The organism is Paractinoplanes brasiliensis (assembly GCF_004362215.1).
GTDB lineage: Bacteria > Actinomycetota > Actinomycetes > Mycobacteriales > Micromonosporaceae > Actinoplanes > Actinoplanes brasiliensis.
The window spans coordinates 4,354,074-4,578,627 of record NZ_SNWR01000001.1; the positions used below are offsets into that span (position 1 = coordinate 4,354,074).

222 protein-coding genes, 2 tRNA genes and 1 pseudogene (2 of these 225 only partly in view) are annotated in these 224,554 nt (G+C 70.5%); 111 read left to right on the plus strand and 114 right to left on the minus strand.

Translation table 11 applies throughout. From position 1 onward, the window contains the following. From xseA to C8E87_RS19675, 3 genes are all read right to left on the minus strand, one after another. On the minus strand, nt 1–262 hold the 5' end (the start) of the coding sequence (gene xseA, locus C8E87_RS19665) for an exodeoxyribonuclease VII large subunit (protein WP_133874449.1). Its footprint begins 992 nt before the window's first position; the window shows 262 of its 1,254 coding nt (coding positions 1–262); it begins with the start codon at nt 260–262; its stop codon lies off the left edge, out of view. A 9-nt stretch (nt 263–271) separates the two neighbouring features. Beyond that, entirely contained in the window at nt 272–1,063 is a 792-nt protein-coding gene (locus C8E87_RS19670; protein ID WP_133874450.1) for a hypothetical protein, read from the minus strand. Nucleotides 1,064–1,317: 254 nt separating this feature from the next. After that, a complete protein-coding gene (locus C8E87_RS19675; protein WP_133874451.1) occupies nt 1,318–1,878 on the minus strand; it encodes a hypothetical protein in 561 nt (186 codons plus the stop codon). Between the two features lie 97 nt (nt 1,879–1,975). On the opposite strand from C8E87_RS19675, the gene C8E87_RS19680 reads away from it, so the two are divergent. After that, nucleotides 1,976–2,944: a 4-hydroxy-3-methylbut-2-enyl diphosphate reductase gene (locus tag C8E87_RS19680; RefSeq protein WP_239079818.1), complete on the plus strand. Its 969-nt coding sequence runs from the start codon at nt 1,976–1,978 to the stop codon at nt 2,942–2,944. Here C8E87_RS19680 and C8E87_RS19685 read toward each other — a convergent pair. Next, nucleotides 2,937–4,070, minus strand: coding sequence for a DNA recombination protein RmuC (locus C8E87_RS19685; protein WP_133874452.1), 1,134 nt, complete (start codon nt 4,068–4,070; stop codon nt 2,937–2,939). The genes C8E87_RS19680 and C8E87_RS19685 overlap by 8 nt on opposite strands. Nucleotides 4,071–4,124: 54 nt before the next feature. On the opposite strand from C8E87_RS19685, the gene C8E87_RS19690 reads away from it, so the two are divergent. Continuing rightward, nucleotides 4,125–4,871: a hypothetical protein gene (locus C8E87_RS19690; RefSeq protein WP_133874453.1), complete on the plus strand. Its 747-nt coding sequence runs from the start codon at nt 4,125–4,127 to the stop codon at nt 4,869–4,871. Between the two features lie 251 nt (nt 4,872–5,122). On the opposite strand, the gene C8E87_RS19695 is transcribed toward C8E87_RS19690, so the two are convergent. Beyond that, nucleotides 5,123–5,683: a hypothetical protein gene (locus C8E87_RS19695; protein WP_133874454.1), complete on the minus strand. Its 561-nt coding sequence runs from the start codon at nt 5,681–5,683 to the stop codon at nt 5,123–5,125. 108 nt (nt 5,684–5,791) lie between these two features. Here C8E87_RS19695 and C8E87_RS44595 point away from each other — a divergent pair, with 108 nt between their 5' ends. After that, nucleotides 5,792–5,995, plus strand: a complete 204-nt coding sequence (locus C8E87_RS44595) for a hypothetical protein (RefSeq protein WP_208116362.1) — start codon at nt 5,792–5,794, stop codon at nt 5,993–5,995. 8 nt (nt 5,996–6,003) lie between these two features. On the opposite strand, the gene valS is transcribed toward C8E87_RS44595, so the two are convergent. The 3 genes from valS to C8E87_RS19715 all read right to left on the minus strand — a co-directional run bounded on the left by valS (nt 6,004) and on the right by C8E87_RS19715 (nt 10,570). Further along, entirely contained in the window at nt 6,004–8,541 is a 2,538-nt protein-coding gene (gene valS, locus C8E87_RS19705; protein WP_133874455.1) for a valine--tRNA ligase, read from the minus strand. Between the two features lie 39 nt (nt 8,542–8,580). Further along, nucleotides 8,581–9,081, minus strand: coding sequence for a methylated-DNA--[protein]-cysteine S-methyltransferase (locus C8E87_RS19710; RefSeq protein WP_133874456.1), 501 nt, complete (start codon nt 9,079–9,081; stop codon nt 8,581–8,583). Nucleotides 9,082–9,151: 70 nt separating this feature from the next. Then, a complete protein-coding gene (locus C8E87_RS19715) occupies nt 9,152–10,570 on the minus strand; it encodes a DNA-3-methyladenine glycosylase 2 family protein (protein WP_133874457.1) in 1,419 nt (472 codons plus the stop codon). Nucleotides 10,571–10,678: 108 nt separating this feature from the next. On the opposite strand from C8E87_RS19715, the gene C8E87_RS19720 reads away from it, so the two are divergent. From C8E87_RS19720 to C8E87_RS19735, 4 genes are all read left to right on the plus strand, one after another. Then, nucleotides 10,679–11,440 (plus strand): alpha/beta fold hydrolase, encoded by a 762-nt coding sequence (locus C8E87_RS19720; RefSeq protein ID WP_239079819.1) that lies wholly within the window; start codon nt 10,679–10,681, stop codon nt 11,438–11,440. Nucleotides 11,441–11,462: 22 nt separating this feature from the next. Further along, nucleotides 11,463–12,548: a redox-regulated ATPase YchF gene (gene ychF / locus C8E87_RS19725; RefSeq protein WP_133874458.1), complete on the plus strand. Its 1,086-nt coding sequence runs from the start codon at nt 11,463–11,465 to the stop codon at nt 12,546–12,548. Nucleotides 12,549–12,700: 152 nt separating this feature from the next. Next, nucleotides 12,701–12,940 carry a hypothetical protein gene (locus C8E87_RS19730; RefSeq protein ID WP_133874459.1) on the plus strand — a complete coding sequence of 80 codons (240 nt, stop codon included), beginning with the start codon at nt 12,701–12,703 and terminating at the stop codon, nt 12,938–12,940. Next, a complete protein-coding gene (locus tag C8E87_RS19735; protein ID WP_133874460.1) occupies nt 12,937–13,332 on the plus strand; it encodes a DNA-binding protein in 396 nt (131 codons plus the stop codon). Before C8E87_RS19730 ends, C8E87_RS19735 begins: the two co-directional genes overlap by 4 nt. A gap of 44 nt (nt 13,333–13,376) precedes the next feature. On the opposite strand, the gene C8E87_RS19740 is transcribed toward C8E87_RS19735, so the two are convergent. Further along, nucleotides 13,377–13,826: a GNAT family N-acetyltransferase gene (locus C8E87_RS19740; RefSeq protein ID WP_133874461.1), complete on the minus strand. Its 450-nt coding sequence runs from the start codon at nt 13,824–13,826 to the stop codon at nt 13,377–13,379. A gap of 52 nt (nt 13,827–13,878) precedes the next feature. On the opposite strand from C8E87_RS19740, the gene C8E87_RS19745 reads away from it, so the two are divergent. Then, nucleotides 13,879–14,469, plus strand: a complete 591-nt coding sequence (locus C8E87_RS19745) for a TetR/AcrR family transcriptional regulator (protein ID WP_133874462.1) — start codon at nt 13,879–13,881, stop codon at nt 14,467–14,469. On the opposite strand, the gene C8E87_RS19750 is transcribed toward C8E87_RS19745, so the two are convergent. Next, nucleotides 14,466–14,945: a MarR family winged helix-turn-helix transcriptional regulator gene (locus C8E87_RS19750; protein ID WP_133874463.1), complete on the minus strand. Its 480-nt coding sequence runs from the start codon at nt 14,943–14,945 to the stop codon at nt 14,466–14,468. The genes C8E87_RS19745 and C8E87_RS19750 overlap by 4 nt on opposite strands. 93 nt (nt 14,946–15,038) lie before the next feature. On the opposite strand from C8E87_RS19750, the gene C8E87_RS19755 reads away from it, so the two are divergent. The 4 genes from C8E87_RS19755 to C8E87_RS19770 all read left to right on the plus strand — a co-directional run bounded on the left by C8E87_RS19755 (nt 15,039) and on the right by C8E87_RS19770 (nt 18,336). Next, on the plus strand, nt 15,039–15,602 hold the full coding sequence (locus C8E87_RS19755; RefSeq protein WP_133874464.1) for an NADPH-dependent FMN reductase: 564 nt from the start codon (nt 15,039–15,041) through the stop codon (nt 15,600–15,602). Between the two features lie 147 nt (nt 15,603–15,749). After that, nucleotides 15,750–16,781, plus strand: coding sequence for a G5 domain-containing protein (locus C8E87_RS19760; protein ID WP_133874465.1), 1,032 nt, complete (start codon nt 15,750–15,752; stop codon nt 16,779–16,781). Continuing rightward, nucleotides 16,778–17,506 (plus strand): methyltransferase domain-containing protein, encoded by a 729-nt coding sequence (locus tag C8E87_RS19765; RefSeq protein WP_133874466.1) that lies wholly within the window; start codon nt 16,778–16,780, stop codon nt 17,504–17,506. Before C8E87_RS19760 ends, C8E87_RS19765 begins: the two co-directional genes overlap by 4 nt. Continuing rightward, nucleotides 17,503–18,336 (plus strand): nucleotidyltransferase domain-containing protein, encoded by an 834-nt coding sequence (locus C8E87_RS19770; protein ID WP_133874467.1) that lies wholly within the window; start codon nt 17,503–17,505, stop codon nt 18,334–18,336. Before C8E87_RS19765 ends, C8E87_RS19770 begins: the two co-directional genes overlap by 4 nt. A gap of 44 nt (nt 18,337–18,380) precedes the next feature. Here the strand turns inward: C8E87_RS19770 and C8E87_RS19775 are convergent, their stop codons facing one another. Together C8E87_RS19775 and C8E87_RS19780 are read right to left on the minus strand one after the other, a co-directional pair. Next, complete coding sequence (locus tag C8E87_RS19775; protein WP_133874468.1) at nt 18,381–18,743, minus strand: PH domain-containing protein; 363 nt, start codon at nt 18,741–18,743, stop codon at nt 18,381–18,383. A 16-nt stretch (nt 18,744–18,759) separates the two neighbouring features. Next, on the minus strand, nt 18,760–19,086 hold the full coding sequence (locus tag C8E87_RS19780) for a 4a-hydroxytetrahydrobiopterin dehydratase (RefSeq protein WP_133874469.1): 327 nt from the start codon (nt 19,084–19,086) through the stop codon (nt 18,760–18,762). 183 nt (nt 19,087–19,269) lie between these two features. Between C8E87_RS19780 and C8E87_RS19785 the strand changes: the two genes are divergently transcribed. After that, nucleotides 19,270–19,692, plus strand: a complete 423-nt coding sequence (locus tag C8E87_RS19785; protein WP_133874470.1) for a (deoxy)nucleoside triphosphate pyrophosphohydrolase — start codon at nt 19,270–19,272, stop codon at nt 19,690–19,692. On the opposite strand, the gene C8E87_RS19790 is transcribed toward C8E87_RS19785, so the two are convergent. Both C8E87_RS19790 and C8E87_RS19795 read right to left on the minus strand, forming a co-directional pair. Beyond that, nucleotides 19,672–21,201: a long-chain-fatty-acid--CoA ligase gene (locus C8E87_RS19790; RefSeq protein ID WP_133874471.1), complete on the minus strand. Its 1,530-nt coding sequence runs from the start codon at nt 21,199–21,201 to the stop codon at nt 19,672–19,674. The genes C8E87_RS19785 and C8E87_RS19790 overlap by 21 nt on opposite strands. Before the next feature lie 111 nt (nt 21,202–21,312). After that, nucleotides 21,313–22,485, minus strand: a complete 1,173-nt coding sequence (locus tag C8E87_RS19795) for an acyl-CoA dehydrogenase family protein (protein WP_133874472.1) — start codon at nt 22,483–22,485, stop codon at nt 21,313–21,315. A gap of 60 nt (nt 22,486–22,545) precedes the next feature. On the opposite strand from C8E87_RS19795, the gene C8E87_RS19800 reads away from it, so the two are divergent. From C8E87_RS19800 to C8E87_RS19820, 5 genes are all read left to right on the plus strand, one after another. Next, complete coding sequence (locus tag C8E87_RS19800; protein ID WP_133874473.1) at nt 22,546–23,172, plus strand: TetR/AcrR family transcriptional regulator; 627 nt, start codon at nt 22,546–22,548, stop codon at nt 23,170–23,172. Beyond that, a complete protein-coding gene (locus tag C8E87_RS19805; RefSeq protein ID WP_133874474.1) occupies nt 23,172–24,575 on the plus strand; it encodes an aldehyde dehydrogenase family protein in 1,404 nt (467 codons plus the stop codon). Before C8E87_RS19800 ends, C8E87_RS19805 begins: the two co-directional genes overlap by 1 nt. Continuing rightward, complete coding sequence (locus tag C8E87_RS19810; protein WP_203720414.1) at nt 24,572–25,660, plus strand: alcohol dehydrogenase catalytic domain-containing protein; 1,089 nt, start codon at nt 24,572–24,574, stop codon at nt 25,658–25,660. The genes C8E87_RS19805 and C8E87_RS19810 overlap by 4 nt, the downstream gene beginning before the upstream one ends. A 39-nt stretch (nt 25,661–25,699) precedes the next feature. Beyond that, nucleotides 25,700–26,281: a Uma2 family endonuclease gene (locus tag C8E87_RS19815; protein ID WP_133874475.1), complete on the plus strand. Its 582-nt coding sequence runs from the start codon at nt 25,700–25,702 to the stop codon at nt 26,279–26,281. Between the two features lie 213 nt (nt 26,282–26,494). Beyond that, nucleotides 26,495–27,031, plus strand: a complete 537-nt coding sequence (locus C8E87_RS19820; protein ID WP_133874476.1) for a DUF6886 family protein — start codon at nt 26,495–26,497, stop codon at nt 27,029–27,031. Here C8E87_RS19820 and C8E87_RS19825 read toward each other — a convergent pair. The 12 genes from C8E87_RS19825 to C8E87_RS19880 all read right to left on the minus strand — a co-directional run bounded on the left by C8E87_RS19825 (nt 26,988) and on the right by C8E87_RS19880 (nt 38,982). Then, nucleotides 26,988–27,590 carry a TetR/AcrR family transcriptional regulator gene (locus tag C8E87_RS19825; RefSeq protein WP_133874477.1) on the minus strand — a complete coding sequence of 201 codons (603 nt, stop codon included), beginning with the start codon at nt 27,588–27,590 and terminating at the stop codon, nt 26,988–26,990. The genes C8E87_RS19820 and C8E87_RS19825 overlap by 44 nt on opposite strands. Beyond that, nucleotides 27,587–28,789, minus strand: coding sequence for an acyl-CoA dehydrogenase family protein (locus C8E87_RS19830; RefSeq protein WP_133874478.1), 1,203 nt, complete (start codon nt 28,787–28,789; stop codon nt 27,587–27,589). Before C8E87_RS19830 ends, C8E87_RS19825 begins: the two co-directional genes overlap by 4 nt. Then, nucleotides 28,789–29,781: a phosphotransferase family protein gene (locus tag C8E87_RS19835; protein WP_203720415.1), complete on the minus strand. Its 993-nt coding sequence runs from the start codon at nt 29,779–29,781 to the stop codon at nt 28,789–28,791. The genes C8E87_RS19830 and C8E87_RS19835 overlap by 1 nt, the downstream gene beginning before the upstream one ends. Beyond that, complete coding sequence (locus C8E87_RS19840; protein ID WP_133874479.1) at nt 29,778–30,554, minus strand: SDR family oxidoreductase; 777 nt, start codon at nt 30,552–30,554, stop codon at nt 29,778–29,780. Before C8E87_RS19840 ends, C8E87_RS19835 begins: the two co-directional genes overlap by 4 nt. Next, nucleotides 30,551–31,294 (minus strand): SDR family oxidoreductase, encoded by a 744-nt coding sequence (locus C8E87_RS19845; protein WP_133874480.1) that lies wholly within the window; start codon nt 31,292–31,294, stop codon nt 30,551–30,553. The genes C8E87_RS19840 and C8E87_RS19845 overlap by 4 nt, the downstream gene beginning before the upstream one ends. Before the next feature lie 45 nt (nt 31,295–31,339). Continuing rightward, a complete protein-coding gene (locus C8E87_RS19850; RefSeq protein ID WP_133874481.1) occupies nt 31,340–32,602 on the minus strand; it encodes an ABC transporter substrate-binding protein in 1,263 nt (420 codons plus the stop codon). 199 nt (nt 32,603–32,801) lie between these two features. After that, nucleotides 32,802–33,815, minus strand: coding sequence for a branched-chain amino acid ABC transporter permease (locus C8E87_RS19855; protein ID WP_133874482.1), 1,014 nt, complete (start codon nt 33,813–33,815; stop codon nt 32,802–32,804). Between the two features lie 46 nt (nt 33,816–33,861). Next, the gene (locus tag C8E87_RS19860; RefSeq protein ID WP_133874483.1) at nt 33,862–34,740 is read right to left on the minus strand and encodes a branched-chain amino acid ABC transporter permease; all 879 of its coding nucleotides are present in this window, start codon (nt 34,738–34,740) and stop codon (nt 33,862–33,864) included. Between the two features lies 1 nt (nt 34,741). Next, on the minus strand, nt 34,742–35,452 hold the full coding sequence (locus C8E87_RS19865; protein ID WP_133874484.1) for an ABC transporter ATP-binding protein: 711 nt from the start codon (nt 35,450–35,452) through the stop codon (nt 34,742–34,744). Between the two features lie 101 nt (nt 35,453–35,553). After that, complete coding sequence (locus tag C8E87_RS19870) at nt 35,554–36,252, minus strand: ABC transporter ATP-binding protein (RefSeq protein WP_133874485.1); 699 nt, start codon at nt 36,250–36,252, stop codon at nt 35,554–35,556. Between the two features lie 460 nt (nt 36,253–36,712). Then, a complete protein-coding gene (locus tag C8E87_RS19875; protein ID WP_133874486.1) occupies nt 36,713–37,360 on the minus strand; it encodes an alpha-ketoglutarate-dependent dioxygenase AlkB in 648 nt (215 codons plus the stop codon). A gap of 101 nt (nt 37,361–37,461) precedes the next feature. After that, the gene (locus C8E87_RS19880; protein WP_133874487.1) at nt 37,462–38,982 is read right to left on the minus strand and encodes an MFS transporter; all 1,521 of its coding nucleotides are present in this window, start codon (nt 38,980–38,982) and stop codon (nt 37,462–37,464) included. A gap of 109 nt (nt 38,983–39,091) precedes the next feature. Here C8E87_RS19880 and C8E87_RS19885 point away from each other — a divergent pair, with 109 nt between their 5' ends. Beyond that, nucleotides 39,092–39,862 carry a TetR/AcrR family transcriptional regulator C-terminal domain-containing protein gene (locus tag C8E87_RS19885; RefSeq protein WP_203720416.1) on the plus strand — a complete coding sequence of 257 codons (771 nt, stop codon included), beginning with the start codon at nt 39,092–39,094 and terminating at the stop codon, nt 39,860–39,862. Between the two features lie 4 nt (nt 39,863–39,866). Here the strand turns inward: C8E87_RS19885 and C8E87_RS19890 are convergent, their stop codons facing one another. From C8E87_RS19890 to C8E87_RS19920, 7 genes are all read right to left on the minus strand, one after another. After that, nucleotides 39,867–40,853, minus strand: coding sequence for a succinate dehydrogenase/fumarate reductase iron-sulfur subunit (locus tag C8E87_RS19890; RefSeq protein ID WP_133874488.1), 987 nt, complete (start codon nt 40,851–40,853; stop codon nt 39,867–39,869). After that, nucleotides 40,853–42,820 (minus strand): fumarate reductase/succinate dehydrogenase flavoprotein subunit, encoded by a 1,968-nt coding sequence (locus tag C8E87_RS19895; RefSeq protein WP_239079821.1) that lies wholly within the window; start codon nt 42,818–42,820, stop codon nt 40,853–40,855. The genes C8E87_RS19890 and C8E87_RS19895 overlap by 1 nt, the downstream gene beginning before the upstream one ends. Nucleotides 42,821–42,836: 16 nt before the next feature. Next, nucleotides 42,837–43,661, minus strand: coding sequence for a succinate dehydrogenase subunit SdhC (gene sdhC / locus C8E87_RS19900; protein WP_133874489.1), 825 nt, complete (start codon nt 43,659–43,661; stop codon nt 42,837–42,839). A gap of 269 nt (nt 43,662–43,930) precedes the next feature. Further along, the gene (locus tag C8E87_RS19905) at nt 43,931–44,470 is read right to left on the minus strand and encodes a hypothetical protein (protein WP_133874490.1); all 540 of its coding nucleotides are present in this window, start codon (nt 44,468–44,470) and stop codon (nt 43,931–43,933) included. A gap of 974 nt (nt 44,471–45,444) precedes the next feature. Next, a complete protein-coding gene (locus C8E87_RS19910) occupies nt 45,445–46,908 on the minus strand; it encodes a TldD/PmbA family protein (protein ID WP_133874491.1) in 1,464 nt (487 codons plus the stop codon). Then, on the minus strand, nt 46,905–48,341 hold the full coding sequence (locus C8E87_RS19915; RefSeq protein WP_133874492.1) for a TldD/PmbA family protein: 1,437 nt from the start codon (nt 48,339–48,341) through the stop codon (nt 46,905–46,907). The genes C8E87_RS19910 and C8E87_RS19915 overlap by 4 nt, the downstream gene beginning before the upstream one ends. A 42-nt stretch (nt 48,342–48,383) precedes the next feature. Further along, complete coding sequence (locus tag C8E87_RS19920; protein ID WP_438866184.1) at nt 48,384–50,132, minus strand: prolyl oligopeptidase family serine peptidase; 1,749 nt, start codon at nt 50,130–50,132, stop codon at nt 48,384–48,386. Between the two features lie 153 nt (nt 50,133–50,285). Between C8E87_RS19920 and mshB the strand changes: the two genes are divergently transcribed. The 3 genes from mshB (at nt 50,286) to C8E87_RS19935 (ending at nt 52,321) form a co-directional block, all read left to right on the plus strand. After that, nucleotides 50,286–51,188 (plus strand): N-acetyl-1-D-myo-inositol-2-amino-2-deoxy-alpha-D-glucopyranoside deacetylase, encoded by a 903-nt coding sequence (gene mshB / locus C8E87_RS19925; RefSeq protein WP_166661198.1) that lies wholly within the window; start codon nt 50,286–50,288, stop codon nt 51,186–51,188. A gap of 20 nt (nt 51,189–51,208) precedes the next feature. Continuing rightward, nucleotides 51,209–51,679, plus strand: a complete 471-nt coding sequence (locus C8E87_RS19930; RefSeq protein WP_239079822.1) for a hypothetical protein — start codon at nt 51,209–51,211, stop codon at nt 51,677–51,679. A 168-nt stretch (nt 51,680–51,847) separates the two neighbouring features. Next, nucleotides 51,848–52,321 carry a hypothetical protein gene (locus C8E87_RS19935; RefSeq protein ID WP_133874495.1) on the plus strand — a complete coding sequence of 158 codons (474 nt, stop codon included), beginning with the start codon at nt 51,848–51,850 and terminating at the stop codon, nt 52,319–52,321. Between the two features lie 10 nt (nt 52,322–52,331). On the opposite strand, the gene C8E87_RS19940 is transcribed toward C8E87_RS19935, so the two are convergent. Next, nucleotides 52,332–53,297, minus strand: coding sequence for a GNAT family N-acetyltransferase (locus C8E87_RS19940; RefSeq protein ID WP_133874496.1), 966 nt, complete (start codon nt 53,295–53,297; stop codon nt 52,332–52,334). 82 nt (nt 53,298–53,379) lie between these two features. Between C8E87_RS19940 and fdxA the strand changes: the two genes are divergently transcribed. From fdxA to C8E87_RS19990, 10 genes are all read left to right on the plus strand, one after another. After that, nucleotides 53,380–53,706 (plus strand): ferredoxin, encoded by a 327-nt coding sequence (fdxA, locus tag C8E87_RS45610; RefSeq protein WP_133874497.1) that lies wholly within the window; start codon nt 53,380–53,382, stop codon nt 53,704–53,706. Continuing rightward, a complete protein-coding gene (gene dapC, locus C8E87_RS19950; RefSeq protein WP_239079823.1) occupies nt 53,703–54,794 on the plus strand; it encodes a succinyldiaminopimelate transaminase in 1,092 nt (363 codons plus the stop codon). The genes fdxA and dapC overlap by 4 nt, the downstream gene beginning before the upstream one ends. Before the next feature lie 98 nt (nt 54,795–54,892). After that, nucleotides 54,893–55,303 (plus strand): hypothetical protein, encoded by a 411-nt coding sequence (locus tag C8E87_RS19955; protein WP_133874499.1) that lies wholly within the window; start codon nt 54,893–54,895, stop codon nt 55,301–55,303. After that, nucleotides 55,300–57,054: a coiled-coil domain-containing protein gene (locus C8E87_RS19960; RefSeq protein WP_133874500.1), complete on the plus strand. Its 1,755-nt coding sequence runs from the start codon at nt 55,300–55,302 to the stop codon at nt 57,052–57,054. The genes C8E87_RS19955 and C8E87_RS19960 overlap by 4 nt, the downstream gene beginning before the upstream one ends. 233 nt (nt 57,055–57,287) lie before the next feature. After that, nucleotides 57,288–58,310 carry a S8 family serine peptidase gene (locus C8E87_RS19965; protein WP_133874501.1) on the plus strand — a complete coding sequence of 341 codons (1,023 nt, stop codon included), beginning with the start codon at nt 57,288–57,290 and terminating at the stop codon, nt 58,308–58,310. Between the two features lie 55 nt (nt 58,311–58,365). Beyond that, the gene (locus tag C8E87_RS19970) at nt 58,366–59,013 is read left to right on the plus strand and encodes an SIMPL domain-containing protein (protein WP_133874502.1); all 648 of its coding nucleotides are present in this window, start codon (nt 58,366–58,368) and stop codon (nt 59,011–59,013) included. Nucleotides 59,014–59,064: 51 nt separating this feature from the next. Further along, entirely contained in the window at nt 59,065–60,396 is a 1,332-nt protein-coding gene (locus tag C8E87_RS19975) for a DUF4407 domain-containing protein (protein WP_133874503.1), read from the plus strand. Between the two features lie 31 nt (nt 60,397–60,427). Further along, nucleotides 60,428–60,952: a PadR family transcriptional regulator gene (locus C8E87_RS19980; protein ID WP_133874504.1), complete on the plus strand. Its 525-nt coding sequence runs from the start codon at nt 60,428–60,430 to the stop codon at nt 60,950–60,952. Beyond that, nucleotides 60,949–61,626 carry an ABC transporter ATP-binding protein gene (locus C8E87_RS19985; protein ID WP_133874505.1) on the plus strand — a complete coding sequence of 226 codons (678 nt, stop codon included), beginning with the start codon at nt 60,949–60,951 and terminating at the stop codon, nt 61,624–61,626. Before C8E87_RS19980 ends, C8E87_RS19985 begins: the two co-directional genes overlap by 4 nt. Continuing rightward, nucleotides 61,623–63,887: an FtsX-like permease family protein gene (locus C8E87_RS19990; protein ID WP_133874506.1), complete on the plus strand. Its 2,265-nt coding sequence runs from the start codon at nt 61,623–61,625 to the stop codon at nt 63,885–63,887. Before C8E87_RS19985 ends, C8E87_RS19990 begins: the two co-directional genes overlap by 4 nt. A gap of 3 nt (nt 63,888–63,890) precedes the next feature. Here C8E87_RS19990 and C8E87_RS19995 read toward each other — a convergent pair whose 3' ends face one another. The 9 genes from C8E87_RS19995 to C8E87_RS20035 form a co-directional block, all read right to left on the minus strand. Next, nucleotides 63,891–64,538, minus strand: a complete 648-nt coding sequence (locus C8E87_RS19995) for a hypothetical protein (protein ID WP_133874507.1) — start codon at nt 64,536–64,538, stop codon at nt 63,891–63,893. A gap of 408 nt (nt 64,539–64,946) precedes the next feature. Next, a complete protein-coding gene (locus C8E87_RS20000; protein ID WP_133874508.1) occupies nt 64,947–65,633 on the minus strand; it encodes a hypothetical protein in 687 nt (228 codons plus the stop codon). Next, nucleotides 65,630–66,106, minus strand: coding sequence for a hypothetical protein (locus C8E87_RS20005; RefSeq protein WP_133874509.1), 477 nt, complete (start codon nt 66,104–66,106; stop codon nt 65,630–65,632). Before C8E87_RS20005 ends, C8E87_RS20000 begins: the two co-directional genes overlap by 4 nt. Before the next feature lie 69 nt (nt 66,107–66,175). After that, complete coding sequence (locus C8E87_RS20010) at nt 66,176–66,661, minus strand: hypothetical protein (RefSeq protein ID WP_133874510.1); 486 nt, start codon at nt 66,659–66,661, stop codon at nt 66,176–66,178. A 456-nt stretch (nt 66,662–67,117) separates the two neighbouring features. After that, nucleotides 67,118–67,534, minus strand: coding sequence for a RidA family protein (locus tag C8E87_RS20015; RefSeq protein WP_133874511.1), 417 nt, complete (start codon nt 67,532–67,534; stop codon nt 67,118–67,120). Nucleotides 67,535–67,759: 225 nt separating this feature from the next. Then, the gene (locus C8E87_RS20020) at nt 67,760–68,470 is read right to left on the minus strand and encodes a carbon-nitrogen hydrolase family protein (RefSeq protein WP_133874512.1); all 711 of its coding nucleotides are present in this window, start codon (nt 68,468–68,470) and stop codon (nt 67,760–67,762) included. 26 nt (nt 68,471–68,496) lie between these two features. Further along, nucleotides 68,497–69,228 carry a class I SAM-dependent methyltransferase gene (locus C8E87_RS20025; protein WP_133874513.1) on the minus strand — a complete coding sequence of 244 codons (732 nt, stop codon included), beginning with the start codon at nt 69,226–69,228 and terminating at the stop codon, nt 68,497–68,499. A 187-nt stretch (nt 69,229–69,415) separates the two neighbouring features. After that, the gene (locus C8E87_RS20030) at nt 69,416–70,402 is read right to left on the minus strand and encodes a DNA polymerase III subunit beta family protein (protein WP_133876950.1); all 987 of its coding nucleotides are present in this window, start codon (nt 70,400–70,402) and stop codon (nt 69,416–69,418) included. 485 nt (nt 70,403–70,887) lie between these two features. Next, nucleotides 70,888–71,484: a LysE/ArgO family amino acid transporter gene (locus tag C8E87_RS20035; RefSeq protein WP_133874514.1), complete on the minus strand. Its 597-nt coding sequence runs from the start codon at nt 71,482–71,484 to the stop codon at nt 70,888–70,890. A 68-nt stretch (nt 71,485–71,552) separates the two neighbouring features. On the opposite strand from C8E87_RS20035, the gene C8E87_RS20040 reads away from it, so the two are divergent. Next, nucleotides 71,553–72,350 carry a LysR family transcriptional regulator ArgP gene (locus tag C8E87_RS20040; RefSeq protein ID WP_133874515.1) on the plus strand — a complete coding sequence of 266 codons (798 nt, stop codon included), beginning with the start codon at nt 71,553–71,555 and terminating at the stop codon, nt 72,348–72,350. On the opposite strand, the gene dapD is transcribed toward C8E87_RS20040, so the two are convergent. Next, nucleotides 72,340–73,287, minus strand: coding sequence for a 2,3,4,5-tetrahydropyridine-2,6-dicarboxylate N-succinyltransferase (gene dapD, locus C8E87_RS20045; protein WP_203720419.1), 948 nt, complete (start codon nt 73,285–73,287; stop codon nt 72,340–72,342). The genes C8E87_RS20040 and dapD overlap by 11 nt on opposite strands. Before the next feature lie 65 nt (nt 73,288–73,352). On the opposite strand from dapD, the gene dapE reads away from it, so the two are divergent. After that, entirely contained in the window at nt 73,353–74,423 is a 1,071-nt protein-coding gene (dapE, locus tag C8E87_RS20050; protein ID WP_133874516.1) for a succinyl-diaminopimelate desuccinylase, read from the plus strand. On the opposite strand, the gene C8E87_RS20055 is transcribed toward dapE, so the two are convergent. Next, entirely contained in the window at nt 74,420–74,611 is a 192-nt protein-coding gene (locus C8E87_RS20055) for a hypothetical protein (RefSeq protein ID WP_133874517.1), read from the minus strand. The genes dapE and C8E87_RS20055 overlap by 4 nt on opposite strands. 180 nt (nt 74,612–74,791) lie before the next feature. On the opposite strand from C8E87_RS20055, the gene C8E87_RS20060 reads away from it, so the two are divergent. From C8E87_RS20060 to C8E87_RS20080, 5 genes are all read left to right on the plus strand, one after another. Then, a complete protein-coding gene (locus C8E87_RS20060; protein WP_133874518.1) occupies nt 74,792–75,571 on the plus strand; it encodes an LOG family protein in 780 nt (259 codons plus the stop codon). Nucleotide 75,572: 1 nt separating this feature from the next. Then, the gene (locus C8E87_RS20065) at nt 75,573–76,124 is read left to right on the plus strand and encodes an LOG family protein (RefSeq protein ID WP_133874519.1); all 552 of its coding nucleotides are present in this window, start codon (nt 75,573–75,575) and stop codon (nt 76,122–76,124) included. Between the two features lie 413 nt (nt 76,125–76,537). Then, entirely contained in the window at nt 76,538–80,863 is a 4,326-nt protein-coding gene (locus C8E87_RS20070; RefSeq protein ID WP_438866185.1) for an ATP-dependent helicase, read from the plus strand. Beyond that, a complete protein-coding gene (locus C8E87_RS20075) occupies nt 80,863–81,075 on the plus strand; it encodes a hypothetical protein (RefSeq protein ID WP_133874521.1) in 213 nt (70 codons plus the stop codon). Before C8E87_RS20070 ends, C8E87_RS20075 begins: the two co-directional genes overlap by 1 nt. Before the next feature lie 16 nt (nt 81,076–81,091). Beyond that, nucleotides 81,092–84,472, plus strand: coding sequence for an ATP-dependent helicase (locus C8E87_RS20080; protein WP_133874522.1), 3,381 nt, complete (start codon nt 81,092–81,094; stop codon nt 84,470–84,472). On the opposite strand, the gene C8E87_RS20085 is transcribed toward C8E87_RS20080, so the two are convergent. Continuing rightward, a complete protein-coding gene (locus tag C8E87_RS20085) occupies nt 84,469–84,879 on the minus strand; it encodes a pilus assembly protein CpaE (protein ID WP_133874523.1) in 411 nt (136 codons plus the stop codon). The genes C8E87_RS20080 and C8E87_RS20085 overlap by 4 nt on opposite strands. Nucleotides 84,880–85,102: 223 nt before the next feature. Between C8E87_RS20085 and cspE the strand changes: the two genes are divergently transcribed. Further along, on the plus strand, nt 85,103–85,306 hold the full coding sequence (gene cspE / locus C8E87_RS20090; RefSeq protein ID WP_015625344.1) for a transcription antiterminator/RNA stability regulator CspE: 204 nt from the start codon (nt 85,103–85,105) through the stop codon (nt 85,304–85,306). Nucleotides 85,307–85,366: 60 nt separating this feature from the next. On the opposite strand, the gene C8E87_RS20095 is transcribed toward cspE, so the two are convergent. Beyond that, nucleotides 85,367–86,080, minus strand: a complete 714-nt coding sequence (locus C8E87_RS20095; protein WP_133876952.1) for a lysophospholipid acyltransferase family protein — start codon at nt 86,078–86,080, stop codon at nt 85,367–85,369. 120 nt (nt 86,081–86,200) lie between these two features. Here C8E87_RS20095 and C8E87_RS20100 point away from each other — a divergent pair, with 120 nt between their 5' ends. Further along, entirely contained in the window at nt 86,201–86,398 is a 198-nt protein-coding gene (locus C8E87_RS20100) for a hypothetical protein (protein ID WP_133874524.1), read from the plus strand. A 35-nt stretch (nt 86,399–86,433) separates the two neighbouring features. Then, nucleotides 86,434–87,324, plus strand: a complete 891-nt coding sequence (locus C8E87_RS20105; protein WP_133874525.1) for a hypothetical protein — start codon at nt 86,434–86,436, stop codon at nt 87,322–87,324. On the opposite strand, the gene C8E87_RS20110 is transcribed toward C8E87_RS20105, so the two are convergent. From C8E87_RS20110 to C8E87_RS20125, 4 genes are read right to left on the minus strand one after another with little or no spacing between them, the layout of a single operon-like run. After that, entirely contained in the window at nt 87,325–88,188 is an 864-nt protein-coding gene (locus tag C8E87_RS20110; protein WP_133874526.1) for an ABC transporter permease, read from the minus strand. Further along, complete coding sequence (locus tag C8E87_RS20115) at nt 88,178–88,933, minus strand: ABC transporter ATP-binding protein (RefSeq protein WP_133874527.1); 756 nt, start codon at nt 88,931–88,933, stop codon at nt 88,178–88,180. The genes C8E87_RS20110 and C8E87_RS20115 overlap by 11 nt, the downstream gene beginning before the upstream one ends. Before the next feature lie 13 nt (nt 88,934–88,946). Continuing rightward, nucleotides 88,947–90,020 carry an ABC transporter substrate-binding protein gene (locus C8E87_RS20120; protein WP_133874528.1) on the minus strand — a complete coding sequence of 358 codons (1,074 nt, stop codon included), beginning with the start codon at nt 90,018–90,020 and terminating at the stop codon, nt 88,947–88,949. Further along, nucleotides 90,017–90,427 (minus strand): RrF2 family transcriptional regulator, encoded by a 411-nt coding sequence (locus C8E87_RS20125; RefSeq protein ID WP_133874529.1) that lies wholly within the window; start codon nt 90,425–90,427, stop codon nt 90,017–90,019. The genes C8E87_RS20120 and C8E87_RS20125 overlap by 4 nt, the downstream gene beginning before the upstream one ends. Before the next feature lie 168 nt (nt 90,428–90,595). Between C8E87_RS20125 and C8E87_RS20130 the strand changes: the two genes are divergently transcribed. From C8E87_RS20130 to C8E87_RS20155, 6 genes are all read left to right on the plus strand, one after another. Continuing rightward, nucleotides 90,596–91,909 (plus strand): M16 family metallopeptidase, encoded by a 1,314-nt coding sequence (locus C8E87_RS20130; protein ID WP_133874530.1) that lies wholly within the window; start codon nt 90,596–90,598, stop codon nt 91,907–91,909. A gap of 64 nt (nt 91,910–91,973) precedes the next feature. Continuing rightward, nucleotides 91,974–93,293 carry a M16 family metallopeptidase gene (locus C8E87_RS20135; RefSeq protein ID WP_133874531.1) on the plus strand — a complete coding sequence of 440 codons (1,320 nt, stop codon included), beginning with the start codon at nt 91,974–91,976 and terminating at the stop codon, nt 93,291–93,293. Continuing rightward, nucleotides 93,290–94,261, plus strand: a complete 972-nt coding sequence (gene nudC, locus C8E87_RS20140) for an NAD(+) diphosphatase (RefSeq protein WP_133874532.1) — start codon at nt 93,290–93,292, stop codon at nt 94,259–94,261. The genes C8E87_RS20135 and nudC overlap by 4 nt, the downstream gene beginning before the upstream one ends. A gap of 102 nt (nt 94,262–94,363) precedes the next feature. Beyond that, nucleotides 94,364–95,257: a phytanoyl-CoA dioxygenase family protein gene (locus C8E87_RS20145; RefSeq protein ID WP_133874533.1), complete on the plus strand. Its 894-nt coding sequence runs from the start codon at nt 94,364–94,366 to the stop codon at nt 95,255–95,257. A 27-nt stretch (nt 95,258–95,284) separates the two neighbouring features. Then, a complete protein-coding gene (locus tag C8E87_RS20150) occupies nt 95,285–95,737 on the plus strand; it encodes a hypothetical protein (RefSeq protein WP_133874534.1) in 453 nt (150 codons plus the stop codon). Further along, complete coding sequence (locus C8E87_RS20155) at nt 95,734–96,186, plus strand: hypothetical protein (RefSeq protein ID WP_133874535.1); 453 nt, start codon at nt 95,734–95,736, stop codon at nt 96,184–96,186. The genes C8E87_RS20150 and C8E87_RS20155 overlap by 4 nt, the downstream gene beginning before the upstream one ends. Before the next feature lie 301 nt (nt 96,187–96,487). On the opposite strand, the gene C8E87_RS20165 is transcribed toward C8E87_RS20155, so the two are convergent. The 3 genes from C8E87_RS20165 to C8E87_RS20175 all read right to left on the minus strand — a co-directional run bounded on the left by C8E87_RS20165 (nt 96,488) and on the right by C8E87_RS20175 (nt 99,587). Beyond that, the gene (locus C8E87_RS20165; protein ID WP_133874537.1) at nt 96,488–96,850 is read right to left on the minus strand and encodes a WhiB family transcriptional regulator; all 363 of its coding nucleotides are present in this window, start codon (nt 96,848–96,850) and stop codon (nt 96,488–96,490) included. Between the two features lie 142 nt (nt 96,851–96,992). After that, nucleotides 96,993–97,331, minus strand: a complete 339-nt coding sequence (locus C8E87_RS20170; RefSeq protein WP_133874538.1) for a hypothetical protein — start codon at nt 97,329–97,331, stop codon at nt 96,993–96,995. 123 nt (nt 97,332–97,454) lie between these two features. Next, on the minus strand, nt 97,455–99,587 hold the full coding sequence (locus C8E87_RS20175; protein ID WP_133874539.1) for an ATP-dependent DNA helicase UvrD2: 2,133 nt from the start codon (nt 99,585–99,587) through the stop codon (nt 97,455–97,457). An 82-nt stretch (nt 99,588–99,669) separates the two neighbouring features. On the opposite strand from C8E87_RS20175, the gene C8E87_RS20180 reads away from it, so the two are divergent. Continuing rightward, a complete protein-coding gene (locus C8E87_RS20180) occupies nt 99,670–99,918 on the plus strand; it encodes a mycoredoxin (RefSeq protein ID WP_133874540.1) in 249 nt (82 codons plus the stop codon). Between the two features lie 49 nt (nt 99,919–99,967). Here C8E87_RS20180 and C8E87_RS20185 read toward each other — a convergent pair whose 3' ends face one another. From C8E87_RS20185 to C8E87_RS43760, 4 genes are all read right to left on the minus strand, one after another. After that, nucleotides 99,968–101,245, minus strand: coding sequence for a M18 family aminopeptidase (locus C8E87_RS20185; protein ID WP_133874541.1), 1,278 nt, complete (start codon nt 101,243–101,245; stop codon nt 99,968–99,970). A gap of 7 nt (nt 101,246–101,252) precedes the next feature. Further along, a complete protein-coding gene (locus C8E87_RS20190) occupies nt 101,253–102,602 on the minus strand; it encodes an ABC1 kinase family protein (RefSeq protein WP_133874542.1) in 1,350 nt (449 codons plus the stop codon). Between the two features lie 436 nt (nt 102,603–103,038). After that, the gene (locus C8E87_RS20195; protein WP_133874543.1) at nt 103,039–104,100 is read right to left on the minus strand and encodes a ThiF family adenylyltransferase; all 1,062 of its coding nucleotides are present in this window, start codon (nt 104,098–104,100) and stop codon (nt 103,039–103,041) included. Nucleotides 104,101–104,371: 271 nt separating this feature from the next. Next, the gene (locus C8E87_RS43760; protein ID WP_164842208.1) at nt 104,372–104,533 is read right to left on the minus strand and encodes a DUF5679 domain-containing protein; all 162 of its coding nucleotides are present in this window, start codon (nt 104,531–104,533) and stop codon (nt 104,372–104,374) included. A 470-nt stretch (nt 104,534–105,003) separates the two neighbouring features. Between C8E87_RS43760 and C8E87_RS20200 the strand changes: the two genes are divergently transcribed. After that, nucleotides 105,004–105,537 carry a M48 metallopeptidase family protein gene (locus tag C8E87_RS20200; protein ID WP_133874544.1) on the plus strand — a complete coding sequence of 178 codons (534 nt, stop codon included), beginning with the start codon at nt 105,004–105,006 and terminating at the stop codon, nt 105,535–105,537. A 33-nt stretch (nt 105,538–105,570) separates the two neighbouring features. Here C8E87_RS20200 and C8E87_RS20205 read toward each other — a convergent pair whose 3' ends face one another. After that, nucleotides 105,571–106,167 (minus strand): hypothetical protein, encoded by a 597-nt coding sequence (locus C8E87_RS20205; protein WP_133874545.1) that lies wholly within the window; start codon nt 106,165–106,167, stop codon nt 105,571–105,573. Continuing rightward, nucleotides 106,164–107,423: a zinc-dependent metalloprotease gene (locus tag C8E87_RS20210; protein WP_133874546.1), complete on the minus strand. Its 1,260-nt coding sequence runs from the start codon at nt 107,421–107,423 to the stop codon at nt 106,164–106,166. Before C8E87_RS20210 ends, C8E87_RS20205 begins: the two co-directional genes overlap by 4 nt. Nucleotides 107,424–107,513: 90 nt before the next feature. Here C8E87_RS20210 and C8E87_RS20215 point away from each other — a divergent pair, with 90 nt between their 5' ends. The 3 genes from C8E87_RS20215 (at nt 107,514) to C8E87_RS20225 (ending at nt 111,742) form a co-directional block, all read left to right on the plus strand. Continuing rightward, a complete protein-coding gene (locus C8E87_RS20215) occupies nt 107,514–108,542 on the plus strand; it encodes a YlbL family protein (protein ID WP_133874547.1) in 1,029 nt (342 codons plus the stop codon). A 79-nt stretch (nt 108,543–108,621) separates the two neighbouring features. Then, the gene (locus C8E87_RS20220; protein WP_133874548.1) at nt 108,622–111,579 is read left to right on the plus strand and encodes a UPF0182 family membrane protein; all 2,958 of its coding nucleotides are present in this window, start codon (nt 108,622–108,624) and stop codon (nt 111,577–111,579) included. Between the two features lie 89 nt (nt 111,580–111,668). Continuing rightward, nucleotides 111,669–111,742, plus strand: a tRNA-Met gene (locus C8E87_RS20225). A 509-nt stretch (nt 111,743–112,251) separates the two neighbouring features. Here the strand turns inward: C8E87_RS20225 and C8E87_RS20230 are convergent. The 4 genes from C8E87_RS20230 to C8E87_RS20245 all read right to left on the minus strand — a co-directional run bounded on the left by C8E87_RS20230 (nt 112,252) and on the right by C8E87_RS20245 (nt 115,566). Then, nucleotides 112,252–113,223 carry a nucleotidyl transferase AbiEii/AbiGii toxin family protein gene (locus tag C8E87_RS20230; RefSeq protein ID WP_166661199.1) on the minus strand — a complete coding sequence of 324 codons (972 nt, stop codon included), beginning with the start codon at nt 113,221–113,223 and terminating at the stop codon, nt 112,252–112,254. Beyond that, entirely contained in the window at nt 113,220–114,017 is a 798-nt protein-coding gene (locus C8E87_RS20235; RefSeq protein WP_166661200.1) for a type IV toxin-antitoxin system AbiEi family antitoxin, read from the minus strand. The genes C8E87_RS20230 and C8E87_RS20235 overlap by 4 nt, the downstream gene beginning before the upstream one ends. A gap of 500 nt (nt 114,018–114,517) precedes the next feature. Next, nucleotides 114,518–114,591, minus strand: a tRNA-Met gene (locus tag C8E87_RS20240). 60 nt (nt 114,592–114,651) lie between these two features. After that, nucleotides 114,652–115,566, minus strand: a complete 915-nt coding sequence (locus tag C8E87_RS20245; RefSeq protein ID WP_133874551.1) for an SDR family NAD(P)-dependent oxidoreductase — start codon at nt 115,564–115,566, stop codon at nt 114,652–114,654. 99 nt (nt 115,567–115,665) lie between these two features. Here C8E87_RS20245 and C8E87_RS20250 point away from each other — a divergent pair, with 99 nt between their 5' ends. Then, nucleotides 115,666–116,331 carry a TetR/AcrR family transcriptional regulator gene (locus tag C8E87_RS20250; RefSeq protein WP_133874552.1) on the plus strand — a complete coding sequence of 222 codons (666 nt, stop codon included), beginning with the start codon at nt 115,666–115,668 and terminating at the stop codon, nt 116,329–116,331. Nucleotides 116,332–116,510: 179 nt separating this feature from the next. Here the strand turns inward: C8E87_RS20250 and C8E87_RS20255 are convergent, their stop codons facing one another. Further along, a complete protein-coding gene (locus C8E87_RS20255) occupies nt 116,511–117,218 on the minus strand; it encodes an SDR family oxidoreductase (protein ID WP_133874553.1) in 708 nt (235 codons plus the stop codon). A 126-nt stretch (nt 117,219–117,344) separates the two neighbouring features. Here C8E87_RS20255 and C8E87_RS20260 point away from each other — a divergent pair, with 126 nt between their 5' ends. Continuing rightward, on the plus strand, nt 117,345–117,968 hold the full coding sequence (locus tag C8E87_RS20260; RefSeq protein ID WP_203720420.1) for a TetR/AcrR family transcriptional regulator: 624 nt from the start codon (nt 117,345–117,347) through the stop codon (nt 117,966–117,968). Here C8E87_RS20260 and C8E87_RS20265 read toward each other — a convergent pair. The 3 genes from C8E87_RS20265 to C8E87_RS20275 form a co-directional block, all read right to left on the minus strand. Beyond that, a complete protein-coding gene (locus C8E87_RS20265) occupies nt 117,953–119,116 on the minus strand; it encodes a lamin tail domain-containing protein (protein ID WP_239079825.1) in 1,164 nt (387 codons plus the stop codon). The two genes, C8E87_RS20260 and C8E87_RS20265, sit on opposite strands and share 16 nt — an antisense overlap. A 69-nt stretch (nt 119,117–119,185) precedes the next feature. Next, entirely contained in the window at nt 119,186–120,739 is a 1,554-nt protein-coding gene (locus C8E87_RS20270) for a signal peptidase I (protein WP_239079826.1), read from the minus strand. Nucleotides 120,740–120,827: 88 nt separating this feature from the next. Next, nucleotides 120,828–121,265: a hypothetical protein gene (locus C8E87_RS20275; protein WP_133874555.1), complete on the minus strand. Its 438-nt coding sequence runs from the start codon at nt 121,263–121,265 to the stop codon at nt 120,828–120,830. A gap of 112 nt (nt 121,266–121,377) precedes the next feature. On the opposite strand from C8E87_RS20275, the gene C8E87_RS20280 reads away from it, so the two are divergent. Continuing rightward, nucleotides 121,378–122,136 (plus strand): pentapeptide repeat-containing protein, encoded by a 759-nt coding sequence (locus C8E87_RS20280; protein ID WP_133874556.1) that lies wholly within the window; start codon nt 121,378–121,380, stop codon nt 122,134–122,136. A gap of 35 nt (nt 122,137–122,171) precedes the next feature. Beyond that, nucleotides 122,172–123,434: a TerC family protein gene (locus tag C8E87_RS20285; RefSeq protein WP_133874557.1), complete on the plus strand. Its 1,263-nt coding sequence runs from the start codon at nt 122,172–122,174 to the stop codon at nt 123,432–123,434. A gap of 275 nt (nt 123,435–123,709) precedes the next feature. Here C8E87_RS20285 and C8E87_RS43765 read toward each other — a convergent pair whose 3' ends face one another. Together C8E87_RS43765 and C8E87_RS20290 are read right to left on the minus strand one after the other, a co-directional pair. Beyond that, nucleotides 123,710–124,960 (minus strand): translation initiation factor 2, encoded by a 1,251-nt coding sequence (locus C8E87_RS43765; RefSeq protein WP_166661201.1) that lies wholly within the window; start codon nt 124,958–124,960, stop codon nt 123,710–123,712. 157 nt (nt 124,961–125,117) lie between these two features. After that, nucleotides 125,118–125,969, minus strand: coding sequence for a spermidine synthase (locus tag C8E87_RS20290; RefSeq protein ID WP_133874558.1), 852 nt, complete (start codon nt 125,967–125,969; stop codon nt 125,118–125,120). 103 nt (nt 125,970–126,072) lie between these two features. Here C8E87_RS20290 and C8E87_RS20295 point away from each other — a divergent pair, with 103 nt between their 5' ends. Beyond that, complete coding sequence (locus C8E87_RS20295; protein ID WP_133874559.1) at nt 126,073–126,453, plus strand: hypothetical protein; 381 nt, start codon at nt 126,073–126,075, stop codon at nt 126,451–126,453. Between the two features lie 3 nt (nt 126,454–126,456). Here the strand turns inward: C8E87_RS20295 and C8E87_RS20300 are convergent, their stop codons facing one another. Beyond that, nucleotides 126,457–126,636, minus strand: coding sequence for an antitoxin (locus C8E87_RS20300; protein WP_133874560.1), 180 nt, complete (start codon nt 126,634–126,636; stop codon nt 126,457–126,459). Next, nucleotides 126,633–128,573, minus strand: a complete 1,941-nt coding sequence (gene malQ / locus C8E87_RS20305; RefSeq protein WP_133874561.1) for a 4-alpha-glucanotransferase — start codon at nt 128,571–128,573, stop codon at nt 126,633–126,635. Before malQ ends, C8E87_RS20300 begins: the two co-directional genes overlap by 4 nt. A gap of 97 nt (nt 128,574–128,670) precedes the next feature. Here malQ and C8E87_RS20310 point away from each other — a divergent pair, with 97 nt between their 5' ends. Then, on the plus strand, nt 128,671–128,922 hold the full coding sequence (locus tag C8E87_RS20310) for a hypothetical protein (RefSeq protein ID WP_133874562.1): 252 nt from the start codon (nt 128,671–128,673) through the stop codon (nt 128,920–128,922). 52 nt (nt 128,923–128,974) lie between these two features. After that, on the plus strand, nt 128,975–130,216 hold the full coding sequence (locus tag C8E87_RS46390; protein WP_133874563.1) for a chitosanase: 1,242 nt from the start codon (nt 128,975–128,977) through the stop codon (nt 130,214–130,216). Between the two features lie 3 nt (nt 130,217–130,219). On the opposite strand, the gene C8E87_RS20320 is transcribed toward C8E87_RS46390, so the two are convergent. Both C8E87_RS20320 and C8E87_RS45625 read right to left on the minus strand, forming a co-directional pair. Further along, on the minus strand, nt 130,220–131,101 hold the full coding sequence (locus tag C8E87_RS20320; RefSeq protein WP_166661202.1) for a carbohydrate-binding protein: 882 nt from the start codon (nt 131,099–131,101) through the stop codon (nt 130,220–130,222). A 74-nt stretch (nt 131,102–131,175) separates the two neighbouring features. Further along, complete coding sequence (locus tag C8E87_RS45625) at nt 131,176–131,616, minus strand: ATP-binding protein (RefSeq protein ID WP_239079853.1); 441 nt, start codon at nt 131,614–131,616, stop codon at nt 131,176–131,178. Nucleotides 131,617–131,658: 42 nt separating this feature from the next. Between C8E87_RS45625 and macS the strand changes: the two genes are divergently transcribed. Together macS and C8E87_RS20335 are read left to right on the plus strand one after the other, a co-directional pair. Then, a complete protein-coding gene (gene macS, locus C8E87_RS20330; protein WP_239079827.1) occupies nt 131,659–132,795 on the plus strand; it encodes a MacS family sensor histidine kinase in 1,137 nt (378 codons plus the stop codon). Between the two features lie 5 nt (nt 132,796–132,800). Continuing rightward, nucleotides 132,801–133,454 carry a response regulator gene (locus tag C8E87_RS20335; RefSeq protein WP_133874567.1) on the plus strand — a complete coding sequence of 218 codons (654 nt, stop codon included), beginning with the start codon at nt 132,801–132,803 and terminating at the stop codon, nt 133,452–133,454. Here C8E87_RS20335 and C8E87_RS20340 read toward each other — a convergent pair whose 3' ends face one another. The 6 genes and pseudogenes from C8E87_RS20340 to aroA form a co-directional block, all read right to left on the minus strand. Continuing rightward, nucleotides 133,455–134,012 (minus strand): DUF5709 domain-containing protein, encoded by a 558-nt coding sequence (locus tag C8E87_RS20340; protein WP_133874568.1) that lies wholly within the window; start codon nt 134,010–134,012, stop codon nt 133,455–133,457. A 9-nt stretch (nt 134,013–134,021) separates the two neighbouring features. Beyond that, nucleotides 134,022–134,786 carry an ATP-binding protein gene (locus tag C8E87_RS20345; RefSeq protein WP_239079828.1) on the minus strand — a complete coding sequence of 255 codons (765 nt, stop codon included), beginning with the start codon at nt 134,784–134,786 and terminating at the stop codon, nt 134,022–134,024. Between the two features lie 226 nt (nt 134,787–135,012). Next, nucleotides 135,013–135,885, minus strand: a complete 873-nt coding sequence (locus C8E87_RS20350) for a hypothetical protein (protein WP_203720431.1) — start codon at nt 135,883–135,885, stop codon at nt 135,013–135,015. A 144-nt stretch (nt 135,886–136,029) separates the two neighbouring features. Then, nucleotides 136,030–136,824 (minus strand): histidinol-phosphatase, encoded by a 795-nt coding sequence (gene hisN / locus C8E87_RS20355; RefSeq protein ID WP_133874570.1) that lies wholly within the window; start codon nt 136,822–136,824, stop codon nt 136,030–136,032. Nucleotides 136,825–137,120: 296 nt separating this feature from the next. After that, nucleotides 137,121–138,191: pseudogene (gene rsgA, locus C8E87_RS20360) on the minus strand (ribosome small subunit-dependent GTPase A); the annotation flags it as partial. 2 nt (nt 138,192–138,193) lie between these two features. Then, nucleotides 138,194–139,477 carry a 3-phosphoshikimate 1-carboxyvinyltransferase gene (gene aroA / locus C8E87_RS20365; protein WP_133874571.1) on the minus strand — a complete coding sequence of 428 codons (1,284 nt, stop codon included), beginning with the start codon at nt 139,475–139,477 and terminating at the stop codon, nt 138,194–138,196. Nucleotides 139,478–139,551: 74 nt separating this feature from the next. Between aroA and C8E87_RS20370 the strand changes: the two genes are divergently transcribed. The 5 genes from C8E87_RS20370 to rsrA all read left to right on the plus strand — a co-directional run bounded on the left by C8E87_RS20370 (nt 139,552) and on the right by rsrA (nt 143,768). Beyond that, nucleotides 139,552–140,232 (plus strand): SOS response-associated peptidase, encoded by a 681-nt coding sequence (locus C8E87_RS20370; RefSeq protein ID WP_133874572.1) that lies wholly within the window; start codon nt 139,552–139,554, stop codon nt 140,230–140,232. A 1,153-nt stretch (nt 140,233–141,385) separates the two neighbouring features. After that, a complete protein-coding gene (locus C8E87_RS20375; RefSeq protein ID WP_133874573.1) occupies nt 141,386–141,781 on the plus strand; it encodes a WhiB family transcriptional regulator in 396 nt (131 codons plus the stop codon). Between the two features lie 117 nt (nt 141,782–141,898). After that, entirely contained in the window at nt 141,899–142,498 is a 600-nt protein-coding gene (locus tag C8E87_RS20380; protein WP_133874574.1) for an alpha/beta hydrolase family protein, read from the plus strand. Nucleotides 142,499–142,680: 182 nt separating this feature from the next. Beyond that, nucleotides 142,681–143,475, plus strand: coding sequence for a sigma-70 family RNA polymerase sigma factor (locus C8E87_RS20385; RefSeq protein ID WP_133876956.1), 795 nt, complete (start codon nt 142,681–142,683; stop codon nt 143,473–143,475). A 5-nt stretch (nt 143,476–143,480) separates the two neighbouring features. Continuing rightward, nucleotides 143,481–143,768: a mycothiol system anti-sigma-R factor gene (gene rsrA, locus C8E87_RS20390; RefSeq protein ID WP_133874575.1), complete on the plus strand. Its 288-nt coding sequence runs from the start codon at nt 143,481–143,483 to the stop codon at nt 143,766–143,768. 51 nt (nt 143,769–143,819) lie between these two features. Here the strand turns inward: rsrA and C8E87_RS46945 are convergent, their stop codons facing one another. Next, complete coding sequence (locus C8E87_RS46945; protein ID WP_369752275.1) at nt 143,820–143,894, minus strand: 50S ribosomal protein bL37; 75 nt, start codon at nt 143,892–143,894, stop codon at nt 143,820–143,822. A 128-nt stretch (nt 143,895–144,022) separates the two neighbouring features. On the opposite strand from C8E87_RS46945, the gene C8E87_RS20400 reads away from it, so the two are divergent. Further along, complete coding sequence (locus C8E87_RS20400; protein ID WP_133874577.1) at nt 144,023–144,241, plus strand: biotin/lipoyl-binding carrier protein; 219 nt, start codon at nt 144,023–144,025, stop codon at nt 144,239–144,241. Nucleotides 144,242–144,254: 13 nt separating this feature from the next. On the opposite strand, the gene C8E87_RS20405 is transcribed toward C8E87_RS20400, so the two are convergent. After that, nucleotides 144,255–145,772 carry a tetratricopeptide repeat protein gene (locus C8E87_RS20405; protein WP_438866081.1) on the minus strand — a complete coding sequence of 506 codons (1,518 nt, stop codon included), beginning with the start codon at nt 145,770–145,772 and terminating at the stop codon, nt 144,255–144,257. 163 nt (nt 145,773–145,935) lie between these two features. On the opposite strand from C8E87_RS20405, the gene C8E87_RS20410 reads away from it, so the two are divergent. From C8E87_RS20410 to C8E87_RS20435, 5 genes are all read left to right on the plus strand, one after another. After that, on the plus strand, nt 145,936–146,973 hold the full coding sequence (locus C8E87_RS20410) for an SIS domain-containing protein (RefSeq protein WP_133874578.1): 1,038 nt from the start codon (nt 145,936–145,938) through the stop codon (nt 146,971–146,973). A 27-nt stretch (nt 146,974–147,000) separates the two neighbouring features. Beyond that, a complete protein-coding gene (locus C8E87_RS20415; protein WP_133874579.1) occupies nt 147,001–148,548 on the plus strand; it encodes a sensor histidine kinase in 1,548 nt (515 codons plus the stop codon). A gap of 293 nt (nt 148,549–148,841) precedes the next feature. Beyond that, on the plus strand, nt 148,842–150,536 hold the full coding sequence (locus tag C8E87_RS20420; protein ID WP_133874580.1) for a nitrite/sulfite reductase: 1,695 nt from the start codon (nt 148,842–148,844) through the stop codon (nt 150,534–150,536). 151 nt (nt 150,537–150,687) lie between these two features. Continuing rightward, on the plus strand, nt 150,688–151,449 hold the full coding sequence (locus tag C8E87_RS20430; RefSeq protein ID WP_133874582.1) for a phosphoadenylyl-sulfate reductase: 762 nt from the start codon (nt 150,688–150,690) through the stop codon (nt 151,447–151,449). Continuing rightward, complete coding sequence (locus C8E87_RS20435; RefSeq protein ID WP_133874583.1) at nt 151,431–152,159, plus strand: sirohydrochlorin chelatase; 729 nt, start codon at nt 151,431–151,433, stop codon at nt 152,157–152,159. Before C8E87_RS20430 ends, C8E87_RS20435 begins: the two co-directional genes overlap by 19 nt. Before the next feature lie 404 nt (nt 152,160–152,563). On the opposite strand, the gene C8E87_RS20440 is transcribed toward C8E87_RS20435, so the two are convergent. Together C8E87_RS20440 and C8E87_RS20445 are read right to left on the minus strand one after the other, a co-directional pair. Next, a complete protein-coding gene (locus C8E87_RS20440) occupies nt 152,564–152,818 on the minus strand; it encodes a WhiB family transcriptional regulator (RefSeq protein ID WP_133874584.1) in 255 nt (84 codons plus the stop codon). 402 nt (nt 152,819–153,220) lie between these two features. Further along, nucleotides 153,221–154,171, minus strand: coding sequence for a diacylglycerol/lipid kinase family protein (locus C8E87_RS20445; protein WP_133874585.1), 951 nt, complete (start codon nt 154,169–154,171; stop codon nt 153,221–153,223). A 52-nt stretch (nt 154,172–154,223) separates the two neighbouring features. Between C8E87_RS20445 and C8E87_RS20450 the strand changes: the two genes are divergently transcribed. Beyond that, nucleotides 154,224–154,619, plus strand: a complete 396-nt coding sequence (locus C8E87_RS20450; RefSeq protein WP_239079830.1) for a hypothetical protein — start codon at nt 154,224–154,226, stop codon at nt 154,617–154,619. 38 nt (nt 154,620–154,657) lie between these two features. Then, the gene (locus C8E87_RS20455; protein WP_133874586.1) at nt 154,658–155,350 is read left to right on the plus strand and encodes a FadR/GntR family transcriptional regulator; all 693 of its coding nucleotides are present in this window, start codon (nt 154,658–154,660) and stop codon (nt 155,348–155,350) included. A 1-nt stretch (nt 155,351) separates the two neighbouring features. On the opposite strand, the gene C8E87_RS20460 is transcribed toward C8E87_RS20455, so the two are convergent. Together C8E87_RS20460 and sodN are read right to left on the minus strand one after the other, a co-directional pair. Then, complete coding sequence (locus C8E87_RS20460) at nt 155,352–155,711, minus strand: trypco2 family protein (protein WP_133876959.1); 360 nt, start codon at nt 155,709–155,711, stop codon at nt 155,352–155,354. Between the two features lie 145 nt (nt 155,712–155,856). Beyond that, nucleotides 155,857–156,261 carry a superoxide dismutase, Ni gene (gene sodN / locus C8E87_RS20465; protein ID WP_133874587.1) on the minus strand — a complete coding sequence of 135 codons (405 nt, stop codon included), beginning with the start codon at nt 156,259–156,261 and terminating at the stop codon, nt 155,857–155,859. A gap of 53 nt (nt 156,262–156,314) precedes the next feature. On the opposite strand from sodN, the gene C8E87_RS20470 reads away from it, so the two are divergent. The 3 genes from C8E87_RS20470 (at nt 156,315) to C8E87_RS20480 (ending at nt 159,020) form a co-directional block, all read left to right on the plus strand. Then, entirely contained in the window at nt 156,315–156,656 is a 342-nt protein-coding gene (locus C8E87_RS20470; RefSeq protein WP_133874588.1) for a S26 family signal peptidase, read from the plus strand. 126 nt (nt 156,657–156,782) lie between these two features. Continuing rightward, on the plus strand, nt 156,783–158,039 hold the full coding sequence (locus tag C8E87_RS20475; protein WP_133876960.1) for an NAD(P)-dependent malic enzyme: 1,257 nt from the start codon (nt 156,783–156,785) through the stop codon (nt 158,037–158,039). A gap of 30 nt (nt 158,040–158,069) precedes the next feature. Then, nucleotides 158,070–159,020, plus strand: coding sequence for a zinc-binding dehydrogenase (locus C8E87_RS20480; protein WP_133874589.1), 951 nt, complete (start codon nt 158,070–158,072; stop codon nt 159,018–159,020). Between the two features lie 237 nt (nt 159,021–159,257). Here C8E87_RS20480 and C8E87_RS20485 read toward each other — a convergent pair whose 3' ends face one another. Continuing rightward, a complete protein-coding gene (locus tag C8E87_RS20485; RefSeq protein WP_133874590.1) occupies nt 159,258–160,205 on the minus strand; it encodes an alpha/beta hydrolase family protein in 948 nt (315 codons plus the stop codon). A gap of 183 nt (nt 160,206–160,388) precedes the next feature. On the opposite strand from C8E87_RS20485, the gene C8E87_RS20490 reads away from it, so the two are divergent. Next, nucleotides 160,389–160,556: a hypothetical protein gene (locus tag C8E87_RS20490; protein WP_166661203.1), complete on the plus strand. Its 168-nt coding sequence runs from the start codon at nt 160,389–160,391 to the stop codon at nt 160,554–160,556. A gap of 20 nt (nt 160,557–160,576) precedes the next feature. Here the strand turns inward: C8E87_RS20490 and C8E87_RS20495 are convergent, their stop codons facing one another. The 8 genes from C8E87_RS20495 to C8E87_RS20530 all read right to left on the minus strand — a co-directional run bounded on the left by C8E87_RS20495 (nt 160,577) and on the right by C8E87_RS20530 (nt 171,123). Further along, a complete protein-coding gene (locus C8E87_RS20495; RefSeq protein ID WP_133874592.1) occupies nt 160,577–161,692 on the minus strand; it encodes an acetate/propionate family kinase in 1,116 nt (371 codons plus the stop codon). Then, nucleotides 161,689–163,770: a phosphate acetyltransferase gene (pta, locus tag C8E87_RS20500; protein WP_133874593.1), complete on the minus strand. Its 2,082-nt coding sequence runs from the start codon at nt 163,768–163,770 to the stop codon at nt 161,689–161,691. Before pta ends, C8E87_RS20495 begins: the two co-directional genes overlap by 4 nt. Before the next feature lie 4 nt (nt 163,771–163,774). Next, a complete protein-coding gene (locus tag C8E87_RS20505) occupies nt 163,775–164,554 on the minus strand; it encodes an AAA family ATPase (RefSeq protein WP_133874594.1) in 780 nt (259 codons plus the stop codon). Continuing rightward, nucleotides 164,544–164,723, minus strand: coding sequence for a DUF6104 family protein (locus tag C8E87_RS20510; RefSeq protein ID WP_133874595.1), 180 nt, complete (start codon nt 164,721–164,723; stop codon nt 164,544–164,546). Before C8E87_RS20510 ends, C8E87_RS20505 begins: the two co-directional genes overlap by 11 nt. A 60-nt stretch (nt 164,724–164,783) precedes the next feature. Beyond that, on the minus strand, nt 164,784–168,527 hold the full coding sequence (locus tag C8E87_RS20515; RefSeq protein WP_438866082.1) for a multifunctional oxoglutarate decarboxylase/oxoglutarate dehydrogenase thiamine pyrophosphate-binding subunit/dihydrolipoyllysine-residue succinyltransferase subunit: 3,744 nt from the start codon (nt 168,525–168,527) through the stop codon (nt 164,784–164,786). A gap of 158 nt (nt 168,528–168,685) precedes the next feature. Continuing rightward, the gene (locus C8E87_RS20520; protein WP_133874596.1) at nt 168,686–169,510 is read right to left on the minus strand and encodes an ABC transporter permease subunit; all 825 of its coding nucleotides are present in this window, start codon (nt 169,508–169,510) and stop codon (nt 168,686–168,688) included. Further along, complete coding sequence (locus C8E87_RS20525; protein ID WP_133874597.1) at nt 169,507–170,427, minus strand: ABC transporter ATP-binding protein; 921 nt, start codon at nt 170,425–170,427, stop codon at nt 169,507–169,509. The genes C8E87_RS20520 and C8E87_RS20525 overlap by 4 nt, the downstream gene beginning before the upstream one ends. Before the next feature lie 39 nt (nt 170,428–170,466). Then, nucleotides 170,467–171,123: a hypothetical protein gene (locus C8E87_RS20530; RefSeq protein ID WP_133874598.1), complete on the minus strand. Its 657-nt coding sequence runs from the start codon at nt 171,121–171,123 to the stop codon at nt 170,467–170,469. 94 nt (nt 171,124–171,217) lie between these two features. Between C8E87_RS20530 and C8E87_RS20535 the strand changes: the two genes are divergently transcribed. From C8E87_RS20535 to rocD, 11 genes are all read left to right on the plus strand, one after another. Next, a complete protein-coding gene (locus C8E87_RS20535) occupies nt 171,218–171,982 on the plus strand; it encodes a GNAT family N-acetyltransferase (protein ID WP_133874599.1) in 765 nt (254 codons plus the stop codon). Continuing rightward, on the plus strand, nt 171,979–172,743 hold the full coding sequence (locus tag C8E87_RS20540) for a lysophospholipid acyltransferase family protein (protein ID WP_133874600.1): 765 nt from the start codon (nt 171,979–171,981) through the stop codon (nt 172,741–172,743). The genes C8E87_RS20535 and C8E87_RS20540 overlap by 4 nt, the downstream gene beginning before the upstream one ends. Nucleotides 172,744–172,811: 68 nt before the next feature. Beyond that, nucleotides 172,812–173,525 carry a response regulator transcription factor gene (locus C8E87_RS20545; RefSeq protein ID WP_127497738.1) on the plus strand — a complete coding sequence of 238 codons (714 nt, stop codon included), beginning with the start codon at nt 172,812–172,814 and terminating at the stop codon, nt 173,523–173,525. 10 nt (nt 173,526–173,535) lie between these two features. After that, nucleotides 173,536–175,116, plus strand: a complete 1,581-nt coding sequence (locus C8E87_RS20550; protein ID WP_133874601.1) for a sensor histidine kinase — start codon at nt 173,536–173,538, stop codon at nt 175,114–175,116. A 39-nt stretch (nt 175,117–175,155) separates the two neighbouring features. Beyond that, a complete protein-coding gene (locus C8E87_RS20555) occupies nt 175,156–176,748 on the plus strand; it encodes a S1C family serine protease (protein WP_133874602.1) in 1,593 nt (530 codons plus the stop codon). A 196-nt stretch (nt 176,749–176,944) separates the two neighbouring features. Further along, nucleotides 176,945–180,118, plus strand: a complete 3,174-nt coding sequence (locus tag C8E87_RS20560) for a cyclic nucleotide-binding domain-containing protein (RefSeq protein ID WP_133874603.1) — start codon at nt 176,945–176,947, stop codon at nt 180,116–180,118. A 262-nt stretch (nt 180,119–180,380) separates the two neighbouring features. Beyond that, a complete protein-coding gene (locus tag C8E87_RS20570; RefSeq protein ID WP_133874605.1) occupies nt 180,381–180,869 on the plus strand; it encodes a hypothetical protein in 489 nt (162 codons plus the stop codon). A gap of 135 nt (nt 180,870–181,004) precedes the next feature. Next, nucleotides 181,005–181,613 (plus strand): ATP-dependent Clp protease proteolytic subunit, encoded by a 609-nt coding sequence (locus C8E87_RS20575; protein ID WP_133874606.1) that lies wholly within the window; start codon nt 181,005–181,007, stop codon nt 181,611–181,613. A gap of 118 nt (nt 181,614–181,731) precedes the next feature. Further along, complete coding sequence (locus tag C8E87_RS20580) at nt 181,732–182,337, plus strand: DUF4190 domain-containing protein (RefSeq protein WP_133874607.1); 606 nt, start codon at nt 181,732–181,734, stop codon at nt 182,335–182,337. A gap of 277 nt (nt 182,338–182,614) precedes the next feature. Beyond that, nucleotides 182,615–183,421, plus strand: coding sequence for a dimethylargininase (gene ddaH / locus C8E87_RS20585; RefSeq protein WP_133874608.1), 807 nt, complete (start codon nt 182,615–182,617; stop codon nt 183,419–183,421). 11 nt (nt 183,422–183,432) lie between these two features. Beyond that, nucleotides 183,433–184,644 (plus strand): ornithine--oxo-acid transaminase, encoded by a 1,212-nt coding sequence (rocD, locus tag C8E87_RS20590; RefSeq protein WP_166661340.1) that lies wholly within the window; start codon nt 183,433–183,435, stop codon nt 184,642–184,644. A 282-nt stretch (nt 184,645–184,926) separates the two neighbouring features. On the opposite strand, the gene C8E87_RS20595 is transcribed toward rocD, so the two are convergent. Then, complete coding sequence (locus C8E87_RS20595) at nt 184,927–186,078, minus strand: FHA domain-containing protein (RefSeq protein WP_133874610.1); 1,152 nt, start codon at nt 186,076–186,078, stop codon at nt 184,927–184,929. A 216-nt stretch (nt 186,079–186,294) separates the two neighbouring features. Here C8E87_RS20595 and C8E87_RS20600 point away from each other — a divergent pair, with 216 nt between their 5' ends. Continuing rightward, complete coding sequence (locus C8E87_RS20600; RefSeq protein ID WP_133874611.1) at nt 186,295–187,107, plus strand: hypothetical protein; 813 nt, start codon at nt 186,295–186,297, stop codon at nt 187,105–187,107. Here C8E87_RS20600 and C8E87_RS20605 read toward each other — a convergent pair. From C8E87_RS20605 to C8E87_RS20615, 3 genes are all read right to left on the minus strand, one after another. Next, a complete protein-coding gene (locus C8E87_RS20605; protein ID WP_133874612.1) occupies nt 187,104–188,171 on the minus strand; it encodes a 1-acyl-sn-glycerol-3-phosphate acyltransferase in 1,068 nt (355 codons plus the stop codon). The genes C8E87_RS20600 and C8E87_RS20605 overlap by 4 nt on opposite strands. Then, nucleotides 188,171–189,025, minus strand: coding sequence for a patatin-like phospholipase family protein (locus C8E87_RS20610; RefSeq protein WP_133876962.1), 855 nt, complete (start codon nt 189,023–189,025; stop codon nt 188,171–188,173). Before C8E87_RS20610 ends, C8E87_RS20605 begins: the two co-directional genes overlap by 1 nt. 298 nt (nt 189,026–189,323) lie before the next feature. Continuing rightward, on the minus strand, nt 189,324–190,715 hold the full coding sequence (locus tag C8E87_RS20615; RefSeq protein WP_133874613.1) for a chitinase: 1,392 nt from the start codon (nt 190,713–190,715) through the stop codon (nt 189,324–189,326). A 127-nt stretch (nt 190,716–190,842) separates the two neighbouring features. Here C8E87_RS20615 and C8E87_RS20620 point away from each other — a divergent pair, with 127 nt between their 5' ends. Then, nucleotides 190,843–191,655: an Fpg/Nei family DNA glycosylase gene (locus C8E87_RS20620; protein ID WP_133874614.1), complete on the plus strand. Its 813-nt coding sequence runs from the start codon at nt 190,843–190,845 to the stop codon at nt 191,653–191,655. Here the strand turns inward: C8E87_RS20620 and C8E87_RS20625 are convergent. From C8E87_RS20625 to C8E87_RS20635, 3 genes are all read right to left on the minus strand, one after another. Next, on the minus strand, nt 191,633–192,919 hold the full coding sequence (locus C8E87_RS20625) for a polysaccharide deacetylase family protein (RefSeq protein ID WP_239079832.1): 1,287 nt from the start codon (nt 192,917–192,919) through the stop codon (nt 191,633–191,635). The genes C8E87_RS20620 and C8E87_RS20625 overlap by 23 nt on opposite strands. 113 nt (nt 192,920–193,032) lie before the next feature. Continuing rightward, nucleotides 193,033–194,403 carry an FAD-dependent oxidoreductase gene (locus C8E87_RS20630; RefSeq protein WP_133874615.1) on the minus strand — a complete coding sequence of 457 codons (1,371 nt, stop codon included), beginning with the start codon at nt 194,401–194,403 and terminating at the stop codon, nt 193,033–193,035. Between the two features lie 10 nt (nt 194,404–194,413). Further along, on the minus strand, nt 194,414–195,583 hold the full coding sequence (locus C8E87_RS20635) for a carboxylate-amine ligase (protein ID WP_133874616.1): 1,170 nt from the start codon (nt 195,581–195,583) through the stop codon (nt 194,414–194,416). A 149-nt stretch (nt 195,584–195,732) separates the two neighbouring features. Here C8E87_RS20635 and C8E87_RS20640 point away from each other — a divergent pair, with 149 nt between their 5' ends. Continuing rightward, complete coding sequence (locus C8E87_RS20640; protein ID WP_133874617.1) at nt 195,733–196,989, plus strand: chitinase; 1,257 nt, start codon at nt 195,733–195,735, stop codon at nt 196,987–196,989. Between the two features lie 44 nt (nt 196,990–197,033). After that, nucleotides 197,034–198,233 carry a carbohydrate-binding protein gene (locus C8E87_RS20645; RefSeq protein ID WP_133874618.1) on the plus strand — a complete coding sequence of 400 codons (1,200 nt, stop codon included), beginning with the start codon at nt 197,034–197,036 and terminating at the stop codon, nt 198,231–198,233. Between the two features lie 3 nt (nt 198,234–198,236). Here C8E87_RS20645 and C8E87_RS20650 read toward each other — a convergent pair whose 3' ends face one another. Beyond that, nucleotides 198,237–198,905 carry a DedA family protein gene (locus C8E87_RS20650; RefSeq protein WP_133874619.1) on the minus strand — a complete coding sequence of 223 codons (669 nt, stop codon included), beginning with the start codon at nt 198,903–198,905 and terminating at the stop codon, nt 198,237–198,239. Between the two features lie 89 nt (nt 198,906–198,994). Between C8E87_RS20650 and C8E87_RS20655 the strand changes: the two genes are divergently transcribed. From C8E87_RS20655 to C8E87_RS20680, 6 genes are all read left to right on the plus strand, one after another. Continuing rightward, nucleotides 198,995–199,327, plus strand: coding sequence for a PadR family transcriptional regulator (locus C8E87_RS20655; RefSeq protein ID WP_438866084.1), 333 nt, complete (start codon nt 198,995–198,997; stop codon nt 199,325–199,327). After that, nucleotides 199,324–200,229, plus strand: coding sequence for a hypothetical protein (locus tag C8E87_RS20660; protein ID WP_133874621.1), 906 nt, complete (start codon nt 199,324–199,326; stop codon nt 200,227–200,229). Before C8E87_RS20655 ends, C8E87_RS20660 begins: the two co-directional genes overlap by 4 nt. Before the next feature lie 87 nt (nt 200,230–200,316). Next, nucleotides 200,317–201,963, plus strand: a complete 1,647-nt coding sequence (locus tag C8E87_RS20665; RefSeq protein WP_133874622.1) for an alpha-amylase family protein — start codon at nt 200,317–200,319, stop codon at nt 201,961–201,963. Between the two features lie 48 nt (nt 201,964–202,011). Next, nucleotides 202,012–202,776: a 3-oxoacyl-ACP reductase FabG gene (fabG, locus tag C8E87_RS20670; RefSeq protein WP_133874623.1), complete on the plus strand. Its 765-nt coding sequence runs from the start codon at nt 202,012–202,014 to the stop codon at nt 202,774–202,776. Between the two features lie 49 nt (nt 202,777–202,825). Continuing rightward, nucleotides 202,826–203,230, plus strand: a complete 405-nt coding sequence (locus tag C8E87_RS20675; RefSeq protein ID WP_133874624.1) for a hypothetical protein — start codon at nt 202,826–202,828, stop codon at nt 203,228–203,230. Between the two features lie 2 nt (nt 203,231–203,232). Further along, nucleotides 203,233–204,696 carry a glutathionylspermidine synthase family protein gene (locus C8E87_RS20680; RefSeq protein WP_133874625.1) on the plus strand — a complete coding sequence of 488 codons (1,464 nt, stop codon included), beginning with the start codon at nt 203,233–203,235 and terminating at the stop codon, nt 204,694–204,696. A 4-nt stretch (nt 204,697–204,700) separates the two neighbouring features. On the opposite strand, the gene C8E87_RS20685 is transcribed toward C8E87_RS20680, so the two are convergent. Both C8E87_RS20685 and C8E87_RS20690 read right to left on the minus strand, forming a co-directional pair. Next, nucleotides 204,701–205,120 carry a hypothetical protein gene (locus tag C8E87_RS20685; RefSeq protein ID WP_133874626.1) on the minus strand — a complete coding sequence of 140 codons (420 nt, stop codon included), beginning with the start codon at nt 205,118–205,120 and terminating at the stop codon, nt 204,701–204,703. Then, a complete protein-coding gene (locus C8E87_RS20690; protein ID WP_133874627.1) occupies nt 205,113–205,478 on the minus strand; it encodes a hypothetical protein in 366 nt (121 codons plus the stop codon). Before C8E87_RS20690 ends, C8E87_RS20685 begins: the two co-directional genes overlap by 8 nt. 72 nt (nt 205,479–205,550) lie before the next feature. Here C8E87_RS20690 and C8E87_RS20695 point away from each other — a divergent pair, with 72 nt between their 5' ends. The 3 genes from C8E87_RS20695 (at nt 205,551) to C8E87_RS20705 (ending at nt 207,902) form a co-directional block, all read left to right on the plus strand. After that, complete coding sequence (locus C8E87_RS20695) at nt 205,551–206,456, plus strand: Gfo/Idh/MocA family protein (RefSeq protein ID WP_133874628.1); 906 nt, start codon at nt 205,551–205,553, stop codon at nt 206,454–206,456. A gap of 82 nt (nt 206,457–206,538) precedes the next feature. Continuing rightward, nucleotides 206,539–207,159 (plus strand): sigma-70 family RNA polymerase sigma factor, encoded by a 621-nt coding sequence (locus C8E87_RS20700; RefSeq protein ID WP_133874629.1) that lies wholly within the window; start codon nt 206,539–206,541, stop codon nt 207,157–207,159. Further along, a complete protein-coding gene (locus C8E87_RS20705; protein WP_133874630.1) occupies nt 207,156–207,902 on the plus strand; it encodes an anti-sigma factor in 747 nt (248 codons plus the stop codon). The genes C8E87_RS20700 and C8E87_RS20705 overlap by 4 nt, the downstream gene beginning before the upstream one ends. A gap of 2 nt (nt 207,903–207,904) precedes the next feature. Here C8E87_RS20705 and C8E87_RS20710 read toward each other — a convergent pair whose 3' ends face one another. Continuing rightward, on the minus strand, nt 207,905–208,195 hold the full coding sequence (locus tag C8E87_RS20710) for a hypothetical protein (RefSeq protein ID WP_133874631.1): 291 nt from the start codon (nt 208,193–208,195) through the stop codon (nt 207,905–207,907). 269 nt (nt 208,196–208,464) lie between these two features. Between C8E87_RS20710 and C8E87_RS20715 the strand changes: the two genes are divergently transcribed. Beyond that, nucleotides 208,465–208,830 (plus strand): hypothetical protein, encoded by a 366-nt coding sequence (locus C8E87_RS20715; protein WP_239079833.1) that lies wholly within the window; start codon nt 208,465–208,467, stop codon nt 208,828–208,830. A 5-nt stretch (nt 208,831–208,835) separates the two neighbouring features. On the opposite strand, the gene C8E87_RS20720 is transcribed toward C8E87_RS20715, so the two are convergent. Further along, nucleotides 208,836–209,840, minus strand: a complete 1,005-nt coding sequence (locus tag C8E87_RS20720) for a helix-turn-helix transcriptional regulator (RefSeq protein WP_133874632.1) — start codon at nt 209,838–209,840, stop codon at nt 208,836–208,838. A gap of 292 nt (nt 209,841–210,132) precedes the next feature. Between C8E87_RS20720 and C8E87_RS20725 the strand changes: the two genes are divergently transcribed. Continuing rightward, the gene (locus C8E87_RS20725) at nt 210,133–210,483 is read left to right on the plus strand and encodes an STAS domain-containing protein (RefSeq protein WP_133874633.1); all 351 of its coding nucleotides are present in this window, start codon (nt 210,133–210,135) and stop codon (nt 210,481–210,483) included. An 88-nt stretch (nt 210,484–210,571) separates the two neighbouring features. Here the strand turns inward: C8E87_RS20725 and C8E87_RS20730 are convergent, their stop codons facing one another. From C8E87_RS20730 to C8E87_RS20740, 3 genes are all read right to left on the minus strand, one after another. Continuing rightward, nucleotides 210,572–212,218: an MDR family MFS transporter gene (locus C8E87_RS20730; RefSeq protein ID WP_239079834.1), complete on the minus strand. Its 1,647-nt coding sequence runs from the start codon at nt 212,216–212,218 to the stop codon at nt 210,572–210,574. Beyond that, nucleotides 212,215–212,850, minus strand: a complete 636-nt coding sequence (locus C8E87_RS20735) for an acyl-CoA-like ligand-binding transcription factor (protein ID WP_133874634.1) — start codon at nt 212,848–212,850, stop codon at nt 212,215–212,217. Before C8E87_RS20735 ends, C8E87_RS20730 begins: the two co-directional genes overlap by 4 nt. Before the next feature lie 114 nt (nt 212,851–212,964). Next, nucleotides 212,965–213,435 (minus strand): hypothetical protein, encoded by a 471-nt coding sequence (locus C8E87_RS20740; protein WP_133874635.1) that lies wholly within the window; start codon nt 213,433–213,435, stop codon nt 212,965–212,967. A gap of 76 nt (nt 213,436–213,511) precedes the next feature. Here C8E87_RS20740 and C8E87_RS20745 point away from each other — a divergent pair, with 76 nt between their 5' ends. Together C8E87_RS20745 and C8E87_RS20750 are read left to right on the plus strand one after the other, a co-directional pair. Next, nucleotides 213,512–214,696, plus strand: a complete 1,185-nt coding sequence (locus tag C8E87_RS20745; protein ID WP_133874636.1) for a serine hydrolase domain-containing protein — start codon at nt 213,512–213,514, stop codon at nt 214,694–214,696. Continuing rightward, nucleotides 214,696–215,052: a nuclear transport factor 2 family protein gene (locus tag C8E87_RS20750; protein WP_133874637.1), complete on the plus strand. Its 357-nt coding sequence runs from the start codon at nt 214,696–214,698 to the stop codon at nt 215,050–215,052. The genes C8E87_RS20745 and C8E87_RS20750 overlap by 1 nt, the downstream gene beginning before the upstream one ends. Here C8E87_RS20750 and C8E87_RS45630 read toward each other — a convergent pair whose 3' ends face one another. Next, nucleotides 215,053–215,580 carry a CocE/NonD family hydrolase gene (locus C8E87_RS45630; RefSeq protein WP_133874638.1) on the minus strand — a complete coding sequence of 176 codons (528 nt, stop codon included), beginning with the start codon at nt 215,578–215,580 and terminating at the stop codon, nt 215,053–215,055. 437 nt (nt 215,581–216,017) lie between these two features. Then, a complete protein-coding gene (locus C8E87_RS45635; protein WP_243755152.1) occupies nt 216,018–217,787 on the minus strand; it encodes a CocE/NonD family hydrolase in 1,770 nt (589 codons plus the stop codon). 117 nt (nt 217,788–217,904) lie between these two features. Between C8E87_RS45635 and C8E87_RS20765 the strand changes: the two genes are divergently transcribed. Continuing rightward, on the plus strand, nt 217,905–219,524 hold the full coding sequence (locus C8E87_RS20765; protein WP_133874639.1) for a serine/threonine-protein kinase: 1,620 nt from the start codon (nt 217,905–217,907) through the stop codon (nt 219,522–219,524). A 91-nt stretch (nt 219,525–219,615) separates the two neighbouring features. Next, nucleotides 219,616–219,930, plus strand: a complete 315-nt coding sequence (locus C8E87_RS20770) for a hypothetical protein (protein WP_133874640.1) — start codon at nt 219,616–219,618, stop codon at nt 219,928–219,930. An 89-nt stretch (nt 219,931–220,019) separates the two neighbouring features. Here the strand turns inward: C8E87_RS20770 and C8E87_RS20775 are convergent, their stop codons facing one another. Then, nucleotides 220,020–222,614 carry a winged helix-turn-helix domain-containing protein gene (locus tag C8E87_RS20775; protein ID WP_133874641.1) on the minus strand — a complete coding sequence of 865 codons (2,595 nt, stop codon included), beginning with the start codon at nt 222,612–222,614 and terminating at the stop codon, nt 220,020–220,022. 312 nt (nt 222,615–222,926) lie between these two features. Here C8E87_RS20775 and C8E87_RS20780 point away from each other — a divergent pair, with 312 nt between their 5' ends. Continuing rightward, nucleotides 222,927–223,505, plus strand: a complete 579-nt coding sequence (locus C8E87_RS20780) for an HdeD family acid-resistance protein (RefSeq protein ID WP_239079836.1) — start codon at nt 222,927–222,929, stop codon at nt 223,503–223,505. A gap of 38 nt (nt 223,506–223,543) precedes the next feature. On the opposite strand, the gene C8E87_RS43770 is transcribed toward C8E87_RS20780, so the two are convergent. Next, nucleotides 223,544–223,702, minus strand: a complete 159-nt coding sequence (locus C8E87_RS43770; RefSeq protein ID WP_166661204.1) for a DUF1269 domain-containing protein — start codon at nt 223,700–223,702, stop codon at nt 223,544–223,546. Here C8E87_RS43770 and C8E87_RS20785 point away from each other — a divergent pair. Then, nucleotides 223,695–224,554, plus strand: partial view of a S1C family serine protease gene (locus C8E87_RS20785; RefSeq protein WP_239079837.1) — the 5' portion only. 259 nt of this gene lie beyond the right edge of the window; only the first 860 of its 1,119 coding nucleotides appear in the window; it begins with the start codon at nt 223,695–223,697; its stop codon lies off the right edge, out of view. The two genes, C8E87_RS43770 and C8E87_RS20785, sit on opposite strands and share 8 nt — an antisense overlap.

The following is a 224,554-nucleotide window of genomic DNA, read 5'->3' on the forward strand; positions in this document are numbered from 1 at the left end:
GCGCGCCGGAGTCGAGCACGTCGCGGTGGGCGGTGACCGTGAGGCTGAGATCGGCTGACGGGTCGCGCAGGGTCAGGAAGACCACCGTCGAGCCGGGGCGGCGGCTGATCTGGGCGACCTGGCCGTCGACCCACACCCAGCCCAGCTTGGCGATCCAGGCGCCGACCTTCTGACTGACGACACGGACCGGCCACGGCTCGTCGGCGGAGCTTTTCGGCTGCGCGCTGCGCGGGGGCGTCGCGGTCGGCTCGGGCTCACTCACCCGGCCAGACTACGGAAGGCCCCCGACATTCTCGTCGTCCGCCGTACGGGGCTGGTCGTCCCGGGCGTGCCGTCCGACGCTGCGCTGCTCGGCGTGCCCGGCCGGCGACGACCCCGGCGAGGGCCCCCACAGTGGCTCGGCCGCATGCCGCCCGGTTGCGGGTGGCTCGGCCGCATGGCGTCCGGTGGTCTTCGGCCCGGGTTGATACGGCTCGGCCGCGTGCCGCTCGGTGGTCTCCGGACCGGACGGGTATGGCTCGGCCGCGTGCTGCTCGGTGGCGTCCGGACCGGACGGATATGGCTCGGCCGCGTGCCGTCCGGTTGCGTTCGGCTCAGCCGGGCGTGTTGTCGTGGGCCGCACCCGGGTCAGGGCGAGCATGACGATCAGGCCGGCGCAGATCCAGAAGACCAGATCCGCCACCGTACGGACGGTGTCGAACCGCCAGCCGCCGGGATCGCGGGCGAGCATCGTGAACGGGAACCCGTGCCGCACCGCATACCCACCCGAGCAGCATTCGACGGCCAGCGCCGGGACAGTTGTGGCGGCCAACCCCACCAGGGCGACCGTGCCGCCCGCCACTACAGCCGGGCCTGGCGGCCGCCGCCGTCCGGCCGGTCCCGGGGCCAGCAGCAACAGGCCGGTGATCGCCAGCACCACGTGGAACGTCACGTATGACGCCGGAGCGAGCCCCATGGCCAGGTTGAGCACGCCGAGGGCGGCGCAGGCCCAGCCGGCGATCAGGCGGAGCGTCGCGATCGTCGAGGCGAGAAAGCCGGGTTCGTCCTCGGCGGCCTGAGACATGGATTCGAGTATCGGCCGAAATCTTGCCCGTTATCGGCGGTTTGCCCGACTTGCCCCCGCTCGGGCGCCGGGATGGCTCGGGACCGTCGGCCCTACTCGACGAAGGCCTTGTCCCCGGCCGGGGACAGATGGCGGATCAGCACTGCAGGCCTTGCTCGGCGATGGTCTTGTCCTCGGCTGGGCGCGGGCGGCGGATCAGCACTGCAGGCCTTGCTCGGCGATGGTCTTGTCCTCGGCCGGGCGCAGGTGGCGGATCAGGACCGCTGGCTTTCGCCGGCCGAGTCCTTTGCGCCGACCGGCCGCAGGCGGCGGATCAGCACTGCCGCCACCACCAGCAGGAGTCCAACATATGACCAGGTCAGCAGGTCGAAGGCGAGCGACAGAAGGTCGACCGTCCAGGATGCGGACCGGGCGACCCGCTCGGCGGTCTCGGGATCGTCGGCCAGGGCGCCGCGCTGGGCCCAGTGGAACGGCCAGCCACGTTCGGTGATGAAGGCGTACTTGCAGCAAGTGATCGATTCTTCGGCGAGCAGTCCGGCCGCCGTACCCGTCACCGCGACCCCGGACATCACAGCCGCGGTCGTCCGGCGGGGCAGCCGGATGCGATGCGGCATGAGCAGCACCAGACCGCCGAGAGTGAGCACGACGCCGGTCGCAATGTCCGGCACCGCGTTGGCCGTGTGCCCGTTGAGCAGGATCCACAGCAGGCCGAGGACCAGCGACAGCGCGCCCAGCAGGAACCGCAGCGCCCGCCCGGCGACCACCCACCACGGACCCGGTGCGACCGATTCGTCCCGCCGTTGCTCGTCAGACATCCGACGAGTATCCCGGTCGGTCCCGTCCGGGTCGAGGGCCGCTGTGGCGCTGATCGCAGCCGCGGCGGGTGTCGGTGGCGGCACGTACCATGGCCGGGTGAGCGAACCCCGGAAGCGTGTGTTGCTGGCCAAGCCGCGCGGATACTGCGCGGGCGTCGACCGTGCGGTGCAGACCGTGGAGGAGGCGCTGAAGCTCTACGGCGCCCCGGTCTACGTGCGTAAGCAGATCGTGCACAACAAGCACGTCGTCAGCACGCTCGAGGCGGCCGGCGCGATCTTCGTGGAGGAGAACGAGGAGGTGCCCGAGGGCTCGACCGTGGTGTTCTCGGCCCACGGCGTCGCTCCCGAGGTGCACGAGCAGGCCAAGGCCCGCAACCTCAAGGCCATCGACGCGACGTGCCCGCTGGTGACGAAGGTGCACCACGAGGCCAAGCGCTTCGCCAAGGACGACTACGACATCCTGCTCATCGGCCACGAGGGCCACGAGGAAGTCATCGGGACGTCCGGCGAGGCCCCGCAGCACATCCAGCTCGTCGACGGCCCCGACGCGGTCGACCAGGTCGTCGTGCGCGACCCGGCCAAGGTCGTGTGGCTGTCGCAGACCACGCTCTCGGTCGACGAGACGATGGAGACCGTGGCCCGGCTCAAGACCCGCCTGCCGCTGCTGCAGTCGCCGCCCAGCGACGACATCTGCTACGCCACGCAGAACCGGCAGCACGTGGTCAAGGAGATCGCGCCGGAGTGCGACGTGGTGATCGTCGTCGGCTCCACCAACTCCTCCAATTCCGTACGCCTCGTCGAGGTCGCCCTCGACGCCGGTGCTCGCGCCGGCCACCTGGTCGACTACGCCTCCGAGATCCAGGAGGAGTGGCTCGCCGGCGCCACCACGGTCGGGGTCTCCTCCGGCGCCAGCGTGCCCGACGACCTGGTCATGGAGGTGCTGGCCTTCCTGGCCGAGCGCGGCTTCGGCGAGGTCACCGAGTTCACCACGGCCGAGGAACGCCTCACCTTCTCGCTTCCGCAAGAGCTTCGCCGCGACATGAAGGCGCGGGCGGCCGCTAACTGAATTCCGGCGCCTGGGGCTGCCGGGGCGCGACTTCGAGCTGCGCCGGGGTGGGGATGTCGTCGTCCGAGACGCCCATCTCGGCCAGCTTGCGCGCGCTGACCAGCACGCGGGATTCCAAAGACCCCACTGCCCGGTTGTACGCCGTGACGGCCCCGCCCAGCGACGCGCCGAGCTTGCCGACGTGGTCGCCCAGCGTGGACAACCGGGCGTGCAGCTCACGGGCGAGGCTGTGCACCTCGACGGCGTTGCGGGCCAGTTCCTCCTGCCGCCACGAGAACGCCACCGTCCGCAGCAGCGCGATCAACGTGGCCGGGGTGGCCAGCACCACGTTGCGCCGGAAAGCGTGCTCCATCACCGCCGGGTCGTGACGGAGGGCGGCGTCGAGGAACGGGTCGGCCGGCACGAACAGCACCACGAAGTCGGGCGCCGACTCGAACGCCGTCCAGTACTCCTTGGCCGACAACGAGTCGATGTGCGAGCGCAGGTGCCGGGCGTGCTGATCGAGGAAGCCGTCGCGGGTGCGCTCGTCACGGGCCTCCAGCGCCGACAGGTACGCCTCCAGGGGCGCCTTGGCGTCGACGACAACCGTCCGGCCGCCGTGCAGTTTGACGACCAGATCGGGGCGTACGCCGGAATTGTCGGTTGCCGCCGTGACCTGCTCAGCAAAGTCACAGTGTTCCAGCAGGCCGGCCGCCTCGACGATCCGCCGCAGCTGATGCTCACCCCACCGGCCCCGCACCTGGGGTGTGCGCAGCGCGGCCACCAGTTGCTTGGTCTCGGTACGCAGCTCACCCGAGACGGTGCTCATCGTGCGCACCTGCTCGCGCAACTCGGCGTACGCGTCCACCCGTTCCCGTTCCAGCTCAGCGACCCTTTCCTCGTAGCGGCGCAGCGTGTCGTGCAGCGGCGCCACGGCTCGCGCCACGGCTTCCTGGGACTGCGCGGTGGCCTCGTACGACAGCGATCGAAGGGACTGCTCGAGCCGCTCCTCGCCGTCGGCGCGCGCCTGAATCGTGGCCTGGAGCCGCGCGATGTCGGTGGCCGCCCGCAACCGCGCGGCCAGCCACCCCAGGGCTGCGCCGACGGTCAAGCAGACAAGCACCACGAGGAGCGTCGAAACAGTCACATACCGGAGCCTGCCAGACCGTTCCCGCAAGACAGGCGCGGGTACCGTGGAAACATGAGCGTGTTGCTGATTCTCGGCATCGTCATCGTCGTCCTCCTCGTGATCCTTCTGGCCCGGCGCAGCGGCGCGGCGTCACAGCAGACCCGGCTGGAAGATGCGCGCGCCGAGGCCCAGCGGTGGTACGAGCGGCTCGGCGGCCAGCTGATGAACCTGCACGGCGACGACGCGGCCGCCCGGCAGGCGCTCTCCGACGCCGGTGAGCGTTACAACGCCGCCGGTGGGCAGCTGCAGCAGGCCAACACGGTGCGGCAGTTCGAGCTGGCGCGCGAGTCGGCCCTCGAGGGTCTGCAGTACGTGCGCGCCGCCCGCCTCGCGATGGGCATCGACCCCGGCCCCGACCTGCCCCCGCTGGCGTCGGCTCAGGGCGCCGGTCAGCTGACCAAGGAGCGTGAGGTCAACGTGCAGGGCCACGCGTACAAGGCTGGTCCGCGGCCCGGCGCCGACACGCCGTACTACTACCCCGGTGGCCGGGTGCAGGGCCGTCCGGTGCCCGCCGGGTGGTATTCGACCCCGGTCTGGAAGACGGCGCTCGGCGCGGGCGCCGGTGTCCTCGGCGGCATGCTGATCTTCGACGCGCTGCTGTCGCCCGGCTTCGGGGACATGGGCTACGGCGACGGCTTCTCCGACGGCTACGCCGACGCCGCCCAGGACTTCGGCGGCGGCGACATGGGCAGCGGCGACATGGGCGGCGACATGGGCGGCAGCGACTTCGGCGACTTCGGCGGCGGCTTCGACTTCTGACCCGCGACCGGTTCCCGCGACCGATTCCCGCGACTGGTTCTCGCGACTGGTTCTCGCGACTGGTTCTCGCGACTGGTTCTCGCGACTGGTTCTCGCGACTGGTTCTCGCGACTGGTTCTCGCGACTGGTTCCCGCGACTGGTTCCCGCGACCGGTTCCGGCTCTTGCGGCTAGGAACGGTGGCCGGAGACCGCCTGAATCGCGACCGCCGACCCCCGGACCCCATTGCCGAGTCGCGGCTGCGGGCTGTTGTCAGCCGGCGGCCGGGTCGTCCGGCGGCAGGTACTTGGCCAGCTCGCGGCGGAGGCGGCGCGGGCTCGGCCACACCTCGCTGAGGTCGGCCGTGTACGACTGCCCGTCGGGCGTCTCGGCCAGCGCGGGCGGGCCCGCCTCCTCGCCCTGCACGGGGTGCACCCGGTCCAGGTCGATCGGGGTCACCTCGAGCAGGTTCTTGAAGCCTTCCCGGCGCACGGTCACGTGTTTGATGTCGGCCCAGTCGAGCAGGATCGGATCGCTGTCCTGTGCGGCCAGCTCCAGCCCGCCCGACGAGATCCGCACCCACGTCTTCAGGGACCCGCGCGTCGAATAGCTGTACGCCCCGGCAGCCAGCGCAGCGATCACGGCGGCCTGCAGCGCGGTCTGCCACCACGGGTTACCGGCCCCACCGTCGCCCAGGAGCGCGGCAATCGGCGCTACCAGCGCGAACGACACCATCAACAGCACAAAAAGGGCGACAAACGTCCGTACCGGCGACGACTTGAACAGCACGGCGTCGCGGGCGGGCGCCTCCACCTGTTCGGGCGCGATCGACATGCCCTCATGCTGCCCTGCCGAGCGCCCCGGCTCCGGCGATTCGCCAGAGCCGGGGCCCGAACAACAGAGCAGCCCTCGTCGTCGCTCCTGGCCACGCCGAGCCTGCCCATGCCCCTGTCGGTGCCGCTCCTGTCCGTGCCGCTCCTGCTCGCGATGAGCGTGCTCGCGACGAGCGTGCTCGCGATGAGCCTGCTCGCGACGAGCGTGCTCGCGATGAGCCTGCTCGCGACGAGCGTGCTCGCGATGAGCCAGCTCGCGATCAGCGGCGCCGGATCTGGACCCGGGCCCGCGCTGCGGACCCGAGCCCCATGACGCGGCTGTCAGAAGGCGCTGGCTATCACCAGCTCGGGTGTGCGGCCAGGCAGCATGTCGAGCTTGGCTATCCGCCCCGCCGCTTTGAGGTCGCCCTCGACCAGTGCCAGCCGTTCCAGCACGTCGGCCGGCCCGAGCGCCTCGGCGAGCGGCACCGCCGCCTTCATCGACAGCTTGCGGTCCGACTTGGCCCGGCGGACCTGCCGCAGCGCCTCCCCGGCCAGATCGAGCAGGCTCGGATCGCCCTCACCGGCAACCCGGGTCAGCTCGTACGGCGTGGGCCACGTCGACTTGTGCACCGAGCCGTACCGCCACCACGACCACACCTCTTCGGTCACGTACGGCAGGAACGGCGCGAACAGCCGCAGCAGCACCGACAACCCCGCCGCCAGGGCCGCCCGGGCCGACTCGGCAGCCGGCCCTTCCGCGTACGCCCGTTCCTTGACCAGCTCGATGTAGTCGTCGCAGAACGTCCAGAAGAACGCTTCGGTCGCCTGCAGCGCGTCGGTGTGGTCGTACCGGTCGAACGCCTCGGTCGCCGTGGTGACCACCGTCGCCAGCCGGGCCAGCATCGCCTGGTCGAGCGGCTCGGTCACCGGCTGCCGCAGCGATCGCGCCGCGCCCAGCCCCAGCGCGAACTTGGACGCGTTGAGCAGCTTGGTCGCCAGCCGCCGCCCGACCTTGATCTGTGCCGGGTCGAAGGCCAGGTCGGCCCCGGGTCGCCCGTTGGCCGCCCAGTAGCGCACGGCGTCGGAGCCGTTCTGCTCGAGCAGGCTCATCGGGGTGACGACGTTGCCCTTGGACTTCGCCATCTTTTTGCGGTCGGGGTCGAGGATCCAGCCCGAGAGGACCGCCGATCGCCAAGGGAGCACACCGTTTTCGAGGTCGGCCCGCAGGACGGTGGCGAACAGCCAGGTACGGATGATCTCGTGGGCCTGGGGGCGATGATCCATCGGGAAGACCCGGCGGAACAGGTCCGGGTCGTCGTGCCAGCCGCCGACGATCTGCGGGGTCAGCGACGACGTCGCCCATGTGTCCATGACGTCCGGGTCGGCTGTGAAGCCGCCGGGGACGTCACGTTGCGACTCGTCGAAGCCGGGCGGACACTCCGAGGACGGGTCGACCGGCAGTGCTGTTTGATCCGGTATGAGAAACTTGTCATAGTCCGGTTCGCCAGCGTTGTCGAGCCGGTACCAGATCGGGATTGGCACGCCGAAGAACCGTTGCCGGCTGACCAGCCAGTCACCGGTCAGCCCGTTGACCCAGTGCTCGTATCGGTGCCGCATGTGCTCGGGGAACCAGCGCAGCTCCCGGCCCCGCTCGATCATCCGGTCGCGCAGTTCCTGGTCCCGCCCGCCGTTGCGGAAGAACCACTGCCGGCTCGTGACGATCTCGAGCGGCGAGTCGCCCCTCTCGTAGAACTTGACCGGGTGCGTGATCGGCCGCGGCTCGCCCAGCAGGTCACCCGTCTCGGTGAGGATCCGGACGATCTCGCGCCGGGCCGCGTTGACGGTCAGGCCCGCGAAGTCGCGATACGCCGCCTCGGAGACCCCGGCCGGGCGGTCGGGCAGGAGACGGCCGTCGCGCCCCAGCACGACTCGCGTCTCCAGCTGCAGGTCACGCCACCAGATGACGTCGGTCAGGTCGCCGAACGTGCAGACCATCGCGATGCCGGTGCCCTTGTCCTTCGCGGCCAGCGGGTGGGCGAGGACGGGCACCTCGACGTCGAAGTACGGCGTACGGACGGTGGTCAGGCCCTCGTAACGCTCGTCGCCCGGGTGATACACCAGCGCGACGCAGGCCGGCAACAGCTCGGGCCGGGTCGTCTCGATCTCGACCGGACCGTCGGGCCCGTGGAAACGCAGCCGGTGATAGGCGCCGGGACGCTCCCGATCCTCCAGCTCGGCCTGCGCGACCGCGGTGCGGAACCCGACATCCCACAGCGTCGGGGCCTCGGCCGTGTACGCCTCGCCGCGCGCCAAGTTGTCGAGGAAGGCACGCTGCGAGACGGCCTGGGCCCGCGGCCCGATCGTCGTGTAGGTCAGGTCCCAGTCGACGGACAGCCCGAGACGCCGCCACAGCGCCTCGAACGCCTTCTCGTCCTCGGTGGTCAGCCGCCCGCACAGCTCGACGAAGTTGCGCCGCGAGATGGCGACCGCCTGTTTGGGAGGGGCGGCCGGCGGCTCCCACGCCGGGTCGTAGGGCAGCGCCGGATCACACCGGACGCCGTACACGTTCTGCACCCGCCGCTCGGTCGGCAGGCCGTTGTCGTCCCAGCCCATCGGATAGAAGACAGCCTTGCCGCGCATCCGCTGGAACCGCGCCACCGTGTCGGTGTGCGTGTACGAGAAGACATGCCCCATGTGCAGCTCACCCGATACGGTCGGCGGAGGCGTGTCGATCGCGTATACATCCGCCCGCTCCTTCGAGCGGTCGAACGCATACGTGCCCTCCTCCTGCCAGGTGCGCGCCCACTTGTCCTCGAGGCCGTCGAGCGACGGCCGCTCGGGGAGACCGGCGCGCCCGGTCGTTCCCGTATCAGTCATGGCTGAATGCTACGGCGAGCGGCGGAATCGGACGCACGATTAACCCGCCGCCTGTTCGTGATCCAGCAACAACCGTTTGACCGGCAGGCCCCAGCGATAGCCGCCGAGCGACCCGTCGGTGCGCAACACCCGGTGGCACGGCGTGAACAGGGCGACCGGGTTACGCGCGCAGGCCGCGGCGGCCGCCCGGATCGCGGCGGGACGACCGCTCAGCCGCGCGAACTCGGTGTAGGTGACCGGGAAGCCCGGCTTGATCTCGCGCATGACCTGCCACGCGTGGCGCATGAACTCGCCCGCGCTGTGCTGCTCGACCACCACGGCGTCGAGCGCGGCACGGTCACCGTCGAAATAGGAGCGTACGGCTCCGGCGGCCGGTCCCACGTCGTCGGCGGGCTCCGCGTCGTCGCGCAAGCCGGGATGGACGAGGGTGAGCAGCTCGCCCACGTCGTCGGTGAACCCGGCCGCGCGTACGGCATGGGTGTTGCTCACGACGACGGTGAACGGGCCGGCGGGGGTGTCGAGGGTGCGGTACTTCACCATGCTGTCCTCCAAGGGTTTGCGGCACACAGTCTGGCCTCTGCACGGCCGGGAAATTGGGCCTGTGGACAACTCAGGACGCTCTCCACAGGCGAATGAGCGCATAGGAGCGCCACGGGCGCCACCTCTCGGCGTACGGGGAAAGGGTCTTGGGGTCGCCGGGCAGGCCGAGGGCCTCGGCGCCGCGGCGAACGGCCAGGTCAGTGGGGAGGAAGACGTCGGGGTCGCCGATCGCGCGCATCGCCACGTAGCCAGCCGTCCACGCGCCTATCCCGGGCAGCTCCATCAGACGAGCGACAGTTTCGTCGCGATCCGCTCCCGGGTTGAGGTCGAGCTTGCCGTCGGCGACCGCTTCGGCCAGCGCGCGAATCGACTGGCGTCGCGCCACCGGCATCCCGAACGCGCTGTCCGGCAGGCTCGCGATCTCGGCCGCGCTCGGGAACCCGATCAACGTGTCCGGCTCGCGGAACGAGCGGATCATCCGGCTCAGCGTGGTGCGCGCGCCCGACACGCTGACCTGCTGCCCGACGATCGCGCGGACCGCCATCTCGAACCCGTCCACCGAGCGCGGCACGCGTACCCCGGGCTCTTTCGCGACCATTTCGGCCAGCGCGGGATCGGCGCCCAGCGTCGCGTCGACGGCCTCGGGATCGGCGTCCAGGTCGAAGAGCCGGCGGCAGCGGGCCACTGCCGGGGCCAGGTCACGCACGTCGCCGAGCCGCAACGTCGCCGAGACCCAGCGGTCGGCCGGGGTGAGCGTGACGGTCGCGCTTCCGTGCGGCAAGGACAGACCCCGCCCGTACGAGTTCCCGTCGCGCTCCTCCACGCCGGGCAGCGCGCGCGTCCCCAGGAAATCGAGCAGTGCCGGGACGTGCAGCGGTGAACGGTAGGCGAGTCGCAGGTTGATCGTGCCCGCCTCGGCCCGCGCGATCGGGCGTGCCTCGCGCAACTTGCCCGGCGGCTGCGCGTACACCGCCAGGATCGTGTCGTTGAACTGGCGTACGCTGCCGAAACCCGCCGCGAAAGCGATCTCGGCCAGGCCCAGGTCGGTCGTCTCGACGAGGATGCGGGCCGTCTGCGCGCGCTGCGCCCGGGCGAGCGCCAGGGGTCCGGCGCCCAGCTCCGCGGTGAGCAGGCGGTTCAGGTGCCGCTCGGTGTAACCGAGGCGGCTCGCCAGGCCCGGCACGCCCTCACGGTCGACCACGCCGTCGCCGATCAGCCGCATCGCCCGTCCGACCAGATCGGCCCGTACGTCCCACTCGGGTGAGCCGGGGGCGGCGTCGGGGCGGCAGCGCTTGCACGCGCGAAAACCGGCCCGCTGGGCGGCGGCCGCGCTCGGATAGAAGCGGACGTTCTCCCGTTTCGGGGTCATCGCCGGGCAGGACGGGCGGCAGTAGATGCCGGTGCTGGTCACAGCGGTGCAGAACCAGCCGTCGAAGCGCTGGTCCCGGCTGTCCACGGCGCGGTAGCACCGCTCGAAGTCCAGTTCCATGCGCTCAATACTGCTTCTCGCGTGCACCGGTGTCTGGCGGGATTCGGACATGGCCATTTGCTGTCAACTTTGGTTGACGTCCCGCTTGGTGTCAACTACGGTTGACACATGATGACTTGTGCCCGACCGGACATCCGGTACCGCACCTTCGGCGACGGCGGCCCCAAAGTCGTGCTCCTGCACGGCGGAATGCAGACCTCGGCCAGCTTCACCCGGCTCGCGACCGAGCTCGCCGCCGGCTTCACCGTCTACGTGCCCGACCGCAACCGCGGCGACCTGCGAACCGAGCTCGACGGGCTGGCCGCCCTGCTCGACGAGACCGGCGCCGGCAACGTGTTCGGTCTCAGCTCCGGCGCGGTGGTCGCCCTGCACGGCGCGCTCGAGCTGACCGGCATCGAACGGCTCGCGCTCTACGAGCCGCCCCTCCGCTACGGCGATCACGACCCGCTCGCGTGGCTGCCGCGCTACGAGAAGGAGCTGGCCGCCGGCCGGACGGCGTCGGCGCTCGTCACCGTGTCCAAAGGCACAGGCGATTTCCCGTACGTCCCCAGGGCGGCGCTCCATCCCCTCCTGCGGCTGTGGATGCGGGCCGACCCGAACGTGCGCGAGCTCGTCCCCACCATGCGTCAGGACGCCGCGGTCGTCGAACAAGCGACCGGGCCGCTCGACCGGTATTCGGCCGTCACCGCCGAGACGCTGCTGCTCGGCGGCGAGCGCTCCGCGGCGTACCTGAAACAGGTCTTGAACGGCCTGGAACCCGTGCTGCCCCGGGTGCGGCGGGTCACGCTGAGGGGCGTGGGGCACGTCGCGGCAGACAACAACGGCAAGCCGGAGCTGGTCGCGGCGGAACTGCGGAAGTTCTTCCGATGACGCTTGCGTAGACTGACGTTCCGTGAGCCTCACCATCGGAATCGTCGGCCTGCCGAACGTCGGCAAGAGCACCCTTTTCAACGCCCTGACCAAGAACGACGTGCTCGCCGCGAACTACCCGTTCGCGACGATCGAGCCGAACGTCGGTGTGGTCGGGCTGCCCGACGAACGGCTGGAGCGGCTCGCCTCGCTCTTCGGCAGCGAAAAGATCATTCCGGCCCCGGTGAGTTTCGTCGACATCGCCGGCCTGGTCCGCGGCGCGTCCAAGGGCCAGGGCCGCGGCAATGCGTTCCTCGCCAACATCCGCGACGCCACGGCGATCTGCCAGGTCGTACGCGCGTTCTCCGACCCCAACGTGCTGCACGTCGACGGCAAGGTCTCACCCGCCGACGACATCGAGACCATCAACACCGAGCTGATCCTGGCCGACCTGCAGACGGTCGAAAAGGCGCTGCCCCGCCTGCAGAAGGAAGCCAAGCTCAAGAAGGACAAGGCCCCCGTCGTGGCCGCCGCCGAGGGCGCGTTCAAGGTCCTCAACGACGGCGTGACCCTGCACAAGGGCGCGGCCGCCGCCGGCGTCGACGTCTCCCTGCTGGGCGAGCTGCACCTGCTCACCACGAAGCCGTTCATCTACGTCTTCAACGTCGACGAGGACGAGCTGAACAACAACGCCTTCCTCGACGAGATGCGCGCCCTGGTCGCCCCGGCCGAGGCCGTCTTCATGGACGCGAAGATCGAGTCCGAGCTGATCGATCTGCCGCCGGACGAGGCGCAGGAGCTGCTGGAGTCCACCGGCCAGACCGAGCCCGGCCTCGACCAGCTGATCCGGGTCGGCTTCAACACCCTGGGCCTGCAGACCTACCTGACCGCCGGCCCGAAGGAAGCACGGGCCTGGGTGATCCCGGTCGGCGCCACCGCCCCCGAGGCCGCGGGCGTCATCCACAGCGACTTCCAGCGCGGCTTCATCAAGGCCGAAATCGTCTCCTTCGACGACCTGATGGCCGCCGGCTCCATGTCAGCCGCCAAGGCCGCCGGCAAGGTCCGCATGGAAGGCAAGGACTACACCATGAAAGACGGCGACGTCGTCGAATTCAGGTTCAACGTCTGACGGAGTCTGCGCCCGGTCGGCTTTTGCGGCCGTCCCTCGACAGGATCCAGCCGTTTGGAACCGCGTGAGCGTGCCTTCTTCCGGCCGCCTAAGTGCCAGGGAGGGCATTGTCGTCAGGCGAATCCTTGGTAATACCATGGTATGGTCGCCGTATGGCCAAGACGAAGAAGGTCACGATCACGCTACCGGTGGAACTGCTGGAGAGCATGAGATCGCATACCGACAACGTCTCCGGCTACCTCACCGAGCTGGCCGAGCGCGCCGAACGACGCAGGCTTTTGCGCGAGGAACTGGACCGCTACCAAGACGAGTTCGGCGCGTTCACTGACGACGAGATGGCTGAGGCCCAGGCGCTCCTGTACGGCGGCGAAGAAACAGGGCAGGCGGCGTGAGCCTCGAGTCGCTGGTACTCGATTCGCAGGGCTTCTCAGGGTGGATCGTCCGGGATCGCAAGGTTCTCCGACTATTGGAACTGGCGGAGCGTGGCGGGGCTGACCTGGCCATGTCAGCCGCAACGATCATCGAGGTTTCCCACCCAGGCGTGGACAAGGCCAGGATGAGCTGGCTGTTGTCCCGGATCCGGGTGGAGGCTGTCACCAAGGAGAGCGCCCGGCGCAGCGCGGGGCTGCTCAAAGCGGCGGGGTTGCACGGGCACAAGTTCGCCATCGACTCCATGGTCGCGGAGGTGGCGCTCCGGATGCCGTCGCCGGTCGCGGTTCTGACGTCGGACGTGGACGACATGGTCAAGTTATGTGGGCAAGGCGTGCGGATCGTCGCTCTCTGAGGGCCCTCGATTCGCGTTCGGGGTCGAGGGCTGCAGGCCATAACTCAGAGGGTGCGTTCGTAGCAGACGGAGACTGTTGAGCCGATGTAGTGGCCGTACAGGGGGATCTGTTTGTAGCCCTCGCGCTCGTAGAAGCGGATCGCGTCCGGCTGGGCGGTTCCGGTTTCGAGGCGCACGGTTGTCCAGCCCCGGGTCAGGGCGGCGGCTTCCAGGGCGCGCAGGATGGCCGTGGCCACCCCCGTGCCGCGGGACGGCGGGGTGACGTACATGCGCTTGATCTCGACGCTCGTCGGGGACAGTTGCCGCAAGGCGCCGCAGCCCACGGGCCGGCCGTCGGCGAGGGCGATCAGGAACAGGTCGATGTCGGTGGCCGATGGGAGCGGGCCGGGTTCGTGGTCGTCGGAGCCGTAGCGCAGGTCCAGTTCGGCGCGCTGGGCGAGGCGTAGTTCGACGCCGGCGGGGTCGTCCCAGGGGCGTTCCTCAATAGTGATCATCGGCCCTCCTGAAATAACAGGCGTTACGGTAACGCCTGTTACGCTACTATGCATGTCACGGACGGCGGATCGGCCGGCTCAAGGGGAGGCACTGTCCCGCGCGGTCTGGGATGTGCTCGCTCATCAGGGGCTGGAGAAATTGACCGTACGGGCGGTGGCCGCGGCCGCCGGATGCACGACCGGGCTGGTCATGCACCGTTTCCCCAACCGGCGCGCGTTGCTGCTGCATGCCCGCGAGCTGCTGCACGAGAAGAGCCGGCTGCGGGTCGAGGCGCTCGAGGCCGGAGCCGAGACACCCCGGGAAGCCTTGCGGGCCGTCCTGCGTCAGGGGCTCGCGACCGACGCCGAGACGGTGACCGAGAGTGTGGTCTGGGTGGGCTTCCTGGCCGCCGCGGTGTCCGACGACGAACTCATCGCGATGCACCGGCGCAACAACCGGTCGTGGCGCGAGCGGGTCGAACGGCTGGTCGCGGAGGCCGCCCCGGAGTGGCCGCAGCAGAGGGTCAGGTCGGTCGCGCTGGGGTTGATCACGATGGCCGAGGGCGCTGCCGCGTTCGCTGCCGCCGACCCCGAGAGCTACCCGGCGGCGGATCAGGAACGCATGCTGGAGACGGCCCTCACGGCGTACGGGCTGGGGTCCTAGGCGTCTCCGGCGATCTTGCCGAGGGTCTTGGCCAGCGCCTCGAGGTCCAGGTCGCCCAGGTGATCGAAGATGTGCCGGCGCACACTGCGCAGGTGGGTGGGCCATGCCTCACGCAAGCGGTCCAGGCCCTTGTCGGTCAGCACGGCGTTCCAGCCGCGGGCGTCCTCGTCGCACTTGACGCGTTTCATGAAACCGGACGATTCGAGCTTGGCGGCCAGCCGGGTCATGCCGCTGAGGGACATGTCGCAGGCCTGCGCGAGCTCGCTCATCCGCATGCGCCGGTGCGGCGACTCGGACAGGTGGCGCAGCACGCTGTATTCGCTGAGCGACATGCGCTGCTCGGCCTCCAGGTCCGCGTTCATGGCGCGGGGCAGCACCAGCAGGATCCGGCCGAACGCCCGCATGACCGCCTCTTCGCCGGGCGAGAGCGCGGTGAGGCCCGGCGGCAGGGTCGGATGGGGTGATGTGGCGGACATGACGTTGATCGTAGGCGGCCCGAGGCGGAATAGTTGCTTGACGAAGCAAGTTAGAGGGCAACGACACAGGCATCGTTCAAGAGAGCAGACGACATGACCAAGATCGGAATCATCCTCGGCAGCACCCGTCCGGGCCGCAACGGCGAGGCCGTGGCCAAGTGGGTCTACGACGTGGCCGCCAAGCGCACCGACGCCGAGTTCGAGCTGGTCGACCTCCTCGACTACAACCTGCCCCACCTCGACGAGGCGATTCCGCCGTCGCTGGGCCAGTACAGCCAGCCGCACACCATCGAGTGGGCCAAGAAGATCGACTCGTTCGACGGCTTCATCTTCGTCACCCCGGAGTACAACCACTCCACGTCGGGCGCGCTCAAGAACGCGATCGACTTCCTCTTCAAGGAGTGGAACAACAAGGCTGCCGGCTTCGTCGGCTACGGCGCGGTCGGCGGCGCCCGCGCCGTCGAGCACCTGCGGCTGATCGCCGGCGAGCTCATGCTGGCCGACGTGCGGGCACAGGTCCTCCTGTCGCTCGCGACCGACTTCGAGAACTACAGCACCTTCCTGCCGAGCGAGCGCCAGGAGCAGGCCCTCGCCACCGTTCTCGACCAGACGGTGGCGTGGAGCAAGGCGCTCGAGACGGTCCGCAAGCCCGCCTGAGCAAAGCGGCAAAGGTAACGCAAGACCGCTCGAAAAGGGCGTAATGCACAAACGGCCCCCGGAGATGCTTGCATCCCGGGGGCCGCGGCGCACAATGCTTGAGTGCAAAACCAGACAACTAGTGACTCTCTTCAGCAATTGCTCGAAATGCCACGAAAGTCTTGGTGGGCCAGGCTGCCGTTCGGCGTACGGATGACGGCCGGCACCAGTGCCCTGCTCATCGCGATCGGCGGCGGCGTGGCCGGGATCGCCGCCCTGACCTCGGACGGCTCCGACGCGCCCCGCATCGTGACCGCCGTCGGCCAGGCCGCCGACACGGGCGCGGGAACCGAGGCCGGGGCCGAGCCCGCGGCCCTGCCCTCGACCGGCTCGGGAACGAACCCGGCCGCTCCGGGAATGGAGCCGGCCGTACCGGGGATGGAGCCGGCCGTACCGGGGATGGAGCCGGCCGTACCGGGGATGGAGCCGGCCGTACCGGGGATGGAACCGCCGGGCCCACGGACGAAGCGGGCCGCTCCCGGGATGGAACCGGTGGCCGCGCCGTACGGGGGCGCCAAACGGGCCGCCACGATCCCCCGCGGCGCTGACAAGGCCGACCGTACGGGCGCCCGCGAGCCCCGCACGCACCAGCCCGCCGCCGAGTCCCCGGCCTACCCGCCCGCGCCGAGCGCGGCCCGGCCGCCCGCGGGGCCCACGACCCCGGGACAGCCCGGGATCACCACCCGCACCGAGTACGAGAAGCGCGAGGTGCCGTTCCAGACGAAGTTCGTCCGTGACCCGACGCTGCCCCGCGGCGCCAAGAAGGTGCAGTCCGCGGGCGTGGCCGGCGAGGAGACCCTGCGCTACCTGGTGACCCTGAACGACGGGCGCGAGATCGACCGCGAGCTGGTCGACATCACCGTCACCCGTCAGCCGCAGCACCGCGTGATCGCGTTCGGCTCCCGCCGCGGCTTCGACCGTCCCCGCGGTTACCGCTGCGAGGGCAAGAGCCTCGCCCTTTGCGTGCCGCTCGGCCGCAAGGCGTGCCCGCAACCGGAGCCCGAGGAGAGCGCGGCCGCTCTCGGTGGATCGATCACCGTGCTCGACCAGGACATCGAGCTGATCGACGGCGAGGCCGTGGATGAGCTTCCGCAAATGCATTGCGCGCCGAAGGAGCCGGTCGCAGACTCACGCGGGTGAACGACTTCGACGCTCTGCTCGACGAGGCCGCGGCCGTCCCGCTCGACGGCTGGGATTTCGCCTGGTTCGACGGCCGGGCGACCGAGCAGAGGCCGTCCTGGGGGTACGCCGACCTGGTCGCCGAGCGGCTCACCCACGCCGTCCGCGCGCTCGACGTGCAGACCGGCGGGGGCGAGGTCTTCTCGTACGCGATCAAGAAAGCCCGCGCCACGGGGCTGCTCGTGGCCACCGAGGCCTGGATGCCGCAGGTCGCTCGGGCGAAGGTCCCCCATGTGATCGCCGCGGACGGGCTGCCCTTCCGTGATGGCGTGTTCGACCTGGTGGTGAGCCGGCACCCGGTGAACACCCAGTGGGCCGAGACGGCGCGAATCCTCTCGCCCGGCGGCATCTTCCTGTCGCAGCAGATCGGCGCGGGCAGCAATCGTGAACTGTCCGAGGCGATGCTGGGCCCGTTGCCGCCGCCCGGCCGGCAGCGCCCTGAGCAGATCGCGGCCGCCGCCGAGGCCGCCGGACTGCAGGTCGTCCAGCTGAAGAGCGAGCGTCTGCGCCTGGAGTTCTACGACATCGCCGCCGTGGCCCACTTCCTGCGCAAGGTCGTCTGGACCGTTCCCGGTTTCACGATCGGGAAATACCGGGACAGGTTGCGCGACGTGCACGAGGAGATCACCGTGAAAGGCATGTTCGTCTCGTACGCGGCACGTGTCCTGGTCGAGGCCCGCAAGTGAGCCTGAACGACACGCGTCTGGCGGGGATAGCAGCCGAGGTCGCGCGCGTTCCCGGCGTGGTGGGCGTCGTGCTGGGTGGCAGCCGGGCCCGGGGCACGCACACCGCCGACTCCGACACCGACCTGGGCGTCTACTACCGCCGGCCGCTCGACGTCAACCGGCTGGGCCAGGTCGCGCGGGCCCTCGCCGGTGAATCCGCGCAGGTCACCGAGCCCGGCGGGTGGGGGCCGTGGGTCGACGGCGGAGGGTGGCTCACGGTCGACGGCGGCGCGCTCGACCTCATCTATCGAGACCTTGACCGCGTACGGGGGGTTGTCGCCGACGCCGAGCAGGGCCGTTACGCGTTCCACGAGCAGGCCGGTCACCCTCTCGGGTTCGCGGATCACGCGTACGCCGGGGAACTTGCTCTTTGTCAGATCCTGGCCGACCCGACCGGCGAGCTGACCCGGATGCGCGACGAGTTGCAGAGCTTCCCCGCCCCGCTGTCGCACGCACTGGTGGCCGGTCTGTGGGAGGCCGACTTCCTCGTCGCGCTGGCCCGCAAGGGCATCGGGCGCACCGACACCGCGTTCGTCGCGGGCTGCCTGTTCCGGCTGGTCGGGGTGTGCACGCACGCCCTGCACGGCGCGGCCGGCCGCTGGCTGATCAATGAGAAGGGCGCGGTGGCGGCGACAGCCGGACTGCCCGGCGCGCCGGAGCGTTTCGCCGAGCGGGTCGACCAGGCGTTCGCGGCGCTCGAGGGCGATCCGCTGCGGCTGCGCCTGGCCGTCGACATCGCGGCCGACCTGGTGCTGGACACCGCCGACGCGTGCACGCTGATGCTCCGGTGACCTATACGACTGCTCCGGTGCCGCTGTGACTGCTCCGGTGCCCGCTACGACGCGTAGTGCAGGATCACGTTGTGCACGTGGTGCGTCTTTTCCGAGCCGCGGAACTCCACCTCGTAGACGTGGGTGCCGACGGTGAGCGCGATCGTGCCGGTGGAGAAGAACTGCCCGGCCCAGCTCTTGTTGCTCACCACGCTGACGCTGCTGATCTTCGAGTACGGGATGCTGGTGAGCGCGACCCGCTTCCCGACGAATGACTTGTCCTGAATGATGACGCGGCGGTTGGTGAGCCCGATGAAGCCGGTGCCGACCCCGACCGCGTCGTAGACAGCGATGATCTGTTCGCCGTCGAGCAAGCCGCTCTCGATCTGCTGGAGCTGGCCCTTGTTGTCGTAGATGACTTCGCTCATGGGCCGAGGGTAGCGATCAAGGGCTATGTGAGCCCTGGGGAGCCGTGACCGTACGATAGAAATCCTCGATCCGAGCGGCGAGAGTGACCTCACCGTCCGTGATGGCGTCGCCGTCACGATCACCCAAACAGATCTGAGTGTGACCGTCGGTTCGCCGGATGGAGGGGCGTATGCGCAGTGTGTCCGCCGCCACCTTGATCCGTTCCGTCAATGCGGCATGCTGACTGTCGTCGCACACCAGTTCGCGCTTGAGCTGGACCCCGTCACGCTCCCAGCCGCTGAGCAGCGTCAGCGCGTCGCTGAGGTAGTCGGAAGTCTTGACCCGCTGTCTTCTGGCCCGCATCGCCGCACCCCCCTAGGCGTCGTTGCCGGCTTGTGGCCAAACTGTCGCCGTGTCGTCATGGTCGGTGCTGACAGTCTTGCCTTCCACAGCAAGCATGTCCACGCCCACATATCCGTGTTTGCGTGACGATCGGGACGGCTCGGGCACCCTGAAGGGTAAACTTTTGTGGGAAACTTCGATCTCATGCCACAGAAACAGCACGTCAGGTCACCAACGTCACGAAGGGTAATCGTGGCTGCGGTGATCATCGTTGCTGGGCGGGTTCTGGCGTGTGAGCGATCGGCGCCGCCCGAGGTGGCCGGCCGGTGGGAGTTCCCCGGCGGCAAGGTCGAGCCGGGCGAGACCGATCAGGTGGCGCTGGCCCGCGAGTGCGCCGAAGAGCTGGGCGTCCGCGTCGAGGTGGGCGACCGGGTCGGCCCCGACGTTCCCCTCGCGCACGGCCGGGCCGTGCTGCGCGTCTTCGCCGTACGCCTGCTGGAAGGCGACGTGCCGCGGGCGCTGGAACACACGTCCATGCGCTGGCTCGCCAAGGACGAGCTGGACAGCGTGCACTGGCTGCCCGCGGACAAGCCGATCGTCGCCGAGCTACCCGCCCTGCTGATCTGACCCGTACTCCTTCCTCAGCTCACGCTTGAGGACCTTGAAGCTGGGTCCGAGCGGCAGCGACTCGGCGAACCGGATCTGACGCGGGTACTTGTGCTTGCCGAGCTTCTCGCGCGACCACTCGATCAGTTCCTCGGCCGTGATGCCGCCCGGATCGGGCACCACCACCGCACAGATCTCCTCGCCGTGCACCGGGTCGGGCACCCCGATCACCGCGACCTGCTGCACGGCCGGGTGGCGGGCCAGCGCCTCCTCGACCTCGCGCGGGTACACGTTGAAACCGCCCCGAATGACCAGGTCCTTCTTGCGGTCGACGATCGAGATGAAGCCGTTCTCGTCCTTACGGCCCAGATCCCCCGTACGGAACCAGCCGTCGACCACCGCCTCGGCCGTCGCTTCCGGGTTGTTGAGGTAGCCGGCGAACACGTTGTGCCCCCGGATCACGATCTCGCCGAGCTCGCCGTCATCCATCAGCTCGATGCGCTCGTCGATCTCGGGCCGGGCGATCTCGACCTCGACGCCCCAGATCGGATGGCCGACCGTGCCCGCCTTGGTGCCGAACGCGGGCTGATTCGTCGTAGCGGTCGGCGAGGTCTCGGAGAGCCCGTACCCCTCGAAGATCGTCGCGCCGAACGCGTCGTTGAACTTCTCGAGCACCGCCACCGGCAGCGACGCGCCGCCCGACACGCACAGACGCAGGTTGGGCAGCTTGTCTGCCTTGGCCGCCGCCTCCAGCAGGCCGATGTACATGGTCGGCACGCCGTGGAAGATCGTCACGTTCTCGCGGACCATCAACTGGATCGCGGCCTCACCGGTGAAGCGGGCCATCAGCACGATGGTGCCGCCCAGCCGGAACGTGCCGTTCATGCCGACGGTCTGGCCGAACGTGTGGAAGAGCGGCAGGCAGCCCATGACGATGTCGTCGGCGTTGAGGTCGTGGATGTCGAAGACGTTGACCATCGTGTTCATCACGAGGTTGAGGTGGGTCAGCAGCGCGCCCTTGGAGCGGCCGGTGGTGCCGCTGGTGTAGAAGACGACGGCGACATCCTCGGCCTCACGACTCACGTACGACCGCAGCGGTTCGCCCGGAGCCTCCTCCAGCCGGTCGATGCCGGGGACGGCCGGGCCGACCGACATGACCGGGACGCCGGCCAGCTTGGCGGCGGCCCCCGCGTTCTCGAGCTGACTGGAGTGGGCGATCAGGAGCTTCGCCCCGCTGTCCTTGAGGACGTACGCGTTCTCCTCGGGGGTGAGGAGCAGGTGCATGGGGACGATCGTGCCGCCGGCCGCCAGCACGGCGTAGTAGACGCGGGGGAAGTCGGCCAGGTTGGGGATCTGGACGGCGACCACGTCACCGGGATTGATGTTCAGCCCACCCGCGTACGTGAGGGCTTGTTGCCAAAGATCTTTGTAGGTGATGCGTTCGGTGGTCAGCGTGTCGATCACGGCGATTTTGTCGGGGTATTTACGGGCCGACTCCGCCAGGACGGTGGCGAGCGACAACTGGGTCATGCGGTGCCTCCTCCGGCCGTTTCGCTCACTCCGGTGCAGTCAGTCATGCTGAGCCTCCTGCGGCATGCCTTCCTGGCCCTCCAGCCGCTTCGCTCACTCCGGTGCAGTCAGTCATGCCAAGTGGCCTCCGATCTTGGTGTACCCGCGGAGCAGGTCGCGGGAGATGATCAGCCGCTGCATCTCATCGGTACCCTCATAGATACGCATGAGTCGCACCTGGCGGTACCACCGTTCGATCGGAAGCTCGCGGGTGTATCCCATCCCGCCGTGGATCTGCATGACGCGGTCGACCACGTTGTTGACCATCCGCGCGCCGTACAGCTTGGCCATCGACGACGCATGCCGCGGGTCTTCGCCCTGGTCAACGGTCCAGGCGGCGCGCAGGATGAGCCAGCGGGCCGCCTCCAGCTCGACCTCGGAGTCGGCGATCATCCACTGGATGGCCTGATTCTCGCCGATCTTGCGGCCGAACGTCTCGCGCGTGTTGGCGTACTCGATCGCCATGCCCAGCGACCGCTCGGCGATGCCCAGGGCGTTGGACGGGATGAGGTAGCGCCCCTTGCCGATCCACTTCATGCCCAGCTCGAAACCCTGGCCGACCTCGCCCAGGATGTTGCGCCCGGGGACGCGTACGTCGTCGAAGACCAGCGACGCCGGGCCGCCCTCGCCCATGGTCTGGATGAACTCCGAGCGCCAGCCCATGGCCCGGTCGACCAGGAAGGCCGTGGTGCCGCCGCCGCGCACGCCCTTCTCGCGGTCGGTCACGGCGACCACGATGACGAAGTCGGCGTCGTTGCCGTTGGTGATGAACGTCTTCTCGCCGTTCAGGATCCAGTCGTCGCCGTCCTGGCGGGCGCTGAGCTTGATGTTGGCGGCGTCGGAGCCGGCGCCGGGTTCGGTGATGGCGAAGCAGGAGATCCGATCACCCTCGATGGTGGGGATCAGGAACTCCTCCTTCTGCTGGTCATTGGCGTAGTAGAGGATGTTGTCGGCCTCGCCGCCGAACTTGAACTGCACGAAGGTGCGGCCCACTTCGGTCCAGATCAGCGACTGCATGACGGCCGGCAGGTTCATCCCGCCGTACTCCTCCGGTGTGGACAGACCCCAGAAGCCGAACTTCTTGGCCTTGAGCTGGAGTTCGCGCAGTTCGCTGCGGTCGAGGCCTGGCTCGTGCCGGCGCTCGCGGCGCAGCGCCTCCTGTTCGAGCGGCATGACCTCGCGGGTGATGAACTGGCGGGCGGTGTCGCGGATCGCGCGTTCCTCGTCGGTGAGCGAGAAGTCCATGCCGTTAAACTAGCGGTGTAAGTTTTAGCGCGTCCAGTGCAACTTTCTCGGGGGTCATCGATGGCGAGGCCACGGCAGGTCCTCCTGACCAGGGAGAAGATCGTCGAGGCAGCCTCGGCTCTGGTCGACGCCGAAGGGCTGGACGCGCTGTCGGTGCGCCGGCTCGCCACCGAGCTGGGCGTGCAGGGGCCCTCGCTCTACAACCACTTCCCGACCAAGGCCTCGATCGTCGACGCGGTCGCCGACGCCGTGATCGCGCAGGTCGACGTCTCGGCCTTCGGCGACTGCGACTGGCCCGAGGCCCTGCGCCGCTGGGCCCACTCGTACCGCAACGTGCTCAGCGAACATCCGAACATCGTGCCGGTGCTGGCCCGGGGCCCCGGCCGGCGGCCCGCCTCGCTGGCGATGGCCGAGGCCGTGTACGGGGCGCTGGTCGACGCCGGCTGGAGTTATGCACAGGCCACGCACATCGGCGCTCTCATGAGATACCTGGTCACGGGCTCGTCGCTCGGGTCCTTCGCGCTCGGCTTCGACGTCGATCCCGACCTCTACGAACGTTATCCACACCTTCGGCACGCACCCCGTCTGGCGGAGCATCATGAAGCCGTGGACGAGGGCGCCTTCGAACTCGGACTGGACCTGCTGATCACCGGCCTCACGGCCCGACACGAGATGAGGACCCGCTGATGACATCGCTCGACCGGCCCCACCTCTACATCGGCGGGGAGTGGGTTCCGCCCGCCTCGGCCGAGACGATCCCGGTGGAAAATCCGGCCACCGAGCAGGTGCTGGCCCACGTGCCCGCGGGCACGGCGGCCGACGTCGATCGGGCGGTCGCGGCGGCCCGGGCGGCGTTCGAGAGCTGGTCGGTGGCGCGGGATCGGGCCGAGGTGCTCGATCGGTTGCACACGGCGCTGGCCTCCCGTGCGGCCGAGATCGCCCGGGTGGTCGGGCTCGAACTGGGCACCCCCCTCAAGATCGCCAAGGCGGTGCAGGCGGGGCTTCCGATCACTGTCCTTCGCTCGTACGCCGACCTGGCCTCCCGGCATTCTTCCGCCGGGGAGATCGGCAACTCGCTGATCGAGCGTGAGCCGATCGGGGTGGTCGGCGCGATCACCCCGTGGAACTATCCGCTGCACCAGGTGGTGGCCAAGGTCGCCGCCGCCCTGGCCGCGGGTTGCACGGTGGTGCTCAAGCCGAGCGAGCTGACTCCGCTGGTGGCGTTCCTGCTCGTCGACGCGGCCGAAGAGGCACGGGTTCCGGCCGGCGTGCTCAACGTGGTCACCGGCACGGGCCCGGTCGTGGGGGCCGCCATCGCCGGGCACCCCGCCGTCGACATGGTCTCGTTCACCGGCTCGACGGCGACCGGGCGCGCGATCACGCATGCCGCCGCCGACCGGATCGCCAAGGTGGCGCTCGAACTCGGCGGCAAGTCGGCCAACGTCATCCTCGAGGACGCCGATCTCGTACGGGCCGTGAAGGTGGGCGTGGGCAACGCGTACCTCAACTCCGGGCAGACCTGCACGGCGTGGACCAGGATGCTGGTGCACGAGAGCCACTACGACGAGGCTGTGTCGCTGGCCGCCAAGACCGCAGGCGGTTACACCGTCGGTGATCCTTTCGACGAGTCGACGCGTCTTGGGCCGCTGGTCTCCCGGGCCCAACGTGACCGGGTGCTCGGCTTCATTCTGCGGGCGACGGCTCGGCTGGTCGCCGGCGGAGCCGATGCGCCGGTGCCGCCTCTGGGACATTTCGTCGCGCCGACGGTCTTCGCCGACGTCGACCCCGATAGCGAACTCGCGCAGGAAGAGGTCTTCGGCCCGGTGCTGTCGATCATTCCGTTCTCGTCCGACGACGAGGCCGTGGCGATCGCCAACAACTCCAAGTACGGTCTGGCCGGCGGTGTCTGGGGCTCCGAGGAACGCGCGCTGGCCGTGGCCCGGCGGATGCGTACGGGCCAGGTCGACATCAACGGCGCGGCGTTCAACCCGCTCGCGCCGTTCGGCGGCTACAAGCAATCCGGTGTCGGACGTGAACTGGGTGAGCACGGGCTCGCCGAGTTCCAGCAGGTGAAGGCGATCCAGCGATGACGGCGTACTTCCAGGGCCTGGTGCTTCCGGGGGCGGGCGAACGACCCCGCGTGGCCGAGTTGCGCCGGCCTGAGGTCGGGCCGGGGCAGGTCCGCGTACGGGTGCGGGCGGCCGGGGTGTGCCACTCCGACCTGTCCATGGTGAACGGCACCATCCGCCCGTCATACCCGCTGGTGCTGGGGCACGAGGCGGCGGGTGAGGTCGTCGAGGTCGGAGCCAACGTCACCCGTGCCGCCGTCGGCGATCACGTGGTGCTCAACTGGCAGCCCGCCTGCCGCACGTGCTGGTTCTGCGAACAGGGCGAGCCGTGGCTGTGCTCCACGTCGTCGGGCGTGGCGTCCCTCGAGAACGGCGTGACGCTGGACGGCGTGCCGGTGCACGTGGCCCTGGGCCTGGGCGCCTTCGCCGAGCAGGTGGTCGCCCCCGAGAAAGCGGTGATCCGCGTCCCTCAATCGCTGCCACTCGAAAAGGCCGCCCTGTTGAGCTGCGGCGTGCTGACCGGAGCAGGAGCGGTGCGCAACACGGCGCAGGTCGGCGCGGGCGAGTCGGTCGTGGTGATCGGCCTGGGCGGGGTGGGCCTCTCCGTGGTCGCCGCTGCCCGCGCCGCCGGCGCCGCCCAGGTGATCGCGGTCGACGTCACCGAGGCCAAGAAGGGCCTGGCCGAGGCCGCGGGCGCCACCGACTTCGTGGTCTCGTCCGACGCCCTCTCCAAAGACATCCGAGGCCGAACCTCGGGCCGCGGCGCCGACCACGCCTTCGAGTGCGTGGGCCGCGCCGCCACCATCCGAGCCGCGTGGCGCGCCACCCGCCGCGGCGGCAAGGTCACGATCGTCGGCATGGGCTCCAACGACGACCTCGTGTCCCTGTCAGCCCTCGACATCTTCTCGTCGGCGCGCACGCTGCGCTCCTCGGTCTACGGCTCCGCCGACCCCGACCTCGAGATCCCCCGCCTCGCCGACGACGTCCTGACGGGCCGCCTCACCCTCGACCACCTGATCACCGACCGCATCCCGCTGTCCGCCATCCCCTCAGCCTTCGACCAAATGACCCGCGGCGAGGGCGCCCGCTCCCTGGTGACCCTGTGAGGGCCCGCCAGCCGGGGCGCCGGTCGCTACGGTGACCACGTGTCTGGGCTGCCCGATTGGATGTGGCCTCCCCGCCCCGAAGGGTGGTTCGCCGACGACCTCGACCACCTGCCCGAGGCGCCGCGCCGCACCGAGCTGATCGATGGTGCACTCGTCTTCGTGCTGTCTCCCCAGCGCATCTGGCACGCGCGCGTCGTCGACGCGTTGGTCAGCCGGCTCGGGCGACAGAAGCCGTCAGACATCGAGGTCGAGCGCCAGATCACTGTGAGACTGGACGAACGGAATCGTTCCGAACCCGACTTCCTGATCGCTACCCCGCCCTACGGTTTGGACGTCACCTTCTTTGAGCCGCACCAGGTTCGACTGGTCGGCGAGGTGGAGTCGCCCGAGTCCGCACACCGCGACCGGACGGTCAAGCTGCGCAAGTACGCCGAAGCCGGGATCCCGCACTACTGGCGCGTCGAGGACGAGGACGGCTCACCGGTCGTCCACGCATACGAACTCGACGCACCCACCCGGCAGTACGTGGCAACGGGGATTCATCGCCACGAGTTGCGTACCCCCGTGCCGTTCACCATCGAGATCGATCTGGACGCGTTGCTGTCCGGCCGCAGGGGCTGAGCCGGGCGGCGGCTCCCGTCCGAGGTTGCGCCGCCGCCTCGATGGGGTGAAGCGAGCCGGTCGTGCCTGGACCAGGTTGGCGAAGTCGCCGTCTTTCGTGCCCTCGATGAAGGCTTTGAACTGAGCTTCATGAAGTCGGGGCAGTTCTGTCCTGCCCACGGCTGCACGAAGACATGCCCCCTCTGCGCTCGCTCCGTGCGGTAAGACGGAGGGATGCGGCCTCGGGATGGGGAAGTTCTGCATTTCAGTGAAGACCCGACCATCGCGCGGTTTGTGCCGCACGTTGCGCCCACGTCGGTGGAGGGGGAGGCGTACGTCTGGGGTGTGGGGTTTGATCGGGCGCCCGACTATTGGTTTCCGCGGCAGTGTCCGCGGGCCATGGCGTGGGTCGAGGACACCACGTCCGATGTGGATCGGGAGCGGATTGTGGGGGCCGGGTGCGGGGTGAGGGTGCACGCCGTTGAGTTCGGGTGGCTGGAGGCCATGCGTACGGTGAAGCTGTTCGCCTATCGGTTGCCGGCTGCGCCGTTCCGGGTGATCGGGGCCGAGCGGCATGCGATGGTGGCCACCGAGACGGTTGAGCCGTTGGGGCCGCCGGAAAAGGTGGGTGACCTGTTCGACCTGCACGCGGCGGCCGGGATTCAGCTGCGGGTGCTCCCCAGCTTGTGGCCGTTCTGGGACGAGGTCACCAGGAGCACGCTCGGGTTCAGCGGAATTCGGCTGCGGAACGCGAGGCCAGCAAAGCCGTGATGGTGCGGTTGAGGCGGGCCCGCGCGGCGTTCACCGAGAGGTCCATGTTTTCGCGCCACGTCGACCAGGTCGGCCACATGCTGACGGCGGTGAGGGCGTCGAGCAGTTCGTCGTTTCCGCGGAGCTCGTCGGCGAAGAGGGCGGCCAGTTCGTCGCGGACCCGTTGGACGTGCATGCGGCGATAGCGTCGCAGCGTCTCGGAGAACGGTTCCTTGACGGCCGCCGCCTTTGCCGTGGGTCCTATTTGTTCGAGCAGGCGAGCCCGTTGCCGGCAGTAGGCGTCGATGCGTTCGGGCAGCGGCAGAGCGGGGGAGATCGGGCGGTGCGCGGCGTCACGCACCTCGAGCACCCGTTTGCCGCTGGCCGTGAACAACGCTTCCATGTCGGCGAAGTGGCTCCACAGGGCACGCAGCGAGACGCCGGCCGTCTTGGCGATGCGGTCGGCGGTCGGGCGCAGGTCACCCTCGCCGATCAGCTGCAGGTGGGCGTCGACGATGGCGTTTCTGGTGCGTTCGGAACGGGCCGTACGCCCGTCGACGCGTTGCTGTCCTGAAGTCACGAGGCGGCGCTCCGGTAGCGGTTCAACTCCCGCCGGGCCAGCGAGCGCTTGTGCACCTCGTCCGGACCGTCGGCGAGCCGTAGCGTACGTGCCGCCGCCCACAGCGAGGCGAGCGGTGTGTCCTGACCGACTCCGGCGGCGCCGTGGGTCTGGATCGCCTTGTCGACGATCCACTCGACGGTCTGCGGCACGATGATTTTGATCGCCTGGATCTCGGTGTGCGCGCCCTTGTTGCCGACCGTGTCCATCAGCCAGGCGGCCTTGAGCACGAGCAGCCGGGCCTGCTCGATACGCACGCGCGACTCGGCGATCCAGTCCTGCACGACGCCCTGCTCGGCGAGCGGCTTGCCGAACGGCGTACGGGTGAGGGCCCGGGTGCACATGAGTTGCAGCGCGCGTTCGGCCATCCCGATCAGCCGCATGCAGTGGTGGATGCGGCCCGGGCCGAGTCGCGCCTGCGAGATGGCGAATCCGCTGCCCACCTCGCCGATCAAGTTCGACACCGGCACCCGTACGGCGTCGAACAGCACCTCGGCGTGCCCGCCGTGATCGCCGTCTGTGTACCCGAAGACCGTCATGCCGCGTTTCACCGTCACACCGGGGGTGTCGCGCGGAACGAGCACCATGCTCTGCTGCACGTGCCGGGCGGCGTCCGGGTCGGTCTTGCCCATCACGATGAAGATCTTGCAGTTCGGGTTCATGGCGCCGGTGATGTAGAACTTGCGTCCGGTGATCACGTAGTCGTCGCCGTCGCGTTCGATCAGGGTGCCGATGTTGGTGGCGTCCGACGACGCGACCTGCGGTTCGGTCATCGCGAAGGCGGAACGGATCGTGCCGTCGAGCAGCGGTTGCAGCCACTGGCTCTTCTGCTGGGCGCTGCCGAACTCGGCCAGCACCTCCATGTTGCCGGTGTCGGGTGCGGCGCAGTTGAGCGCCGCGGGGGCGATGGCCGGGCTGCGTCCGGTGATCTCGGCGAGCGGGGCGTACTGCAGGTTGGTCAGGCCGGCGCCGTGCTCACCGGGCAGGAACAGGTTCCACAGGCCGGCGCTTTTCGCGGCCGCCTTGAGGTCTTCCAGGATCGGCGGCGGAGACCAGGAGTCGCTGTGGAACGAGGCCTCGGCGGGGTAGACGTGCTCGTCCATGAAGGCGAGCAGCCGCTTGCGGTAGTCCTCGGTCGTGGGGTCGAAGGCGAAGTCCATCAGTGTCCCTCCAGCGCCTCGTGGCCGCGCATGACCAGCGGGCCGACCATATTGCCGATCGTCTCGAACCCTTCGCCCACGGTCTGGCCCTGCACGTATCGGTAGTGCACGCCTTCGAGGATCACCGCGAGCTTGAAGGCGGCGAACCCCACATACCAGTGCAGGTCGCTGACGTCACGCCGGCTGCGTTCGGCGTAGCGTGCGCCCAGTTCGGCCAGGCTCGGGTGGCCGGGCACCCGCAGCGGCGCGGCCGGCACGCCGTCGGTGGCCACGTTGAGCGGCAGATCGGCGTAGATGAACATCAGCGCGACGTCGCTGAGCGGGTCGCCGAGTGTCGACATCTCCCAGTCGAGCACGGCGTTGACCTGCAGTTCGTCGCCGATCAGCACGTTGTCGAGGCGGAAGTCGCCGTGCACGACAGTGCCGGGGCCGCCGGCCGGGATGTCGACGGCGAGCCGGGCGTGCAGTTCCTCGATGCCGGCCACCTCACGGCTGCGCGACGCGTCCAGCTGCTTCTTCCACCGGCTGACCTGCCGCTGGTTGAAGCCCTCGGGCCGTCCGAAGTCGCCCAGGCCGATCGCCGCCGGGTCGAGCGCGTGCAAGTCGGCCAGCGTGTCGACGAGCGCGAGGGCCAGGGCGCGCATGGCCTCGGGACCGAGCGCCTCCAGGTCGGCGATGTCGCGGTAGATCTTCCCGTCGACGTGTTCCATCAGGTAGAAGGGCGCGCCGATCACGTCGGGGTCGGTGCACAGCAGCACCGGGCGCGGCGCCGGGAACCCGGCCTTGGAGAGGGCTTCCAGCACCCTGTGCTCGCGGGTCATGTCGTGGGCGGTGGGCAGCACGTGCCCCAGCGGCGGGCGGCGCAGCACCCAGCGGTTGTCGCCGTCGGTCACCGCGTACGTCAGATTGGACCGTCCGCCCGCGAACATCCGGCCGGTCAGTTCGCCGCTTCTCAGGTAGGCCTGCAGGCGGGAGAGGTCGAGGCCCTTCACCGGGCGCCGCCCTCGAACGCACGCTGCATCTTGTTCATGCCGCCGAGCCAGCGGTCGGTGTCGGCGGCCCGCAGCCGATAGAACTCGGCCACCTCGGGATGCGGCAGGATCAGGAAGCTGTCGCCCTCCAGCGCCTCGCCGACCTTGGCAGCGACGACGTCGGGTTCGAGCGCGCTCTCGGCCAGCAGGTTCGCGCTCGCACTGCCCTGGGCGCTGCCGCGGGTCAGCATGTCGGTGCGCACCCCCTGCGGGCAGAGCGCCTGCACGATCAAACCCCGATGCCCGTACGTGGCCCGCAGCCACTCGGCGTAGGCCAGCGCGGCGTGTTTGGTGACGGCGTACGGGGCACTGCCGAGCAGGGAGAGCAGCCCGGCCGCGCTCACCGTGATCACCAGCCGCTTGGGTTCGCCCTGGTCGAGCCACCGGGGCAGCAGCGCGCGGGTGACGTAGACGTGCGACATCACGTTGACGGCGAAGTCACGCGTCCACACCTCGTCGGGGGTGGTCTCGTCGCCGGCGCTCAGCACCCCCGCGTTCGCGCAGAACAGGTCGACGCCGCCCAGCTCGGCCCAGGCCGTGTCGATCAGGCGGCGGGTGTCGTCCTCGTTCGCGGCGTCACCCGGCACCGGCAGACCGCCGATCTCGCTGGCCACCGCCTCGGCCGCGGCCGGGTCGAGGTCGTTGACGATGACCTCGGCCCCCTGGGCGGCGAACCGGCGGGCCAGCGCCGCGCCGATCCCGCCCCCGGCGCCGGTGACCACGACCCGCTTCACTGCATCTTCCCGGTCAGGGTCACGCCGCCGTCGACCACGATGGTCTGCCCGGTGATCCAGGCGGCGTCGGCCGAGCAGAGGAACGCCACCGCGCCCGCGACGTCCTCGGGCACGCCGAGCCGGGCCAGCGGGTAACCGGCCGAGACCTGCTCCTCGCGTCCCTCGTACAGGGCGGTGGCGAACTTGGTCTTGACGACGGCCGGGGCGACCGCGTTGACCCGGATCTTGGGGGCCAGCTCGACGGCCAGCTCCTCGGTGAGGTGGATCAACGCGGCCTTGGTGACCCCGTAGAAACCGATGCCGGGCGCCGGGCGTACGCCCGAGACCGACGAGATGTTGACGATCGAGCCGCCCTCGTCCAGCCCGCCGCGCAGCGCCTCCTGCACCCAGCCCAGCGTGCCGACCACGTTGACCTCGAAGATCTTGCGGGCCGCGCCCAGGTCGAGCGAGGCCATGGGCCCGTACGCCGGGTTGATGCCGATGTTGTTGACCAGCGCGGTGATCGGCCCGAACCGGCCGAGCACGGTGTCGATCACGGCGGCCCGGTGGTCGGGGTCGTCGCCCTTGCCGGCCACGCCGATCGCGACCTCGGCCCCGCCCAGGTCCTTCGCGGCGGAGTCGAGAGCCGCCGCGTCCCGGCCGGTGACGCACACCTTGTATCCGTCGGCCACGAAACGTTGCGCGATGGCGAACCCGATACCCCGGCTGGCTCCGGTCACGATCGCCACTTGGTCCGCCATCGCCACTCCCTCGGTCGTTACTGATCAGTTGTCCCGCAGCCCACCTTAGGCAGCGGGGATGCCGTTTGCTGGCGGGGCCACCGCAGCGGCCTCGTAGACCTCCACCGCGCCGTCGCCGTCGTCGGTCCGGTACGGCTTGCCGAAGTACTTGGCCACGCCGCCCTCGATGGTGGTGAGCTGCTCGCCAGCGTACCCGGAATGATCATCGGCGGAGTAGCGCACCGGCACCAGAGCCGGACCGGTGAAGCCACCCTTCTCGACCGCCTCGATGATGCCGTCGCGGGTGAGGTCCTTGCCGGCCGCCTGCAGAGCCTGGACGAACAGGTACGCGACTGACATGCCGTACACGACGTTGTTGTCGAGCTCGGCGCCGCCGTTGTACTCCTTGTTGACCTTCGTGTAGAGCTGGATCCAGGGGTTCGCCGTGTCGTTGGCCAGCGGCAGATAATTGGCGGCGACCACACCCTCGAGCAGCGGCGCCGCGGCGCCCAGCGACTTGGCCAGTGTGGTCGGGTCGGAACCGACGTTGGTCACCACGAACTGCGGCTTGAACCCGATCTTGGCGGCGGTGCCGATCGACAACGCCGTGAAGCCGGGCACGGTGGCCAGCATGACGACCTGGCAGCCGGCCGCCTTGAGCGCGCCGATCTGCGGCCCGACGTTCGGGTTGCTGGTCACGTACGACTGCTTCGCCGCGACCGGGCCGAGGACCTTTTCGATGCCGGCCAGGCTGTCCCGCCCGAAGTCGTCGTCCTGCCCGAGGAAGCAGACCTTCTTGCCCGCGTACGTCTCCTTGACGTGGGTCGCGAGGATTTTGCCCTCGACCGTGTAGTCCGGGTTGAAGCCGAACGTGCCGGGATATTTGTCGGGCTGGTTCCAGCTGCGGCTGCCGCTCGCCACGAACAAATCCGGCACCCGGTTGGTCTTGAGGAAGTCGAGCACACCGCTGTGCGTCGGCGTTCCCAGCCCGTTCAGGATCGCGAACACCTTGTCCTGCAGCACGAGCTGACGAACGACCTGCTGCGTGTTCGCCGGGTTGTAACCGTCGTCCATGATCTTGTACGTGATCTTGCGGCCGTGCACGCCGCCGTTCGCGTTCACATAGTCGAAGTAGGCCTTGGTGGCGGGGGCGATCTTGGAGTAGCCGGCGGCCGCGGGGCCGGTGAGCGGCATGTGGGTGCCGACGACGACCTCGGTGTCGGTCACCCCAGGGGTGTCGGCGCTGCCGCTGCTGCCTCCGCCGTCCGAGTTGCTGCAGCCGGCCGCGGCCAGCAGCACGGCGGCAAGGACGGTCGCTGTGCGTTTCATCAGTGGCCTCTCTTCTTGCGCTTCTTGACGGCTTGTTGCGCTTCTTGCTGCTTCTCGGACTTCTTGCGGCTTCCTTCGTTCTTTCGCTTCTTGACGGGCTCTTGTCGAGGTCTGTTTCGGGTGGGGGGTGCGCTGCTCGGCGGGGATGCGTTCCGGGTGGGTGCGCTGCTTGGTGGGGAGGCGTGCGGGTGTGGGCGTGCTACCTGGTGGGGGTGCGCCTTTTGACGGGGAGGCGCAGGGAGGCGAGCCCACCCGGCGCGGCGAGCATGACGACGACGAGGACCACGCCGAAGAACGTGAGCGCGAGATTGCCCTCCAGACGCTGCGAGCCGGCCGCCTCACCGATCTCGTGCGCGAGCGCGGGCAACGCCACCAGCAGCACCGCGCCGATCAGCGCGCCCGACAACCGGCCCAGGCCGCCGATCACGATCGCCATCAGCAGGAACAGCGACAAGGTGAGCGGGAAGGCGCCGGGGGAGACACTCTGGGCGATGACGGCGAACAGGGCTCCGGCCAGTCCGGCGCACGCGGCGGAAACCACAAAAGCCCAGACCTGCGTACGGGCAACGCTGACCCCGGCCAGGCGAGCGGCTGTTTCGTCATCGCGTACGGCCCGCATGTCCCGCCCGAAGCGGCCGCGCGTCAGCAGCGCCAGCACCAACACCGTGAGCAGGGCGCCGCCCCAGCACAGCCAGGCCTGCCACTGCTCGTTGGTCACCGACCCGGGCGGTGGGTTCAGCATGACCGACAGGCCCTGGTCGCTGTTGAACGTCTCGTCGAACGTGCTGGTGATGCTCGGGACGACCACCGCCACGGCCAGGGTCAGCCCGGCCAGATAGGGGCCGCGGAGACGCGCGGCGGCCAGGCCGATCACGGCGCCGGCGGCCGTGGTGACCAGGACCGCCAGCAGGATGCCGACGGCCAGCAGGTTGAACCTGTTCTGCCAGAGCGCGAGCGTGTACGCGCCGGTTGCCATCAGGGCGCCGTGGCCGAGGGAGAGCTGGCCGTTGAGTCCGGTGAGGACGGTCAGGCCAGCTGTCACGCACAGGTAGGCGCCGACGGTCGCCAGCTGATAGGTGCGGAAAGGCGGCAGCGTGTACGTCAGGACGACCACGATCACGGCGCCCACGACGACCACGATCAACGGGTGGACGCGTCGGGGGCGGGTCCGTGCCGCGGCTCTCGTCCCGGCCCTGTCCTGGACGGCGGTCATGCTGAACCTCCTGGCCGTGCGGGCTCGGTGTGAATCTCGGCTCGGCTCATGCGGCTCTCGCTTTCGAGCGGGCGAACAAGCCGTCGGGGCGGCTGAGCAGGACGACGACGAGCAGGGCGAGCACGGCCATGGGGGCGACCGTGGCGCCGAGATAACCGCTGATGTACGACAGCAGCAGGCCCACGACCAGGCCGCCGAGCACCGCGCCGATCGGGCTGTCGAGACCGCCGAGCACGGCCGCGGTGAACGCCGAGATGAACACGATGTCCATCGCTGTCGGGTGCAGACCCAGTTCGGTCGGGATCACGAGCAGCCCGGCCAGCGAGCCGACCGCCGCGGCCAGCGCCCAGCCGAGCGTCAACATGCCGCCCACCGGCACGCCGAGCAGCCGCGACACGTCCGGCGCGAACGCGGCTGCGCGCATGCGAAGCCCTGTCGGCGTACGGGTGAAAAGAAGCGTGAGCAGGACGACCACCGCGCCCACCGCGCCGAACACGAACAGGTCGTAGCGGGACAGCAGGGCGACCCCGCCGAGCTCGTACGCGTCACGGCTGAACGGGGCAGCGGCGGGCCGGAACTCGTTGCCGTAGATCATGCCGAGCACGCCCTGGATGATCAGCACGAGCCCGAGCGCGACCACCACGCCGTTGAGCGGCGACGAATGGTCGACGAACCGCATCACGACCCGCTCGACGGCGGCGCCCAGCAGCAGCCCGGCCACGATCGCGACGACGAAACCGAGCCAGTACGAGCCCGTGGCATCGGCAACCGAATAGCCCACGTACGCCGTGGCCACCGCCATCGCTCCCTGTGCGAAGTTGACGATGCGGGCGGCCCGCCAGATCAGCACCAGGGCCAGCGCGAACGCGGCGTACACGGCGCCGCGGCTGAGGCCGTCGAACGTGAGGAACACGAAACGGTCCATGTCAGAACCCCAGGTAGGCGTGCCGGAGCTCGTCGTCGTCGACGAGCGTCGCGGCGTCGTGGCGGGTGACGATGCGGCCCAGCGAGAGCACAATCCCCTGGTCGGCGATCGAGAGCGCGCTGCGCACGTTCTGCTCGACCAGCAGCACGGCCAGGCCCGTACGGTCGCGCAGGTCCCGCAGCAACGCCATGATCTGGGCGGTGACCAGGGGCGCGAGACCCAGCGAGGGCTCGTCGAGCAGCAGCAGCCGGGGCTGGGCGACCAGGGCCCGGCCGATCGCGAGCATCTGACGTTCGCCGCCGGAAAGCTGATGCCCCTCGTTGCGGCGGCGCTCGGCCAGGCGCGGGAACAGCTCGTAGATCGGGTCCAGTGACGGCTGCGGCTTGCGCCAGAGACCGCCGAGCCGCAGATTTTCCTCCACGGTCAGCTCGGTGACCACGCCCCGGCCCTCGGGGACGTGGGCGATGCCCAGCCGGACCATCCGCTCGACCTTCTGCCGGCGCAGATCGTGGCCGTCGAAGCGGACGCTGCCCTTCTCGACCGGGATCAGCCCGGACAGCGCGCGGAGCAGGGTCGACTTGCTGGCGCCGTTCGCCCCCAGGACGGCCACTATCTGTCCAGGCTCGACGGTGAGGCTGACGTCGTGGAGCACAGGCGCGGCGCCGTAGCCCGCGGTGAGGCCCTCGACCTCGAGCAGGTTCGTCACGTTCATGCGGCGGCTCCCGGGTCAGTGGTGGTCGCGTTCATGCGGCGGCTCCCGGGTCTTTGGTGGTCGCGTTCATGCGGCGGCTCCCGGGTCTTTGGTGGTCGCGTTCATGCGGCTGCCCCCAGGTACGCCTCGGCGACTTTGTCGTTGGAGCGGATCTCGGCCGGGGCGCCGAGCGCGATCGGCTTGCCGAAGTCGAGCACCAGGATTTCGTCGCAGACCGACATGACCAGTTCCATGTGGTGCTCGACCAGCAGGACGGTGCACTCGGATTCGCGGATCAGGTCGGCCAGCCAGCGGATCTCGTCGGTGTCGAGGCCACCGGCGGGCTCGTCGAGCATCAGGATGCGCGGCCGGGCGGCGAGGGCGCGGGCCAATTCGACGCGCTTGCGTTTCGCGTACGGGAGGGTCTTGGGGAACTGGCGGGCGTGCTCGGCGATGCCGCACCGTTCGAGCGCGGCCCAGGCGTCGTTCTCGCTGCGCGGGCCGACCTGCACGTTGTCGAGAACGGTCATGCCGTCGAACTGGCCGACACCCTGCAGCGTGCGGGCAAGGCCGTGCCGGATGAGCTGATGGGGGCGGGCTCGGAACGGCTTGCCGTCGAGGGTCATGGCCCCGGACTGCGGCGTGACGAACCCGCTGACGACGTTGAACAGGGTCGTCTTGCCGGCGCCGTTCGGCCCGATGATGCCGACCACTCGCCCCGGCGGGACACGCAGCGAGACGTCATCGAGGGCCAGCAGCCCGCCGAACCGAACGGTGATGTGGTGGAGGGAAAGACCTGACTCAGCGGAATCCGTTGACATGGTCACCTCGGCTCGGGGCGGCGGAGTGGCCTGACGAACGGCCACTCAGCAAGGCCGTCCTCTGTAGAGCGTGAAGGTCAACTATTTACACTGGCAGTGTAACTTTCTCGCCGCGCACGTCAACCGCTTGTTTCCAAGTTGTTTCCATGCGTTTCAGCACATGGCGCGCCTGGCCGATCGGCTTGCCCGCCGAACAGCGCGCTCTCGCCGCCGCGCCCTCTCGTCGCCGCGACCTCTCTCAAACCCGGCTCGCGGCCAGGCTGACGTGGCCGCAGGGCACATCGGCCCCGCTCGGCCGTGCAGCCCTGCCTCACGGATTCGCCGGCATCCCTGTCGCCGGCACCCCTGTCGCCGGCGCCCCCTACCGCCGGCGCCCCCTATCGCGGGCAGTCCGGACGCGTGTGTCAGCGCGCTGCTCTCTGCAAAGCCAGTCGGTGAGTGGTGATGGCCTCCCCGGGGATCAGGCGACGTCGACCGGGCGGAACTGGACGCTGATGCGCGGGCCGACGGCCTTGGCGGTCTTGAGGATGGCGTGCTCCCAGGTGCGCTGACAGGAGCCGCCCATGACGATCAGGTCGCCGTGGCCCAGGGGGAAGCGGAGCGTCTCGTGATTGCCGGCTCGGGGCCGCAACGAGAGATTGCGCGGCGAGCCAAGCGAGACGATGGCGACCATCGTGTCGTGGCGGGCCGAGCGGCCGATCGTGTCGCCGTGCCAGGCGACGCTGTCGCGGCCGTCGCGATAGAGGCACATGCCCGCGGTGACGAACTCTTCGCCGAGCTCGTCGGCGTAATACGAGTTGAGCGTCTGTTTGGCCGCCACGAGCGCCTGATGCGGCAACTCCTCGTCGCCGCCGTACCACCGCAGCAGGCGTGGCACGTCGACGACGTTGTCATACATCTGCCGGCGATCGACCCGCCAGTCGATGCCCAGCAGCGTCTCGAACACCGCGTCGGACCCGTGCAGCCACCCCGGCAGCACGTCGACCCAGGCGCCCGCGGTGAGCTGATGCCGGGTGACGCGACCGGCCAGCTCGCCGACGCCGGAGACGGGATCGCCCCAGGCGTCGCCGGGCAGGTCGAACATCGACGGCTGATAGGTGCTGGTCATGCGGCCATGTTAGTACGACTGTTCGAAGATCCCTCAGTTGTCCACAGGCCGAAGTTGTGCCCGTTTCCCGCCGAGCGGGGTCTCGCGATTACTCAATCGAGTCACAGGGAGGTGGAGGGGGCGCTGACGGACGACGGTTCCGGCTCGGGGGACGGGGGTGCTGGGGGCTTGGGCCGCAGGACCGCGACGGCCACGATTGCTGCGGCAAGGCCGCCGAGGACGCCGATCAGGGATGTCGAGGCTATGGCGGAGACGAAGGATTCCTGGGCGACCCGGGCCAGGGCCGCGTCCCCGGTGGTGGCGGCGATGCGGAGGGCGTCGCCGATGGAGTCACGGGCCTGGGTGGCCGCGTCGGTGGGCATGGCGGCCCGGTAGGTGGCGGTCAGGACGCTGCCCAGCACGGCCACGCTCAGCGCCGTGCCGACCTGCTGCACGGTGTCGTTGACGGCGGAGCCGACGCCGACCCGCTCGGGGGGCAGCGCGGCCATCAGGGTGCCGTAAGCCGCGGGGCCCGCCGTGCCGCTGCCCATGCCCATGACGACCAGGGCGATCGCCAGCTTGCCGTATCCGTCGCCGGGGGTGAGCGTGGTGAGGATCCCGAATCCGGCGGCCATGAGCAGCAGCCCGGCAGCCAGGGCCGTACGGGTGCCCAGTTTCTTGTCCATGACGACGCCGACGCCGTTGAAGACCATGGCGGTGACGATCATCGGGATGAACGCCGTGCCGGCTTTCAGGGGTTCATAGCCGAGGACGAACTGCAGGTACTGCGTCAGGGCGAGCAGCACGCCGCCGGCCGAGAACGAGAGCAGGACGATCGAGAGGCTGGCGCCGGCGAAGTTGCGGTCGCGGAACAGTCGCAGCGGCAGCATGGGTTCGGCGACCCGGCGCTCCCACAGCGCGAACGCGATCAGGCCGGCCGCCGCGACGACGAAGCCGCCGAGTGTGGAGGCGGAGGTCCAGCCGTGCTGCGCTGTCGAGATCACAGCCCAGACCAGGGCGCCCATGCCGATCGTGGAGAGCAGCGCGCCGAGCAGGTCGGGGCGGCCGGCGGTGCCGCGTGACTCGGGGATCACGACCAGCGCGGCCACGATGCCGAGCGCGGCGATCGGCACGTTGAGCAGGAAGATCGAGCCCCACCAGAAGTGCTCGAGCAGCAACCCGCCGAGGCTGGGACCACCGAGTGCGCCCAGCATCAACACCGAGCTCCAGATGGCGATGGCCTTCTTGCGCTCGTCCTCGGCGAAGACTGTGGTGAGGATCGACAGCGTGCCGGGCATCAGGAACGCCGCGCCGACACCCATCAGACCCCGTACGGCGATGAGTTGTGCCGGGGTTTGGCACACCGTGGCCAGCACTGAGGCGCCGCCGAACACGACCAGGCCGATGACCAGGCCCCGGCGGCGGCCGTGCCGGTCGGACAGGCTGCCCGCGGTGAGCAGCAGGCCGGCGAAGACCAGGATGTACGCGTCGATGATCCACTGGATCTGGGCGGTGCTCGCGCCGAGGTCGCGGATCAGCGACGGGATCGCGATGTTGAGCACCATGTTGTCGACGACGACGACCAGCAGGCTCAGGCAGAGCACGCCCAGGATCAGCCAGCGCCGTGGATTGCGCTCGGTCATGAAACACCTTCCCTCGTACGGTGTGCGAGCGACTCGAACACCGTACCAGCCCGCTCGAACACTGTACTAGCCAGCTCGAACAGCGTACGAGGGCCGATAGAATGGCCTGGTGCCGAACCAAAGCCAGGACTCCTTCACCAGCTCGGTGTGGCTGAAGCCGCCGCGCCAGCAGAGCGGGCAGCCGTCGCTGAGCCGTGAGCAGATCGTCCGTGCGGCGATGGAGATCCTCGACGAGGAAGGGCTGGACGGGCTCAGCATGCGCCGGCTCGGCACCAAGCTGGACGCGGGCGCGACCTCGCTCTACTGGCACGTCGCCCACAAGGACGAATTGCTCGAACTGGTCGTTGACGAGGTGCTGGGCGAGGTCTACGTTCCCGAGCCGGGCGACACCAGCTGGCGGACAGCGGCGTCGGTCGTCGCCCACGGCATGCGTTCGGCGCTGCTGCGGCACCCCTGGGTGCTCGGCCTGCTCGGCCGGCATCCAACCCTGGGACCCAACGCGATGCGCCTGGGCGAGCGGCTGGTGGCGCTGTTCGCCGCGGCCGGCTTCACCAACATCGAGCTGTCACACGCGACGGCCCTGCTGAACTCGCACGCGATCGGCTCGGCCACCTCGGAAGCGGCGATCAAGTCGGCGCTCACGCGCACCGGCATGACGTACGCGGAAGTCGCCGAGGACATCGAGCCTCATCTCGAACGGCTCGCGCCCGACAACCCCGAGTACACAAAGTGGCGGCAGCAGGTGGCCCCGCTCAACCGTGACCCCGAGAAACTGCTCGCGGACACGTACGCCTTCGGCCTGGAACGCATTCTCGACGGTCTGGAGGCGTGGCTGGAACAGCACCGCCCGGGCCACGCGGGTGACCCGGGCGAGCGCTGAGACGTCAGTCCTGCGGCGACGGCTTGTGGTAGTTGATCTGGTCGGTCGGCAGCGGGAACTCCTGGTCGCCGAACGGGGACGGCCCGCCCTGCACGGGCAGCGTGACCTCGGAGACGTCCATCTTGCCGTCCTCCCGTACGGGGGGAGGTTCGGCCAGACGGGCACTGGAGAACGGCGTGGCGTCGCCCGCGCCCGTGACCCCGGTCGACACGCTGGGCGCCATCGACCCGGATTCCAGCTGGTCGCGCCGGAAGATCTTGCGACCGAGCCAGACGAGCGGGTCGTAGCGGCGGTCGACCACGCGCTCCTTCATCGGGATGATCGCGTTGTCGGTAATCTTGATGTGCTCGGGGCAGACCTCGGTGCAGCACTTCGTGATGTTGCAGTAGCCCAGACCCTGATTGGCCTGGGCGTACTGCTTACGGTCGTCGCGCGCGTCGAGCGGGTGCATGTCGAGCTCGGCCGCGCGGATGAAGTACCGGGGGCCCGAGAAGGCCTCCTTGTTCTCCTCGTGGTCGCGTACGACGTGACATGTGTTCTGGCAGAGGAAGCACTCGATGCACTTGCGGAACTCCTGGCTCCGCTCGACGTCGACCTGCTGCATGCGGTACTGCCCCGGGGCCACCCCGGCCGGCGGCGCGAACGCCGGGGTCTCGCGGGCCTTCTCGTAGTTGAAGGACACGTCGGTGACCAGGTCACGGATCACCGGGAACGTGCGCAGCGGCGTGATCGTGACCGTCTCGTCCTCGGAGAAGGTGGACATCCGGGTCATGCAGCCCAGCCGCGGCTTGCCGTTGATCTCGACCGAGCACGAGCCGCACTTGCCGGCCTTGCAGTTCCACCGGCAGGCGAGGTCGGGCGTCTGGGTCGCCTGCAGCCGGTGGATGATGTCGAGGACCACCTCACCCTCGTTGACCTCGACGTCGTAGTCCTGGATGTCGCCGCCCGACTCGTCGCCCCGCCAGACGCGGAAGTGGCGCTTGGTGCCCATTACTTCGCCTCCGTCTTGCTCTGTGCGTCCGTCTGCGCGCCGGGGATCCGGTCGTCACCCTTCGGGCCCTCGATCGCGTCGAACTGGGACAGCTCGTCGTCGGTCAGATACTTCGAGAGCTCCGTACGCTCGAACAGCTGGATCAACTCGTCACGCATGCGCGGCAGCGGCTTGCGTTCGAGATGCACGTCGCCGTCGTCGCCGAGCGAGCAGACCAGGTTGACCAGCCGCCACTTCGGGTCCATCTGGGGGAAGTCCTCGCGGGTGTGGCCGCCGCGCGACTCCTCCCGTTCGAGCGCCGCCTTGGCTGTGCACTCCGAGACGATCAGCATGTTGCGCAGGTCGAGCGCGAGATGCCAGCCCGGGTTGTACCGCCGGCCGCCGCTCGCGCTGACCTGAGCCACGCGGACCTTGAGGTCCTGCAGCCGCTTCAGCGCGTCGGTCAGCTCACCCTCGCGCCGGATGATGCCGACCAGATCACCCATCACGGCTTGAAGATCCTGCTGCAACGCGTACGGGTTCTCACCGCTCGACCGCTGCAGGGGCGCCAGAGCCGTCGCGACCGCGGCCTCGACGTCCGGCGTGCTGACCTTGGGGCGTTTGACAAGCGTTTCCGCGTACGCCGCGGCGTGCTCGCCGGCCCGCTTGCCGAACACCAGCAGGTCGGACAGCGAGTTGCCGCCTAGCCGGTTGGAGCCGTGCATGCCGCCGGAGACCTCGCCCGCGGCGAACAAGCCCTGAACGGTGCCCATGGCCGCCGTCGAGTCGGGCTCGACCTCGACCCCGCCCATCACGTAGTGGCAGGTGGGGCCGACCTCCATGGCCTCCTTGGTGATGTCGACGTCGGCCAGCTCCTTGAACTGGTGATACATCGACGGGAGGCGCTTGGTGATGGTCTCGGCCGGCATGCGGGTCGACACGTCGAGCAGGACCCCGCCCGCCTTCGTGCCCCGGCCCGCCTTGACCTCGGAGTTGATCGCGCGGGCGACCTCGTCACGCGGCAGCAGCTCGGGCGGGCGGCGGTTGTTGTCGGGGTCGGTGTACCAGCGGTCAGCCTCATCCTCGGTGTCCGCGTACTGCTTGCGGAACACGTCGGGGACGTAGTCGAACATGAAGCGCTTGCCCTCGCTGTTGCGCAGCACACCGCCGTCGCCCCGCACCGACTCGGTGACCAGGATGCCCTTGACGCTGGGCGGCCACACCATGCCGGTCGGGTGGAACTGCAGGAACTCCATGTTGATCAGCGTCGCGCCGGCCCGCAGCGCCAGGGCGTGGCCGTCGCCGGTGTACTCCCAGCTGTTCGACGTGACCTTGTAACTGCGGCCCACGCCGCCGGTCGCCAGGATCACCGCGGGCGCCTCGAGCAGCAGGAACTCGCCGCTCTCGCGGTAGTAGCCGAACGCGCCGGCCACCCGGTCGTCGTCGAGGAGCAGCTCGGTGATCGTGGTCTCGGAGAAGACCCGGATGCGCGACTCATAGTTGCCGGTCTCGGCGAAGTCCTCCTGCTGCAGCGAGACGATCTTCTGCTGCAGGGTGCGGATCAGCTCCAGACCCGTACGGTCGCCGACGTGCGCGAGCCGCGGGTATTCGTGCCCGCCGAAGTTGCGCTGCGAGATCTTGCCGTCCTTCGTACGGTCGAAGAGCGCGCCGTACGTCTCCAGCTCCCAGATGCGTTCCGGGGCCTCCTTGGCGTGCAACTCGGCCATGCGGAAGTTGTTGAGGAACTTGCCGCCACGCATGGTGTCGCGGAAGTGCACCATCCAGTTGTCGCGCGAGTTGACGTTGCCCATCGCGGCCGCGGCGCCGCCCTCGGCCATGACCGTGTGGGCCTTGCCGAACAGGGACTTCGAGATGATCGCCGTACGCTTGCCGGCCAGCCGGGCCTCGATCGCCGCGCGCAGACCGGCGCCGCCGGCCCCGATCACGACGACGTCGTACAGGTGTCGCTCAATGCGTGCAGTAGTCATTTTCTGTGTGCGCCCCTCAGCCGACGAACCGAAGATCGGAGAACCAGCCGGCCGACAGCGCCATGACGTAGAAGTCGGTCAGCGCCAGCGTGCCGAGAGTGATCCAGGCCAGTTGCATGTGGCGCACGTTCAGCTTCGACACGAAGGTCCACACCCGGTAACGCACGGGGTGCTTCGAGAAGTGCTTGAGGCGGCCGCCGGTGATGTGCCGGCACGAGTGACAGGACAACGTGTACGCCCACAGCATGATCACGTTGCCGAGCAGGATGATGTTGCCCAGCCCGAAGCCGAACCCACCGCCGGGGCTGCGGAACGCGATGATCGCGTCCCACGTGTTGATCACCGAGATGATCATCGCGGCGTAGAACGCGTACCGGTGGCCGTTCTGGAAGATCAGCGGGAAGCGGGTCTCGCCGGAGTAAGTCTTGTGGCCGTCGGGCACCGCGCAGGCCGGCGGGGAGAGCCAGAACGCCCGGTAGTACGCCTTGCGGTAGTAGTAGCACGTCAGCCGGAAGAGCAGCAGGAACGGCAGGGTGAACGCGGCCTCGGGGATCAGCCAGAAGCTGGGCAGCGGCGTGCCGAACAGGGCCGAACCCTCGACGCACCGGTCGGTGAGGCAGGGTGAGTAGAACGGCGTGAGGTAGTGGTACGCCTCGACGAAGTAATAGTTGTGCATGAATACGCGGACGGTCGCGTAGGTGACCCACGCCCCGAGCCCGATGAACGTGATCAGTGGCGCCAGCCACCACCTGTCGGTGCGCAACGTCTTGGCCGTGATCGCCGCGCGTGATCGTCGTGGACCGGTGGGCCCCACGCCCGGCCTCGTTGCCGTCGTCGTCATTCGATCTCCTGACGTGCCTGTCCGAGTGACCCGGCCGACGGGCGAGGGGGAGCCCGGCAGCCGCCATGCTTGCGTGATGTGGGGCACACGTTACGCCGAGGGTCGGACAGTTTGGCGCTCAGGGATGGGGTATGGATCACAAAATTCGACCCCGATCACATCGATAGGCCGACAACCACTAATGGATCTTGACTTCGCTGATCCGAAACGGACGCCCGGGCAGCACTCGGGCGCGCGCCGAGAAGGCGGCCTCTCGGGTGGGGCGCGATTCAGAGATCCGGGGAGGCGAGGCGGCGGATCGGGCCGGCACACGGAGTCGGGGACCATTCGATGAGGTCATCCGCGAGCGGGCCCCCGTCGTCGTTCTTCGGGCCGGCGTAAAACGCCGGGGTGCGTGACTTCGACTGGCGGTCGAGGGCGTCGGCGTACACGGCCCGCGCGTCGAGGAGTTGCCGCCAGGCGTCCTGGGCCCGGTCGTCGCGAACGTCGGGCAGATACAGGCGCACGGCGGAGTTCTCGTCGCGGACCGCCACGGCACGGCCGGCCGGGCCCGCGGTGGCGCCGGGCGGAGTCAGGCGGTTGAGCCGGCTTTCGAGATCGAGGCAGCTCTGATCCCGCAGGGCCCGGGATTCGCGGGCGTCACCGGCGCGGTCACGCACATCGCCGATCGTCGAGATGACCGACAGGCCGCCGACGCACAGCGCGACCACGATGACCGCCGCGCCGATCGAGATTCCCGCGACCCACCACCGGCGCCTGCGACGTTGCCGCTCGTCCGGGGCCCCCGACCCCTCACCGAAGCCGAACATGGCCCACCGCCCGCCCGGCCGCCCCGCACCTCCCGCCGCTCGCGCCGAGTCACTGGACCCGGGGGCGCCGCCCGCACCGGACCGGCCGGCGGCGGCCGCAGGGTCGACGCCTGAACCAGTTCCAGACCCGGAGGCAGTTCCAGACCCGGAAGCAGTTCCAGACCCGGAGGCAGTTCCAGGCCTGGAAGCAGTTCCGGCCCCGGAGGCAGTTCCGGCCCCGGAGGCAGTTCCAGACCCGGAGCCAGTTCCAAGCCTGGAAGCAGTTCCAGACCCGGAGCCAGTTCCAGGCCCGGAAGCAGTTCCAGGTCGGGAGCCGGTTCCGGACCCAGAATCCGTTCCCGTTCCAGCCCCGCCGAAGTTGGTGGCCGGGCCGACGCTGGAGTTGGGGTCGGCGGCGGGACCGGGGCCCGTGGCGGGCCCGGAGGCGGGAGCCGAGCCGGAAGCCCAGCCCCAACCCGATCCGGAGCCGGTGCCCGCTCTTGTTGCACCCGACCCGGCGTCGCCCGATTTGTCTGATGTGGAGCTGGCGGAGGGGTCCGGGGTGGCACGCGGGACGGGTCGGGTGGCGTCGTCGTCCCGGTCGGGGTCGCGCGGCGTGTCGCTCACCGGCCCAGTGAAACACGCCGGTCAATGCGGTGGGCAGGGCTCAGCCGGGCGGGCTGCCGGTCATCGGCCGCCGGCCGGGTTATGCGGCTGTGTGCTCGGCTGAGAAGGGCTTCAAAGCCGAGCGTTGCCTGCTCAGCGCCGGACCATTGCCGGTCAGGCGTTGCGTGCTCAGCGCCAGGACGGTCGGGCGTTGCCGGCTCGGCGCCGGACCATTACCGGTCGGGCGTTGCGTGCTCAGCGCCAGGACGGTCGGGCGTTGCCGGCTCGGCGCCGGACCATTGCCGGTCGGGCGTTGCCTGCTCAGCGCTGGAGTGGCGCCGGGCGGTGGGCGGGGCTCAGCCGGAGTGGTGCCGGGCGGTGGGCAGGGCTCAGCCGGAGGCGTTTCCGGTCAGGTTCCAGGACGCCAGGTGCAGGGCCGGGGCGGCGTAGCGGGTGCCGGACCAGCGATCGGGCAGCAGGATCGACTCGCTGCCGATGCCGAGCACCTGGCCGGGGCCGAGGGCCTGCGGGTACGACTGGGTGAAGCGCATGTTGCTCACCGCCGCGGTCACCTCGCCGTTTTCGACCAGCCACACGCCGTTGCGGGTCAGGCCGGTGATGACCAGCGTCTTCGGGTCGAGGACGCGGGTGTACCACAGGTCGGTGATCAGCAGGCCACGCCGCACGCCGGCCACCAGCGGGCGGGCGGACTCGGCGACGGGGTTCGACGGCTCGGCCGGGGGCAGGCCTGGCTCGGTCGCGGCGAGCGCGGCCTCCAGCCGTACGTGGGTGGGGTAGGGACCCCAGGTGCGCGAGGCAGGCGAGGCATGACCGGTGGAGGCGGCCCCGGCCTCGGCCGCCGACGAGCGGTCGTGGGCCACCGCCTTGGTCACGCCCTCGCGCACCAGCACCAGCGACTCGCGCGGGGTGCCCTCGTCGTCGAACGGCAGGCCCGGCGCGGGTTCGGCCCGGCTGCCCAGCGGCTCGTCGATCAGCGTGATCGACGGGTCGAACTGCTCGGCGCCGAGTTCGGCGAACGACTGCTTCTGCGTGTACGCCTTGCCGTTGAACCCGAACACCGAGAAGTTGTCGAGCAGGTCGGCCACCGCCTCGGGCTCCAGCACCACCTCGTAGTGGCCCGGGGGCAGCTCGACCGGGTCCTGCCCGGCCCGAGCCTTGGCCGCCGCGCGTGCCCCCAGCACCGACCCGTCGAGGTCGCCCAGCCGTCCACTGGCCAGCCGGGCCACGCCGTCGGAGCCGGCGACCCGCGCGATGCCGTCCATCGCGGCCTCGGCCGTGCGCCCCTCGACGGACTGCCCAGCGCTGTTGGCGAAGGCGGCCGAGCTGTAGGTCGTGCGGCAGTACCCGGCCGTCTCGAGGCCGCCGGCGGCGCGTACGAAGTCGCGGACCCGCTCGGCCCGCTCGGCCGGGGTGGCCCGCGCGGTCGCCTCGTCGAAGCCGAAGTCGAGCCCGGACCGCTCGCCCGAGCCGTGGTGACCCGCCGTCCGGTGCAGCGGGGTGGGTGGCGTCAGGCCGGGCCAGGTCGGGTCGGGCGGGCTCAGCCGCACCGCCGCGACCGTACGCTCGACGAGCCCGCGCAGGCCGCCCGCGTCGACGACCGTGGTCGCGCCCGACGCGGTGCGCCCGTCGAGGTGCAGCCGCAGCCGGACGTCGGTGACCGCGTCGGCCACGTTCTGGTGGATCATCGAGTTGGCGAAGCGGGTCAGCGCCTCGGCGTCGTGCTGCACCATGACCTCGGCCTCGGCGGCCGGCCCGGCCACCTGCCGCACCAGCTCGACGACCCGGGCCGCGAGCTCGAGCTCGGCCCCCTGACGGACGATCTCGATGCTCATCCGCGCACCCCCACCCGTACGTTGGTGAACCGGGCCGGGGCGGCCGGATGACCGGTGTGCCCCACCTGCCCGGGCTGGCCCTTGCCGCAGTTCGGCGTGCCCCAGGGAACGATCTCGGACGAGAGCATGTCCATCGACTGCCAGAACGTCGGGCCGATGCCGGTGTAGGTCGGATTGCGCAGCATGCGGCCGAGCTTGCCGTCCTTGATCTCGTAGCCGATCTCGCAGCCGAACTGGAAGTTGAGCCGCCGGTCGTCGATCGACCAGGAGCGGTTGATGTCCATGAACACGCCGTCGGCGGTGTTCGCGATGATCTCGTCGAGTGTGTGCGGGCCCGGTTCGAGGCCCACATTGGTCATGCGGACCATGGGCAGCCGCGCCCAGCCGTCGGAGCGCACGCTGCCCGCGTAGTCGAGACCGGCCACGGCGGCCGAATCGCGCCCGGCCAGCACGCCGACCCAGATGCCGTCGCGTACGGCGTCGCGTCTGGTGGCCGGGGTGCCCTCGTCGTCGTAGCCGAAGCTGCCGAGCGCGCCCGGGATGCTCGGGTCGATCGTGATGTTCATCAGCTCGGAGCCGTAGCGCAGTGAGCCCAGCTTCGCCAGGTCGAGCCAGCTCGTGCCGGCGAACGCGGCCTCCCACCCGAGGATGCGGTCGAGCTCGATGGCGTGGCCGACCGACTCGTGGATCTGCAGCGCGAGCTGTTCGCCGCCGAGCACCAGCGTGGTCTCGCCGGTGGGGCAGAGCGGGGCGCTGAGCAGAGCACGCGCTTCCTCAGCCATACGCGGGGCGTTGCCGACGAGGTCGAGGCGGTCGACCAGTTCCCAGCCACTGGTGCCGTACTGACCCCCGTACGAAGGCCAGGAGCGCCGCTGGATCTCGCCGTCGCCGAACACGCTGGCCCAGACACCGGCACCGCACTCGCGGGTGTGCTGGTCGATGCGGTGGCCCTCGCTGGAGACGAACCACTTGCGGGTGTCCCACACCTGGTAGACCGCCTCGGCGAGGTCGGCCCCGGCCTGCTTGGCGGCGGCGGTCGCCCCCACCAGCAGGTCGCCCTTGGTGGAGAGCGACACCTCGAGCGGGTCGGTCTCGCAGTCGTTGGCCCAGCCGGCCTCGATCGCGCCGCTGGGCACGAGGTCGACCGGTGGGCCGGGCACGGTGGCACTGGCCGCGGCGATCTGCGCGGCACGGCGGCCGGCGGCGCGTGCGGCCGAGTCGGACAGATCGGGCACGGCGTAGAAACCCCAGGAAGACCCCACCAGAGCGCGTACGCCCAGGCCGGCGCTCTCGCCCGAGCCGAGGTTCTCGATGTCGCCGTTGCGGGCGCTCATCGACTCCGCGCGGCGCACCATGACGCGGCAGTCGGCATAGCGTGCCCCCGACTCCAGAGCCGCCTGCACCGCAGCGGAAGCCTCATCGAAGTGACTCATGCGCCGACCCTATGGGACCGGTACGACATTTCCGAGCCGTGATCAGCGCCCGCGGAGGAAGGCCAGTTCCTCGTCCGCGGTGGCCGACGGACGCGAGGGCACGCCGATCAGCAGCAGGGCCGGGTGGGAGCCGGCGTCGCGCAAGGCGTGCTTTTCGTAGATGTCGGCCGAGTCGCGGTGGTCGCCCAGGTAACGCTCGGCCACGACCACGGGCTCGTCGTGCCAGTCGACGATCGGGTTGCGGGCCGCGCCCCGGTGGAAGACGTCCGGGCGGCGCAGGACGGCCATCGCGGCCAGCCAGCCGCCGGCGCCCCGCCCGCGGACCGCGACCGTCCCCAGGTCGAGGTCCGGGTGCTTGCCCTGCAACGCGAGCAGCGCGTCGACCTGATCCGCCAGAGACACGTCGACGAGGCGGCGGTGCACCACCTTCTCGAAGCTGGGCGCTACCCCGGGCGTGCCCCGGCCGTCGATGCTGACCACGGCGAACCCGGCGTCGGCCCACCACTGCCTCTCCTGCCACGCGGCGGGATCGTTGACCACCTGCTGATGACCGGGACCGTCGCCCAGCGTCACCAGCACCGGGATCTTGTTGCCGCCGACGAACGCGGTGGGATAGAGCACCGCGGCGGGCAGGCGGCGGTCGGTGACACGTTCGAGCGCGGGGGCGGGGGCGTACGGGAGCGGCGCGCTCAAGTCGCCCAGGGCGGCCACCCGGGTCTCGCCGCGCCACACCACGTCGTCCAGGACCAGCACGTCGCCACCGGTCACGGCGCGGTGCCAGCCCGGTGCTCCGGTCGCGTCGCGCGCCTCGGCCCCGCCGCTGCCCAGCGACGTGCGTACGCGGAAAACCGCCTGGGTCGCCGGGTCGCCGTCCGTGCCCTCGACGATCAGGTCCGGTGACGGGCTGCCCGGTCGCGGCGCTGTGCCCACCACCCGCCGCACGTAGAGGCCGGGCGGGGTGAGCAGGCTGCCGTCGGCGAACAGGCAGCGCGCGTCGAACCCGTCGTGCGCCAGTTCGCCGCCGACCAGCACCCGGCCGTCGGGCAGGTGCCGTGGCGTGCCGGGAACCGGTTCGACCCAGCGGGGGTCGGCCAGCTCGGCGTGCACCTGCGTCTCGCCCGTACGCGGGTCGACCGCGAGCACCAGCCCGTGCTGCTGCAGGCGGCGCAGCACGGTGATCAGGGGACCGCCGCCGTCCTCCCAGCGCACGCTGACCACGTGCGGATACGTCTCGCGGTCCCAGTGCACGTCGACCCAGCCGAAGTCCAGGTCGAGCAGGTGCAGGCTGGTCGTGGCGGCCGTACGCGCGGCCAGGATGCGCGTGCCGTCGGGAGCCCACCACCAGCCGCGATCTCGCCCGAGGCGGCGAGCCGTCTCGTCGGCGACACCCCAGCCGATCGTGCCGCCGTGCTCGCGCCACGCGTTGCCGGGCTCGCCGGCCAGCAGGCGGTCACCGTCCGGCCCCACCACCCGGAGCGACGGGGAGCCGCTGCCGTGGCTGACGTAACCGATGCTGACGCCGAGCGGATCGGGCCGCGGGTCCTCGGCCGTCTCGTCGGTCGCCACCTCGGTGACCGCGCCGCGAACCAGGTCGGCCCGGAACACGCGGCCCTCGCGGGCGAAGGCGGCCACACGGGCATCCCGGTCGGTCGCGTACGCGCTCACGGGTCCCGGCGCGACCAGGGATTCGGCCGCGGTCGCCACGTCGAGCACCCAGAGCGACGCGACCGGATCCTGGGGACCGCTGGACCGCAGGAACGCCACTCGCCGGCCGTCCGCTCCGACTGTCACCGCGTGCGGCGCGCCGTAGCGGAAGTGACCGGTGCGCTCCGCGAGTCCTGGGAAGTCCACCCGGACAGCATCGCTGATCAAGGGCCCCCTGTGCGTCCCGAACCGAGCACGGCATCCCCGGGCTTCGTGATGATCCCGCGTACAGTTGCGCGCGTGACTGACGCTCTGCCCGCGCGACGGCTGCTGCTGGTGCACGCCCACCCCGACGACGAGGTCACCGGCACCGGCGCCACCATGGCCCACTATGCCGCCTCCGGCGCCCACGTGACGCTCGTGACCTGCACGCTCGGCGAGGAAGGCGAGATCCACGTCCCCCAACTGGCGCAGCTCGAGGCGGCCCAGGCCGACCAGCTCGGCGGCTATCGGCTGGTCGAGCTGGGCCGCGCGTGCGCCGCTCTCGGCGTGACCGACCACCGGTTCCTCGGCGGCGCCGGGCGTTACCGCGACTCCGGCATGATGGGCCTGCCCACCAATGACCACCCCCGCGCGTTCTGGCGGGCCGACCTCGACGAGGCCGCGGCCCACCTGGTCGAGGTCATGCGCGAGGTCAAGCCCCAGGTGATGATCACGTACGACCCGAACGGGTTCTACGGGCATCCCGACCACATCCAGGCGCACCGGGTGGCCATGCGGGCGGCCGAGCTGGCCGGCGACGACGCCCCGCAGAAGATTTACTGGACGGCCATGCCGCTGAGCGTGCTGCGCGACGGCATGGACGCGTTCCGCGAGCTCTCCGACAACCCGTTCGCCGGTGTCGAAAAGGTGGAGGACCTGCCGTTCGGCCACCCCGACGACGAGATCGCGGCCCGCATCGACGGCACCGATTTCTATCAGCAGAAGACCGCGGCCATGAAGGCCCACGCCACCCAGATTCCCGACAACTCCTGGCTGTACGGTATCGCCGGGGACTTCGGCGGCGAGTTCATGGGCGTGGAGTACTTCACCATCGCCAAGGGCACGCGCGGCCCGGGTGAGGGCCCGCACGGCTGGGAGAGTGACCTGTTCAGCGGTCTCGAGCTCGAGCAGCAGGCGGCGGCCGACGCGGCCACCCGATGAGCACCGGTCACGAGACCGAAGTGAGCACGCCCCCGGAGCAAACGCCCGCTCCTGAGCCGAGGAAGCCGGCCGACTGGGAGCCGCTGATCCGGGCCGGCGGCGTCGTGGTCTCGATCCTGGCCGCCCTGATCAGCGGCTTTCTCGAGATCAACCTGAGCACGCTGCGGTCGGGTGACCTCGTGACGATCTGGCGGGGCGACGCGATCGGCTCCGGCGGCGGCCCGCTGCTCGGCCTGTCGATCCTGCTGGCCGGCGGGCTGAACTGGGCGATCGCCTGGTTCGCCGTCACCACCACCCGGCGCCGCTGGGCGCTGGCCCCGCCGTGGGCGCTGTGGACGCTGCTCATGCTGGGCGCGGCGGGAGTACGCACCGACGAGGGCGACTACCTGCTCGGCGGTGAGAACTGGGTGGCGCTGGTCATGATCCTGGTCGGGAGCCTCACGTACGCCATCTTCTCCTATCGATTGATCTTGAAGCGCAGCCTGCCGTAACCGGGTCCTCAGCAGATTCCCAGCCTTCGCACAGGACTCCTTGGCGCGTCATCCGCAAGGATGGCCACGAGGTCGAGCGCGAGAGGTTTCCCTGGCGCTACGATCCCGAGCCACGATTCGTCTGCGGCGGTACGGAGCAGGTCCGCCGGGAAGGTTCCGGGAGGGGCAATGAGGCAGCAGCGTTGGTTCCCGATCGCGGCGCTGGCGATCGGACTGTTCGCGATCAATGCGGTGGCCCGCCTGGTCACCCGGTTCGGCTTCGACAACAACGACGACGCCGCCGGCACGCGCGCCACGGTGATCATGTTCGCCCTGATCGGCGCCGTGCTCGCCGTCTACGCGTTCAGCGCCTCGCGCGGCCGGCCCCCGTCGCAGTGGCTCGTGCCCGACTGGGCGCTCGGCGTGGCCGGCGCGATGGTGCTGACCCTCCTGGTAGGACCGTTCATCAGTGGCAGCGGGCCGTTCTCGGGCGGCTCCGACCGCTTCTTCGCCCAGATCGCCCTGTACGCCGCGTTTGCCGGCGGGGGCACGCTGGTCGGCTACTGGATCTCGGTTGCGCTCGGCCTCGACTACCGCTCGCGCTCGCTCAAGGCCTTCACCGAGACCCGCATGGCCAAGCCGCGCCGGCCCGTCCGCCGCTGAGCTCCCCCTTTCAGGGCTGCGGGGCCTCGCGGGTCAGGTAGGTGTGGTGGGTGGTGAAGCCCACCCGCCCGTAAAGCGCGACAGCGCTCGTGTTGCGCTCCTCGACCTGCAGATAGACCCGTGCGCCGCCGCGCTGGGCGCCCCACTGGGCCAGCTCGCGCAACACGTGCTGGGCCAGGCCCTGCCGGCGGGCGTGCGGAGCGGTCTGCAGCAGCGACACGCCGAGCCATCGGCCGGGGCCGGTGACCGCGCCCCGGCCCACCGCCAGCAGGCCACCGCCGGCGTCGCGGACCTGGGCGAAGACGACATCGGCGGGGGCGGTCAGGATGCGGCGGGCGGCGGCCGGAAGCGTGCCCTTGTGCTCGGCCACCATGGCCAGCCAGTCGTCGGCGAGGCTGTCGGCGAGCTCGGCCGGGGGCAGGTCGGATCGGGCCGGCAACGCGGCGAGCAGCGAGGCCGGCGAGGCCGTCTGCACCAGCGTGAGCGGCCGGGCACTCCAGCCGCGGGCGTCCAGGGCGGCGTTGACCGGGGCCGCCAGCGGCATCGGCGCGTTGATCAGCGTGCGCTGGCCGTGTGCGGAATACCACTCCTGTACGGCGTCCACGGCCGCCTCGAGCGGGCGGTCGGGATCGCCCACGGCCAGGGCCGAATTCGCCCGGCCCGTCCAGTTCTCGGCCGCCCGCAGGATCCAGCTGCCCAGCCTGGCCTGTGTCGGGGCCGGCCACGCGTCGTTCGCGGCCAGTTCGAGGGCGATGACCTCGGCCGCGGGCGGGCGCCGGGCGGGCGGAACCCGTTTGGCGCGATGAACCTCACGCAGAGGGACGCGGACGGTGCCCTTGTCGGTGGCGATCGTAAGATCGGTCTCGGTGAGCCCGACCAGCTCACCCAGGGCATCCGAGTAGAGCGTCCGATTCTGGGAAACGCCTACAATTCGGCGTACCACCACCCGGTGTCCCACATCCTGCCGACGGAGCACGTGTCACCTCCTCCGGCGGTGATACTAGGCTCTGCAACTGTCGCCGGCGGTCCCCGCGGCGTGGCTTTGGAGGGAAAGACCCGTGACCTACATCATCGCCGAGCCGTGCGTCGATGTGCTCGACAAGGCGTGCATCGAGGAATGCCCGGTCGACTGCATCTACGAGGGCAACCGGATGCTCTACATCCACCCCGATGAGTGCGTCGACTGCGGGGCCTGTGAGCCGGTCTGCCCGGTCGAAGCGATCTTCTACGAGGACGACGTCCCCGACCAGTGGAAGGACTACACGACGGCGAACTACGAGTTCTTCGAGGACCTCGGTTCGCCCGGCGGCGCCGCCAAGGTCGGCAAGATCGACAAGGACACGCCGTTCGTCGCGTCGCAGCCCCCGAGGGGGGACGAGCACTGAGCTCGCTCTCCGCGGCCCTGCCGGACTTCCCGTGGGATCTGCTGGAACCGGCCAAGGCCCGTGCCGCCGCGCACCCCGACGGGATAGTCGACCTCTCGGTCGGCACTCCCGTCGACCCGGTGCCGCAGCTGATCCGGCGAGCCCTCGCGGACGCGTCCGACTCGCCGGGTTACCCGCTCACCGCGGGCACCCCGGCTCTGCGGGCGGCGATCACGCAGTGGCTCGCCCGCGAGTGCGGCGCCTCGGGCGCCCTGGGCGTGCTGCCCACGATCGGCTCCAAGGAACTGGTCGCCTGGCTGCCCACGCTGCTCGGCATCGGCCCCGGCGACACGGTGGTGATCCCGGCCATCGGCTACCCGACGTACGAGGTCGGCGTGCGCCTGGCCGGGGCCAAGGCGATCCGGTCGGACGCCCTGACGGCGGTCGGGCCCGATCCCTCCGTACGCCTGGTCTGGATCAACTCGCCGTCCAACCCGACCGGCAAGGTGCTCCCCGTCGAGCACCTGCGCAAGGTCGTCGCCTGGGCGCGCGAGCGTAACGTCGTGGTCGCCAGTGACGAGTGCTACCTGTCGCTGGGCTGGGAGACGAAACCGATCTCGGTGCTCGACGACGCGGTCACCGGCGGCGACTGCACCGGAGTGCTTGCCGTGCACTCGCTGTCCAAGCGGTCCAACCTGGCCGGCTATCGAGCGGGTTTCGTCGGGGGCGACCCGGCGCTGATCGGCGAGCTGCTCGCGGTCCGCAAACACGGCGGCATGATCGTGCCCGCCCCCGTGCAGGCCGCGATGATCGCCGCTCTGGGCGACGAGGAACACGTGGCCGCGCAACGCTCGGTCTACGCCGCGCGCCGGGAGCAGCTACGGGCGGCGCTCACGAAAGCGGGATTCGAGATCAGTCACTCCGAGGCCGGCCTCTATCTGTGGTCGACCCGGGGCGAGGACTCGTGGAAGACCGTCGACTGGCTCGCCGAGCGGGGCATCCTGGCTGCTCCGGGCGCCTTTTACGGCCCGGCGGCCGAACAGCACGTCCGGATCGCGCTGACCGCCACCGACGAGCGCGTGGCCGCGGCGGTGGCCCGGCTCACCTGAACCGTACGTGATCATGAGGTCGCGTACGGCTTTGCTCCGTAGACAGCGGTCGCTACTCTCGGTGCGTTGCGAGACGACGTAGCTACGGGGAGGCGGTCGTGAGTGACGGCATTCGCGTCGACACCGACGGTCTGAACAGGTTCTCCGACAAGGTTCAGGACGACACGTCCCGGACCCTCGAGCCGGGGTATTCCGAGGCGCGGGTGTCCTTCGGCGCCGGGGTGCGTTTCGGGGTGAACAATGCCAGCGGCAGCGTGCACGCTGCCAAGTCCCGGTACGCGGCAAGTGTGCAGGCCTCGACCGCGAACATCGAGGAGTACATGGCCGCGGCTCGCGTCCTCGCCGACGCGGCGGCCAAGGTGGCGGCGGCCCTCGAGGCCACGGACGCACGCGCCGCCGACCGCACCGACTGGATCAACGGCGCGCTGGCGGCGGCCGCGGCCGAGTCCCGGGCCCGGCGCGAGACGGCCGAGCGGCACGTCCCCCACGGCGGGCGGCAGGCGATATGAGCGACTCCGTGCTGACCAGCAGCTTCTGCACGAACTGGGGCGCCTTCAACACGCCCCGGCTGTGGTCGATGGTGATGAACGAGGAGGACGGGCTCGCCCGCGAACAGGTGCACGGCTGGCGCCGGCTGGCCGGGTCGATCCGCGGCCAGCACCAGGCCCTCGCCGCCGCCAAGGCCGACCTGATCGCCGCGTGGCCGCCCGAGGAGAACGCGTCGGCCGAGGCGTTCCTCAACGAGCTCGACCGGCTGATGGCCCGGCTCGAGGTGGCGTCGGCCGATGCCGACACGACGGCCAACGGGCTCGACAAGATCCTGAACGCGCTCGACACGGCCAAGAAGTCGATCGAGCCGCTGTGGGAGAAGTACAAGGACAAGAGCGACGACCTGGTGCCGCGCTGGTTCGACAGCGCCGAGGACGAGATCGACGAGCAGGCCCGCGCCGCCATGATCAAAATGGAGGGCGCGGTCGCGGACGCGGTGGCCGAGCTGCGGGTGCCGGATCCCTACAACTTCACCGTCGGTGAGGGCCCGCAGGAGTGGCCGCCGGGGTCGGGGAGCGGGCCGGGCAGCGGTTCGGGTTCGGGTTCGGGGCGTCTGGGCTCGGGCGGAGTCAGCCCGAGCGTGCCGCACGAACCGCCGCCGCCGTTGCCGGGCCAGAACCCGGTCGTGCCCGACGGCCCCTCCGGCCCGGGAGTGGGCGCCGTGGTTCGTCCGGGTGGGCCCGACCTGGCCGGTGTGATCAATCCGCCGTCCACGCTGCCGGCGCCGGTGGGCGGGCCGCTGGGGCCTGCGCCGGTCGGGACCCCTCCTCCGGTTGGTGGCGTTCCTCCCCTGCTGCCGGGCGTGCTGCCGGGTGGCGGCGGGGCCGGGCCGGGCGTGTTGCCGGGTGGGCGCGGTCCGGTGCCGGGCGCCGGGAGCGGGCGACCTCCGGTGAGCGGTGCCGGTCGTGGCCCTGGGGTGGGCCGGACACTGCCCTCCGGCGCGGTCATCGGTGGTCCCGGCACCGGAGCGATCGGTGGTCCGGGCGCGACGAGCGGGCGTGGAGTCGCCGGTCCGGGCGCTACCGGTGGTCGCGGCACAGCCGGTCCGGGCGCGACGGGTGGCCGCGGTGTCGGTTCTCGGCCCGGCCAAGGCGGCGTGCAGGGCGAGACCGGCCGGGCCGGTGGCGTGGGCCGTGGCGCCGGAGGGCCGCAGCTCGGCGGGGTCGGTGGAGCGGGTGGCGCGGCCGGCCGTGGGCTCGGCGGTGTGCGCGGCCCCGGCTCTCGGCGGGGCCGGTCCGCAGGACGCGACGGTGACGAGGCCGGTGGCATTCGCCCCGGTGCCGGTGACGTCGAGGCTTTCGGCACGGCTCCGGCAGGGACAGCGGGCCCGATCGGCGGCCCGCTGGGCGTTGGCGGCAGCCGTGCAGGCATGGGCGGTATCGGCGGCCCGTCCGGTTCGGGCGGTGGCCGTTCGGGGATCGGTGTGGGCGGTTCAGCGTCCGGCCGCTTCGGTGGAGTCGGCCGTGGTGCTGCCACGCCTGCGCCACGACCGGCCTGGCTGCCCGATGACCCGGTCGGTCCCGATCGGCACAACTTCGCGAGCGGCGCTCGGCCGGGGAGCGGCGGACGGTCCCGTTACGGCGACGAGCCGACAGGCTTCGACCCCGACAACCTCTGGCAGGTCGCCGAGGGCGTCAGTCCGGTGATCGGTCCCGGCCCCGACGACGCCCGGCACGACCCCGGCCCCGGCGTGATCGGCCGTCGCGGGTGACTCGGGTTCCCGTTCGTCGGCGGTCCGGCGCGCGGTGGCGGGCTGAAGCCGAGCGGAGTTCGCCCCGTAGCAGTGGCCCGTGCCCGCAAGAACGGTCCGCCGAGAAACCGGTGCCGGGCGGGTGGGCGGCCGGTCGGCTCACTGCGAGTGGGGCATGGCCCGCGGTGACGTCGGTCGCGCGGTGGCCGCGAGCCGGTCGGGTCGGGGCCGCGTTTGTGGTTTCGGTGCTTGTTGTGCTTTCGAATCCGGTGCCGGCCCGCGCGGACGTGTGGCGGGATCGGCAGTGGTACTTCCCGGAGATGCGGCTGGAGCAGGCTCAGCAGCTCGGCAAGGGCGGCGCCGGGGTGACGGTTGCCGTGATCGACACGGGGGTGGACACGCGGCATCGGGATCTGCGCGGGGCGACCGTGCCGGGCTGGGTGGTGACCCGTAACGAACCCTCCGACGATGTGGACACCGGGCCGCACGGCACCGGCATCGCCACGCTGATCGCCGGGCGGGGCCACGGTTCCGGGCGCGGCCTGCTCGGGGTGGCGCCGCGGAGCAAGGTCATGCCGATCCGGCCCGTCAACGACGACCTGCTGATCTCCAACGGGATCAAGTGGGCCGTCGAGCACGGCGCCAAGGTCGTCAACATGTCGTTCGACCTCGAGTCCGACCAGGTGCTCGCGGACGCGATCGCCGAGGCCTACGCCAACGACGTGGTGCTGGTCGCCTCGGCCGGCAACGGCGGGGGTGGCGTCGTCGAGCCGGCCGCCTTCCCGCATGTCATCGCCGTCGGATCGGTGGGACGCGACAACCGGATCGCGTCGTTCTCCAATCGTGGACCGGAGGTGGACCTGGTCACGTACGGGGTCTCGATCCCGGTCGCCCGCCCCGGCGGGAAGTACGCCGTCAGCAACGGCACCAGCCTCTCGTCGGCCCTGGTCGCGGGCGGGGTTGCGCTGATCCGGGCGCGGTATCCCGATATGCGCGCCGAGGAGGTCGTCGACCGTCTCCTGTCGACAGCTGTGGACCGCGGCGCCGGAGGGCGCGACGACCGGTACGGCGAGGGACAGATGGACCTGATCGCGGCGCTGACCGCCCCGCGGGCCGGGAAGTCCGCACCACCGTCGCCGGGACCCGCACGCAACACGGCCACGGCATCGTCCACCGACGACAGTGGTGTGCCGCCGTTGCTGATCGTGGGCGTCGGCGTGCTGGTGTTCGTGGCGGGGCTGGCGTTCTTCATGGTGGTCCGGACGCGCCGAAGGTGATCAGCCGGCGAACCGGCCGCAGCGAGGCGGCGGCTTGGCGGGTAGCGTTCGGGGCATGGCCGAGCAACCGATGATCGTGGTTCGTGGCGAGGCGTTCCGTGAGGTGCCGCCCGAGCAGGCCCTTCTCACCGTCACCCTGTCGGCGCGCGATCGTGAGCGGGAAGCCGTGGTGAGCCGTCTGCTCGAACGCTCCGGTGAGCTGCACGAGCTGCTGGCCGAGGCAGGCGACGCCATCGAGCGACGCGAGACCGGTGGCGTACGGGTGCTGCCCGAGCTCAAGCGCGGCAGCGAGCGCGTGGTGGCGTACACGGGAAGCATCGTCACCACGGTGACCCTGACCGACTTCGAGCCGCTCGGTCAGCTTTTGCTGCGGCTGGCCCGTCTGGAGCACGCGGCGGTGTCCGGGCCGTGGTGGCAGTTGCGGCAGGGCAGCCGGGCCGGGGCCGAGGTGCGTGCCGAGGCGATCACCGATGCGCTGGCGCGGGCCCGCGAGTACGCAGCGGCCGTCGGCGCCCGGGTCGATCGGCTGGTCGAGATCGCCGACGAGGGCGCGGGAGGCGGGCAGCCGATGATGCGGATGGCCGCGTTCGACGCCGGAGGGGCGGAGTCGGCGGGCTTCGACGTCGACCCGCAGCCGCAGACGGTGTCGGCCTCGGTGACGGTCCGGGTCACGATCACCGAGCCGGATCTGGCAGGGCGGTAAAACCCGGCGTTTCGGGCACGCAACGACCCAAGATCGGCAAGACTCGGCTGCATGCCGAAGGGCCGCAGAGACGTGCTGCTGCGGGTGGCGAACGTCAACCCGGCCAGCGTGACCACACACACCGACCGGGTGCTCTACTCGGCGATCGGCGTCTTCATCCTGCTCTACTTCGTGTACGCCACGGTCGGTGGCGCCGCGTTCATCGACGCGAGCTCGAACTATCAGCACCCGTGGTACCGCTGGCTGGTCGGCCCGATGGTGGCGGCGGGCGTGGTCGCGTACGACCGGGCGGTGGTCGGCCGGGTGGCGATCAGCTACGAGAACCTCGAGTCGACCGACCCCCGGCACTTCCTGAAGAAGCCCACCATCGGCCTGTACGCCGGGCGCCTCGGACTGGCCCTGCTGTTCGCCGTGCTGATCACCGAGCCGCTCATGCTCTCGCGCTACCAGGGCGAGATCGACGCGCGCCTCAACGAGGTGCACAACCAGCAGCTGAGCCGGATCGACCGTACGGGGGTGGTCGGAACCTATGCGGCCCGGATCGAGGCGCTCAAACGGGAGACCGCGGCTGACGACGCCGTCGTGAGTGGCCTGACCGACCGTGCCGCCCAGAAACGTCAGGACGCCCGCCGGCTCTATCAGCAGGCGGTCGCCGACTCGGCCGGGGACGGCGTGACCCGCGCGGCCGGTTGCCCCCGCGGTGGCTCGTGCGATCAGCTGGTCAAGCGGTCGCGGTCGCTCGACGACGAGGCCACCGCGCTCGACGTGCAGGCCGGGCGGCTGCTCGACACGCAGCGTACGGCCCGGCAGGCCCGCTCCGAGGAGCAGGTCGAGTTGACCCGCCGGATCGCCGAGCAGCGGGAGGCCAACGAGGTCGCGGTCAAGGCGGACGCGGGCTTCGGCGCCCGTACGGCGGCCATGTGGCACCTGATGACCAGCGACTTCTGGGGTGTCGGCGTCTTCTACCTCGGGATCACGCTGCTGCTGGTCGCGCTGGACTGCGCCGCCGTCGGGCTCAAGTTCGCCTCCCGCGGCAACGGCTACGAGCGGAACGAGGCCCGGGCCGCCCGCCGCCGTGAGCACGAGGCCACGCTGATCCACGAACGGGAGATCCAGGACGCCCGCACGTACGGCGAGGCGATGGCCCGCGTGGTGGCCGACGGCATCGAGGCGGCCACCCACGACGCCGACGTGATGCGTGACTCGGCCGAGCGGGCCAGCGCGGTGCTGCGGACGTCGGTGGTCGTCCCGCCCGAGATCCGCGAGCTGACCGCCCACGACGGCCGCCACCACCGGCCCGTGCACACCGAGTTCCGCAACGGCGCCGAGGAGGCCGGCCGTCACCGCCGCCCGCTGCGCGCGCTGCCGTCCGAGCCCGAATAGAACTATGTAGCCATGTGTATAGTGGCGCGCCATGACGATCGCCACGGCGTTCCTGGCATTGCTCGAGGGGCGGCCACAGCACGGCTACGACCTGAAACGCGCCTACGACGAGCACTTCGGCGGCGACCGCCCGCTGCACTACGGGCAGGTCTACACGACCCTGGCCAAGCTGCTGCGCAACGGCCTGGTCAGCGTCGACGGGGTCGACGGCGAGGGCGGCCCCGACCGCAAGCGCTACACGATCACGGAGGCCGGGGTCACCGACGTCCGGCGCTGGCTCGACGAGCCCGAGAAACCGGATCAATACCTGCAGAGCGCCCTGTACGCCAAGGTGATCGGCGCCCTGCTCACCGGGCGGTCGGCCGCCGCGGTGCTCGACGTGCAGCGCGACGAGCACCTGGTGGCCATGCGCGAGCTGACCCGCCGCAAACAGAACGGCGACCTGGCCGACCGGATCATCTGCGACCACGCGCTCTTCCACCTCGACGCCGACCTGCGCTGGCTCGAGCACACCGCCACGCTGCTCGACGAGCTGGCCGAGCGGATCCGCCGGTGAGCGCGCTGCTGCGGGCCGAGGGACTGCACAAGGCGTACGGGCCCACGACCGCCCTGGCCGGGGCCGACCTGCGGGTGCACGCGGGCGAGATCGTGTCGGTGATGGGCCCGTCCGGCTCGGGCAAGTCGACGCTGCTGCACTGTGCGGCCGGGCTGACCAGGCCGGACGCCGGGCACGTGGGTTACGACGGCCAGGAGTTGTCGGCGCTCGACGACGTCCGGCGCAGTGCCCTGCGCCGCCGCGAGTTCGGGTTCGTGTTCCAGTTCGGCCAGCTGGTGCCCGAGCTGACCGCGCTGCAGAACGTCGCGCTGCCGTTGCGCCTCGACGGGGTCTCCCGCCGTACGGCCGAGCGCCGCGCCACCGGCCTGATGGATCGGCTCGGCCTGGCCGACAAGGCCCGTTCCCGGCCGGGTGAGCTTTCCGGCGGTCAGCAGCAGCGGGTGGCCGTGGCGCGGGCCCTGGTCGCCGGCCCGCGGGTGATCTTCGCGGACGAGCCGACGGGCGCGCTCGACTCGGTCGCCGGCGAGCACGTGATGGAGATGCTGACCGGCGCGGCCCGTGCGGCCGGCGCGGCGGTTGTCCTGGTCACGCACGACGCGCGGGTGGCCGCGTACGCGGACCGCGGGATCGTCGTGCGGGACGGCCGCAGCACCGAACGGATGGCAGCGCGATGAGACGGGTAGTGGCCGAGCTCGCCCTCGGGATCCGGCTGGCCTTCCCGAGCGGCCGTCGTGGCTGGCTGCGCACGGCGATGGCCTCGGCCGGGGTCGCCATCGGGGCGGCTGCCCTGCTGCTGGGCGCCTCGGTGCCGGTCATGCTGGACGCGCGGGAGGCCCGCATCCAGGCGCGCGCCGACAGTGTGGGCGCGACCGAGGTGCCGGCGGGCCGCACGCTGATCGTCGCGGCCGTGGACGCGCAGTGGGGTGCCAACGCCGTACGGGGAAGGTTGATCTGGCCGGACTCGCCCGAGGCGCCGTTGCCGCCCGGGGTGCCCGCTTTCCCCGCCGACCGGCAGATGTACGCCTCACCCGCCCTGCAAGCGGCGCTGGCCGGGCCGGACGGCGACACGTTGCGCCGCCAGATGCCGTACGAGGTGATCGGCACGATCGGCCCGAACGGGTTGTCGGGGCCGCACGAGTTCGCCTACTACGCCGGCTACGAGCGGGCCAAAACCCTGGTCGGCACGGGTTCCTGGCGGGTCGACCGGTTCGGCTACCGGATCGAGGACGAGCCCGGCGCCGGCACGTACGTCGTGGTCGCCGCGATGCTGGCGACCCTGCTGCTGCCCGTGGCCATCTTCATCGGGGCCGCGCTGCGGTTCGGGGCCGAGACCCGCGACCGCCGCCTGGCCGCGATCCGGCTGGTCGGCGCGGACAGCCGGGCCGTGCTGCGCATCGGGCTCGGCGAAAGCCTGGTGCCGGCCGTACTCGGGCTGGCCGCGGGCACAGTTCTCTACCTGATGGTTCGCGGGCGGGCGGCCGACCTGCGGCTCTTCGACGTCAGCGTCTTCCCGGCCGACATCCGTCCCGTACCGGTCCTGGCCCTGCTCGTCGTGGCGGTGGTGCTCGCCTTGTCGGCCGGCCTGACACTGCTCGGCTTCCGCGGTGTCGCGGTCGAGCCGCTGGGCGTGTTCCGCCGCTCGGCCACCTGGAACGGCCGGCTGTGGTGGCGACTCCTGCCGCCGGCCGCCGGCTTGTTCCTGCTGTGGCCCGTGCTGACGGGGGCGCCGCAACCCGACGAGGACAGGGCCGGTCTCGGCGTGGTGCTGACAGTGATCGCGCTGATCCCGCTCGTGCCGTACGTCGTGCCGCTGGCCGCCCGTGTGCTGCCCGGCGGCTCGGCCTCCTGGCAGCTCGCCTCGCAGCAGCTGCGCCAGAACCCGGCAGCGTCGACCCGCGCCGTCACCGGCATCGTCGTCGCGGTGACCGGCGCGATCGCCCTGCACTCGTTCTTCGGCGCGGCCGGCGTGCGTCGAGCGACCCCGGACAACCCGGCCGACCCCGCGTACGTGCTGCAGGCCCCCGGGCGGGTGTCGCCGGCAGCCATGCGTGAGCGCACCGCCTCGTTCGAGCAGGTCGAGGGCGTACGGGCGGGCACGGTGGCCAAATACAGCCTGTACCTGGGCCGGGAGGCCGCGGGCAGCGGCTATGCGGTGGTCGGCGACTGCGCGGCCCTGCGGCAGATCGCGGCCCTCGACCGCTGCGCCGACGGTGACACGTTCGTCGTCGGGGACGTGGGCCGGTCCTTCACCCTGGACGCCGGTCGGCTCGACCCTTCGCCGGGGGCGACGTTGCCGGTTCCGCCCGGGGCGCGCCCGGCCCGGCTGGTCGGCACCGACGCGCAGGTGGTCAGCACGAGCCTGCTGTTGACTCCGGGCGTTGTTCCGCCGCAACTGGCGCGGGCCGTCCCCTGGTTCGTCGAGACCCGGATGTTCGCCGGTGACGATGCCCCGGCGACGGTGGCCGGTCAGTTGCGCGGGCTCGCGGCCGAGATCGACCCGCTCGCGCAGTTCACGGCGATGGCTCCGGAATACGACAAGTACGCGTCCCTGCGCGTCGCGCTCAACCTCGGGTCGGCCGTGATCCTGCTGATGATGGGCGTCGGACTGCTGCTCGACGTGGCGTCCCGCCTGCACGACCGGCGCCGGCTGCTCGGCGTGCTGGCAGCGGTCGGCGCCCGCAGGTCCACAGTGATCTGGTCGGTGCTGTTGCAGGCCCTGGTCCCGCTGCTGGCCGGGATCGCCCTCGCGATCGGCGCCGGCGCGGGGCTGGGAGCGGTGCTCATGCGTACGGCGGCGGTGCCGGTCCTCTTCGACACGTCGGCCGTGCTCGGGCCCGTGGCCGTCGGCTCCGTGCTCGTCGTGGCGACCACGGTCGGCGTGCTCCTGCCCGCGGCGGGTCGCGTCACCAGCACCGAGCAGCTCAGATACGAGTGAAGGTCAACCTCCTTGCTTCCGTACGCCGGAGACCCGCACCGGCACGGCGAAGATCGCGCCCGCGCAGGTCTTCTTGGCGTCCGCCCGCATGCTCAGCCCCCCAGGCACGTTGAAGGCGCCGACGGTGTTGCGGCTCACCTCCCACTGCACGTCGAACCTGGGCCGGGTCAACTCGACACCGGTCGGCCTGCAGCCCGCCTCCCCGTGCTCGGGGTCGGCCACCACCGGCCCGTCCCCGGTCACCGAGCTGATCCTGATCGGGAAGTCGCTGTCGTTGGTCACCGTGACGATGAGGTCGCCGGTGTGGCCCGGGGCGAGCGGCCTGTTCAGATCGGACCGGGCACGCAGCGACAGCTCGACCGGAGGGCCGTCGGCCACCGCGACCTCCGAGCCGGTGATCTGCCAGTACGACCAGGCCGCCCCGGCGTTGACCACGACGGCCGCGAGCGCGGCGATGCCGAGGATCATCCGGGTCCGCCGGTCCAGCCGCCGTTTGCGGCCCTCGCCGGCCCGGCGGACCTCCCAGGTCGGCTCCTCGTGGTCGGAGGGGTCCAGTTCGATGTGCATGTCGGGGAACCTGTTGCCGTCCTGGCCGCGGCCGTAGAAGCCGCCGCCCTCCCGGAGTCGAGTGAGGGCCTCGCGCCGCATCATGGCCGTGCCGCCTTCGCGTTCGGGGCAGGCCGGAAGATCGGGGTGAGCATTGCGGGGCCTTCCTCCTCAGCGACAGGTGCGAGACTCGTGTGTAACAACGGTCGCTGACGACTCCGGGTCGTGTGATCGGGATTCCGTCCGCGGTTCTGCGCGCATAATTCGCACAGTTGCGCCTATCCGGCCTAATCCCAAAGAGGGAAAGGCGGGCATCGCACTGACCAGGGGATACGTCACAGGCGCCGAATGTCGGGGGCGGCCGTCGGCCAAATGTGCAACTTTCACTGTGGCATCGGCCGGTTTCGATCCGGTAATCCACCATTCAAGTTTGTGCGCCCGGCTCGTCCGGGCGCACAAATGGACCGAGCCCGCGGCGTGGGACCCCGCCGCGGGCTCGATCATTTTCCCCACCTATTGAGGAATGTCCGCCGGAGCCGATCCGCTGGCGGACGGACCCGGCCCCTTCACCGGAGGCTCCTGCCCCACGGGCGAGGACACGGGCGGGGGTGTGGTGATGGCTTCTTCTTTCGGCGGCGCTTCGACGGGCGCCGCCGATCTCGTGGTGGCCGGCTTACTCGTGGAGACGACACTTGGCGTTGGAGCCGGGATTGTGGTGACGCCCGTCGTGGGGACCGGTGCGTTCACAAGCTTGGCGGCGGGGGCCGGGTCGAACGTCAGCCGGTTGCTGAGTCCGCCGGCGGCGCCGGTCCAGGAGGCGAAGTGCGGGGTGACTGTCCAGCGCCATACGCCCCCCTCCACCTGCGCGGGGGTGAAGATCACCGACTCGGTGGGCCCGCCGGACGCGGTGACCTCGCGGACGATAGCGGATTCGGCGGGTTTGTCCTGGCGGTGTGCCGTCACGGTGTAGCGGTCCATCTTCACGCCGGCGGCGATCTCTTGCGCGCTCCAGCTGACCACCGCCGCACCGGACTGCTTGGCGACGCTCGGCTTCACCCCGCGCGGCATCTGCGCCGCCTTCATGGTGACCTTGACAGCGCTGGCCGGGAGGGACCAATTCGCGTAGGCGAGGTAGGTGCCGAGAACGCCGGAAACGACGAGGACGGCGCCGACCACCGCGTAGCGGCCCGCGCGCCTCATCGGCCCTCCTGACGACCAACGCCGGAGAGCGCGATGGTGAAGCGGACACCGGCGCAGTTGCTGGGGGCGTCCGGCGGCATGGCGACGGGGAGCGCGCCGGACAGGGTCACCCGTCCGTAGGGTTCGATGAACTGAGGCAGCTTTCCGTCGTACGGCCTGACCTGCAGGTTACGAATCGGGCAGGAGCGACGTGACGTGGAGACGACCTTGCCGTCGAGTTTCTGGACGCGTAACCGGTGCCGGGACGGGTTCACCACCGTGGTCCGCATCTGCTTGACCGCCCCCGGATAGAGGCCCCGCACGGTCCTGCCCTCGATGGTGAAACGCACCGTGCCGTCGTTGTGCTCGCGGCCCACCATCACCATGGCCTCGTCATCCGAGCCGCGTGAGGTGTCCGGCGCGCTCGGGAGGAGCGCCACAACAACCCCGCCGAGCAGCGCGACCGAGGCGACCGTGACCCACCAGACCTTCATCAAGCGCCTCCGAGGGAAGAGTGTCAGTGCGGGACGGTCGAGGTCCCGCACTGACGCGGCGATGGGAGATCAGGCGGCGCTGGTGCCGGAGAAGTCGTAGTCGAGCTCGAACGACTTGCCCGCGCATTCCTGCGGCAGGTCACCGATGAGAAGGTCGGCGGTGACCTCTGCCTTGCTCTTCGCCGGAACCTTCCCGTCGCCCTTGATGATCTTCAAGTCAGTGATGGCGGACGGCTTGAGGTTGTTGGCGCAGGTCGTCGCTTCAGCGCCGGCCGGCGTCACCTTGACCGGCTTCGGCACGAAGGAGGTCGGATCGATCTGCACCGGGAACTCGTTCTTGTTGTTGACGGTCAAGGTGATGGTTGTCTTCGCCCCGGGGAAGACGTTGCCGTTCACCTTGGCAGTTGCCTCGAGCTTCTCGATTTTCGCGGCCGACGCCGTTCCCGACCCGGAACCCGTGACGAGCCAGCTGGCGGCCCACGCGGTCGCGCCGATACCGAGTGCGGCAACGGCGACGCCGGTGACGATCGCGGAACGCTTGGTCATCTTGCGCATCAGAAGTTCCTCCAGGAACGGGCGACTAATCGCAGTGGTGCTCGGAATTTGTGTGCCGGGGCTTCGAGGCGTTCCGGCGCTGCGACAAAGATGACCGAATCAAAACGCGGAAGCGATAGAGCGTTTGCCTGTCCTGTGCGGAACGTCGCGTCAGCCGATTGTCGATGATCGGCCTAACCCGATGGGCTGAGAGAAACGTGAAGGATCAAGCGTTGCCGGCGCCTCGACGATCGCCGAAGACGGCTGCTCACGCCGGTTGTGCTGCCGAAACGAGACGACTATCAGGCAAGCGCGCGGCACTCAAGCCGGAAATGATCCATTGTGGGCCGTAACCCCCTGGATGCGGGGGTGAACGTGAGGAAAACACGAGCGCCGGTCGCGATCCTTGCCCAAGTGCAAGTGCGGATTTCCTCTAACGGGTCAGCCTATTTCCCGGCGGACTCACCTGAAAGAGGCTTACTGCTGACGGTTCTGTTGCCCGGAATCGGGTAGGACGGCGGTCGCCTCGACCTCGACGTGGAAGTCGGGGTGTACCAGGCCGGCGACCTGCACAAGCGAGCTGGCGGGCGGATTGTCCCGGTTGATGAACTCGTCGCGGGCCGTACGGAAGGCGGGCAGGTCGGCCAGGCTGGTCAGGAAGACCGTCAGCTTGACCACATCGGACATCGTCGCGCCGGCTGCGGCCAGGGCGGTCTCGATGTTGCGGAACACCTGGCGGGCTTGTTCGAGCACGTCGTCCTCGCCGATCAGGCGGCCCTCGGCGTCGAGCGGCACCTGCCCCGAGACGACGACCGTGGTGCCGGTGAACGCGACGGCGTGGCTGTAGCCGTTGGTAGGCGGGGAGCCTTCCGGACGTCCGTAATGGCGCAGCACGCTCCGGAGCCTAGCCGCTGCTGTCGGACGCATGGCACATGCCGTCGACAATCTCGCGCCAGGCGGGACGTCGGCGGTGTCCAGCACAAACTCGACTGTGCCGGTCGGGCGCACACGCTCGATGACCAGCGCCGCCTGGAGGGTGTCGGGGCCGGCCCTCGACCGTGTCGGTGGCGCGGTGACGCTCGAACTGCGCACGAGCCTGGTGCCGGGACGGAAGAAGACTCAGAGGCGGGCGAGTTCCTCGGCGTAGAGGGTGGCCCGCGCGATCTCGCCGACGGCGCGGCCGGCCCGGGCGGCGAGCAGACCGTCGGGGGCCCAGATGCCGGAGCGGCCCGCGGTGTCCGGATAGTCGGGACCGGTCGCGCCGGCGCACGAGGCGACAGCGGTCCACACCCCGTACGTAGTGCTGATCTTGCGGGCTCGCTCGGCGATCACGGTTTCGTCGTCCGGGTTGTCGACGACGCCGGCCACGTACGCGTCGATGCCCAGCGCCGCCGTGGCGGCCGAGTGCTCCTCGATCCCGGTGTCACGGCAGATCGCCAGGCCCAGGCGCCACCCGTCGACCTCGATCACCTCGGGACCCGGCCCGGCGTGGAACCGGGCCTCGGAAGCGCCGTGCGGGTGGGCCTTGCGGTAGACGATCCGGGCGCCTTCCCCGTCGACCAGCAGCGTCGCGATGTGCGGACCCGCGATCGGGGCGCCCACCAGCGCGATCGAATCGATGGCGGCGCAGGCGTCGATCAGTGGGCGCAACCGCGGGTCGTCCGGCGCGATCAGGGGCGCGTCGACGTCGTACCCCGTCAGGGAAAGCTCGGGAAAGACGACCACCCGGGCGTGGGCGGCCCGCACGGCGGCGGCGTGCCGGGTGACGTTGGCGGTCACGTCGAGGGGGTGAACGGGCGGCTGGGCGACGGCAAGGATCAACGAGCGCATGGGCCGATCTTTCTTTGGGGGTGGGGTTACGGTCGGACGGCTTCGACGAGGAATCGATGGGCGGTCACGGTGAAGGCGCCGTGCAGGCGGATGAACGTGTCGAGGCGCTCCAATGCGTCCTGGTACAGCCTCGGCGAGAAGTCGCGGATCTGCCAGGGCAGATCACGAAGTTGGCGCACAATGCCGCTGACGTCGGTGAACGTCACCGGCGGACGTTCCTCGCGTACGTCGAGGACCTCGAGGCCGGCGTCGGTCAGAGCCGCCACCGCGACGTCGGCGTTCCAGGGCTGGCGGTGGGCCGGTGGCGCCCCCAGCGCCACATTCAGCCCGGCCAGGTCGTCGCTGCCCACCTGCTGGCTGAGCAGGGTGCCGCCGGGGCGCAGCAGACGCACGATGTCGGCGGCGGGCAACCGGCCGTGGCGGCTGAGCACCACGTCGAACTCGTCCTCGCCGCCGGGCAGTTCGGTGAGCACCTGCACCCCGAACGGGTAGAGCCGGTCGCGGGCCACCGGGGTGTTGCGCGACCAGCTCTCGACCGCGACCGTGTGCGGCGGGAGAGGCGCGAGCTCGGCCAGGAACTCGCCGTTGCCGGTGTCGAGGTCGAGCAGCGCGGACGCCCGGCGGACCAGGGCGCGGGCGATCGCGGGGTAGGACCAGGTGGGTTCGGAGCCCACGTCGCGCCCGTCCAGCCAGGCGAACTCCCAGCCGGTGGCGCGCTCGCCGGCCGTGGAGTCCTCGTACTGCTGCCCGATGCGCACCCGACGACGGTAGCCAGTCCGGCTGTGCGCCGCGCACCCGATGTGACGTTGCTCAAGCGCGTACGCGTGACGGGGACGTAAATTGTTACGCCCCCGCGACAACGTTATTCGGCTGCGATCTGGCACTGCGCTCACAGGGGATCCCGTTCGGCCGTACGGGTCGCGCCTTGAGACGTTGGCGCCTGCGTCACACCCGTACGGGCATGAGGATCGAAAAGCGGGAATCGTCGCCCGGAACGCGTACGGCCAGCGGCTTGATCGGGCCGTCCAGCTCCAGCACGAGCTGCCCCGCCCCGCCCGCGTCAAGGGCCTCCAGCAGGAACTCGCGGTTCACCAGCACCCGCGTGTCGTCCAAGGTCAAGGTCACGGCCTCGTACGCCTTCCCCTCGTGCTCCCGGGGCTCGGCCGCAGCGGCTGCCACCGTTTCGCGAAGGGACTCGGTGTCCACGGTCAGGCGCGTGCTCGGGGCATCGAGCCCGTCGAGCAGGCGGCGGTGATCAGGGTAGTCGAGGTCGAGGGGCTTGACCTCCATCTTGCCGCCGTCCACGCGTACGTGATCCGGGGTGAGATCGAGCACGGCACGGCCGCCGGTGAGCGTGGGGCGCCACTCGTCGACAAACGTGAGCGGCAGAACCGAGCGGATCGGCGGCCCCTCGACCTCGGCCGGCGCCGACGCCACGGCCATGCGGAAACGGTCCGTGGCGACCAGCGTGAGCACGCCGTCGGTCACGTCGAACAGCACGCACCGCAGCATCGGCAGTTCGGGGTCGGCGCCCGCGGCGAACCGGACGGCGTCGAGCGCGGCGGCCAAAGCGGACGAGGGCAGGGTGATCCGGGTCATCAAGTTCTCCTCCAGGTCGAGCAGGGCGTGGATGCGGAGGAGCTCACGCTTCGCGTCGGCCAGCCCGGTTTCGAGCCGCTGCCGATGCTCGTCGAGCCGCCGGCGTACGTCGGCCGGCCGGTCACGCACGGCCAACGCGATCTCGGCCACCGGCATGCCGACCCGCCGCAGCCCCGCGATCAGCCGAGCGGCCCGCACCTGGTCGCCCGAGTAACGCCGATAGCCGGTGACCGCGTCGACCTCGGCCGGCACCAGAACGCCGGCGCTGTCGTAGAACCGGAGCGCGCTGACGCTGAGCCCGCTGGCCCGCGCCACCTCACCGATGCCGATCATGTCTCCTCGCACGCCGCAGACCCTGCCGCCTCAACCTCGTCGAGGGTCAACCCCCGCTTTCCCCGACAACTTTTCTGCTCGGAGTCGGCCATCCCAACCCCCCACCCGCCTCAGGGGAGACGTGGGGGAGACCGTACGCCCTTGTCAAGCCGGGCGGGCTGAGTTGTCCACAGGCACGTTCACTCGCTCGCCGGCTGTCCACAGGCGGTCGGTTCCTCGTCCACAGGCTGTCGAGCGCAGGAGGTGGCCTGACCTGCAGTGGGGCGCGACGGGGCGGGGTGGGGTGCACGGGTGGCTGTTCGGCTGGGAGCGGCCGATGGCCTTGAGCAGAGTATGGCTTGGGGAAGCTTCAAGTTGGGTGCGGGCGGCGCTGGGATCGGGGGCGGCTTCAAGTTAGGTGTGCGGGCGGCGCTGGGATCGGGGCAGCTTGAAGGTCGGAACTCAGTGAGCGGCGGATGGGATGACTTGGCGGGGCGCGGAACGGTTCAGCTGAGCAGGAGGGTGACCGCCACAGCCAGCATGACGACGGCGATCAGCCCGTCGAGCACTCGCCAGGCCGCCGGGCGGGCCAGCAGCGGCGCGAGCCGGTGGGCGCCCGCGCCCAGAGCCGTGAACCAGACCAGGCTCGCGGCCGCGGCGCCCGCCCCGAAGAGCCAGCGGTGGTCGTGTTGCTGGGCGACCGAGCCGAGGAGCAGCACCGTGTCGAGGTAGACGTGCGGGTTCAGGTAGGTCAGGGCCAAGCATGTGAGCACAGTTGCGCCGAGCGTGGCGGGGGCCCGGCCGGCGGGGTCGAGGGCGGCCGGCCGCAGAGCCCGGCGAGCGGCCATCACCGCGTACGTGATCAGGAAGGCTGCGCCCACCCACTTGATCACGGTGACCGCGTCGGGGCGGGCCGTGACCACGGCGCCCAGCCCGCCGATGCCGGCCAGGATCAGGAACAGGTCGGACAGCGCGCACACCAGCACGACGGCGAGCACATGTTCGCGGCGCAGGCCTTGGCGCAGGACGAAGGCGTTCTGCGCGCCGATGGCGATGATGAGCACGGCGGACGCGGCGAAACCGGCGAGGACGGAGGTGAGCACAGGTTGACGCTAAGCGGCCCTCATCCCGTACTCAAACTAAAGATTTTGAACTTGCATTAGCATCGCTAATCGTGGACTTTGCCCAGCTGGCCACGTTCCAGGCCGTCATCGACACCGGCAGCTTCGAGGCGGCGGCCCGCGAGCTGCACGTCACCCCGTCCGCGGTGAGTCAGCGGATCAAGGCCCTCGAACGCTCGGTCGGGCAGGTTCTGGTGCGCCGGGCCAAGCCGTGCGTCGCCACCCCGGCCGGGGCGGCCCTCGTACGGTTCGCCGGGCAGGTCGCGTTGCTCGAACGGGAGGCCCTCGACCAGGCGCGTGACGGCACCCGGGTCTCGATCGTGGTCAACGCCGACTCGCTGCACACGTGGTTCCTGCCCGCGCTGGCCGCGGTGCCGGGGCCGCAGTACGAGCTGCACACCGACGACGAGCACTACACCGCAGACCTGTTGCGATCCGGTTCGGCGATGGCAGCGGTCACCGCGGACAAGTCGGTCGTGCAGGGCTGCCGGATCGAGAAGCTGGGCGCGATGCGGTACGTGGCGTGCGGGCGCCCCGAGGACAAAGCGATGATCCTGTACGACCGCAAGGACCGCCTCCAGCACCGCATCTGGCCCGACAAGTCGGATATGCCGATCCACTACGTGCCGTCCGCGTCCGCCTTCATCGAGGCGATCCGGCTCGGGCTCGGCTGGGGCGTGGTGCCCGAGTGGATCGCCCGCGAGGACATCGCCGCCGGTCGCTATCAGGACCTCGGACGCCACCTCGACGTCCCGCTGTACTGGCAGTACTGGCGGATCGGATCGGCGGTGCTGGAGGAGCTGACCGCCGCCGTCAAAGCGGCGGCCGCCCCTCGTCTCAGGAGTTAGCGTGCAGCGCGGCGTTGAGCTCGATGCCGGTGCCCTTGCGCGGCTTGGCCTCCAACGCCCCGGTCACGGAGTTGCGCCAGAACAGCAGGCCGTTGACGCCCGACAGCTCGCGGGCCTTGACCACACGGCCGTCAGGCAGGGTGATCTTCGACCCGGCCGTGATGTAGCAGCCGGCCTCGACCACGCAGTCGTCGCCGAGCGAGATGCCGATGCCCGCGTTCGCGCCGAGCAGGCTGCGCTCGCCGATGCGTACCTTGTCCTTGCCGCCGCCGGAGAGTGTGCCCATGATGGACGACCCGGCGCCGACGTCGGAGCTGTCGCCGACCACCACGCCCTGCACGATGCGGCCCTCGACCATGGAAGTGCCGAGCGTGCCCGCGTTGAAGTTCGCGAAGCCCTCGTGCATGACGGTGGTGCCCGAGGCCAGGTGGGCGCCGAGACGCACCCGGTCGGCGTCGGCGATCCGCACCCCCGACGGCACGACGTAGTCGGTCATGCGGGGGAACTTGTCGACGCCGTGGACGGCCAGGTGGCGGCCGGCCGCGCGCTCGAGGAAGCGCAGCTCGTCGACCCGGTCGGGCGGGCACGGACCGGCCGACGTCCACGCCACGTTGGCCAGCGCGCCGAAGATGCCGTCGAGGTTGAGCGAATTCGGCACGACGAACCGGTGCGAGAGCAGGTGCAGGCGCAGGTACGCGTCGGAGGCGTCCTTGATCGGGTCGGCCAGCGACGTGATCGTCGTGCGCACCTCGACCGTCGACAGGCCGGGGAGCGCCTTGGGCCCGGTCAGCCCGGCCGGGAGCACCGGCGCCTCGGCCGGCGGCTCGCCCAGGCCGAGGAAGCCGGCGGGATACCAGGTGTCGAGAACCTGACCCTCGGCGGTGACGGTGGCGAGGCCGATGCCCCAGGCGGGCGAGGTCGAGATGGCAGTGTCCACGTGGCGAACACTACTAAAGTCCCAGCACCCGCGACGATTCACGTCCGGCCGGTATCGTGCGCGTCATGTCCAACCCGCTGACCCCGGACGTCTTGGTCGACCCCGTGGAGCTCACCCGCACCCTGGTCGACATCGAGTCCGTCTCCCGCAACGAGCAGGCGATCGCCGGTCACGTCGAAGAAGTGCTGCGGCAGGTCTCGCATCTGAGGGTGGACCGTCTCGGCAACACCGTGATGGCTCGTACGGATCTGGGGCGTGAACAGCGGGTTGTGCTCGCGGGACACCTGGACACCGTGCCGCTCAACGACAACTTCCCGTCCACGGTCGTCGACGACCTGATCTACGGCTGCGGCACGGCGGACATGAAATCGGGGGTGGCGCTGGCCCTGCACCTGGCGACCACGCTGCCCGACCCGCGCTACGACCTGACCTACCTGTTCTACGAGGCCGAAGAGATCGACTCCAAGTACAACGGCTTGCGGCTGGTCGCCGAGTCCCACCCGGAGTGGCTGCTGGCCGACTTCGCCGTGCTGCTCGAACCCACGTACGGGGTGGTCGAGGCCGGCTGTCAGGGGACGCTGCGGGTCGAGGTGCGCACCATCGGGCGCCGGGCGCACACCGCGCGGGCCTGGCGCGGGGTCAACGCGATCCACGCGGCGGGTGAGGTGCTGCGGCGGCTGGCGGACTACCGGCCGCGTACGGTCACGATCGACGGGTGCACGTACCGTGAGGGCCTCAATGCCGTGAAGATCAACGGTGGGGTGGCCGGGAACGTGGTGCCCGACGCGTGCACGGTCGAGGTCAACATGCGCTTCGCCCCCGACCGCTCCGAGAAACAGGCGCTCGAGCACGTGCACGAGGTCTTCGAGGGCTTCGAGGTGGAGCTGACCGACTCCGCGCCCGGCGCGATGCCCGGCCTGGCTGCCGCCCCGGCGCGGGAGTTCCTGACCGCGGTCGCCGCCGAGCCCGCGGCCAAGCTGGGCTGGACGGACGTGGCCCGGTTCGCGGCGCTGGGCATTCCGGCGCTCAACTACGGACCGGGCGACCCGTTGCTGGCGCACGCGCAGGACGAGCACGTCGAGATCGGCAAGATCCGGGACGGCGCGGCGACGCTGTACCGGTGGCTGTCGTCCTAGAGGGCGGGTCGTACGGCCACGCGGCCGATCGCGCGGGCCACCTTGGCGGGCGGGATCTCCACGGTGGTCTCGGGATCGAAGGCCGGCCGCTTCCGATCGGCGAACGCCATGCGGCGCTCCTCGACCACCAGTTGGATGCGCCGCTGCATGCGACGCTGCATCTTCATGCGCTCGTATCGGGTCGTCACGGTGGCTCCTTAAGCCGGGAGCCCGGCCGAGGCCGAGAGAGATCTTGGTAACTGAACAGACGCCCTGGAGCTACCGTCCGTTGCTTCAATCTGGCAAAAAGGAAGGCGGGCCGCAATCCTCTTACCGAAACCCACCCGGTTGTTCACCGTGCTACTGACCGTCCGCACTACCTTTTAGGCATGACGGACAGCACCAACGGGCGACGCGGTGGTACGCCGGAGCGTCATCGCGGCGCGGTCACGCTGCGGCGTGAGTCGATCCCGCCGAGCACGGCCGACGAGAAGCTGCTCGACTCGCACCACCGGCGCGAGTGGAAGACCAAGGACGCCTGGCGTGCGCTGCGCATCCTCTCCGAGTTCGTCGAGGGTTTCGACACCCTCGCCGACCTGCCGCCGGCGGTCAGCGTCTTCGGTTCGGCGCGCAGCCATCCCGACAGCCCCGAGTGTGAGATGGCCGCGGCCCTGGGCGCCGCCCTCGCCGAGGCGGGCTACGCGGTGATCACCGGCGGCGGCCCGGGCGTGATGGAGGCGGCCAACCGTGGCGCCACCGAGGCCGGCGGCATGTCGGTCGGGCTCGGCATCGAGCTCCCGTTCGAGCAGGGCCTCAACGACTGGGTGGACATCGGCATCGACTTCCGTTACTTCTTCGTCCGCAAGACCATGTTCGTCAAGTACGCGCAGGCGTTCGTGGTGCTGCCCGGCGGCTTCGGCACCCTCGACGAGCTGTTCGAGGCGATCACGCTGGTGCAGACCAAGAAGGTCACCCGGTTCCCGGTGATCCTGATGGGCACGTCCTACTGGTCGGGCCTGCTCGACTGGGTCAAGGGGACGCTGCTGGCCGACGGCAAGATCAGCGAGAGCGACCTCGAGCTGATCCAGCTCACCGACGACGTGGACGAGGCGGTACAGATCATCGTGGACGCCGACGTGGCCCTCGCCGAGACGCAGGGGAAGCTCTGACGTGGCGGCCATCTGTGTCTTCTGCGCCTCGTCGAGCACCCTCGAACAGAAGTGGCTCGACCTGGCCACCCGTACGGGATCGGAACTGGCCGCCCGCGGGCACTCGCTGGTCTCGGGCGGCGGCAGCGTCGGCATGATGGGCGCGGTCGCCGACGGCGCCCGGTCCGCCGGTGGGCACACACTTGGGATCATCCCGCAGGTGCTCGTCGACTGGGAGGTGGCCGACCTGGCCTCCGACGAGCTGGTCGTCACCGGCGACATGGGCGAACGCAAGAACATCATGATCGATCGGTCCGACGCGTTCATCACGTTGCCCGGCGGTCTCGGCACCCTCGACGAGCTGTTCGAGGTGTGGACCACGGCCACCCTCGACCTGCACGACAAGCCCATCGTGGTGCTCGACCCCGAAGGCTTCTACGACGGCCTGCTGACCTGGCTGGGGCAGCTCGCCGACACCGCCTTCGTCCGCGCCGCGGCCCTCGAACGGGTGATCGTGGTGAAGTCGATCGGCGCGGCGTTGGACGCGATCGAGGAACGGGTAAAGCGCGATTGACGGGTGGTCACGCCGGGCGGGTGTCACCACACCCACCCGGCGTGACCGGGGCCCCGGCGGACCCGCCGGACAGCACGGGGGCGCGCCGAACGCGCTCTCACCGGGACACGCCGGCGCGCACACTTCCGGCTGTCCGACGGCGTCGCGCCCGCCGGGGCACGGCGGCTGCATCGGTTCAGCCCGACACTGCACGGCGGGTCGGCACGCGTCAATTGAGCAGCCGCGAACGTTCGCATGGTGCTCGTTCGGGGGCCGTCGCAACGGGAGTCCCTGCTTCAGGTTGTCCGGCGGGCCGGAGTGCCCCGAGGCACGGCCGAACCGGCAGTTCGAAAACGTCGTACGCGCGTGGTTTCCTTTATGCCGTGAGCACGCCGGTCTCCTCGCCCGCCGCGGTGCGCCGCCCGGCGTACCGCCTGGTCCGGCGTCCCCCGAGAGCGCTGCCGCCGCTCCTGCCCGACCCCCTGCAGGGTTATGTGGCCGCCCACGTCGACGGCCCCCTGCTCGTGGTCGGCGGTCCCGGCACGGGCAAGACGACCACGCTCGTCGAGTCGGTGGCCGCGCGCATCGCCGAGGGAGTCGACCCGGAACGCATCCTGGTGCTGACGTTCGGCCGCCGGGGGGCCACCGCGCTGCGCGACCGCATCGAGGCGCGGATCGCGGCCGACCCGGGCCGCATCGTGCACGAGCCTCTGGTGCGCACCTTCCACGCGTACGCGTTCGGCCTGCTCCGCCGGGCCGCGGCCGAACGGGGCGAGCCGTCGCCCCGGCTGCTCACCGGCCCCGAACAAGACCTGATCATCCGCGAACTGCTCGCGGTCTCGGGCGACACCGAGGAACCCGACCCGATCGGCTGGCCCACCTCTCTGCGCCCGGCCCTGCCCACCCGGGCGTTCGCCCAGCAGTTGCGTGACCTCATGCAGCGCGCCGCCGAGCGCGGCGTCGACGCGGCCGAGCTGGCCCGCCTCGGCGAGCGCCTGGGCCGCGACGACTGGCCGGCCGCGGCCCGTTTCCTCCGCGAGTACGTCGCCGTCCTGGCCCTGCGCGACGTGACGACCCGCGGCTCGGCGGCCTACGACCCGGCCGAGCTGGTGCGGGCCGCGTCCGGGCTGCTGGCCGACAGCCCCGACCTGCTCGAGGCCGAACGCCGCCGGCTTGCCTACGTCTACGTCGACGAGCTGGCCGACACCGACCCGGCCCAGATCGAGCTGCTCTCCCTGGTCGCCGGGGGCGGCAAGCCGCTGGTCGCGTTCGGTGACCCCGACTCGTCGATCTACGGTTTCCGCGGCGCCGACCCGGCCGTGATCGCCTCTTACCCCACCAGATTCCGTACGGCTTCGGGTGCGCTCGCCGAGACGCTGACGCTGCACACGAACTACCGCGCGCCCGCCCCGCTGCTCTCCGCCACCTCGCGGGTGGCCCGGCGCATGCGGGGGCCGATCTCGCACCGCTTCATGCACCCGCCGGCCCCCCTGCTCGGCCCCGAACCGCCGCCCGCGGCCGTCGCGCCGCCCTCAGCTGCCGCGCCGACCGCAGCCCCGGGTGAGCCGGCCGGGCCTCCTGCCGCCGAGCGTCTGTCCGGGCCGTTCGGCGCTGACCGTTTGTCTCGGCCGTCCGGCGCCGCCGGTCCGGCTTCTGTGCCGACGGGTGCCGTTGGGGACGGGGCAGGGGCGGCTTCCGTTGCTCCGCCCTCGGCCGGTGGCGGTCCTCGGCCGTCCTCCGTGAGCCCGTTGCCGGCCGAGGCCGTTGTCCGGACATTCCGGGCGGCGACGGCCGAGGCGGCGTACGTGGCTCACGCCCTGCGCGAGGCCCATCTGCTGCACGGCGTCCCGTGGTCGAAGATGGCGGTCCTCCTGCGCAGCACGTCGCTGCAGCTGCCCTCGTTGCAGCGGGCGCTGACCGCGGCCGGCGTGCCGACGGTGACCCACGCCGAAGACCTGCCGCTGCATCTGCAACCCGCCGTCGCGCCGTTCCTGCTGCTCCTGCGGTGTGCGCTCGACCCCGCCGCGCTCACCGAGGAGACCGCGGTCGCACTGTTGCACTCGTCGCTGGGCGGGGCCGATCCGCTGGCCGAGCGGCGTCTCCGCCAGGGGTTGCGGGCCCTGGCGCTGGCCGCGGGCGACCGGCGCCCGTCCGGCGAGCTCCTGGTGGACGCCGTACGGGATCCGGCCGGTCTTGACATGGTGGAGCGCCGCTGGGCGGTGCCCGCGCAACAGGTGGCCCGGCTGCTCGCCACCGCGCGTGAGGCGGCCGCAGCCCCCGGCGCCACGGCCGAGCAGGTGCTGTGGACGGTCTGGCGGGCCAGCGGGCTGGCCGACCGCTGGTATGCGATGAGCACCCGTTCGGGCCCCACGGGCGACAGCACCGACGTGGCCCGGGCGCGGCAGTGGCGGGCCGAGGCGGCCGACCGCGATCTCGACTCGATGGTTGTGCTGTTCGACGCGGCGGCCCGCTTCGTCGACAGGCTCCCCGGCGCGCGCACCGAGGTCTTCCTCGACCACGTGCTCGGGCAGGACCTGCCGGCCGACTCGATCGCGCCCAGCGCCGACCGTGGCGAGGCGGTGCGGCTGCTCACCGCGCACGCCGCCAAGGGCCTCGAGTGGGACGTCGTCGTGATGGCCGGCGTGCAGGAGGGCATCTGGCCCGACCTGCGGTTGCGCGGCAGCCTGCTCGGCTCGGAACGCCTGGTCGACGTGCTCGCCGGCCGCGACACGCCGGGGCAGGCAGCCGTGGTCGGCCAGACATCGGCGCTGCTCGACGAGGAACGCCGGCTGTTCTACGTCGCCGCCACCCGGGCCCGCCACAAGCTCATCGTGACCGCCGTGGCGTCGGCCGGGGTGGGCGGCTCCGAGGGCGAGGAGCAGCCCAGCCGTTTCCTGACCGAGCTGGGCGTGCCCGACGGCGGGCCGGGGCATCCGCCTCCGCCGCCACCCGAAGACCCGGGCCCCAACCTGTGGGACCCCGACCCGAACAACCCCGACCCGGCCGGCCCGTCCGACACCGACCCCGACAATCCGCTGTCGCCGGATGTGGTGCGGGAGGGTGGGCCGTCGGATACGGATCCGGATAATCCGCAGTCGCCGGATGTGGTGCGGGAGGATGGGCCGTCCGATACCGACCCTGACAACCCGCAGTCTCCTGACGTTGAGCGGGAGGGTGGGCCGTCGGATACCGACCCTGACAATCCGCAGTCGCCGGATGTGGTGCGGGAGGATGGGCCGTCCGATACCGACCCTGACAACCCGCAGTCTCCTGACGTTGAGCGGGAGGGCGGGCCGTCCGACACCGACCCTGACAACCCGCAGTCCCCGGATGTGGTGCGGGAGGAGGGGCCGTCGGATACCGACCCTGACAACCCGCAGTCCCCGGAGGTCGAGCGGCGGGATGGCCGGCCGAGCACGGATCTCGGTCGTCCGCAGTCTCCGCATGAGGATCGGCCCTATTCGGCATCTCGAACAAATCCGTTAAATCGGGATTTGGTGGCGCCGCGGGATGTGGACACGTCTCCCGCAGTGCGTGGGGGAGCGACGGGTTCTCGCGATGCCTATGGCGCGGCGGGCGGTAACGACGGCGGCGGGCGCCGGGCGAGTGTTGCCGCGCAAGTCATCCCGTCGCCGCGGGGGACGAAGCGGTTGACGAACAAGGTGCCGGACGCCGAGCCGGACCTGTTCGCGGTCTTGGGGGAGTGGCCGGCCGAGGAGCCCGCCGACGACGATCCGGGTGAGGCCGGGCCGGTCGATCAGCCGGACGAACTGCCGGTGGGCCGGCCGCCGCGGGCGCTGACGTTGGCCGCGCTGGTGGCTGAGCTGCGTACGGTGGTGGTCGGCAGTGACCAGACGCCCGCCCGCCGGCGCGCCGCGGCCGCGGAACTGGCTCGGCTCGCGGCCGCCGGAGTGCCCGGCGCGCACCCGGACGAGTGGTGGGGACTGCGCCCGCTCTCCGACGACCGGCCGCTCGTCGACGACGGCGAACCGGTCAAGGTCACCCCGTCCTCGATGGAGAGCGCGCTGCGCTGCAGCCTGCGCTGGCTGCTCGAACGGCACGGTGGCGCCGCGCCCCCGGGGCCGGCCCAGGGCGTGGGTAACCTCGTGCACGCGGCCGCCATGCTGGCCGAGGACGCCAACGCCGACCGCGAGAAATTGGTCGAGTACGTCAGCGCCCGGTTCGACGCGATCGAGCTGGCCGCCCGATGGCTGGCCGGCCCCGAGCAGGACCGAGCCCAGGGCATGGTCGACAAGCTGCTGCGCTGGCTGGCTGTCAACCCCCGTCGGCTGCTGGCCATCGAGCACGAGTTCACCGTCCGGATCGAGGACGAGAAGCGGCCGATCCAGCTCACCGGCCGTGTCGACCGGCTCGAGGTCGACGAGAACGGCCGCCTGGTCGTCATCGACCTCAAGACCGGCAAGTCGACCGCGGTGGCGGCCGCCGACGTGGCCGAGCACGCCCAACTCGCCGGCTACCAGACCGCCGTCGAGGCAGGGGCGTTCGCCGACTACGGCGCCGAGAGCGGCGGGGCGGCGCTGGTGCAGCTCGGGCCGGGCAAGGACGCCCGCGAGCAGATGCAGCTGCCACTGGCGGAGGCCGCCGACCCGCAATGGGCGTACGAGATGGTCCGCCGCACCGCCGACACGATGGCCGCGGCCACCTTCTCGGCCGTCGCCAACAGCCGATGCCGGGTCTGCCCGGTCCGCACCAGCTGCCCCATTTCCGGCAAGGGCCGCCAGATCGTCGACGAGGGCTGATGAGCGAGCACAGCGTGGGCGAGGGCAGCATGAACGCGCACAGCGTGGGCGAGGGCAGCATGAACGCGCACAGCGTGGGCGAGGGCAGCATGAACGCGCACAGCGTGGGCGAGGGCAGCATGAACGCGCACAGCGTGGGCGAGGGCAGCATGAACGCGCACAGCGTGGGCGAGGGCAGCATGAACGCGCACAGCGTGGACGAGGGCAAGTGAACGCGAGCAACCCCCAGTGACCCAGCCGAGCCTTTTCGCCGAAGAACCGGCGGCCCCGCGGCGGCGTGCCGATTCCGGCCCCCGGTACACCCCGGAGGAGCTGGCCCACCTGCTGCGGCTGCCACGCCCCACCGCCGAGCAGTCCGCGATCATCTCGGCCCCGGTGGAGCCGCTGCTCGTGGTGGCCGGCGCCGGCTCGGGCAAGACCGAGACGATGGCCTCGCGGGTTGTCTGGCTGGTCGCCAACAGTTACGCCCACCCCGACGAGATCCTCGGCCTGACGTTCACCCGTAAGGCCGCCGGCGAGCTCGCCCACCGGGTGCGTGCCCGGCTCGGCCAACTCGTCCGCCGCCTCGGCCGGGACGACGCGTTCGCGGGTGAGGCCACCATTTCGACCTATCACTCGTACGCGGCCCGGGTCGTCACCGAGCACGGCCTGCGCGCCGGGTTCGAGCCGTCGGCGCGCCTGCTCACCGAGGCCGCCCGCTGGCAGATCGTCGACTCCCTGGTCCGGTCGTACACGGGCGAGATGACCGGCGTGAACCGCGCCCCGACCACCGTCACCGACGATGTGCTGGCGCTCTCCGGTGAGCTGGCCGAGCACCTGGTCTCCCCGGACGAGCTGGCCGCCTGGACCGGCCGGTTCTTCGCCGACGTGCAGGAACTGCCGGGCAAGGTCTACAAGGACGTCGCCGACGTGCTGGCCCGGCAACGTCAGCGGCTCACCCTGCTGCCGCTGGTCCGCCTCTACAACCAGCGCAAGATCGACCTGGAGGCGATGGATTTCGGCGACCAGATGGCCCGGGCGGCGCTGGTGGCCCGCGACCATCCCGAGGTGGGCGAGATCGAGCGCGGCCGCTTCCGGATCGTGCTGCTGGACGAGTACCAGGACACCAGCCACGCCCAGGTCACCATGCTGAACGCGTTGTTCGGCGGCGGGCACCCGGTGACCGCGGTCGGCGACCCCTGCCAGTCGATCTACGGCTGGCGCGGCGCCTCGGCGGGCACGCTCGACCGTTTCCCCGAGGAGTTCACGCTGCCCAGCGGCGAGCCGGCCCGGGTCGGCAGCCTGACCCGGAGCTGGCGTAACCGCCCGGAGATCCTGCGGGTGGCCAACACACTGTCCGCCCCGCTGCGCGCGTTCGGGGCCCGGGTGACCGAGTTGCGCGCGGCCGAGCGGGTGTCGGGTGCGGTCGGGGGCCGTACGGTGGCTTGCGCGTTGTTGCCCACGTTCGCCGAGGAGGCCGACTGGATCGGCGACTCGATGCTCACGGCTTGGCGGATCATCGCCGGGATGCCGCAGGCGCTGCCCGAGGAGATCCCGGTCGAGAAGCGGCCGACCAGCGCGGTGCTGGTGCGGGTGCGCAGCCAGATTCCGGCCCTCGAGGACGCGCTGCGCCGCCGGGGTCTGCCGGTCGAGGTGGTCGGCCTGGGCGGCCTGCTCGACACGCCGGAGGTCCGCGACGTCGTCTGCACGATGCGGGTGCTGGCCGACCCGACCGACGGCGCCTCGCTGTTGCGCCTGCTCACGGGGGCGCGCTGGCGGATCGGCCCACGTGACCTGGTGGCGTTGCACCGCCGGGCCCGGGGGTTGGCCGCAGCCCGGGCCGCCGTGGTGACCGGCGCCGAGCCCGACGACGTGGTCGCCGACCGCCTCGACGACGCCACCCTGGTCGAGGCGATGGCCGACCTGGGCGCGCCGCAGCAGTACTCGGCCGAGGGCTATGGGCGGCTGCACGCGTACAGCCGGGAGCTCAGCGCCCTGCGGCAGCGCCTCGATCAGCCGCTGCCCGACCTGGTGGCCGACATCGAGCGCACGATCGGCCTGGACGTCGAGGTCGCGGTGCGGGGCTGGGCGGCCGGGGACGCCGGGCTGGCCCGGGGGCACCTCGACGCGCTGGCCGACACCGCCGCCCGCTACAGCGCCGAGACCGACGGTGGCACCCTCGCCGGGTTCCTCGCCTTCCTGGCCGCGGCCGAGGAGGAGGAACGAGGCCTCGAACCGGGACAGGTCGACGTGGTCGAGGGCGCGGTGCAGATCCTCACCGCGCACGCCGCGAAGGGCCTGGAGTGGGATGTCGTGTCGGTCGCCGGGCTGAGCAAGGGGGTCTGGCCCGGCCTGGTCCGCAACTCCGACCAATTCTTGATGGGCATCGGCGTGCTGCCGTTCCCGCTGCGCGGCGACGCCGACGGCCTCCCCAAGCTCGATCTGTCCGAGGCCGTCGACCAGAAGGGCGTGGTCAACGCGGTCTCCGCGTTCGGGGCGGCCTGGCGGGAGCACGACGAGCGGGAGGAACGCCGGCTCGCCTACGTGGCCGTCACCCGTCCCCGCCGTCTGCTGCTGGCCTCGGGCTACTGGTGGGGCGACGGCGTGAAGCGCCCGCGCGGCCCGTCGGTGTTCCTCGACGAGATTCGCGCGACCTGCGAGGAAGGCGCCGGCGTGGTCGACGTCTGGACGCCCGAGCCGGCGCCCGGGGCGACCAACCCGGCGGCCGAGGCGGTTGTCTCAGCGCAGTGGCCGTTCGACCCGCTGGGCCTGCGCCGCCCGGCCATGGCGGCCGCCGCCGACCTGATCCGCCGCATGATCGCCGGACGTGACCCTGAGGCTGCCGAAGGGTTCGCCGAGCTGGCCGAGGCGGATCCTGAGATCGCCGCGCGCGCCGGCTTGGCCGCTGAGCTCGCGGGCATCCCCGACACGCCGGATCCGGACATCGCCCGCTGGCGTCGCGAGGCCGACCTGCTGCTGGCCGAGCGGGACGAACGGTCCCGCCGCGACGGCCCGATCGAGGTCGCCCTGCCGCCGCATCTCTCGGTGTCGCAACTCGTGGTGCTGAAACGCGACCCGCAGGCGCTGGCCCGGTCGCTGCGCCGCCCGGTGCCGCACCGGCCGATGCCGCACGCCCGCCGGGGCACGGCCTTCCACGCGTGGCTGGAGCAACGGTTCGGCGCGGTCCGCCTCATCGACATCGACGAGCTGCCCGGCGCGGCCGACGACGACGCGGCCGACGACGCCGAGCTGGTCGCGCTGCAGCAGGCCTTCCTGTCCGGCGAGTGGGCCGAGCGCACGCCGATCGAGGTCGAGGTGCCGTTCGCGACCACGATCGCCGGGGTCGTGGTGCGGGGGCGCATGGACGCCGTCTTCGCCGACCCGGCCAACCGGTTCGATGTGATCGACTGGAAGACCGGCCGCCGTCCCGAGGGCGCCGACGCCGACGCCGCCGCGGTGCAGCTGGCGGCGTACCGGATCGCCTGGGCCTCCCTGGCCGGCGTGCCGCTCAACCGGGTGCGGGCCGGCTTCCACTACGTACGCGATCAGGTCACCGTCCGCCCGGTCGACCTGCTGGACGCGGCCCAGCTCGCGGCGCTGGTGGAGAGACTGCCCGAACGGGTGATTTAGGCGGCTCCGGCCGCGGCGAGCAGGTGCAGAAGAGCTCCCGCGTACGCGGCTTCGGCCGTTTCCGCCGCGAACACGCGCTCCTCACCGAGCAGGTCGATCGCCACCTCGTACCCGGCCCGCCCGCGCCGCAGCTCCCGGAACGTGCCGCCGAGAAGTTCCCGCAGCTGGTCCTCCCGGGGCAACCAGACCGTCTCGTCCATCCCGACGTCGTCCAGGGCCCATTCGGTGGTGCCGTTGAAGCCGATCACCGGGCCCTCCGGCATCGCGTGCACCTCGATCGTCATGTTGCTGAGCACGAACATCTCGTCGTCGAGGTCGTGGTCCGGGATGGCGAAGCGGTCGCCGAGCGCCGGCTTCCAGTTCAGGCCGGCCTCCTTGAGCTGCTGTGCCAGTTGTACGCCGATCACCGGCGGACCTCCTTGAACGTGTTAAGCTCTCCGCGTTGTCAGTTTGGTTCCCAAGTACTCAGGAGCGCCTGTGGGGAAGTCTGCCCCAGGCGCTCTTTGTCGTAACCCGGGTTTCTCCGGTACGGGCGATCAGTACTACAACACGAGACTCGCGAAGTGCGGGTCTTATTACCTCGCTCCCGTTCATACTGGGCGTGAGCGATCGACCGTCGAGGAGACGATCATGGTTACCGGCGTTGTGAAGTGGTTCAACGCGGACAAGGGCTTCGGGTTCATCACCCCGGACGACGGCGGCGCCGACGTCTTCGCCCACTTCTCCGCAATCCAGACCTCCGGCTACCGCAGCCTGGACGAGAACCAGCGGGTCGAGTTCGAGGTGACGCAGGGCCAGAAGGGCCCGCAGGCCGCGAACATCCGCCCGCTCTGATGTAGCGGAAAGGCGCCGCGCCCCTCGGGGTGCGGCGCCTTTTGCATGCCCGGCGAAGGCTCAGACGGGAGCGGCTTCCGGCAGCGGCGCCGTTCCGCCCAGGTGAGCGGGCAGCCACCAGCGGTCCTCGGGGCCGGACGGCTTCTCGGGGTATTCGCGCTGGGCCGCGTCGAGCAGGGCGCTGAGGCGCACCTTGAGGGCGGCCGTGAGCGCGTCGGGCGAGGTGCCCTTGGGCATGTCGAGCGCCTCGCCGATTTTGATGAGCACCGGCACGTGCCGCTTGGTCAGCTCTTTCTTGTGCCCCTTGGTCCAGAGCCGGTGCGGACCCCAGACGGCCATCGGGATCAGCGGCACCTTGGCCGAGCGGGCCAGGCGTACGGCGCCCGACTTGAGCTCCTTGACCGTGAACGACTCGCTGATCGTGGCCTCGGGGAAGACGCCGACGATCTGGCCGTCGCGCAGCGCCTTGTTGGCCTCGCGGAACGAGGCTGCGCCGGCGTCACGGTCGACCGGGATGTGCCGCATGCCGCGCATCAACGGGCCGCTCACCCGGTGGTCGAACACCGACTTCTTCGCCATGAAACGGACGAGCCGTTTGGCCGGCTGGGCGCCCAGGCCGCAGAAGATGAAGTCGAGATAGCTCACGTGGTTGCTCGCGAGCACCGCCCCGCCCTCGCGCGGGATGTTCTCCGCGCCATCGATCTGGATCTTGAGATCGAGCACCCGGAACATCGTCTTGGCAAGGGCGACGACCGGCGGATACACGAGTTCCATGGCAAGAAGGTAGCGGAAGTCGCTGAACTTCTCCTGGGACAGGTGCAACGTCCGGCCCCGATCGTGCGTCTTAAGCATTATCGGCTGTTTTCTCTCGGACGTGATCATGGAGGTACCGGCATGCGCGGACCATCCGCCCGCCGGGAGTTCGGTTTTGTGCTCGGGCTCGCCGTCGTCGGCCTCGCGCTGGTTCTGGTCGTGGCGTTCGCGCCGTGGTATTCGCCGGCGACCGCCTATCCCGACGTCAGCCCGACGTTCTGGCAGCAGGTGACGGCCCTGTTCGGCGCCGCGGAAGGACACACCACGCCGACGCCGTGACCGGGTCCTCAGGATCGTGGTGTTCACTGGGATTCATGTCCGAGCAGACTCCGGTGACCCCGCCCTGGCAGCAGCCAGGCGACCGGTTCGGCTCCGGCCTGGTCACGACCATTCCGGGCGCCCCGCCGCGGCAGCCACCGCCCCCCGACGAGCCCGAGTCCCCACAGCCGGACGGACCCAAGCGGCGCCGGCAACAGATGCTGATCTTCGCCGGCATCGCGGGCGCGATCCTCGCCGTCGGCCTGACTGTCGTGCTCATCGTGGTGTTCTCGGGAGGCGGCGACCCGTTCCGGTCCCGGGCCGAGGCGCCGACAGACGTGCGCCCTCCGCTGGCCCAGGCCTGCCCGGCCCCGACGGGCTCGCCGAGCGCCGCGCCGACCCGAGCGCCAGGTGCGTTGCCGCCCGTGACCGGCGCGCGTACCACGGACACCGAGGCCGGCATCTCGTACAAGGCCTATGGCGCGCCCTGGGAACCGTGGACCGACGTCTGGCGCGCCGGGACGCTCGAGGTGCCCTACCGGGTGGGTCAGCACTTCGTCACCGAGCAGTACAGCGGCGGCAGCTACCACGCCTCGATCCTGTCGGCCGCGGTGCCGGCGGCCGACAACGACGCGGTGACGCTCAACCTCGAATGCGTCGGCCGGCAGGTGGCGGCGGACGTGCGGGCGGAGTACTACCCCCAGCCCAACACGATGGACCCGATTCGCGACGAGCTCACGACCCTGGGCGGGCGTCCCGCGTACGTGAGCGAGTTCCGCCTGCACTTCTCGGCCGCCGGTCTGACCGCCACCGAGGAGCTGTCCGCGGTGGCGGTCATCGACGTCGGCAAGACGACCGCGGCCGTCCTGTACGTCTCGATCCCCGGCACCCACAAGCAGTGGGACCGCGCGATCGACGAGGTCTTCGCCTCGGTCCGGCCGGTCTGATCAGCTGCCCAGCAGGCCCCAGCGGCGGCGCAGGGCGTTGTCGGCGGTGTTGAACAGGACGTCGATCAGGATGCCGATGACCAGCACGACGATGATGTAGCTGATCACCAGGCTCGAGTCGGTCAGATCACGGGCCTGCTGCATCCGCACGCCGATGGACAGCGCCCCCGGCACGATGACCAGCAGCTCACCGGCCATCAGGCTGCGCCACGAGAACGCCCAGCCCTGCTTGAGACCCGAGATGAACGAGGGCAGCGACGCCGGCAGGATCAGGTGCCGGTACTTCGACACGCCCCGCATGCCGAGCACCTGCCCGACCCGCAGCCACGTCCGCGGCACGTAGTCGATGCCGCTGATCAGCCCGTTGGCCACCGACGGGGCCGCGCCCAGCACGACCACGAACAGGATGGCGCTCTCGCTGAGCTGGAAGAGCAGGATGGCCAGCGGGAACCACATGATCGACGGCATCGTCTGCAGACCGGTGATCAGCGAGCCGATGGCCGCCCGCAGCGGCGCGAACTGCGACACCAGCGCGCCGATGACGGTTCCGATCAGGACGGCCAGCAGGAAGCCGGTGAACGCGCGGGTCATGGTCACCCGTACGCCGTCCCAGAAGTCGGCCGTCGCGATCACGTTGCCGAGATCGGTGAAGACCGTGGCCGGCGAGGGCAGCACGTAGATCGGCTTCCACTCCGACCAGACCGTGATCTGCCAGACCAGCAGCACGATCGCGATCGCGAGGAACTTCGGCCAGGCGCTGCTCCAGATGCGCTTGCCGAGGTTGCCCTTCTGACGCTGGGGCTGCAGTTCGAGCGCGTCGAGCCCGGCGACCTCGGCGCTCTCGGTCGCGGTGTCAGTGGGCATGGCGGGCGACCTCCGCGCGCAGACGGTCGGTGATCTCGGCGGCCTGGCCGGACACCTCGGGGGAGTCGATGCGCCGGGGCCGGTCGTGGGTGATCGGGTAGTCCTCGATCACCCGGCCCGGACGGCTGCTGAGCAGGATGACCCGGTCGCCCAGCCGTACCGCCTCGCGGACGTTGTGCGTGACGAACAGCACGGTCAGCTGCTGCTCGCGCCAGATCCGCTCCAGCTCGTCGTGCAGAATGTCGCGGGTCATCGCGTCGAGCGCGCCGAACGGCTCGTCCATCAGCAGGATGTCGGCTTCCTGGGCCAGCGCGCGGGCCAGGGCCACCCGCTGGCGCATGCCGCCGGAGAGCTCGTGCGGCCGCTTGTCAGCGAAGCCGGTGAGCCGCACGATGCCGAGCAGCGCCTCGGCCCGTTTGCGGCGCTCGGGCCGGGACACGTCTTGCAGCCGCAGCGGCAGCTCGACGTTGCCCCGGACCGAGAGCCACGGGAAGAGCGCGGCCTCCTGGAACATCAGCGACACCTTGCGGCCGCCCGTGTCGAGTGTGCCGCCGGTGATCCCGTCCAGCCCGGCCACCAGCGAGAGCAGCGTGCTCTTGCCGCAGCCGGACGCGCCCAGCAGGCAGACGAACTCGCCCTGGCCGACCGTGAGCGAGACCCGGTCGAGGGCCAGCAGATCGCCGTAGCTCTTGGAGACGTTCTCCAGCCGTACGACCGATCCGGTCTTCTGTCGCAGGAGGCTCATGAGCTCAAACCCTTCAGGCGGCCGCGTCGCTGACCTCGGGCTTGCCCGCGGCCTTGAGCAGCTCGTTGAGCGGCCCGAGGTCGTAGATGCCCTTGAGGTCGACGGGTTTGAGCAGGCCGACGTCCTCGGCGTGCTTGGCGCTGGTGAACAGCGACGAGGCGACCGGGTCGGCGGTGAAGGTCAGGTTCTTGAACGACGACTTGAGCACCTCGTCCTTGAGGGGCTTGCCGCTGAGCGCCTCGAGCTGGGCGTTCGCCGCGGTCTGGGCCTCGGCGTCGTTCTTCTCGATGAAGTCGAGCGACTCGAGGTGGCCCTGCAGCAGCTTCTTGACCGTTCCCGGGTACTTCTTGAGGAAGTCCTGGCTGACGATCAGGTGGGTGGTGACGAACAGCCCGTTCGGCCACAGGTCCTTCTCGTCGACGAGCACCTTGCCCTTGGACTCCAGGATCAGCCGGCTGTAGTGGGGCTCGGGCACCCAGGCGCCGTCGATCGCGCCCTGGGCGAAGGCCTGCACCGCGGTCGCGTTCTCCTGCGGCAGTACCGAGACGTCGCCGCCGCCCTGCTGGTCGGCGTTGAGACCCTGCTCCTTGAGCCAGGCGCGCAGAGCGACGTCCTGCGTGTTGCCGAGCTGCGGGGTGGCGATCTTCTTGCCCTTGAGGTCGGCCGGGGTGTTGATGCCCTCCTTGACCACCAGGCCCGCGCCGCCCGAGGTGCTGCCCGCGATGATCTTCAGCCCGCTGCCCTTGGACTGCGCCCAGCCGTTGATGGCCGGGTTGGGCCCGATGTACGTGGCGTCGATCGCGCCCGAGAACATCGCCTCGATGGCCGCCGGGCCGGCGTTGAACGTCTTGGTCTCGAGCTTGGTGCTGCCCAGCGCGGTCTCGAAGAACTTCTTGTTGACGCCGACCAGCGCGGGGGAGTGGGTGATGTTGGGGAAGTAGCCGAGTCGGAGGGACTCGGCCTCGGCGCTGCCGCCGCCCGAAGACGAGGACGAACCCTCGTCGTCGCCACCGCAGGCGGCCGGCAACGAGGCGGACAGCAGGGCGGCGGCGGCGACAGCAAGCGCACGTATGGTGCGGGAGCTCATGCGGACTCCTTGATGGTGGAGAGTTCAGCCAGGGTTTTGTGGTCGACGACGCCCTCGATGGCTTCCTCGACCGCGACCCACACGTCGTGCAGCCCGAAGGCGGCGCCGTGGTAGGTCGCGTGGGTGGTGGGCAAGCCGCGGACGGTGGCGAGCGCGCCCCCGGCGGCCCGCACGACGTCTCCGACGGTGATCTCTTCGGCCGGGCGGGCCAGGGCGTACCCGCCGTCGACGCCGCGGTGGCTGTGCAGCAGCCCGGCGCGGCGCAGGTCGAGCAGGATGCCCTGCAGGAAGCTGAGCGGGATCTCCTGGGCGGCGGCCAGGGTCGCCGCTTTGACCAGGCGGGGATGTTCCACCGTGACCGAGAGCATGGCCCTCACGGCGTAGTCGGTGCGCGCCGAGACGTACACGTTCCCCTCCCTGTCCCGCCATACCCGCGTTCGCCTATCTAGTTGATGGGAATGATGGTCTAGGTGGAGATTGGAGTCAAGGCCGGGCCGCTTACCGGAATGCCTCCGGGTGTCCACGTGGTGACCTGCAGTCGCGACGTTGACCTCGGAAGGCGCTAATGTCATTTCGTGGCGCGCAGAATCAAGATCCCCGCGACGAAGTACCCGGTGGAGCGATTCACCCTGGCCAACGGATTGCGGGTGGTGCTGACGCCTGACCGCAGCGCCCCGGTCGTCGGGGTCGCGGTCGTGTACGACGTGGGCATCCGCTCCGAGCCCGAGGGCCGCACCGGCTTCGCCCACCTCTTCGAGCACCTGATGTTCCAGGGCTCCGAGAACCTCGAGAAGCTGGCGCACTTCCGGCACGTGCAGGGCGCCGGCGGCACCTTCAACGGCTCGACCCACCTCGACTACACCGACTACTTCGAGGTGCTGCCCTCCGGCGCCCTCGAACGGGCGCTCTTCCTCGAGGCCGACCGCATGCGCGGGCCGCGGCTCACCGAGGAGAACCTGCTCAACCAGATCGACGTGGTCAAGGAGGAGATCCGGGTCAACGTGCTGAACCGGCCGTACGGCGGGTTCCCGTGGCTGCGGCTGCCGCCGGTGATGTTCTCGACCTTCCCCAACGCCCACGACGGGTACGGCTCGTTCGGCGACCTCGACAGCGCCACCGTCCAGGACGCGCAGTCGTTCTTCGACCGCTACTACGCCTGCGGCAACGCGACCCTGGCCGTGGCCGGCGACTTCGACGTGGCCACCGCGACCGAGATGATCCACCGGCACTTCGGCGACGTCCCGTCCCGGCCCGCCCCCGAGCTGCCCAGCTTCGACGAGCCCGACCTGACCGCTGAGAAGCGCGACACCTACACCGACCGGCTCGCCCCGCTGCCGGGCGTGGCCAGCGCGTGGCGGGTGCCGGACCCGATCGGCGATTTCGGCAACTACCTGCCGTACGTCGTGCTGGCCGAGGTGCTCACCGACGGCGACGCGTCCCGGCTGGTCGAACGCCTGGTGCAGCGCGACCGTACGGTCACCAGCATCGGCGGTTACATCGGCTTCATGGGCGACGAGTTCCAAGTTCGCAACCCCACGGCGATGCTGCTGCAGGCGCACATGCCGCCCGGCGGCGACGCCGACAAGGTGCTGCGCACGGTCGACGAGGAGCTGGAGCGCCTGGCCACCGACGGCCTGCAGCCCGGTGAGCTGGAACGGGTGCAGGCCCGCATCGCGACCCACCTGCTGCGCGACACCGACGCGGTGCTCGGCCGGGCGCTGCCGATGGCGGTGCTCGAACTGCAGCGCGGCCGCCCCGAGCTGCTCAACGAGTTGCCCAAGCTGGTCGGCGAGGTCACCGAGGCGCAGATCGTCGCCGCGGCCGCCACCCTGCGCCCCGAGCGGCGCGCCACCGTAGAGGTCGTCCCCGGAGCCGGAGCCGGGGCATGACCGACTGCACCGGAGCGAGCGAAGCAGGCGTAGGGCCACGAGGGCATGCCGGAGGAGACACAGTATGAGCGCCAAGACCCTGCCTGACCTGATTCCCGACGCGAAGCTCAAGCTGCCCAAGGAGGCCGAGCGCACGCTGGCCGGCGGCCTCACCGTGATCGCCATCCGGCGGGCCGCGGTGCCGCTGGTCGAGCTGAGGCTGCGGGTGCCGTTCGGCAAGGCCCCGCTGCCCCGGGCCACACTGCTCTCGCAGGCGCTGTTCACCGGCACGAGCACGATGTCCAGCGTCGACATCGCGGCCGAGCTGCAGGCGGTCGGCGGTGGCCTGTCGGCAGGCCTCGACCCCGACCGGCTGCTGATCACCGGCAACTCGCTCGCGTCTGGCCTCGACCGCATGCTCGAAATCTTGGCCGCGGTGCTCACCGACCCCGCCTATCCGAACGAGGAGGTGGCGACCGAGCGCGACCGCCTGGTCGACCACATCCAGGTCGCCCTGACGCAGCCGGCGCATCTGGCCCGTACGGCTCTGCTCAAGAGGATGTTCGGCAAGCACCCGTACGCGGTGCAGACGCCCGAGCCCGACCAGGTGCGCTCGGTCCGCCCGGCCGCGCTGCGCACCTTGCACGCCGAGCGGGTCCGTCCCGAGGGAGCCGTGCTGGTGCTGGTCGGCGACCTGAACCCGGAGAAGGCGATCGACGCGGCCGAGAAGGCGCTCGGCAGCTGGACGGGCCCGGCCAAGCAGTCCGAGGCGCCGCCCACCCCGCCGCTCGAGCCCGGCCCGCTGCTGCTCGTCGACCGGCCCGGCGCGGTGCAGTCGTCGCTGCGCATGGCGCTGCCGGCCCTCAATCGCACCGATCCCGACTACGCCGCCCTGCAGCTGGCCAACCTGGTCTTCGGCGGCTACTTCTCGTCCCGCTGGGTCGAGAACATCCGGGAGGACAAGGGCTACACCTACGGCCCGCACACCTCGATCGAGCACTACCTGGCCGGCTCGGCCCTGGTGGTCTCGGCCGAGGTCGCCACCGAGGTCACCGGCCCGTCTCTGCTCGAGACCCTGTACGAGCTGGGCCGCATCGCCAGCCTGCCGCCCGCCGAGGACGAGCTCGAGCAGGCCCGGCGGTACGCCCTGGGCACCCTGCGGCTGGGCATGTCGACGCAGGCCGGGCTGGCCGGTCTGGCCAGCATGTACGCGAGCTTCGGCCTGCGCCTCGACCACCTGCGGCAGTATTCCGCAGCCCTGGCCACCGCCACGCGCGAGCAGGTGGCCGACGCGGCCGCCCGCTTCCTCGCGCCGACCCGGGCGGTCACTGTCGTGCTCGGTGACGCGGAAAAGGTGGCGGCGCCGTTGTCCGCTCTGACCGCGTTGGAACGAAGCGCCGAGTGAGCGCACCCGAGGAGCCGGACGTCCGCGAGCAGCCCGGCGGCCGGGTCGACGCCCCGCCGCTGGCGCGCAGCACCCTCGACCGGGCCGCCGAGCACCGCACCGACGACGAGTGGCTGGCCGCGGCCTGGGACCGCGGCCTGGTGCTGGTGGTCGACCTGAGCAAGGGCGGCCGGGCCCTGCTGGCCGGCGACGAGCTGGTGCTGCTGCCCGCGGCCGAGGCGCCCGACGCCGAGCGCTGGTTCCTCGGCGTCGACCCGGACGGCACGCCGCTGTGGACGGTCGACGCGCCGCTGCCCGAGATCGCCGGCACCCGCGCGGTCACCCTGCGCGACGTCGGCCACCGGCTCGACGCCCGGGACGCCGGAGTGTTCACCGCGGCCGTGGCCCTGGCGAACTGGCATGCGAGCCACAAGTTCTCCCCCCGTACGGGCCTGCCCACCACGGCCGTCGAGGCGGGCTGGGCGCGCAAGGACACCGAGGGCAACATGATGTGGCCCCGCACCGACCCGGCGATGATCGTGCTCGTGCACGACGGCGTGCCCGGTCCCGAGGGCCGCTGCCTGCTCGGGCACAACGCCGCCTGGGGACGGGGCGCCGACGGCGGTTTGCGCTTCTCCTGCCTCGCGGGTTACGTCGAGCCGGGCGAGTCGGCCGAGGCCAGCGTCGCCCGCGAGGTCGGTGAGGAGGTCGGGCTGCGGCTCACCTCACTGACGTACGCGGGCAGTCAGTCCTGGCCGTTCCCCGGCTCGCTGATGCTCGGCTTCCACGCCACGGCGGACGCCGGGAAGCCGATGACGCTCGACCCGGCCGAGATCGACGACGCGCGCTGGTTCACCCGCGATGCCGTGGCCAAGATGATCGCCGGGGATTACCACGATCCGGACAGCGGTGTCCCGATGGGTCTGCCGATGCCCTCTTCCATCGCTTTCTATCTGATTGAGCGGTGGTTGGACGGTTTCACCCGCTAAGGGTTTCAACTTGATCTAATCAGAAAAGTTTTCACGCGAACGAGTAACCAGAAAGCGGCTCAGCAGCGTCTCGGTTTACAAAGACCGAGAGGCGGAAGATCGATGACGCAGGTGCAAGCGCCCGCTTGGGCCCCGATGACCGCGGACGAGCGGGCCCAGTTCGACCGGGACGGGTTCCTCGTGGTGCCCGGGGTTCTGTCCGAGAGCGAGATCGAGGTCGCGCGCAACGCCGTCCTTGGCGCCTTCGAACGGGCCGGTCAGCCCGGTGGCCACGGGCTCGGCGCGACCGGCGCGCTGCACCAGCTCTCCGCGGTGACCTCGCTGCCCGAGCTGGCCTTCCTGCTCGACCACCCGGTGGCGTTCCGCTACATCTGGTCGCTGCTGGGCTGGAACGTGCACGTCTACCACTCGCACATCGACGTGCACCCGCAGATCCACGAGAAGCAGAAGGACTGGTGGCACTGGCACCAGGACGGCGGCCGGCAGAACCGCGAGATCGAGACCGATCCCCGTCCGACGCTGTCGGTCAAGCTGGCCTACTGGCTGTCGGACGTGAGCGAGACCGGCCGCGGCAACTTCACCGTGCTGCCGGGCAGCCACAAGACCAACTGGCTGCCCGGCCCGCCGAGCCGCGGTGTCCCGTGGCCGCAGCCCGAGGGCGCGCTGCAGATCACCGCGAACCCGGGCGACCTGGTCGTGTTCGACCGTCGCCTGTGGCACGCCCGCTCCGACAACTACTCGGAGATCACCCGCGTCGGCGCCTTCTTCGGCTACACCTACCGGTGGATCGCCGGTCGCGACGACGTTGCCGACCTGCCGAACACCCCCGAGTGGGCCGGCTTCAACGACGTGCAGAAGCAGCTGCTGGGTCACTGCCCGCAGGGGGACGGCAGCGGCGACCACGCGTGGGGTCACTACCCCGAGACCACGCCGCTCTACGGCGCCCTCAAGGAGCGGGGCCTGCTCGACTCCAGCATCCCGGCTCTCATCCCGTAACACCCGTTTCCCGGATAACCTGATCTTGTGGGACAAACCGGGACATTGGGCAGCGCGGCGACCGCGGCGGGCCGGCTTCTGCTCGACGCGCTCGGGGAGAAGAGCCCGGCGCGGTCGCTGTCGCGTCTGAACGACTCGCCGCGCGCCGTCCGGCTGCTGCGCGAGCTCTTCACGGTCGCGGTGCGGCGCGGCTTCGTCGGGCGGGATCCGCGCGACGTCACGGCGTACGTGCGCGACCTGCTCGAATATCAGGAGCTGCCGGCCGGCGGCGAGCTGGCCCGCGAGGCCGAGGCGGTGATCCGCTCGGTGATCGGCGAGCCCGAACTGGCGTACGGAATCCCGGATCTTCGCCGTTTCGAGCTGATCTGTTACATCGTCGGCGACCTGGCCCGGCCGCCCGGGGTGCCGACGCCCGAGCTGGTGGCGCTGGTGCACCAGGCGGAATGGCGGCTCACCCGTCTCGGCCGGCTCGCGCCATGAGCCCGATCTTCTCGCCGGTCCAGGGCATCCACACCGCCGCCGGGCGTTACCTGCGACGTGTCGCGTACGAGGACGCGCCCGCGCACGGTGAGAAGCCGACCTCCGCCACCCGCCACGTGTGGGAGATCGCTTTCCAGCTCGCCGTCCGCCGTCGGTTCGAGCCGGACAGCCCGCTGGCCGAGATCCGGCGCACCGTTTCGACGATCCTGAAGCAGCACGCTTCCGCGGCCCTGCCCCCGCTCGCGGCCGAGATGCTGATCCGCGACGCGCTGGACGAGACTGTGCCGGTCGACGAGATCAGCGACCCTGTCCGCAGCCGGGCCCACCTGCTGCTCTTCGCCGGCCTGGTGGACGAGCTGGCCATGACCGACGGCGAGCTCGAGAGCCTGATCGTGGAGGCCGAGGAGCTCGCCGTCGACGCGATCGCGAACACCGTACGGAACCAGTGAGAGGCCCGTCCACGCTGCGGTGGACGGGCCTCTCCGGCTCTCTATCGATCTTCAGTCAATCGCGATGATCGCGGGGGATCAGAATCGCCGGCCACCGAGTTCGCGAGTGGCGGCGTGACGCGCCTCCAGTGCGACCTGGCGAGCGGGACGGTGTGCCTCAGGTGTGTAGTCACTCTGAGGCCGACGCATTCGAGCCCGTGATAACGCTTCTTGGATGAGTCTCATCTTGGTTGCTCCGTTCGAGGACACAGCGGGGGTCTGCTTTCGGTAGTCGGCGAGGTTGTCGCTCAGGGTCGTCATGTCAGGCCGCCAGTCGGACGGCGTTGCGGGAGTCGATTCCGTCAGCGGCGAGCCGCTCCTCGACCTCGTGGGCCAGTTCGGCGTCACGGGCCACGTCGACCTTGCGAGGACGGCCACGCGGCCGCTTGCGCGGAACCACGGCGCCACGCTCGAAGATCTCGCCACCCCAGACACCCCAGGGCTCGTTCCGCTCGGCCGCGCCGGCCAGGCACTCGACGCGCAGCGGGCAGTCCCCGCAGAGCGACTTGGCCAGTTCCAGCTGGGCCGGGGAGTCCGAGAACCACAGGTCCGGGTCGAACTTCCGACAGGGCAGGTTTGCCTCGATCTCGACGCTCACGTCGAGTGGGGCCAGCGCCAGACTCATAAAGCCCGGTCACCTCTCTCTTCTCATCGATCTTCTGGATCGCGTTCCGGTCGTGCACCGGCGGGTGAGCCGGCAAAAAAATTAGGCCGCGGATCCCGGTTACGGGTTCCGCGGCCTCGAGGTGAGCCAGGGGTCTGATTTGTCAGACCGGCCTTCCTCGAGGCGGGACACCGCTGCCACCATCCGTGTAGCGCTTGCTGATGGAGACATTGCTGCCCTTGAACCCAGTGCTGCCTTCGACCTGCTGAAGCTCCAGTGCGCCGCCCAGCTCGGCCCGGACGGAGACCTGGTGCACCTGCGAAGCCGGAGCCCGCTCAGCAGCCAGAACCGGCCCCGAAACGGGAGCGGTGGCCACGAACGGAGCCCGCTCAGCCGCCGCCGGAGCCCACACGGGGGCCGGGGCGAGCAGCGAGACGGACGGAGCGCAGGCACGGGTCAGCGGCATCGACGGTCGCGTCATGCTCATCGTGTAGATCTCCATCGGTGCCACCTCCTCCATCGCGTTGCGCTCGTAGTGATATCGCTGTGTTCTGCCCGCCGAACATCCCTGCTCGGCGAGGTGTGAACTGAGGCTATGCCTGCCCTACAGGAGAGGGCAAACGAATTATCCAAAGTTTTTTCGAGCAACTTCCTCGGCGCTCGCTCCGGCCACCAACGCGAAGACCGAATCGCCGTATTGACCCAGCTTCCGGGGGCCGATGCCGGCGATCGCCAGCAGCTCGGCCGGACTGCTCGGCCGACGTTCGGCCATGGCCACCAGCGTCGCATCGGTGAAAACCACGTACGCAGGCACTTTGAGCTCGCCGGCGGTGGCCGAACGCCACTGCTGCAGGCGGGCGAAAAGGTCCTCGTCGAGGTCCGAGGGGCAGGTCGGGCAGCGGCCGAGTTTGCGATCGGCGCCGGCCAGCAGGGTGGCGCCGCAAACCCGGCACGAGGACACCTGGGAGCGCCTTCGGTCGGGTTTCCGACTCCGGTCACCGGCGCGTTCGGTCGGCGAGTTCCGTTCGAGCTGCGGCAGGAACCGGCACGGACGCCGGGCCCGGCCACCCGGCGAGCGCGATTGCCCGTACGAGAGCCACAGCCACTGCCTGGCCCGGGTGACCCCGACGTAGAGCAGGCGGCGCTCCTCCTCGAGCTGCTCGGGGGTTTTGGCGTACATGGTCGGCAACGTGCCGTCGGCCAGCCCGACAAGGAACACCGCGTCCCACTCCAGACCCTTTGCCGAGTGAAGTGAGGCGAGCGTCACACCGGCCATGGTCGGGGCGTGCTGCTGCTCGGCCCGGCGCGCCAGTTCGTCATTGAATTCGGCCAGCGTCACATCGCGCTGCACGGCGCCGGCCTGCCCGATCGGCTCCAGGACGGGCGCGCGGGCGTACTCCTCGGCCAGCGCAACGATCGCCGCCAGGGCCTCCCACTGTTCGCGGGCGGCGCCACCGGGCGGGGGCTGCTCGCGCTGCCAGCCGGTCGCCGCCAGCGCCTCCACGACCGCCTGCACCAGCGGGGTCTCACCGGGTATCGAGCGGACCGCGGCGCGCATCGCGATCATGGCCTGACGGATCTCGGGTCGTTCGAAGAAGCGCTCCGCGCCCCGTACGACGTAGGGCACCTCGGCCTCGGCCAGAGCCTTCTCGTACGCCTCGGACTGCGCGTTGGTCCGGAACAGCACCGCTATCTCGCTGGCCGGCGTGCCCGCGGCGATCAGGTCACGGCACCGGCGGGCCACCGCGACCGCCTCGCCCGCCTCGTCCGGAAAGATCTTGAGCTCGGGCTCGGCGCCGGGTGGCCGCTGCCCGACCAGTTCGAGCCGCAGCCGGGCCTCGTTGCCGCGGGCCTGGCGGATCACCGCGTTGGCCAGGCCGACCACCTGCGGGGTGGAGCGGTAGTCGCGGACGAGCCGGATCACCACGGCGTCGCGCCGCTGCCGCGGGAAGTCGATCAGGTAGGACGAGGTGGCGCCGGTGAACGAGTAGATCGTCTGGCTGGCGTCGCCGACGACGGTCAGGTCGTCCCGCCCGCCCAGCCAGGCCTCGAGCAGGCGCTGCTGCAGCGGGTTGACGTCCTGGTACTCGTCGACCACGAAGTGCCTGTACTGCGAGCGGATCTGCTCGGCCACGTCCGGGTGCTCCTCGATGCCCCACACCGCGGCACGCAGCATGTCCTCGAAGTCGATCACCCCCTGGCGGCGCTTGAGAGACTCGTACGCCGCGAAGACCTCGGCCACCTTGTCGGGCTCGAAGGGCGGCTCGCGCAGCGCCTTCTTGGCCGCGACGGCGTACTCGCCCGGCTCGACCAGCGACGACTTGGCCCACTCGATCTCACTGGCGAGGTCCCGCGCCCCCGTACGGTCGGCGCGCACCCCGGCCCGGGCCGCGGCCAGGCCGACCACGCGCGCCTTGCTCTCGAGCAGTTCCGGCATGGCCCGGCCCTCGAGCAGCCGGGGCGCGAAATAGCGGACCTGCCGCAGCGCCGCCGCGTGGAACGTGCGGGCCTGCACGCCGGCCGCGCCCAGTTCGGTCAGCCGGGACCGCATCTCGGCGGCGGCCCGCGCGGTGAAGGTGACCGCGAGGATGTGGCGGGGGCTGACCTCGCCGGTGAGCGTCCGGTAGGCGATCCGATGGGTGATCGCCCGGGTCTTGCCGGTGCCCGCGCCAGCCAGGATGCAGACCGGCCCGGCCGGGGCCGTCACCGCCGTCCGTTGCTCGGGGTCGAGCCCGGCCAGCACCGCTTCAGTCCGCACGGTAGGGAATCATGGCACCCGGCCCGGACGTTGTGCCGGAAGGCGCTGTGCCATGTGACCCGTCCGAAGGGAAATCCGACCGATGCTGACCATGTACTCGACGTCCTGGTGCGGCTATTGCCACCGTTTGAAGTCGCAGCTCGACCGGGAGGGCATCGCGTACGAGGTGGTGGACATCGAGCTGCAACCGGAGGCGGCCGAGTTCGTCATGAGCGTGAACGGCGGCAATCAGACCGTGCCCACGGTGCGGATCGCCCCGGGCGGCGGTGGCGACGAGATCGTCATGACCAACCCCTCGATCGTTCAGGTCAAGGAAGCCCTGGCCGCCTGACCGACCCTTCACGGAAGCCCCGGCAACACGCCGGGGCTTCCTTTTTTGATCATTCTTGGGCCGACAGGAAGACCCGGATCGCGCCGCTCAGGTAGGCCGGGTCGTCGACGTGGCACATCTCACGGGCCGAGTGCATCGAAAGCAGCGGGACGCCGACGTCCAGCGTCGGGATGCCGATCCGGGCCGCGGTGATCGGGCCGATCGTCGAGCCGCACGGCACCGAGTTGTTCGAGACGAACTCCTGGTACGGCACCCCGGCCGCCGCGCAGGTGCGGCTCCACAGCGCGGCGCCGGGCCCGTCGGTCATGTAGCGCTGATTCGCATTGATCTTCAACAGCGGGCCGGCCCCGGTGACCGGGCGGTTGACCGGGTCGTGACGCTCCGGCCGGTTCGGGTGCACGGCGTGCCCGGCGTCGGACGACAGGCACCACGAGCCGGCGATCGCGCGGGCCAGATCGGAACGGTCGCCGCCGAGCCCGGTCACGACCCGCTCCAGCACGTCGGCCAGGAAGGGCCCGGCCGCCCCCGAGCGGCTCTCCGATCCGATTTCCTCGTGGTCGAAAGCGGCCAGCACGGCGATCGCGTCGCTCGGCTCGGCCGCCAGCAGCGCGGTCACTCCGGCGTGCACGGACGAGAGGTTGTCCAGGCGGGCCGAGGCGAACAGTTTCTCGCCGGCGCCGAACCGGGCCGGGCCGGCCGAGTCCACGGTGACGACGTCGTAGCCGGCCAGGTCGGCGTCGGGGATCCCGGCCAGGCGGGCCAGATGCCCCACGACGTCGGCGTCCCCGGGGCCACCGGCGCCCCAGACCGGCTGCAGCTCGCGCTGCTTGTCGGGCGCGAACGACTCGTTCACCGCGCGGTCGAGGTGGATGGCGAGGTGCGGGATGCGAGCGAACGGGCCGGTGCGGACCAGGTGCACGGTGCCGTCGCGGTGCACGACCCGGCCCGCGAACTCGAGCTCGCGATCGAACCAGGACGCGACGATCGGGCCGCCGTACACCTCGACGCCCGCCTGCCACCAGCCGAAGGCGGCCGTCGAGGGCTTCGGCTTGAGTTTGAAGCCGGGGGAGTCGGTGTGCGCGCCGAGGATCCGGAACGGGGTGCCCCGGCCGGCCGCCGAGGGCAACGCCAGCGCGATGACCGAGCCGTCGCGCACGATCAGGAGGCGGGCCCCGGGGCGTACGGCGTCGGTCCAGTCGGCCGTCTCGTCGAGCGTCTCGTAGCCGGCCTCGCCCAGCCTGCGCGCCACCTCGGCGGCGGCGTGGTAGGAGCTCGGCGACGCCGAGACGAAGGCTGCCAGATCATCGATGTGGGCGGTGGCGTCCATCGGCCCATCAGATCATGGGCGGCGCGAAGCCCGGCAACCACTTCTCCAAGATCCCGCGGTACGGCGCCTCGGCCTCCAGCTGGCACAGCACGCCGATCGAGCCCAGCGTCACCCGGTGGATCATCAGGTACGACGGTGGCAGGTTGAGTTTGCGGCTCAGCTGGTAGGCCGGCGAGCGCGGGCTGCTCAACCTGGTCGCCTCACCGCGCAGCCAGGCCCGGGTGAAGCGGAACTTCTCGACGGCGACCGGCTCGATCATCGGACGCAGGAAGTCGAGCACGGCCTGCGCGTCGATCTCGTCGTCGGGCTTGATGAAACCTTCCTCGCGCAGCCCGTCGGCCACCCCGGCGGCGTCGCCGTCGAGCGCGAGCCGCACCAACCGGCCGATCGGTTCGGGCAGTCCCTCGGGCAGCCGGGCCACCGCGCCGAAGTCGATCACGCCGAGGCGGCCGTCGGGCAGCATCCGGAAGTTGCCCGGGTGCGGGTCGGCGTGCAGCAGCCCCGCGCGGGCGGGCGCCGAGAAGTGCAGGGTCGCCATGAGACGCCCGGCCTCGTCCCGTTCCTGCTCGGTGCCGTCGGCGATCACCTTGGCCAGCGGCGTGCCGTCGACCCACTCGGTGACCAGCACCCGTGGCGCCGACGCGATCACCCGCGGCACGAAGATCTCGGGATCGTTCCCGTACGCCTCGGCGAAGGCCCGCTGGGTCTCGGCCTCCATGGCGTAGTCGAGCTCCTCGGTGATGCGTTCCCGAAGCTCGGCCAGCAGCGGCTTGATGTCCATGCCAGGCTGGATGATCTTGAACATGTGGGCCAGTCGGGACAGCTGCTTGAGGTCGGCCAGCAGCGCGTCGCCGGCGCCCGGATACTGCACCTTGACCGCGACGGGCAAGGTTTTGGGCTTCGCGTTCCGGCGGGCCGGCGGCAACTTCCAGACGGCGCGATGCACCTGCCCGATGCTGGCGGCGGCGGCCGGGCTGTCGTCGAACTCGGCGAACAGGTCACGCCAGTCCTCGCCGAGCTGCTCGGCCAGCGCCCTGTGCAGGCTGGCCACGGGCATCGGCGGCGCGGCCTCCTGCAGCTTGGTGAGCGCCTGCCGGTAGGGGCCGGCCATCTCTTCGGGCATGGCGGCCTCGAAGACGCTCAACGCCTGCCCGAACTTCATGGCGCCGCCCTTGAGCTGCCCCAGGACGCTGAACAGCTGCTCGGCGGTGCGCCGCTGGATGTCCTCCGAGATCACATCGGAAGCCATCCCGACGGCACGCTTGCCGAGCCCCAGCGCCGTGCGCCCGGCGAACCCCAGCGGAAGCGCCGCCAGCTTGGCGGTGCGGGCCGCCGCACGCCGCGGTATGTCGCTCACCAGATCATTGTGACCGAAACGCGGCTGATGAAACGCCCGCCTGAAGCCGGTTGCCCCTACAACGCCCGAAAAGTCCACCCCCCAATTCCCAACTCCCATCACCAAACCTCCCCAACCGCACCCTCGCCGGGCCATCCCGCCCGACGCCGGCGGAAGACACGGAACGTAAGTAAGCGGCCAGTGTCGCTCCTCCAGAAGCTCTCCCCGTCTGCCGGATATATCCGTCACAAGGGTTTCTCCGGATTGGCGAAAGTTAGCGCTTCGGGACAGATGCCCAAGGGCCGGGCAAGCAGGATCCGGCCGTGCGCCGGCGATCCCAGCGGAGGCAGAGCCGGCGCCGCGCAGGAGTTGAAGGCAGGCGTGGTCACTGCCAATGGGTGGCGTCCGGCGGCACATGAGATCGCGGCGGTTGGGTGTCGCCCGGAGGCAGAGGCGGTCAGGGCGGTTGGGTGGCGGTCGGCGCCGCTGACGGGTTGACCCGCTGGCGGGCGGGGCGGCGGGCGCAGTCGCAGTCGGGGTGCGGCGTCCACGTGCGGCGGCGCTGGCGGGTCGGGTTGGTCAGCTCGATCGAGGCGCCCAGCGTCCCCGGGGAGCCGCCGTCGATGAAGGTCAGCGACTCCTCGACGGCCACCGCGGTCGCGGCCAGCAGGGTGGCCACGGTGCACGGTTCGGGCAGGGTGCGGGGCGGCTGTCCGGGCCAGGCGGCGTCGCGGTCGCGGCGGTGCAGGTCGAGACAGGCGAGGCAGGGGCCGCCGACGGCGGGGACCAGGGGGCCGATCACCGGGGCGCCGTCGCGGATGGTCACCGCGAGGTGGGGCTGGCGGCGGCCGGCGTAGGCCGCCGCGACCACGGCGACGGGGCTGTCCGGGTCGAGCTGAATGACCAGGGTGGCGGGCTGACCACGTACGCCGTTGGTCTCGACGCCCTCGACGGTGCGCGCGACGGCCGCCTCAACCGCCTCGGTGCGCGTCCGGCCGATGTCGGAGGCGCGCAGCGGCCCGCCCGCCAGCTCGCCCCGGTGCACCAGGCCGGGCAGGTCGAGGTGGATGTGACCGACCCCCGCCTCGGCCAGCGCCACGGCAATCGAAGCGCCGAGCCGTCCCTGCCCGCAGATCACCACGCGGGAAGCGCCTCGGCGGCGCAGCCGGGTGGCGGGGGTCGGTGAACCTTCGCCGCGCAGGGCGAGCACCGCTGCCTCGCCGGTCAAGCGGTCGGCGCCGCGTACGGGAGGGAGGAGCGCCGTGGCCGGCACGGTCAGGCCCGCGGCTTCCAGCGCGTCGAGCACGGCCCGGGCCTCGTGGGGTGGGACACCGTCGGCGACGGCTTCGAGCATCACCACTCGCTCGGGGCGGCTGCCGTCGAGGAGGTCGAGCACGCGGGCGGCGCGCGGATCGGGCAGGCGCAGCACCGCGGCGCGGGTGGGGTCGGAGCCCAGCTGCAACTCGAAGCGGTTGCGCCAGACGCGAGGGAGTCCGGGGATGAGCGTGGGACGGTTCACGCGTCACACGATGTCACCACAAAAACGCGGAGCGAGAAGTTGTCCACAGGCCTCGAAGGGTCGTGACGCGCTCTGTCCACAGGCTTCGGGAAGTTATCCACAGGCCGAGACAGTTATCCACAACCTCACTCAACGTGTGTGGACAGATCGGGTTGCGCCCCTGAGGGGTAATGCACCGGGGAGGGCGAGGTGCCCTCCCCGGGTGGGTGAACGACCTTGCCGCAGGCTTGACGATGGCCTAGTGGGGCGAAGCCTGCGGGGGTCGTCCGGCTCAGACCTTGGCCTTGCCCAGGATGCGGTTCACGGTCGTCCCGCACACCGGGCACTTGCCCTTGGCCATGTTCATGCCCGTCTTCGACACTTCGACGGTGCCCTGGAAGTCGCGCTTCTCCTTGCACTTCACGCAGTAGCCGTTGTACGTGTTGTCGGCCACGGTTCCTCCTCGTTCATGTTGTCGGCCGGGTCGATCCCGATGCCTGCTCGCGGTGGCAGGCCGCGACCTGTGTTCGGCGCTGGACCGCTCCGACCACGCGGATGTGGCCACCCGTCGGGCGAGCACTACCCAGGTCAGGCCTGTTCCATGTCAGCGCGGCGTCGGCGGTCTCGCCGACGACGCTGAGTGTGCCGGTCCGAATCGCCCTTTTTGGGATGTTGTGCCGCAACACGCCGTGATGTGCCATCAAACGGGCAGAAATGGGACGTTGCGCGCGATGGTGACCACATCTCGGCATGCGCTAGGTTGGCGAGGGGGCGCGGATGTTGCTCGCGTGCAAAATTTTTTCGGTATTACCTGGACGAAGTACGCAAATCCGGCGGGTGTCATCCGGCGTACTCTTGCGGTGACATGGGTCTCACGGATTAGCGTCTCAACGTGAACCCGAATCTGGGCCGCGCGAGCCGGTAATGGCCCGGACGCGCAAGCCTGTCGTGGAAGTGCGGCGCAGCCAGCGCCGTCGGCGCACAGTGTCCGCGTACCGCGATGGTGAGCGCGTGGTGGTGCTCATCCCCGACCGGTTCTCCCGGGCCGAGGAGACCGAGTGGGTCGAGCGGATGCTGGCCCGCCTGGCCGCCCGCGACGAACGCATCCAGCGCACCGACGACGAGCTGCTGGTCAGAGCCCGCCGCCTGACGACCCGATACCTGTCCGACCACGCCGACAAGGTGCGGCCCGCCAGTGTGCGCTGGGTGACCAACCAGAACGGCCGCTGGGGTTCCTGCACCCCCGACGACGGCACGATCCGGATCTCGCACCGCATCCAGGAAATGCCCGACTGGGTCATCGACTACGTGTTGCTGCACGAGCTGTCCCACCTGGTCGTGCCGAGCCACAACGCCACGTTCTGGGAGCTGGTCAACCGCTTCGGCAAGTCCGAGCGAGCCCGTGGTTACCTCGAGGGCATCTCGGCGGCCACCGGCCTGGTCCTCGCCGACGACTGATCAACACCTTCCCCCGTACGCGGGGAAGGGTTTTCACCCGCCGAGAAGCGCTCGCGTGTTGTCCCAGCCCTCCAGCGCCGGATCAAGGCTCGCCAGCTCGGCCGGCCCCCGCAGCCGCCGCCACTCGGGCGTGGACGAGACGTCGCCCGGGCTGGGAGCGCCTCGCCGCAGCACCTGGGCGCTCGCCGAGTCGAGGTCGTGATCGGTCAGCCATGGCGGCGCCGGCAGGCTCGTGGCCAGGCCCAGCAGACCGTTGCCGGGCCCGCCCGGCGCCACCGCGACAGCCTTGTTCTCCAGGGGGCGCAGCAGCTTGCCGAGGATCATCCCGGGCACGTCGGGCGCGTCGGCGGCGATCACAGCGGCCTGATCGAAACCGTCGGCCGCCGCGGCGCTCAGCACCGGCAGAAACGTCGCCGTGGGCACCTCGTACAGGCGCATCCCGGGCCAGGCGATCTCTTCGGCCAGCGTCAGATCGGCGCTCGTGGCCGCGATCGCCGCCTCGGCCTGGGCAAGCCGCGCCAGCAGGTCGACGACGTCCTCGGCCAGGGCGGCCCGCCAAGCGGTCAGATCAACGCCGGGCGGGCTCCATGTCACCGGCACCAGCAGTGCCGCTACCAGTCGGCGAGTCACTTGTCGCTGTCGTCGCCTTCGCCCTTGTCGCCCTCGTTCTTCTCGAGGTTCTCGAGCTCGCTGATGTCCCAGTCGGGGGTGCCCTGGGCGAAGACCTGCGGGTTGGCGAAGTCCTCGTCGGTCGGCAGCAGGTCGGGGTGGCCCCACAGGGCGTCGCGGCCCTGCACACCGCGGTGCTCGAGGACGGCGGACCACAGCGCGCCCGCCTCACGCAGGCGGCGCGGGCGCAGCTCGAGGCCGACGAGCGCGGCGAACGTCTGCTCGGCCGGGCCACCCGCCGCACGCCGGCGCCGGAACGCCTCGCCCAGCTGCACCACGGACGGCAACCTGTCGCCGGCCGCGCTGTCGACCACGTGGCCGACCCAGCCCTCGATCAGCGCGAGCGCCGTCTCGAGGCGGGCCAGGCTCTGCTTCTGCTGCGGCGTGTCCTCCGGCGTGAAGATGCCCTCGAGCGCCATGGCCTGCATCGACTCCGGGTCGGCGGGGTCGACGCGGCTCATCGCTTCCTCGATGGCCTCACGATTCACGGTGATGCCGTTCGCGTACGTCTCCACGGCGCTCAGCACGTGCGCGCGCAGCCACGGCACGTGCCCGAAGAGCCGCTGGTGGGCCGCCTCACGCAGGGCAACGTACAGCCGGACCTGGTCCTCGGGGATCTCCAGGCCGTCCCCGTACGCCTTGATGTTGGCCGGGACGAGGGCGGCGGTGCCGTTGGGGCCGAGCGGCAAGCCGATGTCGCCCGCCGAGAGCACCTCGGCCGCGAGCTGGCCCAGGGCCTGGCCGAGCTGCCCGCCGAAGAGCGCCCCGCCCAGGGTCGCCACCATCGACTGCATCGGGCCGAGCTGGGCCTTGGCCTCGTCGGGCACGAGATCGCCCATGGCGCCGACCATGCGGCCCGCGATCGGGTCGCACAGCTTCTTCCACACCTCGAGCGTGTTGTAGATCCACTCGTTGCGGTTCCACGCGGCGGCCACCCGGATGCCGCTGGGCAGCGCGGAGGCCGGGTCGAGCCACAGGTCGGCGAGGCGCAGCGATTCCTCGACCTGGTGGCGCTCGAACATGTTCACGGCGGGGTCACCGGCGGCGGAGAGCTGGCTCTGCGCGACCTGACGGGCGAGGTCCCAGTTCACGGGGCCACTGCCGGCCCCGGCGAACATCTGCTGCAGCTGCGCCATGAACTGCTGCATCTGCTGCGGGTCGGAGGGGTCGGGCGGCTGGGCGCCCGGCAGGGAGAAGCCGAACGGAATATCAGGCACGTGTTCAACCGTACGCGCGAAACGGCCGCTCCGGACCCATGGCGGTGTCAGCTCAGAGAGAACTCAGGCAGGGGCGATAGTCTCACGCGCATGAGACGTCGTGGTGTCACCGTAATCCTCGGCGCCCTGATCACCGCCCTGCTGGCAGTCGGTGTGATGGCCGCACCCCTGCCCTACGTGGTGCTCAAACCCGGCCCGACGGTGAACACGCTCGGCTCGGACAACGGCACCGAGGTGATCCAGGTGACGGACGCCAAGACCACGACGTCGGCCGGGCAGCTGCGCCTGACCACGGTGAACGTGCAGTCGCAGGTGGAGCTGGTGTGGGCGATCAGCAGCTGGTTCAGCTCGTCGGACGCGGTCGTCCCGCGTGAGCTGATCTACCCGCCGGACCGTACGGAGAAGCAGGTCGAACAGAAGAACGCCGAAGAGTGGACCCAGTCACAGAGCAGCGCGGTCACGGTCGCTCTGACCAAGCTGGGCTACCCGGCGCGTCCGGCCGTCAGCAAGGTCGTCGAGGGCGGCGCCGCGACCGGGATCCTGCAGAAGGACGATGTGATCACCGCGGTCGACGGCACGGCGGTCGACTCCCCGGCGAAACTGACCGAGCTGGTCCGGGCCAAGCCGGCCGGCAGCGAGCTCGCCATCTCCTACCTGCGCGGCGGCAAGGCCGCGACGGCGAAGATCACGACCAAGGCCTCCGCCGACGACAACACGCCGCGGCTGGGCATCGAGATCGGCGCCAAACAGGACGCCCCGTTCAAGGTCGAGATCGACCTCGACAAGATCGGCGGACCGAGCGCGGGGCTGATGTTCACGCTCGGGATCATGGACAAGATCAAGCCGGAGGACCTGACCGGCGGAAAGATCGTTGCGGGTACGGGAACGATCGACAACGACGGCAACGTCGGCCCGATCGGCGGGATCCCGCAGAAGCTGGTCGGCGCCAAGAAAGCCGGCGCTCAACTGTTCCTCGTGCCCAAGGGAAACTGCGCCGAGGCGCTGCGGAACTCGGTCGACGGGCTTGTGATGGCCGAGGTGGCCACCGTGGACGACGCGCTCACCGCGCTCAAGACCTTCAGCGGTGGCGGCACTCCGAAGCCCTGCTCGGCCGCGTGACAGATGACGTACTGTGAGACACCGGCCCGACTGAAATGTGGAGCCTCCGTTGGTTATGCGTAACAGCCCTCTACCGAGGATGAGCCGGCGCGGTCGCGTCACCGTCGGCGTCCTGGTCGGGGTCTTTCTTCTTTTCACGCTGCTCGGGTGGGGCATCGACGCGTACACCGATTACCTCTGGTTCAACGAGGTCGACTTCGTCAACGTCTTCTCCGGTGTTCTGCTCACCCGGCTCCTGCTGTTCCTGGTCATCGGCCTCGCGGTCGCTCTGATCATCGCAGGCAACCTCTATCTGGCGTACCGGCTGCGACCGCTGCTGCGGCCGCACTCGGCCGAACAGGCGACGCTCGAGCGCTACCGCATGATCATTGCGCCGCGCCTGGGCACCTGGATCACCGTTCTCACCGTCATCATCGGTTTCTTCGCCGGGCTCTCCGCGCAGGGCCGGTGGAAGGACTGGATACTCTTCCGCAACGGCGGCAGCTTCGGCATCCAGGACCCGGAGCACAAAGTGGACGTCGGGTGGTACGTCTTCGACTACCCGATGATGCGTTACGTGCTCGGCGTCGCCTTCACCGCCGTGGTGCTCTCGGTGCTGGGCTCGCTCGCCATGCACTACGTCTTCGGCGGCGTACGCCTGCAGGGCGTCGGCGACCGCATGACCACCGGCGCGCGGGCGCACCTGACCTCGCTGGTCGCGCTGTTCGTGCTGCTCAAGGCGGTGGCGTACGTCCTCGACCGGCGGGCCCTGCTGCTTGAGCAGCACGTCTCGCCGGGGTTGTACGGCGCGGGCTACACCGACGTCAACGCGTTGATGCCGGCCAAGGAGATCCTCGCGTACATCTCGATCGTCGTGGCGATCGCGATCATCGTGTTCTCCAACGCGGGCCTGCGCAACCTGGTATGGCCCGGCGTCTCGCTGGCCCTGCTGGCGATCTCGGCGGTAGCCATCGGCGGCATCTACCCGCTGGCCGTGCAGAACTTCTCGGTCAAGCCCAGCCTCAGCGAGAAGGAAGCGCCGTACATCCAGCGCTCCATCGACGCCACCAGGGCGGCCTTCGGGCTGGACGGCACCGAGGTCGCGCCGTACCGGGCCAACACCGTGGTCCCGCCCGGCAATCTGGCCTCCGACACCAGCGCGCAGAACGCCCGCCTGATCGACCCGCAACTCGTCTCGCAGGCGTTCACCCAGTCGCAGCAGTCCCGCGGCTTCTACGACTTCGGGGCCAAGCTCGACGTCGACCGCTACTCCATCAACAACAAGACGGCCGACTACGTGGTCGGCGTCCGTGAGATCAACGACGACAAGCTGACCACGCAGCAGCGCAACTGGCTCAACCGGCACACCGTCTACACCCACGGCTACGGCCTGGTGGCGGCGCCGGCCAACCAGTTCTGCGGCGGCCTGCCGTACTTCGTCTCCGGGTTCCTCGGCGACGACCGTTCCGGCAACTGCTCCTCGGCGACCGAAGAGATCAAGGTCAGCCAGCCGCGGGTGTACTACGGCGAGCAGTCCACCGAGTACGCGATCGTCGGCCAGGAGGACGAAAACCGCCGGGTCGAGTTCGACCGCCCGCAGGAGGACAACAACAACGCCGAGGAGCTCTACACCTACACGGGTGAGGGCGGTGTCTCGATCGGCTCGTTCTTCCGCCGGCTGGTCTTCGCGATCAAGAACACCGAGAGCAACTTCGTGCTCTCCGACGCGGTCAACTCCAAGTCCAAGCTCATGTACATCCGCGAGCCGCGCGAGCGGGTGGCCAAGGTCGCGCCGTTCCTGACGATCGACGGCGACCCGTACCCGGCGGCCGTCGACGGCCGGATCGTGTGGATCCTCGACGGCTACACCACGTCGGCGAGCTACCCGTACTCGCAGAAGATCAACCTGGCCACCGAGACGCAGGACGAGCTCACCGGTCAGGGGCAATTCGCCCTGGCCCGCGACGACGTCAACTACATGCGCAACTCGGTCAAGGCGACCGTCGACGCGTACGACGGCACGGTCAAGCTGTACGAGTTCGACGACAACGACCCGGTGCTCAAGGCGTGGAACAAGGCCTTCGGCGGCGACCTGATCGTCCCGAAGGAAGACACCCCGCCGGCCCTCGAACAGCACTTCCGTTACCCGCAGGACCTGTTCAAGGTGCAGCGCAACCTGCTCACCCGGTTCCACGTGACCGACCCGCAGGCGTTCTTCTCCGGCCAGGACTTCTGGCAGGTGCCGAACGCGCCCGACGCGCCGTCGAGCAACCAGAAGCAGCCGCCGTTCTACCTCAACGTGCAGCTGCCCGAACAGGACCAGACCCGGTTCCAGCTGACCGCCGGCGTCACACCGGCCAACCGCGAAAACCTGGCCGCGCTGATCTCGGGGTCGTACGTCGACAACAAACCCGTGATCCAGGTGCTCGAACTGCCCGACCAGACGGTCACACCAGGACCGGTCCAGGTGCACCAAAAGATGACCGCCAACGCGACCGTGCGGCAACAGATCACCCTGCTGTCGAACAACTCGCAGTCCCAGGTGCTCTACGGCAACCTGATCACCTTGCCCGTCGAAGGCGGCGTGCTCTATGTGGAGCCGGTCTACGTCAGACCCGGCAACCAGGAGAACGCGGCCCCGCAGCTGCAGAAGATCCTGATGTCCTACGGCGACGGCGGAACGTACGTCGTGCTGGCCGACAGTCTCAAACAGGGCCTCGACCAACTCGTGCAGCAGGGCAAGAACGCGCAGACCGGCAACAACAACAGCGGCAACACGGGTAACAACAGCGGCAACAACAGTGGCGGCAACACCGGCACCAACCCGCCGCCGGAAACGCTCACCGGCGAGCTGGCCGCCGCCGCGACAGCGCTCGACCAGGCCATCGCCAACGTCCGAACGGCCCAGCAGTCCGGCGACTTCGCCCGCTACGGCGAAGCGCTCAAGGCCCTCGACACCGCGATGACCAACTTCGAGAACGCCCGCAACGCCGCCGGCAGCGCCACCCCGAACCCCTCCGGCTCGGCGCCGGCGCCCAACCCAACCCCGAGCGGCTGACCGTTTGGGGCCGGTGACCCACCGTGTGCTGGGTCACCGGCCCCCGTTTTGCAGCCATCGCCCCCGTTGCGCTAGTGTTAACAGGCCGACGCGGGGTGGAGCAGCTCGGTAGCTCGCTGGGCTCATAACCCAGAGGTCGCAGGTTCAAATCCTGTCCCCGCTACGAGTCGAGAGGCCCCTGTTCGCGGAAAGCGCGAACCGGGGCCTCTTCGCGTTTTGCCTGGGGGCCGAGCCCCCAGACCCCACGTTACGGTGGTCGCTGGGGTGAGTCGTTCACGCTGGGTCCTGCGACTTCGTCGCGGTCGGGGTGGCGACTTCGTCGCGGGCCGCGGACTCCGGTGGGCGATTGTTCGGTGCGGGGGTTTGGCGTGTGCTGGTGGGGAACGTTGATGTAGCGGGCCGGTCTCTTGCGCGGTGCGTGCTGTCCCTGTCGTCGTGAAGTTGCCGACGGACGGGTTGGTGTTGGGTGGGGGTACCAGGTGCGCGATACGCCGTCGCCCACCACCCTGATGTCTTTCCGGGTGTGCGGACAGCAACGGCTGCACGAGGTGCCACAACGACTCCGGGTAGTACTTGTCCACATCACTCACGCCCGTACAACGAATGATGTTCGAACTCAACAACCCCTAATGAGATGCGGTCTTAAGGTCCCCCCGGCGGTAGCCGACAAGGTCAGTAGAGGCCGACGTCGGCCAGCCGGCCGCCGGGGAGGGTGGCCAGGGCGCGTAGTGCGAGGGGACGGTCCTGTTCCCGAGCCTGGGCGAGGAGCCGTTCGTCGTCTTCGAGGTCGGCGAGGAATCTGAAATGGGTGCGAAGGGCTTCCGACAGCTCGGCTGCAGTGGGCGTGGGGACGGCGAGCGCTCCGATGTCCTGTTCGTCGAACTCGCCTGCGCCGCGGTCGCGGAGCCACTTCTCCGGGTTGAAGGCGGGGCCTTCGTGGCCTTGCTTCCAGAAGGTGTCGCCGGCGTGGAGGCCGTTGGCGTCGACCCAGATTTTGAGGACGGCGAGACGGCGTACGAGGGCATGGTCCAGTTTGCCGGTGATGGGGGTGTTGGTCATGGCCCAGCGCAGGTCGTACATGTCGCGGGCGGGAGTGGCGCGATTCAGACGGGCGATCTTCTCGGCGATGTTCTCTTCGAGGCGGATCACCTGCAGTTGAGGTAGAGCAGGTAGTCCGTACCGGGTGTGAATGGGCAGGGGTTGCCATCCGCGCAGGACCGGCGGCAGCCAGGGCGGCGGATTCAAGTCGAGTTTGCTCTGCAAGGCACCGGTGTCGCCGCCGAAGCTGTGGTCGTAGGTGAGCGTCCACTTGCCGCGCCGTTCGATGACGCCGTAGCTGAAGGGGCCGACCTTGAGTCCGTCGACGGCGGCGATCAGGTTGGTGAGCGCGTCGTCGGGATCGGCGCCGATCTTCGTGCTGGAGAAGTCCAGATCGAGGGAGAAGCGCCCGGCGTTTCCCGCGTACAGCTTGCGCAGCGCGGTGCCGCCCTTGAACGTCATCGCGTCGAGGACGCCGAGCCCGTGCAGGTGGCGAAGCAGAAGGTCTTGGGCGATGTCGACAATGGCGGCGTCACGGCCTTGGGCACCGGCGCCACGCGGTGTGTGCCGGGCAATGTGTCCGACGGTCAGGTTGATGTCGTTCATGTGGCGGCTCGCAGGGTGCGGGGGTCGAAGGGGAGGCTGGTGTCGGCGACCTGCCAGGTGTTGTCGTGGCGGCGGAGATGTCCTCGCGGGCCGAACCAGGTTTTGCCGTGCAGGGGGCTCGACTCGCGGATCGCGTCGGCCAGGTCGGGTCGCATTCCCTGGAGCAGGTAGCCGGTGCGTGCGCTGGTGGCCGACGGCCGACCGGCCAGTTCGAGGGACAGCTCTTCCCAGGACAAGTCGGCGGCAAGTTCCGGGAGCCATTCGAGCGCACTCGCCCAGGAGCGCACGGCACCGGGCTTTGCCGTCATGTGTACGAGAATGCTTTCCGGAGCGAGTACCGGTACGCCGCGCTGATCCTGGTAGCGAAGGTGGGGATCGAAGACGGATGCCGCAACGCCCGCGGGTAGCTGACGCGCCAGTTCGGTCGTCGCGGCGGCGACCGCGATGTGGGTCGGCACGCGGTCGGCGAAGCCGTGCGCCCAGGCGGCGGCTTGCAAGGTCAAGGCGCACCGCGCGGAGGGTCGTTGAGCCAGGAAGGCGCGTAGGGGCATGAGCGGGTCGTTACGGGAGTAGGCACCTGCCATGGCGGCGGGTGCGAACTCCCAGACACCGCGTTGCCCGGTTGGTAGTAGCCACCCCCGCTCGCGCAGTCGCGCGGCCACGATCCGGACCGGGGTGCGCAGGCCATGGTGTTCGACGAGCTGAGCGAGTTGCTCACTCGTGACAAGCGTGGGCTGCTCGAGCTCCAGCTCTTCAAGGATACCCCCCAGCGAAGGCGGGATCGTCCGTGTCATCGGATGCGCCTCTGTATCAGGAACAGTTACTAACTTGACCAGATTGACACCTCCCGCTGGCAGTGTCAATTCAGCATAGTAAGTAACTGTTCACGTTACTTGGCGGACAGATACGACACCACGACCACTACCAATGGCCACCTGGGCCTTACTCCGACCGATACCGACAATCCGCCCGGCTGTCTCCAAGCTCGTCACCGACCCCAGCTCGCGGACCTTCGCCGCAGTCCAGATCGCTCGCTCCGCCACAGCCCGAGCTCCTGGTCGAGGTTCGCTCGTACCGCCGGCAACCGGGCGGCACGACAGATACCGAACAATCGCCCACCGGAGTCCGCGGCCCACGACGAAGTCGCCACCCCGACCGCGACGAAGTCGCAGGACCCAGCGCAACAAACCCACCCCAGCGACCACCGTAACGTGGGGTCTGGGGGCTCGGCCCCCAGGCAAAACGCGAAGAGGCCCCTGTTCGCGCTTTCCGCGAACAGGGGCCTCCCACCTCGTAGCGGGGACAGGATTTGAACCTGCGACCTCTGGGTTATGAGCCCAGCGAGCTACCGAGCTGCTCCACCCCGCGTCGGCGAGGACAACACTACCTTGCTTGGTCGGTGGGTGTCAGGGCGGGGCCGGGTGGTGGTTATCGGGTGAGCTCGGGGACGGGGTAGGTCACGCCGGTGAGTTGTTCGGAGACGGTCCACAGGCGCTGCTGGATGGTCTTGTTGTGGGAGGCGGGGCTGGATGTGACCTGCTTGGGGTAGCCGCGGATTTGGAGGAGGTTGCCGGGGCCGTAGTACTGGCCGCCGGTGACGTTCGGGTCGGTGGCGGCGCGCAGGGTGGGTAGGGCGCCCATTTCGGCGTTCTGGGTGAGCAGGGTCGCGAGCCAGGTGATCGGGAGGCGTACGGCGGTCGGGGTGTGGCGTATGAGTTCGGTGTTGGACACGCCGGGGTGGGCGGCGACCGCGATGGTGGCGCCGTGGGGTGTGAGGCGGCGCTGCAGTTCGTACGTGAACATCAGGTTGGCGAGTTTGGACTGGCCGTAGGCGGCGACGCGGCTGTAGGCGTGTTCCCACTGCAGGTCGTCGAAGTGGATGTCGGCGCGGATGCGGTGGCCGCCGCTGCTGACGGTGACGACGCGGGAGCCGGGGACGGGCAGGAGCCTGTCGAGCAGCAGGCCGGTGAGGGCGAAGTGGCCGAGGTGGTTGGTGCCGAACTGCATTTCGAAACCGTCGGCGGTGGTCTGGCGGGGGGTGTACATCACGCCGGCGTTGTTGATGAGCAGGTCGATGCGGGGGTGGGCGGCGCGCAGGTCGGCGGCCGCTGAGCGGATGGATGCGAGCGAGGTCAGGTCGAGGGCTTGGACGGTGACGTCGCCGTTGATGCGGGCCGCGGCTTGCCGGCCTTTTTCGATGTTGCGGACGGCCAGGACCACTGTTGCCCCGTGTTCGGCGAGCGCTCGGGCGGTTTCGTATCCCAGCCCGGTGTTGGCGCCGGTCACGATCGCCACGCGGCCGCTCTGGTCGGGGATGTTCTGTTCGCTCCACTTGCCGCTCACGATGATCTCCTAAGGAACCGTCGGTCTTTTATGTGACCAACGTAAGAGACCAGCGGTCTGCTGTCAAGGGACCGGCGGTCTTTAAGCTAGGCTGGTGGCGTGACATTTCAGCGGGCGCGCAGCGAGGAGCAGCGGGAGATCAGGCGCAGGGCAATCCTCGACACGGCGGCGGCCATGCTCGACGAGATGCCCGTGGCCGAGGTGAGCCTCAACGAGCTCAGCCGGCGGGTGGGCCTGGCCAAGTCGAACGTGCTGCGGTATTTCGAGTCGCGTGAAGCCGTCCTGCTCGAGCTGCTGGACGTCTTCCTCGGGGAGTGGCTCGCCGAGCTGGCCACCGAGCTGGCCGCCGGTGTCGAGGCCCGGGCGTCCGTCGAGAAGCGGGCGGATCAGGTGGCTGACATCCTCAGCCGGTCCCTGGCGGAGCGGACGGTGCTGTGCGACCTCTTCGGCGCGCAGGGTGGCGTCCTCGAGCACAACGTCTCGGTCGAGGTGGTCAAGCGGCACAAGCGTGCCTCGCTGGGCAGGCTCGCCGACATGGCCGGCCTGCTGCGCCGTCATCTGCCCGAGCTCGGCGACGACGCGCCGGTGCTGTGTCTGATCATTCTGGTTTCGGCGGGCGCTCTTTCGGCGTACGTGCCGCCGCCGCCCAGCGTTCTCGCGGCCTATGCGGACGAGCCGGCCCTTGCCGTGTACAACCTTGAACCCCGTGACGGCCTGCGCCTCGCCTTCACCGCCATGCTCGTCGGCGTGCTGCCACGAACCTGACCAATTCCCCGTAAGGGGCACCGGGCGTCAAAGCCTTTCCCTGTACGCGGCACCAGGCGCTCGACCCTTCCCCGTACACGGCACTGGGCGTCAGGGCCGCTTTCCCGTACGCGGCAACGGGGCGCGGAGCCTTTCCCGTACGCGGCAACGGGGTGCCCGCGTACGGGAAAGCGCTCTTGTCAGCGGTTGGTGGCGAGCTGGGGATAGAGCAGGGAGAGGTCCCCGGCGAGGGCCGACTTGACGTTGCGGCTGACGTCGTCGGCGAGCACCTCGTACGCGTCGTTCTCGACCCCGTCCAGGGCGGCCGCGGCCACGTCGACGGCGTTCGCCTTGGGCGCGTCGATCTTCGAGGTCATGTCGGTGTCGACGTACGCGACGTGCAGGCCGGTCACCCGGATGCCGCGGGCGAGCAGCTTGAGCCGCAGCGAGTTGGTCTGCGACCACAGGGCGGCCTTGGAGGCGCTGTACGGGCCGCCGTCGGCCAGCCAGGAGAGCGCGGAGTGGACGTTGAGGATGTGGCCGCCGCCGTTGCGCTCGATCACGGGTACGAACGCCCGGGTCACCAGCAGGGGGCCGTAGAAGTTGGTTTCGAGGTCGCGGCGCACGTCCTCGATCGGCGACTCCAGGTATGACGCGCCGGCCGCAGCGCCCGCGTTGTTGATGAGGATCGTCACGTCGGACGCCTGCGCGGCGACGGCGGCGATCGAGGCCTCGTCGGTGACCTCGAGTCGCAGCGGCACGGCGCCGGGGTGTGTGATCGTGCGCGGGTCACGGGCGGTGGCGTACACCTTGGCCGCTCCTCGCTGGAAGAGGTCGTCGACGAGCGCCTTGCCGATGCCGCGGCTGCCGCCGGTGACGAGGACGACCGAGTTCTTGATCGCAGTCATGGAGATGTCCTTCTCGTACGGGAAAACTGATCGGTTTCCACGTACGGTAAACCGATCGGTTTCCGTTCGCCAGGCCATTGTGACGCGTGAAACCGATCAGTTTCCAGACCGGGTAGTCTGGTGGACGTGACCGACACTCGTGACCGCCTTCTCGACGCGGCGGCCGACCTGTTCTATCGCGAGGGGGTCAGCGTGGGCGTCGAGGCGCTGACCCGGGCCGCCGGGGTCTCCAAGCGGTCGATGTATCAGCTGTTCGGCAGCAAGGACGAGGTGGTGGCGGCCGCCTTGGACCGCATCGGGCCGGGCTTCAACGCGAGCCTGCTGCCCGCCGACGACCTCCCGGGCGGACCCCGCGAGCGCGTCCTGCACGTCTTCCGGGTGCTCGACGAGGTGGCGGTGGAGCCCGGTTTCCACGGCTGCCCGTTCGTCGCCGCGTCGATCGAGATCAAGGCGCCCGACCATCCGGCGCGAGCGGTCGCGTTGCGCTACAAGGACAGGCTCACCGCGTTCTTCCGGCACGAGGCCACCGTGGGCGGGGTGGCCGACCCCGAGCGCCTGGCCCGGCAGCTCACCATGACCTTCGACGGCGCCAGCGCGTGGGCGGTCATGCACGGCGGCGGGCTCGACGGGGAAGGCGTACGGATGGCCGAAGCGCTGCTCGACGCCGCGGGCCTCACCGGGAACCGAGAAAGGCCCGGCTCCCACGAGGGAACCGGGCCTTCACGAGCCGAGGATCAGCAGTTGCTGTAACCCGGGGAGACCGTCTTCCAGGTGCAGGAGTCGATCGTCGTGTTGGCGGCGTTGCGCAGGTACGCGGTTTCGCCGCCGTTGTTCCAGACGTAGCCCTTTACGCCGGCGCGGCCCCAGTAGCGGTGGGTCGTCGTGTTGGTGCCCTTGCCGCTCAGCACGAAGATCGACTTACCGGCGCCCAGGCTGACGCTCGGGAACTTGTAGACGATGTTCTGCTGGTCCCGGACGGTCCAGCCGTTCAGGTTGATCGCGGCCTTGGTCTTGTTGGTCAGCTTGACCCACTCGGTGTTCAGGCTGCCGTTGCTGCCCGTGTCGGTGCCGGGCGCGTCGTACTGGATCCGGGTGAACTGGATCGCGCCCACGGCCGGGGTCGTCGGCGGCTTCGTGGTGGCCGGCGGCTTGGTGGTCGGCGCGGTGGTCGGCGGCTTCGTGGTGGGAGGCGTCGTGACCGGCGGAGTGGTCGGCGGCTTGGTGGTGGCCGGCGGAGTGGTCGGCGTCGTCGTGCCGTCGACCCACGTCGTGTGCGCGTTCGAGTAGTCGGCGCGCACGCCCTGCGTGTTGTCGGGGCCCACGTACGCCCGGTACGTGTGCTCACCGCGAGCCAGGCCCGTGAAGGTGCGGCTGAACGCCGCATCCTCGTCGGTGGTCGTGGTGGCGACCGACGTCCAGGCGCCGGAAGCGCTCTGCTTCTCGATCCGTACGGGCAGGCCCGGCTGCCCCGGGTGCACGCTGCCCTGGGCGACCAGAGTGCCGACAGCGTTCGAGGTGACCCAGAATGTGACTTCGACCCTGCTGTAGACCGTGATGCGGTTGGACGCCACGCTGCCCTGGCGCACCTCGAAGTAGAAGCCCGAGTCGAGCCACCGGCGGATCGTGAAGCGACCCTCGCTGTCGGCCGTGGCGGTGACGGGACCGCCACCCGCGTCGTAGTTGACGGCCGGCTGCATGTCGTTCCAGCCGATCGCCGTCTCGTAGAGCTGCACGGTCGTATTCGGGTCGGCGGTGCCGGTCATGGTGAACTGGTTGTACCCCTTCACCTCTTCCGGGCCGGAGAGCGTGGGGGTGGCGGCGGCCGATGCCGGGGCAGCAATGGCGAAGGTCGCCGCGACTCCGATCAGGGCAGCCTTGGTCACGAGCCTGGAGATCATTCGCAGCAGCGTAGTGCAGACAGGTGCCTCTTGTATGGCCCGGTAGGACAATTACCGGCACCCATCAGGTCACTGGCGAAGATGACTTTCCGCGCTGTTCGGGCGTTTTATCGGTTCGTCGTTATTCCGGTCCGGCTCGTCGAGCCGGAGCCGATAGCGGTAAGTGATTCCCTCGTCACGCACAATGAAATGGTCGGCGTCCGGACGGTGCCATGTGAGGATCAACTGGCCATATCGCTCAGCCAGCTTCACCAGGGCTTTGAAGCTGTCGACGTTCACGATCGGGGTCCCTGGCACGGTGGTGACAGGTGCCACACGCACCAATAGGTGACGATGGCGACGCTCGATCTCGGCGCGGACGTGAGCGGGATCATTTCGACGAGACAGAAAATAGACCCCCGCGCTCCCGGCCATAGCGGTCAGAAACGCAACAATCGCGTACAGCCGAGCGGTCGACACCGCCATGACCGGGTGGCCGAGGACCGCTATTCGGCGAGCTTGCAGGGTGGTTGTCGGAGTGGTGTCGGACGATGTGCTGAGCGGACTCTTGGAGGCCACGGTCAGCTGCACGTCGGTCATCTCGAACCGGGCGGTCGCGGTGAAGGGGGAGGCCACGTCGGCGAGCACCCGGCTGGTGAGCTCGATCGTGATCGGGCTGCCGGTTCCGGCGCCGATCGCCCGGGACGCGGCGTCGGCGCGCTCGCTCAACGCGTCGAGGTCGAGTTCCACAGTCTTCTGATACGGCGTGGCGGTGAATCTCTCGGCCGGTACGAGCGTCATCGACGTGCGCCAGCCGGTGCCGTTGCTCAGCGCGGCGACAAGGTCGAAGATGCCCGGTGGGCCGTCGTACCGGACGCGCAGGTCGATGCGGTCGACCAGCTTGCGGAAGATCGGATCCGGCGAGGTCACCGTGGTGCTGTCGTATGCGGGCGTGGGTTCGACCTCGGCCGAGTACGAGAAGGCGGTCGTCTGCGCGGGGCCGGCCGGCACGGTGACCCGCTCGACGACCGGGCCCGTCCAGCCGATCAGGCCCAGCCCCAGCGCCAGACCGGTCACCACGGCGCAGGCGACGGCCAGGGCGCGCGTGGAGGCCGACATGCGCTCGAGGACCTGGACGACCTCCGCCGCCCGAGCCCACGAGGCGGGTTGGGCAGGCATGGCCTTCGCTTTCTTCTTCCGCCGGCCCCGGGGCAACTGCCTGCGAGTCTTCGCCGCCGCCGTCCCGCCGCCGACGATCAGAAACATGATCATCCCCAACCCGGCCGGGCTGAGCAGAGGTTTCAGCCAAATGCCGCCGTGCGGGATGTGGAAGAGCTCCTTGCCGACGAGTTCGCTCTGGGTGGGACGGGGGAAGTCGACGGACTGGTTGTTGTCGCCCTTGAACACGAAGCCGGTGGTCGGATCACCGCCGATGATGCGGTGCAGAACCCGCTCACCCGACCTCTCGTCCCGGTAGGCCACGATGTCGCCGACCTGGTACGAACTGCGCCGCACGATGACGACGAGGTCGCCCTTGTAGTAGACGGGGTTCATGCTCACGCCGTACGTCACGACGTAGGAGAGCCGTTCGGTGGCGACCGCCCAGATGCCGATGGCCGCCACCCCGAGGGCGGCGGCCAGCATCAGACGTCGAACCGAACGCTGAATGGCAACTCCAGACGAGCAGGCCTGCTGCCTACGTCATCATTCAACCGCGCTACAAGGCCCCTGCTCAGGCAGTCGGGCCGAAGACCGCGATTTCGACCTTGGTGACGGACTCGAAGTACTTGCTGGCGGCGATCTCGCAGGTGAACTTGCCGGTCGTGGTGGTCGACTCGGTGCAGTCCTCCCACGCCGCGGTGGCGTCGCCGCCGGTGCCGGTCAGCTTGGCCTTGACCGTGGAGCCGGTCGGGAGGTCGGCGGTTCCGTCCGTGGCCTTGACGTTCAGCATGACCCCGGTGAAGCGGTTGGGATCGGTGGTCGACTGGATGAGGCTCGCCGCCATCACCTTGGCCAGTTCGTTGACCTGAACCTCGACGGCGCCGCCGCCGACGATGCCGCCGCTGAGCGGCGTGTCCGTCGCGACACCCGACGCCGTGAAGGCCGACGCCCCGGCCGCGAGAGCTCCGGCCACGACAACGCCGCCGATAATGCGAGTCAGGTTGCTCATATCCTCATCCCTAGGTCCATGTCCTTTGCACCAGTTGAATCGGTCTGACAGCGCTGCATTCAAGTGCAAGTGAGTTGCATCGCTCGCACAGGCGTCTGGGACAGTGGGACAGATGCCTGAACGGGAACTCCACGCCGACTGCGCCCGCTGTGCCGCCCTGTGCTGCGTCGCCCCGGCCTTCGCCAAATCGTCCGACTTCGCCATCGACAAACCGGCCGGAACGCCCTGCCGCAACCTGGGCGGTGACTTCCGCTGCACGATCCACGAACGGCTCGACGCGAGCGGTTTCCACGGCTGCGTGGTGTTCGACTGCTTCGGGGCCGGGCAGCGTCTGACCCAGGAGACGTTCAGCGGCGCCGACTGGCGGCAACGGCCCGAGATGCTCGCGGCCCTGCCGGTCATGCGGCAACTGCACGAGCTGATGTGGTACCTGACCGAGGCGACGAAGCTGGACGAGGCTCACCCCGTACGGGGGAAACTGCGCGACGCTCTCGCCCGGACCGACCACCTGGCGGCCGGCTCGCCTGAGGAACTGGCGGCCCTCGACCTCGACGCGCACCGGCGGCGGGTCAACCCCCTGCTGCAGCGGGCCAGCGAGCTCGCCCGGGCCGGGATCAAAGGACGCAAGGACCATCGCGGCGCCAACCTGATCGGCCGCCGGATGCGCGGCGCCGGCCTGCGCGGGGCGAGTTTCCGGGGCGCGCTGCTGATCGGGGCCGACCTGCGTGACGCCGATCTGCGCCGGGCCGACTTCACCGGGGCCGACCTGCGCGGGGCCGATCTGCGGGGCGCCGACCTCACCGGAGCGCTGTTCCTCACCGACTCGCAGCGCCGGGCCGCGATCCTGCCGGCGGACAGAACGATCTCGTGAGGCGGAAGGAAACAGGTCGGCCCTAGGATGACCTGATGCAGGATGTGTCGGGTGTGGTGTGGCTGCTGACTGTGCTCGGCATCATCGGGCTACTGCTGTACGACTTCTTCTTCCATGTGCGCAAGGCCCACATCCCGTCGCTGCGTGAGGCGACCCGCTGGACGGTGGTCTACGTCTCGATCGCCGTGCTGTTCGGCGTCGGAGTGTGGATCTTCGGCGGCAGCGACATGGGCGCCGAGTACTTCGCGGGCTACGTCACCGAGAAGGCCCTCTCGGTCGACAACCTGTTCGTCTTCCTGCTGCTGTTCTCGAGCTTCAAGGTGCCCCGGGCCGACCAGCAGAAGGTGCTGCTCGTCGGCATCGTCGTGTCGCTGCTGGCGCGCACCGGGTTCATCTTCCTCGGCTCCGCCCTGATCAACTCGTTCGCCTGGGTGTTCTACCTGTTCGGGCTGATCCTTCTGATCACCGCGGGCAACCTGCTGCGCGGGCACCGCGACGACGACGCGCCGCCGGACAACTTCGTGATCAAGCTGGCGCGGCGGGTGCTGCGCACCTCGGACTCCTACGACGGCGACAAGCTCTTCACCGTGGTCGACGGCCGGCGCGTGCTCACCCCGATGCTGCTGGTCATGGTGGCGATCGGCGGCACCGACATCCTGTTCGCGCTCGACTCGATCCCCGCCATCTTCGGCCTCACCCAGAACGTCTATCTGGTCTTCACGGCGACCGCGTTCTCGCTGCTCGGCCTGCGCCAGCTGTACTTCCTGATCGACGGGCTGCTCGACCGGCTGGTCTACCTCTCGTACGGGCTGGCCGCGATCCTGGCCCTGATCGGCGTCAAGCTCATCCTGCACGCCATGCACGAGAACAACGTGCCGTTCATCAACGGCGGCGAGCACATCGACGTGGTCGAGATCTCCACGGCGATGTCCCTGTCGCTGATCATCGGCATCCTGCTCGTGACCGTGGTGGCGTCGCTGCTCAGCCCCAAGGGCCGGGCCCAGACGTACGTGGCTGCGGCGCGCCGGCACGCCACTGAGTTCCTCGACATCGAGACCGACCCGGCGTACTGCGACGAGATCTTCCACCGCCTCCTGGTGGAGGAGGCGCACCTCAAGAGCCTGCCCGAGAAGTACCGGGCGCGGATCCGGGCCGAGGACGAGCTGATGGCGTTGCTGGGCCGGGCACACCGGCTGCACGACGAGCGGGTCGCCAACGGCACCTGCTTCGTGCCGGCGGGCGCACCCCTGGCGGCCAAGTCGCCCCTGAAGAGCGCCGAGAGCCGGCCGGGCTCCTGAAGAACGCCGAGAGCCGGCCGGGCTCCTGAAGTGCGCCGAGAGCCGGCCGGGCTTCTGAAGAACGCCGAGAGCCGGCCGGGCTTCTGAAGAACGCCGAGAGCCGGCCGGGCTCCTGAAGTGCGCCGAGAGCCGGCCGGGCTCCTGAAGAGCGCCGAAAACCGGCCCGACCCCGAAGGACGCCGAAAGCCGGCTCGGTCGCTCAGGGGATCCGGAAGCGGCCTGGAAAGGTCGCGCGAGCGGGAAGACCGGGCTGCCCCGAGACGGCCCGGTCTTCATCAGCCCTGGCGGTGGCTGCCCCGTCCGCTGCTGCCCACCTCGTCGTCGTGACGAGCGGCGGTGCCGCGCCCGCGAGCCGTGTTACCGGCGAAGCGGGCGGCCGTGCGACGGACCGATTCGGCCCGGTCGCCGGCCTCGTGCTGGCCCGCCCATTCCTCGGCGGCGGAACGTGGCCGGGGCGCCGGGGCGGACGGGACGTCGAGGTAGGCGGAAAGGTTGGTCTGGTTGTCGAACTCGGGAAGCGGGCTCGCCGCGCCCCCGGCGACCAGGCTGGCCACCCGGGCGGCCAGTTCGGCGGCGCGGGTGTCGAGGTCGGGGTGCCCGTTGAGGGTGGCGTCGTCGGCCGGGCGGGCCGACCAGGCCGGGCGCTGTGGCGTCTCGGGGCGGACGTCGGCGGTGGCGTGCACGTCGACGGGCGGGCGGATGTCGGACGGCGCCGGGACAACAACCGGCGGGCGGTGCTGAGCGACCTCGGCATACCCTGGCCGGGCCCCGGAAACGGGTGAGGCGGCGGGGGCGTGCGAAGGCGCGGCGGGAGCGTACGAGGCGGGGGCGTGCGAAGGCGCGGCGGGAGCAGCGGCGTGGCTGGGCGACTGCCAGGCGGCAGCCGACGGGTCCGAGGCGGCGGGGAAGACCGGAGAAGGCGAGGGAGCGGCGGGCCGCGGCTCGTGCGTGCCGACGGACACCGCCCCGATCAGCGACACCGTCTGGCCCTCGCCGCCGGGGAAGTTGTTGAACTCGGGGCCGATCACCAGGCGGGACAGCATGCGGACCTGCGGCGGGGCGATGCCCAGGGCGGTCGCGTGCTCGACCCGGTAACGGGCGATGGCCTGCCGGAGCGTGTTGGCGACCCGGTCGGCGTCACCGACCGAGGTCAGGTCGCCACCCGCGAAGACCAGGGCCGGGAAGGTGCCGCCGGGGCCGGCGCAGACGAGCTGGATCTGCGTCACGGTGGCCTGACGGCCGGTGTCGCGGTTGCCGGGCTGCACGCGCAGGTGCTGCGGCCAGGGCCAGCGCAACTCGCCGGTGTCGGCGGCGCCGGGGCCGCGATAGAGCACCCGCTGGTCGGTGACGACGACCTCGGTCTGCTCGGGCAGGGTCCAGCGGGGGAGCGAGGCGGGCTCGTCGAACGCGTACTCCGCCACCGCGGTATGGCCGCTCCAGAGGATGCGCTCGGAGGTGGCCGAGATGCTGTCGCGCAGGGTGGTGGCCGGCGCGGGCGCGTCGGTCGCCGAGTAGTGCTCGGGCATGCTTTTCCCCCCACTGTCGCCGCGCCCCGATAACGCGACCGTAACCGATTACAACCTTGTGACCTCCCACAAACAAGTCGGCCGCCGCGAATCACACCGGATTTCCTGACGAGAACACGACAGGCCGAAAATACTTGCACAGTCGGGCGATCGGGTGTTACGCACCGTTACCGAAGAGCCCGGCCGGCGGGGACGGTGATGCCACGGCGACACTGTCCGTGACGGGTTTCGTGCCTCCGGCGAAGCGGTCGAGATCGGTCTCGAGGCGGCCGGGAAACCAGTCCCCGGCGGCCCGGCGGGCGAGCCCGGCCACCGGGGGCGGGGTGCGCCCGGCGATCACGACGAGGTTGCCGAAGCGGCGGCCGCGCAGCACAGACGCGTCGGCCACGAGACACGCCTCGGGCAGCGCGGCTCGGATCGTGGCGACCTGGGCCTTGGCGTACCGCAGCGGCGGCCCGTCGGTGACGTTGGCGACCAGGTGACCGGCCGGGTCGAGCACGCGGGCCAGCTCGCGGGCGAACTCGACCGAGGTCAGGTGGGCCGGGGTGCGGGCGCCGGCGAAGACGTCGAGCACGATCAGGTCGTAACCGGCGTCGCGCATGCCCTCGACGGCGGCGCGAGCGTCCCCCACCCGTACGCGGATGTTCGCCTTGGCCGGAAGGGGCAGCGCCCTGCGGACGAACTCGACCAGCGGGCCGTCGATCTCGACCACGCGCTGAGCCGAGCCGGGCCGGGTGGTCGCGATGTAGCGGGGGACGGTCAGGGCGCCGCCACCCAGGTGCAGCGCGCGTACCGGCTGCCCGGGCGGGGCCAGCAGGTCGATCGCGGCGGCCATCCGGCGCACGTACTCGAACTGCAGGTGGGTGGGGTCGGCCAGGTCGACGTGTGACTGCGGGGCGCCGTCGAGCAGCAGCGTGTACGCGGTGTCGCGGTCGGGGTCGGGCCGCAGCTCGGCGACGCCGGAGCCGACGGTTTCGACCAGCCGTTCCGACCTTCTGCGCTGCGCCACGCAGCAAGTATCCACGGCCACCGAACGGGTTATTCAGGGAAAAACGGCTCACATGGCCGAAAAGATACTCAAGACTTGGGGCGGCGACAGAGGAGGTACAGCCGTGTCCACGAGCAATGTCCTGGCGCAGATCATCGGCGAGCAGCAACGACGTCAGTCGGCGCCCCCGGCGGCCGACGACATGTCCGCGATCATCGCGGCGGCTCAGGTCGAGGCCGGCCCTCCGCTGAAGATCCGCCGATACCTTGCCGAGGACGGCCCGGCGTTCTGGCGCTGGGACTGCGCGCACTGCGGCGAGTACGGCGGTGGGCGGCACCACTCGGACGCGATCAACCGCGCCACCCGGCACTGCACCGAGCACCCGGAGCACCGGTCGTCGCTGCTCCCGCCGCTGCTGTGCCGCCAACGGGACACCTACATGCCGCAGCACCCGATGCTGTTCGCGGTGGACGACGACCCGCCGCCCCCGCCGCTCGCCATCTGAGGCCTACGGGCGCGTGTCGCCCTGGCCGGTGCGCTTCTGCGCCTCGTCGACGGCCCGGTCGATGTGTGCGCTGTGCTTGTGGCCGGTGCGCTTGTCGACCTCGTCGCCGATCTTCTCGAGGGCCTGATCGACCTTTTCGTCGTTGGAGTCCAGGAAGTCCTTGGCCTTGTCCAGGAAACTCATCGGTGCGCCTTCCGTTCGGCGAGGATCGCGGCGATGGTACGGACGCGCGGGTCCTCGGCTATCTGCTCGAGACCGGCGGCCAACGGCATCCGCCAGTTCGGGTACTCGTTCATAGTGCCGGGAAGGTTGGGCTGCGCGAGCTCGCCCAGCACGTCGTACAGCGATGCGGTGACAAATCGGCACGGCGTACGGGCCAGGAACTCGTGCATCCCGACGATGATCTCGTCGTCCGAGGCGTCCTCGCCGATCAGGCCGTCGCCCCGCAGGACGGCCACCAGCGCGTCGCGGTCGGCCCGGGCGTTGCGGCGTTCCTCCTCGACCGGCCCGGTCAGCTGGCCCAGCTCGGCGCGCACCTTCACCTGCTCGCCGGTGAGGAAGCCGGCCGCGGTCGGCAGGTCGTGGGTCGACACCGAGGCCAGCGCGTTGCGCGGATAGTCCTCGGCCGGCACGAACGGCTGCTCGTCCTCCGCCCACTCGCGCGTGAAATAGAGCACGGCCGAGCCGAGCATGTTCATGCGCTCCAGCGTCTCGGTGACCTCGGGCTGCACCGTGCCCAGGTCCTCGCCGATCACCACGGCCCCGGCCCGCCGTGCCTCCAGCGCCAGGATGCCCAGCATCGCCTCGGGGTCGTAGTGCACGTACGTTCCTTCGGCGGGGCCCATGCCCGGCGGCACCCACCACAGCCGCCACAGGCCGGCCACGTGGTCGACACGCAGACCGCCCGCGTGCCGGAAGATCCGCCGCAGCATGTCGCGGTAGGCCGCGTACCCGGTCTCGATCAGCCGGTCAGGCCGCCACGCGGCGAGCCCCCAGTCCTGGCCGAGCTGGTTGAACGCGTCCGGCGGGGCGCCCGTGTGCACACCCGCGGCCAGCACGTCCTGCAGCAGCCAGCCGTCAGCGCCGTTGGGGTCGATGCCCACCGCCAGGTCGTGCACCACCCCGACCGGCATGCCGCCCTCGCGGGCCGCCTCGTTGGCCGCCTCCAGCTGCGCGCCGAGCAGCCGCTGGAGCCAGGCGTGGTAGGCGACCCGGTCGCTGGTGAACGCGCGGACCGCGGGCGAGTCGGGCCGGCGCAGCTCCTCGGGCCACTCCGTCCAGTTCGGGCCGTGCCGCTCGGCCAGCGCGCAGAACCGCGCGAAGTCGGTCAGACCCGGATCGGATTCCAGGTCGACCTCGCCCGCCAGCGGCCAGAGCAGGTCGAGCGCCGCCCGTTTGGCCTGCCAGACCGCGCTGTAGTCGATCAGGCCGTCGGCCGTCGGCGCGGGTTTGAGCCGGTCGACCGCCGTGCGCAGCTCCGGATCGGCCCGGCGGTACTCGTCGGTGTCGGCGATCCGCAGGTAGAGCGGGTTGGCGAAGCGGCGGCTGGACGGCGAGTACGGCGAGGCGGGCACCGGCAGCGTCGGGGTGATCGCGTGCAGCGGGTTGAGCAGCACCAGCCCCGGCCGGCCCGAGACGGTCAGGAACTCGCGCAGGTCGCCGAGGTCGCCCATGCCCCATGAGCGCTCCGAGTGCAGCGCGTACAGCTGCAGCATCCAGCCCCACGTCTGCGGCGGCTCGGGCAGCTCGACCGGCACCACGACCAGCGTGATGTCCTGCTCGCCGGCGTGCAGCCGGTGCCAGCCGAGCGGCAGGTCGTCCGGCACCTCGGTGACCTCGCGCGCCGTGCCGTCCTCGAGCGTGATCGTGGCGGGACCGGGCAAATCGCGTGAGCTGCCCTCGCGCACGACCACGGTGCCCGGCATCAGACCGAGAGCCTTCCTTTCCCGTACGGCGGAAAGCTCCTCCCGGATCGCCGAGGGGCTGGTCGCGTCGACGCCCAGGAGACCAAGAACCCCCACCACCGACTCGTCGGCGACGTCCTTGCGCTCGCGGTGCCAGTCCTCGTACCAGGTGGCCACCCCGTGTGCCGCCGCCAGTTCCGCCAGTTCGGCGTCCATCCGGCCTCCCTCTCGTTTCGCTGCCGCTGCTCATACCCTGCCCGATCCGGGGTAGTCGTGGGGGCGGACGTTGCGGGAATCGGTCAGGATGGAACACATGTCTGCAGCAATGAAACTCTGGTCCCGCCTGGTCGCCACCGTCACCGGGGCGACGCTGGCCCTGGTCGTGCCGGCGCACGCGTGGGCCGCGAGCACCGGTGTGACGGACATCGCGGTCGAGGCGGCGCGTTCCCGGCGGCGCGGCGGTTTCGGGTTCTTCGGCCTGTTCGGCGCCCTGTGCTGCCTGTTCGTGGTGGCGGCCATCGTGCTCGCGGTCGTGATGGTGGGCCGCAACCGCAGGCGGAAGTAGGGCTTTCCCCGAATCCCGGTGATCATGGCGGGTCGCGACCTAGCTTTGACGGATGCGGATCCGGGCCCACCACGTCAGGACGGCCGCTCTCAGCACCGGGATCGCCGCCACGCTCTGTGTTCCGCTCGCCGTCTCGGTGGCGGCCGGCGCCGGCAACACCGTGCTGATCTCCCGGGGCCGTCCGGCGGTCGCGTCGTCGATCACCGGCGGTGAGGTCGCGGCGCGGGCCAACGACGCCAGCACGGTCACCCGCTGGGCCAGCGCCGCCGGGCCGGGCACGCAGTGGGTGCGCATCGACCTGGGCTCGGCGCAGCGGATCGACCGGGTACGCCTGAGCTGGGGGAGCGCGTACGCCAAGACGTACCGTCTGCAGGTGTCGGGCGACGGCTCGAACTGGACCGATCTGTACTCCACCCGCGCCGGCAACGGCGAGTCCGACGACCTCAAGCGGCTCAACGGCACCGGTCGCTACCTGCGGGTGCTCGCCACGCAGCGGGCCCGGACGAGCGGGGGCTACGCGCTCTCCGACGTACGGGTCTACGGGCCCGCGTCCAAAGCTCTGCCCGCCGCCGCCCCGGCAACCGGCTCGCTCGCCTCGGGGCTGGAGGACGGCCGCAAGAAGGAACGGGCGATGCAGTTGATCTCGAGCGCCGAGAACTCGACGCTGGCCTGGCGGCGGCAGTTCTCGTACATCGAGGACATCGGCGACGGGCGCGGCTACACGGCCGGGATCGTGGGCTTCACCTCTGGGACGTCCGACATGCTGGCGGTGGTCGCCGAGTACACGCGCCGCAAACCCGGCAACGTGCTGGCCAAGTTCCTGCCGGCGCTGCGGGCGGTCAACGGCTCCGACTCGCACGCCGGGCTCGACCCGGGCTTCCCGGCCGCCTGGCGCGCCGCTGCCGCGGATCCCGTGTTCCAGCGGGTGCAGGAGGACGCGCGAGACACGTACTACTTCAAACCGGCTCTCCGGTTCGCCCGTGGTGACGGCCTGCGGGCGCTCGGCCAGTTCGCCTACTTCGACGCGGCCGTGATGCACGGCGTCTCGGGCATGCGGGCCATCCGCGCGGCGGCGATGCGTACGGCCAGGACACCGGCACAGGGCGGCGACGAACCGGCCTATCTGAACGCGTTCCTCAACGCCCGGGTGGCCGAGATGCGCACCGAGGAGGCGCACTCCGACGTGACCCGCGTCGAGACGGCTCAGCGGCTCTTCCTGCGGCGCAGCAACCTCGACCTGACGGCGCCGCTGAACTGGCGCGTCTACGGCGACGCCTACCGCATCGCGTCCTGAGGACTAGAGCTTGGTGAACAGGGCGGGAAGGGCCGACGGCTCCCACCCGGGCAGCGCGGTGTGCGCCTCCTTGACCTGGTAGGTCGCGCCCTCGAAGGTCACCCTGTCGCCGGCCTCGTAATCGGTGAAGGCCTTCCAGGCCGCGGGCTTGGCCGGCGGGGTGGTCGTCGGCGCTGTGGTCGGCCTGGCCGGCGGGGTGGTCGCCGGTGGCGTGGTGGGCGTCGCCGACGGGGTTGTGGGGGCCGGCATCGGCTTCGAGCCCGCGGTCACCCTGACGAAGTCGACCTCCATGCGGCCCGGCCGCCGCCCGTCGGTGGCCAGGTTGAGCACCAGCGCGATCGGCAGCCCCGGCTCCTCCGGCGTCAGCTTCAGGCTCGGCCGGCCGTCCACCGACCAGATCACGGCCTCGGGCGACCAGTCGATCACGTACGTGTGGAAGTCGCGGCCCGAGGTCGGATCGGCGTCCTTGTCGAGCACCTCGACCTGGCCGCGCAGCACCCGGCCGTACTTGTCGACGGCGCCGAACGCCCGCCACGGCCCTTCCGCGCGCCGCACCTTGATCCGCGCCTCGGCGTGCCCGTACGGTTCGGCGAACGCCTTGCGGGTGATGGCCAGACGCTCCACGACGAGGTTGCCGTCGCCGTCCAGCCGGCCGTGCCGCGCCTCGCCGTCGAGAACCCAGCGGGACGGGTCGAGGCCCGCCCCGCGCTCACCGCGGAAGTTGTCGGCGAAGACCGGACGATGCTCGGCCGCCACCGCGACATCGCCCTGACCGGTGAAGAAGATCGCGCTCGCCAGGCCCGCCGACGCGACGCCGAGTGCAGCGAGCGCACGCGGCCTGATCAGCCACTTCGACGAACCGGAACGGTGCCGGGCCTCGCTCACCTTTGCCCCCTGTCGGTAACAGCAGGCACACCTTCGTAAAAGTGAGAGGTTCTCGCAAGATCGGGGCGGGAGACTTAAGACTTGCTTAAAGAAGAGCGGCTCGACACCCGTACGGTCGTGCCTTTGTCGCCGGTGGTCAGCTGGAACGTGTCGGTCAGCTCCTCGGCCAGCCACAGCCCCCACCCGCCCGGCTGATCGGCCGGTGGGCGCACCGAGGGCTCCTGCCGGGCATCCCGCAGCCCGTGGCCGGAATCGCTCACCTCGCAGACCACTTCGCCGTCGGCCGACCACAGCGCGACCCGCCCCACGCCCCCGCCGTGGCGCACGGCGTTGGTGAGCAACTCGTTGACCGCGACCACGAAATCGTCGAGCCGGTCACCGGCCAGGCCGGCCGCCTCGGCACAGGACGCGACGGAGTGCCGCAAGGCCGTGATGGCTTCGCGGTCGAACGTCTCGGACAGCAGAATCTCGGTACCGATGCCTTCGACCGTAGGCCACGGCTGATCTTCCCGCAGGGTGGCCCCACGGGTGGTGCGCCTCTGTGGGATCGTCGCCCCATGCCGGACGCACGAAACAGTGGGCTCGAGGCGCCGCTGTGGCGGGCGATCGCGGTCTATCGCATCGCCGCCCTGACCTACGCGACGATCCTGGTCGTCAGCAACATCAGCTACTACAAGCGGCCGGTTCTGGCCTGGCCGGTGCTCGCCGCGATGGCGGCGTGGACGATCTTCACGACGTACGCGTACGCCGATCCGGCCCGCCGCCGCGCCCGGCTGCTGATCGCCGACATGGTGGTCGTGATGGCCGCGCTCACCGCCAGCATCGAGATCGTCGGCCGGGACGCGCTCGAGAGCGGCCGCCCCACGCTCGCGGTCGCCTGGCACGTCGCCCCCGTCCTGTGCTGCGCGGTGCGCTTCGGCCGCCGGGGCGGCATCGCGGCCGCCCTCGTCATGGGGGCCACCGACCTGCTCGTACGGGCTCATTACGACCAGGCCGCGCTGACCGGCTCGGTGCTGATGCTGCTGGCCGCGATCGCGGTCGGCTATCTCGTGCGCATCGCCGAGGTGGCCCAGGAGAGGCTGGAACGCGCGGTCGAGCTCGAGGCGGCCACCCGCGAACGGGAACGGCTCGCCCGCGACATCCACGACTCCGTGCTGCAGGTGCTGGCGCTGGTGAAACGCCGCGGGGCCGGGCTCGACGGCGAGGCCGGGGAACTGGCCCGGCTGGCCGGCGAGCAGGAGGCCGCGCTGCGCAACCTGGTGGCGGGCCGGCAGGTCGCGGTCGACCCGGTCGCCGACGAGCTCGACCTGATGGCCCTGCTGCACCCGTACGCGTCGCCCGACGTCACCGTCTCGGGCCCGGCCGGCGCTGTCCGGCTGCCCGCGCACACGGCCCGCGAGCTGCGTGGCGCCGTGGCCGCCGCGCTCGACAACGTGACGCGCCACTGCGACCCCGGTACGAAAGTGTACCTCTTCGTCGAGGACGACCCGGACGAGGTGGTGGTGACCGTCCGCGACGACGGCTGCGGCATCGCGGACGACCGGCTGGCTCAGGCCGAGGCGCAGGGCCGGCTCGGGGTCGCCCAGTCGATCCGCGGGCGCATCGCCGACCTCGGCGGCCGGGTACAGATCGTCTCCGCGCCGGGCGAGGGCACCGAGGTCGAGATGACCGTGCCGCGCGTCCCGATATCGTGACGGGCATGACGGCAGCGATCCGGGTGATGGTGGTCGACGACCACCCGATGTGGCGCGACGGCGTCAGCCGCGACCTGGCCGCGGCGGGCTACGACGTCGTGGCGACCAGCGGCGAGGGCAAACAGGCCGTACGCATCGCGGCCGCCGCCCGCCCCGACGTGGTCATCCTCGACCTGCAGCTCCCCGACGTCTCCGGCGTCGAGGTCATCAACGGCCTGCAGAGCGAGGTGCCGGGCGTACGGGTCCTGATGCTCTCGGCCAGCGGCGAGCAGCAGGACGTGCTGGACGCCATGAAGGCCGGCGCCACGGGTTACCTGCTCAAGTCCGCCGCGCAGGCCGAGTTCCTCGACGCGGTGAGCCGCACCGCGGCCGGCGACACCGTCTTCACCCCCGGACTGGCCGGGCTGGTGCTGGGCGAGTTCCGGCGGCTCGCTGTCACCGGGCCGGCCGGGGCCGACGAGGCGACGCCGAAGCTCACCGAACGCGAGACCGAGGTGCTGCGTCTGGTGGCGAAGGGCCTGTCGTACAAGCAGATCGCCGAACGGCTCGTGCTGAGCCATCGCACGGTGCAGAACCATGTCCAGAACACGCTCGGCAAGCTTCAGCTGCACAACCGCGTGGAACTGACGAGGTACGCGCTGGAGAACGGCCTCGACTGACTACTCGTAGCGCGGGGGGTTGGTCTCGTGCATGGCCAGCTCCTCGGCGCTCGCGCCACCACCGGCCGCGCCCGCGTCGTAGGCCACGCTGTCGGGCTCGTCGTCGTAGCCGTAACCCTCGTCCGGCGCGACCAGGCGGCCCACCGTCTCCGGGTTCGCGTCGTCGAGCTGGCCGTCGTCGTAGAGCGACACCTGTGAGTCGGGATCCGAGGTCGGGCTCGGCCCCCACACGTCGGCGTCGAAGTTGCGCTGCTCGGAGCTGTCGACGGTCTCGTCATTGGGGTCGCGGCGGGGCGGGATCGCGTCCTCCGCGCCGAAGTCGGGTTCCTCCTGACGCAGCCGCCGGTCGAGCGACTCACCCTCGCGCTGCTCCTCGGCGGTGTCGCCGAAGCGGTTGGAGCCGCCCGGACCGACACCCGCGAGCGCCGCCGGGTCGGGACCGTCGGCCCAGCGTCCCGTTTCCACCTGGTCGTACGCGGTCGAATCGTCATCCGCGGTGTCGGGCAGGCCGGAAGCCTCCGGGTCGGACACCTCGGCGGGGTAGTCGTTGTCTCGCATGACCGCAATCTACCCGCGTACGGCGTTCCGCATGCTTGTCTCGTGCGCCTCGTTGCCGTCCGCCGACAGCAGCGCCCACACCGTCTTGCCGTCGTCCAGCCGCAGCGTGCCCCAACGATCCGCCACCGAATCGATCAAGAGCATCCCCCTGCCCCCGTACGAGGTCGGTGGCACCGGGCTTCCCGAGAAGGTGGGCACGGACGTCGAACGGTCGCGCACCGCCACGCTCAGGCCGCTGCCGTGCGTCGCGACGAGCACAACCATGGGCGTACGGGCGTGGACGACGACGTTGTTGACCAGCTCGGTGACCACGATGCACGCCGGGCCGGCCAGATCGGGCCTGTCCCAGCGCGCGCAGGCCTCGGTGATCAGCTCCCGGGCGCGGCGGGCGGCGCCCAGCGCGGGTTCGAGCTCGAGCGTGAACCGGTGGTCGAGGTCGGGCTTGCCCAGCGCGGTGGTCGCCTCGGGCACGCTCGGCCAGGTCGGCCAGCCGACACCGGGCCAGGCCTCGCCGCCGCGCGCGTCGCAGAGGATCAGATGCGCCCCCGGCCAGTCGGCGGTCTCGTCACGCAGCTCCCGCAGCACGGCCGCCGTCTCGGGAGCGGGCAGAGGGAGCTGGCCGACGTCGACCAGCACCGCCTCGGGCTGCTCGGCCAGCACGTCGAGCAGGGCCGTGCGCAGGGTCCGGGCGGCCTCGGCGTCCCGCAGCGCGGTGAGCCGGACCAGCGGGTACTCCGACCCGCGATCGACCAGGTGCCCTAGCTCGCTCGCCATGATCGCTCCATTGTGCATAACGCGCCCCCTTTTCGCATTTCCCGCAGGGCTGGGAACCGGGACCGCCTTCCGCAGAGAGCCGTACGGAACTATTCGGGACATAACATCCCGGGGGTCATGGTCAGCATGTACCCGGGGCGGCATGACTCATACCTTTGCGGCCCGGGAAATGCCCGGCTTGACCGGGAACTTGCACGTTCCGGTTTTCCTGAGCGGTCGTGTGTGCTCAGCGGCTGGTCGGGGCCGTACGCAGGGGCGCCGGCTCGGGGAGGCACGTGGGCGGCGACGGGGCCGAGGCGTGGTGGTGCTGTGGCTCGGCGAACCGGGTCAGCCCGATCACCGCCGCCAGGGTCACCACGAAACCGACACCGGCCAGCCACTCCTTGCCCGGCTCGATGCGGTCGCCGAGCAGCAGCAGGCCGACGATCGCCGCGGGAACAGCGCCCGCCGCGTCCATCGCCGCGACCGCCGCCGTCGTCGAGCCGCGCTGCATCGCCAGCCCCAGCAGCAGCTGGCCGACCAGCGAGTGCACGACCAGCAGATAAAGCAGGGGATTGCCGAAGAAGCCGGCGGCCGAGTGCTCGCCGGCCAGCGGGCGGGCGGCGATGGCGGCCGCGGAGAACCCGACGCCGGCCAGGGAGCCGAGCACGACCGAGCCGAGCGCGCCCTGCAGGCGTACGGCGAAAAAGCCCAGCCCCCCGATGACCAGCAACGCCACGGTCAGGCCGGCGATCGCGGCCGCGCCCAGCGGCCGCGCGGCGGCGGGCTGCGCCGACTTGACCAGCGCGGCGATGCCGACCATGAGCAGCGCGAGCAGCACCACCTCGGCCGCGGGCAGCGACCACTTGAGCAGCAGCACCCCGAGCACGGCGGTCACGCCCAGCCCGGCGGCCACGCTCGCCTGCACGAGGAACAGCGGCAAGTCGGCACGGGCGAGGAAGGCGAGCACGAAACCGAGCACCTGGCAGCCCAGGCCCAGCAGGTAGGTCCGCTGGCCGGCGAGCCGTACCAGCAGGCTCGGGTCGAACGTGTGGTGCACCGTGGTGCGAGCCGCGGCCGCCGACTGCAAGAGGTTCGCCAATCCGTACGCCAAAATCATGGCGGCGAGGAAGAACCAGCCCGAGGACACCACGTGACGCACGATAGACCAGCCTCGGCCCGGCATCAGCGCTTCGGGGGACACCGTCGTCGGGGGGTGTTTGTCCGCTTACGCAGCGCCATGACTTCTGAGGTTTTTGTCCGGTTAGCGGGTAAGGGCCGTAAGTACCGTTTCGTGCAGCAGCCCGTTGGTGGCGATCACCGACGACTTGTCGGCCGGTGGGCGGCCGGCCAGATCGGTGATCGTGCCGCCCGCCTCCCGCACGATCGGGATCAGCGCAGCCACGTCCCACAACGACAGCTCCGGCTCGACCATCGTGTCCAACGCGCCCTCGGCCAGCAGCATGTAACCGTAGAAATCCCCGTACGCCCGGCTGCGCCACGCCGCCAGGCTCAGATCCACGATCTTCTGCAGGCGTCCGATCTGCTGCCATCCGTCGAGGCTGGCATAACAGACACTGGCGTCGGAGATCCGCCCGACTCCCGACACCTTGATGCGTGTCGCGGCGTGCTGGTGCTTTCCCGCGTACGCCCCGTGCCCGCGCGCCGCCCACCACCGGCGGCCCAGGGCGGGCGCGCTCACCAGGCCGGCGACCGGGGTGTCCCCCTCGAGCAGGGCGATCAGCGTGCCCCAGATCGGCACCCCGCGCACGAAGTTCTTGGTGCCGTCGATCGGGTCGATCACCCAGCGGCGGGTGCCCGGACCGGCCGCCGCCTGGGTCAGGCCGAACTCCTCACCGAGCACGCCGTCGCGCGGGCGGGCACGGGCCAGCGTCGCCCGGATCGCCTGCTCGACCGCCGTGTCGGCGTCGGAGACCGGGGTCAGGTCGGGTTTGCTCTCGACCCGCAGGTCGAGCGCCCGGAACCGGCTCGTCGAGATCGAGTCGGCGGTGTCGGCGAGGAGGTGAGCGAGCGCGAGATCGTCGGCGTAACCGGCCATGTCCGAACGCTAGCCGATCAGCCCGGCTTCTTCGTCGCCACTGCCCTTCTCGACGCCCCGGCGGCTTAGGCGGGCTCGGTGTCGCCGGCCGTCTCACGTCCCGCTGCGTCGGCGGCTTCGCTGGTCTCGTGTGGCGGGGTGTCGGCGGCTCCCTCGGTTTCGCGTTGGCCGGTGTTGTCGGGTCTTTCGGTTTCGCGTTGGCCGGTGTCGGCGGCTCTTTCGGTTTCGCGCGGGCCGGTGTTGTCGTGTCTTTTCGTTTCGCGTGGATCGGTGTCGGCGGCTCTTTCGGTTTCGCGTGGATCGGTGTCGCCGGCTCTTTCGGTTTCGCGTGGATCGGTGTCGCCGGCTCTCGAGGCCAGCAGGCGGCGGTACGACTCCAGCCGCCGCGGGTCGGCCTTGCCCTCGGCGACCCAGGCGTCCAGGCGGCAACCGACGTCGTTGGCCGTGTGCCCGCAGTTGGGCTGGTCCTCCAGCGTGCCCTCGACGAGGTCGGGGAAGCCGTGCAACAGGCTCTCGGCGCTCACGTGGGCCAGCCCGAAGCTGCGGATCCCGGGCGTGTCGATGATCCAGCCCGGGTCTTTGCGGCTCTTGCCGATCGGCGGCAGGCGCAGGGCGACCGCGCTGGTCGACGTGTGCCGGCCCTTGCCGATCGCGCTGACCGCCCCGACCGCTCGCAAAGCGTCCGGCACCAGGCGGTTGACCAGCGTGGACTTGCCGACGCCGGAGTGACCGACCATGACCGAGATGTTGCCGGCCAAGCGTTTGCGCAGCTCGGTGAGGTCGCTGTCGGGGCGAACCGTCACGTACGGCAGGTCGAGCTCGGCGTAGTAGCCGAGGATCTCTTCCGGCCCGGCCAGGTCGGCCTTGGTCAGGCAGAGCAACGGCTCGATGTCCGCGTCGTACGCCGCGACCAGGCAGCGGTCGATGAACCCCGTACGCGGTGGGGGGTCGTACAGCGCGCTGACGATCACCAGCTGGTCGGCGTTGGCCACCACAACCCGTTCGAGACGGCCCTCGGGGGTGGTGTCGTCGTCGTCGGCCGTGCGGCGCAGCACCGACGTACGCTCGCCTATCCGGACGATGCGGGCCAGCGCACCCGGGGCGCCCGACACGTCACCGACCAGGGCGACCCGATCCCCGACCACCACCGACTTGCGGCCCAGCTCGCGGGCGCGCATCGCGGTGATGACCGGGCTGTCAGGCGGCGCCTCCTCGCGGACGCAGCCGTACCGCCCCCGGTCGACCGTGATCACCAGGGCATCGACCGCGTCGTCGTGTTTCGGCCGGGTGCGGGTGCGCGGGCGCGACGAACGGCCCGGACGGATCCGGACGTCGTCCTCGTCGTACTCCCGCTTGCGAGCTGGCAGCTTCAACTCCTCGCCACGAGTCCCGCCCAGAGTTCGGGGAACTCGGGCAACGTCTTCGACGTACAACCTACGTCGGTGAGAGTGATGCCCGGGACGGCGAGTCCCATAACCGCCGCGGCATGAGCCATTCGGTGATCCGCGTACGTCTCCCAGCTCGTCCCGCGCGGCGCGCCCGGCTCGATGCGCAGACCGTCGCGGAACTCGGTGACCTGCGCCCCGGCCTTGGTCAGCTCGGTGGCCAGCGCGGCGATGCGGTCGGTCTCGTGGCCGCGGATGTGCTCGACCCCGCGCAGCTCGGAAGGCCCGTCGGCCAGGGCGGCCAGCGCCGACAGCACCGGGGTGAGCTCGCTGACCTCGGACAGGTCGGCCGTGATGCCGTGGAGCCGGCCCGTGCCCCGGACGGTCAGCCCGTCAGCCGTCCGGGTGACCTCGGCACCGATCGCGGTGAGCAGCTCGGTGAGGCGGGCGACCGGCTGCCAGCTCTCGGCCGGCCAGCCGCTCAACGTGACCGACCCGCCGGTGACCATGGCGGCGGCGAAGAACGGCGCGGCGCCGGAGAGGTCGGGCTCGATCACCCACGTACGGCCGTGGATCGGACCCGGCTCGACGGCCCAGACATCGGGCACCGACTCGTCGACAGCGACGCCGGCGGCCCGCAGCATGTGGGTGGTCATGCGCAGGTGGGGCGCGGACGGCACCGGCGGCCCCTCGTGCCGCAGCACCAGCCCCTTGGTGAAGCGCGGCGCCGACAGCAGCAGGCCGGAGACGAACTGGCTCGACCCGGACGCGTCGATCACGGCCTCGCCGCCCTCGACCAGGCCGGCCCCGCGCACGGTCAGCGGCAACCCGCCCGTGTCGGACGCGTCGATCGACACGCCCAGCGAGCGCAGCACGTCAAGGATCGGCTGCAGCGGCCTCTTGCGCGCATGTGGGTCGCCGTCGAATTCGACAATCCCCTCGGCCAGCGCGGCGACCGGCGGCAAGAACCGCATGATCGTGCCCGCCAGACCCACGTCGACCCGCGCCGGGCCACGCAACGGGCCCGGCTCGACCAGCCATCGCTCGTCGTCGCCGGAATCGAGCCCGACACCGAGCGCGCGCAGCCCGGCCGCCATCAGCACGGTGTCGCGGGCACGCAACGGCCGCTCGACGACCGACGGCCCGTCGGCCAGGGCGGCCAGCACGAGAGCGCGGGCAGTCATCGATTTCGACCCCGGCAGCCGCACGGAGGCGCTGACCGGGCCGGACGCGGACGGGGCGAGCCAGGGGCGAGGTTCTGCTGTCACGGGGTCATTGTGCCGAAGGGGGCTGACAATCTCGTGGACCTTTCCCGGCTCGCGAGACGGTAGCGTTGCCGGACATGTGCGGGCGGTATGCGACAACCAGGAGCGCGGCCGACCTCGAAGGCCTGTTCGAGGCCGTGGCCGTCGCCGAGCAGGCGGCGCCGAGCTGGAACGTGGCGCCGACAGACCCCGTACCGGTGATCAGAATGTCGACGACCCACTCGGCGCGGGTGGTCGACCGGGCACGCTGGGGCCTGGTGCCTCCCTGGTCGCCCGACCTGCGAGCCGGCGCCCGCATGATCAACGCCCGGTCCGAGACGGTGGCCACGTCGAAGGCGTTCGCCCCGTCCTTCGCCCGCCGCCGTTGCCTGGTGCCCGCCGACGGCTGGTACGAGTGGGTCGAGCGCAAACCGCACTACATGACGCCCGCCGACGGCTCGGTGCTGGCGTTCGCCGGCATCTGGACGACGTGGGGCCCCGAGGCAACCCTGACCTGCAGCGTCCTCACCACCGCGGCGGTGGGCGACCTGGCCCGGGTGCACGACCGCATGCCCCTGATCCTCCCGCCCGGCCGCTGGGCGTCCTGGCTGGCCGGCGGCGGCGACCCGGCGGGGTTGTTGCAGCCGCTGTCCCCGGCGGAGCTGCAAGCCATCGAGATCCGCCCGGTCCGCCCCGACGTGGGGAACGTCCGCAACAACGGCCCCCACCTGCTGGAACCCTCACCCGCCGCGGACACCACCCCCGCCACGCTCTTCTGACCCACCCAGCCGCAGCTCGCAGGCGGAGCCCTCGCGCCCCTTCTCCCTGGCGACCTCTCTTGGTTGGCGGCCCCTGTTGCCCGCGGCCCCTGTTGCCCGCGGCCCCTGTTGCCCGCGGCCCCTGTTGCCCGCGGCCCCTGTTGCCCGCGGCCTCTCTTGCCCGCGGCCTCTCTTGCCCGCCAGTCTCTCCTGTCTGGCGGTCCCCGTTGTCTGGCGGTCCCCGTTGTCTGGCGGTCCCCGTTGTCTGGCGGTCCCCCTTGTCCGGCGGCCCCTGTTGTCCGGCGGCCCCTGTTGTCCGGCGGCCCCCGTTGCCCGGCGGCCTCTCCTGTCCGGCGGGCCCCTCTTGCCCGGCGGGCCCCTCTTGTCTGGCGGTCCGTCTTGCCCCGGCGGGTCCCTCCTGTCTGGCGGTCCCTCTTGTCCGGCGGCCCCTTCCCGCCTGGTCCTGCTGCCCGGCTTTTCCCGCCCTGGCGGTCCATTTGACGTCCTGTATCCGGGCCTTTCCTGATGCTTCAATCGCGGTGCTTTGATGTCGGCCGGTGTGCCATCTTCGCGGGCAGATCAAAGTCGACCGTCGGGCTTCGTCTGCATCCGGGCAGCTCAGGCCCGCCTCGTCGATGGCGCCGCCGTCCACAGGCGAAGGTTTGTCCACAGGCGCCACGGCTGCGGGACCTCGAAGATCGGCTCTTTCGGCCACAATCGGCGGTGGCGGGGGTCCCCCGAGGAGGGTGGGTAATGCGGTTGGGTGGTGGCTTCCCGGTGCCGTGTCCCGGGGAGGGCTCTGTTAGGTTCCTCGCGCCGCGCTGACGAGCGCCGCGATCGTGAGGCCGCAGGAGGGGTCTTCGCCGCGTGTTGGTTACGGAGCGTTACGCGAGATCGCGGCTCCGGTCGGTGGCGCGGCGGGTGTTGAGGGGTTGTGGGCGGTCGGCCTGGCGAGTGGCTGAATGGCGGCCTACCGGCTGAGCTGGGACAAGATCAAGAATTGGGTTTGTCAATAGATGTCCGCATTCGATATTGGCAACTTTATTTCAAGATAGATAAGACCCTTGTTCTGATCTCCTACCCTGCGATACAAAACTGCGCCGGAGTGGTGCAGGTTCGCACGGTGCGATCCCGTTGCCACACGCAGTACCGGTCCCACGGGGGAGGTGGGCTGATGACACGGGCTCGTATGCCGCGTCCACATGAGGTAGCCATCGCGCGGAGGGATCCGCGCCTGCTCGAGGCGATCAGCGAACGACGCAGCGACGAGGCTTGGCGGACCCGCGGCGCATGCCGTTCGGTCGACCCGGAGACGTTCTTTCCGGCGCCGAACGAGCCGTCCGAGGGCGCGGTCTCGCTCTGCGGCACATGCACAGTTCAAGGGCCATGCCTGGCCTGGGCGTTGCAGGTCGGCGACTGTCACGGCGTCTGGGGCGGAACCACGCCGCGCGAACGCCGGGCCATGCTCGTCGCCTGGCGCGAGCGCGTCGGCCCCAACGGCGAGGCCGTCGACGACGACACCGACGAGGAAGATCGCCGGCTGCTCAGCCTCACGCCGATCAGCCGCTGAAACCTGAGCCACCGTCGGCCGGCGCCCCGAGCGGGCGCCGGCCCGGCGTGCTGCGCGCGGGGGCTGGTGAACGGGCGACTGCGCGCGCGGGGCCGGCCGGGCTGGTGAGATAGCGGCGTGAGCGAGATCGAGATCGAGACGCCGCGCGGGCCGGCCCACGTGCGGATCACCGAGCCGGACGGGCCGGCGTTCAGCACCCTGGCGCTGGGGCACGGAGCCGGTGGTGGTGTGGACGCGCCCGACCTGAAAGCCGTGCATGACGCCGCTGTGGCTGCGGGGGTGCGGGTCGTGCTGGTGACGCAGCCCTATCGCGTGGCGGGCCGGCGTGCGCCCGCTCCGGCGGGGCAGCTCGACGAGGCCTGGTCGGTCGTGATTGAGGGCGTACGAGGAAATGAGCCTTTGATCGTGGGCGGGCGGTCCAGTGGTGCGCGGGTGGCGTGCCGGACGGCGGTCGCGCTCGGGGCCGTGGGCGTGCTCGCGTTGGCGTTTCCACTGCATCCGCCGGGCAAGCCGGACAAGAGCCGGGCGGGGGAGTTGCCGGCGGAGTTGCCGGCCCTGGTGCTGAACGGGGACCGGGACGCGTTCGGGGTGCCCGCGGCCACCGCGAACGTCGAGGTGATCGTCCGGCCGGGGGCGACCCATGACCTGCGTAAGGACGTGCGGGGTACGGCCGCGCTGGCCGTCGAATGGCTGCGGAAACACGGCTGGGCGGCCTGAGGGCGAGCAAGGGGCGGCCTGAGGGCGAGCAGCGGGCGGCCTGAGGGCGAGCAGCGGGCGGCCTGAGGGCCAGCCGCGGGCGGCCTGAGGGCGAGCAGCGGGGTGCGGCAGGGCGGAAGGAATGCAACAGGTGCCCGCGTGGTTGTAAGCCCCGGAGCTTGAAGTCGGAAGGGGTTTTACTGGTGCGAGCCGGAACCGAGAGCCTCGAGCGCGGGGATGTCGATCGGGTGCGGAACCTCCTGGGTGCCCCCGATTGGCCCGCGACCGAGACCACGAAAACCACCCCATCGGTGAGTGTCAGCACACCGGCGGTTTTCGAAGCCGTTGAAGGGGCACTACCCGTATCCTCGGCGGGGCGGTCGAGGGGAGAGCTCAGGGTGGCCCAGACAGAACGGACCGAGGAGCGCAGAGCGCGCTTCGAGCGGGACGCGTTGCCTTTTGTGGACCAGCTTTACGCTGCTGGTCTGCGGATGACGCGTAACCCGGCCGATGCCGAGGACCTGGTGCAGGAGACGTACCTCAAGGCGTTCTCCGCCTTCCACCAGTTCGAGGAGGGCACCAACCTCAAGGCTTGGCTGTACCGCATTCTCACGAACACCTATATCAACTCGTACCGGCGCAAGCAGCGTCAGCCAGTGCAGGCGCCGACCGAGGAGATCACCGACTGGCAGCTGGCCTCGTCGGAGTCGCACACGTCGGTCGGCCTGCGTTCGGCCGAGACCGAGGCGCTCGACCGGCTGCCCGACAGCGACATCAAGGAAGCCCTGCAGGCCCTGCCCGAGGACTTCCGGCTGGCCGTCTACCTCGCTGATGTCGAGGGTTTCTCGTACAAGGAGATCGCCGACATCATGGGCACGCCCATCGGCACCGTCATGTCCCGACTGCACCGCGGCCGGCGCAACCTGCGCAAGACGCTGGAGCAGTACGCTGCCGACCGGGGCATCACCCGGACCGCTTCGGAACCGCAGGAGGCCTGACCGTCATGAGCGGCGTGAACGGTGAGGACCACGAGGCCGACTGTGGCCTCGTGCTCAGCGAGGTCTACCTCTACCTCGACCTGGAGTGCAGCGAGGACCGGCGCACGCTGATCCAGAAGCATCTGGACGACTGCGACGGGTGCCTGCGTGAGTACGGCATCGAGCACGAGGTGAAGGCGCTGGTGTCCCGCTGCTGCGGCGACGAGAAGGCGCCCCGTGAGCTGCGTGACCGGCTGCGGCTCAAGCTCGACCAGCTCGAGGTGCAGGTCGAGACCCGGGAATACCTGCCGTAGGGAGCTCGCGACAAGGCCCCCGCAACTTCACGTTGCGGGGGCCTTGTGCGTTCAGCTGTTGGGCCGCTTGCCGTGGTTCGCGCTGCTCTTCTTACGAGCCTTCTTCTTGCGGGCCTTCTTAGCCATCGAGCGACTCCTTGTTCGTGCGTGTTTCCCGAGCCGATGGTAGTCGGCGCGTCCGGTCGGCCCGGACTCGCCCGACCCTGATCCATGGTTTGATGACCGGTACCGACGAGTGGACAAGGAGGTTCCCGATGGCCGACGAGATCCGGGCCGAGATGGTGGCCAACGTGTGGAAGGTCGTGGCCACGACCGGCGACACGGTGGCCGAGGGGGACACCCTGGTGATTCTCGAGTCGATGAAGATGGAGATCCCGGTCGTCGCCGAGACCGACGGCACGGTGGCCGAGCTCGCCGTCCACGAGGGCGACGTGGTGCAGGAAGGCGACCTGATCGCCATCATCCAAGGGTGAGACAGAGCTGAGTTCAGCCGCGCCGCCAGCGCAGCGACAACCGGCTGCGGCCGCGCTGGCGGGGCAGCGGCGGCACCCGCGTCATAGCCGCGGCCAGCTGCCGCGTCGACTGGTCGAGGTCGGGCGTGGCCAGGGCCAGCTCGGCGAACGAGCGGGCGCCGGGCCGCGACGCCACCTCGGTGAGCCGGGTGGTGACCACCCCGGCCACGTCGGCCCGCGCCGACGGGTCGACCCAGGCGGTCACGATCAGGGCGAACAGGGCCGCCTCGGTGACCCGGTCGACCCCGCCGTCGACCAGTTCCAGCAGCATCCGGCGCCGTTCCGAGTCGAGCCAGGCCTCCTCGGAGCGGTGGTGAAGCAGTCCCAGGCAGGCCCAGATCTCGGGCACGGCGACGTCGGCCGGCGGGTGTGCGAGCAGCGCCAGCAGGTCGGGCGGGCTCACCATGATCAGTTGAAGGGCCGCGTCGTACGCCGCCGGTGGGTGCGCCCACGAGAGTGAGGCGACCTGGCGGAGCCGGCGTACGGCGTCGGCGGTGGGTTCGCCCGCCACGGGCGCGTTGCCGCGGGGCAGGGGCGCGGCCACGGGCGCACCGCTCAGCCACGCGGTGTCGCGGCAGCAGTCGGCCAGGTCGGTGTGCTCGTGTGACTCGTCGGGGTGGTCGCGGATGTAGTCGGCCAGCCGGACGAGGTGCATGAGGTCGCCGTCGGCGCGGTGGCGCAGCCGGTGTGCGGTGTGCACGGCGCAGTCGTAGTCGGGGTCGCGTTCCAGGGCGCGGTCGACCCAGCTCAGCGCGTCCTCGAGGCGGCCGTTGTCCGCCAGGGTGCCGGCGATGTCGGCGTACACGGAAAGGTCGTCGGGGTCGTGGGCCACCGCCCGCCGCAACGCCGCGAGCGCCTCGGGCAGGCGGCCGGCGCTGCGGTACGCGTACCCGAGCCAGATCTCGCCGAGCTTGGACGGGCGGACCCGGGCGCCGCGGGAGGCCCAGTCGACGGCCAGGTCGTGCTCGCCGACCCGGCGGGCCAGCGCGGAACCGGCCCCGAGCAGCATGGCGTGCTCCGGATAGGCGGCCAGCGCGTGACGCACCACGGTCAGGTAGGGCCGCAGTGTCGGCGGCGCCGGTTCGCCCACCCGCGTGCAGAGCCGCATGAGAACCTGAGCCAGAAGACCTGGTTCGATCCGTACGCCCAGAGCGGGCTCGACGACCCAGGGGATGCCCGCCCAGTCAGCGGCGGGCGCCTGTCCGCTGGCCGCGGCGAGCAGCGGCAGACCGTCCTCGGGGCGACCGGCCGCGGCGAGCAGATGCGCGCGGGCGGCGAGCCGGCCGGGGGACGCGTGCGGCCCGGCACGGAAGAGATCGAGCCCGCCGCCGGGGCGGGCGGCGAGGCGTCCGAGCACCTCGTGGACCTCGGGAAGCGTGGGGGCGTGGGCCAGCGCGCCGGCCAGGTGATCGGCGGCCTTGTCGGGCTGGTCCGTCGCCAGTGCCGACCTTGCCTGTTCAAGAGCGCGGTCGGCGGCGCGGCGTACATCCACGATGCAAGACAGTAGGGGAAAGAGCCCTTCCTGTCAGTAGGAGGAGCGCTGCGCATTAGTGCTCGAAACGTTGACGAAGTAAACTGTTTCTTGCAAGACTGCGCATGGATCGCGCGTAAGTCGCTCATCAGGGGAGGAACACGTGGCGCAACGAGGCCAGGGGATGGCTGCGGACATCGCGGAACAACCGGGCGGATTCGCGCGGTTGCTCGACGGTGAGCACGCCGGCGCGATCGCCGTCGTCGCCGCCGAAGTAGCCCGCCGCCGGCCCCGGAATGTCGTGTTCGTGGCCCGCGGCACCTCCGATCACGCCGCGCTCTACGGGGCGTACCTGACCGAGATCCGGCTGGGCCTGCCGGTGGCCAGCGCCTCGCCCAGCGCGATCACGCTGTTCGGCGCCCGGCCCGACTTCACCGACACGCTGGTCGTCGGCGTCAGCCAGAGCGGCGGCTCGCCCGACCTCACCGGCGTGCTGCAGGTGGCCCGTGAGACGGGCGGGCTGACCCTCGCGCTCACCAACAACCCGGAATCGCCGCTCGCCCAGGCGGCCGAGCTGTCGATCGACGTCGCCGCCGGGCACGAGCGGGCGGTCGCGGCCACGAAGACGTACACGGCCGAGCTTCTCGCCCTCCTGCTCCTGGTCGAGGGCATCCGCTCCGGGAACGGCTCGCTGCCCGGCGAGGAGCGGGCCGCGCTCGACAAGCTGCCCCAGCTGGCCGAGGACGCTTTGGCCGACCGTACGGCCGACGACCTAGCGCAGCGGTACAGGTTCGCGTCCCGCCTGGTGACAACCGGTCGCGGGTACGCCTACCCGACCGCTCGCGAGGCCGCGCTGAAGCTGATGGAGACCTCGTACCTGCCGGCGCTGGCGTTCTCGGGGGCCGACCTGCTGCACGGCCCGCTGGCCATGACCGACCCGGACGTGCCGGTGCTCGCGGTCGTGGGCGACGGGCCGGGCGGGCAGTCGATGCGCGACGTGGTGACCCGGCTCGGCGAGCGGCGGGCCGACGTGGTGACGATCGGGGCGACCGACGTGCCGGGCGCGGCCGGGCGGCTCTCGGTGCCGCCGGTGACCGACGAGCGGTACAGCGCGCTGCTCGACATCCTGCCGTTGCAGAAGCTGGCCCTTGCCCTGGCGCTGGCCCGCGGTGAGGACCCCGACTCGCCGCGGGGGCTCAAGAAGGTCACCACGACGCTGTAGGAAACAGAGGCGTGGCACGCTTGGCTCGTGTCAACGTTGCGTGATCTGGCCGAGGAGCACACCGGCCTCGGACCGGCCGACATCGACCACCTGCACCGCATCGCCGGTGACTGGCAGCTGCTGTCCGACCTCTCCTTCGCCGACCTGCTGATGTGGGTGCCGGTGAAGCGGGAGGCCGGGCAGCCGCGTCAGTACCTCTGCGTCGCGCAGGTGCGGCCGACCACCGCCCCGACGGCCTACCAGGACGACCAGGTCGGCAAGATCGTCGGCGGTCCCGAGGTTGCCCACCTCGACATCGCGTTCGCGCAGGAGCGGATCTGGCGCGAGGGTGACCCGGTCTGGTACGGCGACACCCCGGCCCGGCACGAGGCGATTCCCGTGCGCCTGCGCGACCCCAATGATCGCGAGGAGGGCTACAGCGAGGTCATCGCGGTGATCGGCCGTGACACCAACCTCTCCACCGCCCGTACGCCGTCCCAGCTCGAACTGAATTACCTGACCACCGCGGACGACCTGGCCCAGATGGTCGCCGACGGCACCTTCCCGCCACCCCGGCACCCGGGCGAGACCACCTCGGCCCCCCGGGTCGGCGACGGCCTGGTCCGCCTCGACGCCGGGGGCAAGGTCACCTACGCCAGCCCGAACGCCCAGTCGGCGTACCGGCGTCTCGGTTTCAACGCCCACCTGGTCGGCGAGGAGCTTTCCGTGCTGACCAGCAGGCTGGCCGCCGACCCGCTGGAGGGCAACGACACCGCCGAGCGGATCCTGTCGGCCCTGCGCGGCGAGTCCCCGCCCCGCCAGGAGATGGAGGCCCGCGGCGCGACCGTGTTGATCCGGGCGCTGCCGCTGCTGCCGGCCGGGGTGCCGATCGGCGCGCTCGTCCTCGTACGGGATGTGACCGAGGTGCGACGGCGGGACCGGGCGTTGATGACCAAGGACGCGACGATCCGCGAGATCCACCACCGGGTCAAGAACAACCTGCAGACCGTGGCCGCGCTGCTGCGCCTGCAGGCCCGCCGGGTCGACGCCCCCGAGGCGCGGATGGCGCTGCAGGAGTCGGTGCGCCGGGTCGCGTCGATCGCCCTGGTGCACGAGACGTTGTCGATGTCGAGCGACGAGGCGGTCGAGTTCGACGGGATCGTCGACCGGGTCGCCACCGCGGCCACCGAGGTCGCCGCGACCAGCGTGCCGGTGAAGATGCGCCGTGAGGGCACGTTCGGGGTGCTTCCGGCCGAGATCGCCACGTCGCTGGTGATGGTGCTCAACGAGCTGCTGATCAATGCCGTCGAGCACGGGTTCCCGGCGAGCGAGGACGACGACGAGCCCGCGGTCGGGGGCGAGGACTCCGGCGAGGTGGTCGTCTCCGCCCACCGGTTCCGCAAGCAGCTGCACGTCACGGTGGCCGACAACGGGCAGGGGCTGCCCGAGGACTTCCGGGCCGACGACAGCCAGCGGCTCGGCCTGCAGATCGTGCGCGCGCTGGCCACCGGCGAGTTGCGCGGCAGCATCGAGCTGCGGAACCGGGCCGGCGGCGGCACGGAGGCTGTCCTCGTGGTGCCGTTGGGCAAACGCTGAACCCTCCCACCTGGTGGGCTGCGACACACTCCCGAAATCTGGACCGCACTGGCCCAGATTGGTTCGGCGTGAGAGGCTTGCCGACATGACCGCTGCAGTTGACCGCCGCTTCGTGGCACGTCGCCACGTCGACTACGGGCGTGTCCGCAGCGCGATGTGTCCGGCTTCCTGACGCCGTCCGAATTATCTTTCGGGCGCGCGAGACGCGCCGGCCACTCCTGACACTGTAGTCACGAGCCTCCACAAGCCGTGAGCGTCCCGCATGCGCCCACGAAACGTGGAGGACCGCCGACATGGCGCCCAGCAGCACCCCAGCAGGCCGGACAGCCCGCCCCCGCAAGGCGCGCGGCGAGGGTCAGTGGGCGCTCGGACACCGCGAGCCCCTGAACCCCAACGAGCGGATCAAGAAGGACGACAACCCGCTCAACGTGCGCGCCCGCATCGAGAACATCTACGCGCACACCGGCTTCGCCTCCATCGACCCGCAGGATCTGCGCGGCCGTTTCCGCTGGTGGGGGCTCTACACCCAGCGCCGGGCGGGCATCGACGGCGGGCGTACGGCGGTGCTGGAGCCGCACGAGCTCGAGGACGAGTACTTCATGCTCCGGGTGCGCATCGACGGCGGCGCGTTGAGCGTGGCCCAGCTCCGTACGATCGCGCAGATCTCGAGCGAGTTCGGCCGCGACTCGGCCGACATGACCGACCGGCAGAACATCCAGCTGCACTGGATCCGCATCGAGGACATGCCCGAGATCTGGCGCCGGCTCGAGGCGGTCGGGCTGCAGACCACCGAGGCCTGCGGTGACTGCCCGCGTGTCGTGCTGGGCTCGCCGGTGGCCGGGGTGTCGGTCGACGAGGTGCTCGACGGGACGCCGGCGATCGACGAGATCACCAAGAGGTACGTCGGCGACCCGCGGTACTCGAACCTGCCCCGCAAGTTCAAGACGCAGATCTCGTGGCTGGCCGACGGCCCGTACGAGACCAACGACGTCTCGTTCGTGGGCGTCACCCACCCGCAGCACGGCCCCGGCTTCGACCTGTGGATCGGTGGCGGCCTGTCCACCAACCCGCGGCTGGCCGAGCGGCTCGGCGTCTGGGTGCCGCTCGACGAGATCCCGGACGTGTGGGAGGGCGTCGTCGGCATCTTCCGCGACTACGGCTACCGCCGCCTGCGCAACCGCGCCCGCCTGAAGTTCCTGCTGGCCGACTGGGGTGTCGCCAAGTTCCGCGAGATCCTCGAGAAGGAATACCTGGGCCGCGCGCTGGTCGACGGGCCCGCGCCCGACCTGCCGGCCAAGCCGATCGACCACATCGGCGTGCACAAGCAGATCGACGGTCGTAACTACGTCGGCGCCGCGCCGGTGGTGGGCCGGTCCTCCGGCGCCCAGCTGGGCAAACTGGCCGACCTGGTCGAGCAGCACGGCTCCGACCGGGTACGCCTCACCGCGTACCAGAAGCTCCTGGTCCTTGACGTGGCCGACGACATGGTCGAGCCGTTGATCGCCGGGATGCGCCAGATCGGCCTGGAGGCGCGGCCCTCGGCGTGGCGGCGCGGCACGATGGCCTGCACCGGCATCGAATACTGCAAGCTCGCGATCGTCGAGACCAAGGCCCGCGGCGAGGAACTGGTGGCCCGCCTCGAGGAACGGCTGCAGGACTTCGACGCCGACATCTCGATCCACATCAACGGGTGCCCCAACGCCTGCGCCCGTACCCAGGTCGCCGACATCGGCCTCAAGGGTCAGCTGGTCATGAACAGCCACGGCGAGCAGGTCGAGGGCTTCCAGGTGCACCTGGGCGGCGGGCTCGGCATGGCGCAGGGGCAGACGGCCGGCTTCGGGCGCAAGCTCCGGGGGCTCAAGGCAACGGCAGAAGAGCTTCCCGCGTACGTGGAACGCCTCGCGCGGCACTACCTGGACGGACGCACGTCGAAGGACGAGGCGTTCGCGGACTGGGTCATGCGCGCCGACGAGGAGCTCCTCAAGTGAGCGACGCCCGATCAACCCCCCTGTACTGCCCCTACTGCGGCGAAGAGGACCTGTTCCCCAACGAGGCATCACACGGGGCCTGGGAGTGCCACTCCTGCGCCCGCGTTTTCACGGTCAAGTTCAACGGCTTGCTTTCCAAGGGAGTCAACCGATGACAGTCGTGGCCGCCACCTCTCTCAACCTGGTCAACCTCGGCGCCCCCGTGGTCCAGGACCCCACCCGGCGCTCGCGCGACGAGCTCGAGGCGCTGGCGCGCGACGCCGGCCGCGAGCTCGAAGGCGCCCCCGCCGAAGTGATCGCCAAGTGGGCGACCGACACGTTCGGGGACCGGTTCTGTGTGACCAGCTCGATGGCCGACGCCGTGGTCGCGCACGTCTTCTCCCGGGTCTCGCCGGGCGTCGACGTCGTGTTCCTCGACACCGGCCTGCACTTCCCCGAGACGCTCAAGGTGCGCGACACCGTGGCCGCCACCATGGACGTCAACGTCCGGTCGATCCGCCCCCGCCGCACGGTCGGCCAGCAGGACGGCGAGTACGGGCCGCGGCTGTTCGCCCGCAGCCCCGACGAGTGCTGCTTCCTGCGCAAGGTCGAGCCCCTCGAGCGCGCCCTGTCCGACTACGACGCCTGGGCCACCGGCCTGCGCCGCGACGAGTCGCCGACCCGCGCCAACACGCCGGTCGTCGCGTTCGACGCCAAGAAGGGCAAGGTCAAGGTCAACCCGATCGCGGCGTGGACCCAGACCGACGTCGACCGCTACATCAGCCGCTGGAACGTGCCGGTCAACGAGCTGTTCAAGAAGGGCTACGGCTCGATCGGCTGCTGGCCGTGCACCCGGCGCACCAAGGCCGGCGAGGACCCGCGCGCGGGGCGCTGGGCGATGTTCGAGAAGACCGAATGCGGACTGCACGTCTGAACGGCCGCCTCGCGGTGGTCCTGGTCGCCCACGGCAGCCGGGACCCGCGGGCGGCGGAGTCGACCCAGGCCCTGGCCCGGGCGGTGCGGCTCGCCCACCCCGAGTGGGATGTGCACGCCGCGTTCCTCGACCACGCCGGCCCGCGGCCGCTCGACGTGTTGCGCGCACTGCCCGGCCGCCGGGCGGTGCTGGTGCCGCTGCTGCTGACGGCCGCCTACCACGGGCGGGTCGACATCCCGGCCGTGGTCGACGAGGCGGCTGGGTTGCCGGTCGACGTGACCCTCGCGGACGTGCTCGGGCCCTCGGCGGCGTTGACCGAGAGCCTCGTACGGCGTCTCGACCCCGCCGGGCTGGACGCTGTCGTGCTCGCCGCGGCGGGAACCCGGGACCCGGTGGCCCGGGAAACGATCACGTGGGCCGCGGACGCCCTCAGCGCTCGTCTGAGCGTTCCTTGCCTGGCGGCGTATGCCTCGGCCGCCCCGCCGGACCCGGGGGCGGCTGTGGGCCGTCTGCGGGCTTCGGGGGCTCGACGGGTTGGCGTGGCCGGCTACTTCCTGGCTCCGGGTTTCCTGTACGACTTGGCGGTGCGGTCCGCCCTCTCGGCGGGTGCGGTGTCGGTGGCTGCGCCGCTGGGAGACGATCCTGGGCTCGTACGGCTTGTCGCGTCGCGGGTGCTGGCGGCCGACCGGACCGTCCCTGCCGCCGCTTGACCGGGTCGCTCGCCGCGGCCTGGCCCCGCGCTACGGCCGGAGGCCGCGCTACGGCCGTTCCCCATCGCCTGCCTTGCGAGGAGCCTCGGGTTCGCGCCAGTGCTTGTGTCCGGCGCCACGAGGCGTACGGGATGGGCCTTGAAGGACGGTCGCTCAGCGTCACCGTCCGATGTGCGCTCCGCCGAGGTCCACGGGGTGTGAGGTGAATGTGGACCATTCGTGTCGGGAGCGCAATTTCGAGATCATTTCGCGGATTCTCGATGAAACTCAACGTGATCGAATTGGCGCGGTCGGCGAACCTCTCGGGTTCCTCTGGAGGATTCGGCGCGCTGAGTAATCGGGCGGAAACAGCAAGACGCCCCGGTGCCGTTCGGCCCGGGGCGCAAATGCTGTGGGGGATTGGTTCAGGCGGTGGGAGCGCCGACCCGCAGGCCGCCACGACGCTTGACCGCGCGCCGCTCGTCTTCGCTCATACCGCCCCATACGCCGGCATCCTGACCGGACTCGAGGGCCCACGTGAGGCAGTCCTCGGTCACGGGACACCGCCGGCACACGGCCTTGGCCTGCTCGACCTGCAGGAGCGCGGGGCCGGACGTCCCGATCGGGAAGAACAGCTCCGGGTCCTCGTCGCGGCAGATCGCATCGTGACGCCAGTCCATGGCGGCAACACTCCTTGTTTCGGATGGGGTAATGAATTGCGTTACTGCTTTACCTATGCGTGCGCGGGCGGCCTGCCGGGTTGTGTGACCCTCGGCTCGCCGTGCGTAGCAAGCTTTTGTGTTATCGGGTGCTGTTCGGCGCTTCTGGATTAGGAACGCGCGCAAGCAGCAACCGGTTACTTCTTATCGCTTGTGAATGCTTTCACGAACTCGTGCGATGTCAAGGGTAGCGCCGGAAGTTTCTCCGGGCGGGTGAGCTGGCTCACGCCCTCTTTGTCCGGTTCTGAGGCTTGCGCCAGAGCCGGTTGACCAACGCCTCCATCAATGTAGTACGGTCCGGGCCGTTGTGCCGACCTTTTGACCGTGTTTCTGTAACGGATCGTGATGTTGGCTACCCAGTGGTCAGCAGATCACACGTAGCGCTTCGGGAACGGACACGAAGTGCACCTTCTGGCGCTCGCCGAGATAGTCGCCGTCGAGCTGGAACGCCTGGGGCCGGCTGGCGATCACAGTGAACTCGTCCTGGTCGTGCAGGCGTAGCACCTGTTTGCCGTGCGGCTCGGCCTTGCGCATGGCGAGTTGCGCCATCGTACGGGTCGTGCTGGTGACGGCGAGACCACGCAGAGCCATCACGTCGAGGCCGCGGTCGAACGAGGCGTCGGGGCTCGGGTTGATGGGCCGGTCGCCGAGATAGGTCCAGGGCGCGGTGTTCTGGATGATGACGGTGCCGAGGCCGGTCTCGGCCGGCTCGCCGGGGCGCTCGATGGTCAGCGGCGGGGCCTTGCGGTCGTCGCCGGTGAGGAACTGGCCGACGATCGAGCGGAAATAGAGACCCGGGGTGGACGTACGCCCCCGCAGGCGCGCCTGCTCGACCCGGCGCACGACGGCGGCGTCCAGGCCCATGCCGGCGGCGAACGTGAAGTAGCGGTCGTCGGCGCGGCCCAGCCCGATCACCCTGTGCCGCCCGTCACGCAGGCCGTCGAGGATCACACTCACGCCCTCGACCCAGTCGCGGGGCAGGCCCAGCGCGCGGGCGAAGACGTTGGTCGAGCCGCCGGGCACGACAGCGAGCGCGGGCAGCACCTCGGCGCGGGAGCCGGTCAGCCCGCTGAGCACGGCCTCGGCGGTCATCAACCCGTTGACCGCCTCGTTCACTGTGCCGTCGCCGCCCAGCGTGACGACCACGTCGACCCCGCTCTCGGCGGCGGACCGGGCCAGCGTCGCGGCGTGGCCACGGCGGGTCGTGTACTCCACCGACAGCTCGACAGCGCTGCGCAGCGCCCTGACGAGGACGTCCCGGCTGCGCTCGCTGGTGGTCGTGGCCTTGGGGTTGACCAGCAGTAACGCTCGCATGCGCGGCACTGTACCCAAGAGCACGCCGAAACACTGTCGGTATGGTGCTTGAGTGACCGGTGAGAAGTCAGTCGTTGACAACCCCTCGACCCTGATGTGGGCGGTGCGACTGCTCTACCTGCAGTGCGCGGCCCTGGCCGGGCTCACTGTGTATTTGGTGGTCCTCGATCTCACGAGTGAGAACGTGCGGGTCGGCGTGGCCGTGGCATTGACCATTCTCACCGCTCTCGGCGTGGCGGCGATCTTCTTCGTCGCCCGCGGGCTGGGCCGCCGGACCCGGGGCGCGCGGGGGCCGGCGGTCGTCATCCAGCTCTTCACCATCGCCGCCGGCGGCTTCCTGTTGCAGACCGGACCGGTGTGGCTGGGCGTGGTGCTGATGGCTCTCGGGGTGCTCACCGGGCTGCTGATCGTGCTCCCGCCGAGCACCCGAGCGTTGGGCATCGATTAAACGCCCTGATTCTCCCGCCCAGGGCCTACCCTGATGAGGTGACCGGATCAACGGTGCGTCCACCCGCATATCAGCTGCTGGCGGACGAGTTACGGGCCGACATAACCTCGGGGCGGCTGCAGCCCGGCGAGCGCCTGCCGCCGGAACCGGAGTTGTGCGTCAAGACGGGTGTCAGCCGCAGCACGGTCCGTGAGGCGCTGCGCCTGCTGGCCAGTCAGCATCTGATCGTCACGACCCGCGGGGTCACCGGCGGCAGCTTCGTCGCCCACCCCGACGCCGAACAGCTGGCCGAAAGCCTCACCACCGGGTTCACGCTGCTCACCAAGTCGGAAGGGGTGGGCTTCGCCGACCTGCTCGAGCTGCGCCGGGCGATCGAGTTGCCGGCCGTCGGGCTCGCCGCGTTGCGCCGCCTCGACGAGCACCTGGCCGAACTCCGGGGCGCCTTCTTCGACCCCGCCGTCGACGACTTCGAGACCATGATGGCGGCGCACACGGCGTTCCACATGGCCATCGCCAAGGCCACCCAGAACCCGCTGTTCGAGCTGGTGGCCCGGCCGCTCTATCACGCCGAGTACGGCGAGGAGGTCACCGACGACCTGCCCGCGGGCTATTGGCGGCAGATCGACGCGGATCACCGGATGATCCTCGACTGCCTGGTCATCCGGGACGCGGAGTCGGCTGTGCTCGCGGCGACCCAGCATCTCGACTACATCGCCGCGGTGGTCCGCTGAGTCAGGCCCCCGTACGCCTGGTGACCAGGCGAATGGTCGCGCGCTGCCCGGTCGCCTCGGCGGCCGCCGAACTGGTCAGCGCGGTCAGCACCTTCCACGCGAACGACGACTCGGCCGGCAGCTTGGCCCCCCGTACGGTGGTGACGGTGACCTCGACGGTCAAAGCGTCCTCCGTCACGGCGAAGCGGCAGTCGAGCTCGGCGCCGCGGGTCGCTATCGCCAGCAGCATCGCGCACGCCTCGTCGACGGCGATGCGCAGGTCCTCGATCTCGTCGAGCGCGAAGTGCAGCCGTGCGGCCAGACCGGCCGTCGCCGTCCGCAGCACGCCCAGGTAGCCGCCGTCGGCGGGCACGGTGAGCATGACGACGTCGTCACCGATCGCCGGATCCGGGTGTGTGTCCGTCAGCTGACTCACCGTTGCTCCTCCCACCGACAGCAGACTCTAGTAGCAGAGCGCAGTCGGCCGGTACGCCCACCGGGCGTACCGGCCGAAGCGACACGGTCACTCAGGCCTGCTTGGTCTCCCAGAAGATCTTCGAGATCTCTTCGATCTTGGCCAGCAGCTGGTCGGCCACGGCCGGGTCGACCGAGCCCTTGGCGCCCGAGGCGCCGGCCAGCTTGGTGGCCTCGTTGAAGAGCTGGTGCAGGTTCGGGTACTTCTCGAAGTGCGGGGGCTTGAAGTAGTCGGTCCACAGCACCCACAGGTGGTGCTTGACGAGCTCGGCCCGCTGCTCCTTGATCAGGATGGCCCGGGTGCGGAACTCGGGGTCGGTGTTCGCCTGGTACTTCTCGGCGATTGCCTTGACCGACTCGGCCTCGATCCGGGCCTGCGCCGGGTCGTAGACGCCACAGGGCAGGTCGCAGTGGGCGCTGACCTCGGTTTTAGGCATGAGGAAACGCGGAAGTCGCATCAGGACTCCTCCATACGAGTTTGCGATGATCCAGGACTGACCCTACCCCTTACATGCGGTGCGTAACGCGACGGAGGACTGATGCCTTGAGGTGGCAACTACCACTGTTCGCGGTGCTTGTCCGCGGACCGTCGATGGTGCCCGCCCTCCGCTCCGGCGACGCGCTGCTGGTGCGGCGTGGCGGGCGTACGAGGCCGGGGGATGTGGTCGTCGCGCGGTTCCGTTCCCGGCCCGGCCTGCTGGTCGTCAAGCGCGCGATCCGCGAGCAGGACGGCGGCTGGTGGATCCAGGGTGACAACCCGTTGATCGAGGACGACAGCCGGGCGTACGGGGTGGCGGATGTCATCGGGCGGGTGTTAATTCGCTACTACCCGCGCGTAGGTCGGCTAGGTTAAGGTCGCACAACCGCAGCGCACACTCGCGTCAGCGGTTGCTTCTTACGGGTGATCCCCGCATCGCGTCCCGATCCCACGCACAACTCGCCGCTGTGATCGATGGACGCCCCGTCGACCTACGTCACGATGCCGGTTGGAGTCACCGTGTCCTACTTCAGTTTCGAGCTCGATCCCGCCCTTGCCGCCGACCCCGTCTTCGACCTGCACAAACACGGCAAGATGGAGATCGCGCTGACGGTCCCGCTGGCCAGCCGCGACCACCTGTCGCTGGCCTACACGCCCGGCGTGGCCCGGGTCTGCGAGGCGATCGCGGCCGACCAGGAGCTCTACCCCGACTACACGTGGACGGCCAACACGGTCGCGGTCGTCACCGACGGCTCGGCCGTGCTCGGGCTCGGCAATATCGGGCCCAAGGCCGCCATGCCGGTCATGGAGGGCAAGTCCATCCTGTTCAAGCAGTTCGGCGGCGTCGACTCCATCCCGATCTGCCTGGACACCCAGGACGTGGAGGGGATCGTCGCGGCGGTCAAGGCGATGGCGCCCTCGTTCGGCGGCATCAACCTCGAGGACATCAGCGCCCCCCGCTGCTTCGAGATCGAGCGCCGGCTCGACGCCGAGCTCGACATCCCGGTCTTCCACGACGACCAGCACGGCACCGCGGTGGTCACGCTCGCCGCGCTGCGCAACGCGGCCAAGCTGCTCGGCCGGCGCTTCGGCGACCTGCGGGTGGTGATCAGCGGGGCCGGTGCGGCCGGGGTCGCGATCACCCGGATGCTCATCGCGGCCGGCATCGACGGCGCCAACGTCATCATCTGCGACTCGCGCGGCATCATCCACGCCGAGCGCGGCGACCTCACCCCGATCAAGGCCGAGCTGGCGGCGACGACAAACCTTTCCGGGCGTACGGGGGGAATTGCTCAGGCCTTGATCGGAGCTGACGTCCTCGTCGGCGTGTCCGGCGGGCTGATCGAGGAGAGCGCGGTGGCCGGCATGGCGCCCGGCGGCATCATCTTCGCGATGGCCAACCCGACGCCCGAGGTGGCGCCCGCGATCGCCCACAAGTACGCGGCCATCGTCGCCACCGGTCGCAGCGACTTCCCCAACCAGATCAACAACGTGCTGGCGTTCCCCGGCATCTTCCGCGGCGCGCTCGACGTGCGGGCGACCACGATCACCGAGAACATGAAGGTGGCCGCGGCTGACGCGATCGCCGCCGTGGTCTCGGACGACCTGAGCGCCGACGCGATCGTGCCGTCGCCGCTCGACCCGCGGGTGGCCCCGGCCGTCTCGGCCGCCGTCGCCGCGGCGGCCCAGGCCGACGGCGTGGCCCGCCGTCCCGCCCCGGTCGCGCCCGAACAGCGGTCCGCTCCACTTTCCCGCTGAACCGCAATTCGGCCACTATGGTCGGAAGGTATGCGCGCCGCCTACGCCATAGCTTCCGACCCGGCCGAACCGCTCGCCGCCCTGCGGGTGGCCGACCAACCCGACCCCAGTCCGCCCGAGGGCTGGGTGACCGTCGAGGTGCGGGCCGCCTCGCTCAACCAGCACGACCTGTGGTCGCTGCGCGGGGTGGGTCTGCCCGCCGACCGGCTGCCGATGATCCTGGGCTGTGACGCGGCCGGCGTCGACCCCGACGGCAACGAGGTCGTCATCTATCCCGTGGTCGAGGACAAGGCCGACCCGCGAGGCCTGTCGCTGCTCTCCGAGCGGTACCCCGGCACGTTGGCCGAACGGGTCGCCGTGCCGCGGGAGAACTTGGTGCCCAAACCGGCCGGGTTGTCCTTCCTGGACGCGGCCTGCCTGCCGACGGCGTGGCTCACGGCCTACCACATGTTGACCACGCGAGGCCGGGTCGACGAGGCCTCATCGGTGCTCGTGCAGGGCGCCGGCGGGGGAGTGGCCACGGCCGCGGTCGTGCTGGCGGTCGCCATGGGCAAACGGGTGTACGCCACCAGCCGCGACCCATCGAAGAGGGAGCGGATCGCCGAGCTGGGCGCGACCGCGGTGGAGCCGGGCCTGCGCCTGCCCGAACGGGTCGACGTGGTGATCGAGTCCGTCGGCGCGCCCACGTTCGAGCACTCGATGAAGTGCGGCGCGCCCGGCGCCCGGATCGTGGTGTGCGGTGCGACCGGTGGTCACCTGGCCACGGTCGACCTGCGGCGGGTGTTCGCCATGCGGCTCGACATCCTGGGCAGCACGATGGGCACCGGAGCGGAACTGGCCGCGCTGCTCGACCTGCTCGTCGACAAGGGCATACGGCCGGTGATCGACTCGACGTACGGGTTCAGCGCCGTTGCCGATGCCTTTGCGCGCCTTTCGTCGGCGGCCGTCTTCGGCAAGGTCGCGATCGACTTCCTGCACTGAGAGCCGGCGGTTCGACACCAACTCGCTGCCCTCGGGCGGGTTCACGCCCATGCCCGTGTCCAGCCGCATCGAAGCTCCTCGTTATCCACAGTCCATGCCCGCGTCCAGCCGCATCGAAGCTCGTCGTTATCCACAGTCCAGGGTTGTCCACAGGGCGCCCCGCCAAGATCGGCCCGGACCACTAAAATGGCCGGTGGTGGGGGACCCCCGGTGGAGGGCGGGCCCCCGCGTGGGAGATCAGAGGTCATCGATGTAGGTGGCCACGCCGCCCCTGGTGGCGTGGTTTTTCAGGCGTGAGCGGGCGCGGTCGTCGCCGTAGAGGGTCCAGCGCCAGAAATCTGTCGACGTGGCCGACACCACATCGAGCGCCCGTCCCACGGCCACGTGCCCGCCGTCGGTCACGCTGACGAAAGCCTTGGGCCACGTCACCGCGTCATAGGCGGCCCGCCCGTCCGCGTAAGCGACGACGTTGTCCCGCCGCCCGTGCACGAAGAGCATCGGCGCCTCGGGTCCGGTGAACGGCTGCGGCAGCACCTGACGCCCGGACAGCACCACCGCGGCCCGCAGACGCTCGTCGCGGGCGTTGCTGAACATGCCGATCGTGGTGACACCGCCCGCCGAGTGCCCGGCCGCGGCCACCCGCTGCGGGTCGGCTGCCTTGACGGCGGCAAGCGTCTCGGTGATCACGTAACTGGCGTCGGCGGGCTGGTTGAGCACGTCGAGCACGTTGAACTTCTCCGTCCCGCCGGAGGTGAACGGGTAGGCCGGCGCGGCCACGACGAAACCGGCGCGGGCCCAGACCGCCAGCAGTGTGCGGTAGTCAGCCGGGTTGCCGTTGAGCCCGTGGCTGAACAGGATCAGGGGGAACGGCCCGTCGCCCTGGGGCACCCAGACGGTGGTCGGCAGCGGACGGCCGGCGCCGCGTCGCAGCTTGAGTGTGCGGGTCGCGACCTCGAACGATCGGCCCGGCGCGGTTCCCGAGGGTACGGGTGTCGGCGCGGTGCCCCCGGGCGCCGGACCGGGCGGGATGCTTGCGGCCGGCGGCCGGCTCGGCGGGATGCTTGCGGCCGGCAGCCGGCTCGGCGTGCTGCTTGCGGCCGGCGACGCGACGGGCTCGGAAGTGCAGGCGGAGAGGGCAAGAACGGCAAGGGCCAGAGCGACCGTACGGGGATGCACCCGACCCATTGTGCGTCGGCGCCACCAAGACGGGATCGGGGCGCACACCGAGCGCGGCCCGCGGCTCATCGACGACCCGCACTGCCACGATGGGGTGAAATCCCCGGAGGGATGACGTTTGTCCTGGTCGGAGCTGTGACGACTAAGATAGCGGGCTCGGCCCACGTGCATTGTTTCGCTATGGTCTTGCGCATGTCTGACAACAGCGTCGACCCGAGCGGTAACACCGAGGCGTTCCGGGCCTTCACCCAGAACGCCCCTCAGGAGCCGGCTGCGGCCGCGAACAAAACCCCACTCATCGTCGGCGGCGTCACCGTCGCGGTGGTGCTGATCGCGCTCATCGTCTGGCTGGTCGCCTGAGAAGGCAGAACAGCAGAGGCTCAGCGTGGCAGCGAGAGAGCCGTCCGGGACTGGTCGGCAATCTCCAGTTCCTCGTCCGTGGGGATCACACAGACGGGAATGCGAGCGCCCGGCGGGGAAACGACCTCGTCGTGGCGCTCGTTGCGTGATGGGTCGACGGCGATGCCGAGGGGTTCCAGACCCGAGAGCGCCGCAGCCCTTACGACGGCCGAGTGCTCTCCCACGCCGGCCGTGAACGTGATGGCGTCGACCCGGCCCAGCACGGCCAGATAGGACCCGACGTATTCGCGGATGCGCCGGCAGTAGACGTCGAACGCCAGTTTCGCGTCGGGGTCGCCGGCCGCACGCTTTTCCAGCAGCAGGCGCAGGTCGTTGACGCCGGCCATGCCCTGCAGCCCGCTGTGCCGGGTCAGCGAGTTCTCGATCTCGTCGATCGGCAGGCCCGCCACCCGGTGCAGGTGAAAGATCACGGTCGGGTCGATGTCGCCGCTGCGGGTGCCCATGACGAGCCCGGGCAGCGGTGACATGCCCATCGAGGTGGCCACGCTGCGGCCGCCCTCGACGGCGCAGGCGCTCGCGCCGTTGCCCAGATGCAGCGTGATCACGTTCGTCTGACCCGGGTCGCGGCCCAGCACTTCGGCGGTGCGACGGGACACGTACGCGTGTGAGGTGCCGTGGAACCCGTACCGGCGGATCTGCCACCGCTCGGCCAGCTCACGGGAAATGGCCCAGGTGACCCCTTCGGGCGGAATCGTGGCGTGGAACGCCGTGTCGAAGACGGCCACCTGCGGCACGTCGGGCAGCAGCTTGCGGGCCACCTCGATGCCGGTCAGCGCGGCCGGGTTGTGCAGCGGGGCCAGCGGTACGAGCGCCTCGACCCGGGCCACCACGTCGTCGTCGATCACCGTGGGGCTTGTGAACTCGGTGCCGCCGTGCACCACCCTGTGCCCGACCGCGGCCAGGCCGGACAGGTCGACCTCGGCCATGATCCCCTGCAGCGCGGCCCGGTGGTCGGCCACCTCGCCGCCCGCCTCGCCGATTCGTTCGACCAGGCCCTTGGCGACAGTGGCGGAGCCGTCGAAGAGCCGGTATTTCACCGAGGACGAGCCGCTGTTGAGCACCAGCACCCGGGTCACAGCGCGGCCGCCTGGATCGCCGTGATCGCCGCCGTGTTCACGATGTCCTTCACCGTCGCCCCTCGGGACAGATCGTTGACCGGTCGCCGCAGGCCCTGCATGACCGGCCCGACGGCGACCGCGTTGGCCGAGCGCTGCACCGCCTTGTACGTGTTGTTGCCGGTGTTGAGGTCCGGGAAGATCAGCACCGTCGCCTGACCGGCCACCGCGCTGCCGGGCAGCTTGGTCGCCGCCACGGCCGGGTCGACGGCCGCGTCGTACTGGATCGGGCCTTCGACCGGCAGGTCGGGCCGGCGTTCGCGAACCAGGGCGGTGGCCGCGGCGACCTTTTCCACGTCGGCGCCCGCCCCGGAACTGCCCGTCGAGTACGAGAGCATCGCGACCCGCGGTTCGATGCCGAACGCGGCCGCCGTACGGGCGGAGGAGAGCGCGATGTCGGCCAGCTGAGCCGCGTCGGGGTCGGGGTTGACCGCGCAGTCGCCGTAGACCAGCACCCGGTCGGCCAGCAGCATGAAGAACACGCTGGAGGCGACCGACACGTCCGGAACCGTCTTGATGATCTCGAACGCGGGCCGGATCGTGGCCGCCGTGGTGTGGTTGGCCCCCGACACCATGCCGTCGGCCAGCCCCTCGGCCACCATCATCGTGCCGAAGTAGTTGACGTCGCGAACCACGTCGTAGGCCAGGTCGAGCGACACCCCGCGCTTCTTGCGCAACTCGGCGTAACGTTCGGCGAAGTCGTCGCGCCACGGGCTGTGCGCCGGGTCGATCAGCTGGGCCGCCCCGATCTCGACGCCCAGCTCACGGGCCCGGCGGTTGATCTCGGTGGGGTCGCCCAGAAGGGTGAGGTCGGCGACGCCGCGCCGCAGCAGCGTCTCGCTGGCCCGCAGGATGCGTTCGTCGGTCCCCTCGGGCAGCACGAGGTGGCGCCGCTCGGTGCGGGCCCGGTCGATCAGGTCGTTCTCGAACATCAGCGGCGTGACCCGGCTCGACCGGGCGACGTCGAGCACCCGGGCCAGCTCGGCAGTGTCCACGTTCTCCTCGAAGGCGCCCAGCGCGGCCTCGATCTTGCGCGGCGTGCTGGTGCCCAGGCGGGCCTGGATGTGCGAGGCGGCCGCGATCGTGTGGTAGCTGTCGGCGTCCACGATCAGCATGGCCAGGCCGGTGTTGAGCCGCTCGATCACCCGTACGACCCGGGGGTCGGCCGGTTCGCCCAAGGTCAGCACCAGCCCCGACAGCGTCACGTTGCCGGCGGCGTGCGCGGCGCTCGCGGCCAGCAGCAGGTCGGCCCGGTCGCCCGGCGTGATCATCAACGCGCCGTCGGTCAGGTGGTCGAGCACGACCGGCACGTGCGCCGCGCCGACCACGTAGTCGAGCACGTCCCGGTCGAGCGCGCCCTCGCCGCCCGACACGACAGTGGCGTCGAGCGCGGCCGCGACCTCGGCCACGGTGGGCGCGGCGACCGCGGCCACCGACGGGATCGACCACAGCGGCACCGGCAGCCCCGCGTCGGGCAGCGGCCCCACCCCCTCGGGCACCCGGTTGGCGATCACGGCCACCACCGTGGCGTCCAGGTCGACGAGCGAGTGATAGGCGCTGCGAGCCGCCGCGGCGATCGATTCCGCCCCACGACCGTCACCGCTGATCACCGGCACCACGACGCTGCCGAACTCGGTGGCCAGCCGGGCGTTGAATCCCAGCTCACGCGGGATCTCGTCGCGTTCCTTGGCGCCGCCCGCGGCCACGAAGTCGCTGCCGATCACCACCACGGACGCGGCGTGCCGTTCGACCTCGCGGTACCGCTCGACGATCCGCGAGATGAGTTCCTCCCACCTGCCGTCGGCCACGAGAGCGCTTGCCTCCGCCATGGTCACCCCGTACGACTCCGCGTAGGGCGCGACCACCGGATAGCGCTTGGTCAGCAGCGTGAGCAGGGGATCGTCGCCGTCGCCGGACACCAGGGGCCGGAACACCCCGATCCGCGCGACCTGCCGGGACAGCAACTCGACCAGCCCCAGCGCGACGGTGCCCTTGCCGACACCTGGACCCAGACCGGCTACATAGACGCTTCGTGCCACGACTTCAACCTACCGGCCCCCGATGCTCCCCGCCGGGCCGAAACGTCCCAACACCAGGTGACAGAAGGCCCTCGCGGAAGTAGGTCTCGGGCCGCTCGAGGAAGCCGCGCCAGTGGGCGACCAGGTCAAGATCCTTCCATTCCGTACGCCGGATCCCGTGCTCGCCGAGCTCCAGGACCGTGGCGCCGGGCAGGGCGGTGAGCAGCGGGGAATGGGTGGCCACGACCACCTGGCCGCCGGCCGCCCGCAGCTCGTCGAGGTGGCCGAGCAGCCCGAGGGTCGACGTGAACGACAGCGGCGCCTCGGGCTCGTCCATCAGATAGAACCCGTATCCGCGGAACTTACGGGTCAGGATCTCCAGGAAACCCTCGCCGTGACTCTGCTGGTGCAGGCCGGCGTCGGAGACGTTGCCGGGCAGGCTTTCCAGGTACGTGTAGAGCCCGTGTGCCGTCTCGGCCCGCAGGAAGTAGGCGTTGGCGCGGCGGCCGGGGGTGCGAACCAGCCGCAGCGCCTCACCCAGCGGCGACTCGGTGGGGCGGGTGGAGTGCATCGCGTTGCGGGAGCCGCCCTCGGGGTTGAGGCCGTGGGCCTGGGCCAGCGCCTCCACCAGGGTGGACTTGCCCGAGCCGTTCTCGCCGACGAGGAACGTGACGCCGGCCGGGATGTTCAACCCGTGATCCAGCACAGCCCGTACGGCGGGAATCCGTGCCCACCAAGCAGAACGGTCGACCTCGGCGCCGGGATGCCGTTCGACCCGCCGGATGGGGCGTGAGTTACTCGTCATCCTCGTCGTCGGCGCGGGCCAGCCACGTGGCGAACCGCTCGATCGGGGTCTCGAACTGCGGGTTCTGGTCGACGAAGGTGCGCAGCTGCTCGCCCAGCCACTCCAGCGTCACGCTTTCCTCGCCGCGCCGGTCGACGAGCTCCTCGATGCCACGATCGGTGAAGTACATGCCCGGATAGTAGGAGGGGGCGCCCCGCCGCAGCGGAGCGCCCCCTCCTCAGTCAACCGGTCAGGGCCGCGGCAGCGCGGCCTCGATCAGCGCGGCCTGCTCGGCCTCGTGCAGCTTGGCCGAGCCCACCGCGGGTGCGGCAGCGGCCGGGCGCGAGATCCGGCGCAGCCGGACACCCTCGAGGTGCTCGAGCAGGTTGAGCGCGACGAACGACCAGGCGCCCTGGTTGGCCGGCTCCTCCTGCACCCAGACGAAGTCGTCGGCGTTGGGGAACTGGGCCAGGATCGCCTTGAGCTCCTCGACCGGCAGCGGGTAGATCTGCTCCATCCGGATGATCGCGGTGTCGGTGATGCCGCGCTCGGCCCGGGCCTGGAACAGGTCGTAGTACACCTTGCCCGAACAGAGCAGCACCCGCTTGACCGAGCCGGTGTCGAGCGGCGAGCCGTTGACGCCGGCGTCGCCGATCACCGGCTGGAACGTGCCCTCGGTGAAGTCGGTGACCGACGACACCGCCAGCTTGTGCCGCAGCAGCGACTTCGGCGAGAACACCACCAGCGGCTTGCGCTTGGCCGACAGGGCCTGCCGGCGCAGCAAGTGGAAGTAGTTTGCCGGGGTCGTCGTGTTGGCCACGCGCATGTTGTCCTGCGCGCAGAGCTGCAGGAACCGCTCGGGCCGGCCGGACGAGTGGTCGGGGCCCTGGCCTTCCTGGCCGTGCGGCAGCAGGAGCACGAGCGAGGACTGCTGGCCCCACTTGACCTCGCCGGACGAGATGAACTCGTCGACGATCGACTGGGCGCCGTTGACGAAGTCGCCGAACTGCGCCTCCCAGAGGACCAGCGCCTCCGGGTTCTCGACCGAGTAGCCGTACTCGAAGCCCATCGCCGCGTACTCGCTGAGCAGCGAGTCGTGCACGAAGAACCGGGCCGAGCCGGTCGTCAGCGTGGACAGCGGCAGGTAGTCCTTGCCGGTCTTGGCGTCGACGATCGAGGCGTGCCGGGAGACGAACGTGCCACGGCGCGAGTCCTGCCCGGCCAGCCGGACGGTGATGCCCTGGGCCAGCAGCGAGCCGAACGCGATCAGCTCACCGAAGCCCCAGTCGATGCCGCCCTCGGTGCCCATCTTGGCCCGCCGCTCGAGCAGCTGCTGCACCCGCTTGTGCGGGGTGAAGCCCTCGGGCAGCTCGACGTGCGCCTGGCCGACCGCGCGGACGGTGGCGGGGTCGATCGCGGTCTTGACCTCGGGCTCCGGCTCCTCGCTGATCACCCGGGGGCGGGGCGGGGTGCCGGCCGCGTCCCGGGTGGCCTTGAAGACCTGCTCGAGCTGGGACTGGTAGTCGCGCAGCTGCTCCTGGGCGTCGTCGACGGTGATGTCACCCCGGCCGATCAGCTCCTCGGTGTAGAGCTTGCGCACCGAGCGCTTGGTGTCGATGATCTCGTACATCCGCGGGTTGGTCATCGAAGGGTCGTCGCCCTCGTTGTGACCCCGGCGGCGGTAGCAGACCATGTCGATCACGACGTCCTTGTTGAACGCCTGGCGGTACTCGAAGGCGAGCTTCGCGACCCGGACCACGGCCTCGGGGTCGTCGCCGTTCACGTGGAAGATCGGCGCCTGGATCATGCGGGCCACGTCGGTCGAGTACATCGACGAGCGGCTGTATTCCGGGGCGGTGGTGAAGCCGACCTGGTTGTTGACGATCACGTGGACCGTGCCGCCCGTGCGGTAGCCGCGCAGCTGCGACAGGTTGAGCGTCTCGGCCACCACGCCCTGGCCGGCGAACGCGGCGTCGCCGTGCACCAGCACCGGGAGCACCGTGTAGCCGTGCAGGCCCAGGTCGAGGCGGTCCTGCTTGGCGCGGACGATGCCCTCGAGCACCGGGTCGACGGCCTCCAGGTGCGACGGGTTGGCCACCACGCTGACCGTGGTCGAGTTCTGGCCGTCGGGCGTGGTGTATTTGCCGCTCTGGCCCAGGTGATATTTGACGTCGCCGGAGCCGTGGGCCGACTTCGGGTCCATCTGGCCCTCGAACTCGTTGAAGATCTTTTCGTACGGCTTGCCGACGATGTTGGCCAGCACGTTGAGGCGCCCGCGGTGGGCCATGCCGATGACCATCTCGTCGAGCCCCGCCTCGGCCGACGACTCGAGCACCGCGTCGAGCAGCGGGATCAGCGACTCGCCGCCCTCCAGCGAGAACCGCTTCTGCCCGACGTACTTGGTCTGCAGGAACGTCTCGAACGCCTCGGCCGCGTTCAGCCGGTTGAGGATGTGCTTCTGCTCGTCCGGGTCGGGCTTGGTGTACTTGATCTCGATGCGGTCCTGGATCCAGCGCCTTTCCTCGGGGCCCTGGATGTGCATGTACTCGATGCCGACCCGGCGGCAGTACGTGTCGCGCAGGACGCCGAGCACGTCGCGCAGCCGCATGCGCTGCTTGCCGGCGAAGCCGCCGACCGGGAACGTGCGGTCGAGGTCCCACAGCGTGAGACCGTGCTGGAGCACGTCGAGGTCGGGGTGACGGCGGATCTCGAACTCGAGCGGGTCGGTGTCGGCCATCAGGTGACCGCGCACGCGGTACGCGTGGATCAGCTCGACGACCCGGGCCGCCTTGTCGATCTGGCCGTCGGAGGTGCGGACGACGTCGCGCATCCAGCGGACCGGCTCGTACGGGATGCGCAGCGAGGTGAAGATCTCGTCGTAGAAGGCGTGCTCGCCGAGCAGGAACTCCTGCATGGCCTTGAGGAACTCGCCGGACTGCGCGCCCTGGATGACCCGGTGGTCGTAGGTGCTGGTCAGCGTGGTCACCTTGCTGACGCCGTGCTCGGTCAGGGTCTCGTCGCTCATGCCGGCGTAGGGCGCGGGGTACTCCATCGCGCCGACACCGATGATCGCGCTCTGCCCGGCCATCAGGCGCGGGATCGAGTGGACCGTGCCGATGCCGCCCGGGTTGGTCAGCGAGATCGTCGTGCCGGTGTAGTCGTCCATGGTCAGCTCGTTACGGCGGGCGCGGCGCACCACGTCCTCGTAGGCCTGCCAGAACTTGCGGAAGTCCATCTGCTCGCAGTTCTTGATGGACGGCACGACCAGCGTGCGCGAGCCGTCCTTCTTCGCGAGGTCGATGGCGATGCCGAGGTTGATGTGCTCCGGCTGCACGAGGGCGGGCTTGCCGTCGACCTCGGCGAACGAGTTGTTCATCTCGGGGTGCTTGGCCACCGCGCGCACCAGCGCCCACCCGATCAGGTGGGTGAAGCTGACCTTTCCGCCCCGCCCGCGGGCGAGGTGGTTGTTGATCACGATGCGGTTGTCGACCATGAGCTTGGCCGGGACCGCGCGCACCGAGGTGGCCGTGGGCACCTCGAGCGAGGCGTCCATGTTCTGCACGATCTTGGCGGCGACGCCGCGCAGCGTGGTGACCTTGGCGCCCTCGGCCTTCCCGTTCGACGAGGCAGCGGGCTTCGCGGCCGGCGCCGGCTTGGCGGGAGCGGGAGCGGTCTTCGGCTTGGCAGACTCGGTCGGAACTGTCGGCTTGACGGGGGCGACCGTGGACGCGGCCGGGGCATCGGTGCCGGCGCGGGCCGCGGAGGCGGTCGCGTTGGCGGCTTTCGCCTCGTCGGGCGTCACGATCGAGCCGGTAGCCATCGCGGGCTTGTAATCGGCGAAGAAGTCGTGCCAGGCCGGGTCGACGCTGCTGGGGTCGGCCAGGTAGCGCTGATACATCTCGTCGACGATCCACTCATTCGGCCCGAAGTCCGCGAGTGGGTTCTCGTGCGAAGTCTGCTGGGTCGACACTTCCGTGTTCGCCTCTTTCACCATGTTTGTCAGCACGCGACCGGTTCGTCACATGGGACGGGAAGGATTCGGCATCCAGGCTACGCCGTGCGCCGGGGTGAACTCCTGCCACATGGGGCCGTAATGCAAGATCCCACGTCGCGCGAGGCGACGTGGGATCTCATCCGGCAAGATCAGCTTGGTCAGCTGATGTCCCGCCGCTTGGTCAGCCAGGTGCCGATGAAGCCGAGCACCGCGGCGTAGCCGATCAGCACCACCGCGCCGACCCAGCGTGGCGGCGTGCCCGGCAGATCGGTGCCCGAGATCATCAGCTGCGAGGCGACTGTCGGCACCAGCACCTGCAGGTTGTTGATCCACTCGGCCACGTACTCGGTGAGCAGGAAGAAGATCAGGCCGATGACCGACGTGCCGACCACGTACGTGATGGCCAGGATCAGCGTCGCCGCGATCTGGCTGCGGATCAGCACGCCCGCTCCGACGCCGAGGATCGCCCAGAGCACGAAGGCCAGCGCGTTGAGCCCGATGGCCCGCCACACGGCCGGCTCGCCGAGCTGGGAGCCCAGGTCGAGGTTGTTCATGATCAGCGGGACCACGAGCAGGTTGAGGATCGTGGTGAACAGCCAGACGATCAGGCCGATGACGACCGCGGCGCCGAACTTGGCCAGGATCACCGACTCGCGGCGTGGCGTCGTCAGGAACGTCGTGGTCGCCGTGAGGTGGAAGAACTCGCTGGTCACGATGATCGCCGAGAGCAGCAGGACCACCAGGACGCCGAAGTACTGCCCGCTGGTGTAGAGGTTGGTCGCGATGTTGATCGGCTGCAGCGCCGCCTCGATCTGCTCGGTCTGGGTGTCGGAGACCCCGGCGTCCGACGGCGGGACGCCCGCGCTGGCCTGCGCCCAGTTGGCCAGCACGCTGGCCGCGTACAGCGGGACCAGGATGATGCCCATGATCCACCACAGCGAGGTGGTGCGGACCTTGAAGAGCTCGGCGTTGACCAGACTCATCGAATGCCCGCCTTTCCGGCCGTGAGCTGCAGGAAGACCTGTTCGAGGTCGCCGCGCTCGCTGGTCAGCTCGTGCAGCTCGACCCCGGCCGAGAACGCGGCGTGCCCGATCGCGGCCGCCTCGGCCCCGTGCACCAGCAGCGAACCGTCCTGCGCCGGGTTGACGGTGGCGTTCAGCTCGGAGAGCGCGGCGGTCAGCTGCTCGGCCTGCGGGGTGCGCACCCGCACCTGGGTGCCGCCGGCCATGTCGCCGAGCACCTCGTCGACCGGGCCCTGCCGGATCAGCTTGCCGGCCGCGACGATCACCACGTCGTCGGCCAGGAGCTGCATCTCGCCCAGCAGGTGGCTGGAGACCAGCACCGTGCGGCCGTTGGCGGCCAGCGACTTGAGCAGGTCACGCATCCAGCGGATGCCCTCGGGGTCGAGACCGTTGGCCGGCTCGTCGAGGATCAGCACCTGCGGGTCGCCGAGCATGGCGGCGGCGATGCCCAGGCGTTGCTTCATGCCCAGCGAGTAGCCCTTGAACTTGCGCTTGGCGGCCGGGGTCAGCCCGACCAGCTCGAGCACCTCGTCGGCGCGGGTGTCGGGCAGGCCCGCGGCGCGGCAGATCATCCGCAGGTGGTTGCGGCCGGTGCGGCCACGGTGGGCGCTCGACGCCTCGAGCACCGCGCCCACCTTGCGGACGGGGTCGGTGAGGTCGGTGTAGCGCTGGTTGCCGAAGGTGGCCGTGCCCGCGGTCGGCGTGACCAGACCGAGCAGCATGCGCAGGGTGGTGGTTTTTCCGGCCCCGTTGGGACCGAGGAAACCGGTCACCCGGCCCGAACGCACCCGGAACGACAGATCGTCGACGGCTCGGAGCTTCTTGTACTGCTTGGTGAGGCGATCGACGACGATCTCGTCGGTGCCTGGCGCGGTCATCGACAGCGCTCCTTCCCCCTGAGGTGAGTGGTCAACTTACTAGGTCGTGGCGATCCATGTGGCCCTGGCCTTGGCAAGCGGCGTGCCGTCGCGGCCGAGAACGGTGGAGAGCACCATCGCCTTGCGCCCGGAGAACTCCGTCGCCGCGCCGACCACCACACACGTCGAGCCGGGCTCGGGCAGCGCGGTGGCATCGACCGCGATCCGGCCGAGGACATAGGTGCGGCCGGTGCGCAGCGCGGTCCAGCCGCCCGGGCAGTCCAGCGCGGCCCACAGCACCCGGAGGTCCACTTCGGCGGGAACGACCCAGGGCGCGGCCGTACGCCCGTCCGGCAGCGGCCCGGAGAAGATGCGCAGCCCGTCCGGGCGTTCCGGCCCGCAGACGTAGCAGGTGGGGAAGGGGTGCCGGGTGAAGCCCTCGTACGCCCGGGCCGCCTCCACCGCCGCGTCCAGGCTCACCGGCGTGACCGCGGGGATCTCGCCGGTCGCCTCGCCCACGGTCGCCACCAGCGTGCCGCCGTCGTGCACCGAGCCGTCGGCGTACGTCAGCGGCGTGTCGAGCGGGGGCGGCACCCGCAGCGTGACCTCGAGCGGCGGCGCCCCGAGGCGGGCGCCGGCCTCGACCGCGAAGGCGCCCGCCGACCACCCTCCGTTGCCGGACGTGGGCGGACCGTTGAAGCGTGCCGGAATCTCCATGCGAGGAAGGCTCGCACAAGCCGTTCATGTCGTGGCCATGAATTGCCTTCTGGGGCGACATTCCGCGGGCAGGTGCCGCGCCTACACACATCACATGGCCGTTCTCATAACTGCCGCCGCCCCCACCGGGACCAGCGGCTACACTCTGCTCCTGGCCGACGACCAGAGCCACGTCGAGGCCGCGCAGCGACTGCGCCACGACGTCTTCGCGGGCGAGCTCGGCGCGACGCTGCCCGGCGCCACCGCCGACGGGCGTGACGTCGACGAGTTCGACGACCATTGCGACCACCTGATCGTGCGCGACGACGCGACCGGCGCGGTGGTCGGCACCTACCGCATGCTGCCGCCCCGGGCCGCCGAGCGCGCCGGACGCCGCTACGGCGACGGCGAGTTCGACCTGGCCGCGCTGCGCCCGCTGCGCGACCAGCTGGTCGAGACCGGCCGCTCGTGCGTGCACCCCGACCACCGCAGCGGCTCGGTGATCAACCTGATGTGGGCCGGCATCGCCCGCTACCTGCACCTGAACAACCTGCGCTGGCTGGCCGGCTGCGCCTCCGTGCCGCTGGACGACGGCGGCGCGACCGCGGCCGGGGTCTGGGCCCGGGTGCAGGCCGGACACCTGTCCCCGCCCACTCTGCGGGTCACCCCCCGCCGCGACTGGCTGGCCGGGACAGACGTGGCCGGCGACCCCCGCACCCAGCCGCCCGCTCTGCTCAAGGGCTATCTGCGGCTGGGCAGCTGGGTCTGCGGCCGGCCCGCCTACGACCCCGATTTCGACTGCGCCGACTTCTACGTGCTGTTCTCGATGGACCGGCTGGACCCGCGTTACCGCCGGCACTTCCTGGGAGCGGTCCGATGACCTGCTTCTGGCAGCCGACGTCGGGCTGCGGCGCCCACTGCCGGGAGGGCGCGGGCCGCCCCGCCGCGCCCGGCACGGCCACGTTGCGCCTGATGGCCCTCGCCGCCGTACTGGGAAGCGGTCTTCTGCTCGTTCCCCTGCTGCGCGGTCTCACCCTGCGTGTGGTGGCCCGCGTGATGCTGCGCGTCCTCGGCATTCGCGTCGTGCGGCGCGGCCCCGTCCTCAGACCCGGCAGCCTGCTGGTCGCCAACCACGTCTCCTGGCTGGACATCCTGGTGCTGATGGCCGTGACCCCGATGCGCGTGGTCGCGAAGGGCGAGGTCGGCGCGTGGCCGGGCATCGGAGTGCTGGCCGGGCGGTCCGGGGCGATCTTCATCGACCGCGCGCGCCCGAAGTCGCTGCCCGGCACGGTCGGCGAGGTGGCCGACGCGCTGCGCTCGGGCGGCACGGTCGCCGCGTTCCCCGAGGGCACGACGTTCTGCGGCGCCAACCGGGGCCGGTTCCGCCCGGCGCTGTTCCAGGCGGCGATCGACGCGGGCGCTCCCGTGGTTCCGGTTTCGATCACGTACGACTCCACCGCGGCCGCGTTCGTCGGCGACGACACCCTTCTCGAGTCCGTACGCCGGGTGGCCGCGCTACGGTCCTTGACGGTCACCGTGGTGGCCGCGCCCGCCCTGCGTCCCGTGCCCGGCGCCGACCGCCGGGTGCTCGCCCGCGCGGCCCAGGCCTCGATGGGCGGTGACTACCGCCTGGCCGCCTGAGAGCGTTTACAGACAACTTTCAGCTGGTGTGCAGGCGGGGTGCAGCGGGCTGATAAATACTGGGTGTCATGGCCGCTCAGACCCAGCCCAAGCAGAGCGAGGCGAAACTGCTCGTCGTCGAGGACGACGCGAACATCCTCGAGCTGCTCTCCGCCAGTCTCCGCTTCGCCGGCTTCGACGTGAGCACCGCGACGAGCGGCAGCGCGGCCGTCAGCGCGGCGAAGAACACCACCCCCGACCTCGTCGTCCTCGACGTCATGCTGCCCGACCTCGACGGGTTCGAGGTGATCCGGCTCATGCGCGAGGGCGGCCAGCGCACCCCGGTGGTCTTCCTGACCGCCCGCGACGGCACCGACGACAAGATCCGGGGCCTGACCCTGGGCGGCGACGACTACGTCACCAAGCCGTTCAGCCTCGAGGAGCTCACCGCCCGCATCCGGGCCGTGCTGCGCCGCACGACGCAGGGCGACGACGAGCCGTCCCGCCTGGTCTTCGCCGACCTCGAGCTCGACGAGGAGACCCACGAGGTCTACCGGGCCGGCCAGCGGGTGCAGCTCTCGCCGACCGAGTTCAAGCTCCTGCGCTACCTCATGCTGAACGCCAACCGGGTGCTGTCCAAGGCGCAGATCCTCGACCACGTCTGGAAGTACGACTTCCGCGGCGACGACAACATCGTCGAGTCCTACATCTCGTACCTGCGGCGTAAGGTCGACAACGTGCAGCCCCGCCTGATCCACACGTTGCGCGGCGTCGGTTACGTGCTTCGCAAACCAGCCGTCTGAGCCCCCCGCCGTGACGCTCACCGAGCGGGTCCGCAACTCGATCCCGCCGCAGCCCAGCCTGCGTAAGGTCTCGCTGCGTGTCAAGCTGGTGGCGTCGGTGCTCGTCCTGGTCTTCGCGGCGCTCACGGCGATCAGCGCCGCCAGCACGTACGCGTTGCACAACTACCTGCTCGACCGGCTCGACACGTCGCTGTCGATCTACGCGGCGACCATCGCCAAGGCGCGCCAGGGCTCCGAGATCCCGGTCCCGAGCGACTACTACGTCTCGTCCAGCAGCGTCGACGGCGTGCGCCCCGACCCGCCCGTGGTGGGCGACCCCGACCTCGGCCCCGACGACACGCCGCCGCTGGTCAAGGGCTCCGAAGAGGTCAACGCGCTGCTCGGCGAGCCGTACACGGTGCGCTCGCCGAGCGGCAAGGTCGTCTGGCGGGTGGTGGTCGTCATCGACCAGTGGGGCTCGGTCATCCAGGTCGGCGAGAAGCTGTCGGTGATCGGCCTCGCGGTCAACCAGATGATCTGGGTCGACCTGCTGGTCGGGGTGGGCGTGCTGATCGCGCTGGCCTCGATCGGCGCCGCCATCGTGCGGCAGAGCCTCGTGCCGCTGCTGCAGATCGAGCGCACGGCGGCGGCGATCGGGGCCGGTGACCTCACCCAGCGCGTCCCCGACCCGGAGGCGCACGACGGCGAGCCGCAGACCGAGCTGGGCCGGCTGGCCAAGGCGCTCAACGCGATGCTGGCCCAGATCGAGGCCGCGTTCAGCGCGCGGGAGCAGTCGGAGGCGGCGGCCCGCGCGGCCGAGGCAGTCGCGGTGCAGGCGGCCGACGCGGCGCAGGCGTCCGAGGCGCGGGCGGTCGAGTCCGAGGCCAAGATGCGGCAGTTCGTGGCCGACGCCTCACACGAGCTGCGTACGCCGCTGACCACCATTCGCGGCTTCGCCGAGCTCTATCGCCAGGGCGCCGTGACCGACCCCGACGCCGTGGCCCAGCTCGTGCGTCGCATCGAGGACGAGGCCGCCCGGATGGGCCTGCTCGTCGAGGACCTGCTGCTGCTGGCCCGGCTCGACCGTGAGCGTCCGCTCACCCTGGGCCCGGTCGAGCTGCCGGTGCTGGCGCTCGACGCGGTCCAGGCGGCCGAGGCGACCGCGCCCGAACGCACCATCGAGCTCGAGGTCCGCGATCAGCCCGAGCAACTCGTGGCCTACGGCGACGACGCCCGGCTGCGCCAGGTGATCGGCAACCTCATGACGAACGCGCTGGTGCACACCCCGCCCGACGCCACGGTCACCCTGCGGCTTCATGCCGGGCCGGGTGACCAGGCAGTGGTCGAGGTGTCCGACACCGGGCCCGGGCTCTCGGCACAGCAGAAAGAACATGTCTTCGAGCGGTTCTATCGCGTCGACGAGGCTCGCACCCGCAACACCCGGCGTGCCGCCACCGGCACCGGGCTCGGGCTCGCGATCGTCGCGGCGATTGTCAGGGCACACCAAGGAACCGTCGAAGTGATCAGTGAACCGGGGCAGGGCGCGACGTTCCGGGTAACTTTACCCACGCTAAATCCGGATAAAGGCTTCACAGAAAACATCCAGGCCTGACACAGGTCGGTCCGAGAGCTACGGGGCAAGGTTGGTGGCATGAACGACAACGAGACCGACCCGCGACCCGCGGACGCCTCCTCTGAGAGCAGCAGCCCGGAACGGGGACAGTCTGAGCAGCCGACCGCCGCGCTGCCCGCCGCATCGCAACCGGCGGCGCCGCGGGCCCCGGAGTGGGCGCGACCGGTGTCGAGCGCTCCCCAGGAGGGCACGCCGCAGGCTGCCCCGCAGCCGGGTGTTCCTCAGTCCGGCGTCTCCGCTCCTCAGCCTGGTGTCCCCACTCCTCAGTCCGGCGTCCCTGCTCCGCAATCGGGTGTCCCGGTGACCGGCGCGCCGCAGTGGCCGCAGCAGTCGCAGTGGGCGCAGCATCAGCAGCCGGGCTATCAGCAGCACCACGCCGGTTACGGGCAGCAGCCCGGTTACGCCCAGCAGCCGTACGGCGCGGGCTGGCCCGGCCAGACCCAGACCCAGCCGCTCGGGGTCGAGGGCCGTCCCTGGACCCCGACCGCCGACGGCCAGCCCGCCTGGGCCCTCCCGGTCGACCAGCAGCAGCCCCGCACCCCGGGCCGCGGCCGCAAGATCTTCGTGACCGCCGCCGCCGCGGTGCTGCTCGCGCTGGGCGCGGGCGGCGTGGGCGCGGCCGCCGCGCTGGCCTTCGACGACGACGGCGGGTCGCCGTCGGTGCAGACCGGCAACTCCTCGGTCACCCGCGTGGTCGACCGCTCGTCGCTGGCCCAGATCGCCGCCGCCGTGCAGGACAGCGTCGTCTCGATCAAGACGGACAGCGGCGAGGGCTCCGGCGTGGTCATCACCGACAGCGGCTACATCGTCACCAACAACCACGTGGTCGCGAACGCCCAGGGCAACAAGGCCACCGTGATCTTCGCCGACGGCAAGAAGTCCGAGGCGACCATCGTCGGCACCGACGAGCGCACCGACCTGGCCGTCGTCAAGGTCTCCGGCCTCTCCGACCTCAAGCCCGCCACCTTCGGCAGCAGCGCCAAGATGCAGGTCGGCGACACGGTGCTGGCGATCGGCAGCCCGCTCGGCCTCGAGGGCTCGGTCACGGCCGGCATCATCAGCGCCAAGGACCGCACGATCCAGTCCGGCGGCGGCCAGCAGGAGAGCCCGTTCGGCTCACAGCAGCAGGGCCCGACGACCACCATGTCCGGGCTGCTGCAGACCGACGCGCCGATCAACCCCGGCAACTCCGGCGGCGCCCTGGTCAACACCAACGGCGAGATCATCGGCATCAACTCGGCGATCGCCACCCAGGGTCAGAGCTCCGGCAACATCGGCCTCGGCTTCGCCATCCCGAGCGACAAGGCCAAGCAGGTGGTCGACGACCTGATGGCGGGCAAGAAGGTCAGCCACCCGGCGCTGGGCGTCAGTGTGACCGAGGCCGAGAACGGCGGCGCCCTGGTGAGCCAGGTCATCCCGAACAGCGCGGCGGCCAAGGCCGGGATCGAGCAGGGCGACGTGATCACCGCGGCCGACGGCAAGAGCATCGGCGACTCCGACGACCTGGTGGCGGTGGTCCAGTCCGGCGCGGTCGGTCAGAAGATGGCCCTCGACTTCACCCGTGGCGGTGAGAAGAAGCAGGTCACGGTGACGCTGGCCGAGGCGCAGTAACCAAGCTTTGCCCTTTCGCTGCGGCGGGTGGTGTGACAAGGGGGTTGTCGCACCACCCGCCGTACGTTTGTTCGGCGCTAATCTCCGACTTCCGGAGGAATCGTCTCTTTTCCTCCCGGGGGACTCGCCATTCGGCCGGGGAACCGCCTAATCTCCATTCGCCATCGGCGGTACCCCGGCAGTGAGAGGCACCAGGTTGACCTACGTCGAGACCCGCGGGAACGTGTGGGAAGCGCTGGCGGGTCGCGCCCCCGGTGAACCCTCCGGCCCGGCTGATCCCGGTTTGTGGGGCGCGGTCGTCGACCGCCTCAACCCCACCAGCGCCCGCCCGGTGCTCCGCGCCGGAGTGGAGTACGTGCAGCTCACCGGCGCCCGTGGCGGCGACTACATCATGCTGCGCTCGCCCGACGACGGCGAGCGGCCGAGCTATCTGCGCCTGACCCCCGAGGAGTGGGAGCTGGCGCTGCTGATGGACGGCGAGCACACGGTGGCCCGGCTGGTCGCCGAGTTCGCTCGCATCGCCGGCCGGCTCGCCCCCGATCAGGTCCGCCGCGTCGTGGCCGACCTGGCCGGCAACCGGATGCTCGACGAGCTGCCGATGGACGCGTTCCGCCCGTTGCAGGAGCTGCGACGCAAGCCGGTGGGGGAGCGGGTCGGCAGCTCATTGCTCGCCGCCGCCCGCGGCCGCCGCATGCTGCTGCTCAACGTCGACGGCCTGGTCTCGGTCCTCTACCGCGCGGGCGGCCGGCTGTTCTTCAACAAGGCCGTCGGAATCCTCACCGCCATGCTCACCGTGGGCGGTCTCGGCCTGTTCGTCGCCACCTGGACGAGGGGCAGCCGCTCGTTGTTCCTGACCGGTGACTCCTACGTGTTCGGCGCGATCACCCTGATCCTGCTCAACCTGATCGTGGCCGGTGTCCGCGAGTACGCGCGGGCGATGGCGGCCAAGCATTCGGGCCGCGAGGTGCCGGCGGCCGGCTTGCTGGTCTGGTTCGGGCTGCCGTCGCTGTTCGTCGACACCAGCGACGTCTGGATGGCCGGCCGCCGGGCCCGCGTGCTCGTCTCGGCCGTGGGCCCGCTCAGCGCGCTGCTGCTCGGTGGCGTCGCGCAAGTGGTCGGGCTGGCCCTGCCGTCGGCCGCCGACCTGGCCTTCAAGCTGGCCTTTCTCTGCTACCTGAGCGCGTTCGTCCACCTCAGCCCGCTGCTGCCGCTCGACGGGCAGTACCTTCTGATGAACTGGCTCGAGGTGCCGCAGCTGCGCAACCGGGCGCTGGCCTGGGTCGGCGGCCGGCTGCGGGGTCGTCCGCCACAGTGGGGCAAGCTCGACCGCGAGGGCCGCCTCATCGCCCTGTACGGCTTCCTGGCCGTCTGCTGGCTGGCCGCCGCGGCCAACGTCGCCGTCCGGCTGTGGGAAGACAGGCTCTCGGGCGTGGCCACCGGCCTGTGGCACGAGGGCCTCACCGGGGTTCTCCTGCTGCTGGCCATCATGCTCGGCCTGGCCGCCCCGATCGTGTATTTCCTGCTCGGCCGGCTCACCCGATGGTGGAGCCTGTCCCGGCTGCGCCGCACCGAGAACGACCGGGAGGCCGACAGCCCCCGCCGCCTGGCCGCGCTGCGCGCCTCCGACCTCGGTGGCCTGCCCGAGCCCGCGTTGCAGGGCCTGGCCTCGCGCGCCCGCTGGGTGCACCCGCCGACCGGCCGTCAGATCATCATGGCGGGCAGCGCTCAGCAGGCCGTCTACGTGGTCGTCGAGGGCGCGCTCGAGGCCCGCCGGCCCGGTGACCCACCCGGCACGATCCGCCATCACGTCGGCCCCGGCGCCGTCGTCGGCCTGGTCAACGCGGTCACCGGCCGCTCCACCCAGCTCGACTGGCACACCGCCGGCACGACGCTGCTCTCGATCCCGACAGCCACCGTGGCCACGGTGGTCGGCCCGCTGCCCGGCCCGCCGCCGCACGACCGGGCCGAGGCCGAGGCGCTGTTCGCCGACACGCCCGCACTGGCCGGGCTCGCCACCGACCAGCGGCTCGCCCTGATCGGCTCGGCCCACCCGGTCGACCTCGACCCGGGCGCGCCCGTGATCCTGCCCGGCCCCACCCACGCGGTGGTGGTCGAGTCCGGCGTGATCGCGCTGCCCGACGGCGTCGAGCTGCGCCGGGGCACGCTGGTCGGCCCGGTCGGCGACGGCAGCCCCGGCATGGTGGCGCAGACCATCACCCCCGTACGGCTGTGGGTCCTGCCCGACGCCTCCGATCTGCCGCCGCTGGTCGGCGCGACCCATCGGCCCGGCTCGCCGATGCCCGTGGTGGCCGTGAAGGGCTCACCGCGCCCCGGCGCGCCCGGCGGCGCGGCCTACCCGCCGCTGACCATCCCGCCCGGCCCGCCCGACGGCCACGACAACCCCGAGGTCGACCGCCGGTTCGAGCGCGTGCTGACCTGGCTGGTCGTGGTGCTGCTGACCGCGGCCCTGTTCCTGACCGGCCTGTCGTTCCGCCCCGGTCCGGCCTGGGCCGAGATGCCGGCCGACCGGGTGCTGCTCTCGATCGATCAGGGCCTGGTCACCGCCACCTTCGACGGCGCTCCGGAGAACCTGGACGAGGGCGCGCGGCGCTACCTCGACCAGGGCGAGGTGATCGAGGTGCCGGCGCGGGCCTCGGCCACGCTCACGTTCGCCGGTGGGGCGACCACGATGCTCTGCGCGAACACCCGGGTCGGCATCGGCACCCTGAGCACCGGAAACGGCCGTGACCAGGCGCCGCGGGCCGCCATCTCGCTGCAGACCGGCCGCGTGCTGGCCGGAACCGGCAGCACCAGCGGCGCGTACAAGCCGCTCGCGCTGACCGTGGACCGCAGCGAGGGCACGGTGACGAACACGGGCGCGGCCTGGTATCAGATCGAGCCTGCCGCGGTGGTCGTCTCGTCGGGCACGGTCGCCGTCGACGGCAAGACCAGCGAGGTCACCGGCAAGCAGCTGGGATGCGCGGACGGGGCGCCGGTCGAGGCGCCGCCGTCGAGCAGCCCCGAGCCACTGCCGAGCGACGACCTTTTACCGTCCGATTCGGAATCGATCAATCCGTCGATCGCCCCGAGCGCGACCCCGACGCCCAGCGCTACTGTAGTCACACCGTCACCGACAGCTGATCCCGGCGATGGCGACGACGATCCGGGACAGCCCGACAACGACCCCACCACGGCCCCGACGACGACCCGCCCAACGACGCGACCGACCACGGTCCCGACCATCCCGCGGCCGCCGACGACGAGCCCGACCACCAGGCCCGCGACCACACCCCCGCCCCCGCCGACCACTCCTCCGCCGACGGAGACCGACGAGCCGACAGAACCCGAAGGGACGTCGTCGCCGGGCTGACGGCCGGAGGCGTTCCCAGGAGGTTCACTTGCTCTGCTGGTTCTGTTCCGAATCGGCCCGGGCGAGCTGCCGCTTCTGCGGCCGCGGTGTCTGCGCCGAACACGCCCGGTTCGGTCCCTACCTGTTGCAGGTGAGCCGGTCCGAGACGAGGCGGCGGGCGGAGGCGCTGGTGGTGGACGACGCGGTGCAGTGCGGCACGTGCCGTCCGCGTCCGCACGCGGTGGCGATGCCCGAACTGGACTGAGCGACGTACCGTCAGGGCATGGCTCGCAACGACGGCTATGAAGACCTGGGCGCCTGGTCGGAGTTCGGCACGGTGAGCGGCATGGTCGCCGCCCGTACGACGGAAAGCCTCACCGAGGCGCACACCGGCCTGGGCGACCGCCCCGACGACCTCGACGGCCTGCCCGACGTGACGGTGGGCGTGAGCGCCGCCGAGGCGATCGGCGACCTGGCCGCCGAGTTGTCCCCGCCGCCACCCAAGGGCTACGACAACGAGGTCGACGCCGACGGCGACGGAACGCTCGACGACGCCACCTATCGCGGCCGCGCTGACGGCGGCGTCGACATCCTGGTCGACGTGGACGGCGACGGCCGCACCGACTTCATCGGCGCGGACACCGACCTCGACAACCGGGTCGACCACGCCGACTACGACAAGGACGGCGACGGTGTCTTCGAGAAACGCATGTTCGACGACGACGGCGACGGCTTCCTCGACCGCTCGGTCTTCCTGAACCCCGGCAGCTGAACCCCTGGGTTATGCCGTGAGCTGATTCGCCCAGAGGGGAATCGGTGGGCGGATGCCGCTCACTGAGGAAAGCTGGGAGGCGTCGAACGGCCGGTCGGGTTACGGCTTCGCCGGCGGATGCGAGAGGGTGTTGTCATGAGTGTTGACGAGTTGACGATGCGGGGCGGTGGCGCATCCTTCGATGACCAGGTGTTCGAGCGGCTGCTCCGGGAGCGGATCATCTTTCTCGGCAGTGAGGTCAACGACGAGGTGACCAACCGCATCTGCGCCCAGATGCTGCTGCTGGCCTCGGCCGACAGCGAGAAGGACATCGCGCTCTACATCAACTCGCCCGGTGGCTCCATCAGCGCCGGCATGGCGGTGTACGACACGATGCAGTACATCAAGAACGACGTGGCGACGATCGCGATGGGCATGGCGGCCTCCATGGGCCAGTTCCTGCTCTGCGCCGGCACCCCCGGCAAGCGGTACGCGCTTCCGCACGCGCGGATCATGATGCACCAGCTCTCCGGCGGCATCGGCGGCACCGCGGCCGATATCGCCATCCAGGCCGAGAGCATGCTGCACATCAAGAACGTGATGAACGAGCGGATCGCCTTCCACACCGGCCACACGCCGCAGGAGATCGAGCGCGACTCCGACCGCGACCGCTGGTTCACGGCCGACCAGGCCAAGGAATACGGCATCGTCGACCACGTGATCACCAAGGCGAACCAGGTCGGCAACAATTCCGCCCTGGTCTGACCTGCGGGTTTTCGCTTCACCAACGGGCACACGGCGTACGCCGTGTGCCCGTTGTGTCGTCCGCGACAGTTTCGGGTAAGGGACGGTCATCCCCCGACTCTGTCAAGGAGGTGCTGACGTGAGGCTCCCGACGTTCTCCCGCCAGTCCACGAGCGATAACCCGGAGGCGACCGACGGCCCGGCTTCGACCGGCACGGTGACGCGGCCTCGCAGCGACAACACGACCGAGGTGCGCCCCGCCCCCGTACGGCCCCGGCGCGACGAGGAAGACACCCTGCGCGACCTGCCGCCGAGCCCGCCCCCGGCCTCCCGGCACACCGAGCCGCCCGCGCCGCCGTCCAGGGGCGCCGCTCCGGTCGAGCGGCCCACCACCCCGGCGACCCCCGTCGCTGCCGGCCCCAAGCCGCGCGCCAGCCTGATGGCCACCGTGGGTCTGATCCTCGGTGTGGCGTCCGTGCTGCTGGTGCTCTCCGGGCCGTTGATGGGCTACGGCATCGGCGTCGCCGCCCTCGCCCTGATCCTGTCGCTGGTCGGCCTCCACGCCACCCGCAAGCGTCACGTCGCGGGCAAGACCGACGCGCTGCTGGGGATGGTGCTCTCGCTGGGCGCGATCGTGCTCGGGGTGCTCGCCCTGACCGGCTCGCTCAACTGGCTCGGGACCGACGTGCAGCCGGTGAACAGCCTGCGCGAGTGGCTCGACACACAGTTCGTCGACCGCTTCTAAAGGTTTACCCCCGGCAACAATCGGGCATCAGACAGTCGCGGACGGCGGTGCGCCGGACGCGAAAGATCGGAACCGGGACCGGCCCCTCGCCGGTCCCGCCCCGGAACCGTCCGGCGGTGCGCCGGCAACACTTCGCCTCGAGGGCGGCCTGGTTCAGGCCGCCCTCGACGCACGTGCAACGAATCTTCGCGCAGGACCTCGATCACGCAACGATCGAACGTCACATGCATGGTTGAACTACAGCATCGGACGGTCCGCCCCGCTTAGCGTTTCAGCCATGACCACGACGTCCTCGCCGCGCCGCTACCTCATGTGCCGGCCCACCCACTTCGCGGTGACGTACCGCATCAATCCGTGGATGGACCCCACGGCGCCCTACGACAACGCGCTCGCCGTCAGCCAGTGGGAGAACCTCCGGCAGACGTACCTCGACCTGGGCCACACGGTCGAGCTGATCGAGCCGCTGCCCGGCCTGCCGGACATGGTCTTCTCGGCCAACGGCGCCACGGTCGTCGACGGCCGCGTGCTGGCGGTGCAGTTCCGCGACGCCGAGCGGGCCGACGAGGCTCCCGCGTACGCGGCCTGGTTCCGCGAGCGCGGTTTCGAGGTGATCCAGCCCAAGCACACCAACGAGGGTGAAGGTGACATCCTGCTCGTCGGCGACTTCCTGCTGGCGGGGACGGGCTTCCGCACCGCGCACGCGTCGCACGCCGAGACCCAGGAGGCGCTGCGCCGCCCGGTGATCACGCTGCAGCTCGTCGACCCGTCGCTCTACCACCTCGACACCGCGCTGTGCGTGCTCGACGACACCAACATCGCGTACCTGCCCGCCGCGTTCTCGCCCGGCTCGCAGGCCGTGCTCCGGCAGATGTTCCCGCACGCGGTGATCGCCAACGCCGACGACGCGGCCGTCCTCGGACTCAACGCGGTCAGCGACGGTCGTACTGTTGTCCTGCCGGTGCAGGCCACCCACCTCGCGGCCGAGCTGCGGGCCGCCGGCTACCAGACCGTCGGGGTCGACGTCTCCGAGCTGCGCAAGGCCGGCGGCGGACCCAAGTGCTGCACGTTGGAGGTGCGATCGTGACGAGCGTCGACATGCTGCGGACCCCTGCCGAGCTGGCCGAGGCCGAGCGGTACACCGCGCACAACTACCACCCGCTGCCCGTCGTGATCGCCGAGGGCGAGGGCGCCTGGGTGACCGACGTCGACGGGCGGCGTTACCTCGACTTCCTGGCCGGCTATTCGGCGCTGAACTTCGGCCACCGGCACCCGGGCCTGATCGCGGCCGCGCACGCCCAGCTCGACCGGATCACGCTGACCAGCCGCGCGTTCGTGCACGACCAGTTCGCCGAGTTCTGCCGTACGCTGGCCGAGCTCTGCGGCAAGGACCTCGTGCTGCCGATGAACACCGGCGCCGAGGCCGTCGAGACCGCGATCAAGGTGTCCCGCAAGTGGGGTTACCGGGTCAAGGGCGTGCCGGACGGCCAGGCCGAGATCATCGTGGCCGCCGGCAACTTCCACGGCCGGACGACGACGATCGTCAGCTTCTCGACCGACCCCGAGGCCAAGGCCGACTTCGGGCCGTACACGCCCGGGTTCGTCGTGGTCCCGTACGGGGATGAAACCGCCCTGGGCGCCGCGATCACCCCGAACACCGTGGCCGTGCTGATGGAGCCCATCCAGGGTGAGGCGGGCGTGCTCGTGCCGCCGCGGGGCTACTTCGCCGCCGTGCGGGCGCTCTGCGACGAGCACAACGTGCTGATGGTCGCCGACGAGATCCAGTCGGGCCTGGGCCGCACCGGGCGCACGTTCGCGATCGAGCACGAGGGCGTCGTTCCCGACATGTACGTGCTGGGCAAGGCGCTGGGCGGCGGCGTCGTGCCGGTCTCGGCCGTCGCCGCCGACCGCGACGTGCTGGGTGTGCTGAAGCCCGGCGAGCACGGTTCGACCTTCGGCGGGAACCCGCTGGCCTGCGCGGTCGGCGGCGAGGTCGTACGCCTGCTGGCCACCGGTGAGTTCCAGCAGCGCTCGGCCGAGCTGGGCGAGCACCTCCACGCCCGCCTCAACGCGCTGATCGGCCACGGCGTCATCGCTGTCCGGGGCCGGGGCCTGTGGGCCGGCGTGGACATCGACCCGGCCCTGCTCACCGGCCGCCAAGCGTGCGAAAGCCTGGCCGCCCGCGGAGTCCTGGCCAAGGACACCCACGGCTCCACGATCCGCCTGGCCCCACCCCTGGTCGTAACCAAAGACGAGATCGACCACGCCGTGGACCAGCTGGCCGCAGTCCTGGCCGACAGCCACCAGTAAGTCCGCGGGCGGGCGATCATCCGGGTACTCGCCCGCCCGCGCGGTTTGTCTGTTCCGCCCTGCAACATCTGCTTCTGTCCAGCCCGCACTTCGCGATTGCCGCCGGTGAGATGCCGAGTGATTTTTCGACGCAGCGGGGTGTGCTGCGGCGGAAAATCGCCCGGCATCTCACCGGGCCAAAAGGCAATCGCCGCGGAGCGAAGCGGAGCCAGAAGGTCAGTTGCGTCTGTCCAGCTGTGAAAGCATCTGCGTCTGTCCAGCCCCGCACAAGAATGCGTCTGCTCAGCCCCGTTCGAACTTGCGCAGCGCCATCGTCGGGGCCTCGCCCATGACGGATTCGGGCTGGACGACGCCGCCGGTGGCCCACATCTTGGCCCGGCCCACCTGCACCCCGCCGTACAACTCGACCACGTCGGTCGGCCCCAGGGTGCGGCTTTCCTGCCGGTGCAGCGCGATCCGCTCGTCGTCGTTGACCGTGCCGCCGGGGCGCACGCCGCTGCCGTTGGTGCTGATGTCCTGCACAGTGAGGTTGCCGTCGGTGCGCAGCGTGAATTGCACGTGGCCGCGGCTGATCCATTTGCGGGCGTCGTCGGTCAGCCACTGGCCCAGCATGACGCCACGGCCGCCCTCGGGGGCCCGGCCGACCACGACCGGCTCGTCGGTCGCGACCACGAAGCGGCGGCGGATGACACCGTCGATGCGGACGGAGAGAACTTCGACCGCGGGCCGGGGGCCGGCGTCGCGCAGTTTCGCGCCGTGCCGGGGGCAGGTGGGCGCACCCGAACGCAGCGACGGCGGCGGCTGGGAGACCGGGCTGGTGAAGGTACGCATGTCGGCGAACGGGCTGTCCGGGTCGCCGCCACTGCCGAAGCTGTTGCAGTTGGGCTCGGGGCAGGTCCAGACGCGGGCCAGCAGCCGCTCGCCCAGCGGGGAGCGCTCGGCCGGCCTCGGTGGCTCGCCCCGGCCGACCCGGGCCATCAGCACGGTGCTGCCGCCCTCGCCGGCGACCGCGGCGAGCAGGCGGCCGGGCTCGTCGACCCAGGGGTGACGGTCGCGGTCGCCGCGGGTGCGGGTGAGCACCGGCAGGCCCAGAAGCTCGGCCACCTCGAAGACGCGGTCGTCGAGCTGGGGGACGACTTCGACCTTGCCGTCGTCGGCCCAGCGGCGGATGACCATGCGCTCGTTCGAGGTGAGGTCGGTGTCGGAGAGCAGGCCACGCGGCGCCACCACGTAGACCGGCACGTTTTCCTCCGCGACGCGCCGGCCCAGGGCGTCGATGACCAGCCCGAGGCGTACCGAGCTCGCGGGCCGGCCGCCGTCGAGGTCGGCGTAACGCACGATCTCCGACATGTCGACCACCGCGCGGGCGAGCGCCGGGTCGGTGGTGAGGCGTGCCTCGATGGCGTCGAGGACCTTGCTGACCTCGAATCTCACGGGTCCTCCCGAGGGTCCGCGGGTGTTTGTGCACGGCAATCATGCCCGGTCCCCGGGCGAGGCGAGTGTCACACCCCTCCGCTTCGGTGTCGGGCGCACGCCAATACATCGATGAGGGCGGCTTGACCGGGGTCCCGTTTGCCGCCGGCGGCCGTCGGGAATTGACGTCGGTGAGCCGGCGTCATCCGGGCGGCCGGCCGGGCGGAAGGGACGGACATGCGGACACCACGGCTCGCCGGGCTGGGCCTCGCGACGATGGCGACGGCGGCACTGACGCTCGCCGGCTGCGCCGACGGGGGCAGCACGACGCCCGGTGCGAGCGCTCCCGCTGCCGGCGCGAGCGCGACCGCCACGGCGTCGGGCAGCGCGGCCGACCCCGCCGCGGTCGAGGCCCTGACCAAGGCGACCTCGCAGCTCGGCTCGACCAGCTTCAAGGTCACGGCGAACTCGGGCCCCGGCTTCAAGCTGAACGGCCAGGTCGACCCGGCGCAGGGCGTCGGCACGGTCGAGATGGTCGCGAGCGGCCCCAACGCCGAGCTCAACCTCAAGACGCTGCTGGCCGGGCAGGACCTCTACCTGCAGATCCCCGGCGTCACCAAGGCCGGCACGTGGACGCACGTCGACGTGGCCCGGCTGCCCGAGGGCGCCAACGTCGGCCTGCGCCCCGGCCAGATCGACCCGGTGAACACCTCGAACCTGCTCAACTCGTCGACCGACGTGCACGCCACCGGTGGCAACAGTTACGCCGGGACGCTCGACCTGACCAAGGCGGCCGGGCTGGCCGGCGTCTCGCAGGTGACCATCGACGAGTCCGGCGCGCCGGCGCAGAAGGTGCCGTTCACCGCGGGCCTCGACGACCAGGGCCGGCTGGCCGAGCTCACCGTGCAGATCCCGGCGGTCAACGGGCAGGCCGCGCAGCCGCTCGAGGTGCTCTACAGCGACTACGGCGTGCCGGTGACCGTGACCAAGCCGGCCGCCTCCGAGGTGACCGAGGCCCCGGACAGCCTGTACAGCTCGCTCGGAAGCTAGGCGTCGGCTGCGGGAGCGGATCGGCGCGCGGTCCAGTCCGTGCTCAACGGGCGGAACACGGGCCGGTTCTCCTCGATCCAGGCGTCGATCCGCTCCCACCAGTCGTAGAGCCAGGCCACCCGTTCCTCCTCGCCGGTGGGCACCTCCTCCGGCGGGACGCTCCAGAACTTCATCACGAGCCGCTTGTCCATCGGCAGCTCACGCCAGATGTCGGCCACCGTGATCATGCGGTCGAGGCCGGTGTGGGCCACGAAGATGACCCCGGCGTCCGGCGCCGCGTTGATCGCCGAGAACAGGCCGCCCGGCTTCGGCGGGAGGACGTGCCGCATGTTCTCGGCCCGTTCGGCCGCGTCGGCCAGCCCACGGGCGCGCAGCCGGGCGATCGCGCTGACCCGGCGGCGGGGCGTGAAATTGCCACCCTCCGGGAAGATCACAAACGCGTCGTTGTCGTCGAGCCCGTGCGCGGTCTCGCCGATCTGCTGCTCCAACGTGGAGGTCCCCGTACGCCCGGGCGTGATGAACCGGTTGGGCAGGCGGTTGAGCAGCACATCGACGGCCGGGTCCCACTGCAGTGTCGCCTTCAGCACAATTCGCGGCTCGCGGTCGAACCAGTTGGTCAGCGCGTGGATCAGGATGAACGAGTCGCCCGGCCCGGCGTGCCGGCTGACCACGACCTCGGGGCGGCCGGGAAGCGCGGTGTCGGGGTCGGTGCCGACGACGTCGATGGTCAGGTGCAGGGCCCACTTGGCGATCCAGAACAGGATGGCCAGGAAACGCCCGGTCACCACATAGTGCGCGCGTTGGAACCACGGGCTGCGGATCTTGACGCCGAACCCGGAGGCGACCCAGAGAACGGCCAGCACCACCAGCGCGGCCGCGTCCCAGATCAGGTAGAGGACGGCCAGCAGCACGAGGCGGGGCACCCGCAGATGGCCGGGCACCAGCGGCGAGGCCAGCAGGGCGATGACGAGCCAGATCGGCAGCGTGGTCAGCAGCACGCCGGCCAGGACGACCACCGCGGGGGCGATGACCAGGCGACGGACCCAGATGGGGGGAAGCGGCATCAGGGCACGTCCGGGCCGGGCGGCGGGAGCACGTTGGCGGCCAGGTAGCGGCGGGACGCGGTGTAGGCCCGGCTGATGCGGCGTCCGACGGCGGCCATGTCGCGGTAGGCCCAGGGGCTGTCGTCCCGGCTCTCGCCGCCGCCGGTGGGTAGCACGTGCACCCGTACATCGTCGGGCAGTGACGCAAGCTCCCGGGCGAACCGATGTCGCCGCGCGATCTCGAAGGCCACCTGGGCCACCTCCCAGGGCCGGCGGGGAACGCTCAGGGCACGCTCGACCCGGCCCACCTGCAGCACGAAGATCAGCTTGGCGCCGAGCCGGACCGCCTCGCCGATCGGGATCGAGTTCACAATGCCACCGTCCACATAGTGCTCCCCGGCGATCTCCATGGGCGGCAGCAGACCGGGCACGGCCGACGACGCGAGCACGGCGTCGACCAGGGGACCGCTGTCGAACCAGTGCTCGGCGGCCCGCTCGATGCTCGCGGCGCAGCAGTGGAACGGCACCTTCACGTCGGCGAACGTCGTCTGCTCGCCGAGCTCGGCCTCGAGCAGCCGGCGCAGCGGGAGCGGCGAGTGCAGATGCGTACGGGCGGCGAACCGGCGCAGCTGCCGGCCGATCGAGTCCCCGTAGACCGTGGCCGCCTCGGGCGACGTCCAGAGCCGCACCAGCCGATCGGTGACCGCCTCGCTCGGGTCCTGCGCGACCAGGGCGCCGTTGACCGCCCCGATCGAGGTGCCGACCACGACGTCCGGGCGGAAACCGGCCCGGAACAGGGCGCGCAGCATGCCCACCTCGACGGCGCCGAGCACGCCGCCCCCGCCGAGCACGAACGCCACCGGGCTGTTGACCATGACTTCATCGTTCCACGAGTTCATCGGATCATCGCGCGGCGCCTCGCACACGCCGCGCTCTGCTCCTCGCCTGCGGCGGCGGGGTGCTCGGCCCCCCCCGGTCGGGGTGGGCCCTGTCTTGAGGACGCCACGTTGGGGTTGGGTTCTGGGCGCAACCATTCACGCAGGCCGCCCGGGTGGGTTGAGCGTTCTGGGCGCGCCGGCGCCCTGCTCAGCCCGCCCGGGCCCTCGGCGGGAGCGACGGTCTGAACCCACCACCCCGCTACGACATCTGGAATTCGATCTTCGTATTGACTGCTTAAGCGATGCTCTTCAGATATCCGCCGTTCTGGTTCTGGAATTCCCAGCTGTAGAACTTGTCCCAGTTGATCGACCAGGTCATCAGGCCGCGGAAGTCCGGGTTGGCGCCGCTGCGCAGGGTGTACGAGCCGCAGCCGGCGTTGCGGATCAGGCAGTTGACGGCCTGCTGGATGGCTGACGGCGCGACGTAGCCGTTGCCCGCGCTGACCGACGACGGGGCGCCGAACGCGATTTGGTCCTCGCGCAGGCCGGGGAACACGTTGGCAGTGTTGCCGGCGACGGGGAAGCCGGCGAGCAGCATGTCGGTCATGGCGATGTGGAAGTCGGCGCCTCCCATCGAGTGGTACTGGTTGTCCAGGCCCATGATCGAACCCGAGTTGTAGTCCTGGACGTGCAGCACGGTGATGTCGTTACGCAGCGCGTGGATGACCGGCAGGTACGAGCCGGCGCGCGGGTCCTGGCCGCCCCACGGGCCGGAGCCGTAGTACTGGTAGCCGAGCTGGACGAAGAACGTCTCGGGGGCCATGGTCAGCACGAAGCCGGCGCCGTAGCGGGCCTTGAGGGAGCGCAGCGCGGAGATCAGGTTGACGATGACCGGGGTCGTCGGGTTCTTGAAGTCGGTGTCGCCGGTGTTGAGCGAGAGCGAGTGGCCTTCGAAGTCGATGTCGACGCCGTCCAGGCCGTATTCGTCGATGATGGCGCTGACCGAGCTCACGAACCTGTCCCGCGCGGCGGTGGTGGTCAGCTGGACCTGGCCGTTCTGGCCGCCGATGGAGAGCAGCACCTTTTTGCCGGCGTTGCGCTTGGCCCGGATCGCGGCGATGAAGTCGGCTTTGCTTTCGACGCCGGGGCATTCGGCGGCGGGGCAGAGTGTGAACCGGATGTCGCCGGACGTCACCGAGGTGGGCTCGCCGAAGGCGAGGTTGATGATGTCCCAGTTGGCGGGGACGTCGGCCATCCGCACGTAACCGGAGCCGTTGGCGAAGCTGGAGTGCAGGTAACCGATCAGCGCCCGCTTGGGGAGACCCGTGTTGGGCGGGGTCGTGGTCGGCGGGGTCGTGGGTGGCGTGGTCGGCGGTGTGGTGGGCGGAGTTGTCGGCGGCCGGGTGGTGGCGGGCGGCGTGGTCGGGGGTGTGGTGCCGCCGCAGACACCGTTGTCGGCCCAGACATCCCACTGTCCGCTGTGGGTGGACGGGCTCTCGTTCTGGGTCCACCACTTGGCGGTGTAGTTGCGGCCGTTCTGCGAGGCCACGTTGTCCTTCGTGTAGACGGCGGTGGCGCTCCAGGCCGGTGCGCACGCGACGGCCGCGCCGGCGCTGGAGGCGAGATACACGGAGCCACCACCAGCCGCGAGCACCGCGGCCATGGTGAAGATCATCGATCGGCGCATGACCAGAGTATGAATACTGTAAAGTTTATTTGTAAATAGAATCACACAAATCTCGTACGAGCCCCCGCCGCTGTGACCCGGCGGCTCGGATGGCGGGGCGACGGGGCGGCTGGGTACCGTTGCCGCCGTGCCAGAGGGACACACCATTCATCGGCTCGCGGCGCTGCATCGGGAATTGTTCGCCGGGCAGGTTCTGCGGGTCAGCAGCCCTCAGGGGCGGTTCACTGCGGGGGCCGAGCGCGTCGACGCACGTCGCCTGCTCGACACCGAGGCGTACGGGAAACATCTGTTCCACCACTATGAAGGCGACCTGAGTGTGCATGTCCACCTCGGGCTGTACGGCAAAGTCGCCGACGGGCCGCTGCCTGCGCCGGAACCGGTGGGGCTGGTGCGTATGCGGCTGGTCGGTGACGGGCACTGGCTCGACCTGCGCGGGCCGACCGCCTGCGAGGTGTTCGACCCGGCGCAGGTCCAGTTGCTGCGCGAGCGGCTGGGCGCCGATCCGTTGCGGGACGACGCCGACCCGGGCCCGGTTCTGCGCAGGGCCGGGGCGAGCGGCAAGCCGGTTTTCGCGCTGCTGCTCGACCAGTCGGTCGTCGCCGGGTGCGGGCTGATCTATGCCAACGAGGCGCTGTTCCGGGCCGGGCTCGCGCCGGGCACGCCGGGTCGAAGCGTCGGCCCCGAGCAGTGGGACGAGCTCTGGACCGACCTGCGGGCGCTGATGAAGGAGGGCGTGGCCCGGGGTCGCATCGACACGGTGCACACCCGGCACACGCCGGAGGCCATGCAGCGGGCTCCTCGGGTCGATCGGCACGGCGGCGAGGTCTACGTCTATCGGCGCGCGGGTCAGCCCTGCCTGGTCTGCGGAACCGGGGTCGCGCGGGCCGAGCTGGCCGCGCGCAACCTTTACTGGTGTCCTAGCTGTCAGCCGGCGGTGTGACGCCGGCCGGCGGCGGGGCCGGGGTCTCGGTGGCGCCGGGGATGCCGAGGGTGAAGTTCTCGGCCAGCCAGGGAAGCAGTTTCTCGTACGCCTTGATGGTGGCCGGCTGGTTGAAGTCGTGTGACAGCACGATCGCGCCCGGACGCACCTGCTTGCGGACGTCGCCGACGATACGGGCGATGTGCTGCTGCTCGGTCTCCTTCTCGGGGTGTTCCCAGTCGCGCGGGTCGACCTCCCAGTAGAGCGAGGTCATCCCGGTGTTCGTGGCCACGCCGACCAGCCGTTCGGTGAAGTTGCCGCCGGGTGCGCGGAAGAACGGGATCTTCGCGTCGGGCGCGGCGGCCAGGATCGCGGCGTTGGTCCGTACGAGATCGGCTTTGATCTTTGCCGGCTTGTCCTTGCCGATCTTGAGGCTGTGGTCCCACGTGTGGTTGCACAGCGTGTGCCCCTCGTCGACGATCTGCCGGACGATGTCGGGGTGCCGCTGAACCTGCGTGCCGACCAGGCAGAACGTCGCCTTGACCTGATGCTGGGCGAGCAGCTCAAGGATCTTGGGGGTCTGCACCGGGTCGGGGCCGTCGTCGAAGGTCAGCGCGACGACTTTGCTGCCGGTGGTGCGCAGCGATTTGCCCGGCCCGAGGTCGGAGCCCGGTTTCTGAGAAGCCTCGGTGATCTGGGCCGCGGGGGTGCTCGGCTCGGGGCCGGCGGCCGCGGTGGACTCGGGCGCGGGCTTCTCGGGTGCCTTTTCCTGCTCTTTCGGCTCCGGTGCGCTCTGCTTCTCGCGTTCGGGGGCGGCCTGCGGCGCTTTCTCCGGCTTCTTTTCCGTCTGTACGCCGGCTACCGCCTGGGCGGCCGCGTTCACCGCCTGAAAGCCGTCGCGCCGCTGCTCGGCCGGCAGGGCCACGAGCAGGATGCCGATCGCGATCAGCGACGCCAGCATGGCCTGCTGCCGCTTCTTGCCCATCAGCAGCCACGACTCGATCGGCAGGGTGCCAGGCGCTCGATGCGACCCGGTTACGGGCGGGCGGCCGGACGGCGGGCGCTGGGCCGGGACGCGGACGGCGGCGTGCCGGCCGGCGCGGACCGGGCGCTGGTGGCGTGCTGACCGGCTGCGCTGCGAGATCGGCGCGTCGGTCAGGGTGGTGGTCGCGACGCGCGGAACGGCGCGGGTGCTGACGTCGGCCAGGGACTCGGGTCGCCGGTGTCGGCCGCTGGGCGCGGTCGTGCCGCCCTGGGTCGGAATGCGGGGGGATTGCGGCGACATCCTGCGTTCCTACCGTGCCGCATGATCAAGCGCGATACCGGATCGGTGGTTGTCGCATCACCGTGAGCGATAGTCGCTGGCAGGGCGCGAGGATCCGGTTACCGCAAATACGGTCAAAGGCTGGCGTGTACCGCCTCAGTGGCCTTTCGGGCAGCGATCAATACCGGGTCCCACACCGGGGCGAACGGCGGCGCGTAACTGAGGTCGAGCGCGGTCATCTCCTCGACCGTCATCCGGTTCCAGGCCGCCACGGCGAGAGCGTCGATGCGCTTGGCGGCCTCGGCGCGCCCGACGATCTGGGCTCCCAGCAGCACCCCCGTACGCCGTTCGGCGATCAGCTTGATGGTCATCATCTCGGCGCCGGGGTAGTAGCCGGCGCGGCTGGTCGAGTCGACGCTCGCCGTCACGAACGAGAAACCGGCCGCGTGCGCCTCCTTCGACGTGAGCCCAGTACGGGCCACTTCGAGATCGCACACCTTGGTGACCGCCGTGCCGATGACACCGGGGAAGGTCGCGTACCCGCCGCCGATGTTGATGCCGGCCACCCGGCCCTGCTTGTTGGCGTGGGTGCCGAGCGGGACGTGCGCCGGCCGCCCGGTGAGCAGGTGCTGGGTCTCAACGCAGTCACCGGCCGCCCACACGCCTTCGACGCCCTCGACACGCATGCGCAGATCGGTGCGGACGCCCCCGGTCGGGCCCACCGGCAGCCCCGCTTCACGGGCGAGCGCGGTGTTCGGCCGTACGCCCATGCCCAGAACCACGACGTCGGCCGGCAGCGTGCCGCCCGGGGTGACCACCGCGCGTACCCGCCCGTCCGCGGTTTCGAGGCCGTCGACGTGCGCGTCGGTGAGCACCTCGACGCCCAGCGCGCGCATCGACTTCTGCACCAGCGCGCCCATGTCCGGGTCGACCGTCTTGGCCATCGGCTGCGGCGACTTCTCCAGCAGCGTGACGTCGAGCCCGCGCAGCACCATCGCCTCGGCCATCTCGACGCCGATGTAACCGCCGCCGATGACGACCGCGCGGCGCGGGCGGGGCTCGCGGTCGAGCCAGTCGTGGATGGCCTGGCCGTCGTCGAGCGTCTGCACGCCGAAGACGCCGGCATCGCGTACGCGGGCCCATTCCGGAGTGACCGGGACGGCGCCGGCGCCGTACACCAAATGGTCGAAGGGCTCGCGGGTCTCGCCGCCGCCGGTCAGGTCGTGCGCGACCACTTCGCGCCGGTCGAGGTCGATGCCGACCACCTCGTGCCGCAGCCGCACGTCGATCCCGGCCTTGCGGTGTTCCTCGGGGGTGCGGGCGACCAGCTTGTCGCGGTCGGGCACCGCACCGCCGATCCAGTACGGAATGCCGCAGGCCGAGTACGACGTGAAGTGTCCCCGCTCGAAGACGGTGATCGCCAAGTCGTCCTCGCCGAGGCGCTTGCGTGCCTGCGACGCGGCCGACATGCCGGCGGCATCCCCGCCGATGACCACGAGTCTCATCGGGCTCAGCCTACGTCGTGGGGTCCTCGCCACGGGTCAGGCGGACGAACCGGTCCACCACGTCGCTGACCGAGCCGCCCTGGGACAGGATCGCCCGCTGCCGGGCAGCGCCGGTGCCGTGCGCGCGCAGGCGGCCCATCAGGACCGTGGCCGTCTCGAGGTCGCCGTGCCGTTCGAGCTCGGGCCGCACGTAGTCGAAGAGCTGCCGCATCAGCTTCCAGGCCGGACGGGGTTCCCGGGTGGCCATGTCGATGTTGAGGCCTTCGAGCCCGTCGTGGGCGGCCCGCCAGTGCGCGGCCATCAGCAGCGGGTGCGGCACGTCGGGGGCCGGCTTGCCGTCGCGTACCTCGTGCAGCAGCGTGGCGACCAGGGCGCGGGCCAGCGCGGCCAGCAGCACTGCGTCCTCGGTGGTGGGCATGACGTCGCCCATCCGGATCTCGACGGTGGGGTAGCGCGCGGAGAGGCGGGCGTACCAGTAGAGCATTCCCTCGTCGAGCATCGCGCCACTCGACTCGAGGTCGGCCACGAGCGTCTCGTACTCGGCGAAGGACCGCAGGTACGGCGTGGGCCCGACGGTGGGCCAGCGCTCCCACATCAGCGAGCGCCAGCTGGCGTACCCGGTGTCGCGGCCGCTGAAAAGCGGCGAGTTGGCCGTGGCCGCCTGGAAGATCGGCAACCAGGGCCGCAGGTGGTTGAGGATCTGCACGCCGGTCTCGTCGTCGGGCACGCTCACGTGCACGTGCGTGCCGCACAGGCCGGGGCCGGGCGAGAGGTCGCCGAAGCGCTCACGCATCCGGTGGTAACGCGGCTTGTCGACGATGCGGATGTTGGGCCCGGCGGCGGGGCCGGCCCCCATCGCCAGCAGGCGCGCGCCCGCCTGCTCGGCCGCGGCGGACACCGCGGAACGCAGGTCCCGCAGGGCCGTGGCGAGCACGGAGAGCTCGAGCTGGGGCGGGCTGGCCACCTCGATCTGCCCACGGGTCAACTCGTGCTGCACCGCGTCGCTCAGCTCGGGCGGCACATGGTCGAAGACCGCCTCGACCGCCTCCACCGCGCGCGGCTCAACCGCGTCCACCAGCAGATATTCCTCTTCGACGCCGAGCGTCAGCAGGTCGTGGGACTCGGCTCGCTCGGCCAGTTCGGGGTCGATGATGGTCGCGCCCGCGGCACCCGTATCCATGCGCCGTGGATTACCCGATCGTTGCCGCACAGAAACTGTCCCGCCCGTCCAGCAACTTTTAAGGATGTTTAAGGGCACGCCCTCTGGACTTCTACTGTTAACAGTCCTAATGATTGATACATCTCATTGGGTTGTGGTGGAGGGACGTCATGAAGCGCTCCAGATCGATAGTCCTGACGACCGTGGCGGCGCTCGTCGCCGGTGGCGCGGCGACCTATTTCTCCACGACGGCCTCGGCCGCGGTGGCCTGCGCGCCGGCCTGGAGCGCCACCCAGGTCTACACCGCCGGCAACACGGCGTCGCAGAACGGCACCAACTACACCGCCAAGTGGTGGACGCAGAACGAGTCCCCGGCCGTCCGTAGCGGTCAGTGGGACGTCTGGCGCAACGACGGCGCCTGTGGCAGCGGTCCCACGACCCCGCCGACCACCCCGCCCACGACGCCTCCGACGACACCCCCGACCACCCCGCCCACCACGCCTCCCACGACCCCGCCGACGAACGGTCAGCTGCCCGCGCACTTCCTCACCGGGTACTGGCAGAACTTCGACAACGGCGCCGCCCCCCTCAAGCTGGCCGCCGTCCCCGCCACGTACGACCTGATCGCGGTGGCCTTCGCGGACGCCACCAGCACCCAGGGCGCGGTCACCTTCACCCTCGACCCGGGGCTGGCCGCGGCCGTCGGCGGCTACACCGACGCCCAGTTCAAGGCCGACATCGCCACACTGCACTCGCGCGGCAAGAAGGTCGTCATCTCGGTCGGCGGCGAGAAGGGCACGGTCGCCGTCAACAGCGCGGCCGCCGCCACCGCGTTCGCCGACTCGGTGCACCGCCTGATCACCACGTACGGCTTCGACGGGGTCGACATCGACCTGGAGAACGGGCTCAACCCGACCTACATGGCCCAGGCGCTGCGCAGCCTGCGGGCGAAGGTGGGCGCGAGCCTGATCATCACGATGGCCCCGCAGACCATCGACATGCAGAACCCGCAGTCCTCGTACTTCGCGCTCGCGCTGAGCATCAAGGACATCCTGACCGTGGTGTTCACGCAGTTCTACAACTCGGGCGCGATGCTCGGCTGCGACCAGATGAACGCGTACTCGCAGGGCACGGTGAACTTCCTGACCGCGCTGGCCTGCATCCAGACCCAGGGCGGCCTGCGCCCCGACCAGGTCGCGCTCGGCCTTCCGGCGAGCACCCGCGCCGCCGGCGGCGGCTACGTGGCGCCCACCGTGGTCAACAACGCGCTGGACTGCCTGGCCCGCGGCACCAACTGCGGTTCCTTCCGGCCGCCGGCCACCTACCCGGGCATCCGGGGCGCGATGACCTGGTCGATCAACTGGGACGTCAGCAACGGCAACGGCTTCGCCAACACCGTCAAGCCCCACCTCGCCACCCTGCCCTGACGGCTCCCCGCCCGTCCCCCTCACCCCTCAGCAGGAGAATCCCCGTGAAACTGAGCAGGAAGTTGCTCGTCGCCGGCGCCGTCGCGCTGACCGGCACGGCCGCCGCGGTGCTGCCGATGGCGACCTCGAACGCCGCCGCCGCGTGCGCCCCCGCGTGGAGCGCCTCGCAGGTCTACACCGCCGGCAACGCGGCGTCACAGAACGGCGTCAACTACAGCGGCAAGTGGTGGACGCAGAACGAGTCCCCGGCCACCCACAGTGGACAGTGGGACGTCTGGAAGAACGACGGCGCCTGCGGCGGCAGCGGCCCGACGACCCCGCCCACCACGCCCCCGACGACACCTCCGACCACGCCGCCTTCCTCCGGCACGAAGATGGCTTCCGCGCCCTACGTCTACCCCGGCTGGGGCAACCCGCCGGCGCCCTCGACCGTGGCCGGCGCCACCGGCGTCAAGGCGTTCACCATCGCGTTCGTGCTCGCGAGCAACGGCTGCAACCCGGCCTGGGACGGCGAGAGCGGCCTGACCGGCGGCGTGCACGCCAGTTACATCGCCCAGGCCCGGGCGGCCGGCATCGACATCGTCCCGTCGGTCGGTGGCTGGAGCGGTAACAAGCTCGGCCCGAACTGCTCGACGCCGGAGGCTCTCGCGGGGGCGTACCAGAAGCTCATCGACGCGTTCCAGCTCAAGTCCATCGACATCGACATCGAGAACTCCGACGAGTTCGAGAACGCGGTCGTGCAGGACCGCATCCTCAACGCGCTGAAGATCGTCAAGCAGAAGAACCCGTCGGTGAAGACGATCCTGACCTTCGGCACCTCGCCGACCGGCCCGAACTACTTCGGCACCCGGCTCGTGCAGCAGGCCAAGGCGCTGAACGCGAACATCGACATCTTCACCCAGATGCCGTTCGACTTCGGCGGCGGCGCGGACATGTACGGCTCGACGGTGGGCGCCACCGAGGGCCTGAAGAACCTGCTCAAGACGACCTTCGGGTACACCGACTCGCAGGCGTACTCGCGCATCGGCATCTCGGGCATGAACGGTCTGTCGGACCAGCAGGAGCTCACCAGCACCGACACGTGGACGCGGATCCGCGACTACGCGAAGAGCAAGGGCCTGTCCCGCTTCACCTTCTGGTCGGTCAACCGGGACCGCGGCTGCGCCGGTGGCGGCGTGGTCTCCAACTGCTCCGGCATCGCGCAGGCCGACTGGGCCTTCACGAAGATCAGCGCCGGGTTCTGATCCTTACCCGTCCCCAGACGTGCGGCCGCTTCGTCCAGCGGCCGCACGTCGCCGTTTGCGCACCTTTTTGACGGCCCAGCTCGCGATCGTGACGATGAAGAACGCCCAGATCGCGTAGTCGAAGTACTGGCTGTAGGTCTCGAGATCCTGATAACGCGAGCCCAGCAGATAGCCGCCACCGACGAACAGGGCGTTCCAGACGCCGCTGCCGATCGCGGTGAAGAGGGTGAACTGGGCTAGGTTCATGTGGTTGGCGCCGGCCGGGATCGAGACCAGGCTGCGGACGACCGGCGCACACCGTCCGAACAGGACAGCCGACCGGGCGTGCCGCTCGAACCAGCGGTCGGCCTTGTCCAGGTCGTCGGCGTCGACCAGCGGGATGCGGTCGAGCCAGCGGCGCAGCCTCTCCTCGCCGAGCCCGTAGCCCAGCCAGTAGAGCAGCAGCGCGCCGCCGACCGAGCCGAGCGTGGCGGCGACGAAGACCAGGAACAGGTTGACCCGGCCCTCGCTGGCCAGATAGCCACCCAGCGAGAGCACGATCTCGCTCGGGATCGGGGGGACGATGTTCTCCAGCGCGACCAGCAGGCTGACGCCCACCTCGCCCCAGGACTCGATGACGGACGCCACCCATCCGGTGAGGCCGCCCTGTTGACTCAGACCCGCTTCAGCCATCGCCCCTTCATACCCACCGGTCCTTGAACGAACCTGAGACCCTCGTACGGCGGTTTGCATATGCCGACGGTCGGTATATGCTTCCCGGCGTGAACGAGCCGACCTTCCTCATCCTCACGGCCCTGGCCGGTGAGCCGTTGCACGGCTATGCCGTGATCGAGGATGTCGAGCGGATGACCGGTGGCCGGGTCCGCCTGCGGGCCGGCACCCTCTATGCCGCGCTCGACCGCCTGCGCCGCGAGGGCCTGGTCGAGCCCGATCGGGAAGAGGTTGTCCAGTCCCGCCTCCGGCGCTACTACCGGCTGACGGGGGCCGGCGAGCAGAGCCTCGAGGCCGAGACCGCTCGCCTGCGCGCTCAGGCCACCATCGCGGAGGGCCGGCTGCGGGCCCGCCGCACCGACCTCGGGGGAGCCACCACATGACCGAGACCCGTTACCGGCGCCTGCTCGCGCTCTATCCGCGTGCCTTCGTCCGGGAGTACGGGGACGAGATGGTCGGCGTGCTGATGGCCGACCGGCGTCCGGGCGTGGCCCAGGGGTTCGATCTCGTGCGCGGGGCGGTCGCGGCCCACCTGTCCCTGCTGTTCGCCGGACAGAGTCGGGTGGCCCGCACGGTACAGATCTTCGGCGCGCTGCTGTTGTTCGCGGTCGCGCTGCGACGGGTCGTCCCCGAGTTGTGGGTGGCTCTGGAACATCCTTCGTACGCCTCGGTTGCGCCGGTCAGCCTGGCTCGGATGGCCGGTTGGGGAGTGGCGCTGATCGGCGCCTATCTCGGGTGGCGTCTGCTCGGGGTGGCCGGGGCGACGGTCGGGCTGGCCGGTGAGATCGCCGCTCCCGCGCGGTTCTATCTGGACACCCCGGCAACGCTGCTCCACGCGTACTGGCTGATCGTGGCGGCCGTGGTCGTGCTGATCGCGGCGCTGACCGCCGAGCGGGGTGAGGCCGAGCCACGCGGACTCCCCTGGGTGGCCGCCGCGGGGACGGTTCTGGTCGCCGAGGGCACGTTGTTCCCGCGCTGGTTGAGCCCGGTCGGCACGGTCCTCGTGCTGATCGCCGCGGCGTTGGTCGCGGTGGCCGTGCTGTGGCAGGACAGAGCGACCCGCACCCGGCTGCTGTGCTGGGCCGCGCCCGTTGTCGCAACGGTGCCGTTGGTGCAGTGGGGCTTCAGCGGCCTGGTCGAGTACAACATGCGCAATCCCGAGTCGACGCAGCTGATCAACCCGTTGCAGTGGGCTGTGCTTGTGCTGGTGCCGCTGGTCGCCTTCGCCGGCGCCTCGGTGCTGAGCCGCCGCGACTTCGAGCGTCTGGCAGCGGCCCGCCGGTGACCTGAAGCCCCACCGGGTGGCCCGGCAGGCTGAGCACCTTCGGGGTGGGCGGTTTCGGGGCTGGGGGTGGGGGTGAAGTAGAGGGGCATGACTGACCGGTGGTATCGGAAAGCCGTCATCTACTGCGCTGACATCGACACGTTCGCGGACTCGAACGGGGATGGCTGCGGCGACATCCGCGGGCTGATCGGCCGGCTCGACTATCTGGCCCGGCTCGGCATCAACTGTCTGTGGCTCAACCCGATCCACCCGACGCCCGACCGCGACGACGGCTACGACGTGCTGGACTTCTACAACGTCGACCCGCGCTTCGGCAATCTGGGTGACTTCGCCGAGCTCCTGCACCAGGCCAACAACCTGGGCATCAAGGTCATCATCGACCTGGTCGTCAACCACACCTCCGACAAGCACCCGTGGTTCCAGTCGGCCCGGTCGTCGCCCGACTCGCCGTACCGCGATTGGTATGTCTGGTCCGAAACCGCTCCCTCCGACCGCAAGCAGGGCATGGTCTTCCCCGGCGAGCAGGGGGAGACCTGGACCTACGACCGCACCGCGAAGCTCTGGTACTACCACCGGTTCTACAAGTTCCAGCCCGACCTCAACATCAACAACCCCGAGGTCCGGGCCGAGATCAAAAAGATCACCTCGTTCTGGCTGCAGCTGGGCGTGGCCGGGTTCCGCATGGATGCCGTGCCGTTCATCATCGAGCAGACCGAGCCGGGCAACGCCAACTCGCCGAAGGACCTCGACTTCCTCTCCGAGCTGCGGCAGCACGTGCAGTGGCGCAAGGGCGACGCCGTGCTGCTGGCCGAGGCGAACGTCGAGCCCGCCCAACTGGTCGACTTCTTCGGTGACAAGGGCGGCTCCAACAACCGCATCCACATGCTGTTCGACTTCATGCTCAACAGCCGGCTGATCCTGGCCCTGGCCCGCGAGGACGCCGAGCCGATCATCGACGGCCTGCGCGACACCCCGCAGCTGCCCGAGGGCGCCCAGTGGGCCACGTTCCTGCGCAACCACGACGAGATCGACCTGTCCCGTCTCACCGCCGAGCAACGCGAGGAGGTGTTCGCGAAGTTCGGCCCCGAACCCGAGATGCAGCTTTACGGCCGGGGCATCCGGCGGCGGCTGGCCCCCATGCTCGGCAACGACCGGCGGTGCATCGAACTCGCGTACGCGCTGCAGTTCAGCCTGCGCGGAACCCCGGTCATCCGCTACGGCGAAGAGATCGGCATGGGCGACGACCTGACGCAGGACGGCCGGGACGCGATCCGCACCGCCATGCAGTGGTCGGGCCTGCCCAACGGCGGCTTCTCCACCGCCAAGCCCAAGGACCTGGCGCGCCCGTCGATCTCGGGTGGCGAGTTCGGGTGGGAAAAGGTGAACGTGACCCTCCAGCGGCACAACCCCAACTCGCTGCTCTCCTGGTTCGAGCGCATGATCCGTACGCTCCGGGAGGCGCCCGAGGTCGGCACGGGCAGCTGCAGGCACGTCGATATTCCGGCTCCGACCAGTGTGTTGGTGCATCGCGCCGACGGTGAGACGGGCACGATGGTCTTCGTGCACAACCTGGGGCCCGAGGCGGCGACCCTCGATCTCAGCTCGCTCTATCCCGAGGCGGAAATGCCGAACGACGTCCTGGCCGACCAGGAGTACTCCGACCTCGGGAAATGCGACAAGATCGAGGTTGCCGGGCACGGCTACCGGTGGATCCGGCTACGGCGTACGGCCTAGCTCGGGTTAAAGTGCACCCCCAGTGCACATTCACGTACGGAGGTCGTAGTGTCGCAGTCCGTTCCCACCCGCGTCGCCATCGTCACCGGGGCCGCCCGGGGCATCGGTGAGGCCACCGCCCGCAAGCTCGCCGCCGACGGCATGGCGGTGGCCGTCGTCGACCTCGACGAGGGCGCGTGCGCCAACACCGTGACGGCGATCCACGACGCGGGTGGCACGGCCCTCGCGGTCGGGGCTGACGTCTCCGACCCGATCCAGGTCGGCGCGGCCGTCGAGCGGGTCAAGGCCGAGCTCGGCGCGCCGACCGTGCTGGTCAACAACGCCGGCGTGCTGCGCGACAACCTGCTGTTCAAGATGACCGACGACGACTGGGAGACCGTGATGGCGGTCCACCTGCGTGGCGCGTTCCTGTTCAGCCGGGCCGTGCAGAAGCACATGGTCGACGCCGGGTGGGGCCGCATCGTCAGCCTCTCCAGCACCTCGGCCCTCGGCAACCGGGGCCAGGCCAACTACGCCGCGGCCAAGGCCGGCCTGCAGGGCTTCACCAAGACGCTGGCGATCGAGCTGGGCCGTTTCGGCATCACCGCGAACGCCGTGGCGCCCGGATTCATCGTGACCGACATGACAGCGGCCACCGCCGCCCGCGTCGGGGTCGATTTCGCCCAGTTCGAGCAGGCCGCCGTGGCTCAGATTCCCGTGGGCCGGGCCGGTCGTCCCGAGGACGTCGCGAACACCGTATCCTTCCTCGTCAGCGAGGGTGCCGGTTTCGTGTCCGGCCAGGTCATCTATGTTGCCGGGGGCCCTCGCTCCTAGGGCAGCCGTTGCTGGGAGGCGCTACAAAGAGATGATGAAGAACCGACGCATGAGCTCCCGCAGCGTGTCGCTCACCAGCACGTTCTTGCTGCTCGCGGCGGGTGGGGTGGCGGCCTGCGACAACGACGACGATTACGAGGACGCCGGCTTCTACTGCGCCGACGCCAACGGTGTCGTCGTCGACGAGGACAACTGCGACGACGACGATGACCGCGGCGGGTCCGGCCTGGGCGCGTTGCCGTTCTTCATCTGGTATTCGTCGGGTTACCGCTCGGGCTATCCGGTGGGCACCAAGCTCCCGCCGGGCGGCAACCGGTTCGCCTACAACGACACGAAGGCGCGGCAGTCGTTCGGGCTGCCCGCCAGCGGCAGGATAGGCAACGGCACGATCAAGACGAGCGTGGTCGGCAAGGGTGGCGCCGCGCGCAGCTCCAGCAAGAGCTCGGGCGGCTGAGCGTGCGCCGAGTCCCCTACGGTCCGGTTCGTGACGGCTGGAAGCTCACCAACTACAGCCTCGGCCTGACCTACAACGACACCGAGCTGCCGGACGGGTCGATGGTCTCGTACTGGCAGGAAGGCCCGTTCTACGACTTCACCGCGGCCGAGATCGAGGAGCTCGAGACGGCCACCGCCGCGCTTTACGAGATGTGTCTCGAGGCCGGCGACTGGATGGTCAAGCAGTGCCCGCGCCACACCGTGCAGGGGCGCAAGGACGGGTTCTTCGCCTCCATCTGCAACCCGCAGTCGTGTTACCTGGCCCGGATCGGCATCCCGGAGTTCGCGCACGAGCAGATCATCCGTACGTGGTTCGACGGCGACGCCGAGACGTGGACGCATTACGACAAAGACCCCGACATGCGCCTGCCGATGGAGACGCCGGATTTCTCGCCGACGGTCTACGGCCGGTTCGACCTCTGGTACAACGGCGCCGGCAGCCCTCCCAAGCTGCTCGAGTTCAACGCGCAGACGCCGACGTCGCTGGTCGAGAGCGCGGTCATCCAATGGCACTGGTCCGACCAGACCAACCTGACCAAGCACGAGTGGCGGCAGTGGAACTCGATTCACGACCGGCTGGTCGGCTGGCCCGCCAGTCCCGGTGAGCCGGCCGAGCCGGGCGCGTGGAAACGCAACATCGACAAGCTTCGCGAGGCGCGCACCTGGCTGCCGGAAAAGCCGAAGATCTTTTTCGCGTACGAGACGTCGGAGCGTACGGGCGAGGACAGGATGAACGTCGCCTACCTGATGGCGACGGCCGAGGAAGCCGGTTACCCGGTCGAGCTGATCGCGATGAGCCAGATCGGCTGGGACGTCGCCGGTGACCGCGTGGTGTTCGTGCCGGGCCCCGGCCAGGAACACAAGTCCGAGCCCATCGACATCATCTTCATGCTCTACCCGTGGGAGTGGTTCTGGAACGAGGAGGGCGGCAAGGCCTTCTTCCGCAACATGGCCGACCCCACCAAGCACGGCACGGTCTGGATCGAGCCGCCGTACAAGGCGGCCCTGCTCGGCAACAAGGCCCTGTTGCCGGTGCTCTGGATGCTCTTCGGCGACCACCCCGAGCGCAGCAAATACCTGCTCCCGGCGTATTTCGCGGAGTCGTCCAAGGCGGCCGAGCTCACCAGTTACGCCAAGAAACCAGTCTGGGGTCGCGAGGGCGGCTCGGTCACGTTGGTCAAGAACGGCGAGACGATCACCGAAAACCCTTCCGAGTACGGCACGGACGGCCGCTTCGTCGTGCAGGAGCTCTGCGAGCTGCCGTCGTTCGAGGGGCTGGAGGGCGTGGTCCACCCGGTGATCGGTTCGTGGCTGATCGACGGCGAGCCGGCCGGTATGGGCATCCGCGAGGGCTTGGGTGTCAAGGGCCTGGTCACCAACGACGCCAGCTTCTTCGTGCCGCACGTCATCGAGGCCGACGACTGAGCGGCTAACGGCTGGGTCGGTGCCGCCAGATCCACCACAGGCCGATGAACGGCAGCACCAGCGGGACGTAGCCGTATCCGCTGCCGAAACGCGACCACACCGTGTCGTCGGGGAAGGCCACCGCGTCGGCGATGCTCAGGGCGCCGACGACGAGCACGCCGAGCAGCTCGATGGTGCAGCTGACCAGCGCGATCAGCCGGCCCCGGGCGCCACCGACGGCGAGCCCGACGGTGGCCGAGAGGTAGACCAGGCCGGCGAACGCCGAGAGCAGGTACGCCAGGGGCGCCTCGTCGAAGTGCGTGGTGATCTGCACCAGGGCGCGGGCGCTGGCCGAGAGCGCGAAAACCCCGTACGCCAGCAGCAGGACCCGGCCGATGCCGGTGCCGAGCGCGGCGTCGCGCGGGCGGGATGAGGCCTCAGGCACCGGTCACCGACGCGATCTGCTGCAGCCGCAGCACCAGCACCGGCACGACCAGACAGGCGAGGCCGAGGATGAGACTGCCCCAGCGGGTGGGCTCGAGCCGGGCCAGATAGGCGCCGACCGGCACGAAGGCGATCGTCGTGACCAGGTAGCCGCCGAAGGTGGCCGGGTCGCTCGGCCGGGAGTCGCCGAACAGGCCGGCCACGGCGATCACGACGAGCACGGCGACCAGCGCGCTGAAGACCGCGGCGGCCAGCAGGTCGAAGCGGCTCGGCGCGCGGTTGAGGGCGGAGCGCAGCAGATACCACGCCGCCAGCACCAGGGCGGCGACGATCGTCACCACCGACAGAGGACCGTTCACCCGGCACAGCGTACTGATGGATCTCGGCCTGGTAGCTTGCGGCTGGACCATCAGAGAGGCAGGCAACAGCACATGCGCTTCGGACTGTTCGGCACCGGGCCCTGGGCCCATCTCGCGCACGCCCCGGCCCTCGCCGCCCACCCCGGCGTCGAGTTCGCGGGGGTCTGGGGCCGCAATCCCGACAAGGCCGCCGAACTCGCTGGGCAGCACGGGGCCCGGGCGTACACCGACGAGGCCGAGCTGCTCGCCGACGTCGACGCCGTCGCCATCGCTCTGCCGCCCAGCGTTCAGGGCCCGCTGGCCGTGCGGGCCGCCCGAGCGGGTCGCCACCTGCTGCTCGACAAGCCGATCGCGATGACCAACGCCGAGGCGGCCGAGATCGTCGCCGCTGTCGCCGAGCGGGATCTCGCCTCGGTGGTCTTCTTCACCCGCCGGCTCATGCCGCAGCTGGCCGAGTTCCTGGCCGACGCGGCCGCGACCGGCGGCTGGACGGAGGCCCGCGTCGACCACCTCGGTTCGATCTTCACCGACGACAACCCGTTCGGCGCGTCCCCGTGGCGCAAGGAAAGCGGCGGCCTCTGGGACGTCGGCCCTCACGCCTTGGCCCTGCTGCTGCCCGTGCTGGGCCCGGTGACCGAAGTGACCGGCCTGGCCGGCCCGCGCGACATGACCCACTTGTTGCTGCGCCACGCGAGCGGCACGATCAGCAACCTCACGCTCTCGGTGGACGCGCCGCCCGCCGCCGAGCGCGAGAACGCGCTGTTCGCGGGCGAGGCCGGCGTACGTACCCCGCCCGACATGCCGTGGTCCCCGGTCGAGGCCCTGGGCCGCGCCATCGATGAGCTGATCGCCAAGGCCGGCGGTGGCCCGGCGTCCGAGTTGGACGTCCGGTTCGGCGCCGAGGTGACCGCGATCCTGGTCGCCGCGCAGGAATCGATCGCCTCGGGCCGAACGGTCCCGGTCGGCAGCGCGCGCTGACTTTTTGCTTCCGTTGACCAGTCCAGGCGTACGGGTGGGTCGAATCAGAATCTGAATGGCTGCAACGGCGAAAGGCGGACCCATGGCGGAGCGCGGAACAAGCCGTCGCCCCGAACACCTGGCGGCGGTTCCGGACAGTGGCGCGCCGCCGCCCGCGGACGCCGGTGAGCTGCTCCGCGCGGTGGCCCGGGGCGACGAGAAGGCTTTCGGGCGACTCTACGACCTCGTCGCGCCGCGGGTTTACGGGCTGATCCGGCGGGTGCTGCGCGATCCGGCCCAGGCCGAAGAGGTGGCCCAGGAGGTGCTCGTCGAGGTGTGGCGCTCGGCGGCCCGGTTCGACCCGGCGCGAGGATCGGCCACCTCCTGGATTTTCACGATCGCGCATCGCCGGGCGGTCGATCGGGTGCGCTCCGAGCAGGCAGCGAGCGATCGGACCATCCGGGCCGGGGTGGCGTCGGTCGACACCCCGTACGACGCGGTGGCCGATGAGGTCTCCGGCCGGCTCGAACGTCAGCAGGTCCGGCGGTGTCTCGACGATCTCACTGAACTGCAGCGGCAGGCGGTGACGTTGGCCTACTACCAGGGTCATTCGTATCCGCGGGTGGCCGAGCTGCTCGGCGCGCCACTGCCGACGGTGAAGACGAGAATGCGCGACGGGCTCATCCGGTTGCGCGACTGCATGGGAACGGGGGCCTCCGCATGACCACGGAGATCCACACCCTGGTCGGCGCGTACGTGCTCGACGCGGTGGACGACATCGAGCGTGCGGCGTTCGAGCGCCACCTGCGGGAGTGCGACAGCTGCCGCGCCGAGGTCGACGAGTTCCGCGAGACCACCGCTCACCTGGCGCACGACACGTGGTCGGTGCCGCCCCCGTGGCTGCGCGAGAACGTGATGGCCGAGGTCGCGAGCACCCGGCAGCTGCCTCCGATGGTTCCGGAGGCTCCCGCGGCACCCTCGGCTCGCGGCTTGTCCCGCCGTCGGTGGCTCGTTTCCGCGGCGGCTGTGGTGGTCGCGGCGGCCGGGGCGGGCGCTGCTGTCTATGCGGTACAGGATCAGCGCGTACGGGATCAGCGGCAGATCGCCGAGGCCGCACGGCTCAACGAGGCCCGGGTCCGGCAGATCCTCGCCGCGCCCGACGTCGTGCTGAGGGAACAGCCGGTGTCGACCGGTGGCCGCGTCACGGTGGCCAGCTCCCGTCTGCAGAACGCGGGCGTGGTGCTGCTGGCCGCCGAATCCGCGCCGGCCGGCCGGGTCTTCCAGCTGTGGACGATCCGCCCCGGTGCTGATCCGGCCAACGCGGGCGTGCTGGCCGAGGGGCAGTCGGCGGACGTGGTGGTGCTCGAGGGCCTGCCCGGCGCGACCGACGTGGCCCTGACCCTCGAACCGCCCGGTGGCTCGGCCGCCCCGACAAGCGCGTTGCTGGCCGATGTCAAACTGGCCTGAGCTCAGGGGACGGTGCGCTCGATCGCGGCAGCGCCGTCGCGATCGAGTTCCCGGCGGGCCCGCTCGACGTTCTTCGGGGTGGGGTCGCGGCCCTCGGCGACGGCCAGGTCCTCGGGATCCCACGGCTGATCGGCCCCCGTACGCACCTTCGGCTCCTCACCGGGCTGCAGGAACTCGGGGTTGTCGCTGTCGGCGCCGCCACCGGTGATGAACGCGTCGACCGCGACGTCGTCCTCGATCGCGTCGGCGACCTCAGGTGTTTCCTCCAAGGGCCGCCGTGTCTCGTCGGTCATGGTGTCCTCCCTCGTTCGGCTCATCTGCGGTAGTACCCCATCAACAGGGGTACTCACCACCGGACGGAAAGGGACGATCATGTTGTCCGCAGGTCAAACTGAGCGCTAACTGGACAGGACTTGCGCGTTACGGATGGACGCTGAGTAGCGAGACGAATACATTTTCGCCTTGACGCCCGTTCGCGGGGCCCGGTGGGATGCGCCGGGCCTTCGGCACGAGCGGGCGCGGTGAGGGGGAAACGCATGACCGAGAGTCGGGGAGGGCGGTCGTGACCAGCCTGTCCGATGCCGAGCGGGACGCGTGCGACGCGATGCAGGCCCTGGTGGGTCTGGCCGCGCTGCTGCGCCGCCCCGCCGCGGACGTGCCGGGACTCGACCCGGCCGACCCCGCGGCCGACGACGCCCGTCGCCTGCTGCTGAGCCTGGCCGAGGACGGTGGCCAGGCCGCGGCCCGGGTGCTGGCCTATCTGCGCACCCAGCGCGGAGCCGGCGACGGTGACCTGGTCGCGGTCCCGCCGCGTCTGGGCCAGTGGCGCGAGTGGGTGCCGCCGCGTGGGCACGTCTTCGGTCTGCCGGAGGTCCGGCCCACCGCGAACGAGGTCCCCCAGCCGCGCCGCAGCGACCCGGGCGAGTAAAGACCTCAGCGTGGGGAGCGCAGGGTCTCGGACGGGGACTCCCCGAACCGGGCTCGGTAGGCCGACGCGAAGCGGCCCAGGTGCGCGAAGCCCCACCGGTGCGCCACGGCCGCGACAGTCACCCGTACGGGGTCGGCCCGGCGAAGTGCCTCCTGCGCGCGCCCCAGCCGCACCTGCTGCAGGTACGTCATCGGGGCCGTGCCCACATGACGCCGGAAGCCCTCCTGCAGAGACCGGACACTCATGTTGGCGATGCGGGCCAGGTCGGAAACCGTGAACGCGCGTTCCGGCTCGGACTGGATCGCGTCGACCACGCGGCGGATCGCCCGCGGGGGCCCGGCGGTGACCGGGCCGGTCAACTCGGCGTGATAGCGGTGCGGCAGGCACAGCAGCAGGCCGCTGAGGATGGTGCTGCGCAACTGCTCGGCCATCGCCGGCTCGGAGAACAGACTCGACTCGTACTCGAGCTCGTCGCACAGCAGGCGGATCAGCCGGATCCAGCTGTACCCCGGACCGGTGGAGAAATCCACCTCAGGGGGGAGGCCGAGAGATCCCTCGATCGGGCGTCCCAACAGTCCAGACAATTCTGCTTCCAGGGCCTTTCGCTCCACTTTGACAGCCAGCTCGACGGAGTCGGCCTCGCGAGAGGTGTAGACGGGGCTGCCGGGACCGAAGATCACTCCGGTGGAGGGGCCGGCGACGACCTCGTGGCCGGCGTGCCGGGCGTGCAGGTGTCCGGCGGTCGGAATGCTCACGTGATAGGCGTCCAGCTCGGCCACCAGCAGCGTGACCGGGTTCGCGAAGCTTAATTGTCCGACAGTTAGGGGTCCGAGTTGGATCACTCCGACCTCTAGCTGAAAGTCGCCGGAACCCTCCGGCATCCCTACCGCCACCGGGTAGAAGAACCGATTCAGCACGGACCGCGCCTCGTCAATGTTTGCCCCGGTGAAGTGGACTATGTCCGGAACGTCAGGGAGCACGGGGGCAAACCTCGGATAGACGTCAGCCATGCCGAGAGACGCTCCATCGCATACGGTGAGTATTCGACCTCCATGCGGGCACCGTCAACGTTCCCGCCGCGCGCTGACCGTTCCAGCACATTCCGGCCATATGAACTACTCTGGCGTTCCGCGCCTACGTGGCGTAACTTGCAGACCAGCGGATTGTTGTAGGGACGCGGTTGGAGAGTGGCGCCAGGGCGAGGCGCCCGACGCCCACCAGGGGCCTTCAGGGGCCGGCGGTGTGTCCTCCTCCTCGCGGAAGTCGGCATCGGCACCGCTCGATGCCAGGAAGAGGGCAGCCGTGTATCTGCCGATCACCACGCGCCAGTTGGCCGATGGCACCGTCGAGATCGCACCGAGTGGAGAAATCGATCTTGACAATGCCCACGTGATGCGGGACGCCGTCAACGACGTGCTGACCAGCTCCACGCCGGGCAAGATCTGCCTCGATCTGCAGCGGGTGATGCTGATCGACAGCATCGGGATCGGCATCCTGGTCGCCTGCTTCCACACCGCCGCCGCCAGCGGCATCAAGCTGGTGGTCAGCCACCCCAGCCCGACGGTGTACCGGCAGCTGTGGGTGTCGGGCCTGGTCGGCCTGCTGGGCTGCGCCGAGCCGCCGTCCCCGCGTACGTCGGTCAACCTGCACTGACACGGCTGAGCGGCCACCCCTCATCGGGGCAGCCGCTCAGTGGGCCGTGCTCAGCTTCTGCTCGATCTCAGCGCTGCGCTGCTCGTTGTCAGTGAGCCCGCAGCGCTGCTTCCTCGCGGGCCCGGCGCTCCTCGCCGCTCAGCTCGGACAGCGGCTTCTCCTTGACGAAGAGCACTGCGATGATCGCCAGGAACGCGATCGGCGCCCCGACCAGGAACAGCTCGGCGGTGGCAGTGCCGTAGATGTCCGCGAAGATCGCCTTGATCTCCGGGGGCAAGGTGGTCAGATCGGGAACCGAGTCTCCGCTGCCACCCGCCGCGGTTGCCGCCGGGCCGAACTTCTGGGCCGTCAGCGACGTCACCTTGTTGGCCAGCACGGCGCCCAGCGCGCTCACGCCGATCGCGCCGCCCATGCTTCGGAAGAACGTCAGCGTGGACGTGGCGGCGCCCAGCTCGGCCGCGGGAACGTCGTTCTGCGCGGCCAGCACGAGGTTCTGCATCAGCATGCCGACGCCGATGCCCAGCACGGCCATGTGCAACGACAGCACCAGCACGCTGGTCTTCGCGTCGATCGTGCTCAGCAGCAACATGCCGGCCGTCATGATGGCGGCGCCCGCCACCAGGAAAATCTTCCACTTGCCGAATTTCGTGATGAGCGCTCCGGCGACCACCGACGAGACCAGCAGACCGAAAATCATCGGCAGGCTCATCAGGCCCGCCACCGTCGGGGACTTACCCAGCGCAACCTGGAAGTACTGCGACAGGAACACCGTGCCGCCGAACATCGCCACGCCGACCAGCACGCTGGCGATGATCGTCAGGGTGACCGTGCGGTTGCGGAACAGGGCGAGCGGGATGATCGGCTCCGCGGCGCGGGACTCGACCCACACCGCCAGCGCCAGCAGCACGACGCCGCCGATCACGAACGCGGCCGTCTCACCGGACGCCCAGGCGAAGTGCTGACCGGCCAGAGTCGACCAGATGAGGAGCGTGCTGACACCCGCGGTGATCAGGAAAGCGCCGAGCCAGTCGATCTGCACACTCTTCCGGCGTACGGAGGGCAGGTGGAGGGTTTTCTGAAGGAGCGCGATCGCGGCGATCGAGAACGGGACGCCGATGAAGAAGCACCAGCGCCAGCCCAGCCACGACGTGTCGACCATGACACCGCCGATCAGCGGCCCGGCGATGGTCGCGACGCCGAACACCGCGCCGAACATGCCGGCGTACCGCCCCATCTCGCGCGGCGGGATGATCGCGGCGAGGACGATCGTGGCCAGCGCTGTCATGCCACCGGCGCCGATGCCCTGCACGACGCGGCTGACGACGAGCACCTGCACGTCGGGGGTGAAGCCGGCGATCAGCGAACCCGCCACGAACAGCAGCAGCGACAGCTGGACCAGCAGCTTCTTGTTGTAGATGTCGGCCAGCTTGCCCCAGAGGGGAACGGTGGCCGTCATCGCGAGGAGCTCGGCGGTGACGATCCAGGTGTAGACCGACTGGGAGCCGTTGAGGTCGGCGATGATGCGGGGCAGCGCGTTGGAGACGACGGTCGAGGCGAGGATCGACACGAACATGCCGAGCATCAGGCCGGACAGGGCCTGAACGACCTCGCGACGGGACATCCGGCCGGGCGTGGCGTCGTCGACGGCCCCGGCCGGCAACGGCGAGCCGCCCAAAGCGATGGCGTCCTCGGCGACAACGGACTCCGGCCCGTCGGCCGGGCTGGTCAGGGTCATCGGGTGGCTTCCTGGTGAGTAGGGGCCGGCTCGGTCAGGCCGGAGCCGAGAATGTCGAAGGCCTCGCGGACGAGGTCGAGGAGCTCGCGGCCGTCGTCGGCAGCCCAGCGCATCATCGAGGTGCGTACGGCGGCCCCCACGGCGGTGGCGACGAGGTGGGGAAACAGGTTGTCGGCGGAGACCTGAGTACGCGCGGCGACCGCGGCCACCGTCTCCTCCTCGGCGCACTCCCCGCGAGCGACCAGGATCGGCAACAGCGAGGGGTTGCTCTTGATCACGCGCAACCGCAGCAGCCAGACGTCGCGCTCGGCCTGGATCTCGGCGATGTCCGGTCGCAGCGCCTCGAACAGGGCCCGCACCAGCGGCACGTCGGCCGGCACGGCGAGCAGCCGGTCGTGGATCGAGGGTCCGTCCGGCAGCGGCCCGCCGAGCAGGGCGTCGTCCTTGGTCGCGAAGTAGTTGAAGAACGTCCGCGGCGACACGTCGGCCGCCTCCGCGATCTCTTCGACCGTCACATGCTCGCGCCCACGCTCGTCGACCAGCCGCAGGGCCGCCGCCACCAGGGCGGCACGGGTCTGCTGCTTCTTGCGGTCACGCCGTCCCGGGACGGCCTCCGTCGCTGCGTTGCCCACCCGAGCAGGCTAAATCGAATCTTGCAGCAGCTGCAAACTTTTATTGACTGCAGTGATGAGGGTTACGAGCATGCCGGTCGGATCGGCGCTCGTCCGCCGATACTCAGGCGCAAATCAGTCGTTCAGCTGGGTCCGCTCGATCTCGGACAGCGCCGCGGTCAGGATTTCCTCGACCGGACTCCCGCCGAGCAGGTCGGCCAGCAGCAGGGCAGCGTGCCGGGCCCGCGCGTCGGGTTTCGGGACGTCGGCCGCGTCCTCGTCGAGCACGCCGAGGGCGCCCGTCAGCAGATGGAGCACCACGTGCGGGTCGGTGGCGGGATGCCACGCGGCGGCCGACCGGACGCATCGCTCGAGCACCGCGCGTACGGCGTCGCCGTCGAGACCGTCGGGATGGGCCCGCTCGAGCAAGAGTCTTACGCTCGTGCCGAGGATCAAGCCGGTCTGCGCGGGATCGAGCGCGGCCAGCCCGGCGGTCGCCGCGGTGAGCGCCTCGGGGTCGTGAGCCCGCGCCGCGGTCACCGCCGCGGTCGTCGCGGCCGCGATCGGCCGGGCCGGGGCCGGCAGATGCCGCCAGTTCTGAATCATGGCCAGACCTTAGCCACGACCCCTGACAAGAACGGCGGGACGGAAATTGTCGGTGGGTGCTGGCAGGCTGTGTCCCATGTCGAGTCAGCTCAGGCAAGCCATGGCCGCGCGGGTCGAGCGGGGTGAGTTCCCCGGTCTGCTGGCCCTCGGCGCGCGCGGTGACGACGTGCTGGTCGAGACGGCCGGGGTCACCGAGTTCGGCGGTGACGTGCCGCTGCGCCGCGACACCCCGTTCCGGATCACCTCGATGACCAAACCGGTGCTGGCCGCCGTCACCCTGATGCTGGCCGAGGACGACGTGCTCGATCTTGAGCAGCCGGTCGCCCGTTTCCTGCCCGAGCTGGCCGGCCAGCGGGTTCTGGCCCGGCCCGACGCCCCACTCGACCAGACCCTTGATCCCGTACGCCCGGTCACCGTCGAAGACCTGCTCACGTTCACGCTCGGCTTCGGCAACGTGCTCGGGCCCGACGGCGGCGTCGACCCGCCCTGTCCGATCGTGCGGGCCTGGCGTGACCTCGGTCTGCAACTGGCCGAGCCCGAGCCCCGCTGCACCCTCGAGCCCGACGAGTGGATCCGGCGGTTCGGCTCCTTGCCGCTGATCCACCAGCCGGGCGAGAAGTGGATGTACAACACGGGCACCCTGGTGCTGGGCGTCCTGCTGGCCCGCGCGGCCGGCCGGCCTTTGGGCGACCTGCTGCACGAGCGCCTCTTCGCCCCGCTCGGCATGACCAGCACAGGTTTTTGGCTTCCGGCCGAGCGGATCGCCCAGGTGCCGCCGCACTACCTGGGCGACGATTCCGGCCGTCCGGTGCGGCAGACCGGTGACTCGGCCGAGTCGTGGAGCCGGCCGCCGGTCTTCCCGAGCGGGTCGGGCGGGCTGCTCTCCACCGCCGACGACTATTTGGCCTTCGCGCGCATGCTGCTGCACGGCGGTGTGCACGGCGGCACCCGGCTGCTGTCCGAGCGATCCGTGGCAGCGATGACCACCAACCACCTCACGTCCGAGCTGATCGACAGCGGCGGGTTCTTCCTCGGCGGGGCCGGCTGGGGTTACGGCCTGGCTGTCACGGTGCGTGACGACGAGATCAGCGGCCCCGGGCGTTACGGGTGGTCCGGCGGCTACGGCACGAGCTGGTTCACCGACCCGCGCGAGGGGCTGATCTTCATCGTGCTCAGCCAGGTCACCGACCTGCTGTGGAACGGGGCACTGACCGAGCTCAGCAAGCTGGCGTATGGTTCGGTTCGGCCTGGGGAGGCTTGATGACCAGTCTCGACACGGTGACGGCGTGGGTCGCCAACTATCGCAGGGCGTGGGAGTCCAACGATCCGCGGCACATCGGCGATCTGTTCGCCGAGGACGCTGCCTATTTCACCGAGCCCTATGCGAAACCGTGGGTCGGGCGGCAGGCGATCGTCGAGCAATGGTTGAGGATCAAGGACGAGCCGGGAACCACCACGTTCGAATGGCATCCCGTGATCGTCACCGAGGAACTCGCGATCATCGAGGCGAAAACGATCTATCCGGACGACACGTACAGCAATTTGTGGCTGCTTCGTCTCGACAATTCCGGGCAGGCCCGCCAATTCACCGAGTGGTACATGAAACACCCCGCCTGATCAATTCGTCGCCACCGGCAGCACGAGTCGCGACTCCGCACAGTGGACGGTGTGCCGTTGCGGCCGCATGTCGTGCGCGTCCGACGGTCCGCCCGGCGTGCCCAGGTTGCGGGCGAAACGCGGGAACGAGCCGCCGGAAACCTGCAGCCGCAGCCGGTGGCCGGCCGCGAGCCGGTGAAAACACGGGTCCAGCGTGAGCGTGAGCCGTCGCACCTGACCGGCCGGCGTCGACGGGTCGAGCCGCACCATCGCGTCGGCGAAGTTCCGCGATCGTCCGCGTTTGTCGACGTCACAGAGCCGCACGAAGACGTCCGCGTGTTCCGGCTCGACCTCGACGGCCAGTTCCAGCACGGGCGTGCCGATCACATCCACGGCGGTGGGCAGCGGATCGGTCGTGAACGTCACCACGTCGGCGCGGTCCTCAAGCGCCCGGTTGTCCTTGACCCCCATCGAGCCGGTGAGCGTCCGCCCGCCCACGGTCGGCGTCGGATCCGCCGGGTCGTACCAGAAGCTGACAGTCGCACCCATCCGCGCGCCCGATTCGTTCCCGCTGTCCCCGCTTCCGCCAGCGGCCGACACGTTCGCCCTGTTGGATGGGGTCGCCGTGCCACTTCGCGCCCCGCCCGCGGACCCGCCTGCGGACCTGCCCGCGGTTTCGCCTGCGGACCCGCCTGGGGATGTGCCTGCGGTTTCGCCTGCGGTTTCGCCTGCGGTTTCGCCTGGGGATGTGCCTGCGGACCCGCCTGGGGATCTGCCCGCGGACCCGCCTGCGGTTTCGCCTGCGGACCCGTCGGCGGACCCGCCTGCGGACCCGTCCGCGGACCCGCCTGCGGACCCGCTCGAGGTTCCGCCCGCGCCAGTGTCACCGCCGTCGTGAACGGCCTGTTCAGTACCTGTGTCAACCGTTTCCAGATTGGCCCCGTCAAGCGGAATGAAGTCGCCGGACGGGTCGGCGCTGCCGGGCGTCATTGTCCCATTCGTGCTGTGGGGTGGGGTGGTGGCTTTCGGTTGGGTGGGGGTGTGGGGCGTGGTTGGTGGGCTGGTGTTGCTGGGTGGGGTGGTGGTGTTCGGTTGGGTGGGGTGTGGGGCGTGGTTGGTGGGCTGGTGTTGCTGGGTGGGGTGGTGGTGTTCGGTTGGGTGGGGGCGTCGGGCGCGGCTGGCGCGCTGGTGTCGCCCGGCGGGGTGGCGACGTCCGTTCGGGCGGCGGTGGTTGTCGCGTTCGCGCTGTGCGGTGGGGTGCTGTGGCCTGGTTCGGTGGGGGTGCTTGGTTGATCGGGGGCGCCGGGCGCGACTGATGCGTTCACGCCGTCGGTCAATGCGGCGACACCCCGTGCCTCGTGCGAGATGTCGCTTCGCGCGGTGCCTGTGTGCGGGGGCGTGCCGACCGGGGCGCCGCCGGAAACAGGTTGGTCAGTGGTGGCATCACGGGGTGGCTGCTCGGTGGCGGGCCGGATCAGGGCGTTGGTCGGCGGGGCAGGGGCGGGCTCATGAGTGAGCGACTCGCTGCTGTTGGGGCGCGCACTCCCGCTGCGGACTCCGGGCTGGGCCGCGGGTGTGGGGTCGGGCCGCGATGAGGACGGGGTGGATCCGGCCGGGGTGGGGTCTGTCTCCAGGGGCGGATCGGTGGGGTTGGCGGACAGGGTCAGGGTTTGGTCAGCGTGCAGTTGGAAGACGGCGGGAGCCGACGGAGGCGGCCAGGCGGCGAGTTCGTGCCAGCGGCGTTCCCCGGTGCGGAAGACGCGGACCGGGGATTTGCGGCTCGCGGGGCCGTCGGCCAGGTGTTCGTCGAGCCAGGACAGGCTTTCCCGGGCCAGGGTGGCCGCGCCCTGCACGCCCAGTTGCAGGTGGGTCCAGGGGCCGACGGTCAGGCCCACGTCCACGTTGCGGGCCTGCAGGGCCGCGTACTGCTGCAGTGACTGGTCGAGGAACAGGTCCTGCCAGCCGCTGATGATCAGGGTCGGGGTGGTGACCGTGGTCAGGGCGTCGCCGGCTCGGTAGGGCCGCCACCACGGGTCGTCGCCGTCGGGGTGGGAGAGCCAGTCGCGATACCAGGGTGCACGACCGCGCAGCACGGGGTCGGCCGCGTCGGGCAGGGGCACTCCTTCGAGCGCGGGGCGCAGGCGACGTCCGGCCGAGACGCTGTTCAGCAGGCGGCGCAGCAGGCCACCGTCCTCCTGACGGGCGATCATGTCGCTCCAGCCGAGGAAGTCGCCGAGCGTGAACGCGCCAGTGCCGAAGACGGCTTCGCGGAAGTCGTGCGGTCCGACATAGACGACGGCAGTCCGCAATTCCGGCGGCGGGTCCTGCAACAGCGCCCACTGCGTCCAGCCGAGGTAGGAGGCGCCGAGCGTGGCCAGCCGCCCGTCGAACCAGGGCTGTTCCCGCAGCCAGGCCACCGTGTCGTGGCCGTCCTCGGCCTCCTGCGCCATCGGCACGAAACGGCCGCCCGATCCGAACGTGCCCCGGACGCTCTGCAGGATCACGTGATAGCCGCGCGCCGCGAACAGCCTCCCGTTCAGTGCCGACGCGGGAAACCCACGCCCGTACGGGGTCCGCATCAGGACCGTCCCGCGCGGCCGGGCGGTCACCGGGGCGAAATGGTCAGCCACCAGCACCACGCCGTCGCGCATCGGGATGCGGGCCGTCGCCACCACGTAGTCGTTCGCCGCGGGACCCTGCCGGACAAGGCGGGACAGCGCCGCGTCGGCGAGGCGTTGCCGGATCGAGTTGGCCATGCCGCTCCTTGATCGAATACGCGGGTAAACAAGAAACAATGCCGGAATGTGAAAGCGAGCGCGATTCGAACCGTACTCGGATGTGCGATTTCCCGGCCGGGTTGGCAGACTGCCACGGTGGAAGTTCGGCAGGCGCTCGGCGGCCGTTACACATTGTTGAGTGAACTCGGCAATGGCGGCATGGCTGTGGTGTGGCGTGCCCGCGACGAGGTGCTCGGCCGCCCGGTCGCGGTCAAGGTGCTCGCCGGCCGTTTTGCCGGTGACCCACAGTCACGGGCCCGCATTCGTGACGAGGCCCGGGCGGCGGCCGCGCTCTCCCACCCCAACATCGCGCAGGTCTACGACTACGGCGAGGCCGACGACCTGCCGTACGTGGTGATGGAGCTGATCAACGGCCCGACGCTGCAGCAGCGGGTGTCGTCCGGGCCGTTGCCGCCACGCACGATCTTCCGTGTCTGCGGTGAGGTGGCCGCCGCGCTGGCCGCCGCCCACGAGGACGGACTGGTCCACCGCGACATCAAGATGGCGAACATCATGATCGCGCCGTCCGGCGTCAAGGTGGTGGATTTCGGCATCGCGGCCGTGGCCGGTCCCGCCGCCCCCGAGGACATGCTGGTCGGCACCCCGGCCTACCTGGCGCCCGAGCGGCTCACCGGCGACGCGGTCGAGCCCGCCTCCGACGTCTACGCGCTCGGCGTGCTGCTCTATCGGCTGCTGGCGCACGAGTCACCGTGGACGGTCGAGAGCACCACCCAGATGCTGCAGGCCCACGTCTATGTTGAGCCCGAGCCGCTGCCCGATCTGCCCGGTGTGCCCGCCGCGGTGGCCGAGCTCGTCCACGCCTGTCTGCTCAAGGATCCCGCCGAGCGGCCCAGCGCGAGCGAGGTGTCGGCCACGCTGGCCGACGCGGCCGAGGCGGCGTCGGTTGCCGACCCCGTACGCGATCACAACGAGCCCACCGAGTTCCGCGTGTCCCGTCCCGTCCCCCCGGTCGAGCCCCCGCGCTACGCGGCCCGGCCGGAGGAGGCGGTGCGCGGCAACATGCCCGGTAACCTGCCGACCGGCCCGGCCCGCAACTCGGCGTGGCCGGCCACCGTGGTCGACCGGCCAGTTCGCGCGTCGCGGCGACGGCCCAATGCGCTCGGGGGCCTGCTCTCCGGCGTACGGGGGAAATATGTCCTTGCCGGTGGCGTCGCTGTCGTGATCATCGCCGGGTTGCTGGCGTGGCTGCTCGGCGGCAACCCCGAAGCGACCGGAAAGCAGCAGGTCGCCGCCCCACCGGCCGCCCCCGGAGCGGTCGTGACCAGCGTGGCCGCCGTCCCCACGGATCCCGCCCGCGGCGACCGCCCGATCTCCGGCGCGACCGGCCTGCCCGGCCCCGGTCCGATCATCGCCAGCGGACCGGCGGCGTCCGTGGTCCCCTCCGAACCGCCGGCGGTCTCGCCCAGCGTGATCGAGGGGCCCGAACCCAGCCCTTCCACAGTCGTGTCGCCCTCGGCGCCGGTGGCCCCGGCGGGCAAACGGCTCGACTCCCCGGGGGGCGCCGTCTTCGCGGTCTGCGACCAGGGCAAGGCGACGCTGACCGGGTACGAACCGGCCGACGGTTTCACCGCCCAGCCGATCGAACCGGGCCCGGCCTTCACCGCGCGGGTGATGTTCAACGGGGCGCAGAACAACTACCGGGTGGCCGTGACGTGTGTCGGGCCGACGCCGACGCGTGTGGTGCTACCGCTGTGATCCCGCTGCGATCCGCGGCACGCTGCGGTTATCGAGCCCGCCGACAGGGGTAGACAGCCCTCGGCAGAGGCCGGCAGCGAAGGGGAACGACATGACCAGGGACAATGTGAACACCGAGGCGGCCGAGGGCGACCGCGACCGCCGGTTCCACTCCAGCGCCCCCGCCCACCTCGACGACGACGAGCTGGCTCGCCGCACCGAGGCGGCGCGGGCCGAGGCCGGGGTGACCGACTACGACCGCGGTGACGTGCCGTCGGCCACCGACGAGCCGGTGCCGTACGACCCGGACGCCGACCTCGTCGAGCAGGACATCGAAAGCGTCACCGCCCGGCAGGAGGCCGAGGGCGAGAACGTGCCGCTCAGCGAGGACAACCCGTTCCCGCCCACCCGGTACGCGGCGGAGTAGCCCACCGGCCGTGTTCCCGGCAGGTCCCACCCGGAACGAACGATGACACCGGTTGCCCGCGAAAGGCCGAGCGGGACAGCAACGAACCGTCAGAGCAGTTCCAGCTGCCGGGCACGGAACACCGCCTCGCGGCGGCGGCCGACGGCCAGCTTGCGATAGATGGCGGCGAGGTGAGTCTTGACCGTGTTCACCGACAGGCACAGCTCCTCGGCGATCTCGGCGGTCGACATGCTCGTCGCCATCAGCCGCAGCACGGCCTGCTCACGGTAGGTCAGAGCGTCCGGAAGGGTCTCCGCTTCGGGGAACGCCGGATCGGGGTGCGGTACCCCCGTGATCGGCGCCGGCCACCGGGCCCTCAGCGTCCCGTGCCGGTTGAGCACCGGTTTCAGGTCGGGGGTGGCCCGGACGAACGGCAGCACGAACTCGCCGTCCGCGAGCTGCAGCGCACGGTCGAGCAGTTCGGCGGTGCGACCCTCCTCGCCGCGGCGATGCGCGATCTCGGCATCGCAGAGCGCCGCGTCGACCATCAGCAGGCGATCGACGTACGGGCTCGGGGTGGTGATCACCGTACGGACGGAGGCCGCCGCCCGATCCAGCTCGCCGAGCGCCAGATACGCCCGCGCGGCGGCGACCTGGGCGACCAGCCCTTCCGCCGTGTCGCGGTGGGGATGCAGGCGCTGCAACGCCGAGCGCGGCCGGCCGAGGGCGGTGTCGATCTCGGCCAGCTCACGATCGCGGACCACGCCGAACAAGCCGACCGCCGTCCGGTTCACCGCCGGGTCGTCGCGAAGCAGCGCCTGGGCCTGCGCGAGCTCGCCCCGCGCGGCCAGCAGGGTCGCCTGCGCGTACGCCATCGCGGCCGCCTGACCGATACCGGCGTGCACCGGACCGGCGGCGCGCGCCCGGCGCAGAGCCCGGTCCATCTCGGTCAGATTTCCCCGCACGTGGGCCCGGCGGGCGACGGCGAGATCCAGAATCACCGGCCGGGCCAGCTCACGATCGCCGGCCAGCAACACCTCCGCCTGATCGATGGCCTCGTCGGCGTGCCGGGGACGTGCCGAAACGCTCACGTACGCGATCAGGGAAAGCGCCGCGAGCCGTACGACCGGTGTCTCGTCCGGCGGCAGGGCAGCCATCGCCCGCCGCAGCAGCTGATCCACCTCGGTCACCCGGCCGGCACCCAACCGGGCGCGGGCCTGAGCGAGCAGAGCACTGGACCGCAGGCCCGGCACGGCCTCCACCGACGTCCGCAGATCCTCGTCGGCGAGCAGGCGTGTGGCGGCGACGTCGACCGCGCCGAAGTCCGCGAGCTTTTCACCCAGCATCATCTCGGCCACCAGGGCGGTGACCGTCAGCTCGGGATCATGATCGATCGGCAGACGACCGGGTACGGCGTACCGGCCCTCGGCCGACGCCGCGTCCACGGTCAGCGCCTCGATCGCCCGCCGGGTCACCTCGAACTCGGCCAGCTCGTCGGGCGAGGCTCCGTCCGGTGGCGGGCCCGGGTGCACCTCCGTCGGGCCGAGATCCTGGTGGCCGACGAACGCGTACGCGAGCCCGCCGTGCGCCAGTACCGACCGGATCGCGGCGCCGTCACCGGCCCGTACGCTCCAGTGCAGCGCCCGCGGCACGTCACCCTGCTCGCGGTACCAGGCGGAGGCTCGGGCGTACTGCTCCTGCTGGGCCCCGGGTGACTGGCTGCGGGCCAGCTGCCGCAACATCTCCCGGAACAGCGGGTGGTAGCGGAACGTGATGCGTTCCGGATCCACCGGGATGACGAACGAGTTCGTCCGGGCCAGCGCCGTGAGCACTGAACGACAGTCCGGCACGCCGGTGACCGCGTCGGCCAGCGGACCGGTCACGTCGTCGAGGAAACTGGTGCGGATCAGCAACGACTGGGTCTGCTCGGGCAGGGCGGTGAGCACCTCCTCGGTCAGGTACTCGCCGATGCTGCCCTCGTCCATGGCCAGCAACGCGACGAATCCTTTCGGCTGCTCGTCGTCGACCATCCGCATCGCCGCGAGCCGCACCCCGGCCGGCCAGCCCTCGGTGCGTGCCTCCAGCGTCCGCACTTCCTCGTCCGGCAAACGGACGCCGTGCCGCTCGAGGAGGTCCCGCACCTCCGTCGTGGTCATCGCGAGATCGGCGGCGCGCAACTCCTTGACCAGTCCGGCCAGCCGGTAACGGTGCAGCGGCAGCAACGGGTCGTTGCGGGCGGCGAGAATCAGCTGGATGTGGTGGGGCCACCGCAGGATGATCCGGTCCAGGCCGGCCACGATTTCCGGGTGGGTCAGCATGTGCGCGTCGTCGAGCACGATCACCGGGCGGGCGGGTGGCTCGGTGAAGCTCCGGAGCACCGAGTCGACCAGCTCGACCGTGCCGTCGGGGAACCAGGCCGAGGCCGGATAGCTCTGGCCGGCAGCTCGGCCGGCCTCGAGGAACAGTTGCCAGAAACGGCGGGGGTTGTTGTCCGACGGGGTCAGGGCCAGCCACGCCACCGACTCGTCACGCCGGCGGGCCCATTCGCTGAGCAGCACAGTCTTGCCGGTGCCGGCACCCGCCGACAGCACCGTGAGCGCCGCAGGCGCCGCCTGATCGAGACGGTCGAGCAGGCGCGGCCGGGACAGGTGCTGTGGTGGCAGAGGCGGTACCAGGAAACGCGGATCATCCAGTCCTGTGTGCATAGAGCCCCCCGGTGCCGGCCGGTCGTTTCAAAGCGGCCCCCGACAGGCTCGGCACGTTAACAATCTAGCCTCAATGCCGCTCTCGGCATAGACACGGCGAACGCGGGCGAAATAGTGGACCTTTCTCCACATGCGACGGTGTGTGACCCCGTACGGGGAACCAATCGCCCGCCTCGAGGGGCTGACTCCGGTGATCGACGGCCGGGCGCATGAGCCCGCACCCTGACGCGGCTCATTCGGATCGAGTGAGGCCAGGGCCCGGCGGAAGGCGCACAGTATCGGGCATCGTCCTCGACCACGCTGGAGGCCGCCATGTCCTCGCACACGCTTACCACCACCGCGGACACCGGTCATGAGAGCCGCTTCTGGTGGATGTCCGCGGTGCTCGGCATCCTCACGGTGGCCGTCGGCGTGGCCGCACTGGTCTGGCCGGAGGCGACCATCCGGGTGGTCGGCCTGTTGTTCGGCCTCAACCTGCTGGTCACGGGCCTGATCCGCGCCGGCCTGTGCCTGGTGGTGTCCTGGTACCCGGTGCTGTACAGGGTGCTCGGCGTGGTGTTCGGCGTCCTGAGCGCGATTGTCGGCATCATCTGCATGCGCAACGTCCTCGCGTCGGCCGTCCTGCTGATCGTCTTCGTCGCCATCGGCTGGCTGCTGGACGGCATCATCGAGCTTTCCTCCGCGCTGGCCGGGGCGCAGGACCCGCTGCGCATGTGGCGCGCGGCGGCCGGTGCGGTCTATCTGCTCGCCGGCGTCGTGGTCCTGGTCTGGCCCGCCCTGAGCCTGCGGGTCTTCCTGGTGGTCGGCGCGGTGGCGTTGATCGTGGTCGGCATAGCGCAGGCCGCCGTCAGCCTCGGACTGGCCCGCGCCGCGCGCCGACCGGCGGGCTGAGCCGAGCGGCGGCGCGGTTCGTCCCCACCGGAGGAGGATCAGGAACCGCTGAGCTCGACGGCCGGTTCCTTTTCGTCCTCGGCCGACAGTGAGGTCTGCAGCACCTCGCCGCCGAACGGCTTCATCGCGGAGGCGAATTCACCCAGCAAGGGCGAGGTGGCCGGCGGCGGGGCAGGTGAAAGTGAGCGGATGGCCACCCCACCGATGACGAGCGCGGACACCGACGCCTCGGCGGCCGCGCCGAGGTCCACCCATGGCTCCCTTCCGATCAAGGCCCTGGCCGCGATCGGGGCCGGCATCGCGCTCGTCGCCGGGCTGCTGGGCGGCGCGGTCGTTTACTGGGCGGCCGGTGACGACGCCACATCCTCGTGTGCGGCCGCCTCGGTCGCCGACGATGTGCTGCCCTCGGTGGTCACGTTGCTGGTCTCGAGCGGGTCCGCCGGCGGCAACGGCAGCGGCGAGGTCATCCGCTCCGGTGGCTACATCCTCACCAACGACCACGTGATCTCCCCGGCCGGACCGTCCGGCACGATCGACGTGCTGTTCAGCGGTGGGCAGACCAGGCGCGCGACCGTGGTCGGCCGGGCACCCCGCGTGGATCTCGCGGTGGTCCGGGCCGACCTGCCGGAGGGCGTGCCGACGATCGAGCTGGGGCAGTCCGGACGGCTGCGGGTCGGGCAGCCGGTGGTGGCGCTCGGTTCGCCGCTCGGTCTCTCCGGCACCGTGACCAGCGGAATCGTCAGTGCGCTGGGCCGCGATGTGCCGATTCCCGCCGAGGGTGGCCTGACCGCGGTGCTGCCGGGGGCGATCCAGACCGACGCGGCCATCAATCCCGGCAACTCGGGCGGGGCGCTGGTCGATTGCGCCGGCCGGCTGGTCGGGGTGAACACTGCGATCGCGACGGTGCCTACCGGGTCGGGGGAACCCGGCGGCGGCAGCGTGGGCATCGGTTTCGCCATTCCCGCCGACGAGGCGACAGTGGTTGCCAACCAGCTCATCGACCACGGCGCCTTCAGCCCTCCGTACGTGGGGGTGGCCGCGGTCCCGAT

Coding starts and splice junctions, on each gene's coding strand:
- C8E87_RS19670 (WP_133874450.1), bottom strand. CDS start 1,063: ATGTCTCAGGCCGCCGAGGACGAACCCGGCTTTCTCGCCTCGACGATC.
- C8E87_RS19675 (WP_133874451.1), bottom strand. CDS start 1,878: ATGTCTGACGAGCAACGGCGGGACGAATCGGTCGCACCGGGTCCGTGG.
- C8E87_RS19690 (WP_133874453.1), top strand. CDS start 4,125: ATGAGCGTGTTGCTGATTCTCGGCATCGTCATCGTCGTCCTCCTCGTG.
- C8E87_RS19695 (WP_133874454.1), bottom strand. CDS start 5,683: ATGTCGATCGCGCCCGAACAGGTGGAGGCGCCCGCCCGCGACGCCGTG.
- C8E87_RS44595 (WP_208116362.1), top strand. CDS start 5,792: ATGCCCCTGTCGGTGCCGCTCCTGTCCGTGCCGCTCCTGCTCGCGATG.
- valS (WP_133874455.1), bottom strand. CDS start 8,541: ATGACTGATACGGGAACGACCGGGCGCGCCGGTCTCCCCGAGCGGCCG.
- C8E87_RS19710 (WP_133874456.1), bottom strand. CDS start 9,081: ATGGTGAAGTACCGCACCCTCGACACCCCCGCCGGCCCGTTCACCGTC.
- C8E87_RS19715 (WP_133874457.1), bottom strand. CDS start 10,570: ATGGAACTGGACTTCGAGCGGTGCTACCGCGCCGTGGACAGCCGGGAC.
- C8E87_RS19720 (WP_239079819.1), top strand. CDS start 10,679: ATGATGACTTGTGCCCGACCGGACATCCGGTACCGCACCTTCGGCGAC.
- C8E87_RS19730 (WP_133874459.1), top strand. CDS start 12,701: ATGGCCAAGACGAAGAAGGTCACGATCACGCTACCGGTGGAACTGCTG.
- C8E87_RS19740 (WP_133874461.1), bottom strand. CDS start 13,826: ATGATCACTATTGAGGAACGCCCCTGGGACGACCCCGCCGGCGTCGAA.
- C8E87_RS19745 (WP_133874462.1), top strand. CDS start 13,879: ATGTCACGGACGGCGGATCGGCCGGCTCAAGGGGAGGCACTGTCCCGC.
- C8E87_RS19750 (WP_133874463.1), bottom strand. CDS start 14,945: ATGTCCGCCACATCACCCCATCCGACCCTGCCGCCGGGCCTCACCGCG.
- C8E87_RS19755 (WP_133874464.1), top strand. CDS start 15,039: ATGACCAAGATCGGAATCATCCTCGGCAGCACCCGTCCGGGCCGCAAC.
- C8E87_RS19760 (WP_133874465.1), top strand. CDS start 15,750: ATGCCACGAAAGTCTTGGTGGGCCAGGCTGCCGTTCGGCGTACGGATG.
- C8E87_RS19775 (WP_133874468.1), bottom strand. CDS start 18,743: ATGAGCGAAGTCATCTACGACAACAAGGGCCAGCTCCAGCAGATCGAG.
- C8E87_RS19780 (WP_133874469.1), bottom strand. CDS start 19,086: ATGCGGGCCAGAAGACAGCGGGTCAAGACTTCCGACTACCTCAGCGAC.
- C8E87_RS19785 (WP_133874470.1), top strand. CDS start 19,270: ATGCCACAGAAACAGCACGTCAGGTCACCAACGTCACGAAGGGTAATC.
- C8E87_RS19790 (WP_133874471.1), bottom strand. CDS start 21,201: ATGACCCAGTTGTCGCTCGCCACCGTCCTGGCGGAGTCGGCCCGTAAA.
- C8E87_RS19795 (WP_133874472.1), bottom strand. CDS start 22,485: ATGGACTTCTCGCTCACCGACGAGGAACGCGCGATCCGCGACACCGCC.
- C8E87_RS19800 (WP_133874473.1), top strand. CDS start 22,546: ATGGCGAGGCCACGGCAGGTCCTCCTGACCAGGGAGAAGATCGTCGAG.
- C8E87_RS19805 (WP_133874474.1), top strand. CDS start 23,172: ATGACATCGCTCGACCGGCCCCACCTCTACATCGGCGGGGAGTGGGTT.
- C8E87_RS19810 (WP_203720414.1), top strand. CDS start 24,572: ATGACGGCGTACTTCCAGGGCCTGGTGCTTCCGGGGGCGGGCGAACGA.
- C8E87_RS19820 (WP_133874476.1), top strand. CDS start 26,495: ATGCGGCCTCGGGATGGGGAAGTTCTGCATTTCAGTGAAGACCCGACC.
- C8E87_RS19830 (WP_133874478.1), bottom strand. CDS start 28,789: ATGGACTTCGCCTTCGACCCCACGACCGAGGACTACCGCAAGCGGCTG.
- C8E87_RS19845 (WP_133874480.1), bottom strand. CDS start 31,294: ATGGCGGACCAAGTGGCGATCGTGACCGGAGCCAGCCGGGGTATCGGG.
- C8E87_RS19850 (WP_133874481.1), bottom strand. CDS start 32,602: ATGAAACGCACAGCGACCGTCCTTGCCGCCGTGCTGCTGGCCGCGGCC.
- C8E87_RS19855 (WP_133874482.1), bottom strand. CDS start 33,815: ATGACCGCCGTCCAGGACAGGGCCGGGACGAGAGCCGCGGCACGGACC.
- C8E87_RS19860 (WP_133874483.1), bottom strand. CDS start 34,740: ATGGACCGTTTCGTGTTCCTCACGTTCGACGGCCTCAGCCGCGGCGCC.
- C8E87_RS19865 (WP_133874484.1), bottom strand. CDS start 35,452: ATGAACGTGACGAACCTGCTCGAGGTCGAGGGCCTCACCGCGGGCTAC.
- C8E87_RS19870 (WP_133874485.1), bottom strand. CDS start 36,252: ATGTCAACGGATTCCGCTGAGTCAGGTCTTTCCCTCCACCACATCACC.
- C8E87_RS19875 (WP_133874486.1), bottom strand. CDS start 37,360: ATGACCAGCACCTATCAGCCGTCGATGTTCGACCTGCCCGGCGACGCC.
- C8E87_RS19880 (WP_133874487.1), bottom strand. CDS start 38,982: ATGACCGAGCGCAATCCACGGCGCTGGCTGATCCTGGGCGTGCTCTGC.
- C8E87_RS19890 (WP_133874488.1), bottom strand. CDS start 40,853: ATGGGCACCAAGCGCCACTTCCGCGTCTGGCGGGGCGACGAGTCGGGC.
- C8E87_RS19895 (WP_239079821.1), bottom strand. CDS start 42,820: ATGACTACTGCACGCATTGAGCGACACCTGTACGACGTCGTCGTGATC.
- sdhC (WP_133874489.1), bottom strand. CDS start 43,661: ATGACGACGACGGCAACGAGGCCGGGCGTGGGGCCCACCGGTCCACGA.
- C8E87_RS19905 (WP_133874490.1), bottom strand. CDS start 44,470: ATGTTCGGCTTCGGTGAGGGGTCGGGGGCCCCGGACGAGCGGCAACGT.
- C8E87_RS19910 (WP_133874491.1), bottom strand. CDS start 46,908: ATGAGCATCGAGATCGTCCGTCAGGGGGCCGAGCTCGAGCTCGCGGCC.
- C8E87_RS19915 (WP_133874492.1), bottom strand. CDS start 48,341: ATGAGTCACTTCGATGAGGCTTCCGCTGCGGTGCAGGCGGCTCTGGAG.
- C8E87_RS19935 (WP_133874495.1), top strand. CDS start 51,848: ATGAGGCAGCAGCGTTGGTTCCCGATCGCGGCGCTGGCGATCGGACTG.
- C8E87_RS19960 (WP_133874500.1), top strand. CDS start 55,300: ATGAGCGACTCCGTGCTGACCAGCAGCTTCTGCACGAACTGGGGCGCC.
- C8E87_RS19970 (WP_133874502.1), top strand. CDS start 58,366: ATGGCCGAGCAACCGATGATCGTGGTTCGTGGCGAGGCGTTCCGTGAG.
- C8E87_RS19975 (WP_133874503.1), top strand. CDS start 59,065: ATGCCGAAGGGCCGCAGAGACGTGCTGCTGCGGGTGGCGAACGTCAAC.
- C8E87_RS19980 (WP_133874504.1), top strand. CDS start 60,428: ATGACGATCGCCACGGCGTTCCTGGCATTGCTCGAGGGGCGGCCACAG.
- C8E87_RS19990 (WP_133874506.1), top strand. CDS start 61,623: ATGAGACGGGTAGTGGCCGAGCTCGCCCTCGGGATCCGGCTGGCCTTC.
- C8E87_RS19995 (WP_133874507.1), bottom strand. CDS start 64,538: ATGATGCGGCGCGAGGCCCTCACTCGACTCCGGGAGGGCGGCGGCTTC.
- C8E87_RS20000 (WP_133874508.1), bottom strand. CDS start 65,633: ATGAGGCGCGCGGGCCGCTACGCGGTGGTCGGCGCCGTCCTCGTCGTT.
- C8E87_RS20005 (WP_133874509.1), bottom strand. CDS start 66,106: ATGAAGGTCTGGTGGGTCACGGTCGCCTCGGTCGCGCTGCTCGGCGGG.
- C8E87_RS20010 (WP_133874510.1), bottom strand. CDS start 66,661: ATGCGCAAGATGACCAAGCGTTCCGCGATCGTCACCGGCGTCGCCGTT.
- C8E87_RS20020 (WP_133874512.1), bottom strand. CDS start 68,470: ATGCGCTCGTTGATCCTTGCCGTCGCCCAGCCGCCCGTTCACCCCCTC.
- C8E87_RS20030 (WP_133876950.1), bottom strand. CDS start 70,402: ATGATCGGCATCGGTGAGGTGGCGCGGGCCAGCGGGCTCAGCGTCAGC.
- dapE (WP_133874516.1), top strand. CDS start 73,353: ATGTCCAACCCGCTGACCCCGGACGTCTTGGTCGACCCCGTGGAGCTC.
- C8E87_RS20060 (WP_133874518.1), top strand. CDS start 74,792: ATGACGGACAGCACCAACGGGCGACGCGGTGGTACGCCGGAGCGTCAT.
- C8E87_RS20075 (WP_133874521.1), top strand. CDS start 80,863: ATGAGCGAGCACAGCGTGGGCGAGGGCAGCATGAACGCGCACAGCGTG.
- cspE (WP_015625344.1), top strand. CDS start 85,103: ATGGTTACCGGCGTTGTGAAGTGGTTCAACGCGGACAAGGGCTTCGGG.
- C8E87_RS20095 (WP_133876952.1), bottom strand. CDS start 86,080: ATGGAACTCGTGTATCCGCCGGTCGTCGCCCTTGCCAAGACGATGTTC.
- C8E87_RS20100 (WP_133874524.1), top strand. CDS start 86,201: ATGCGCGGACCATCCGCCCGCCGGGAGTTCGGTTTTGTGCTCGGGCTC.
- C8E87_RS20105 (WP_133874525.1), top strand. CDS start 86,434: ATGTCCGAGCAGACTCCGGTGACCCCGCCCTGGCAGCAGCCAGGCGAC.
- C8E87_RS20110 (WP_133874526.1), bottom strand. CDS start 88,188: ATGCCCACTGACACCGCGACCGAGAGCGCCGAGGTCGCCGGGCTCGAC.
- C8E87_RS20115 (WP_133874527.1), bottom strand. CDS start 88,933: ATGAGCCTCCTGCGACAGAAGACCGGATCGGTCGTACGGCTGGAGAAC.
- C8E87_RS20120 (WP_133874528.1), bottom strand. CDS start 90,020: ATGAGCTCCCGCACCATACGTGCGCTTGCTGTCGCCGCCGCCGCCCTG.
- C8E87_RS20135 (WP_133874531.1), top strand. CDS start 91,974: ATGAGCGCCAAGACCCTGCCTGACCTGATTCCCGACGCGAAGCTCAAG.
- C8E87_RS20145 (WP_133874533.1), top strand. CDS start 94,364: ATGACGCAGGTGCAAGCGCCCGCTTGGGCCCCGATGACCGCGGACGAG.
- C8E87_RS20155 (WP_133874535.1), top strand. CDS start 95,734: ATGAGCCCGATCTTCTCGCCGGTCCAGGGCATCCACACCGCCGCCGGG.
- C8E87_RS20165 (WP_133874537.1), bottom strand. CDS start 96,850: ATGAGTCTGGCGCTGGCCCCACTCGACGTGAGCGTCGAGATCGAGGCA.
- C8E87_RS20170 (WP_133874538.1), bottom strand. CDS start 97,331: ATGGAGATCTACACGATGAGCATGACGCGACCGTCGATGCCGCTGACC.
- C8E87_RS20180 (WP_133874540.1), top strand. CDS start 99,670: ATGCTGACCATGTACTCGACGTCCTGGTGCGGCTATTGCCACCGTTTG.
- C8E87_RS20185 (WP_133874541.1), bottom strand. CDS start 101,245: ATGGACGCCACCGCCCACATCGATGATCTGGCAGCCTTCGTCTCGGCG.
- C8E87_RS20200 (WP_133874544.1), top strand. CDS start 105,004: ATGGCCCGGACGCGCAAGCCTGTCGTGGAAGTGCGGCGCAGCCAGCGC.
- C8E87_RS20215 (WP_133874547.1), top strand. CDS start 107,514: ATGAGACGTCGTGGTGTCACCGTAATCCTCGGCGCCCTGATCACCGCC.
- C8E87_RS20220 (WP_133874548.1), top strand. CDS start 108,622: ATGAGCCGGCGCGGTCGCGTCACCGTCGGCGTCCTGGTCGGGGTCTTT.
- C8E87_RS20230 (WP_166661199.1), bottom strand. CDS start 113,223: ATGAACGACATCAACCTGACCGTCGGACACATTGCCCGGCACACACCG.
- C8E87_RS20235 (WP_166661200.1), bottom strand. CDS start 114,017: ATGACACGGACGATCCCGCCTTCGCTGGGGGGTATCCTTGAAGAGCTG.
- C8E87_RS20255 (WP_133874553.1), bottom strand. CDS start 117,218: ATGACTGCGATCAAGAACTCGGTCGTCCTCGTCACCGGCGGCAGCCGC.
- C8E87_RS20265 (WP_239079825.1), bottom strand. CDS start 119,116: ATGATCTCCAGGCTCGTGACCAAGGCTGCCCTGATCGGAGTCGCGGCG.
- C8E87_RS20270 (WP_239079826.1), bottom strand. CDS start 120,739: ATGCTGGCCGCCGCCCTCGGGGTGGCGGCCATCGGCATCTGGGCGGTC.
- C8E87_RS20275 (WP_133874555.1), bottom strand. CDS start 121,265: ATGAGCAACCTGACTCGCATTATCGGCGGCGTTGTCGTGGCCGGAGCT.
- C8E87_RS20280 (WP_133874556.1), top strand. CDS start 121,378: ATGCCTGAACGGGAACTCCACGCCGACTGCGCCCGCTGTGCCGCCCTG.
- C8E87_RS20285 (WP_133874557.1), top strand. CDS start 122,172: ATGCAGGATGTGTCGGGTGTGGTGTGGCTGCTGACTGTGCTCGGCATC.
- C8E87_RS43765 (WP_166661201.1), bottom strand. CDS start 124,960: ATGCCCGAGCACTACTCGGCGACCGACGCGCCCGCGCCGGCCACCACC.
- C8E87_RS20300 (WP_133874560.1), bottom strand. CDS start 126,636: ATGAGTTTCCTGGACAAGGCCAAGGACTTCCTGGACTCCAACGACGAA.
- malQ (WP_133874561.1), bottom strand. CDS start 128,573: ATGGACGCCGAACTGGCGGAACTGGCGGCGGCACACGGGGTGGCCACC.
- C8E87_RS20310 (WP_133874562.1), top strand. CDS start 128,671: ATGTCTGCAGCAATGAAACTCTGGTCCCGCCTGGTCGCCACCGTCACC.
- C8E87_RS46390 (WP_133874563.1), top strand. CDS start 128,975: ATGCGGATCCGGGCCCACCACGTCAGGACGGCCGCTCTCAGCACCGGG.
- macS (WP_239079827.1), top strand. CDS start 131,659: ATGCCGGACGCACGAAACAGTGGGCTCGAGGCGCCGCTGTGGCGGGCG.
- C8E87_RS20335 (WP_133874567.1), top strand. CDS start 132,801: ATGACGGCAGCGATCCGGGTGATGGTGGTCGACGACCACCCGATGTGG.
- C8E87_RS20340 (WP_133874568.1), bottom strand. CDS start 134,012: ATGCGAGACAACGACTACCCCGCCGAGGTGTCCGACCCGGAGGCTTCC.
- C8E87_RS20345 (WP_239079828.1), bottom strand. CDS start 134,786: ATGGCGAGCGAGCTAGGGCACCTGGTCGATCGCGGGTCGGAGTACCCG.
- C8E87_RS20350 (WP_203720431.1), bottom strand. CDS start 135,885: ATGATTTTGGCGTACGGATTGGCGAACCTCTTGCAGTCGGCGGCCGCG.
- hisN (WP_133874570.1), bottom strand. CDS start 136,824: ATGGCCGGTTACGCCGACGATCTCGCGCTCGCTCACCTCCTCGCCGAC.
- C8E87_RS20370 (WP_133874572.1), top strand. CDS start 139,552: ATGTGCGGGCGGTATGCGACAACCAGGAGCGCGGCCGACCTCGAAGGC.
- C8E87_RS20375 (WP_133874573.1), top strand. CDS start 141,386: ATGACACGGGCTCGTATGCCGCGTCCACATGAGGTAGCCATCGCGCGG.
- rsrA (WP_133874575.1), top strand. CDS start 143,481: ATGAGCGGCGTGAACGGTGAGGACCACGAGGCCGACTGTGGCCTCGTG.
- C8E87_RS20400 (WP_133874577.1), top strand. CDS start 144,023: ATGGCCGACGAGATCCGGGCCGAGATGGTGGCCAACGTGTGGAAGGTC.
- C8E87_RS20410 (WP_133874578.1), top strand. CDS start 145,936: ATGGCTGCGGACATCGCGGAACAACCGGGCGGATTCGCGCGGTTGCTC.
- C8E87_RS20420 (WP_133874580.1), top strand. CDS start 148,842: ATGGCGCCCAGCAGCACCCCAGCAGGCCGGACAGCCCGCCCCCGCAAG.
- C8E87_RS20430 (WP_133874582.1), top strand. CDS start 150,688: ATGACAGTCGTGGCCGCCACCTCTCTCAACCTGGTCAACCTCGGCGCC.
- C8E87_RS20435 (WP_133874583.1), top strand. CDS start 151,431: ATGCGGACTGCACGTCTGAACGGCCGCCTCGCGGTGGTCCTGGTCGCC.
- C8E87_RS20440 (WP_133874584.1), bottom strand. CDS start 152,818: ATGGACTGGCGTCACGATGCGATCTGCCGCGACGAGGACCCGGAGCTG.
- C8E87_RS20445 (WP_133874585.1), bottom strand. CDS start 154,171: ATGCGAGCGTTACTGCTGGTCAACCCCAAGGCCACGACCACCAGCGAG.
- C8E87_RS20460 (WP_133876959.1), bottom strand. CDS start 155,711: ATGCTCACCGTGCCCGCCGACGGCGGCTACCTGGGCGTGCTGCGGACG.
- sodN (WP_133874587.1), bottom strand. CDS start 156,261: ATGCGACTTCCGCGTTTCCTCATGCCTAAAACCGAGGTCAGCGCCCAC.
- C8E87_RS20470 (WP_133874588.1), top strand. CDS start 156,315: ATGCGGTGCGTAACGCGACGGAGGACTGATGCCTTGAGGTGGCAACTA.
- C8E87_RS20475 (WP_133876960.1), top strand. CDS start 156,783: ATGCCGGTTGGAGTCACCGTGTCCTACTTCAGTTTCGAGCTCGATCCC.
- C8E87_RS20480 (WP_133874589.1), top strand. CDS start 158,070: ATGCGCGCCGCCTACGCCATAGCTTCCGACCCGGCCGAACCGCTCGCC.
- C8E87_RS20485 (WP_133874590.1), bottom strand. CDS start 160,205: ATGGGTCGGGTGCATCCCCGTACGGTCGCTCTGGCCCTTGCCGTTCTT.
- C8E87_RS20490 (WP_166661203.1), top strand. CDS start 160,389: ATGTCTGACAACAGCGTCGACCCGAGCGGTAACACCGAGGCGTTCCGG.
- C8E87_RS20505 (WP_133874594.1), bottom strand. CDS start 164,554: ATGACGAGTAACTCACGCCCCATCCGGCGGGTCGAACGGCATCCCGGC.
- C8E87_RS20510 (WP_133874595.1), bottom strand. CDS start 164,723: ATGTACTTCACCGATCGTGGCATCGAGGAGCTCGTCGACCGGCGCGGC.
- C8E87_RS20515 (WP_438866082.1), bottom strand. CDS start 168,527: ATGGTGAAAGAGGCGAACACGGAAGTGTCGACCCAGCAGACTTCGCAC.
- C8E87_RS20520 (WP_133874596.1), bottom strand. CDS start 169,510: ATGAGTCTGGTCAACGCCGAGCTCTTCAAGGTCCGCACCACCTCGCTG.
- C8E87_RS20525 (WP_133874597.1), bottom strand. CDS start 170,427: ATGACCGCGCCAGGCACCGACGAGATCGTCGTCGATCGCCTCACCAAG.
- C8E87_RS20530 (WP_133874598.1), bottom strand. CDS start 171,123: ATGGAGATTCCGGCACGCTTCAACGGTCCGCCCACGTCCGGCAACGGA.
- C8E87_RS20535 (WP_133874599.1), top strand. CDS start 171,218: ATGGCCGTTCTCATAACTGCCGCCGCCCCCACCGGGACCAGCGGCTAC.
- C8E87_RS20540 (WP_133874600.1), top strand. CDS start 171,979: ATGACCTGCTTCTGGCAGCCGACGTCGGGCTGCGGCGCCCACTGCCGG.
- C8E87_RS20545 (WP_127497738.1), top strand. CDS start 172,812: ATGGCCGCTCAGACCCAGCCCAAGCAGAGCGAGGCGAAACTGCTCGTC.
- C8E87_RS20555 (WP_133874602.1), top strand. CDS start 175,156: ATGAACGACAACGAGACCGACCCGCGACCCGCGGACGCCTCCTCTGAG.
- C8E87_RS20570 (WP_133874605.1), top strand. CDS start 180,381: ATGGCTCGCAACGACGGCTATGAAGACCTGGGCGCCTGGTCGGAGTTC.
- C8E87_RS20575 (WP_133874606.1), top strand. CDS start 181,005: ATGAGTGTTGACGAGTTGACGATGCGGGGCGGTGGCGCATCCTTCGAT.
- ddaH (WP_133874608.1), top strand. CDS start 182,615: ATGACCACGACGTCCTCGCCGCGCCGCTACCTCATGTGCCGGCCCACC.
- rocD (WP_166661340.1), top strand. CDS start 183,433: ATGCTGCGGACCCCTGCCGAGCTGGCCGAGGCCGAGCGGTACACCGCG.
- C8E87_RS20600 (WP_133874611.1), top strand. CDS start 186,295: ATGCGGACACCACGGCTCGCCGGGCTGGGCCTCGCGACGATGGCGACG.
- C8E87_RS20605 (WP_133874612.1), bottom strand. CDS start 188,171: ATGCCGCTTCCCCCCATCTGGGTCCGTCGCCTGGTCATCGCCCCCGCG.
- C8E87_RS20610 (WP_133876962.1), bottom strand. CDS start 189,025: ATGGTCAACAGCCCGGTGGCGTTCGTGCTCGGCGGGGGCGGCGTGCTC.
- C8E87_RS20615 (WP_133874613.1), bottom strand. CDS start 190,715: ATGCGCCGATCGATGATCTTCACCATGGCCGCGGTGCTCGCGGCTGGT.
- C8E87_RS20625 (WP_239079832.1), bottom strand. CDS start 192,919: ATGTCGCCGCAATCCCCCCGCATTCCGACCCAGGGCGGCACGACCGCG.
- C8E87_RS20630 (WP_133874615.1), bottom strand. CDS start 194,403: ATGAGACTCGTGGTCATCGGCGGGGATGCCGCCGGCATGTCGGCCGCG.
- C8E87_RS20635 (WP_133874616.1), bottom strand. CDS start 195,583: ATGGATACGGGTGCCGCGGGCGCGACCATCATCGACCCCGAACTGGCC.
- C8E87_RS20640 (WP_133874617.1), top strand. CDS start 195,733: ATGAAGCGCTCCAGATCGATAGTCCTGACGACCGTGGCGGCGCTCGTC.
- C8E87_RS20650 (WP_133874619.1), bottom strand. CDS start 198,905: ATGGCTGAAGCGGGTCTGAGTCAACAGGGCGGCCTCACCGGATGGGTG.
- C8E87_RS20660 (WP_133874621.1), top strand. CDS start 199,324: ATGACCGAGACCCGTTACCGGCGCCTGCTCGCGCTCTATCCGCGTGCC.
- C8E87_RS20665 (WP_133874622.1), top strand. CDS start 200,317: ATGACTGACCGGTGGTATCGGAAAGCCGTCATCTACTGCGCTGACATC.
- C8E87_RS20675 (WP_133874624.1), top strand. CDS start 202,826: ATGAGCTCCCGCAGCGTGTCGCTCACCAGCACGTTCTTGCTGCTCGCG.
- C8E87_RS20695 (WP_133874628.1), top strand. CDS start 205,551: ATGCGCTTCGGACTGTTCGGCACCGGGCCCTGGGCCCATCTCGCGCAC.
- C8E87_RS20700 (WP_133874629.1), top strand. CDS start 206,539: ATGGCGGAGCGCGGAACAAGCCGTCGCCCCGAACACCTGGCGGCGGTT.
- C8E87_RS20705 (WP_133874630.1), top strand. CDS start 207,156: ATGACCACGGAGATCCACACCCTGGTCGGCGCGTACGTGCTCGACGCG.
- C8E87_RS20710 (WP_133874631.1), bottom strand. CDS start 208,195: ATGACCGACGAGACACGGCGGCCCTTGGAGGAAACACCTGAGGTCGCC.
- C8E87_RS20720 (WP_133874632.1), bottom strand. CDS start 209,840: ATGGCTGACGTCTATCCGAGGTTTGCCCCCGTGCTCCCTGACGTTCCG.
- C8E87_RS20730 (WP_239079834.1), bottom strand. CDS start 212,218: ATGACCCTGACCAGCCCGGCCGACGGGCCGGAGTCCGTTGTCGCCGAG.
- C8E87_RS20740 (WP_133874635.1), bottom strand. CDS start 213,435: ATGATTCAGAACTGGCGGCATCTGCCGGCCCCGGCCCGGCCGATCGCG.
- C8E87_RS20745 (WP_133874636.1), top strand. CDS start 213,512: ATGTCGAGTCAGCTCAGGCAAGCCATGGCCGCGCGGGTCGAGCGGGGT.
- C8E87_RS20750 (WP_133874637.1), top strand. CDS start 214,696: ATGACCAGTCTCGACACGGTGACGGCGTGGGTCGCCAACTATCGCAGG.
- C8E87_RS45630 (WP_133874638.1), bottom strand. CDS start 215,580: ATGGGTGCGACTGTCAGCTTCTGGTACGACCCGGCGGATCCGACGCCG.
- C8E87_RS45635 (WP_243755152.1), bottom strand. CDS start 217,787: ATGGCCAACTCGATCCGGCAACGCCTCGCCGACGCGGCGCTGTCCCGC.
- C8E87_RS20770 (WP_133874640.1), top strand. CDS start 219,616: ATGACCAGGGACAATGTGAACACCGAGGCGGCCGAGGGCGACCGCGAC.
- C8E87_RS20775 (WP_133874641.1), bottom strand. CDS start 222,614: ATGCACACAGGACTGGATGATCCGCGTTTCCTGGTACCGCCTCTGCCA.
- C8E87_RS20780 (WP_239079836.1), top strand. CDS start 222,927: ATGTCCTCGCACACGCTTACCACCACCGCGGACACCGGTCATGAGAGC.